This window comes from Sphingopyxis sp., from assembly GCF_040216815.1.
GTDB lineage: Bacteria > Pseudomonadota > Alphaproteobacteria > Sphingomonadales > Sphingomonadaceae > Sphingopyxis.
The window spans coordinates 1-223,741 of sequence record NZ_JAVJOJ010000004.1; the positions used below are offsets into that span (position 1 = coordinate 1).

Annotated in this window: 229 protein-coding genes and 2 tRNA genes (1 of these 231 cut by a window edge); 131 read left to right on the forward strand and 100 right to left on the reverse strand. The window is 64.3% G+C overall.

All coding sequences use genetic code 11. From position 1 onward, the window contains the following. Positions 1 to 286 precede the first annotated feature (286 nt). Positions 287 to 469 carry a DUF3008 family protein gene (locus RIA72_RS03760; RefSeq protein WP_350031034.1) on the forward strand — a complete coding sequence of 61 codons (183 nt, stop codon included), beginning with the start codon at positions 287 to 289 and terminating at the stop codon, positions 467 to 469. Between the two features lie 3 nt (positions 470 to 472). Here the strand turns inward: RIA72_RS03760 and RIA72_RS03765 are convergent, their stop codons facing one another. After that, complete coding sequence (locus RIA72_RS03765; RefSeq protein WP_350031035.1) at positions 473 to 1,987, reverse strand: flavin-containing monooxygenase; 1,515 nt, start codon at positions 1,985 to 1,987, stop codon at positions 473 to 475. Positions 1,988 to 2,180: 193 nt separating this feature from the next. On the opposite strand from RIA72_RS03765, the gene RIA72_RS03770 reads away from it, so the two are divergent. Both RIA72_RS03770 and RIA72_RS03775 read left to right on the forward strand, forming a co-directional pair. Beyond that, positions 2,181 to 3,305 (forward strand): DUF47 family protein, encoded by a 1,125-nt coding sequence (locus tag RIA72_RS03770; protein WP_350031036.1) that lies wholly within the window; start codon positions 2,181 to 2,183, stop codon positions 3,303 to 3,305. A 15-nt stretch (positions 3,306 to 3,320) separates the two neighbouring features. After that, positions 3,321 to 4,334, forward strand: a complete 1,014-nt coding sequence (locus RIA72_RS03775; protein WP_350031037.1) for an inorganic phosphate transporter — start codon at positions 3,321 to 3,323, stop codon at positions 4,332 to 4,334. 4 nt (positions 4,335 to 4,338) lie between these two features. On the opposite strand, the gene rimO is transcribed toward RIA72_RS03775, so the two are convergent. Beyond that, positions 4,339 to 5,709, reverse strand: coding sequence for a 30S ribosomal protein S12 methylthiotransferase RimO (rimO, locus tag RIA72_RS03780; RefSeq protein ID WP_350031038.1), 1,371 nt, complete (start codon positions 5,707 to 5,709; stop codon positions 4,339 to 4,341). 155 nt (positions 5,710 to 5,864) lie between these two features. Between rimO and RIA72_RS03785 the strand changes: the two genes are divergently transcribed. Next, positions 5,865 to 6,266 carry a DUF1761 domain-containing protein gene (locus RIA72_RS03785; RefSeq protein WP_350031039.1) on the forward strand — a complete coding sequence of 134 codons (402 nt, stop codon included), beginning with the start codon at positions 5,865 to 5,867 and terminating at the stop codon, positions 6,264 to 6,266. A 16-nt stretch (positions 6,267 to 6,282) separates the two neighbouring features. Here RIA72_RS03785 and RIA72_RS03790 read toward each other — a convergent pair whose 3' ends face one another. From RIA72_RS03790 to serS, 3 genes are all read right to left on the reverse strand, one after another. After that, entirely contained in the window at positions 6,283 to 7,350 is a 1,068-nt protein-coding gene (locus RIA72_RS03790; RefSeq protein ID WP_350031040.1) for a potassium channel family protein, read from the reverse strand. A 33-nt stretch (positions 7,351 to 7,383) separates the two neighbouring features. Further along, positions 7,384 to 8,148, reverse strand: a complete 765-nt coding sequence (gene surE / locus RIA72_RS03795; RefSeq protein ID WP_350031041.1) for a 5'/3'-nucleotidase SurE — start codon at positions 8,146 to 8,148, stop codon at positions 7,384 to 7,386. Positions 8,149 to 8,273: 125 nt separating this feature from the next. Next, the gene (gene serS, locus RIA72_RS03800; RefSeq protein WP_350031042.1) at positions 8,274 to 9,554 is read right to left on the reverse strand and encodes a serine--tRNA ligase; all 1,281 of its coding nucleotides are present in this window, start codon (positions 9,552 to 9,554) and stop codon (positions 8,274 to 8,276) included. A gap of 128 nt (positions 9,555 to 9,682) precedes the next feature. Here serS and RIA72_RS03805 point away from each other — a divergent pair, with 128 nt between their 5' ends. From RIA72_RS03805 to RIA72_RS03820, 4 genes are all read left to right on the forward strand, one after another. Further along, a complete protein-coding gene (locus RIA72_RS03805) occupies positions 9,683 to 10,669 on the forward strand; it encodes a hypothetical protein (RefSeq protein ID WP_350031043.1) in 987 nt (328 codons plus the stop codon). A 54-nt stretch (positions 10,670 to 10,723) separates the two neighbouring features. Further along, the gene (locus RIA72_RS03810; RefSeq protein WP_350031044.1) at positions 10,724 to 11,131 is read left to right on the forward strand and encodes a hypothetical protein; all 408 of its coding nucleotides are present in this window, start codon (positions 10,724 to 10,726) and stop codon (positions 11,129 to 11,131) included. Between the two features lie 240 nt (positions 11,132 to 11,371). Beyond that, positions 11,372 to 11,833, forward strand: a complete 462-nt coding sequence (gene dksA, locus RIA72_RS03815; protein WP_350031045.1) for an RNA polymerase-binding protein DksA — start codon at positions 11,372 to 11,374, stop codon at positions 11,831 to 11,833. 85 nt (positions 11,834 to 11,918) lie between these two features. After that, positions 11,919 to 12,308, forward strand: coding sequence for a PilZ domain-containing protein (locus tag RIA72_RS03820; protein ID WP_350031046.1), 390 nt, complete (start codon positions 11,919 to 11,921; stop codon positions 12,306 to 12,308). Between the two features lie 45 nt (positions 12,309 to 12,353). Here RIA72_RS03820 and RIA72_RS03825 read toward each other — a convergent pair whose 3' ends face one another. After that, on the reverse strand, positions 12,354 to 12,512 hold the full coding sequence (locus RIA72_RS03825) for a DUF465 domain-containing protein (protein WP_350031047.1): 159 nt from the start codon (positions 12,510 to 12,512) through the stop codon (positions 12,354 to 12,356). Positions 12,513 to 12,636: 124 nt separating this feature from the next. Between RIA72_RS03825 and RIA72_RS03830 the strand changes: the two genes are divergently transcribed. From RIA72_RS03830 to RIA72_RS03850, 5 genes are all read left to right on the forward strand, one after another. Then, entirely contained in the window at positions 12,637 to 12,834 is a 198-nt protein-coding gene (locus tag RIA72_RS03830; protein ID WP_350031048.1) for a YdcH family protein, read from the forward strand. A gap of 110 nt (positions 12,835 to 12,944) precedes the next feature. Further along, complete coding sequence (locus RIA72_RS03835) at positions 12,945 to 13,406, forward strand: DUF1465 family protein (protein ID WP_350031049.1); 462 nt, start codon at positions 12,945 to 12,947, stop codon at positions 13,404 to 13,406. Between the two features lie 95 nt (positions 13,407 to 13,501). Next, the gene (locus RIA72_RS03840) at positions 13,502 to 13,642 is read left to right on the forward strand and encodes a hypothetical protein (protein WP_350031050.1); all 141 of its coding nucleotides are present in this window, start codon (positions 13,502 to 13,504) and stop codon (positions 13,640 to 13,642) included. 38 nt (positions 13,643 to 13,680) lie between these two features. Further along, a complete protein-coding gene (locus RIA72_RS03845; protein ID WP_502957932.1) occupies positions 13,681 to 14,373 on the forward strand; it encodes a DsbA family oxidoreductase in 693 nt (230 codons plus the stop codon). A 122-nt stretch (positions 14,374 to 14,495) separates the two neighbouring features. Next, positions 14,496 to 14,735, forward strand: coding sequence for a DUF2171 domain-containing protein (locus tag RIA72_RS03850; protein WP_350031052.1), 240 nt, complete (start codon positions 14,496 to 14,498; stop codon positions 14,733 to 14,735). Positions 14,736 to 14,760: 25 nt separating this feature from the next. Here the strand turns inward: RIA72_RS03850 and RIA72_RS03855 are convergent, their stop codons facing one another. Next, entirely contained in the window at positions 14,761 to 14,916 is a 156-nt protein-coding gene (locus RIA72_RS03855) for a hypothetical protein (protein WP_350031053.1), read from the reverse strand. 173 nt (positions 14,917 to 15,089) lie between these two features. Between RIA72_RS03855 and RIA72_RS03860 the strand changes: the two genes are divergently transcribed. After that, positions 15,090 to 15,587 (forward strand): hypothetical protein, encoded by a 498-nt coding sequence (locus RIA72_RS03860; protein ID WP_350031054.1) that lies wholly within the window; start codon positions 15,090 to 15,092, stop codon positions 15,585 to 15,587. 63 nt (positions 15,588 to 15,650) lie between these two features. On the opposite strand, the gene RIA72_RS03865 is transcribed toward RIA72_RS03860, so the two are convergent. The 9 genes from RIA72_RS03865 to RIA72_RS03905 all read right to left on the reverse strand — a co-directional run bounded on the left by RIA72_RS03865 (position 15,651) and on the right by RIA72_RS03905 (position 27,862). Continuing rightward, positions 15,651 to 16,382 (reverse strand): hypothetical protein, encoded by a 732-nt coding sequence (locus RIA72_RS03865; protein ID WP_350031055.1) that lies wholly within the window; start codon positions 16,380 to 16,382, stop codon positions 15,651 to 15,653. Positions 16,383 to 16,487: 105 nt separating this feature from the next. Then, on the reverse strand, positions 16,488 to 17,030 hold the full coding sequence (locus RIA72_RS03870) for a DUF4440 domain-containing protein (RefSeq protein ID WP_350031056.1): 543 nt from the start codon (positions 17,028 to 17,030) through the stop codon (positions 16,488 to 16,490). A gap of 341 nt (positions 17,031 to 17,371) precedes the next feature. After that, on the reverse strand, positions 17,372 to 18,949 hold the full coding sequence (gene drt4 / locus RIA72_RS03875) for an antiviral reverse transcriptase Drt4 (protein WP_350031057.1): 1,578 nt from the start codon (positions 18,947 to 18,949) through the stop codon (positions 17,372 to 17,374). Between the two features lie 103 nt (positions 18,950 to 19,052). Further along, the gene (locus RIA72_RS03880; RefSeq protein ID WP_136173431.1) at positions 19,053 to 19,283 is read right to left on the reverse strand and encodes a hypothetical protein; all 231 of its coding nucleotides are present in this window, start codon (positions 19,281 to 19,283) and stop codon (positions 19,053 to 19,055) included. A gap of 122 nt (positions 19,284 to 19,405) precedes the next feature. Then, on the reverse strand, positions 19,406 to 20,470 hold the full coding sequence (locus tag RIA72_RS03885; protein ID WP_350031058.1) for a ribonucleotide-diphosphate reductase subunit beta: 1,065 nt from the start codon (positions 20,468 to 20,470) through the stop codon (positions 19,406 to 19,408). Between the two features lie 70 nt (positions 20,471 to 20,540). Continuing rightward, positions 20,541 to 20,918, reverse strand: a complete 378-nt coding sequence (locus RIA72_RS03890) for an endonuclease domain-containing protein (RefSeq protein WP_350031059.1) — start codon at positions 20,916 to 20,918, stop codon at positions 20,541 to 20,543. 64 nt (positions 20,919 to 20,982) lie between these two features. Continuing rightward, positions 20,983 to 22,926: a ribonucleoside-diphosphate reductase subunit alpha gene (locus RIA72_RS03895; RefSeq protein WP_350031060.1), complete on the reverse strand. Its 1,944-nt coding sequence runs from the start codon at positions 22,924 to 22,926 to the stop codon at positions 20,983 to 20,985. Between the two features lie 787 nt (positions 22,927 to 23,713). Next, positions 23,714 to 26,005, reverse strand: coding sequence for an EAL domain-containing protein (locus RIA72_RS03900; RefSeq protein WP_350031061.1), 2,292 nt, complete (start codon positions 26,003 to 26,005; stop codon positions 23,714 to 23,716). Positions 26,006 to 26,119: 114 nt separating this feature from the next. Further along, on the reverse strand, positions 26,120 to 27,862 hold the full coding sequence (locus RIA72_RS03905) for an acyl-CoA dehydrogenase family protein (RefSeq protein WP_350031062.1): 1,743 nt from the start codon (positions 27,860 to 27,862) through the stop codon (positions 26,120 to 26,122). Positions 27,863 to 27,915: 53 nt separating this feature from the next. Here RIA72_RS03905 and RIA72_RS03910 point away from each other — a divergent pair, with 53 nt between their 5' ends. Continuing rightward, positions 27,916 to 28,863, forward strand: a complete 948-nt coding sequence (locus RIA72_RS03910) for an L-threonylcarbamoyladenylate synthase (RefSeq protein ID WP_350031063.1) — start codon at positions 27,916 to 27,918, stop codon at positions 28,861 to 28,863. Positions 28,864 to 28,885: 22 nt separating this feature from the next. Here RIA72_RS03910 and RIA72_RS03915 read toward each other — a convergent pair whose 3' ends face one another. The 3 genes from RIA72_RS03915 to RIA72_RS03925 form a co-directional block, all read right to left on the reverse strand. Then, positions 28,886 to 29,785, reverse strand: coding sequence for a DMT family transporter (locus RIA72_RS03915; protein ID WP_350031064.1), 900 nt, complete (start codon positions 29,783 to 29,785; stop codon positions 28,886 to 28,888). Between the two features lie 225 nt (positions 29,786 to 30,010). Continuing rightward, complete coding sequence (locus RIA72_RS03920) at positions 30,011 to 30,790, reverse strand: SDR family NAD(P)-dependent oxidoreductase (RefSeq protein ID WP_350031065.1); 780 nt, start codon at positions 30,788 to 30,790, stop codon at positions 30,011 to 30,013. 10 nt (positions 30,791 to 30,800) lie between these two features. Further along, a complete protein-coding gene (locus RIA72_RS03925) occupies positions 30,801 to 31,271 on the reverse strand; it encodes a thioredoxin family protein (RefSeq protein WP_350031066.1) in 471 nt (156 codons plus the stop codon). An 87-nt stretch (positions 31,272 to 31,358) separates the two neighbouring features. Between RIA72_RS03925 and RIA72_RS03930 the strand changes: the two genes are divergently transcribed. From RIA72_RS03930 to RIA72_RS03945, 4 genes are all read left to right on the forward strand, one after another. Further along, a complete protein-coding gene (locus tag RIA72_RS03930) occupies positions 31,359 to 32,876 on the forward strand; it encodes an acyl-CoA carboxylase subunit beta (RefSeq protein ID WP_350031067.1) in 1,518 nt (505 codons plus the stop codon). 196 nt (positions 32,877 to 33,072) lie between these two features. Next, on the forward strand, positions 33,073 to 34,218 hold the full coding sequence (locus tag RIA72_RS03935; protein WP_350031068.1) for an acyltransferase family protein: 1,146 nt from the start codon (positions 33,073 to 33,075) through the stop codon (positions 34,216 to 34,218). After that, positions 34,218 to 34,415, forward strand: coding sequence for a hypothetical protein (locus RIA72_RS03940; protein ID WP_350031069.1), 198 nt, complete (start codon positions 34,218 to 34,220; stop codon positions 34,413 to 34,415). The genes RIA72_RS03935 and RIA72_RS03940 overlap by 1 nt, the downstream gene beginning before the upstream one ends. A gap of 84 nt (positions 34,416 to 34,499) precedes the next feature. Beyond that, a complete protein-coding gene (locus RIA72_RS03945) occupies positions 34,500 to 35,600 on the forward strand; it encodes a S41 family peptidase (protein WP_350031070.1) in 1,101 nt (366 codons plus the stop codon). Between the two features lie 43 nt (positions 35,601 to 35,643). On the opposite strand, the gene RIA72_RS03950 is transcribed toward RIA72_RS03945, so the two are convergent. The 3 genes from RIA72_RS03950 to ispG are packed head-to-tail and all read right to left on the reverse strand — an operon-like array spanning position 35,644 to position 37,716. Then, positions 35,644 to 36,123 carry a GNAT family N-acetyltransferase gene (locus tag RIA72_RS03950; RefSeq protein WP_350031071.1) on the reverse strand — a complete coding sequence of 160 codons (480 nt, stop codon included), beginning with the start codon at positions 36,121 to 36,123 and terminating at the stop codon, positions 35,644 to 35,646. A gap of 10 nt (positions 36,124 to 36,133) precedes the next feature. Next, positions 36,134 to 36,568, reverse strand: a complete 435-nt coding sequence (locus tag RIA72_RS03955; protein ID WP_350031072.1) for a nuclear transport factor 2 family protein — start codon at positions 36,566 to 36,568, stop codon at positions 36,134 to 36,136. Further along, entirely contained in the window at positions 36,565 to 37,716 is a 1,152-nt protein-coding gene (gene ispG / locus RIA72_RS03960; RefSeq protein ID WP_350031073.1) for a flavodoxin-dependent (E)-4-hydroxy-3-methylbut-2-enyl-diphosphate synthase, read from the reverse strand. The genes RIA72_RS03955 and ispG overlap by 4 nt, the downstream gene beginning before the upstream one ends. Before the next feature lie 258 nt (positions 37,717 to 37,974). On the opposite strand from ispG, the gene RIA72_RS03965 reads away from it, so the two are divergent. Continuing rightward, on the forward strand, positions 37,975 to 38,721 hold the full coding sequence (locus RIA72_RS03965; protein ID WP_350031074.1) for a TorF family putative porin: 747 nt from the start codon (positions 37,975 to 37,977) through the stop codon (positions 38,719 to 38,721). 109 nt (positions 38,722 to 38,830) lie between these two features. On the opposite strand, the gene RIA72_RS03970 is transcribed toward RIA72_RS03965, so the two are convergent. The 4 genes from RIA72_RS03970 to RIA72_RS03985 form a co-directional block, all read right to left on the reverse strand. After that, positions 38,831 to 39,979: an alpha-hydroxy acid oxidase gene (locus RIA72_RS03970; RefSeq protein WP_350031075.1), complete on the reverse strand. Its 1,149-nt coding sequence runs from the start codon at positions 39,977 to 39,979 to the stop codon at positions 38,831 to 38,833. A 95-nt stretch (positions 39,980 to 40,074) separates the two neighbouring features. After that, positions 40,075 to 41,343, reverse strand: a complete 1,269-nt coding sequence (locus RIA72_RS03975; RefSeq protein WP_350031076.1) for an FAD-dependent oxidoreductase — start codon at positions 41,341 to 41,343, stop codon at positions 40,075 to 40,077. Then, entirely contained in the window at positions 41,333 to 43,162 is a 1,830-nt protein-coding gene (locus tag RIA72_RS03980) for an amidohydrolase (protein WP_350031077.1), read from the reverse strand. Before RIA72_RS03980 ends, RIA72_RS03975 begins: the two co-directional genes overlap by 11 nt. A gap of 11 nt (positions 43,163 to 43,173) precedes the next feature. Beyond that, on the reverse strand, positions 43,174 to 44,052 hold the full coding sequence (locus RIA72_RS03985; RefSeq protein WP_350031078.1) for an NAD(P)-dependent oxidoreductase: 879 nt from the start codon (positions 44,050 to 44,052) through the stop codon (positions 43,174 to 43,176). 57 nt (positions 44,053 to 44,109) lie between these two features. Here RIA72_RS03985 and RIA72_RS03990 point away from each other — a divergent pair, with 57 nt between their 5' ends. The 5 genes from RIA72_RS03990 to RIA72_RS04010 all read left to right on the forward strand — a co-directional run bounded on the left by RIA72_RS03990 (position 44,110) and on the right by RIA72_RS04010 (position 47,418). After that, complete coding sequence (locus RIA72_RS03990) at positions 44,110 to 45,360, forward strand: threonine ammonia-lyase (RefSeq protein ID WP_350031079.1); 1,251 nt, start codon at positions 44,110 to 44,112, stop codon at positions 45,358 to 45,360. Between the two features lie 133 nt (positions 45,361 to 45,493). Then, entirely contained in the window at positions 45,494 to 45,886 is a 393-nt protein-coding gene (locus RIA72_RS03995) for an acyl-CoA thioesterase (protein ID WP_350031080.1), read from the forward strand. Positions 45,887 to 45,987: 101 nt separating this feature from the next. Next, positions 45,988 to 46,848 carry a homocysteine S-methyltransferase family protein gene (locus RIA72_RS04000; RefSeq protein ID WP_350031081.1) on the forward strand — a complete coding sequence of 287 codons (861 nt, stop codon included), beginning with the start codon at positions 45,988 to 45,990 and terminating at the stop codon, positions 46,846 to 46,848. Next, positions 46,817 to 46,891, forward strand: coding sequence for a homocysteine S-methyltransferase family protein (locus tag RIA72_RS04005; RefSeq protein WP_350031678.1), 75 nt, complete (start codon positions 46,817 to 46,819; stop codon positions 46,889 to 46,891). The genes RIA72_RS04000 and RIA72_RS04005 overlap by 32 nt, the downstream gene beginning before the upstream one ends. 41 nt (positions 46,892 to 46,932) lie before the next feature. Next, a complete protein-coding gene (locus RIA72_RS04010) occupies positions 46,933 to 47,418 on the forward strand; it encodes a GNAT family N-acetyltransferase (RefSeq protein WP_350031082.1) in 486 nt (161 codons plus the stop codon). A gap of 1 nt (position 47,419) precedes the next feature. Here the strand turns inward: RIA72_RS04010 and RIA72_RS04015 are convergent, their stop codons facing one another. The 4 genes from RIA72_RS04015 to RIA72_RS04030 form a co-directional block, all read right to left on the reverse strand. After that, positions 47,420 to 47,893, reverse strand: coding sequence for a MarR family winged helix-turn-helix transcriptional regulator (locus tag RIA72_RS04015; RefSeq protein ID WP_350031083.1), 474 nt, complete (start codon positions 47,891 to 47,893; stop codon positions 47,420 to 47,422). Next, on the reverse strand, positions 47,877 to 49,196 hold the full coding sequence (locus RIA72_RS04020; RefSeq protein WP_350031084.1) for a S41 family peptidase: 1,320 nt from the start codon (positions 49,194 to 49,196) through the stop codon (positions 47,877 to 47,879). Before RIA72_RS04020 ends, RIA72_RS04015 begins: the two co-directional genes overlap by 17 nt. A 213-nt stretch (positions 49,197 to 49,409) precedes the next feature. After that, positions 49,410 to 50,105 carry a class I SAM-dependent methyltransferase gene (locus RIA72_RS04025; RefSeq protein WP_350031085.1) on the reverse strand — a complete coding sequence of 232 codons (696 nt, stop codon included), beginning with the start codon at positions 50,103 to 50,105 and terminating at the stop codon, positions 49,410 to 49,412. Next, on the reverse strand, positions 50,098 to 50,562 hold the full coding sequence (locus RIA72_RS04030; RefSeq protein ID WP_350031086.1) for an RrF2 family transcriptional regulator: 465 nt from the start codon (positions 50,560 to 50,562) through the stop codon (positions 50,098 to 50,100). The genes RIA72_RS04025 and RIA72_RS04030 overlap by 8 nt, the downstream gene beginning before the upstream one ends. Positions 50,563 to 50,813: 251 nt before the next feature. Here RIA72_RS04030 and RIA72_RS04035 point away from each other — a divergent pair, with 251 nt between their 5' ends. After that, positions 50,814 to 51,332, forward strand: coding sequence for a GNAT family N-acetyltransferase (locus tag RIA72_RS04035; protein WP_350031087.1), 519 nt, complete (start codon positions 50,814 to 50,816; stop codon positions 51,330 to 51,332). Between the two features lie 36 nt (positions 51,333 to 51,368). Here the strand turns inward: RIA72_RS04035 and RIA72_RS04040 are convergent, their stop codons facing one another. The 4 genes from RIA72_RS04040 to RIA72_RS04055 are packed head-to-tail and all read right to left on the reverse strand — an operon-like array spanning position 51,369 to position 54,257. Beyond that, positions 51,369 to 52,118, reverse strand: coding sequence for an esterase/lipase family protein (locus tag RIA72_RS04040; protein ID WP_350031088.1), 750 nt, complete (start codon positions 52,116 to 52,118; stop codon positions 51,369 to 51,371). 10 nt (positions 52,119 to 52,128) lie between these two features. Then, complete coding sequence (locus RIA72_RS04045) at positions 52,129 to 53,304, reverse strand: PQQ-dependent sugar dehydrogenase (protein WP_350031089.1); 1,176 nt, start codon at positions 53,302 to 53,304, stop codon at positions 52,129 to 52,131. A 60-nt stretch (positions 53,305 to 53,364) separates the two neighbouring features. Beyond that, on the reverse strand, positions 53,365 to 54,000 hold the full coding sequence (locus RIA72_RS04050; RefSeq protein ID WP_350031090.1) for a sigma-70 family RNA polymerase sigma factor: 636 nt from the start codon (positions 53,998 to 54,000) through the stop codon (positions 53,365 to 53,367). Further along, positions 54,000 to 54,257: a NepR family anti-sigma factor gene (locus RIA72_RS04055; protein WP_350031091.1), complete on the reverse strand. Its 258-nt coding sequence runs from the start codon at positions 54,255 to 54,257 to the stop codon at positions 54,000 to 54,002. The genes RIA72_RS04050 and RIA72_RS04055 overlap by 1 nt, the downstream gene beginning before the upstream one ends. Before the next feature lie 151 nt (positions 54,258 to 54,408). Between RIA72_RS04055 and RIA72_RS04060 the strand changes: the two genes are divergently transcribed. Then, positions 54,409 to 54,834, forward strand: a complete 426-nt coding sequence (locus tag RIA72_RS04060) for a BLUF domain-containing protein (protein WP_350031092.1) — start codon at positions 54,409 to 54,411, stop codon at positions 54,832 to 54,834. A gap of 124 nt (positions 54,835 to 54,958) precedes the next feature. After that, positions 54,959 to 55,513 (forward strand): sigma-70 family RNA polymerase sigma factor, encoded by a 555-nt coding sequence (locus RIA72_RS04065; protein ID WP_502957933.1) that lies wholly within the window; start codon positions 54,959 to 54,961, stop codon positions 55,511 to 55,513. A gap of 49 nt (positions 55,514 to 55,562) precedes the next feature. Here the strand turns inward: RIA72_RS04065 and RIA72_RS04070 are convergent, their stop codons facing one another. Next, a complete protein-coding gene (locus tag RIA72_RS04070; protein ID WP_350031093.1) occupies positions 55,563 to 56,357 on the reverse strand; it encodes a response regulator in 795 nt (264 codons plus the stop codon). Positions 56,358 to 56,639: 282 nt separating this feature from the next. Between RIA72_RS04070 and RIA72_RS04075 the strand changes: the two genes are divergently transcribed. From RIA72_RS04075 to fghA, 13 genes are all read left to right on the forward strand, one after another. Further along, entirely contained in the window at positions 56,640 to 58,085 is a 1,446-nt protein-coding gene (locus RIA72_RS04075) for a sensor histidine kinase (RefSeq protein ID WP_350031094.1), read from the forward strand. 50 nt (positions 58,086 to 58,135) lie between these two features. Next, positions 58,136 to 59,386 (forward strand): putative DNA modification/repair radical SAM protein, encoded by a 1,251-nt coding sequence (locus RIA72_RS04080; protein WP_350031095.1) that lies wholly within the window; start codon positions 58,136 to 58,138, stop codon positions 59,384 to 59,386. 8 nt (positions 59,387 to 59,394) lie between these two features. Further along, complete coding sequence (locus tag RIA72_RS04085) at positions 59,395 to 60,810, forward strand: UdgX family uracil-DNA binding protein (RefSeq protein WP_350031096.1); 1,416 nt, start codon at positions 59,395 to 59,397, stop codon at positions 60,808 to 60,810. Then, entirely contained in the window at positions 60,810 to 61,823 is a 1,014-nt protein-coding gene (locus tag RIA72_RS04090) for a ligase-associated DNA damage response exonuclease (protein WP_350031097.1), read from the forward strand. The genes RIA72_RS04085 and RIA72_RS04090 overlap by 1 nt, the downstream gene beginning before the upstream one ends. Next, entirely contained in the window at positions 61,820 to 63,526 is a 1,707-nt protein-coding gene (locus RIA72_RS04095) for a cisplatin damage response ATP-dependent DNA ligase (protein WP_350031098.1), read from the forward strand. The genes RIA72_RS04090 and RIA72_RS04095 overlap by 4 nt, the downstream gene beginning before the upstream one ends. A gap of 238 nt (positions 63,527 to 63,764) precedes the next feature. Further along, entirely contained in the window at positions 63,765 to 64,379 is a 615-nt protein-coding gene (locus tag RIA72_RS04100) for a superoxide dismutase (protein WP_350031099.1), read from the forward strand. A 217-nt stretch (positions 64,380 to 64,596) separates the two neighbouring features. Beyond that, on the forward strand, positions 64,597 to 65,976 hold the full coding sequence (locus tag RIA72_RS04105) for an L-serine ammonia-lyase (RefSeq protein ID WP_350031100.1): 1,380 nt from the start codon (positions 64,597 to 64,599) through the stop codon (positions 65,974 to 65,976). A 166-nt stretch (positions 65,977 to 66,142) separates the two neighbouring features. Further along, on the forward strand, positions 66,143 to 67,255 hold the full coding sequence (locus RIA72_RS04110) for an S-(hydroxymethyl)glutathione dehydrogenase/class III alcohol dehydrogenase (RefSeq protein ID WP_350031101.1): 1,113 nt from the start codon (positions 66,143 to 66,145) through the stop codon (positions 67,253 to 67,255). 17 nt (positions 67,256 to 67,272) lie between these two features. Continuing rightward, positions 67,273 to 67,659, forward strand: coding sequence for a VOC family protein (locus tag RIA72_RS04115; RefSeq protein WP_350031102.1), 387 nt, complete (start codon positions 67,273 to 67,275; stop codon positions 67,657 to 67,659). 1 nt (position 67,660) lies between these two features. Then, entirely contained in the window at positions 67,661 to 68,533 is an 873-nt protein-coding gene (purU, locus tag RIA72_RS04120) for a formyltetrahydrofolate deformylase (RefSeq protein ID WP_350031103.1), read from the forward strand. A gap of 102 nt (positions 68,534 to 68,635) precedes the next feature. Next, complete coding sequence (locus RIA72_RS04125; protein ID WP_350031104.1) at positions 68,636 to 69,013, forward strand: VOC family protein; 378 nt, start codon at positions 68,636 to 68,638, stop codon at positions 69,011 to 69,013. Positions 69,014 to 69,021: 8 nt separating this feature from the next. Then, positions 69,022 to 69,525, forward strand: coding sequence for a prolyl-tRNA synthetase associated domain-containing protein (locus tag RIA72_RS04130; RefSeq protein ID WP_350031105.1), 504 nt, complete (start codon positions 69,022 to 69,024; stop codon positions 69,523 to 69,525). Then, positions 69,522 to 70,370: an S-formylglutathione hydrolase gene (fghA, locus tag RIA72_RS04135; RefSeq protein WP_350031106.1), complete on the forward strand. Its 849-nt coding sequence runs from the start codon at positions 69,522 to 69,524 to the stop codon at positions 70,368 to 70,370. Before RIA72_RS04130 ends, fghA begins: the two co-directional genes overlap by 4 nt. Before the next feature lie 30 nt (positions 70,371 to 70,400). Here fghA and RIA72_RS04140 read toward each other — a convergent pair whose 3' ends face one another. The 4 genes from RIA72_RS04140 to RIA72_RS04155 form a co-directional block, all read right to left on the reverse strand. Beyond that, positions 70,401 to 71,387, reverse strand: a complete 987-nt coding sequence (locus RIA72_RS04140) for a quinone oxidoreductase family protein (RefSeq protein WP_350031107.1) — start codon at positions 71,385 to 71,387, stop codon at positions 70,401 to 70,403. Positions 71,388 to 71,492: 105 nt separating this feature from the next. Then, positions 71,493 to 73,301 (reverse strand): DEAD/DEAH box helicase, encoded by a 1,809-nt coding sequence (locus RIA72_RS04145; protein WP_350031108.1) that lies wholly within the window; start codon positions 73,299 to 73,301, stop codon positions 71,493 to 71,495. A 143-nt stretch (positions 73,302 to 73,444) separates the two neighbouring features. Further along, positions 73,445 to 74,617: a BaiN/RdsA family NAD(P)/FAD-dependent oxidoreductase gene (locus RIA72_RS04150; protein WP_350031109.1), complete on the reverse strand. Its 1,173-nt coding sequence runs from the start codon at positions 74,615 to 74,617 to the stop codon at positions 73,445 to 73,447. Between the two features lie 112 nt (positions 74,618 to 74,729). After that, a complete protein-coding gene (locus RIA72_RS04155; RefSeq protein WP_350031110.1) occupies positions 74,730 to 74,909 on the reverse strand; it encodes a hypothetical protein in 180 nt (59 codons plus the stop codon). A 100-nt stretch (positions 74,910 to 75,009) separates the two neighbouring features. Between RIA72_RS04155 and RIA72_RS04160 the strand changes: the two genes are divergently transcribed. Further along, complete coding sequence (locus tag RIA72_RS04160) at positions 75,010 to 75,759, forward strand: head GIN domain-containing protein (RefSeq protein WP_350031111.1); 750 nt, start codon at positions 75,010 to 75,012, stop codon at positions 75,757 to 75,759. A 43-nt stretch (positions 75,760 to 75,802) separates the two neighbouring features. After that, a complete protein-coding gene (locus RIA72_RS04165) occupies positions 75,803 to 76,513 on the forward strand; it encodes a head GIN domain-containing protein (RefSeq protein WP_350031112.1) in 711 nt (236 codons plus the stop codon). 172 nt (positions 76,514 to 76,685) lie between these two features. Here the strand turns inward: RIA72_RS04165 and RIA72_RS04170 are convergent, their stop codons facing one another. Next, a complete protein-coding gene (locus tag RIA72_RS04170; RefSeq protein WP_350031113.1) occupies positions 76,686 to 77,429 on the reverse strand; it encodes a murein L,D-transpeptidase catalytic domain family protein in 744 nt (247 codons plus the stop codon). 170 nt (positions 77,430 to 77,599) lie between these two features. Between RIA72_RS04170 and RIA72_RS04175 the strand changes: the two genes are divergently transcribed. Beyond that, a complete protein-coding gene (locus tag RIA72_RS04175; RefSeq protein ID WP_350031114.1) occupies positions 77,600 to 77,944 on the forward strand; it encodes an ArsC/Spx/MgsR family protein in 345 nt (114 codons plus the stop codon). A 7-nt stretch (positions 77,945 to 77,951) separates the two neighbouring features. Here RIA72_RS04175 and RIA72_RS04180 read toward each other — a convergent pair whose 3' ends face one another. Further along, positions 77,952 to 78,239, reverse strand: a complete 288-nt coding sequence (locus tag RIA72_RS04180; RefSeq protein ID WP_350031115.1) for a 4a-hydroxytetrahydrobiopterin dehydratase — start codon at positions 78,237 to 78,239, stop codon at positions 77,952 to 77,954. 51 nt (positions 78,240 to 78,290) lie between these two features. Between RIA72_RS04180 and RIA72_RS04185 the strand changes: the two genes are divergently transcribed. Genes RIA72_RS04185 through RIA72_RS04195 form a run of 3 tightly spaced genes read left to right on the forward strand, consistent with a single transcriptional unit; the run spans position 78,291 to position 80,003 of the window. Beyond that, positions 78,291 to 78,710, forward strand: coding sequence for a metallopeptidase family protein (locus tag RIA72_RS04185; RefSeq protein WP_350031116.1), 420 nt, complete (start codon positions 78,291 to 78,293; stop codon positions 78,708 to 78,710). Between the two features lie 23 nt (positions 78,711 to 78,733). Further along, a complete protein-coding gene (gene ccmA, locus RIA72_RS04190) occupies positions 78,734 to 79,318 on the forward strand; it encodes a heme ABC exporter ATP-binding protein CcmA (protein ID WP_350031680.1) in 585 nt (194 codons plus the stop codon). 37 nt (positions 79,319 to 79,355) lie between these two features. Then, positions 79,356 to 80,003 carry a heme exporter protein CcmB gene (locus RIA72_RS04195; RefSeq protein ID WP_350031117.1) on the forward strand — a complete coding sequence of 216 codons (648 nt, stop codon included), beginning with the start codon at positions 79,356 to 79,358 and terminating at the stop codon, positions 80,001 to 80,003. 151 nt (positions 80,004 to 80,154) lie between these two features. Here the strand turns inward: RIA72_RS04195 and RIA72_RS04200 are convergent, their stop codons facing one another. Beyond that, positions 80,155 to 80,958: an SDR family oxidoreductase gene (locus tag RIA72_RS04200; RefSeq protein ID WP_350031118.1), complete on the reverse strand. Its 804-nt coding sequence runs from the start codon at positions 80,956 to 80,958 to the stop codon at positions 80,155 to 80,157. Positions 80,959 to 81,066: 108 nt separating this feature from the next. On the opposite strand from RIA72_RS04200, the gene RIA72_RS04205 reads away from it, so the two are divergent. The 4 genes from RIA72_RS04205 to secA all read left to right on the forward strand — a co-directional run bounded on the left by RIA72_RS04205 (position 81,067) and on the right by secA (position 85,800). After that, positions 81,067 to 81,570 (forward strand): hypothetical protein, encoded by a 504-nt coding sequence (locus RIA72_RS04205; RefSeq protein WP_350031119.1) that lies wholly within the window; start codon positions 81,067 to 81,069, stop codon positions 81,568 to 81,570. Between the two features lie 82 nt (positions 81,571 to 81,652). Further along, the gene (locus RIA72_RS04210; RefSeq protein ID WP_350031120.1) at positions 81,653 to 82,606 is read left to right on the forward strand and encodes a TonB family protein; all 954 of its coding nucleotides are present in this window, start codon (positions 81,653 to 81,655) and stop codon (positions 82,604 to 82,606) included. 95 nt (positions 82,607 to 82,701) lie between these two features. Then, entirely contained in the window at positions 82,702 to 82,968 is a 267-nt protein-coding gene (locus tag RIA72_RS04215) for a hypothetical protein (RefSeq protein WP_350031121.1), read from the forward strand. A 96-nt stretch (positions 82,969 to 83,064) separates the two neighbouring features. Further along, positions 83,065 to 85,800: a preprotein translocase subunit SecA gene (gene secA, locus RIA72_RS04220; protein ID WP_350031122.1), complete on the forward strand. Its 2,736-nt coding sequence runs from the start codon at positions 83,065 to 83,067 to the stop codon at positions 85,798 to 85,800. Positions 85,801 to 85,952: 152 nt separating this feature from the next. On the opposite strand, the gene RIA72_RS04225 is transcribed toward secA, so the two are convergent. Continuing rightward, the gene (locus RIA72_RS04225) at positions 85,953 to 86,504 is read right to left on the reverse strand and encodes a nucleotide exchange factor GrpE (RefSeq protein WP_350031123.1); all 552 of its coding nucleotides are present in this window, start codon (positions 86,502 to 86,504) and stop codon (positions 85,953 to 85,955) included. Between the two features lie 4 nt (positions 86,505 to 86,508). Next, entirely contained in the window at positions 86,509 to 87,552 is a 1,044-nt protein-coding gene (gene hrcA, locus RIA72_RS04230) for a heat-inducible transcriptional repressor HrcA (RefSeq protein ID WP_350031124.1), read from the reverse strand. A gap of 107 nt (positions 87,553 to 87,659) precedes the next feature. Between hrcA and rph the strand changes: the two genes are divergently transcribed. The 4 genes from rph to RIA72_RS04250 all read left to right on the forward strand — a co-directional run bounded on the left by rph (position 87,660) and on the right by RIA72_RS04250 (position 91,285). After that, positions 87,660 to 88,376 carry a ribonuclease PH gene (rph, locus tag RIA72_RS04235; RefSeq protein ID WP_350031125.1) on the forward strand — a complete coding sequence of 239 codons (717 nt, stop codon included), beginning with the start codon at positions 87,660 to 87,662 and terminating at the stop codon, positions 88,374 to 88,376. Between the two features lies 1 nt (position 88,377). Then, positions 88,378 to 89,001, forward strand: a complete 624-nt coding sequence (gene rdgB, locus RIA72_RS04240) for an RdgB/HAM1 family non-canonical purine NTP pyrophosphatase (protein ID WP_350031126.1) — start codon at positions 88,378 to 88,380, stop codon at positions 88,999 to 89,001. Between the two features lie 131 nt (positions 89,002 to 89,132). Further along, positions 89,133 to 90,278: a radical SAM family heme chaperone HemW gene (hemW, locus tag RIA72_RS04245; protein ID WP_350031127.1), complete on the forward strand. Its 1,146-nt coding sequence runs from the start codon at positions 89,133 to 89,135 to the stop codon at positions 90,276 to 90,278. Between the two features lie 116 nt (positions 90,279 to 90,394). Then, positions 90,395 to 91,285 carry a tyrosine-type recombinase/integrase gene (locus RIA72_RS04250; protein ID WP_350031128.1) on the forward strand — a complete coding sequence of 297 codons (891 nt, stop codon included), beginning with the start codon at positions 90,395 to 90,397 and terminating at the stop codon, positions 91,283 to 91,285. Between the two features lie 168 nt (positions 91,286 to 91,453). Here RIA72_RS04250 and RIA72_RS04255 read toward each other — a convergent pair whose 3' ends face one another. The 4 genes from RIA72_RS04255 to rsmI all read right to left on the reverse strand — a co-directional run bounded on the left by RIA72_RS04255 (position 91,454) and on the right by rsmI (position 94,451). Next, complete coding sequence (locus tag RIA72_RS04255) at positions 91,454 to 92,062, reverse strand: DedA family protein (RefSeq protein WP_350031129.1); 609 nt, start codon at positions 92,060 to 92,062, stop codon at positions 91,454 to 91,456. 124 nt (positions 92,063 to 92,186) lie between these two features. Then, a complete protein-coding gene (gshB, locus tag RIA72_RS04260; protein ID WP_350031130.1) occupies positions 92,187 to 93,140 on the reverse strand; it encodes a glutathione synthase in 954 nt (317 codons plus the stop codon). A gap of 103 nt (positions 93,141 to 93,243) precedes the next feature. Then, positions 93,244 to 93,594: a YraN family protein gene (locus RIA72_RS04265; RefSeq protein ID WP_350031131.1), complete on the reverse strand. Its 351-nt coding sequence runs from the start codon at positions 93,592 to 93,594 to the stop codon at positions 93,244 to 93,246. Beyond that, positions 93,591 to 94,451: a 16S rRNA (cytidine(1402)-2'-O)-methyltransferase gene (gene rsmI / locus RIA72_RS04270; protein ID WP_350031132.1), complete on the reverse strand. Its 861-nt coding sequence runs from the start codon at positions 94,449 to 94,451 to the stop codon at positions 93,591 to 93,593. The genes RIA72_RS04265 and rsmI overlap by 4 nt, the downstream gene beginning before the upstream one ends. 61 nt (positions 94,452 to 94,512) lie before the next feature. Here rsmI and RIA72_RS04275 point away from each other — a divergent pair, with 61 nt between their 5' ends. Together RIA72_RS04275 and infC are read left to right on the forward strand one after the other, a co-directional pair. Beyond that, positions 94,513 to 95,649 (forward strand): penicillin-binding protein activator, encoded by a 1,137-nt coding sequence (locus RIA72_RS04275; protein WP_502957943.1) that lies wholly within the window; start codon positions 94,513 to 94,515, stop codon positions 95,647 to 95,649. Between the two features lie 171 nt (positions 95,650 to 95,820). Continuing rightward, positions 95,821 to 96,357 carry a translation initiation factor IF-3 gene (gene infC, locus RIA72_RS04280; RefSeq protein WP_350031134.1) on the forward strand — a complete coding sequence of 179 codons (537 nt, stop codon included), beginning with the start codon at positions 95,821 to 95,823 and terminating at the stop codon, positions 96,355 to 96,357. A gap of 40 nt (positions 96,358 to 96,397) precedes the next feature. Here the strand turns inward: infC and RIA72_RS04285 are convergent, their stop codons facing one another. After that, positions 96,398 to 97,108: an NRDE family protein gene (locus RIA72_RS04285; protein WP_350031135.1), complete on the reverse strand. Its 711-nt coding sequence runs from the start codon at positions 97,106 to 97,108 to the stop codon at positions 96,398 to 96,400. A 151-nt stretch (positions 97,109 to 97,259) separates the two neighbouring features. Here RIA72_RS04285 and RIA72_RS04290 point away from each other — a divergent pair, with 151 nt between their 5' ends. Next, the gene (locus RIA72_RS04290) at positions 97,260 to 97,697 is read left to right on the forward strand and encodes a hypothetical protein (protein ID WP_350031136.1); all 438 of its coding nucleotides are present in this window, start codon (positions 97,260 to 97,262) and stop codon (positions 97,695 to 97,697) included. Positions 97,698 to 97,855: 158 nt separating this feature from the next. Here RIA72_RS04290 and RIA72_RS04295 read toward each other — a convergent pair whose 3' ends face one another. The 6 genes from RIA72_RS04295 to uvrB form a co-directional block, all read right to left on the reverse strand. After that, a complete protein-coding gene (locus RIA72_RS04295) occupies positions 97,856 to 99,358 on the reverse strand; it encodes a S10 family peptidase (RefSeq protein ID WP_350031137.1) in 1,503 nt (500 codons plus the stop codon). A 247-nt stretch (positions 99,359 to 99,605) separates the two neighbouring features. Next, positions 99,606 to 99,842 carry a hypothetical protein gene (locus RIA72_RS04300; RefSeq protein WP_350031138.1) on the reverse strand — a complete coding sequence of 79 codons (237 nt, stop codon included), beginning with the start codon at positions 99,840 to 99,842 and terminating at the stop codon, positions 99,606 to 99,608. An 11-nt stretch (positions 99,843 to 99,853) separates the two neighbouring features. Then, a complete protein-coding gene (locus tag RIA72_RS04305; protein WP_350031139.1) occupies positions 99,854 to 100,078 on the reverse strand; it encodes a type II toxin-antitoxin system HicB family antitoxin in 225 nt (74 codons plus the stop codon). Next, the gene (locus RIA72_RS04310; RefSeq protein ID WP_350031140.1) at positions 100,075 to 100,329 is read right to left on the reverse strand and encodes a type II toxin-antitoxin system HicA family toxin; all 255 of its coding nucleotides are present in this window, start codon (positions 100,327 to 100,329) and stop codon (positions 100,075 to 100,077) included. Before RIA72_RS04310 ends, RIA72_RS04305 begins: the two co-directional genes overlap by 4 nt. Then, complete coding sequence (locus RIA72_RS04315; RefSeq protein WP_350031141.1) at positions 100,329 to 100,730, reverse strand: hypothetical protein; 402 nt, start codon at positions 100,728 to 100,730, stop codon at positions 100,329 to 100,331. Before RIA72_RS04315 ends, RIA72_RS04310 begins: the two co-directional genes overlap by 1 nt. A gap of 98 nt (positions 100,731 to 100,828) precedes the next feature. Further along, the gene (uvrB, locus tag RIA72_RS04320; protein ID WP_350031142.1) at positions 100,829 to 103,015 is read right to left on the reverse strand and encodes an excinuclease ABC subunit UvrB; all 2,187 of its coding nucleotides are present in this window, start codon (positions 103,013 to 103,015) and stop codon (positions 100,829 to 100,831) included. Positions 103,016 to 103,102: 87 nt separating this feature from the next. Here uvrB and RIA72_RS04325 point away from each other — a divergent pair, with 87 nt between their 5' ends. The 19 genes from RIA72_RS04325 (at position 103,103) to RIA72_RS04415 (ending at position 127,041) form a co-directional block, all read left to right on the forward strand. Next, on the forward strand, positions 103,103 to 103,615 hold the full coding sequence (locus RIA72_RS04325; RefSeq protein WP_350031143.1) for a DUF3617 domain-containing protein: 513 nt from the start codon (positions 103,103 to 103,105) through the stop codon (positions 103,613 to 103,615). Positions 103,616 to 104,150: 535 nt separating this feature from the next. Continuing rightward, positions 104,151 to 105,875, forward strand: a complete 1,725-nt coding sequence (locus tag RIA72_RS04330; protein WP_350031144.1) for a tetratricopeptide repeat protein — start codon at positions 104,151 to 104,153, stop codon at positions 105,873 to 105,875. Positions 105,876 to 106,111: 236 nt separating this feature from the next. Next, entirely contained in the window at positions 106,112 to 106,348 is a 237-nt protein-coding gene (locus RIA72_RS04335) for an acyl carrier protein (protein WP_003039428.1), read from the forward strand. Positions 106,349 to 106,620: 272 nt separating this feature from the next. Then, the gene (fabF, locus tag RIA72_RS04340; RefSeq protein ID WP_350031145.1) at positions 106,621 to 107,883 is read left to right on the forward strand and encodes a beta-ketoacyl-ACP synthase II; all 1,263 of its coding nucleotides are present in this window, start codon (positions 106,621 to 106,623) and stop codon (positions 107,881 to 107,883) included. Between the two features lie 233 nt (positions 107,884 to 108,116). Further along, on the forward strand, positions 108,117 to 109,109 hold the full coding sequence (mltG, locus tag RIA72_RS04345) for an endolytic transglycosylase MltG (RefSeq protein ID WP_350031146.1): 993 nt from the start codon (positions 108,117 to 108,119) through the stop codon (positions 109,107 to 109,109). A gap of 58 nt (positions 109,110 to 109,167) precedes the next feature. After that, positions 109,168 to 109,923 (forward strand): alpha/beta fold hydrolase, encoded by a 756-nt coding sequence (locus RIA72_RS04350; protein ID WP_350031147.1) that lies wholly within the window; start codon positions 109,168 to 109,170, stop codon positions 109,921 to 109,923. Between the two features lie 211 nt (positions 109,924 to 110,134). Next, positions 110,135 to 110,620: a 2'-5' RNA ligase family protein gene (locus RIA72_RS04355; protein ID WP_350031681.1), complete on the forward strand. Its 486-nt coding sequence runs from the start codon at positions 110,135 to 110,137 to the stop codon at positions 110,618 to 110,620. A 60-nt stretch (positions 110,621 to 110,680) separates the two neighbouring features. After that, a tRNA-Met gene (locus RIA72_RS04360) sits at positions 110,681 to 110,757 on the forward strand. Between the two features lie 190 nt (positions 110,758 to 110,947). Continuing rightward, positions 110,948 to 112,273, forward strand: a complete 1,326-nt coding sequence (locus RIA72_RS04365) for a tyrosine-type recombinase/integrase (protein WP_081095415.1) — start codon at positions 110,948 to 110,950, stop codon at positions 112,271 to 112,273. A 438-nt stretch (positions 112,274 to 112,711) separates the two neighbouring features. Beyond that, entirely contained in the window at positions 112,712 to 115,321 is a 2,610-nt protein-coding gene (locus tag RIA72_RS04370; protein ID WP_223181513.1) for a TonB-dependent receptor, read from the forward strand. 86 nt (positions 115,322 to 115,407) lie between these two features. Continuing rightward, positions 115,408 to 115,551 (forward strand): hypothetical protein, encoded by a 144-nt coding sequence (locus RIA72_RS04375; RefSeq protein WP_168196078.1) that lies wholly within the window; start codon positions 115,408 to 115,410, stop codon positions 115,549 to 115,551. A 1-nt stretch (position 115,552) separates the two neighbouring features. After that, positions 115,553 to 116,977 carry an aldehyde dehydrogenase family protein gene (locus tag RIA72_RS04380; protein WP_157228455.1) on the forward strand — a complete coding sequence of 475 codons (1,425 nt, stop codon included), beginning with the start codon at positions 115,553 to 115,555 and terminating at the stop codon, positions 116,975 to 116,977. Between the two features lie 76 nt (positions 116,978 to 117,053). Continuing rightward, on the forward strand, positions 117,054 to 118,688 hold the full coding sequence (locus RIA72_RS04385) for a GMC family oxidoreductase (protein ID WP_350031148.1): 1,635 nt from the start codon (positions 117,054 to 117,056) through the stop codon (positions 118,686 to 118,688). A 129-nt stretch (positions 118,689 to 118,817) separates the two neighbouring features. Continuing rightward, positions 118,818 to 120,362, forward strand: a complete 1,545-nt coding sequence (locus RIA72_RS04390; protein ID WP_026108915.1) for a class I adenylate-forming enzyme family protein — start codon at positions 118,818 to 118,820, stop codon at positions 120,360 to 120,362. A gap of 66 nt (positions 120,363 to 120,428) precedes the next feature. After that, entirely contained in the window at positions 120,429 to 121,223 is a 795-nt protein-coding gene (locus RIA72_RS04395; RefSeq protein WP_011415062.1) for an enoyl-CoA hydratase/isomerase family protein, read from the forward strand. A gap of 61 nt (positions 121,224 to 121,284) precedes the next feature. Beyond that, positions 121,285 to 122,505 (forward strand): thiolase family protein, encoded by a 1,221-nt coding sequence (locus RIA72_RS04400; RefSeq protein WP_431521399.1) that lies wholly within the window; start codon positions 121,285 to 121,287, stop codon positions 122,503 to 122,505. Between the two features lie 37 nt (positions 122,506 to 122,542). Beyond that, positions 122,543 to 123,688: an acyl-CoA dehydrogenase family protein gene (locus RIA72_RS04405; RefSeq protein ID WP_017499968.1), complete on the forward strand. Its 1,146-nt coding sequence runs from the start codon at positions 122,543 to 122,545 to the stop codon at positions 123,686 to 123,688. A 105-nt stretch (positions 123,689 to 123,793) separates the two neighbouring features. Beyond that, positions 123,794 to 124,696 (forward strand): SDR family oxidoreductase, encoded by a 903-nt coding sequence (locus RIA72_RS04410; protein WP_011415065.1) that lies wholly within the window; start codon positions 123,794 to 123,796, stop codon positions 124,694 to 124,696. A 197-nt stretch (positions 124,697 to 124,893) separates the two neighbouring features. Continuing rightward, entirely contained in the window at positions 124,894 to 127,041 is a 2,148-nt protein-coding gene (locus RIA72_RS04415; protein WP_208598043.1) for a TonB-dependent receptor, read from the forward strand. A 164-nt stretch (positions 127,042 to 127,205) separates the two neighbouring features. Here the strand turns inward: RIA72_RS04415 and RIA72_RS04420 are convergent, their stop codons facing one another. Continuing rightward, positions 127,206 to 128,207, reverse strand: coding sequence for a LysR family transcriptional regulator (locus RIA72_RS04420; RefSeq protein ID WP_017499965.1), 1,002 nt, complete (start codon positions 128,205 to 128,207; stop codon positions 127,206 to 127,208). Between the two features lie 80 nt (positions 128,208 to 128,287). Here RIA72_RS04420 and RIA72_RS04425 point away from each other — a divergent pair, with 80 nt between their 5' ends. The 14 genes from RIA72_RS04425 to RIA72_RS04490 all read left to right on the forward strand — a co-directional run bounded on the left by RIA72_RS04425 (position 128,288) and on the right by RIA72_RS04490 (position 139,558). Next, positions 128,288 to 129,433: a CaiB/BaiF CoA transferase family protein gene (locus RIA72_RS04425; RefSeq protein ID WP_026108913.1), complete on the forward strand. Its 1,146-nt coding sequence runs from the start codon at positions 128,288 to 128,290 to the stop codon at positions 129,431 to 129,433. 487 nt (positions 129,434 to 129,920) lie between these two features. Then, positions 129,921 to 130,247, forward strand: coding sequence for a helix-turn-helix domain-containing protein (locus RIA72_RS04430; RefSeq protein ID WP_017499963.1), 327 nt, complete (start codon positions 129,921 to 129,923; stop codon positions 130,245 to 130,247). Positions 130,248 to 130,333: 86 nt separating this feature from the next. After that, positions 130,334 to 131,080 (forward strand): LuxR family transcriptional regulator, encoded by a 747-nt coding sequence (locus RIA72_RS04435; protein WP_017499962.1) that lies wholly within the window; start codon positions 130,334 to 130,336, stop codon positions 131,078 to 131,080. Positions 131,081 to 131,172: 92 nt separating this feature from the next. Continuing rightward, positions 131,173 to 131,787, forward strand: a complete 615-nt coding sequence (locus RIA72_RS04440; protein ID WP_017499961.1) for an acyl-homoserine-lactone synthase — start codon at positions 131,173 to 131,175, stop codon at positions 131,785 to 131,787. A 5-nt stretch (positions 131,788 to 131,792) separates the two neighbouring features. Beyond that, positions 131,793 to 132,674 (forward strand): phytanoyl-CoA dioxygenase family protein, encoded by an 882-nt coding sequence (locus RIA72_RS04445; RefSeq protein WP_017499960.1) that lies wholly within the window; start codon positions 131,793 to 131,795, stop codon positions 132,672 to 132,674. Positions 132,675 to 132,704: 30 nt separating this feature from the next. Further along, complete coding sequence (locus RIA72_RS04450; protein WP_081095412.1) at positions 132,705 to 133,016, forward strand: helix-turn-helix domain-containing protein; 312 nt, start codon at positions 132,705 to 132,707, stop codon at positions 133,014 to 133,016. Continuing rightward, positions 133,009 to 133,530, forward strand: a complete 522-nt coding sequence (locus RIA72_RS04455) for a S26 family signal peptidase (RefSeq protein WP_017499958.1) — start codon at positions 133,009 to 133,011, stop codon at positions 133,528 to 133,530. Before RIA72_RS04450 ends, RIA72_RS04455 begins: the two co-directional genes overlap by 8 nt. Continuing rightward, complete coding sequence (locus tag RIA72_RS04460) at positions 133,518 to 134,159, forward strand: lytic transglycosylase domain-containing protein (RefSeq protein ID WP_017499957.1); 642 nt, start codon at positions 133,518 to 133,520, stop codon at positions 134,157 to 134,159. Before RIA72_RS04455 ends, RIA72_RS04460 begins: the two co-directional genes overlap by 13 nt. Before the next feature lie 66 nt (positions 134,160 to 134,225). After that, the gene (locus RIA72_RS04465) at positions 134,226 to 134,669 is read left to right on the forward strand and encodes a hypothetical protein (protein WP_136175471.1); all 444 of its coding nucleotides are present in this window, start codon (positions 134,226 to 134,228) and stop codon (positions 134,667 to 134,669) included. Positions 134,670 to 135,184: 515 nt separating this feature from the next. Then, entirely contained in the window at positions 135,185 to 136,156 is a 972-nt protein-coding gene (locus tag RIA72_RS04470) for an ArdC family protein (RefSeq protein WP_017499955.1), read from the forward strand. Continuing rightward, positions 136,153 to 136,587: a DUF2958 domain-containing protein gene (locus RIA72_RS04475; RefSeq protein ID WP_017499954.1), complete on the forward strand. Its 435-nt coding sequence runs from the start codon at positions 136,153 to 136,155 to the stop codon at positions 136,585 to 136,587. The genes RIA72_RS04470 and RIA72_RS04475 overlap by 4 nt, the downstream gene beginning before the upstream one ends. A gap of 85 nt (positions 136,588 to 136,672) precedes the next feature. Then, positions 136,673 to 138,484, forward strand: a complete 1,812-nt coding sequence (locus tag RIA72_RS04480) for a ParB/RepB/Spo0J family partition protein (RefSeq protein WP_017499953.1) — start codon at positions 136,673 to 136,675, stop codon at positions 138,482 to 138,484. 110 nt (positions 138,485 to 138,594) lie between these two features. After that, positions 138,595 to 139,062 carry a hypothetical protein gene (locus RIA72_RS04485; RefSeq protein ID WP_017499952.1) on the forward strand — a complete coding sequence of 156 codons (468 nt, stop codon included), beginning with the start codon at positions 138,595 to 138,597 and terminating at the stop codon, positions 139,060 to 139,062. Next, positions 139,055 to 139,558 carry a hypothetical protein gene (locus RIA72_RS04490; protein ID WP_017499951.1) on the forward strand — a complete coding sequence of 168 codons (504 nt, stop codon included), beginning with the start codon at positions 139,055 to 139,057 and terminating at the stop codon, positions 139,556 to 139,558. The genes RIA72_RS04485 and RIA72_RS04490 overlap by 8 nt, the downstream gene beginning before the upstream one ends. 53 nt (positions 139,559 to 139,611) lie before the next feature. Here the strand turns inward: RIA72_RS04490 and RIA72_RS04495 are convergent, their stop codons facing one another. After that, positions 139,612 to 139,839 carry a hypothetical protein gene (locus RIA72_RS04495; RefSeq protein ID WP_017499950.1) on the reverse strand — a complete coding sequence of 76 codons (228 nt, stop codon included), beginning with the start codon at positions 139,837 to 139,839 and terminating at the stop codon, positions 139,612 to 139,614. A 360-nt stretch (positions 139,840 to 140,199) separates the two neighbouring features. Between RIA72_RS04495 and RIA72_RS04500 the strand changes: the two genes are divergently transcribed. The 5 genes from RIA72_RS04500 to RIA72_RS04520 all read left to right on the forward strand — a co-directional run bounded on the left by RIA72_RS04500 (position 140,200) and on the right by RIA72_RS04520 (position 145,453). Then, positions 140,200 to 140,520, forward strand: a complete 321-nt coding sequence (locus RIA72_RS04500) for a DUF736 domain-containing protein (RefSeq protein WP_017499949.1) — start codon at positions 140,200 to 140,202, stop codon at positions 140,518 to 140,520. A gap of 840 nt (positions 140,521 to 141,360) precedes the next feature. Further along, positions 141,361 to 143,325, forward strand: coding sequence for a relaxase/mobilization nuclease RlxS (rlxS, locus tag RIA72_RS04505; RefSeq protein ID WP_017499947.1), 1,965 nt, complete (start codon positions 141,361 to 141,363; stop codon positions 143,323 to 143,325). A 51-nt stretch (positions 143,326 to 143,376) separates the two neighbouring features. Next, positions 143,377 to 143,577: a hypothetical protein gene (locus RIA72_RS04510; RefSeq protein ID WP_017499946.1), complete on the forward strand. Its 201-nt coding sequence runs from the start codon at positions 143,377 to 143,379 to the stop codon at positions 143,575 to 143,577. Further along, positions 143,574 to 144,752: a nucleoside triphosphate pyrophosphohydrolase family protein gene (locus RIA72_RS04515; RefSeq protein ID WP_017499945.1), complete on the forward strand. Its 1,179-nt coding sequence runs from the start codon at positions 143,574 to 143,576 to the stop codon at positions 144,750 to 144,752. Before RIA72_RS04510 ends, RIA72_RS04515 begins: the two co-directional genes overlap by 4 nt. Further along, positions 144,749 to 145,453 carry a uracil-DNA glycosylase gene (locus tag RIA72_RS04520; RefSeq protein WP_017499944.1) on the forward strand — a complete coding sequence of 235 codons (705 nt, stop codon included), beginning with the start codon at positions 144,749 to 144,751 and terminating at the stop codon, positions 145,451 to 145,453. Before RIA72_RS04515 ends, RIA72_RS04520 begins: the two co-directional genes overlap by 4 nt. Here RIA72_RS04520 and RIA72_RS04525 read toward each other — a convergent pair. Genes RIA72_RS04525 through RIA72_RS04545 form a run of 5 tightly spaced genes read right to left on the reverse strand, consistent with a single transcriptional unit; the run spans position 145,420 to position 148,581 of the window. Then, the gene (locus RIA72_RS04525) at positions 145,420 to 146,199 is read right to left on the reverse strand and encodes a thymidylate synthase family protein (RefSeq protein ID WP_017499943.1); all 780 of its coding nucleotides are present in this window, start codon (positions 146,197 to 146,199) and stop codon (positions 145,420 to 145,422) included. The two genes, RIA72_RS04520 and RIA72_RS04525, sit on opposite strands and share 34 nt — an antisense overlap. Next, complete coding sequence (locus RIA72_RS04530; RefSeq protein ID WP_017499942.1) at positions 146,171 to 146,851, reverse strand: C1 family peptidase; 681 nt, start codon at positions 146,849 to 146,851, stop codon at positions 146,171 to 146,173. Before RIA72_RS04530 ends, RIA72_RS04525 begins: the two co-directional genes overlap by 29 nt. A 6-nt stretch (positions 146,852 to 146,857) precedes the next feature. Continuing rightward, on the reverse strand, positions 146,858 to 147,868 hold the full coding sequence (locus tag RIA72_RS04535; RefSeq protein WP_017499941.1) for an ImmA/IrrE family metallo-endopeptidase: 1,011 nt from the start codon (positions 147,866 to 147,868) through the stop codon (positions 146,858 to 146,860). 3 nt (positions 147,869 to 147,871) lie between these two features. Next, positions 147,872 to 148,246: a helix-turn-helix domain-containing protein gene (locus RIA72_RS04540; RefSeq protein ID WP_017499940.1), complete on the reverse strand. Its 375-nt coding sequence runs from the start codon at positions 148,244 to 148,246 to the stop codon at positions 147,872 to 147,874. Further along, positions 148,243 to 148,581, reverse strand: coding sequence for a hypothetical protein (locus RIA72_RS04545; RefSeq protein WP_017499939.1), 339 nt, complete (start codon positions 148,579 to 148,581; stop codon positions 148,243 to 148,245). The genes RIA72_RS04540 and RIA72_RS04545 overlap by 4 nt, the downstream gene beginning before the upstream one ends. Positions 148,582 to 148,923: 342 nt before the next feature. Here RIA72_RS04545 and RIA72_RS04550 point away from each other — a divergent pair, with 342 nt between their 5' ends. From RIA72_RS04550 to RIA72_RS04610, 13 genes are all read left to right on the forward strand, one after another. After that, a complete protein-coding gene (locus RIA72_RS04550; protein WP_038292469.1) occupies positions 148,924 to 150,951 on the forward strand; it encodes a conjugal transfer protein TraG in 2,028 nt (675 codons plus the stop codon). Positions 150,952 to 150,953: 2 nt separating this feature from the next. Then, positions 150,954 to 151,379 carry a YlcI/YnfO family protein gene (locus tag RIA72_RS04555; RefSeq protein ID WP_017499937.1) on the forward strand — a complete coding sequence of 142 codons (426 nt, stop codon included), beginning with the start codon at positions 150,954 to 150,956 and terminating at the stop codon, positions 151,377 to 151,379. Further along, positions 151,376 to 152,398 carry a P-type conjugative transfer ATPase TrbB gene (gene trbB / locus RIA72_RS04560; RefSeq protein WP_017499936.1) on the forward strand — a complete coding sequence of 341 codons (1,023 nt, stop codon included), beginning with the start codon at positions 151,376 to 151,378 and terminating at the stop codon, positions 152,396 to 152,398. The genes RIA72_RS04555 and trbB overlap by 4 nt, the downstream gene beginning before the upstream one ends. Then, complete coding sequence (locus RIA72_RS04565; protein WP_017499935.1) at positions 152,395 to 152,748, forward strand: TrbC/VirB2 family type IV secretion system protein; 354 nt, start codon at positions 152,395 to 152,397, stop codon at positions 152,746 to 152,748. Before trbB ends, RIA72_RS04565 begins: the two co-directional genes overlap by 4 nt. A 50-nt stretch (positions 152,749 to 152,798) precedes the next feature. Continuing rightward, positions 152,799 to 153,029, forward strand: coding sequence for a VirB3 family type IV secretion system protein (locus RIA72_RS04570; RefSeq protein WP_051035683.1), 231 nt, complete (start codon positions 152,799 to 152,801; stop codon positions 153,027 to 153,029). Next, positions 153,023 to 155,491 carry a conjugal transfer protein TrbE gene (trbE, locus tag RIA72_RS04575; RefSeq protein ID WP_017499933.1) on the forward strand — a complete coding sequence of 823 codons (2,469 nt, stop codon included), beginning with the start codon at positions 153,023 to 153,025 and terminating at the stop codon, positions 155,489 to 155,491. Before RIA72_RS04570 ends, trbE begins: the two co-directional genes overlap by 7 nt. 6 nt (positions 155,492 to 155,497) lie before the next feature. Continuing rightward, entirely contained in the window at positions 155,498 to 156,250 is a 753-nt protein-coding gene (gene trbJ, locus RIA72_RS04580) for a P-type conjugative transfer protein TrbJ (RefSeq protein ID WP_017499932.1), read from the forward strand. Between the two features lie 136 nt (positions 156,251 to 156,386). Continuing rightward, positions 156,387 to 157,694 carry a P-type conjugative transfer protein TrbL gene (trbL, locus tag RIA72_RS04585; RefSeq protein WP_017499931.1) on the forward strand — a complete coding sequence of 436 codons (1,308 nt, stop codon included), beginning with the start codon at positions 156,387 to 156,389 and terminating at the stop codon, positions 157,692 to 157,694. 3 nt (positions 157,695 to 157,697) lie between these two features. Further along, positions 157,698 to 158,540 (forward strand): conjugal transfer protein TrbF, encoded by an 843-nt coding sequence (gene trbF, locus RIA72_RS04590; RefSeq protein ID WP_026108910.1) that lies wholly within the window; start codon positions 157,698 to 157,700, stop codon positions 158,538 to 158,540. Continuing rightward, positions 158,537 to 159,388 (forward strand): P-type conjugative transfer protein TrbG, encoded by an 852-nt coding sequence (trbG, locus tag RIA72_RS04595; protein ID WP_006635655.1) that lies wholly within the window; start codon positions 158,537 to 158,539, stop codon positions 159,386 to 159,388. The genes trbF and trbG overlap by 4 nt, the downstream gene beginning before the upstream one ends. Further along, positions 159,385 to 160,623, forward strand: coding sequence for a TraB/TrbI/VirB10 family type IV secretion system protein (locus tag RIA72_RS04600; RefSeq protein WP_017499929.1), 1,239 nt, complete (start codon positions 159,385 to 159,387; stop codon positions 160,621 to 160,623). The genes trbG and RIA72_RS04600 overlap by 4 nt, the downstream gene beginning before the upstream one ends. After that, positions 160,616 to 160,828: a DUF2274 domain-containing protein gene (locus RIA72_RS04605; protein ID WP_017499928.1), complete on the forward strand. Its 213-nt coding sequence runs from the start codon at positions 160,616 to 160,618 to the stop codon at positions 160,826 to 160,828. Before RIA72_RS04600 ends, RIA72_RS04605 begins: the two co-directional genes overlap by 8 nt. 4 nt (positions 160,829 to 160,832) lie before the next feature. Beyond that, positions 160,833 to 161,066, forward strand: coding sequence for a helix-turn-helix domain-containing protein (locus RIA72_RS04610; RefSeq protein ID WP_051035681.1), 234 nt, complete (start codon positions 160,833 to 160,835; stop codon positions 161,064 to 161,066). 294 nt (positions 161,067 to 161,360) lie between these two features. Here the strand turns inward: RIA72_RS04610 and RIA72_RS04615 are convergent, their stop codons facing one another. From RIA72_RS04615 to RIA72_RS04640, 6 genes are all read right to left on the reverse strand, one after another. After that, positions 161,361 to 162,821, reverse strand: a complete 1,461-nt coding sequence (locus RIA72_RS04615) for a UbiA family prenyltransferase (RefSeq protein WP_350031149.1) — start codon at positions 162,819 to 162,821, stop codon at positions 161,361 to 161,363. Then, positions 162,821 to 164,098 carry an ArnT family glycosyltransferase gene (locus tag RIA72_RS04620; protein ID WP_350031150.1) on the reverse strand — a complete coding sequence of 426 codons (1,278 nt, stop codon included), beginning with the start codon at positions 164,096 to 164,098 and terminating at the stop codon, positions 162,821 to 162,823. The genes RIA72_RS04615 and RIA72_RS04620 overlap by 1 nt, the downstream gene beginning before the upstream one ends. A gap of 4 nt (positions 164,099 to 164,102) precedes the next feature. Continuing rightward, positions 164,103 to 164,471: a DMT family transporter gene (locus RIA72_RS04625; protein ID WP_350031151.1), complete on the reverse strand. Its 369-nt coding sequence runs from the start codon at positions 164,469 to 164,471 to the stop codon at positions 164,103 to 164,105. A gap of 74 nt (positions 164,472 to 164,545) precedes the next feature. Continuing rightward, positions 164,546 to 165,928: an efflux transporter outer membrane subunit gene (locus tag RIA72_RS04630; RefSeq protein WP_350031152.1), complete on the reverse strand. Its 1,383-nt coding sequence runs from the start codon at positions 165,926 to 165,928 to the stop codon at positions 164,546 to 164,548. Then, positions 165,921 to 168,998 carry an efflux RND transporter permease subunit gene (locus RIA72_RS04635; RefSeq protein WP_350031153.1) on the reverse strand — a complete coding sequence of 1,026 codons (3,078 nt, stop codon included), beginning with the start codon at positions 168,996 to 168,998 and terminating at the stop codon, positions 165,921 to 165,923. The genes RIA72_RS04630 and RIA72_RS04635 overlap by 8 nt, the downstream gene beginning before the upstream one ends. Position 168,999: 1 nt before the next feature. After that, positions 169,000 to 170,058: an efflux RND transporter periplasmic adaptor subunit gene (locus RIA72_RS04640; RefSeq protein WP_350031154.1), complete on the reverse strand. Its 1,059-nt coding sequence runs from the start codon at positions 170,056 to 170,058 to the stop codon at positions 169,000 to 169,002. 199 nt (positions 170,059 to 170,257) lie between these two features. On the opposite strand from RIA72_RS04640, the gene RIA72_RS04645 reads away from it, so the two are divergent. Continuing rightward, positions 170,258 to 170,914: a TetR/AcrR family transcriptional regulator gene (locus RIA72_RS04645; protein ID WP_350031155.1), complete on the forward strand. Its 657-nt coding sequence runs from the start codon at positions 170,258 to 170,260 to the stop codon at positions 170,912 to 170,914. Positions 170,915 to 171,197: 283 nt separating this feature from the next. Here RIA72_RS04645 and RIA72_RS04650 read toward each other — a convergent pair whose 3' ends face one another. From RIA72_RS04650 to RIA72_RS04670, 5 genes are all read right to left on the reverse strand, one after another. Then, a complete protein-coding gene (locus RIA72_RS04650; protein WP_350031156.1) occupies positions 171,198 to 172,202 on the reverse strand; it encodes an OmpA family protein in 1,005 nt (334 codons plus the stop codon). A 59-nt stretch (positions 172,203 to 172,261) separates the two neighbouring features. Next, a complete protein-coding gene (locus RIA72_RS04655) occupies positions 172,262 to 173,167 on the reverse strand; it encodes a hypothetical protein (RefSeq protein ID WP_350031157.1) in 906 nt (301 codons plus the stop codon). Between the two features lie 111 nt (positions 173,168 to 173,278). Then, entirely contained in the window at positions 173,279 to 174,223 is a 945-nt protein-coding gene (locus RIA72_RS04660; RefSeq protein ID WP_350031158.1) for a DUF4189 domain-containing protein, read from the reverse strand. After that, the gene (locus RIA72_RS04665) at positions 174,220 to 174,903 is read right to left on the reverse strand and encodes a hypothetical protein (RefSeq protein WP_350031159.1); all 684 of its coding nucleotides are present in this window, start codon (positions 174,901 to 174,903) and stop codon (positions 174,220 to 174,222) included. The genes RIA72_RS04660 and RIA72_RS04665 overlap by 4 nt, the downstream gene beginning before the upstream one ends. Before the next feature lie 124 nt (positions 174,904 to 175,027). After that, the gene (locus RIA72_RS04670) at positions 175,028 to 175,759 is read right to left on the reverse strand and encodes a hypothetical protein (protein ID WP_350031160.1); all 732 of its coding nucleotides are present in this window, start codon (positions 175,757 to 175,759) and stop codon (positions 175,028 to 175,030) included. A 334-nt stretch (positions 175,760 to 176,093) separates the two neighbouring features. Between RIA72_RS04670 and RIA72_RS04675 the strand changes: the two genes are divergently transcribed. The 8 genes from RIA72_RS04675 to RIA72_RS04710 are packed head-to-tail and all read left to right on the forward strand — an operon-like array spanning position 176,094 to position 182,675. Next, the gene (locus RIA72_RS04675) at positions 176,094 to 176,858 is read left to right on the forward strand and encodes an SDR family NAD(P)-dependent oxidoreductase (RefSeq protein ID WP_350031161.1); all 765 of its coding nucleotides are present in this window, start codon (positions 176,094 to 176,096) and stop codon (positions 176,856 to 176,858) included. 11 nt (positions 176,859 to 176,869) lie between these two features. After that, on the forward strand, positions 176,870 to 177,517 hold the full coding sequence (locus tag RIA72_RS04680) for a glutathione S-transferase family protein (RefSeq protein ID WP_350031162.1): 648 nt from the start codon (positions 176,870 to 176,872) through the stop codon (positions 177,515 to 177,517). Then, entirely contained in the window at positions 177,514 to 178,494 is a 981-nt protein-coding gene (locus RIA72_RS04685) for a thiamine pyrophosphate-dependent dehydrogenase E1 component subunit alpha (RefSeq protein ID WP_350031163.1), read from the forward strand. Before RIA72_RS04680 ends, RIA72_RS04685 begins: the two co-directional genes overlap by 4 nt. Continuing rightward, complete coding sequence (locus RIA72_RS04690) at positions 178,491 to 179,480, forward strand: alpha-ketoacid dehydrogenase subunit beta (protein WP_350031164.1); 990 nt, start codon at positions 178,491 to 178,493, stop codon at positions 179,478 to 179,480. Before RIA72_RS04685 ends, RIA72_RS04690 begins: the two co-directional genes overlap by 4 nt. A 4-nt stretch (positions 179,481 to 179,484) precedes the next feature. Beyond that, on the forward strand, positions 179,485 to 179,715 hold the full coding sequence (locus RIA72_RS04695; protein WP_350031165.1) for a biotin/lipoyl-containing protein: 231 nt from the start codon (positions 179,485 to 179,487) through the stop codon (positions 179,713 to 179,715). Then, positions 179,712 to 180,104 (forward strand): nuclear transport factor 2 family protein, encoded by a 393-nt coding sequence (locus RIA72_RS04700; protein ID WP_350031166.1) that lies wholly within the window; start codon positions 179,712 to 179,714, stop codon positions 180,102 to 180,104. The genes RIA72_RS04695 and RIA72_RS04700 overlap by 4 nt, the downstream gene beginning before the upstream one ends. 4 nt (positions 180,105 to 180,108) lie before the next feature. Then, positions 180,109 to 181,758 (forward strand): FAD-dependent oxidoreductase, encoded by a 1,650-nt coding sequence (locus RIA72_RS04705; RefSeq protein ID WP_350031167.1) that lies wholly within the window; start codon positions 180,109 to 180,111, stop codon positions 181,756 to 181,758. Then, positions 181,755 to 182,675 (forward strand): SDR family oxidoreductase, encoded by a 921-nt coding sequence (locus RIA72_RS04710; protein WP_350031168.1) that lies wholly within the window; start codon positions 181,755 to 181,757, stop codon positions 182,673 to 182,675. The genes RIA72_RS04705 and RIA72_RS04710 overlap by 4 nt, the downstream gene beginning before the upstream one ends. A 125-nt stretch (positions 182,676 to 182,800) precedes the next feature. Here the strand turns inward: RIA72_RS04710 and RIA72_RS04715 are convergent, their stop codons facing one another. Next, positions 182,801 to 184,225, reverse strand: a complete 1,425-nt coding sequence (locus RIA72_RS04715; protein WP_350031169.1) for an aromatic ring-hydroxylating oxygenase subunit alpha — start codon at positions 184,223 to 184,225, stop codon at positions 182,801 to 182,803. 16 nt (positions 184,226 to 184,241) lie between these two features. Next, the gene (locus tag RIA72_RS04720) at positions 184,242 to 185,471 is read right to left on the reverse strand and encodes an aromatic ring-hydroxylating oxygenase subunit alpha (RefSeq protein ID WP_350031170.1); all 1,230 of its coding nucleotides are present in this window, start codon (positions 185,469 to 185,471) and stop codon (positions 184,242 to 184,244) included. Between the two features lie 98 nt (positions 185,472 to 185,569). Here RIA72_RS04720 and RIA72_RS04725 point away from each other — a divergent pair, with 98 nt between their 5' ends. Continuing rightward, positions 185,570 to 186,106, forward strand: a complete 537-nt coding sequence (locus RIA72_RS04725) for a VOC family protein (RefSeq protein ID WP_350031171.1) — start codon at positions 185,570 to 185,572, stop codon at positions 186,104 to 186,106. A gap of 121 nt (positions 186,107 to 186,227) precedes the next feature. Here RIA72_RS04725 and RIA72_RS04730 read toward each other — a convergent pair whose 3' ends face one another. The 9 genes from RIA72_RS04730 to RIA72_RS04770 form a co-directional block, all read right to left on the reverse strand. Further along, positions 186,228 to 186,998 (reverse strand): helix-turn-helix transcriptional regulator, encoded by a 771-nt coding sequence (locus RIA72_RS04730; protein WP_350031172.1) that lies wholly within the window; start codon positions 186,996 to 186,998, stop codon positions 186,228 to 186,230. Positions 186,999 to 187,090: 92 nt separating this feature from the next. Next, positions 187,091 to 188,299, reverse strand: coding sequence for an acyl-CoA dehydrogenase family protein (locus RIA72_RS04735; protein ID WP_350031173.1), 1,209 nt, complete (start codon positions 188,297 to 188,299; stop codon positions 187,091 to 187,093). Between the two features lie 7 nt (positions 188,300 to 188,306). Further along, complete coding sequence (locus RIA72_RS04740; RefSeq protein ID WP_350031174.1) at positions 188,307 to 189,455, reverse strand: thiolase family protein; 1,149 nt, start codon at positions 189,453 to 189,455, stop codon at positions 188,307 to 188,309. Next, the gene (locus tag RIA72_RS04745; RefSeq protein WP_350031175.1) at positions 189,452 to 189,844 is read right to left on the reverse strand and encodes a Zn-ribbon domain-containing OB-fold protein; all 393 of its coding nucleotides are present in this window, start codon (positions 189,842 to 189,844) and stop codon (positions 189,452 to 189,454) included. The genes RIA72_RS04740 and RIA72_RS04745 overlap by 4 nt, the downstream gene beginning before the upstream one ends. Further along, complete coding sequence (locus tag RIA72_RS04750) at positions 189,841 to 190,902, reverse strand: acyl-CoA dehydrogenase family protein (protein ID WP_350031176.1); 1,062 nt, start codon at positions 190,900 to 190,902, stop codon at positions 189,841 to 189,843. The genes RIA72_RS04745 and RIA72_RS04750 overlap by 4 nt, the downstream gene beginning before the upstream one ends. Beyond that, positions 190,899 to 192,143, reverse strand: coding sequence for a cytochrome P450 (locus RIA72_RS04755; protein ID WP_350031177.1), 1,245 nt, complete (start codon positions 192,141 to 192,143; stop codon positions 190,899 to 190,901). Before RIA72_RS04755 ends, RIA72_RS04750 begins: the two co-directional genes overlap by 4 nt. 75 nt (positions 192,144 to 192,218) lie before the next feature. Beyond that, the gene (locus tag RIA72_RS04760; protein ID WP_350031178.1) at positions 192,219 to 192,995 is read right to left on the reverse strand and encodes a ThuA domain-containing protein; all 777 of its coding nucleotides are present in this window, start codon (positions 192,993 to 192,995) and stop codon (positions 192,219 to 192,221) included. Continuing rightward, a complete protein-coding gene (locus tag RIA72_RS04765; protein ID WP_350031179.1) occupies positions 192,992 to 194,008 on the reverse strand; it encodes an NADP-dependent oxidoreductase in 1,017 nt (338 codons plus the stop codon). The genes RIA72_RS04760 and RIA72_RS04765 overlap by 4 nt, the downstream gene beginning before the upstream one ends. 9 nt (positions 194,009 to 194,017) lie before the next feature. Beyond that, complete coding sequence (locus RIA72_RS04770; RefSeq protein ID WP_350031180.1) at positions 194,018 to 196,141, reverse strand: molybdopterin-containing oxidoreductase family protein; 2,124 nt, start codon at positions 196,139 to 196,141, stop codon at positions 194,018 to 194,020. A 118-nt stretch (positions 196,142 to 196,259) separates the two neighbouring features. Here RIA72_RS04770 and RIA72_RS04775 point away from each other — a divergent pair, with 118 nt between their 5' ends. Then, positions 196,260 to 197,258, forward strand: a complete 999-nt coding sequence (locus RIA72_RS04775; RefSeq protein WP_350031181.1) for an NADP-dependent oxidoreductase — start codon at positions 196,260 to 196,262, stop codon at positions 197,256 to 197,258. Between the two features lie 14 nt (positions 197,259 to 197,272). On the opposite strand, the gene RIA72_RS04780 is transcribed toward RIA72_RS04775, so the two are convergent. Beyond that, entirely contained in the window at positions 197,273 to 197,611 is a 339-nt protein-coding gene (locus tag RIA72_RS04780) for a putative quinol monooxygenase (protein WP_350031182.1), read from the reverse strand. 130 nt (positions 197,612 to 197,741) lie between these two features. Between RIA72_RS04780 and RIA72_RS04785 the strand changes: the two genes are divergently transcribed. Continuing rightward, a complete protein-coding gene (locus RIA72_RS04785) occupies positions 197,742 to 198,554 on the forward strand; it encodes an SDR family NAD(P)-dependent oxidoreductase (protein ID WP_350031183.1) in 813 nt (270 codons plus the stop codon). 51 nt (positions 198,555 to 198,605) lie between these two features. On the opposite strand, the gene RIA72_RS04790 is transcribed toward RIA72_RS04785, so the two are convergent. The 6 genes from RIA72_RS04790 to RIA72_RS04815 all read right to left on the reverse strand — a co-directional run bounded on the left by RIA72_RS04790 (position 198,606) and on the right by RIA72_RS04815 (position 206,179). Continuing rightward, complete coding sequence (locus RIA72_RS04790; RefSeq protein ID WP_350031184.1) at positions 198,606 to 200,186, reverse strand: fatty acid--CoA ligase; 1,581 nt, start codon at positions 200,184 to 200,186, stop codon at positions 198,606 to 198,608. A gap of 14 nt (positions 200,187 to 200,200) precedes the next feature. Beyond that, positions 200,201 to 201,658, reverse strand: a complete 1,458-nt coding sequence (locus tag RIA72_RS04795; RefSeq protein WP_350031185.1) for a carotenoid oxygenase family protein — start codon at positions 201,656 to 201,658, stop codon at positions 200,201 to 200,203. Between the two features lie 114 nt (positions 201,659 to 201,772). Beyond that, positions 201,773 to 204,166 carry a TonB-dependent receptor gene (locus RIA72_RS04800; RefSeq protein ID WP_350031186.1) on the reverse strand — a complete coding sequence of 798 codons (2,394 nt, stop codon included), beginning with the start codon at positions 204,164 to 204,166 and terminating at the stop codon, positions 201,773 to 201,775. Between the two features lie 130 nt (positions 204,167 to 204,296). Next, positions 204,297 to 205,010, reverse strand: coding sequence for an SDR family NAD(P)-dependent oxidoreductase (locus tag RIA72_RS04805; protein WP_350031187.1), 714 nt, complete (start codon positions 205,008 to 205,010; stop codon positions 204,297 to 204,299). Next, positions 205,007 to 205,420 carry a nuclear transport factor 2 family protein gene (locus RIA72_RS04810; protein ID WP_350031188.1) on the reverse strand — a complete coding sequence of 138 codons (414 nt, stop codon included), beginning with the start codon at positions 205,418 to 205,420 and terminating at the stop codon, positions 205,007 to 205,009. The genes RIA72_RS04805 and RIA72_RS04810 overlap by 4 nt, the downstream gene beginning before the upstream one ends. Before the next feature lie 9 nt (positions 205,421 to 205,429). Next, positions 205,430 to 206,179, reverse strand: a complete 750-nt coding sequence (locus tag RIA72_RS04815) for a glucose 1-dehydrogenase (protein WP_350031189.1) — start codon at positions 206,177 to 206,179, stop codon at positions 205,430 to 205,432. Positions 206,180 to 206,300: 121 nt separating this feature from the next. On the opposite strand from RIA72_RS04815, the gene RIA72_RS04820 reads away from it, so the two are divergent. Next, the gene (locus RIA72_RS04820; RefSeq protein ID WP_350031190.1) at positions 206,301 to 207,938 is read left to right on the forward strand and encodes a GMC family oxidoreductase; all 1,638 of its coding nucleotides are present in this window, start codon (positions 206,301 to 206,303) and stop codon (positions 207,936 to 207,938) included. Here the strand turns inward: RIA72_RS04820 and RIA72_RS04825 are convergent. Beyond that, positions 207,935 to 208,696: a ThuA domain-containing protein gene (locus RIA72_RS04825; protein ID WP_350031191.1), complete on the reverse strand. Its 762-nt coding sequence runs from the start codon at positions 208,694 to 208,696 to the stop codon at positions 207,935 to 207,937. The two genes, RIA72_RS04820 and RIA72_RS04825, sit on opposite strands and share 4 nt — an antisense overlap. A gap of 123 nt (positions 208,697 to 208,819) precedes the next feature. On the opposite strand from RIA72_RS04825, the gene RIA72_RS04830 reads away from it, so the two are divergent. After that, positions 208,820 to 209,602, forward strand: a complete 783-nt coding sequence (locus RIA72_RS04830) for an SDR family NAD(P)-dependent oxidoreductase (RefSeq protein ID WP_350031192.1) — start codon at positions 208,820 to 208,822, stop codon at positions 209,600 to 209,602. A gap of 33 nt (positions 209,603 to 209,635) precedes the next feature. On the opposite strand, the gene RIA72_RS04835 is transcribed toward RIA72_RS04830, so the two are convergent. The 5 genes from RIA72_RS04835 to RIA72_RS04855 form a co-directional block, all read right to left on the reverse strand. Continuing rightward, positions 209,636 to 210,553, reverse strand: coding sequence for a hypothetical protein (locus RIA72_RS04835; protein ID WP_350031193.1), 918 nt, complete (start codon positions 210,551 to 210,553; stop codon positions 209,636 to 209,638). A gap of 238 nt (positions 210,554 to 210,791) precedes the next feature. Continuing rightward, complete coding sequence (locus RIA72_RS04840; RefSeq protein WP_350031194.1) at positions 210,792 to 212,165, reverse strand: tetratricopeptide repeat protein; 1,374 nt, start codon at positions 212,163 to 212,165, stop codon at positions 210,792 to 210,794. Between the two features lie 2 nt (positions 212,166 to 212,167). Continuing rightward, positions 212,168 to 213,103, reverse strand: coding sequence for a tetratricopeptide repeat protein (locus RIA72_RS04845; protein ID WP_350031195.1), 936 nt, complete (start codon positions 213,101 to 213,103; stop codon positions 212,168 to 212,170). Continuing rightward, positions 213,100 to 214,293, reverse strand: coding sequence for a hypothetical protein (locus RIA72_RS04850; RefSeq protein ID WP_350031196.1), 1,194 nt, complete (start codon positions 214,291 to 214,293; stop codon positions 213,100 to 213,102). The genes RIA72_RS04845 and RIA72_RS04850 overlap by 4 nt, the downstream gene beginning before the upstream one ends. Further along, positions 214,290 to 215,381: a tetratricopeptide repeat protein gene (locus RIA72_RS04855; RefSeq protein ID WP_350031197.1), complete on the reverse strand. Its 1,092-nt coding sequence runs from the start codon at positions 215,379 to 215,381 to the stop codon at positions 214,290 to 214,292. The genes RIA72_RS04850 and RIA72_RS04855 overlap by 4 nt, the downstream gene beginning before the upstream one ends. A gap of 390 nt (positions 215,382 to 215,771) precedes the next feature. Between RIA72_RS04855 and RIA72_RS04860 the strand changes: the two genes are divergently transcribed. From RIA72_RS04860 to RIA72_RS04880, 5 genes are all read left to right on the forward strand, one after another. Next, positions 215,772 to 216,038, forward strand: coding sequence for a hypothetical protein (locus RIA72_RS04860; protein WP_350031198.1), 267 nt, complete (start codon positions 215,772 to 215,774; stop codon positions 216,036 to 216,038). Between the two features lie 2 nt (positions 216,039 to 216,040). After that, complete coding sequence (locus tag RIA72_RS04865) at positions 216,041 to 216,478, forward strand: Spy/CpxP family protein refolding chaperone (RefSeq protein ID WP_350031199.1); 438 nt, start codon at positions 216,041 to 216,043, stop codon at positions 216,476 to 216,478. Next, entirely contained in the window at positions 216,475 to 217,047 is a 573-nt protein-coding gene (locus tag RIA72_RS04870; RefSeq protein WP_350031200.1) for an RNA polymerase sigma factor, read from the forward strand. Before RIA72_RS04865 ends, RIA72_RS04870 begins: the two co-directional genes overlap by 4 nt. Positions 217,048 to 217,114: 67 nt before the next feature. Beyond that, a complete protein-coding gene (locus RIA72_RS04875; RefSeq protein ID WP_350031201.1) occupies positions 217,115 to 218,893 on the forward strand; it encodes a copper resistance system multicopper oxidase in 1,779 nt (592 codons plus the stop codon). After that, entirely contained in the window at positions 218,890 to 220,041 is a 1,152-nt protein-coding gene (locus RIA72_RS04880) for a copper resistance protein B (protein WP_350031202.1), read from the forward strand. The genes RIA72_RS04875 and RIA72_RS04880 overlap by 4 nt, the downstream gene beginning before the upstream one ends. Before the next feature lie 267 nt (positions 220,042 to 220,308). Here RIA72_RS04880 and RIA72_RS04885 read toward each other — a convergent pair whose 3' ends face one another. The 3 genes from RIA72_RS04885 to RIA72_RS04895 form a co-directional block, all read right to left on the reverse strand. Next, entirely contained in the window at positions 220,309 to 221,391 is a 1,083-nt protein-coding gene (locus RIA72_RS04885; protein WP_350031203.1) for a helix-turn-helix transcriptional regulator, read from the reverse strand. A gap of 125 nt (positions 221,392 to 221,516) precedes the next feature. Then, positions 221,517 to 221,592 (reverse strand) — tRNA-Thr (locus tag RIA72_RS04890). Positions 221,593 to 221,609: 17 nt separating this feature from the next. After that, a complete protein-coding gene (locus RIA72_RS04895; protein WP_502957934.1) occupies positions 221,610 to 222,491 on the reverse strand; it encodes a hypothetical protein in 882 nt (293 codons plus the stop codon). 53 nt (positions 222,492 to 222,544) lie between these two features. Between RIA72_RS04895 and RIA72_RS04900 the strand changes: the two genes are divergently transcribed. The 3 genes in view from RIA72_RS04900 to tsaB are tightly spaced (at most 25 nt apart) and all read left to right on the forward strand, a layout consistent with a single transcriptional unit that may run on beyond the window. Further along, positions 222,545 to 223,117, forward strand: coding sequence for a NifU family protein (locus RIA72_RS04900; protein ID WP_350031683.1), 573 nt, complete (start codon positions 222,545 to 222,547; stop codon positions 223,115 to 223,117). A gap of 25 nt (positions 223,118 to 223,142) precedes the next feature. Further along, positions 223,143 to 223,736, forward strand: a complete 594-nt coding sequence (locus RIA72_RS04905; protein WP_350031204.1) for a malonic semialdehyde reductase — start codon at positions 223,143 to 223,145, stop codon at positions 223,734 to 223,736. Beyond that, positions 223,729 to 223,741, forward strand: partial view of a tRNA (adenosine(37)-N6)-threonylcarbamoyltransferase complex dimerization subunit type 1 TsaB gene (gene tsaB, locus RIA72_RS04910; protein ID WP_350031205.1) — the 5' portion only. Its footprint extends 614 nt past the window's final position; 13 of the gene's 627 nt are visible here — the first part of the coding sequence; its start codon is at positions 223,729 to 223,731; the stop codon falls past the right edge of the window. Before RIA72_RS04905 ends, tsaB begins: the two co-directional genes overlap by 8 nt.

The following is a 223,741-nucleotide window of genomic DNA, read 5'->3' on the forward strand; positions in this document are numbered from 1 at the left end:
CCACGCTCGAGGTTTGAAGCGATTTTGTTCAGTGCGAGGCGGAAAGGCGAAGGGATATGTCGATATTTCAAGACTTTCCAACGAAGCAATGGACAAAATCGATCAAATCCCCCCTCTCGCTTACCTGGGGGGACGCCGAAATGGCTTCGATATCGAACCTTCGCGGCCTTGCGGGTAGCAATGCTACCCGCGGCACCCGCAAAGGCCCGATATCTTCGCCATTTCGACGCCTCGAGCGTGGAATTAATGGGTCCTGACCCTAGCGGGGCGGCAAAGGAGAAAGACCATGCCAGCCAAATCGAAAGCGCAGCAGAAAGCCGCTGGCGCTGCGCTCAGCGCCAAGCGCGGCGACACGCCGAAGTCGAAACTCAAAGGCGCATCGAAAGAGATGGCCGAAAGCATGACCGAAGAGCAGCTTGAGGATTTCGCCAAAGGCTCGACGAAGGGAAAGCCCGATCGCGTCGGATAATCCTTATTCGGCGGCCTCGAGTTCCGCCGGGGTCGCCGCCGCCGCCTTTGCCCTCGCATGGCTAAAGGTCAAAACGCCGTCGTCGATCGCGCCCGTGCGCATGTCGATCCGGTCCTGGACATAATTCTGACTGAGGCGCCACGGCAGCGACGCCGTACTCTTTGGCATGATATGCAGCGATCGCTGGATATAGCCGGACGAGAAGTCGAAGACATTTTCTTCTTCCAGGCTCGACGGATCGGCAAGCACCGGGGTCGCGACGTCGGTATCCGTCGCTTTCATGTGGTTGAGGACGCGGCAGACATATTCCGAAACGATGTCGGCGCGCAGCGTCCAGCTGGCGTTCAAATACCCGAACACCGCCGAGAAATTGGGGACGTTCGAGAACATGCACGCCTTGTAATAGAAATGGTCGTGCCAATTGACGGGGGCGCCGTCGACGCGAACCGGGATCTTGCCCGCCACCGCGAGCTTGAGCCCCGTTGCGGTGATGATGATGTCGGCATCGAGGTGCTTGCCCGATTTGAGCTGGATGCCCCGTGCATCGAACCGCTCGATATGATCGGTTACGACCGACGCCTTGCCGGCCTTCATCGCTTCAAAGAAGTCGGCGTCGGGGACAAGGCAGAGCCGCTGTTCCCACGGATTATAGGGCGGCGTGAAGGCTTCGGCATCATATCGGTCGCCGAGGCTTGCTTTCAGCTTCTTGGTCAGGAACTCCTTGACCTTCTCCGGCTTTTCGCGCGCGCGGCGGAAGGCGAGGTCCTGCAGGCGCACATTTTTGAAGCGCGTGATCTTGTACGCCAGCTTTTCGGGCAGGATCTTGCGCAAAAAATTGGCGAACGCGTCCTTTGCCGGGCGGATGAAATACCAGGTGGGGGTGCGCTGGAGCATCGTGACATGGGTGGCTTCGCGCATGGACGGAACGATTGTCACCGCGGTGGCGCCCGATCCGATCACCACGACCTTCTTGTCCTTGTAATCAAGATCCTTTGGCCAGAATTGCGGGTGGATAATCTGTCCCTCAAAATCCTCGCGCCCGGCGAACCCGGCGTCGAAGGGCTCGTCATAGTCGTAATAGCCCGAACCGAGGTAGAGCCAGCGCGCGGTGGTCGTCGAGACCTTTCCGTGACTGTCCTCCATCGTCACGGTCCAGCGCGCGGCTGCGCTATCCCAATCGGCACCGACCACCTTGCGGTCGAAGCGGATATGCTCGCGGATATGGCGCTCGTCGACGATGCGGTTCAGATATTCAAGGATCGCGGGGCCGTCGGCGATCGATTTTTCGTGCTTCCACGGCTCGAAGATGAAACCCAGCGTGTGCATGTCGCTGTCGGAACGGATGCCGGGATAGCGGAAAAGATCCCAGGTGCCGCCAAGTTGCGCCCGCCGTTCGACAAGCGCGAAGCTTCGATCGGGACAGTTCATCTGGAGATGGACCGCCATGCCGATCCCCGAAATGCCCGCGCCGACGATCAGTACATCCTGATCCACGGAACCCGCCGTGTTCGTCATCATGTCATCTCCCAGTCGTCTTTTGCAGGCAGCTTACGCACCGCGTTGCATTTTGCAATCGAATTGACGTTTACGGAAACCGGCGCGCCCATGCGCAGCCCGGCTTGTGGCTGTCACAAAAATGTCATAGGCGCGAAACCCGTTTGTCACCGTTCGGCCCGCCCGCCGCGCTAACCCATGGAAAGGATGGAGCCTAATGCGTCAGATCGCCGTCCTTCCCTATCGATTCGGCGGCCCCGCGCAGGATGGGCCGACCGAAATCCTGCTGATCACCTCGCGCGAGACGAAGCGCTGGGTGATCCCCAAGGGCAATCCACTGACCGGGATGGAGCGCCACGCGGCCGCCGCGATCGAGGCGGAAGAGGAGGCGGGCGTGATCGGCGCCGTCTGCCCGACGCCGATCGGTAGTTATGAATATCGCAAGCGCCGCGCGAACGGCGCGTCGATCATGTATCATGTCGAGGTCTTTCCGCTCGCCGTCACCAACGAGCTTCACGAGTGGAAGGAAATGGACGAGCGCGAGCGCCAATGGTTTTCGTTCCGCGACGCCGCCGCCGCGGTCGACGAGGCCGATTTGCAGGCGCTGATCCGATCCTTTGGCGACGGCGGTTTCCGTGCGGTCGCGCAGCCGCGCGACGTGGTCCAGAATATGAGCGACAAGACAGGGGTAAGCCGGATGTTCGCATGGTTCCAGCGCTTGTTGCCGCGCCAGGGAAATTTCTTCGAGCTGTTTGAAAGCCACGCCGCGACGCTCGTGGCCGGCGCGAACGCCTTGTCGCGGATGCTGCAGGGCGGCGAGGGCATGAAGGATCACGTCCAGGAAATCATCGAGCGTGAACATGATGCCGACGCGATTACGCGCGAAGTGCTCCAGACCGTCCGCCGCACCTTTTTGACGCCGTTCGACCGCAGCGCGATCACCGACCTGATCGCCTCGATGGATGACGCGATCGACGAGATGCAGAAGACCGCCGGCGCGGTCGACCTTTATGACGTCACCGAGTTCGAACCCGAAATGCGCGACATTGCCGGCATCATCGTCGATGCGGCACGCTTGACGGCGGAAGCGCTGCCGTTGCTGCGCAATATCGGCGCCAACGGCCCGCGGCTCCACGAACTGACCGAGCGGCTGGTGCGGATGGAGGGCCATGCCGACGAGATTCACGCGGCAGGACTGAAACGCCTGTTCCGCGAACATGGGGAGGCGAATCCCACACGCTTCCTGATCGCGCGCGAGCTGTTCCGTCACCTTGAGCGCGTGACCGACAGTTTCGAGGATGTCGCAAACGAAATCGACGGTCTCGTCATCGACCACGCATAAGCGGGGGCGTCTTCCATGTACGAACTCGCTCTACCGCTTCTCGTCGGCCTCGTCATTCTGGCGCTGGCATTCGATTTCCTCAACGGGCTGCACGACGCGGCGAACAGTATCGCAACGGTGGTCGCGACGCGGCTGCTCAAGCCCGTACAGGCCGTACTCTTCGCGGCGTTTTTCAACTTCGCCGCCTATTTCCTGAGCCTTGCCTTTCCGGCGCTCCACAAGGTCGCCGAAACGATCGGTGCCGGACTGATCGACAAGGATCTGGTGACGCCTGCGGTGGTGTTCGGCGCGCTGATCGGCGCGATGTTCTGGAACATCGTTACCTGGCTGAAAGGTATCCCCTCTTCGTCGAGCCACGCGCTCGTCGGCGGGATCGTCGGCGCGGGGGTCGCGCACGCGGGGTTCGAAGGCATCCAGTGGACCGGGCTTAACAAGACGGTCGTTGCGATCTTCCTGTCGCCGATGCTCGGCATGTTCCTTGCGATGCTGGTGATGCTGGTGAGCAGCTGGGCGTTGCACCGCGCGACGGCGAAAGCCGCCGAATCGACCTTTCGATATCTCCACCTCTTTTCATCGGCAGCCTATTCGCTGAGCCATGGCCTCAATGATGCGCAAAAGACGATGGGGATCATCGCCGTGCTGCTCTATTCGACCGGCTATCTGTCGGGCGATTTCCATGTGCCGCACTGGGTCGCCTTTGCCTGCTATGTCGCGATCGCGCTCGGCACGCTGTCGGGCGGGTGGAAAATCATCGAAACGATGGGCGGTCGGATTACCAAGCTGTCGCACCATCAGGGCTTTGCCGCCTCGACCGGCGGGTCGATCATGGTATTCACCGCCAGCCTGCTCGGCATCCCCGTATCGACGACGCATACGATCACGGGCAGCATCATCGGCGCCGGCGTCGCGCGGCGGGCGAGCGCCGTGCGCTGGGGCGTCGCGGGCAACGTCATCGCCGCCTGGTTCATCACCATCCCGGCGAGCGCCGTAGTGGCGGCGCTTTTCTATAGTCTGACGCGGCTGTTCTGAGACGTCAGGGCGCGACGGCGCCGAACAGGTCGTGCTCGTCGGCGTCCTCGACAAGCACGTCGACGATATCGCCGGCCTTCAGCGTGGCGGCGACATCGCGCAGATAGACGTGGCCGTCGATTTCGGGCGCGTCGGCCTGGCTGCGGCCAGTGGCGCCGATGCTGCCTTCTTCGTCCGCTTCGCCGACCTCGTCGATGATGACCGGGATGCTGCGGCCGACCTTTGCGGCCAGCTTGGCGGCGCTGATCGCGGCGGTTTTCGCCATGATGCGCTGGAAACGCTCTTCCTTCACCTCTTCGGGCACCGGATCGGGCAGGGCATTCGCCTGCGCACCCGCAACGGGTTCGAAGCGGAAGGCGCCGACGCGGTCGAGTTGCGCCTCGTCGAGCCAGTCGAGGAGATATTGGAAATCCTCTTCGGTCTCGCCCGGAAAGCCGACGACGAAGCTGGAGCGGATCGCGATGTCGGGTGCCATCGCGCGCCAATTCTTGAGCCGGTCGAGCACCTTGGCTTCGTTCGCGGGGCGCTTCATGCGCTTAAGCACCCTGGGGCTTGCGTGCTGAAAGGGGATGTCGAGATAGGGGGTGAGCAGCCCGTCGGCCATCAGCGGGATCACCGCATCGACATGCGGATAGGGATAGACATAGTGGAGGCGGACCCACGGCGCGCGGCCTTCGCCCGTCCTCAATTGCCCCAGTTCGCGCGCAAGGTCGGTCATGTGCGCGCGCACTTCGCGGCCCTTCCATTCGCGGACATCGTGCCGGATATCAACGCCATAAGCCGAAGTATCCTGGCTGATGACGAGCAATTCCTTCGTCCCGGCCGCAACCAGCTTTTCGGCCTCGCGCAGCACCGCATCGACGCGGCGCGACACCAGTTTTCCGCGCAGATCGGGGATGATGCAGAAGGCGCAGCTATGGTTGCAGCCTTCGGAGATCTTGAGATAGCTATAGTGCCGGGGGGTCAGTTTCAGCCCGCCTTCGGGCACCAGATCGACGAAAGGCCCTTGCGTCGGCGGCGCGGCGTCGTGGACCGCTTCCACCACCTGTTCATATTGATGCGCGCCGGTGACGGCGAGCACATCGGGAAAGCGCGCGCGGATCGCCTCCGCCTCGTTGCCCATGCATCCGGTGACGATGACGCGGCCGTTCTCGGCCATCGCCTCGCCGATCGCCTCAAGGCTTTCCTCCTTCGCCGAATCGAGGAAGCCGCAGGTGTTGACGAGCACGACGTCGGCCCCCGCATAGTCGGGCGAGAGGCCATAGCCGTCGGCGCGGAGCTTGGTCAGGATCCGTTCGCTGTCGACCAGTGCCTTCGGGCAGCCGAGCGAAACCATGCCGACCTTCGGCTGGGTGGGGAGCGTTTTGACTGTCATGATCGGCGGCGCCATAGGCGATTTTGCGGCACTTGTCACGCGGGCAGCGCGGCGGCCGACGAAGCGGCAGCCAATCGAGAAGGGACACGATCCCGATTGCCGCCCCGGCAGAGGAAGGCCTATGGAAGACGGGCAGAAAATATGGGGAGGTTCCAATGGCAAATTTGAGCTGGATCGCAATCATCGTCGCGGCGATGGCAGGCTTTGCGGTGGGCGGCATCTGGTACGGGCCGTTGTTCGGCAAGGCGTGGATGAAGGAACGTGGCTTCACCGAAGAGGAGCTGAAGCAAGGCAATTTTGCATTGATCTATGGCGCCGCCCTTGCCTTCAGCATCGTGTCGGCGATTTTCCTGGGGCATCTCCTTGCCCATTTCGGCGAGATGAGCGCGCGATCGACGATGATGATTTCGATCGGCATCGCGCTCGGCTTTATCGTCCCGGCGATCGGCACCAACTATCTGTTCAGCCGCGGCAGCGTCCGGCTGTTCGCGATCGACGCCGGTTACTGGCTGCTCTTTTACGCGGCGATGGGCGCGATCTTCGTGCTTCTGGGCTGATCGCAGGGGCACGCCGTCAGGCGGCGGGCGCCTCCGTTTCGCTATCCTCGCTGCGAACGACCTCGACGATGAAGTCGCCGCGTTCGAGCCGCTGCGCCTGCGGCTCCCAAAAGCCGTAGGGCGTGCCGGCGCGATAGATGCGCAGTCCGCGCCCGCCGCTCGCCAGTTCGTCGATGCTGCGCCCGATTTCCTGGGCCGCGACCTGCCGTTCGCGAAGCTGGACGCGGCCGCCGATGCTGGCGAGGTCGGCCATATAATCGGCGACGTGCGCGCCCTGCGCCGATCCCGCCAGCAACAGGCCGGTGAAATTGACCGGGTTGATGACATTGTTCGCACCCGCCTGCCGCGCGAGCAGCTCATTGTCCTGCGCGCGGATGACGACGCTGATCGGCACGCGCGGCGCCAGGTGGCGGACCGTGAGCACGATCAGGATCGAGGTGTCGTCGCGCCCTGCCGACACGAGCACCGACTGCGCCTCTGCCACGCGCACGTCGACCAGCGTTTCGTCGTTCGAGGCATCGCCGACAAGCACATTGCATCCCGCCGCCTCGGCGGCGTTGATGCGCGCCGACGACTGGTCGATGACGACGATGCACGAGGGGTCGGTGCCGCGCTCGATCAGCTCGCGCACCGCCTCGGCGCCGCTGACGCCATAGCCGAGGACGACAATGTGATTGGTGAGCTTGGACTGAATGCGGGCCATGCGCCATTTTTCCCATGTGCGTTTGATAACGAAATTATAGGCGGTGCCGACAAAGATGAAGAGTACCGCAATGCGGATCGGCGTCACGATCACCGCCTCGATCAGTCGCGAGCGGTCCGATGTGGGGGCGATGTCGCCGAATCCCGTCGTCGTGACCGAAATCATCGTGAAATAGACGACGTCGAGGAAGCTGATGTGGCCGTCATAATGGTCGATCAGCCCGTCCCGGTCGATCCAGTGGACCAGCACGACGATGCCGATGAGCGCGAAGGCGATGCCCAGCCGCGTGACAACATCGGCCCAGATCGGCCATTTGCTTGCCCGTTTGAGCAGGTGAAAACCGCTCTGCACATGCAGCCGGGAGGAGGGCCTTTTGCTCATCGCAGCCCTTGTGCCAAAGCCGCGCGGCGAAGGCTAGCCGGCATAGGCGGCGCGCAGCACGGCGAGCGATGGATCGTGCGTCAGGTCGAGCTGGAGCGGCGTGACCGAGATGAAGCGGTCGTCGATCGCTTCAAGGTCGCTGTCGTGGCCCAGGCTGTGTTCGATCCCGTGCAGGCCGAACCAGTAATAGGGATAGCCGCGGGGATCGGTGCCCTCGACGATCGAGCCGCGGCCATAGTCGTGAAACCCCTGCCGCGTGACGCGGATGCCCTGGACTTCGGCTGCCGGGATCGCGGGAAAATTGATGTTGATCAGCGTGCGCGGCGCCATGTCCATGGCAAGCAACGGCGCGAGCACCTTGGCGCCCCATTGCTCGGCGGCTTCGAAGGGCACGCTGTCGCCCATGCCCTCGCGCGCATAGACTTGGCTGAGCGCGATGGCGCGGATGCCCGCAAGCGCCCCCTCGATCGCCGCCGAGACAGTCCCCGAATAGGTGATGTCGTCACCCAGGTTCGCGCCGCGATTGACGCCCGACAGGATGAGGTCGGGCCTTTCGGGCATCAGCTTGCCGATCGCCATCATCACCGAATCGGTCGGTGTGCCGCTGCACGACCAGCGGCGCTCGCCGTGCTGACGGATACGCACGGGGCGCGACAGGGTAAGCGAATGGCCGGCGCCCGACTGTTCCTCGGCGGGAGCACAGACCCAGATGTCGTCGGAAAGCTGGCGTGCGATGGCTTCGAGTACCGCCATGCCGGGGGCGTGATAGCCGTCGTCGTTGGTGAGGAGGATGCGCATTATTTTCTCTTTCTCGGTTCCGTTCGCATCGAGCGAAGTCGAGATGCCCATCGGAATGGCGCAAGGCCGCGGGGTGTCTCGACTTCGCTCGACACGAACGGGAAAATGAGGTCAGCTTAACCTTGTCAGTCCAAAGGTGTAAGTTTCGTGATCCCGCCCATATAGGGGTGGAGCGCCGCGGGAATATCGACGCTGCCGTCGGCCTGCTGGTAGTTTTCGAGGATCGCGACGAGCGTGCGCCCGACCGCGAGGCCCGAGCCGTTCAGCGTGTGGACGAACTCGTTGCCCTTGGCGCCCTCGCGCCGGAAGCGCGTGTTCATGCGGCGCGCCTGGAAGTCGCCGCAGTTCGAACAGCTCGAAATCTCGCGATAGGCGTTCTGGCCGGGCAACCAGACTTCAAGGTCATAGGTCTTGCGCGCAGCAAAACCCATGTCGCCTGCGCACAGCAGCATCTTGCGATAGGGCAGATCGAGCGCTTCGAGGATGCTTTCCGCGGCGCGCGTCTTGCGTTCGAGTTCGGCGTCGCTGTCCTCCGGCCGGGTGATCGAGACGAGTTCGACCTTCCAGAATTGATGCTGGCGGATATAGCCGCGCGTGTCGCGCCCCGCCGACCCGGCCTCCGACCGAAAACAGGGGGTGAGCGCGGTCATGCGGACCGGCAGGTCGGCCTCGGCAAGTATCTCCTCGCGCACCGCGTTGGTCAGGCTCATTTCGGAAGTCGAGATCAGCCACATGCCGTCGGTCGTCTGGAACAGATCTTCGCGGAACTTCGGGAGCTGCGTCGTCCCGAAAGCGGCGTCGTCGCGGACCAGCAACGGCGTCGCGCATTCGCGGTAGCCCGCCTCGACCGTCTGCTTGTCGAGCATGAACTGACCGAGCGCGCGTTCGAGGCGCGCCATCGGGCCTTTGAGGAAGGCAAAGCGCGCGCCCGACATTTTCGCCGCGGTTTCGAAATCGAGCCCGAGCGCCGGGGCGAAGTCGGCATGTTCCTGCGGTTCAAAGTCGAATGTTCGCGGCGTACCCCAGCGCGATATTTCGACATTGCCCTCCTCGTCCGCGCCGTCGGGCACATCGTCGGCGGGCAGGTTGGGGAGCGCGGCCAGCCTGTCCTGAAGCGCCCCGAGCTGTGCGCGTTCTTCCTCTTCTCTGGCGGGGAGAGTGGCTTTCAGCTCGGCGACCTCGGCCTTCAAGGCTTCGGCCGTGTTCCTGTCGCCCTGCGCCATCGCCTGTCCGATCAGCTTCGAGGCTTCGTTGCGGCGGGCGAGGGCGGCCTGGATCTCGGTCTGCAGCGCGCGGAGCGCGGCGTCGGCGGCGAGGATGTCGTCGGACAGGGGCGCGAGACCGCGGCGTGCGAGGCCGGCGTCGAAGGCTTGGGGATTGTCGCGGATCAGGCGGATGTCATGCATGGCCACGCGCTATGACGTCCCCGCCCGGCGCGCGCAACCCCGTTGCACGGGCGCGGCGCGCGCAAAAAAGGGCCGCTCCGAAGAGCGGCCCTCAGTTCGGTGGCGCGGGTTGGCACACCCGGCCCCCAGTGGATACGGATCAGGCTGCGTCGGCGTCCTTGCCGTTGCGGTTCGCCGCGCGGCGGCGCGCGACCAGCGCGGCGGCGGCGGCGCCGAACAGGAGCAGCATCGGCGGAGCGGGAACGGGGGTCGGGTCGCCTGACGAACTGCTGGTGCTGCCGCCCGAGCTCGACGAGGAGGAACTCGAAGACGAAGAGCTGGATGAACTCGACGACGAGCTGCTGCTCGACGAGGACGACGAGCCGGTGCTGCCGGTCGAACCCCAGCTGCTGCTGCCGCCCGTTGCGCCCGACGAGGTTGCGCCGCTCGACGTGCTGCTCGACGAAGAGGAGGACGAAGAAGAACTGCTGCTTGACGATGAACTGCCCGATCCGCCCGAAGAGCTGCTGCTCGAGCCGCCCGAGCTGCCGCTCGAACCGGTGGACCCGCCCCAGCTCGAACTGCCGTGCGACGATCCGCCTTTCGACGAACTGCCGCCCGAGGAGGACGAGCTGGAAGAGGATGAGGACGAAGAGGAGCTCGACGACGAGCTGCTGCTCGAAGAGGAGGTGCTGACGCCGCCGGTCGAGGTCGAAACCCCACCCGTCGAAGTGCTGACCCCGCCGGTCGATGTGCTCACACCGCCCGTGGATGTCGAAACGCCGCCGGTCGACGTCGAAACACCGCCCGTCGAGGTCGTCGAGCTGATGCCGCCGGTGGAGGTTGAGGTTGATACACCGCCGGTTGAGGTCGAAACGCCACCCGTCGACGTTGAGGTGCTGACGCCGCCGGTCGAGGTCGATACGCCGCCCGAGGTGGAGCTGCTGGTCGTGCTGAGTCCGCCGGTGGTCGTCGAGGTCACGACGATGCTGCCGCTGCTGCCGCCCGAACTGCCGCCGAAAAAGCCGCCGAAAAACCCGCCGCCGAAACCGCCGCCAAAGCCGCCGCCGATCACGGTCACGCCGCCCCCGCTACCGCCGCCGCCTTCCCAGCCGGCCTGTGGGAAGGGTGCATAGGGGATCGGCGGCAGGGGGATCGTCTGCGTCACCACCTGCTGCTGCGGGGTCGCGGTGCGGATCACCTTCTTGGTGGTCACGACGCGGCGCACGCGCTTCACGGGCTTGCGCGCGGCATGGCGCTTGCGCACCACCTTCTTGCCGGTGCAGGGCGAGCATTTGGCCGTCTGCGCACGGGCCGCCGGAACGTCGGCGACCTGCATCGCGCCGCTGCCGATAATCGCGCCGCCGCAGGTGCACGCGCAAAGTTTGGCGAGGGCCATCCGGACAGACATAGATTTTCTCTCTTTCCCGTTGCAGGTGCGAAGCGCCAACGACCCGGCACCCTCCTTCACCTTTCGCTATGCAGCAGAAAGGCCAAAGCTTTGTGAACGCCGCAATCGCGTTAACCGCGTTTGCTTGTCCGACAGTGGGAAACCGGGCGCGAAATCAATCAAAATCGCCATATATGTCCCAAAATGAAACGTAAAATGCAATGATTCTATGCAATTGGTTAAAGTTCGGCCCCGAATGGCCGCAGATGCACCGTGGCGGTGGATGTGCAAAGGGTCCGGGAATCGCCGCCGGTTCATCGTCGCTTCACGCCATTTCACTATCTGGGGCTTCGGTGCTTGTATCGGCGTAAGCGGCTGGTTATAGGCGCGCCACTCCCTCGGTCGCTTTGCGGCAAACGGGTGACAGGAAAGGACACGAGAGCTCCTCATGCCGACCAAGATTGCCGATGTTGGCGCTGACGCGCTTCGCGAAGCCAGATCCAATCTCGATTCGGACTATGTCCCCAGCGACGACGAAGAGTTTATGAATGAGCGGCAGCAGGAATATTTCCGCGGCCTGCTCATCGCGTGGAAAAAGTCGATCCTGTCCGAAGCCGAATCGACGCTCGCGCACCTTCAGGACGGTCCGCTGCGCGAACCCGACCTTGCCGACCGCGCGTCGAGCGAGACCGACTGGGCGATCGAACTGAGAACGCGTGACCGTCAGCGCAAGCTGATCGCCAAGATCGATTCGGCGATTCGCCGGATCGACGAGGGCGAATATGGCTATTGCGCCGTGACGGGCGAGCCGATTTCGCTCGCGCGGCTCCAGGCGCGGCCGATCGCCACAATGACGCTGGAAGCGCAGGAGCGCCACGAGCGTAACGAGCGGATTTCGCGCGAGGATTGATCGCGCTTTCGCGCGCTTCATTTACGATTCGGCAACTACGGCCCCCTAGATTCCGTGCCGCAAAGACACGGAAATGGGGCGCAATATGGATTCGCAACGGCCGGCAACGGTGGACGAGGAGGTCGCGGCGCTGTCGCGCAGCGCTGACCGCGACAGCCTGTTCATGCAGGCCGCATTGACGCTCGGCGGGCGGCCCGAACCTGTAACGGTGCGTGTGCGCAACCTGTCGCCCGGCGGGATGCTCGCCGAGGCCAAGCTGGCGGTCGAGCAGGGAGCGGCGGTGGCGGTCGAGCTACGCAACGTCGGCGTCGTCGCGGGGCGCGTGATATGGGTTGGCGAGGACAAGTTCGGTATCGCATTCGAGCGGTCGATCGATCCGCAGGCGGTCCGCCGTCAGGTGGCCGCGCCGTCCGATCTGCCGGCGCATCTGCGGCGCACGGGCGCGATAGGGGGCCCCGTCTATCGCCGGCGCTGATGCGTCCTGCTGAGAGGGGGCATCGGCCGGCGACAGGGCTGGCGATCATCCGATCGCGAGCATTTCTTCCTTGAGTTTCAGCTTCTGCTTCTTGAGCTGCGCCAGCATACCCGTATCGGGGGCGGGGCGGCGTTCTTCGTTCGCAATTTTCGCATCGAGTTCCGCATGGCGGGACTTCAGGGTGGAAAGGTGCGACGTGCTCATTGGCATTCTCCTTTTCGACTCGATGGGCAAGACCAAGTAAATCACGAATCGGGCGCGATGTCGTGACGATTCGGTCAGTCGGTCCCCGTTGCGGACCAATGGTGAACGTGGCAGGGATGCGGGGGTGAGCCCCGAAGAGATCAGCCAGCGCCTCGAACTGCTCCGCATCGAGCATCGCGACCTCGATACGGCGATCATCGCGCTCGCGAGCGCGACGGTTGCCGATCAGTTGCAGCTCGCACGGCTCAAGAAACGCAAGCTCAAATTGCGCGACGAAATCGCGTGGTGCGAGGACCAGTTGCTGCCCGATATCATCGCCTGACCATCCGACTCAAAGCGGGACAGCCGCCGCGCCAGATTTCATGGTTAGCGCCATTGCCCGATGGGCGCGCTGCGTGGCATCTCCCGGACATGGCGGGTGAACGAGCAGATATGGCGGCGCTGGGCAGGCCCGTGCAGCGCGCGCAGGTCGAAAATCTCTATGTCGAGGCGATGCTGCTCGCCGATGAAGCGCACGCGGCCTTTGCGGCGCAGCGCGACCTTGGCCGTGCCGCGGGAAGCGCGCTGCACGGCGACGCGCTGGCGCAGGTGTCGCTGGCGTGCGAATCGCTGAAAACGACGACGCGGCTGATGCATAGCATCGCCTGGCTGCTCCACCGCCGCGCGATGCTGGCGGGCGATCCGGGCGCGGGACCAAACGACAGCGCGGCGCGGATCGGCGATCCGGTGGCTGCCGACTGGAGCATTTGCGCCGCGTTCGACGACTCGCTCTGCCGCGTCATCGCTGCGAGCGAACGGCTGTTCGAACGTATCGCGCTGCTGGAAGCCGGATGGGACGCGCCCGCGGTGACGCCGGTGCAGCATATGCTGGCGCGGCTCGAAGCGCGGCTTTGACGCGCGCCTTTGCGGCGCAAACTTGTCATTTTTCCCATTTTATGAACTATGGGTGCCGGGTCGCTTCTGTTTTCGAAAAAATGGGGGCGAAGCGCATGGCAGATGATGACAACGAGCGGGCGAAGTCGGACCGGCGAAAAGGCGATCGCCGCGTCGCCGACGATCCCGATTTCAAGGGGCCGGAGCGCCGCAAGGGCGACCGGCGAACGGGCAAGGGTCGCCGATCGGGCGATTGAACGCGCTGGCCGCCGTCGGCGCCGGCAGGAGCAATATGGTGAGCGAACCCGGCGTGCCGCGCCTGAGCGTCGATATCGTGTCCGACGTGATGTGCCCGTGGTGCATCATCGGCTGGCTGAAGTTCCGGCAGGTGATCGATCATTTTAAGGGGCGACTCGAGTTTCGCGTCCAGTGGCATCCATTCGAGCTCAACCCCGACATGCCGCCCGAGGGCGAGGATGCCGCCGCGCATGTCATGCGCAAATATGGCATCAGTGCCGAGCAGAGCCGCGCGAATAGCGAGCGGCTCGCCAACGTCGCGGGCGAGTTGGGCTTTGCCTTCAACCGCGGGCCCGATTTCAGGATGCGCAACAGCTTCGACGCGCACCGGCTGCTGACCTGGGCCGGAGCGAGCGAGGCGCCCGACCAAGCGGCGGCGACGGGGATTCAGACCGCGCTCAAGCTGGCGTTGTTCGCGGCGCATTTCACCGACAATCGCGATGTGAGCGACGCAGAGGTGCTCGTCGATGTCGCGGGCTCGGTCGGGCTCGACCGCGATCGTGCCGCGGCGATCCTGGCGTCGGACGAGTTCGGCGAGATGGTCCGTGCCGAAGAGGCCTGGTGGGTCGACCGCAACATCACCGGGGTGCCGGCGTTCGTCCTTGGCGGACAGATGCTGGTTCCGGGGGCGCAGGACGCCGACGTCTTCATCCGCGTGATCGAAAAGAAACTGCTCGCCGCCGCGGCTTGATCCGCCGGACGGCGCGCCGGCAGCGGCCATGATTTTCGGGCGCTTCGCCGCCTGTCATGGAGCCGACTCGCGCGCCGGGCTATTGTCGATAGGCTCGCTTCCGGGCAACAAGGAGACGAAAGATGGCCGAACACGACCATAGCGCAGTCAAGGAGCATATGGCCGTCATCGGCGCCGATGGCGTCCATGTCGGAACGGTCGATCATCTCGACGGCGAACGCATCAAATTGACCAGGGCCGACAGCGTCGACGGCAAGCATCATTACCTGCCCGCAGGGCTGGTCGCCGCGGTCGAGGGCGATACGGTGCGCCTGTCGGCCACTGCCGCGAACGCGATCGAGCTGTTCGAGGAAGCCGAATAGGCCACCCCTTCGGCGGCGCTGCGCGTCAGTGCGGGCGCGGCGCCGACGCGCCGGTGATCAGCTTGTTGAGCGTGGCGATGCGGCGCCGCGCCGCGGTCCAGTCGCGTTCGGGATGCGCCTGAATCTGGCTCAAGAGTATGCGAACCTCCTTGCGGCGGTCGCCTTCGGTTACGGCCTGCATGGGCTTTCTCCTTTCAGCAGACAGCATAGCATGGCCGCGCGAGTCGGTGCCAACCGCCCGTCGCGGCCACGCCCCGCTTCGGACGGTTGCGCCCAAGTCAAAGCGCGGGACCGGCGCGACGCGGGGGTGTTGCGGGGTGGCGCGGGCGCGCGCGCGGCCCTATCTAGGCGGCGATGACGAACGGGGAGCGGACGATGGTGGTGGTCGGCCGGCTGCGCGCGGCGCCGCTGGTGGGGTGGCAATTTGCGTGTGCGGTGCTGCTTGGCGTGCTCGCGGCGCGGCTCGACTGGGGCGGCGACCCCGCGACCGCGATGTGGAACATGATGTTCGCGCAGCCGCTGGAGCTGATGGGCATCGCCGCGGTGCTGGGCGTGTGGGCCTATATGATCGGCCTGTGGCGGCGGCGGCACGATTACCTCCGCCACGACGGCGCGACGCTGTATCGCGGCGCGAGCGCGCGCTGGCCGCTGACGCTGGTGCGCGGCGTCGTGGTGGCGCGCGGCAATCTGGGGCTGCATTCGGTGCGGCTGGTCGTCGACGACGACAGCGAGGTCACGCGCGAACTCGCGAAGCTCTATATGCTGGACGATACGCCCGAGGCGGTGCGCGACGGGGTGATGTTCGCGGCCGCGCGCGTAGGCGGCCGGCTGGAGGCGGTGACGGTGCATTGAGGGGGGGCGCGGTCCAAAGGTCAGTAAAAGTCAGCCCAATGAACGGCGCGTTTCGGCCAAGAATCAGCGAAAGCCAGCCTCGTCGTCCGCCACGTCCTTTATCTTGTCGAGCCACGCGGGGACGGGGGGCGGGGCGACGGGGATCGCATGGGGATCGTCGCGGTCTTCGCGGTGCCAGGGCGGCAGTTCGCCATCGCACTGATCGGCGATGTCGAGCGCTATCGCGAGATCGCCCGGCGCCATCAGCGCCGCGGGCGCGGCGGGCGGCGCGGGGTGAAGCCGGAGCAGCGCCTCGGCGACGGGGGTGGGGGCGGGCGCGGGCGCCGCGCCGCACTCGCCGAACCGGTCGGGCGCATAGGCGCGCAGCAGGAACATCAGCAGCCGGTCGCTCTGGCGCAGGCGGCGACCCACGCGGCGCCCCTCGCGGTCGAACACCGGCTCGTCGCTGCCGACGAGCGCGCGCTCGAACGCGGCGTCGAGCAATTTTTTGGACGCCGCATCGATCGCGGCGGACCAGGCGCGGTCGAACGCCTCGGCGCCCGGCGAGCGGCGGAGGCGATAGGCGGAGGCTTCGGACATGCCGACGCGCTGCGCCGCGGTGATGACCGACCCGCAGTCGGCGAGCACCTCGATAAAGGCGCGCTGCTTGTCGGGCGACCAGCCGTCCTTGCGGCGTTTCTTGAGCACCGGCACCCAGTCGTAGGCGGCGGGATCATGCCCGTGCGCGTCGAGTGCGGTTTCGGGGGAAGGGGCGATGGCCGCGTCGGGCGCGGCGATGGGGGCGAAGTGGCTCATCCGCCAGCTTGGAACATAAAGCGAACGTGTAGGAAAGCCTTTTTTGGGGGGAGGCGCGCGAACCAGGATTTTGGGGTGCGGCGCGGGCGCGGGTCCGCTTCGCGGTCAGCGCGCGGAAGCGGGCGGATAGGGTGCGGCGCCGGCATGGTCGTAGCTGTAGCTTTGCGACAGGCGAAAGCGCGCTTCGGCGGGCATCCATTGCCACAGGTGCATATAATGCGCGCCGCCGACCATGTCCCAGCGCGCGTCGCGGGCATTCCATTCGAAAAAGACGTGCGCGCCCTCCTCCAGCGCGCCCCAGTCGCCCATCGCGCGGACGCGGTGCGATCCGGGGACGAGCAGGCGGCGGTTCCTGTACCCCGAATGGACGCCGCCGGGCTGGCGATTGGCGCAGTTCTTTGTGACACCGGCGACCATCGCGTCGCGGCTGGGCAGGGTAAGGCCGTCCTTGTCGTGGATCATGCGGAAATCGGGCGCGAGCAGGTCGGGGAGCGCCTTTGCGTCGCAGCCCTCGAACGCGGCCCAGAACAGGCGGGCGTCACTGGCCTCGATCCGCGCGGTGAGGGCTTCGCCGGTGGGCATGGGGGTGCCGGTGGCGGGCGGCGCGGCGCCGAGCGCGGCGGCGAGGAGGAGGGCGGTGAAGGGCATGGCGGGATTTCCTTACTGTATTGTTTGTATCATACAGTTAAGTATTCCTGAGGCAAGGCGTTTCCCTGATTGAGACGCCACCTGTTCGTCACCCCCGACTTGATTTGGGGTCCATGCAACGGCCGCAGAATGGATGCCGGCTCCCCCGGATCAAGTTCGGGATGACGAGTAACGGCCTTCGTCCAGGGATGACGGAGTTTAATCCAGACCGGATGCTTTCCCGGGCCTCGCCATGCCGGCCTTGATCCGGAGTCTTGGAAACTGCTGCCCCTGACAATACAATTTGGCGCATTGATGAAGGCTATGTGAGGGGAAAAAGGGTCGGCGGGAAATCTCTAAGTCTAATTTAAGACGCTGCAGAATTTCACCCCTTCAGCCTTCATTATGTCAAACCAAGGCTTATCTGCGCCACAGCTTTTTATAATTCCTGTTCTATACAATTCATACACGAGCAGCCACTGCGTGTGGCGCACGTAATCATCAGGTGATTTTAGCGCCTGAAGCGCCATTTTTCTGACCTTACCGATTTGTTGTTTCGTCCCATAGGCAGAAATCATTAGGCATGCCACGCATTCCCGGGTAGCGATAAGCTTGTCGACTGCATCGTCAGGTAATTGGCCACCGGATTCATGTATGAGATAAATTAACCAAACTATAGCGTCGCTCCTATTATATCTAATTGATTCATGAAGGAGCTTAACGAGATGGGATCCCAAATCATGCTTTGCGAATGAAGATTTTTTAGGAAGGAACCTGTAAAGGGTGGTGATAAGATTTGGAGCGAATTGGCTTAATCCAACAAGAGCTAAAAATGCAGTGATTTTTGAATTCTCATTCAATGTTCGACTAGAAAGAACTGAGGATGCATATTTGTAAGCGTTGAGATTTTCGTATCGCTTAGATATGTTTACAACTTGATCGATAAAAAATGAAACTTGGCTTGAAGATAATTCTTGCGAAAGAGAATTTGAAATTGATCGAAGATCGATCACCCAAGGTTCGTCATTTGCGAAGGGCAGAGAGGCTATTCCTGACTTTCTTGTGTTTAAGTACAATTTATAGGTTCCCAAGAACCTGGATATTGAAGCAATAAAACTTTCTGCTTCCTCAAGGGTATCGCAATAACATTTATAGTCATCTACATGGCGATAGAACTTAAAGTTACGAGATCTAAGCTTTTCATCTACTTTCCATAGTATAATTTCTGTAATTATATTTGAAGTTGCTGGACCAATAAGTACACCATTGGTTTCATTTCGTTTGGTCAATCGAAGATTTCTATCAAGGTCGTCGTACCACGCCGTTCCTTTGGAATTTTTTGCGTTCTTTACGCTATCAACGGCCCATCCTATGGAATGTGTATATATGCTTGGAAAGAAATTAGATATATCTGCTGTCGCTATATATCGAGCACTTCCCCGCCATTGAAGTGACTTCAACGTCTTCGTGAGCCAGGAGTCGTATTTCATTACTATTAATCGACCGTCTTTGTGGAATCGTGGCCGAATATAGCTATTTTTATTGTTAAAAATGTCAGGTATGTTTGCCCAGTTTTTTTCTAAAGATAGAACAAGACAGGCATATGCTAGAGGGTGTGGTATATGTGATGCGCGTAGTTGACCGTCTGATCGTGTCAAAAAATACTCAACTGCATCGAATCCGCTATTCTTTTTGGGAAGCAGCGGGGCAATTTTCCTGGCTACATCTAAAGTGAAAGTCGTTGATGCAAAAACTGGAGGTATTTCATCAGCATTTGGGCGCTGGCTTGGAAAATAGCTCTTTTGCAGAAGGCGTTCAGCTACAGTGTACGGGTTCGGCGTGTTCCCTACAGGCTGTTTAGCGGGCGTGCCAAAAAATGCATTTAGAGCCCAAGCCCAAGCCGCTTTTATCTTTATTGATGTTTGGCCTAAGATGCCCAAATTAGATCAACCACCTAGTCGCGATAATGCTTTCGCGACTCTATCTACTCAATAGCGCGGTTTGTGAAGCTTTAAGAGTCGGAACTAGGCAAATGTCCTCACCTCAAACCGAAAACCCGCCCGCATTGCGCCGGTTCGAGCTCGCCGCCAGCACCTTCTTGCCCGTCGGGGTCAGCGCCCATTTGGCGCCCTGTTTCACCACCAGCCCCAGCGTGACGAGTTCGTCGCGGATCGGGTCGGTGGGGAGTTGGGGGCGGCGGTTCGAGAGGCCTTCGAGGGTTGCGCGCTGCGGCTGGCTGAGGATCAGCAGTTTTTCTTTTTTCTTTTCGGTCATTTGGGCCTCGGGCTTCTCGTTTCGATCGTTGTTTCGGGCCGTGAGGCCCCACCCCGCTTCGCTAAGCCAGCGAGCTGGCAAGTTTCGCTGCCCCTCCCCTGAAGGGGAGGGGTTTAGATGCTTTATTCTGCGGCGATGCCGGCCTTGGCGAACATGTCTTCGCTGTCGTCGCCCGCTTCGCCGACCGCGGCGCCGTCGTCGTTGGCTTTCGCCTTCTTGCGGTTGTCGAAGCTCGTCCACACGCTGTTCCAGTCGCCGCGCGTTGCGCCCTTGCTATACTCGGTCGCGCGCGTTTCGAAGAAGTTGGCGTGCTCGACGCCGTTCAGCAGCGGGGCGAGCCAAGGGAGCGGGTGTTCGTCGATCATGTAGATCGGCTGGAACCCCAATTGCCCGAGGCGCCAGTCGGCGATGTAGCGGATGTAGCGCTTGATTTCCTTCGGCGTCATGCCGGGGACGGGGCCCTGTTCGAACGCGAGGTCGATGAATGCATCCTCGAGCCGCACCGTTTTCTGGCAGGTGTCGATAATATCTTCCTTCACCGCCTTGGTGAGGCAGCCGCGTTCCTTCACAAAGGTGTGGAACAGCTTGATGATGCCCTCGCAGTGCAGGCTTTCGTCGCGGATCGACCAGCTGACGATCTGGCCCATGCCCTTCATCTTGTTGAAGCGCGGGAAGTTCATCAGCATCGCGAAGCTGGCGAAGAGCTGCAAGCCTTCGGTAAAGCCGCCGAACATCGCGAGCGTGCGCGCAATATCCTCGTCGCTCTCGACCCCGAAGGTCCCCATATAGTCGTGCTTGGCGCGCATCTCGTCATATTCGAGAAACATGCCATATTCGCTTTCGGGCATGCCGATCGTGTCGAGCAAATGGCTGTACGCCGCGATATGCACGGTTTCCATGTTGCTGAACGCGGTCAGCATCATCTTGATCTCGGTCGGCTTGAACACGCGGCCATATTTTTCGTGGTAGCAATCCTGCACCTCGATATCGGCCTGGGTGAAGAAGCGGAAAATCTGCGTGAGCAGATTGCGTTCGTGGTCGCTGATCTTCTGCGCCCAGTCGCGGCAATCCTCGCCCAGCGGCACTTCCTCGGGCACCCAGTGGATCTGCTGCTGGCGCTTCCAGAAATCGAACGCCCAGGGATATTCAAAGGGCTTGTAGGTCTTGCGGGCTTCGAGAAGGGGCATCTGTCACTCCAGTCGCAGATTTCGATCCAAATTCCCTCTCCCCTTGTGGGAGAGGGAGGGGCCCAAGGCGTCAGCCTTGGGAGGGTGAGGGGGCGAGAGCGGCTTCGACCTGCGCCAGCACTCCCTCGATATTCGTCATCACATCGTCATTCCAAAACCGGATGACCCGGTAGCCTTCGCCATTGAGGAAGCGAGTGCGCGCTTCGTCATAGGCGACGGCCTCGCCATGTTGTCCGCCGTCGATCTCGATCACCAGCCGCGCGGCGTGCGATGCGAAATCGGCGAAATAGGGCCCGAGTGCCTGCTGGCGGCGAAACTTTGCGTGAGGGAAAGCCTCTCGCAAGGCGCGCCACATGCGCTTCTCGGCATCGGTGGCGTCGCGGCGGAGCTGGCGCGCTCGGTCGGTCGTCCACCAAGGAAGGTCGGCCTTGCGGCCTCTTCCCCTCACCCTCCCATCGCCGCTCACGCGGCGACGGGCCCCTCCCTCTCCCACAAGGGGAGAGGGGTCATATTTACTGACAAGCCAGGCACTCGTCATAGTCGGTGCTGCCCGCGAGTTCGAATTTTGCGGCTTCGGGGGTGTTGTCGGCCTCGACCCCGCCTGCGAAGCCGGCGCGCTGCACCGATTTCGAGCGGAGATAATAGAGCGACTTGATGCCGAGTTCCCACGCGCGGTAGTGGAGCATGAGCAGGTCCCATTTCTCGACGTCGGCGGGGATGAAGAGGTTCAGCGAGGCGGCCTGGTCGATATAGGGCGTGCGATCGGCGGCGAGTTCGAGCAGCCAGCGCTGGTCGATCTCGAAGCTCGTCTTGAACACATCCTTTTCGTCCTGCGTCAGAAAATCGAGATGCTGGACGCTGCCGCCGCGTTCGAGGATCGAGTTCCAGATCGCGTCCGAGTTCTTCGCCTTGTCGACGAGCAGCGCTTCCAGATGCGGGTTGCGGATCGAGAAGCTGCCCGACAGCGTCTTGTGCGTGTAGATGTTCGCCGGGATCGGCTCGATGCAGGCGCTCGTGCCGCCGCAGATGATGCTGATCGACGCGGTCGGCGCGATCGCCATCTTGCACGAAAAGCGCTCCATCACGCCCTGGTCGGCGGCGTCCGGGCAGGGGCCGCGCTCCTTGGCGAGCAGCATCGAGGCGGCGTCGACCTGTGCGCGGATATGCTTGAAGACGCGCAGGTTCGACGATTTCGCCATCGCGCCCTCGAACGGCAGGCCGCGCGCCTGCAGGAAGCTGTGGAAGCCCATCACGCCGAGGCCGACCGAGCGTTCGCGGCTGGCCGAATATTTGGCGCGCGCCATTTCGGGCGGGGCGCGGTCGATATAGTCCTGAAGGACGTTATCGAGCATGCGCATGACATCCTCGATGAAGCGCTTGTCGCCGTTCCACTCGTCCCAGGTTTCGAGGTTCAGCGACGAGAGGCAGCAGACCGCGGTGCGATCGTTGCCCAGATGGTCGCGGCCGGTCGGCAGCGTGATCTCGCTGCACAGGTTCGACGTCGTGACCTTGAGCCCCAGGTCGCGGTGATGCTTGGGCATCATGCGGTTCACCTGGTCGATGAAGATGATATAGGGCTCGCCGGTCGCGAGGCGCGTTTCGACGAGCTTCTGGAACAGCGTGCGCGCATCGACGGTGCCGCGGACGCTGCCGTCCTTCGGCGATTTGAGGTTGAATTCCTGCCCGTCGCGGACGGCCTCCATAAACTCGTCGGTGATGAGCACACCGTGGTGGAGATTGAGCGCCTTGCGGTTGAAATCGCCCGAGGGTTTGCGAACCTCCAGGAACTCCTCGATCTCGGGGTGCGAAATGTCGAGATAGCAGGCGGCCGAGCCGCGGCGGAGCGAGCCCTGGCTAATCGCGAGGGTGAGCGAGTCCATCACGCGGACGAAGGGGATGATGCCGCTGGTCTTGCCATTGAGGCCGACGGGCTCACCGATGCCGCGCACCGCGCCCCAATAGGTGCCGATGCCGCCGCCGCGGCTCGCGAGCCAGACATTCTCGTTCCACGTGCCGACGATGCCCTCGAGGCTGTCATCGACCGAGTTCAGATAGCAGCTGATCGGCAGGCCGCGGCCGGTGCCGCCGTTCGAGAGAACGGGGGTCGCGGGCATGAACCACAGGCGCGAAATATAGTCGTAGAGGCGCTGCGCGTGATCCTGATCGTCGGCATAGGCGTCGGCGACGCGCGCGAAGAGGTCCTGATAGGATTCGCCGGGGAGGAGATAGCGGTCCTGCAGCGTTTCCTTGCCGAAATCCGTGAGCAGCGCGTCGCGGCTCGCGTCGGTCACGATGGCAAAGCGGCGCGCGTGAACCTTGGGCTCGCTGCCGTCGTCGCGCTTCGCCGCGGACACCGCATCGTCTTTCGATTCGGTGACGGCCGGAGCGTCATTCTTCGCCAGTTCCATCGTCGCCACGTCGCTCGTCTCCACCCGTTCGCTTTCCCGAAAATCCATTGCATTCACCCCCGATCCGACCGCGCACAGGGTGCGCTTTGTTCCTGTCTTGTTCGACTCAGGGCGAAGCCCCGATCCTAGCATCTTTACCCGTCCGCGGGGGCATTTTTTTGGACGCAGTCAGGGTTTTTCCGGGCCCATGCGCGATGGGCGACGGAAATCCGCCACTTCCAGCCAAATACTATTTATTGGGGTGCCCCCGTGGTTGACCCACCACCTATAGTGCCACGTCGGCGCGACGATGCAAGACGGTAAATGACAGAATGGGGACTCGACTCGTCGATATTTTGATTCGTCTCGTCGACGGTCATGCCGGAGCAGCGGGCGGGACGCCAGCGTTTCTGCGGGGGACGGCCCGAAAGGGCGAATGGGTGCGAAGCGATGAAAATGAAGCGCGGCAGCGCGGTCGCCGGGCGTGGATGGTTTTTTGGCGGCCAGTGGCCGAAATCTGACGTTCGTTTCGTCGTCATCCCCGATCAAGTCCGGGATCATGAACATGGGGAATGGCAACTCACCGCCCCAAGCCGCGCTTCCCCAGCGAATCGTCCACGGCCTCGGCGTTCAAAAGAAAAGGGCCCCGGCAATGCCGAGGCCCTTATCCTAAATTCGTTCCTAATTAGGCCTGGCCGCCAGCACTGTCAGTGCCACCGCCGCCCAGGAAGCGCCAAAACCAACCCATGACAAATCTCCTGATAAGACTGCCCACGCAGAACAGTTAACAGGACGTATACCTTAATTAATAAGGTAAATCGAGTCTTAACTATAATGATTGCTGCCATTTTGGCGATTATGCGGTGCGGCTGTGCGGAGGGGGCGCCAGGGCTGCCATAAGATCGGAAAACAATTGCGGCTTTCCAAGGTGATAGCCCTGGCCGACGTCGCAGCCGAGGCTGGCGAGCAGCGCCATTGTTTCCGCATCTTCAATACCTTCGGCGACGGCAACGGCGCCCAGACGGTGGGCGAGATCGATCGTCGATTTGACGACTTCGCGGTTGCGCTGCGAATCGCGCATCGTCGAAACGAATCGCTTGTCGATCTTGATTTCGTCGGCTTCGATCTCGGTCAGATATTCGAGGTTCGACTGGCCCGTGCCATAATCGTCGATCGACAGACGGATGCCCGTGCGGCGCAACTGCGCCAGCGTCTGGCGCGCCTGGCGGCTGTTTTCGATCTGCGCGGTTTCGGTGATTTCGATCGTCAGCGTTTCGGGCGGCAGATGGTGCGCGGTCAGCATGACGCGGATCGTGCCGACAAGGTCGCCGTGGTCGAGCAGCGTCGCCGACAGGTTGACCGACATGTTGATATGTACGCCGCGTTCGCGAAGCTGCGCCGCCGAACGGATCGCCTGATCCATCACGAACAGCGTGAGGCGATAAATATCCTGGCTCTTTTCGGCCTGGATGATGAACTCGTCGGGCGGGATGGGGCCGCGCGTCGGGTGCGTCCAGCGCGCGAGTGCTTCGACGCCCACCAGTTGCCGCGTTGCAATTTGATATTGCGGCTGAAACGCGACCCAGATGTCCCCGCTGGTGAGCGCGTCTTCGAGCTGCGAGTGGAAAGAGAGCTGCCAGCCGGCGTCGTCCTTTTGCCGCGGTGTATATTTGGTCCACAGCGCGCGCGTGCGGATCGCGCGCTCGGCGGCGACGAGCGCGGCCGCGAGGCGCTGGGCATTTGATCCTTCGAACTCGTCGTTGACCCCGAAAGCGATCGCGACGTCGACGCGCAGATCGCCGATCGTCAGCGGCGCGTTGAACAGCGCGCCGAGCCCGGCCAATTGCCCCTCGATCTGACTATGCTGATAATAGGGGACCAGCCAGGCGAAGGTGCCGTCGAGGTCGTGGTGGAGGATGGTGCCTTGCGCTGCAAGCTGGAGGCGGCGCGTGACCTGTTCGACGAGCCTGCCGATGCCGTCGCCCGGAATGAAGGCTGCCAGATCCTCGAAATTCACGACTTTGGCGGCGATCACGGTGGCGCTGCCGAAAGGGGGCAACGAACGGAGCGCTTCGAAATTGGGAAGGCCTGAAACCGGATTTTCGCGCTGCGCCGAACTGCGTCGGCGCGTGCGCGAAACACTGGTAGCGATTATAGCAATAAAAAACAGCGCTGCCCCGATCCACGACGTTACCAGCATCGTACCAAGAACGACCTTTCCGCCGATCAGGAGAATGGTCGTGCCGACGACCATCGGCAGAAAGGCGCGTTGGAAACGAGGGAGAAGCGTCAATCCTGTCAAGGCGATCGTCACGAGCAGCGGTGGCAACCAGCCGATATCGACGGGATCGCCGCGCTTCAGTGTTTCCGCGGCGATAACATGAATGAAACCGCCGGGAATACGATCATGTCCCGGCAAATAGAAATAATCTTGAAAGCTCGGAGCCGTCGGTGCGAAGATGACATCCTTGCCCGCGAGATCGCTTGCGGCGACCTTGCCCGAGAGCACATCCGCAGCACTATACTCGGTGATGGTGCGCGTGTCGTAGCTCAGGTCTAGACGAAAACTCTTTGGTGTGGCGCTGCTTTTCCCTGCGATGATCGCGGCGAAAGTCGTCAACAATTGCCCTTCGGCGCGATAGGCGATCGGCGCGCGCCACACTTGCCAAAATTCACTCTCTACCGCGATGCTCGCAACGCGAACGTCCGGTCCGAACTTCGTGCTGGGGAAGGTGGTGACCTTGTCCTCGCGGCCGGGAACCTGCCGGGTCGAAACCGCCAGAACTATGCGGTCGCCCATATTCTTCACTGCATTGACGAAACGAGGGAAATCGTGATCATTTTCGCGCCGGTCGAAATAGAAGTCGATGAAAAGGCGCTTTGCGCCAGCCTTGTCCACGGCTTCGACGACATTCGCATATTGGGTCATCGTAAAGTTGCGGTTGGGCGATTGCGCCATTGTGCGCTCGTCAAGCGCTACGATTACCACTTCTCCGCTGACCGGACGGGATGCAAGACGCCCTACCACAGCGTCCAGAACCCGATCCGCCACTTCGCCGGCGGCGGTGATGCCGACAGCGAAAGCGATCAACAGCGACAGGCCTATGCTGCGCCAGCTGATGATCAGACTCTTCACCGGGATGGGCACGCACGTCTCCAGCAATTGCCGGTCGCGTTTAGTCTCAGTTGGTTATCATCGCGTTAATTATGAACAAAATCCTGCGCTGCCCGCTGATGCGGAAAGCGCAGGATTTCGCGCAATTCAGGCGATTGCCGGCAGGGGTTCGAGCGCGGCGTCGCCTGCCAGCGCCGCGGGAGCGAGGCCGGTCGCGGCGGGGACAATCTGTTCAAGATAAAAGCGCGTCGAGGTAATCTTCGCGTCGAAAAAGGCACGATCGCCCTGACCGGCTTCGATCGCGGCGCGCGCGGCGCGGTGCTCGATGGCCATCAGCCAGCCGCAGGTCGCGGTCGCCAGCATGGTGAGATAAGGATAGCTGCCCGCGAGCCGGTCGGCCGTATTGGCGCCGACCATCCAGTCGGTGACGGCGCGGCAGGCATCGACGAGCTGCTGCAATTCGGGAAATTCGCCGGCGCCGCGGGCGATGTCGTCGATCAGCGCGCGGACGAGGTCGCCGCCCGCCATGCCGAGCTTGCGACCCACCAGATCGGCGGCCTGGATGCCGTTCGTCCCTTCGTAGATCGGCGCGATGCGCGCATCGCGATAATGCTGTGCGGCGCCGGTTTCTTCGATAAAGCCCATGCCGCCGTGCACCTGGACGCCAAGGCTCGCGACTTCGCAGCCGATGTCGGTCGCGTGCGCCTTGACGAGCGGGATCAGAACTTCGGCGCGCATCGCGGCGGCTTCGTCGCCCAATTTGCCGAAGTCGATCTGCGCTGCGGCATAATAGGTCAGCGCGCGGGCGGCTTCGGTCTGCGCGCGCATCCGCCAGAGCATCCTTTTGACGTCGGGGTGGCGGTCGATCGTTACCGGCGTGCGGTCCGCGCTGCCCGCGAGCGAGGACTGGACGCGCTCGGCGGCGTAGCGCTGCGCCTGCTGCGTCGCGCGCTCGGCGATCTGGACGCCCTGGCACCCGACCATCAGCCGCGCATTGTTCATCATCACGAACATTGCGCGCATTCCGCCCATTTCCTCGCCGACGATCTCGCCCAGGCAATGCTCGTCCTCGCCATAGACCATCACCGCGGTCGGCGAGCCGTGGATGCCGAGCTTGTGCTCGATCGAGGCGCAGTGGACGCCGTTGCTGATCGTCGGATTGCCATCGGAATCAAGGCGGTATTTGGGGACGAGGAAGAGCGAGATGCCGCGCGTTCCTTCGCTTGCGCCGGGCGTGCGCGCGAGGACGAGGTGAACGATATTGTCGGTAAGATCATGCTCGCCGAAGGTGATGAAGATCTTTTGCCCCTTGATCCTGTAAAGTCCCGCGTTCGGGCCTTCGGTCACTTTTTCCGCGGTGGTGCGCAGCGCCCCAACGTCGCTTCCCGCGGCGGGCTCGGTCAGGTTCATCGTCCCGTTCCATTCGCCCGTCACAAGCTTCGGCAGCCAGGTCTGGCGCTGTTCCTCGGTGCCATAGGCCATCAGCGCGTGGATCGCGCCGGGGGTGAGGATGTTGCAGAGGGTGAAGCCCATGTCAGCGCTGCCCAGCGCCTCGATCACCACGGTCGCGAGTGTGAAGGGCAGATCCTGTCCGCCATAGGCGCCGGGGCCGTCGATACTACCCCAGCCCGCCGCGACAAATTGCTGATAGGCTTCCCGAAAGCCGGGTGGCATGGTGACCTTGCCATTGTCCCATTTGGGGTTCTGGACATCGCCGACGCGGTTGAGCGGCGCATAGACCTCGGCGGCAAAGTCACCGATTCCGGTAACGATGGCCTCGACCATGTCGGGCGTGGCGGCGGCGAAACGGTCGTGCTCTGCCATCGCGTCGACGCGCGCGATATGGTCGAGGACGAAAAGCTGTTCGGTCGTTGGCGGCGTGTAAGACATAGGTGATGCCGACTTTCCTGGTGAATCTCGTTGCGCGGGCGCTATAGCGCGGCATGGCCGAAGGCTCAAAGTCCACTATTGTTCGCCCCTTCGATAGCGTTTCTATCGCCGAGGCCGCGGCGCTGATCGCGGGGGGGCAGCCCGTCGCGGTGCCGACCGAGACGGTTTACGGCCTGGCCGCCGATGCGCGAAGCGCGCAGGCGGTCGCGCGAATCTATGCCGCGAAGGGGCGGCCCGATTTCAATCCGCTGATCGTGCATGTGCCGACGCTCGCCATCGCCGAGACGCTGGGGGCGTTCGGCACCGTCGAGCGCGCGCTCGCGACGCGCTTCTGGCCGGGACCGCTGACGCTGGTGGTGCCGCGGACGCCGGCCTGCCCGGTCGCCAGCGTCGCGACCGCGGGCCTCGACACGATTGCGCTCCGCGTACCGGGACACCGTGCGATGCAGGCCTTGCTGGTGGAAAGCGGCGCCCCGCTGGCGGCGCCCAGCGCCAATGCCAGCGGAGGGGTGAGCCCGACGAAGGCGCAGCATGTGCTCGCGAGTCTCGACGGGCGGATCGCGCTGGTGATCGACGACGGGCCGACGCGCGCGGGGGTCGAATCGACGATCGCGCGGGTGAAGGACGGCGCGGTCGAGATATTGCGGCCGGGGCCCGTGACCGCGGCGATGCTGGGCGAGGCGAGTGGCCTGCCGGTGACAGGCGTAGAGGGTGCGGAGATTGTCGCGCCGGGGATGCTCGCGAGCCATTATGCGCCGGGCAAGCCGGTGCGGCTGGGGGCGACGGATTTTGCCGACGACGAGTTTGGTATCGGGTTCGGCGGGGTTGGGGGCGACTATGATTTGAGCGCGGCGGGCGACCTGACCGAAGCGGCAGCGCGCCTGTTCGATGCGTTGCACGCGGGCGCGGCGAGCGTGAAGGCCAGGATTGCGGTGGCGGCCATCCCTGCCGAGGGGTTGGGCGCTGCAATCAACGATCGACTTTCGCGCGCGGCGGTGTGATCTTTTTCGTGCGAACCGCTTGCTAAGCCGCTGCCGGCTCCACCGGATCGCCGTGCGGCGCCTTGCGCGCGACGATCAGGCAGGCGGCGACGATGAGGAAAGCGCCCGCCAGCGTCGGGAGCGTGACCGCTTCGTCGAAGAAATACCATCCGAACAGCATCGCCCAGAGGAAGCCGGTATATTCGGTGGTCGCGAGGATCTGCGTCTCGGCGCGGGCATAGGCCCAACTGAGCAGCAGCAGCGAGGTTGTCGCGAGCACCGCGGCGCCGACGATGTTCGGCGCCTGTGCGGCGTCGGGCACGGCGAGAAACCAGGGCGCGCCGAGCGCGAGGAGCGCGGCGACAAAGAAATTCTGGAAAAAGGCGATCTCCATCGGCTCGGCCATTTTTGCCTGCCGCCGCGCGAGGATGAGGTTGTAGGCATAGAAGACCGCCGAGAGGAACACCGCGCCGACCGCCAGCAATGCCTCGTCGCTGTAATTGCCGCGTAATTTGCCCGCGACGATGACGATCACGCCAAGCAGGCCCAGAAGCGAGGCGGCGATCGAGCGTGGACCGATCTTCTCGCCCAGGAAAACCGCGGCCATGTAAAGCGCCATCAGCGGCGCGACGAAGGCGAGCGCGATCGCCTCGGCCATCGGCAGCCGCGCGAGCGCCCAGAAGAAACAGAGCGCCATCCCTGCGACAAAGACCGATCGCCATGCGTGAATGGTCATTGTTGCCCGGCCAGGCCATTTCGGACGGCTCGCGAAATAGAGGAGCCCGCTGAGCAGCGTACCGGCGCCGGTGCGCCAGAGCACGGCGTTATAGGCGCCGATGTCGATCGACAGCCCCTTCATCAGCACATCCATCGCCGAAAAGGTCGCAATGCCCGCGCAGGCGATCAGAAAGGGGAGGACGGGGGAAGGCGAATCGGGGCGCATGGATGGGGCTGTAGCGAAGATTGGCGTTTTGATCGCGCTTTGCGTCGGGATGACGTCGTGTTGAGCGGGACGGCGGTTTTGGGGTGGTTTCCCGACCTTCCTTTATCCGTCATCCCGGCCTTCGCCGGGATGACGATAGAGTTTAGGGCAACTTCCGGTCGAAGCCGGTCATTCGGCGCAATCGGCAGAAATGGCAGCGTCTGCGCGACACACGCCCGCTTCGGTTTACCGAAACGTCGCCTGCCCCGCACCGTCGATGTTGAGTTTCTGGCCCGAGCAATAAGAGTTCGCGTCGCTGACGAACCACACCACGGCCGCCGCCACATCGGCTGGGACGGCAACGCGGCCGAAGGGCATTTTGGTGTCGAGATGGTGGATGTCGGCTTGGCCCGTGATCGCGCGCGAGAGTTTTTCGCCCATGTCGCTGACGGTGAGCGCGGGGGCGACGATGTTGACGCGGACGCCGTTCGCCAGTTCTTCCTTCGCGAGCGTCAGCGCCAAGGCCTCCCCGGCCGCCTTCGCCATCGTATAGGGCGCGCCGTTTGGCGAGTTCACATAGGTCGCGATGCTGGAGATCACGATGATGTCGCTGCGCTGGTGACGGCGAAGCTGCGGCAGCGCGAGGCGGCTGAGGCGGTGCGGGCCGGCGGCGTGGACGGCGAAGAGCTTGTCGACCTCTTCGGGGCTGGTGTCGGCGACCGACAGCCCGCGGCTCGCGATGCCGGCGTTGTTGACGAGGATCGACATGGGGCCGAAATCCGCCTCGACCGCGGCGACCATCGCGGTGCAGGCCGCCTCGTCGGTGACGGACGCCTGATAGGCCTTCGCCTTGCGGCCGAGCGCCTGGATGGCGGCGACGGTTTCGGCGGCGGCATCTTCGCCGCGCGTATAATTGACCGCGACGTCGGCGCCGGCTTCGGCGAGCCCGATCGCGATGCCGCGGCCGATCCCGCGCGAGGCGCCGGTGACGAGCGCGACGCGCCCCGCGAGGTTCATGTCGGCCATGTCTCTCTCCCTATTGCATCAGTTCGTTATAGATTTCGTCGTCGCTGCGGCTCGCGGCGTTGCGCCATTTGGGGGCGGACTTGCGGTTGCGAACGGTGCCGCGCGCATCGAGGATCGCGACCGTCGGCGTGCCCTTGATCCTGAAGCGAAAGCGTTTGGGAACGTCGGGGTTACGCCCCTGGCCCTTCACATGCGGCATGCCGATGTCGGCAAAGACGATCTCGTAGCGCGCGCGGACGGGGGCGAAGCGGTCGGTCGTGAGCAGGTTCGCGAGCCACGCGCTGTCGCGGCAGGCGCCGGTGCCCATGATGAGCAGCACGGGCTTGCCCGACGCCCCGGCCTGCGCCAGCGCGGCGTCGATCGCCGGCATCGGGTCGGCGATGAAGGCGTCGGTCTTGTAGGGATCCTCAACGCCGGGGAGGGGGCGTGTTTCGGCGGCGGTGACGGGCGCGGACGTCAGCAGCGCGGTGGCGAGGGCCAAAGGGAGAGTTGGGGCGATCGAACGGATCATACGCCGACGATAGGTTTTGCATGACGTTTCCGTCAACGTAAGATAGCCTCGCTTCCCATGAGCTGGAAAAAAGAGATTGAAGAACTCGGACAGCGCCGCGCGATGGCCGAGAAGATGGGCGGCGAAGAGAAGGTCGCGCGCCAGCACGGCCGCGGCAAAATGGATGCGCGGGCCAGGCTCGCGGCGATCGTCGACGAAGGCAGCTTTCGCGAGATCGGCAAGATCGCCGGGCGCGGGCGCTATGGGGCCGATGGCGAGCTGGAAGATCTCGCCGCGAGCAATTTCATTTTCGGGCGCGCGAATGTGGGCGGGCGCCCGGTCGTCGCCTCGGCCGATGATTTCACCGTGCGCGGCGGCGCGGCCGATGCAGCGCTGCACCGCAAATTCATCCAGTGCGAGGCGATGGCGCATGAATATCGCCTGCCGCTCATTCGCATGATCGACGGCACCGGCGGCGGCGGGTCGGTGAAGACGCTGGAGGATATGGGCTATACCTATATCCCGCATGTCCCCGGCTGGGACCAGATTATCGCCAACCTCGACACGGTGCCGGTCGTCGCGCTGGCCTTGGGGCCGACCGCGGGGCTGGGCGCGGCGCGGGTCGTTGCGAGCCATTACAGCGTGATGGTGCGCGGGCTGTCGCAGCTGTTCGCGGCGGGGCCGGCGGTCGCGGCGGCGATCGGCGATACATTGGACCGCGAGGAGCTGGGCGGCAGCGACGTGCATACGCGCAACGGCGTCGTCGATGATGAGGTGGGATCAGAGGCGGAGGCTTTTGCGGCGGCGCGGCGCTTCCTCTCCTATTTGCCGTCGTCGATCCATGACCGGGCTGAGCGTATGCCGTGCAGCGATCCGGTCGATCGCCGTGACGAGGCGCTGCTGTCGATAGTCCCGCGCGAGGCGAAGCAGGTTTATTCGATGCGGCGCATCGCGAATGCGGTGTTCGATTCCGGCAGCTTTTTCGAGATGGGCGCGCGCTGGGGCCGCGCGGTAATTACCGCCTTTGCGCGACTGGACGGCTATCCGGTCGCTGTGCTCGCCAGCGATCCGTCGTACCTTGGCGGATCGTGGGACGCGAAGACGAGCGAGAAGGCCGAACGCTTCGTGAAGCTCGCCGATCAATTCCGCCTCCCGATCGTCCATCTGGTCGACAATCCGGGCTTTATGATCGGCGGCGAAGCCGAGCGGACAGGGACGATCCGCTATGGCGTGCAGGCGATGAACGCGATCTATCGCGCGACCGTGCCGCTCGCGTCGGTCGTCGTGCGGCGTGCCTACGGGATTGCGGGCAGCGCGATGTCGAACGCCGAGCGTTTTCAGTATCGCTTCGCCTGGCCGTCGGGCGACTGGGGCAGCCTGCCGATCGAGGGCGGGGTCGAGGTCGCCTATAAAAGCGAGCTGGAGGCGGCGGAGGACCCGGCGGCGCATCTGGAGGCGATCAGGGCGCGATTGAACCGGGTGCGTTCGCCGTTCCGGACGGCGGAGAAATTCGGGGTCGAGGATATTATCGACCCGCGCGATACGCGGCCCTTGCTGTGCGAGTTCGCCGAGCTGGCGTGGCGGGTTCTGAATTAACCGTCCGTCATCCCGGCGCGGGCCGGGATCTCGCCGTGGCGGTCCGTTGAGAGGTCGAGATTCCGGCCTGCGCCGGGATGACGGATGCCTGGAGGGAATGATTTCGTCACTGCGAGCGAAGCGAAGCAATCCCGGGTTGCGTAAACCGCTCTGGATTGCTTCGTTTCGCTCCCAACGACGGAAGGGGTAGGGGTTGATGACCGGCGCGCGCCATTACGGCATGGACTGGCTGCGCATCGGCGCGTTCGCGCTGCTCATCCTCTATCATATCGGCATGTATTTCGTGCCGTGGGGCTGGCATGTGAAGATTGACCCGGTGATCGACTGGGTTGCAATCCCGATGTACGCGACCAACGGCTGGCGGCTGCCACTGCTTTTCCTGGTGTCAGGCTATGCCAGCGCGGCGCTGGTTGCGAAGCTTGGCGGGCCGGGGGCGTTCGCCCGCTCGCGGAGCGCGCGACTGCTGATCCCGCTCGCCTTCGGGATCGTCTTCGTCATCCCGCCGCAGCCGTGGATCGAACTGGTCGAGCAACATGGCTATGGCGGCGATTTCCTCGCGTTCTGGGCGACCGACTATTTTCGGTTCGGCACGCTCGACGGGATCGTGCTGCCGACGTGGCAGCATCTGTGGTTCGTCGTTTACCTCTGGGCCTATACGATGCTCGCCGCGCTGTTGATGCTGCTGGTGCCCGATGGCGCGCGGTCGCGCATCGCCGACGGCGCGGCGCGATGGCTGCGCGGTTGGGGGCTGCTCCTTCTGCCGATTGCCGCCTGGCTTGCGATCCATGCTGCCTTTCCCGGCCACCGCGATACGCATGCGCTGTTCGACGATGGACCGGCGCATCTTCGCTATCTGGTCGCCTTTGGGGTCGGGTGGCTGCTGCGCGTCCGGTCCATCCTGTTTGCAGCGGTCGCGCGGTGCTGGAAGGCGGCGGCGGTGCTCGCGCTCGTCGCTTTCGTGCCGGTGGCCTGGGTCGAATGGACGTGGCCGGGCGACATGCGCGCGCCCGACAGTGCGGTGCTGCTGTTCCATCTGGCGCGGCAGGTACAGGGCTGGGCGGCGATCGTCGCGCTGATCGGCGTGGCCGATCGTTATTGGAACCGCGACCATCGCTGGCGCGCGACGCTCGCCGAGGCGGTCTTTCCCTTTTACATCATCCACCAGACGATCATCGTCGTTGCGGGCTGGTATCTGCTGCGCGCCGGGGTCGCGGCCTTGCCAAGCTTTGCGGTGCTGGTCGCGGCGACCGCGCTGGGATGCTGGCTTTTCTATGCGATCGGGCGCAGCATCGGCTGGCTGCGGCCGCTGATCGGATTGCAGCGACAGCAGGGGAAAGGATGATGGCCGCTGTGAAAGGGATGATGGCGATTATCGGCGTCGCGTGCCTGATGATAGGGGGCCTGTGGATATTGCAGGGGTTGGATATTGTGCGCTGGCCGGCGAGCAGTTTCATGCTTGGGGACCTGGTTTGGACGCGCAACGGCGCGATCCTGGCGGCGGTGGGCGCGGCGCTGATCTGGTTTGCGCGCAAGCGCTGAGCGATGTCTGACTACAAATGTAGTTGATCTGTATTGTTCATGTGATACAGTTGATCCGGCCGGGGTTGGTTGGAGAAGATGTCGATGATTCGCCCTTATCATTTGATGCCGCTGTTGCTGGCTGTCGCCGCGGCCGGGCCGATGCCGACCGGGGCTACGCAGGCGCAGCCCGTCCCTGAAACGGCCGCGGCCACGCCCGACGCGATTGCCGAAGCCTATGCCGCGCTGTTGGAGCGCGATTATGTCTATCCCGACATCGGGCGCCGTTATGCGGAGGCGCTGCGCGCGGGCATCAAGGCGGGGCGTTACCAGGCGCTGGCCGGGGAGGATTTGGCGGAGGCACTGACCGCGGATGTCAATGCCGTATCGCCCGATGGTCATTTGCGGGTTCGCCCGCCCGAAGCCGCACCGCGCGCCGATGCCCCGGCATCGAACCGCCCGCCGCGCAAGGAACCGGTCGAACAGGCGGGCTGGATCGCGCCGGGGATCGCCTTTGTCCGCTTCAACGTCTTTCCGATGGACGCCGATGTCACCGCAGCTGCGGCCAAGTTCATGACCGATCATGCCGATGCCAAGGCGATCATCTTTGACATTCGCACGCACAATGGCGGCGGGCTCGACCAGATGGACGTCATCTTTCCGTGGCTGTTCGCCAAACCCACGCGGCTGGTGACGATGGCGACGCGCGCGTCGGTCGATGCGCAGGGCGGATCGCCGATCGACGGCCTCGCCTCGATGCGCAAGGTCGCGGGCGACCCCGGCATGGTAACGCGCGAACATTGGGCGACGCCCAACGCCGACACGCGGCTCCGCGACGCCAAAATCTATGTGCTGACGTCGGGCGCAACGGCTTCGGCGGCCGAGCATTTTTCGCTCGCGATGAAGCACACCGGGCGCGGGGTGCTGGTGGGCGACCCGACCGCGGGCGCCAATCATTTCGGCGGAGGGCAGGATCTGGGGGGCGGCTTTGGCGCCTTCATTCCGGTCGGCCGCACCTATGATCCGGTGACGGGCAAGGATTGGGAAGGCGACGGGGTGCAGCCCGACATTGCGGTGCCGCCGGCCGGGGCGCTCGAACGCGCGCTGGTCGAGCTGGGGGTCGAGGCGGGGGAAGCGAAGCGGCTGGGCGATGCGCATATGCCAAGCTGGCCGATGGAGCGCCGGAAGCCGCGGGGTGTGGGTTAGCCCCCTATGGGCATCCCGGCCTTCGCGGGGATGACACGGATGGCTAGGACGCAGCGAGGCTGGTGAGCGCGTCGCCGTCGACGCGCATGACGGTCCATTCGTCCATCATCCGCGCGCCGAGGCTCTTGTAAAAGCCGATGCTCGGTTCGTTCCAGTCGAGCACCCACCATTCGAGGCGCGCGCAATCGCGTTCGACGCACAGCTTCGCAAGATGCGCGAGCAGCGCCTTGCCGAGCCCCGAGCCGCGCGCTTCGGGCCGCACGAACAGATCTTCAAGATAGATTCCGGGGCGCCCCTCGAAGGTCGAGAAATTGTGGAAAAAGAGCGCGAAGCCTTGTGGGCTCCCGTCAATCTCGCCGATCACGACTTCGGCATAGGGACGCGGACCGAACAGCTTTTCGCCGAGCTTCGCCTCGTCGAAACGGACCTCGTGCGACAGCTTTTCATAGGCGGCGAGGTCGCGGATGAACGCGGCGATAAGCGGGAGATCGGTGGGCGCGGCGGGGCGGATGGAGAGAGTCATGGGTCTCGATTCAGAAGCGAGAGAGTGGATTGGGCGCATCGACAGGGGGCGGGGATATGACATCCCAATGCTCGCGGATCAGGCATCCCTCAACCCGGAAAAAGTCGGCGATCGCATAAGCGGGCGCGCCGTCCGCGGCGGTAAAGCGCGCGTGAACCGCGACCAGTTCGCCATCGCCGGCAACCCGAAGAATTTCCCAACGCGCATCGGGCAGGTCCGCGACCAGCGTTTCAAGGAAGGCGATGGCGCCTTCGCGATTAGCGGTCGCGATGTCGGGCTTATGCTCAACGAAATCGGCGGACACGAAGCGCTCGAACGCCGGGCGGACCTGCTTTTCGACAAGCCCCAGCGTATAGAAGCTTTGGACGAGCCTGTCGGGCTCGCAAGCCGGTACCGCTGGCGTCGCGGCCATTAGTCCCAGCAGGGCCACTATCGATGTCGTCACGCCGCCTTGCCGTGGAGCTTGTCCATGCTCACCGCGCTGCCTGCCTCGATCTCCGCCGCCTTGGCTTCGACGAGCTTTACGATGTGCTGGATCATGTCGGCATCCTCGACATGGTGGTCGGTGACGCCCGAAAGATAGACCATATGCTTGCCGTTGCCGCCGCCGGTGATGCCGATGTCGGTTTCGCGCGCTTCGCCGGGGCCGTTGACGACGCAGCCCAATACCGAGAGCGACATGGGCGTCTTGATGTGCTGAAGCGCGTCCTCGAGCTTTTGCACCGTGCGGATCACGTCGAAACCCTGGCGCGCGCAGCTGGGGCAGCTGACGACGCGGACGCCGCGCGTGCGCAGGCCCAGCGATTTCAGGATTTCGTATCCGACGCGCACTTCCTCTTCGGGCTCGGCCGACAGGCTGACGCGAATCGTATCGCCGATCCCCGCCCAGAGGAGGTTGCCGATTCCGAGCGCCGACTTGACCGTGCCGCCGATCAGCCCGCCCGCTTCGGTGATGCCGAGGTGCAGCGGACAGTCGACCGCTTCGGCGAGTTGCGCATAGGCGGCGACGGCAAGGAAGACGTCGCTCGCCTTCACCGCGACCTTATAGTCGTGAAAATCATGGTCCTGTAAAAGCTTGATATGGTCGAGCGCGCTTTCGACGAGCGCTTCGGGGCAGGGTTCGCCATATTTTTCGAGCAGGTCTTTTTCGAGACTGCCCGCGTTGACGCCGATGCGGATCGCGCAGCCGTTCGCCTTGGCGGCGCGGACAACCTCGCCGACGCGCTCGCTGCTGCCGATATTGCCGGGGTTGATACGCAGGCAGGCGGCGCCGGCGTCGGCGGCTTCCAGCGCGCGCTTATAATGGAAATGAATGTCGGCGATGATCGGGATACGCGCGGCGCGGACAATTTTGCCAAGCGCTGCGGTGCTGTCGGTATCGGGGCACGACACGCGAATGAGGTCGGCGCCCGCTTCCTCGCAGCGGCGGATCTGGTCGATCGTCGCGACGGCATCGCTGGTCGGCGTGTTGGTCATCGTCTGCACCGTGATCGGCGCGCCGCCGCCGACGGGGACATCGCCGACCATGATCTGCCGGCTTGTCCGCCGTGCGATGTCGCGCCAGGGGCGCAGGCCGGGATTGTGATCGCTCATGGTTACAGGCTCGATTGCAGGAGAGGCTGGCCGTTCTTTAGCCGCCCGGCGGCGGCTTGGCAAAGGCAAGCGGGGGGCGGGCACGCTGTTGCGCGAAAGTCACACTCTGCCACGGATTTGGCGAACGGCGCAATTTTTGTTTGTGCATCGCAGCAATATCGGCAATTTCGAACCGTTCGTCGTCACGGGCCCGGATAAAGAGGTGTGGACACGCACGGCAGGTTGGGACGATCCGTTGAATCATAAGGGGGATCACCCATGAAGTTTCTTACCAAAGCGTGTTTCGGCATGCTGCTCGCCGCGTCGGCCCTGTCGACGCCCGCCTTCGCTCAGGAAGACGCCAGCGGCCCGGTCTCGCTTTCGGGCGGTATCTCGGTCGTGTCGGACTATCGTTTCCGCGGCATTTCGCTGTCGAACGAAAAGGTCGCGCTGCAATCGACGCTGACGGCCAGCCACGAAAGCGGCCTTTATGCCGGCGTCTGGGGCTCGACGCTGCCCGACAGCCCGGTCTACGGCAAATATGAGCTCGACCTTTACGCCGGTTTTGCGACCGAAATCGCGCCGGGCACGTCGGTCGATCTCGGCGCGACCTATTATGTCTACCCGGGCAACCGCGACTGGGCGGGGCCCAGCGATTATGTCGAAATCATCGGCAAGCTGTCGCACGACATCGGCCCGGTGTCGGCAACCGGTATGGTGGCCTATGCGCCCGATCAGAAATCGCTTGGCAGCGACGACAATATCTATCTGAACCTCGGCCTCGGCTATGGCATTCCCAACACGCCGGTCACGCTGGCCGCGGGGCTCGGCTATACCGACGGCTCGCTTGGCGCGGCTTCGGCCGACGGCAATTATCTCGACTGGTCGCTGGGTGCTTCCTTTGCCGCCGGGCCGGCGACGCTGTCGGTACAATATATCGACACCGACATTAAAAAGACGGGCATCGGTGCCGTCGATACACTGTACGATCCAACCGTGGTCTTTACGCTGGGCGTTTCTTTCTGATCGCCTGACGGGTCAGCGACCACGCGCGAAGGGGGCGGCTTCGGGGGAGGCCGTCCCCTTTTTCGTGCGCGTTCGTATTGGAAGCCTTGGGTTCGCCCGATCTTCGGCCTCAACGCCAGCGCAGATTTCCGCGCGACAGTTCGCCGAGGGTTTTTGCCCCCATCAGTTTCATCCCGCGCTCCATCTCGGCGCGGAGCAGGGCGATCGCACGCGCGACGCCATCCTCACCCGCCGCGGCGAGCGCGTAGAGGTAGAGGCGCCCGCCCGAACAGGCTTTTGCGCCCACCGACAGCGCCTTCAGGACATGTGTGCCGCGCGTGATGCCGCCGTCGCAGATCACCTCGATCCGGTCGCCGACCGCGTCGACAATCTCGGCGAGCGCATCGAAGGGGGCGATGCTGCCATCCAATTGCCGCCCGCCGTGGTTCGACACCATGATCGCGGTCGCGCCGATGTCGACAGCGCGCTTCGCATCCTCGACCGCGGCGATTCCCTTCAGGCAAAAGGGACCGTCCCATTGCTTGCGGATCGCCTCGGCGCGTTTCCAGTCAAGGTTCTGGTCAAGCATCGTCGTGAAATAGTCGGCGACCGATTTGGGAACGCTCGATCCTTCGGACACATGCGTCGCGAGGTTCGGTAGGCTGAATTTTTCGCGAAGGACGTAATTCAGTCCCCAGCCGGGCTTGATCGCGTAGCTCAGCATGTTCGACGCGGTGAAGCGCGGCGGCGAGGTGAAGCCCGAGCGGAGGCAGCGTTCGCGGTTGCCGCCGACGATGGTATCCACCGTGAGCGCCACGGCGTCGAACTTCGCCTCGCGCGCGGCGTCGAGCATCGCCTTGTTCAGCCCTTCGTCATGGTGGACATAGAGCTGGAAAAGTTTGGGGCCATCGGTCAGCGCGCCCGCTTCGGCAAGGCTGACGGTGGCGAGGCTCGATATACCCGCCACCGTGCCCGCATTGGCGGCGGCGCGCAGCACCGCGCGCTCGCCCTGCCAGTGGAAAAGCCGCTGAAGCGCGGTCGGCGAGAGGAAGAGCGGCATCGCGATCTCGCGCCCGAACAGCGTCGTTTTCATATCGACGCTTGCAACTCCCGCGAGCACGCGGGGGACGAGGTCGCAGCTGTCGAACGCCTCACGGTTGCGGCGGCGCGTCACCTCGTCGTCGGCGGCGCCGTCGATATAGTCGAATACCGGCCAGGGCAGGCGCCGTTTCGCGAGCGCACGGAAATCGTCGATATTGTGGCAATCGGTGAGTTTCATTCTGGCCCCATATTTCCTGTCATTGCGAGCGCAGCGAAGCAATCCAGAGCGGATTACGCAACACTGGATTGCTTCGCTGCGCTCGCAATGACGAACTAAAAGACGGTCCGCCCTGCCACCGTGCCCTTGCTCGCAAAGCTGAAGCGCGGTTCGACCGCCAGATTCTTGTCGAGAATATGCGCCGCGACGCGCTTGCCGACCGCAGGGCCGTTCTTGAAGCCGTGCCCCGATCCGGCGCCGACGAGCCATACGCGCTCCTGCCCCGGAAAACGGTCGATCAGATAGTCGCCGTTCGCGCTATTTTCATATTGGCAGACGCGCGCGCCGATCAGCGGGGCGCCGGCGAGCCCCGGAAAGCGCCGCGCGACATAGGCGCGCGCGGCGGCGATTCCCGCGGGTGTCGGTTCGCGCTCCATCGTGTCGGGATCGATCGCGGGGCCGTGCGTGTCGAACGCGATCTTGAACCCCGCGCCTTCGAGGTCGGGAATGCCGTAAACGATGCGACCGTTGTTGAAGTCGGCCCAGACGGGAAGCTCGGGCGGGGCAAAGCGCGTATCGCCCTGCGGAGCGCCAAAATGATAGACCTCCTGCCGCGTCGCGACGATCCGGCCCATCAACTGCTGCGGGAAAAGTTCGGCGAGCCATGGCCCCGCGGCATAGACGAGATGGTCGGCAGTGCCGCCGTCGGGCAGCGTGTGGCGCCTGGTCCGTTTCGAGAAGAGCGGGGCGGGCATGACGACGCGCTCGACTTCGATTCGCGCGTCGGCGATCACCTCCTGCACCCCCCGCGCCGCGATCAGCGCGCCCGCTTCGGTTTCGAGGATGCCGGCTTCGCCCTGATAAAATTGAATCTGACGATATTGATCCTGGAGCCAGCGGACATCGCCATGTTCGTGCCCGACGCGGTTCGCCTGGAGCCAGGCAAGCGACTGCGCGGTATAGGGATCGCCCTCGGGCGCGAACCACAGCACGCCTGTGTTGTAAAAAATCGGCGTGCTGGCCGTCTCCGAAAGATCCTTCCAATATGCGAGCGAGTCGCGCGCCATTTCCGAATAGATGGTGTCGGCGCCATAACCCATGCGAATGACGCGGCTGGCCCCGCCGGAGGAGGACCGGGCATTGCCCGCGCCATAGGCGTCGAAGAGCCGGACCGACTTGCCCGCGCGGGTGAGGTGCCACGCGGTCCACGCACCGAACACGCCGGCGCCGATGATCGCGACGTCGACATGCTGGACCTGGGGCCGCGCGGGTTTGCGCTTTTTGGATCGGCGTTCCTGACGCTCGGCCGCCGCCGCGGCGGTCGCGACCGGCAGCGCGGCGATTCCGGCGAGAAGCGCGCGGCGAGAGGGCGTGTCACCGGCCAAGGGGGGCGCCCTCCTTCCGCTTGTAATAGCGATAGCCGCCGATCCAGGTTTCGAGCGGAGTCATGCGGCGAATATCGTCGGGACTGGCAAGCAGCGGGTCGGTATCGACAATCAGAAAATCGGCGCGCATTCCCGGCACCAGCGTGCCGATACGATCCTCGGCAAAAGCGGCGTAGGCGGCGGTGCGCGTGAAGCCGTCGATCGCGGTTTCGCGGCTCACCGCTTCCTCGGGGCGCCAGCCGCCAAAGGGCTCGCCCTTTGCATCGGTGCGCGCGATGGCGGCGGCAAGACCGACGAAGGGATTGGCGCTCTCGACCGGCACGTCGGAGCCGAAGGCGAGGCGGACGCCCGCATTCTGAAGGCTGCGCCACGCATAGGCGCCCTTCAGGCGGTCGGGGCCGAGGCGCGCTTCGGCCATCGTCCGGTCGCTCGTCTGGTGGACCGGCTGCATCGACGCGACGACGTTCAGGCTGGCAAAGCGCGCCATGTCGGCGGGGTCGATCACCTGCGCATGTTCGATGCGCCAGCGGCGCTCGCCGGGGAGGTCGGTCGTGAGGTCGGCGATGGCCGAAAGCGCTTCGGCATTGGCGGCGTCGCCAATCGCGTGGATCGCGACCTGGAACTTGTCCATCGACGCGCGCACCATCTTGTTTCGCAGCTGCGCGGGGGTAAGCAGCGGTAGGCCCTTTTGACCCGGCGCGTCGGCGTAGGGCGCTTTCAGCCACGCACCGCGCGATCCCAGCGCGCCGTCGAGATAGAGCTTCACCCCCACCATGCGGAGCCGGTCGTCATAGAGCCACGGCGTCGGTTCGGGCCCCCCGATCATGGCCATATTGTCGATATCGCCGCCATAGGAGAGGATACGCACCGCGAGCTGTTTCTTGTCGCCGGCGCGGCGATAGGCCTGCCACTCCTCGATCGTCGTGCCCATGTCGGCGATCGCCGTGATCCCCTGTTCGAGCAGCTTTTGCTGCGCGAGGAGAAAGGCGCGGTCGAGGTCGCGCGCGAGCGGTTTGGGCTTGGCGCCGTCGATGAGGCGCATCGCCGCATCGACGAAGACGCCGCTCGGTTTGCCGCCCGCCATCTCGATCCGCCCGCCTTCGGGCGACCGGCTCGCGGCCGTGACCTTGGCCGCCGCCATCGCCGCGCTGTTCGCCCAGCCCGCATGGCCGTCGACGCGCTCCAGCCAGACGGGTCGGTTCGGCACCGCGGCGTCGAGGTCGGCAGCGTTCGGGAAACGGCCGAGCCCCCATTTTTCCTGGTTCCAGCCGCGCCCGATGATCCACGGCATTTCGGGATTTTCGGCGGCATATTGGCGGATCGCCGCCTGCGCCTCGGCCAGGCTGTTCGTGTCCGACAGGTCGAGCAGCATCAACGAAAAGCCGAGGCCCATGACATGGCCGTGCGCGTCGATCAGGCCGGGGATCAGCGTTTTGCCCTTGCCATCCTCTTTGAAATCGGGGCGTTCGGGGCGCTTGTCCTTGCGGTCGAGCAGTTCCTTGACCTTGCCGTCCTTGTTGATGACCAGCCCGGTAAAGCGGACGAGCTTGCCCTCCTTGTCGAGCGTGATGCCGTTGACATTGTCGATCAGCGTGTCGGCGTGCGCGGGGGCGGCGAGGAGGAGGGCGATGAGAGCGGCCGATAATCCCCTCCCGCAAGCGGGTGGTGCAGCGCGACTTGTTTTGCTGAAGCGGAAAAAGCTGTGTGCTCCCGCGAAGGCGGGAGCCGATCTCGTGACGGCGCCATTTTGAACCGACCGGAGATGGGTCCCCGCCTTCGCGGGGATGCACCTGTTCTTTTCCGTTTGTGAAAGCAGCATTGCGATGCCCCTCACTTCGGCAGTCTCGTCACGAGTGAGCTGGTATCCCTGCGCCCACCGCCCGCCTTTTGCACATCGGCGTAGAATTGGTCGACAAGGCTGGCGACGGGCAGCGTCGCGCCGTTGACGCGCGCTTCGTCGATCGCCAGGCCCAGGTCCTTGCGCATCCAGTCGACGGCAAAGCCGAAATCGAACTCGTCCTTCGCCATCGTGCCCCAGCGATTGAGCATCTGCCAGCTCGCCGCGGCGCCGCCCGACACGGCCTCGAACACCTTGTCGGTGTCGAGCTTCGATGCCTGCGCGAAGCGTAGCGCTTCGGACAGGCCCTGAATTACCCCGGCAATTGCAATCTGGTTGACCATTTTGGTCGTCTGTCCGGCGCCGGGACCACCGATATGCACCATGCGCGCGGCATAGGCCTGCATCACCGGCGCGGCGGCGTCGAACGCGGCCGTGCTGCCGCCGCACATGATCGAGAGCGTGCCGTTCTGCGCGCCCGCCTCGCCGCCAGAAACCGGCGCGTCGAGGCAGAGGAGGCCGCGCGCCTCGGCTTCGACCGAAAGCTGGCGCGCGATGCGTGCGGAGACGGTGGTGTGGTCGACGAAAAGCGCGCCGCTGCGCATCGCGCCGAACGCGCCGTCGCGGCCCAATGCCACCTGCGCCAGATCGTCGTCGTTGCCGACGCAGCTGAGCACGACATCGGCGTCGCGAGCGGCCTCGGCGGGGGTCGCTGCCGCGGTGCCGCCATATTGTGCCACCCAGGCGTCGGCCTTGGCGCGGGTGCGGTTGTAGACGGTGAGGTCGTGTCCCGCTTTCGCGAGATGCCCCGCCATCGGCCCGCCCATGACGCCGGTGCCGATGAAGCCGATGCGCAATTTCTGTTCGTTCATACCGGGTCCATAGCATTGTTTGCTTCGCGCGCCAGATGGGCTAGGGCGCTTGCCGTTATGACCGATCAACTCACCCTGACATCCGCCGCCGATCTTCCGGCGATCACATTGGACGATGTGCGCGCGGCGGCGGGGCGAATTAACGGCGCGGTGGTGCGAACCCCCACGCTGAAGTCGCAGACCCTGTCCGAGCTGGTCGGCGCCGAGGTGTGGCTGAAGTTCGAGAATCTGCAATTTACGGCGGCCTATAAGGAACGCGGCGCATTGAATGCGCTGCTGCTGCTCGACGATGAGGCCAAAGCGCGCGGCGCCATCGCGGCGTCGGCGGGCAATCACGCGCAGGGCCTTGCCTACCACGGCAAACGGCTTGGCGTCCCGGTGACGATCGTGATGCCCAAGACGACGCCGCAGGTGAAGGTGTCGCAGACCGCGAGCCATGGCGCGACGATCGTGCTGCACGGCGAGACGTTCGACGACGCCTATGCCCACGCGAGGCTGCTGGAGGTCGAACGCGGGCTGACCTTCGTGCATCCCTTCGACCATCCGCATGTTGCGGCGGGGCAGGGCACGGTCGCGCTCGAAATGCTCGAGGATGTGCCGGAGCTTGACACGCTGATCGTGCCGATCGGCGGCGGCGGGCTCCTCGCCGGCATGGGGACCGCGGCGCGCGGGATCAAGAACGACATGCGCCTCGTCGGCGTGCAGGCCGAGCTTTATCCGTCGATGTACGCCGAACTCAACGGCGTCGACATGGCGTGCGAAGGCGATACGCTCGCCGAAGGGATCGCGGTGAAGGCGCCCGGCGCATATACGCGCAAGATCGTGGCGGAACTCAACGACGACATCGTGCTCGTCGCCGAACGGCATCTGGAACGCGCTGTCAGCCTGCTCCTCCAGATCGAGAAAACGGTCGTGGAGGGGGCGGGCGCCGCCGGGCTCGCCGCGATGCTCGCGCATCCCGAAGAGTTCGCGGGGCGCAAGGTGGGCCTGGTGCTTACCGGCGGCAATATCGACACGCGCCTGCTCGCCAATGTGCTGCTGCGCGACCTTGCGCGCTCGGGCCGCATCGCGCGGCTGCGCGTCCGGTTGCAGGATCGGCCGGGCGCGCTGTTCAAGGTGATGAAGCTGTTCGACGAGAAACAGGTCAACATCATCGAAATCTATCACCAGCGCATCTTCACGACCTTGCCGGCCAAGGGCCTGATCACCGACATCGAATGCGAGGCGCGCGACCGCGAGCATCTCGACAGCCTCGTCGCCTCGCTGCGCGACGCGGGCTATATGGTGACGACGGTGGAGCTGGCCTAGACTTTACGGGTCGTCATTGCGAGGAGCGTAGCGACGCGGCAATCCAGCGTGGCGTAAACCCGCGCTGAACTGCTTCGCTCAGCTCGCAATGACGAGGCTTTTTGTCGTGCCGTGCCGAGGCTAAACAACGTCGATGAAATCCTTCACCCTCCAACTCACCGCCACGCCCGACAGCATCGACGAGCTTGGCCATGTGAACAATGCCGTCTGGGTCCAGTGGATTCAGCAGGTTGCGACCGGGCACTGGGACGCGGCGGCGCCGCAGAGCCACAAGGACGCCTATATCTGGGTCGTCGTGCGGCACGAAATCGACTATCTGCGCGCGCTTGGTCCCGGCGAGACGGTAACGGCGCGCACCTGGGTCGCCGACAAGCCGCAGGGGGCCAAGTTCGACCGCTTCATGGAATTTACGGGTGACGACGGCAAGGTCCACGTTCGCGCGCGGACAGTGTGGGCGCTGCTCGACAAGGCCAGCGGGCGCCCACTGCGCGTGACGGCGGATGTGGTCGCGCCGTTTCTGGGATAGCGGCGGGCTGACAGCTCCGATGGACAGCCTGCCGCTTCACCGGTAATATCGCCGCAAATAGGTGACGGGGGCGACGTATCGCGAACTCTTCCTTGCCGCAGATGGACCGGTTTTTTCTGACCGATGCCGGGCTCGAAACCGATATATTGTTCAACAAGGGCATAGATTTGCCTTTGTTTTCGTCGGTGACGCTCTTCACGTCGGACGAACGCCTCGATGTGCTCAAGGCCTATTATCGCGACTTTCTGGAGCTTGCGCGGCGCACCGGCGCCGGTTTGGTGCTCGAAAGCGCGACCTGGCGCGCGAGTCCCGACTGGGCCGGGCCGCTGGAGTTGTCGGTGGCCGAACTCGACGCGCTCAATCGCGCGGCGATCGACCTGTTGAGGGGACTGCGCGCGGAATATGCCGATGTGCCGACGGTGATCAGCGGCTGTATAGGCCCGCGGGGGGATGGTTACGATCCGGGCAGGATCATGTCGGTCGACGAGGCGCAGGCCTATCACGCCCATCAGGCGGGCGTGCTGGCGGCGGCGGGGGTCGAGATGCTGGCCGCGATCACAATGACCAATATTCCCGAAGCGGTGGGGATCGCGAACGCGGCGAAGGCGCTGGCGCTGCCGGTCGCGATCAGCTTCACGGTCGAGACCGATGGTCGACTGCCCACGGGCGATGCCCTTGGCGAGGCAATCGGGGCCGTTGACGCGGCGACGGGGGTTTATCCCGCCTATTATATGATCAACTGCGCACACCCCACGCATTTCGACGGCGTGCTCGATGCGGATGCGCCGTGGACCGCACGGATCGGCGGGGTGCGCGCGAACGCCTCGTGCCTTAGTCATGCCGAACTCGATGCGATGACCGAGCTTGATGTCGGTGATCCTGCCGACCTTGCGGCTCGACATCGCGCATTGATCGAGCGTTTCCCCCCAGATCCGCGTCGTCGGCGGCTGCTGCGGGACTGACCTGCGCCATGTCGCGGCGATCGCCGAGGCGTGCTTGGCCTAGTGCGGGTTGCCGGAGCCGGAGCAACGGCATAGGCAAGTTCGATGCTGATCCGACCTGCCGTATCCGCCGATGCCGCCGCAATCTGGGCGATCCTTGAACCCGTGATCCGCGCGGGCGAAACCTATGCGCTCGACCGCGCGATGCCGAAGGCGGCGGCGCTCGCCTATTGGTTCGGGGCGGACAAAGAGGTGTTCGTCGCGACCGATGAGAGCGGCGCGATCCTTGGCACCTATTATCTGCGCGCCAATCAGGCGGGCGGCGGCGCACATGTGTGCAATGCGGGCTATATGACGGGCGCGGCGGCGACCGGACGCGGCGTTGCCCGCGCGATGTGTCAGCATTCGATAGACCATGCCAAGGCGCGGGGTTTTCGGGCCATGCAATTCAACTTCGTCGTCAGCACCAATGTCCGCGCGATCGGCCTGTGGCAATCACTGGGGTTCGAGGTCGTCGGCCGGCTGCCGGGCGCCTTCGCGCATCCGGCCGAGGGTTTCGCCGATGCGCTGGTGATGTTTCGCACGCTTTGATTCAAAGGCGGTCGCGGAGCGGTCTTGTGGCGAGTGCGTCGAGCGTCCGCAGGATAGCGCCATGGACGTCGCCCGCCTCGGCAGCGAGTTGGCGATAGGCGGCGCCGATCTTTGAGCGATAGGCGGTGATGCGGGCGAGTTGATCGCGCCCCTCGGCCGTCAGCCGGAACATTTTGCGCCGGGCGTCGGCGGGGTCGGCGTGCTGGGTGACGAGGCCGAGGCGAAGCAGCGCCGGGCATTTCTGAACGACGAGCTGATGCGACTGACCGAGCGCACGGGCAAGCTCGGCGGCAGAGGCTTCGCCCGCCTCGCCGAGCTCGGTGAGCAGCGAGCAGGAACGCACCGGCACGGTGATGCCGGCGTCGTCGAACAGGTCGCGCGTCTGTTCCTCGATCCGGTTGCTCAACGCCTCGCTCAGCCTGCCGAGGAAGGAGATGTCGTCGAGTTCGGAAGCAAGCTTAGGGGAGGTGGGCATAGCTTTGGGTCGTTCCATCGCGGTTGATGCGTTCGAGTGCGACAACCTTGCCGCCTTTGCGCAGGATGCGGAAGCGGAAGTCGCGCACCCCTTCGATCGCAAGCAGGTCGGCGCCGAGCGGTTGGAGCGCCAGACGGAGGCGTTCGCGCCATGTATAGAAGAGCCTGCCCTCGACAAGGTCGATGCGGCGTCCTTCGTAGCGACCGGTCATCGCCCGGAGCGCGGCGGCGGACAGCCGCGGACGCGGTGCGAGCAGCGGAGCGAACCAGTCGGCGGCGGCGCGTTTCGCAGGGTCTGCCTTTGCAAGATCGGCGAGCGCGAGGCTGTGTGCGAAGGCGAGCGCGTCGGCCGAGGCGACCGGGTGGTCGGGGACGACGCCTTGCCCTTCGAAATCGCCGTGGTCGACGGGGTCGCGGATCTGGCCCATCGGAACCTGCACAAAGAAGTCGCTACCGATGGGCTTACGGTCAACCGGATGCGCGCCGCCCGCGGTGCGTTCGCCGATGAGCGTCGCGCGGCCGAGCTTCTTCAGCGTATAGGCGAACCATTCGGCGGCGGAGAAGCTGGTCGAGCCGGTGAGGACATAGACCGGTTTTCCGGTCAGCCGTTTCGCGGGGAGAGCGGGAAGCACCCATTGGCCGCGCTCGACGCGGCGGCCATCGAGATTATAATAATAATCGAACAATTCCTGATCCTTGTCGGCCGGGAAGAGCTGGCTCAGCAGCAGCTGCGCCATTTCCAGATGGCCGCCATTATTGTAGCGCAGATCATAGATCACGGCGTCGCCATTCTCGATGAAGCGCATTGCCGCCGCTGCGGCGTCGTAGCCGAGTTCGGGGTCGGCGAAATGCGTGAGATCGACATAGGCGATATTGCCGTCCAGATAGCGCAGGCCCGCAAAGCCGAAATTCTGCCGGGCCTCGTCGCGGCGCTCTTCTTCGCGGCGCGCGGCGGCGCGGGCGGGGTCCTGCCGCGCCGCATAGTCGGCAACCCATTCGGGATCGACCCCGACCGCGAAATGCAGATCGTTGCTCGCGGCGATCAGATCGTCGGTCAATTCACGCGCGAGCGCGCGCCGGTCGGACACCGTGTCATAATCTCCCTTATCGAGGTGCTGGCGTAGCGCCGCTGTGATGGTCTTCGCCTTGGCGGGAAAGACATAATTTGCCTCAAGCGTCGCCCCCAACTGTTCGACCACGGCTTGCTTTTCGGCGGCGGTGAGCGGAGCGTCCTGCGCCGTCGCGGCGGTCGCGAACGAAATCACTGCGGCCGCCAGAATGGCTGCCCATGGCCTGATGTTCATCTGTCTTTTGCCTCGATCATTTATACAATATATTACGCAATATATTGTATAAATGATCGAGGCAAGTCTTCCGTTGCGCGACGAGGCGAGGAAGCGAGAGCTAACATTTCCATGATCGTCGCGAGGGCGGGCCGGTTGCGGCCTAATTCAGCGGCGCTGCATAAACCGACAGCGGCCCCCGCCTTCGCGGGGGCGACGGCTAGTTATCTGCCGTCACGCATAGCCAACCCAGCCGCGCCAGGTGAAGGCGGCATAAAATTGTTCGACTCCGGTGAAGCCCGCGGCGCGCAGTACTGCTTCGTCGGCTTCGGGGCTGAGCATCGCGACATGAGTGGCGACCGCTTCGCGGCCTTTGGCGACCTGATCGGGATCGCCGCCCGAGGCGATGGCATAGGATGCGTAGCGGTTCAGCCAGCGGTCGCGTTCGCCAGGCCCTTGCGGGAAACTGCCGTGCGCGGCGACGAAGGGCGCGCCGGGTTTGAGGCGTTTCCGCAGTTCGGCGGCGGTGCGGATGCGCTCTTCGGTGTCGAGGAAATGGAGCGTGAGCAGGCAGGTCGCGCCGTCGAACGGCCCCTCCGGCGCATCGTCGATCATGCCTTCGATCAGCCGGGCGCGGTGTGCGTTCGGACCCATCACCCTGGCCGCGAGGTCGAGCATCGGGCCGGCAGGATCGATGCCGGTGAAGCACCAGCCTGAATGAGCCTCGGCCATCGCCTTCATCTCGCTGCCGCCGCCGGCACCCAGGACGAGGATATGTGCGTCGGCGGGCACGCGTTCGGCAAGCAGCAGCCCGGTCATGCGGTGGAGACCGTCGAGGCCGGGAACGAAGCGGCGCGGCCCTTCGGTATAGTGCGCGACCGCCGCGGGGTCCTGGAAGCTGTCGAGGAAATGCTGCGCGCCTTCAGCCATGGATATGCTCCTGCGTCGTGGGGGAGAGGGAACGCGCGGCCATGCGCGCGTGGAAATCGGCGGCGAGTGCGGCGAGCGTCACTTCGCCGAAGCGCGCGAGCAGCAGCGCCTCGGCGTCCTGAAAGCTGGTGTCGAGCGCAGCGTTGACCGCCTGTTCGACGAGGCAGCCGGGTGCCTCGGTGCGGTTGCCCATCGCCATCAGGCTGGGCCGCCCGATCGCGTCATAGACATCGCGCATCGTGATGTCGGCGAGGGGCTTCGCGATCGTCCAGCCGCCGCCATGACCCTTTTCGCTGTGGACGAAACCCTTGTCGCGCAGCCCGGCGAGAATGCGGCGGATCACGACCGCGTGCGTCTGCATCGCCTTCGCCAGCTGCTCGGAGGTCAGCGGCCTGCCCGCTTCGGCCATGTGGAGCAGGACGTGGAGCACGCCCGAGAGTCGGCTGTCGCGTTTCATGTAACTTTAAATAGTGCGTAATATGCGATCGTCAAGACCCGGGATTGACCGCGGATAGGCGAGCGGCTAGCCACACCCACGATGACCAACGACCGATCCACCCGATTCACGGCGTATTGGCGCTCCTTTACATAGGAGCGGCATGGCATCACCTGTGACCATCGCCGCCGTGTCCGGAAGGCGAATGGTTGTCATCACATCACCAAACCCAAAATCCGGTCGCGGCGCGCGTTTTGAGAAGAAGACGCGACATGACCGATACTTTGCTTGCCCTGTCGACCGACCATTGCCGCATCACACCGCTGCTTGCGGACGATGCGCGCGCGCTCGCCGCGATCACCGACGAAACGGTGACGTCCCGCGTTCATTTCCTGCCCGCGCCCTTCACCGAAGCCGACGCCCGCGCGTTGATCGCGGGGTCGGGCGGCGGCGATGTCTTTCACGCCGTCCGCGACGCCAGCGGCGTCGACCTATATGGCGTGATCGGGGTGCATCGCCGGGCGGGCGGCGAATATGAAATCGGCTATTGGTTCGCGGCGCGCGTACGCGGCCAGGGCATCGCGACCGAGTCGGTGCGCGCGGTGGTCGCGGCGCTCGCGGCATCGCGGCCCGGCACACGGATCGTTGCCGAATGCCATCCCGATAATGAGCCCTCGCGCGCGCTGCTGCGGCGGGCCGGCTTTGTCTCGACCGGGCGGCCGGGCAAGCGACCGGGGCGGATTCTGATGGAATGGCGCGCTGCGCCCGCCTGGCGCATCGACGTGTGCTGAATATCATGCCTCCCTGTCGCGATGCGATGGGGTGGATCATTCGGCTTGCGATACCTCTTCGGTCAGCGCTTTGACGATCGCGGCGACCGAGGTAGCGGCATAGGCAAAGCCCATATGGCCGCAATCTACCTCGACCTGTCGGTCGCTTTCGTGGGGCAGACCGCGTGCGCTGTTCACCGCGACCACGCCGTCATGCTTCGACCATAGCGCAAAGGTCGGCATTTCCGGGCGCGGCGCGGGGTGAAAGTCGATCGGCGGATTGTCGACCGGGTGACGCGCGATCAGGTGATAGAGCCGCCACGCGCGGTTGGCGCGGCGGCTGCCCGAAAAGGGCGAGCCCAAAGTGACGACCCGCGCGACCTTGCCCGGATGATGCTTAGCATATTCGCGCGCATAGATGCCGCCGAGCGACCATCCCACCAGCGCGGGGGCATAGCCGGTACGGTCGATGATCCACTGCACACGCGTGTCGATCCGTTCGATGATGTCGGGGGTCGCGCCGCGGTTGAAACCCAGCCCCCAGGCGTAACAGCGAAAGCCCGCGCGGCGCAGGTCGGCGCGCAGCCCCTTCGTCGCCCAGTCGCCCGACAGGAAACCGGGGAGCACCATCACCGGCGGATGCGCGCTGTCGGGATTGGGTTCGGGGGGCAGGGGGCGGATGCGCCCGCCGATTGCGCGCGCCAGCGACCCGATCTCGCGCCACAGCAGGTTCAGCGGCGGCGGCGCGTCGGGATCGGGAATGCGCGCCGGCCATTCGGCGCGGCGGGTAAGGAAACCGCGAAACATGCGGCGGCCTTTAGCGTTTGGGGACGAGCTTAACCAGCCTGCCGTCCTCGCCATCGGTGAGCAGCCAGACGGTGCCGTCATCGCGCACCTCGACCTCGCGGATACGCTTTCCGAAATCCCAGCGATCTGCCTTGTGGAGCGTCTGTCCGTCGATGATCATGCGGATGAGTCCCTCGCCCGACAGCGCCCCCATCAGCAGGCTGTTTTTCCAGCCGGGGTAAAGGTCGCCGCTATAGAATGCGAGACCGGCGGGGGAGACGGCGGGGTTCCACCACAGCTTCGGCGCCGCAAATTCGGGGCGCGTGGGGTGGTCGGGGATGTCGCGGCCATCATAATGATCGCCGTTCGACACGATCGGGTAGCCATAGTTCGCCTTGGCTTCGACCAGATTGACCTCGTCGCCGTGGCGCGGTCCCATCTCCTGATTCCAGAGCTGCCCCGCGCCGTCGAAGGCGAGGCCGAGGATATTGCGGTGGCCCAGCGACCAGATTTGCGCGGTGGCGCCGCCCTGATCGGCGAAAGGATTGTCCGCGGGAACGCTGCCGTCGGGATAGAGACGGAGGATCTTGCCGAGATTGCCTGTCATGTCCTGGGCCGGGTCGAACTTCTGCCGCTCGCCCGATCCGATGAAAAGATACCGGCCGTCGGGGGAGAAGGCGAGGCGGTGCGAATAATGGCCGCGTCCCGTAACCTTGGGATGCTGTTTCCAGATCACCTCCAGCCCCTCGATCCGCGGCGCGGCGCCCGGAACCAGCTTTGCGCGCCCCGCGACCGCGCCATAGGTGCCGCCGCTGCCGACCTCGACCCAGCTCAGGTAGATCATGCCCGACGCGGCGAAATCGGGCGCGACGATCACATCGCCGAAGCCGCCCTGGCCGCCATAGGCAACCGCGGGAACGCCCGCGACATCCAGCGTCGGGCCATCGTCCTGCCAAAGCTTGAGCCTGCCTGCCTTTTCGGTGATCAGCGCGGCGCGCATGCCGGGGAGAAAGGTCATCGCCCAGGGTTCGTTAAACGCGGCAACCTCTTCCACCGTGAAGGGCGCGTCCGCGAGGGCGGCGGCGGGATGTTCGCCCGAAGCATCGAAGGCGGCGGTGTCGGCCGAGGCCGCCTCGGTCGTCGTCGGCGCCGAGCAGGCGGCGACCGCAAGCGCGGCAACAAGGGCGAAGGGTGGAAAGTTTTTCATCGGAAATGCTCGCTTGGCTGGGGAAGACCGGCTGTTTCTGAAGCGCCTCCGGCGGAAAGTCTAGCGGTTCGCCGCCTCGCGCCGCGCGGTGATTTCCTCGACGCTATCCATGATGGCATCGACCGCTTCGCTTGCGGGGGGCGCATCGGCGCGCTTTTGTGAAAACTGGCCGCGGCGCATGATCTCCTCGAGCGCAGCGCGCGCGCGGGACACGCGGCTTTTCATCGTACCGAGCGCGCAATCGCAGATGCTTGCCGCTTCCTCGTACGACATGCCGCCCGCGCCGACGAGGATCAATGCTTCGCGCTGGTCCTGCGGCAATTCCATGAGCCCGCGTTGCAGGTCGGCCATCTCGCCGCTGTTTTCCTGGCTCGCGGGTGTAGAAATGGTGCGTTCGACCGCGGTTTCGTCATATTCGCCGACAAATTTGTTGCGCCGCATCTGCGACAGAAAGGTGTTGCGGAGAATCACGAAGGTCCACGCCTTGATCGACGTTCCGCGCTCGAACCGGTCGCGCGATGCCCACGCCTTGACCATCGTATCCTGCGTCAGATCGTCGGCGAGGTCGGGGTTGCCCGACAGGCTGCGGCCATAGGCCCGCAGATGCGGGATGACACCGGCTAGCAAGGCCTTGAATTCGCTGTCCGAAAGCGTTGCGGCCTTGGGCTGCGAAGCAGCGGCGGAGGGGGCGGGCATCAGGATTTCGGGCTTTTTTGATCGAGCTTTGACAACAAATCGAGCATTCGGTCGGGCAATTGTTCGGCGACGATATTGCCATAGATCATTCGCAGTTTCGCGCTGACCGGCTCGGGCGCCTGCCGACCGGTCAGCGTGCGATGCCATTCGTCGCCCTGCGTTCCGGGAAAGCCCCCTTGCGCACGGCGCGGAGCATCGGCGCCGGGGGGCGGCGGAGGGCCGCTGCCGTTCGTTCCTTTGTTCCCTTGCGTAGCCATGCGTCAGCAACGAGGAAAAGCGCCGCGGGTTCCCCGCTTCGTTGCATTTTGCGATGAATGCGTTGCCAAGAAGTCACACCGGCCCTAATCAGGCGCATGTGAGGGGTCACATTATGGCGGCCATTGCGCCGAACGACTGGAGCGTGACCACTTGCTTTCCGTAATCTATGTCAGCGTCGCCGACCCGCTGCTTTCGTCGGCGGACATCGACGCCATATTGGTGACGGCGCGCCGCAACAATGCGCGCGACGCACTGACCGGAGCGCTCATCTATAACGGGCATAATTTCATGCAGCTGCTCGAAGGGCCGGCCGATCGTGTCGACGCTTGCCTGGCGGCGATCCGCGCGGATGAGCGGCACAGCGGGATGATCGAAATCCGGCGCCGCGCGATCGAGCAACGCGATTTCGCCGATTGGACGATGCTGTATGAGCCCGGCCTTCGGGGGCATGAGGCGGAGTTTGCGCGATTGGCGGCCGACGGCCGGCTCGATCCCGAGTTCGAGCATATGCTGGGCAATTTCGTCGCTCTCGGTCGTCGGTCGCCGCCTCCGGGCGGGCAGGCAGGCTTGCAATGACGGGGGAGTGCGTTAAGCCGGTCATGCGCCGGCGACGATCTGCGCGCCAGACAAAGGCCTTGTTATCAGCACAATAACCCCCCAACCACTCGACGACGCCAGCTTCAAGCGCGAACTCGCGGCGATGCTGCCGCACCTGCGCGCCTTCGGGCGCAGTTTGACGGGCAATGCGGATCTGGCGGACGATCTGGTGCAGGAAACGATGCTGAAGGCGTGGAAGGCGCGCGCGCAATATATACCCGGCCCCGCGAGCATGAAGAGCTGGGCCTTTGTCATTCTGCGCAACTGTTTCCTGTCGCAGATGCGGCGCAAGAAATTCACGGCCGAATATGACGAGCTGGCCGCCGAGCGCCTGCTCGTTGCGCCCGACGATCAGGACGACAGCCTGCATCTTGCGGACGTCCAGCGCGCGCTGTTGATGCTGCCCGTCGACCAGCGCGAGGCGCTGATCCTGATCGGTGCGGGGCAGCTAAGCTATGAGGAAGGCGCGGCGATCTGTGGCTGCGCGGTCGGCACGATGAAAAGCCGCGTGTCGCGCGGCCGTGCGGCGTTGCAGACGATCCTGGAAAGCGGCGATATGCCGCTGCGGAGCAGCGATGCGCTGCCCTCGAATGAGGCCTTTCGCACGATCATGGACAATGTCGACCAGCTGACGGGCGGCACGAACGCCCCCGATTGAGCGCCGGTTCTGATCGGCGCTGGCCGCCGGAGCCGAATGTTGATCGGGTCTAAGCCGCGAGCTGGGGCGTAAAAAGCAGGCTCTGGCTGATCGCGGCGCGCACCGTATTTTCGCGAAACGGTTTGGAGATCAGGAAGGTCGGCTCGACCCGGCCCCCCGTCAGCAGCCGTTCGGGATAGGCGGTGATGAAGATCGCGGGCACCGGTGCGCGCGCCAATATATCCTGAACCGCGTCGATCCCCGATGATCCGTCGGCGAGCTGGATGTCGGCCAGCACCAGCCCGGCGTCGGTATGCTCGAACGCCGCGACGGCATCCTCGTGCGTCGTCGCAATCCCGGCGACATCGTGGCCGAGGTCGCGGACGATCTGTTCGAGTTCCATCGCGATCAGCGGCTCATCCTCGATGATCAAGACCGATGTGCGCGATTCGCGGTCGAGGTCGGTGACGGCGTCGGCCAGCAGCGTTTCGACCGTCGCGGCGTCGGTACCGGTGATCTGCGACGCTTCCTCGACCGAAAAGCCTTCGAGCGCGGTGAGCAACAGGATCTGACGGCCGAGCGGCGTGATCCGGATCAGGCGCCGGTGCGCGGCGCGGACGAGTGGATCTTCACCATCGTCGTCACCTTCGCCGTCGTCCAGATAGGCGCTTTCCCAGATGCGGTGGAAACCCCGGTAGAGGTCGATGCGCGTGCCGTCGCCGCTGCGGAATTCGTCGGGCGCGGCGACAATCGCTTCCAGCAGGACGTGGACGAAATTGTCGCCATGCTGCTGGCTCCCCGTCAGCGCGCGCGCGTAGCGGCGCAAATAGGGAAGATGTCCGCGAATCTCGTCACCCAATGTCATCAAAAGCCTCCCTCTCGAACAAGCGATACGCCTGTGCGCGGCGTGGGTTCCGTGCGGGTCGCTGCAACCTGTCGCATGTTGGTGCGTAGAGTCAGCCGGGATGCGTTGCGGCCACAGGGTAAGACGGCGGAATCGTGTCGTTTTGCGCTCTGATCGAAAGTTTGTTTTTTTAGGACCCGGTTCATGGCAGAGCGGCCCCCAGGGAAATCAGGCGATGCAGCGCGGGCAGTATCGGAAAAGGGTGGGGGACGGGCGTTGCCGCAAGCGGAAGATGATCGGATCGTGCGCGAACGCCGGCGGCTCGAAACGCTGCGCGAATATCGCCTGCTCGACACGAGCCCGGAGCCCGCGTTCGACCGGGTTACGAAGCTGGTGGCGGACCTGTTCGACGCGCCGATCGCCCTTATCTCGCTTGTCGACGAATGCCGCCAGTGGTTCAAGTCGGCGCACGGGCTCGACGTTGCCGAAACGCATCGCGACATCAGTTTCTGCAAATATGTCGTTGATGACGAAACGCCGCTTCTGATCACCGATGCGTCGATCGATCCTCGTTTTCGCGACAACCCGCTCGTCACGGGCGAGCCCTATATCCGCTTTTATGCGGGCGTGCCGCTGCGCGCCTATAATGGAGAAATTCTGGGGACCCTCTGCCTGATCGACCGCAAGACGCGACCGGTACTCAGCTTTCGCGAGGTCGAGCGGCTTCAGGATTTTGCCGCGCTGGTGATGGCGGAGGCCGATCTGCGCCGCACCGTGACCGAACGCGACGAAGTGAAACGCACGCTGGAACGTGCGCTCGACTTTTCGGGAATCGCCACCTGGCGTTACGACGCCCGCACAGGCGCGATCCAATGGCATGGCGCCGTCACCGAATTGTGGGGCGCCGATTACGAAACCGCGCTCGCCCATATCGACGGCTTCTTCGAGCGCCTTCACCCCGACGATCGCGATGCGGTGCGCGGCGTGCTGGGCGAATCGGTGGCCCAGGGCGCGCATTATGCGACCGAATATCGCATCCAGCATCCCGAACGGGGGGTACGGTGGATTGCGGTGCACGCCGATTGGGACGTCCAGGCCGACGATGCGATTCTGACCGGCGTGAGTATCGACATCACCGAACAGAAAAGCCGACAGGAAAATGCCAATCTGCTGATGCGCGAACTGCACCACCGGATGCGGAACCTGTTCGCGACGGTCGGCGCGATCATCTCGCTCACCCGTCATGCAGCGCGCGATGTCGACGATTATGTCGAACGGATCAGCAGCCGGCTCGATGCACTCAACCGCGCGCAGAACGTCCTGCTCGGTGCCAATTTCATGACGGGGTCGATGCACGCGTTGCTACGCGAGGTCGAGGCGAGCTTTCCGCGAATCCGCTGGTCGGGGCCCGACCTGTTGCTCCCCGAAAATGCGCTTGTTGCGATGGCGCTGCTGTTCAACGAACTCGCGACCAATGCCGCCAAGCATGGCGCGCTGTCGGGTCAGCGCGGCGAGGTCGAGGTGCGCTGGACGCAGGATGACGAAGGCGCCGCCGACCGCCGCTTTCGCCTCACCTGGGCCGAGAGCGGCGCCGATCGCGAGATCGCGCCGCCCGAGCAAACGAGCTTTGGCACCTTGCTGATGGAGCGGAGCGTCAAAAATAATCTCGGCGGCACGATCGCGCGGCGCTGGGAGCCCGACGGCCTGATCGTCGACATCACGCTTCCGGCACGGTGGCGCGAGGCCTGACGGCGCTGAACGGCTTTGTTCTTTTTATGTTCCCATGCTAGATGGGTGGCATGAGCGCAAAACCGATCCTCCAGAAGCTGGCCATATTGGCCGATGCGGCCAAATATGACGCCTCGTGCGCATCATCGGGGACGGTGATGCGCGACGCGACGGGCACGAAAGGTATCGGATCGACCGAGGGCATGGGCATCTGTCACAGCTATGCGCCCGACGGGCGCTGCATCTCGCTGCTCAAGATATTGCTCACCAACTTCTGCATTTACGATTGCCGCTTTTGCATCAATCGCGCGTCGAGCAATGTCGAGCGCGCGCGCTTCGACCCGCAGGAGGTCGCGGCGCTGACGCTCGATTTCTACAAGCGCAATTATATCGAGGGGCTGTTCCTGTCGTCGGGCATCATCCGTTCCGAGGACTATACGATGGAGCAGCTGGTCGAGGTCGCGCGGATATTGCGCGAGGAGCATCGCTTTCAGGGCTATATCCATCTCAAGATCATTGCCGGAGCCGATCCGGGGCTTGTTGCGCTGGCAGGACTTTATGCCGACCGCCTTTCGACGAATGTGGAGCTGCCGACAGAAGAAGGGCTTTCCAGTTTCGCGCCGGAGAAGAAGCCCGCGACGATCCGCAAGACGATGGCGTCGGTGCGCACGCGCGAGGCCGATGTGTCCGACGCGGCCAAGAGCCGGCTGATCGGCAAGGCAAAGCCCCCGCGTTTTGCCCCGGCGGGGCAGTCGACGCAGATGATCGTCGGGGCCGATGGCGCGCGCGACGATGACATCCTCAAAACCGCGACGAACCTTTATTCGGGCTATCACCTCCGGCGCGTCTATTATTCGGCGTACAGCCCGATCCCCGACGCGAGCCGCGACCTGCCGCCGGTGCGCCCGCCGCTGATGCGCGAGCATCGTTTGTATCAGGCCGACTGGCTGCTGCGCTTCTATGGCTTCGAGCGCGCCGAAATTATGGAGGGGGCGAGCGGTGGGATGCTCGACCTCGCGATCGATCCGAAACTAGCCTGGGCGTTGCAGCGGCGCGACATTTTTCCCCTCGACATCAACCGCGCCCCGCGCGAATTGCTGCTTCGGGTGCCGGGGCTGGGGACGCGCGCGGTTGATCGCATCGTCGCGGCGCGGCGGTGGGGGAAGCTCAGGCTCGGCGATCTCGCCAAGCTGACGGCTTCGGTGAAAAAACTTTTGCCCTTCATCGTCACGCCCGACTGGCGGCCGGGGAAGCTCACCGACAGCGCCGATCTTCGCGCGCGTTTTGCGCCGCCTGCCGAGCAACTGGCGCTCGCGCTGTGAGGGAGGTCGTGCTGAGCGTGCCCGGCGATTTTGCCGAGTGGCGGAATGCGGCGCGCGGGTTGCTCGCCGGCGGTATCTCGCCCGAGGAAGTGAGCTGGTGCGACGGCGAGGAGGGCGCGTCGCTGTTCGGCGATGCACTCGCGGCTCCCCCTGCCGAGCGGTTGAGCCTCCCGCGCCAGCTGATCGAGATTGCCGAGCGGGTGATTTGCCATCGCGATGCCGGGGTGCCGGCGCGGCTATACCGGATCATGTGGCGCGCGCTCGATGACCGGCATCTGCTGGCGCGGACAACTGACGCGGATGTCGATTGGCTGCACAAGGCCGACAAGGCGATTCGGCGCGACGTCCACAAGATGCATGCCTTCGTGCGCTTCCGGCGGCTGGGCGAAGCGAATGGCCGCGAAAGCTTCGCGGCGTGGTTCGAACCCTCGCACCGCATTTTGCGGCTCACCGCGCCCTTTTTCCAGCGGCGCTTTTTCGGCATGGACTGGGCGATCCTGACCCCCGACGCGCGCGCGATCTGGCGCGCGGAGACGCTTACCTACGGCCCCGGCGGGACGCGGGACGAGGTACCCCAAAGCGACCTCGTCGAGGATCAATGGCGCACCTATTATGGCGCGATCTTCAACCCCGCGCGGGTCAAGGTCGCCGCGATGCGCGCCGAAATGCCGAAGAAATATTGGAAGAACCTGCCCGAGGCGCGGGATATTGCGCCGCTGCTTGCCGAAGCCGGGGCGCGGGTGGAACGGATGCGCGAAACGGCCGTTTCGCTTGCAAACCCCCTGACCGACAAATGGCGGACGCGCGTGCCCGAAGAGCTGGCCCTCGATGACGATGTGAAAACGCTGGGCGATTTGGCGAAAGCGGTCGATCGCTGCACGCGCTGTCCGCTCTATTGCCATGCGACGCAGGGCGTGGCGGGCGAAGGGCCGGCGGCGGCGCGGATCATGCTGGTCGGCGAGCAGCCGGGCGACCGGGAGGATATTGAGGGGCGACCCTTCGTCGGTCCCGCGGGGCAGGTGCTGAACGAAGCGCTGGCGGAGGCAGGGCTTGACCGCGCGCGGCTGTTCCTCACCAATGCGGTCAAGCATTTCAAATTCGAACCGCGCGGGAAGCGCCGGTTGCACCAGAATCCGACAACCGGCGAGATCGACATTTGCCGCTGGTGGCTCGACAAGGAGCGCGCGCTCGTCCGGCCCGACCTGATCGTCACGCTTGGTGCGAGTGCGCTGCGCGGGGTAACGGGCAAAAGCGCGAGCATCAAGTCGATGCGCGGCGCGATGCACGAGCTTGAAGGGGGAACGAAGCTGATCGCGACGATCCACCCGTCCTACCTGCTGCGTATGCCCGATCCCGTGCGAGCCGCAGAGGAACGCGAAGCTTTTGTTGCCGACCTGGCGCGGGCGCGGAAACACGCCGCCTGATGGCGAAGGCGAAAACCTGGATCGAGCCGCATTCGAGCGGCATTTATGTGAAGCCCGCCGACCTGTGGATCGATCCGTCGCGACCGGTGGAGCGCGCGGTCGTGACGCACGGCCACGCCGACCATGCGCGCAGCGACCATGGCGCGGTGTTCGCGACGGCGGAAACGCTGGCGATCATGGCGCTGCGCTATGGCGTCGACGCCGAAGCGAGCCACAATCGGGCGTTTGCGTACGGCGATGGCTTTGAACGCGGCGGGGTGCGTTTCAGCTTCCATCCCGCGGGGCATGTGCTCGGCAGCGCGCAGATATTGATGGACCATGCGGGCGAGCGCATCGTTGTGACGGGCGATTACAAACGCCGCGCCGACCCGACCTGCGCGCCGTTCGAGGTCGTGCCATGCGATATTTTCGTCACCGAGGCGACCTTTGGTCTGCCGGTTTTCCGCCACCCGCCGACGCGGGACGAAATCGCCAAGCTGATCGCCGCGGTGCGCGCCGAGCCTGACCGGTCGGTGCTCGTCGGCGCCTATGCGCTCGGCAAGGCGCAGCGCGTGATTGCCGAATTGCGCGCCGCCGGGTGGAACGCGCCGATCTTCATTCACGGCGCGCTCGAACGCATGTGTTCGCTTTATGCTGAACGTGGCGTCGGCCTGGGCGAACTGCGGCTGGTCGGCGAAAGCGACAAGGCCGAAATGGCGGGGCAGATCGTCCTCGCGCCGCCCTCGGCGCTGAACGATCGCTGGTCGCGGCGGCTGCCCGATCCGGTGACGGCCATGGCGTCAGGCTGGATGCGCGTGCGGCAGCGGGCCCGGCAGCGGATGGTCGAACTGCCGCTCGTCATTTCGGATCATGCCGATTGGGATGAACTCACCGCGACAATCGCCGAGGTGAACCCGCAAGAGACGTGGATCACGCACGGCAGCGAGGATGGCCTCCTTCGCTGGTGCGAACTCACCCAGCGCAAGGCGCGCGCGCTGCACCTTGTCGGCCGCGATCTGGAGGCCGAGGCGTGAAGCGCTTTGCGGCCCTGATCGACCGGCTGATCTACACGCGTTCGCGCAATACGAAGCTCGCGCTGATCGTCGATTATCTGAAGCGCACCCCCGATCCCGACCGCGGCTGGGCGATCGCGGCGCTGACCGAGAGTCTCGATTTTCCGGCGGTGAAGGCGGGAATGGTGCGCGCGTTGTTGGCCACGCGGGTCGACGAGGAATTGTTCCGCCTTTCACGGCATTTCGTGGGCGATACGGCGGAAACGGCGGCGCTGCTGTGGCCTGAAAAGCCTCTCTCCTTCAGGAGTGCCGGGTCGTCCGGTCCCCCGGACCGGACTGAAACTGCCGGGGGCAGTTCCACCCGGCACTGGGTTGGGGTGGGGTCCCGCGAGGTAGCCCCAGCTTTCGAAACCCCACCCCCGACCCCTCCCCTGAAGGGGAGGGGCTTAAGCGTGTCGGGAGCCGTTGACGCCCTTTCATCCGCAACCCGAGCCACCGCCCCCGATCTCCTTGCCGATCTGCTCGACCGGCTCGACGTCGACGGGCGGTACGCGCTGCTCAAGCTCGCCTTGGGGGGCATGCGCGTCGGCGTGTCGGCGCGGCTTGCGAAACAGGCGTTCGCACAGGCATTCGGTGTGCCCGTCGACGATGTCGAGGAGCTGTGGCACGCCATCCCGCCGCCCTATGCGCCCCTCTTTGCGTGGGGCGAGGGGCGCGCCGGACGCCCCGACCTGGCCGATGTCGCTTTTTTCCGTCCCTTCATGCTCGCGCATCCGTTAGAGCAGGAAAGCCTCGACCTTTCCGACTATGCCGCCGAGTGGAAATGGGACGGGATCCGCGTCCAGATCGTCCGCGGAGGCTGCGAGACGCGCATCTATAGCCGCGGCGGCGAGGAGATCGGCGCGGCGTTTCCCGAACTCGTCGCGGCGTTCGACCAGGATGCGGTTATCGACGGCGAGCTGCTGGTGCGCGGCGAGGCACAGGGTGGGGAGGCCGCCAGTTTCAACGCGCTGCAACAGCGGCTGGGGCGCAAGACCGTCTCGAAAAAGATGCTCGCCGACTATCCGGCGTTCGTGCGCGTTTATGACCTGCTTGCGGTCGACGGCGACGACCTGCGCGGCCTGCCATGGAGCGAACGGCGGCGACAGTTGGAAGCGTTCGTCCCGCGGCTCGCCGACAGCCATTTCGACCTGTCGCAGCTGATCGACGCGCGCGACTGGAGCGACCTTGCCGCCCGCCGCGCCGGCGCGCGCGATGCCGCGATCGAGGGGGTGATGCTGAAGCGCCGCGATGCGCTTTATGTGGCAGGCCGCCGCGCAGGGCTCTGGTATAAATGGAAGCGCGATCCGCTCACCGCCGATTGCGTGATGATGTATGCACAGCGCGGCAATGGCCGCCGCGCGAGCTTTTATTCGGACTATAGCTTCGGCTGCTGGAGCGAGGCGGGGGAATTGCTCCCCGTCGGCAAGGCCTATTCGGGCTTCACCGACGAAGAGCTGAAATGGCTCGACAAGTTCGTGCGCGACAACACGGTGGGTCGCTTCGGCCCGGTGCGCGAAGTCGAAAAGACGCTCGTGCTCGAAGTCGCGTTCGATTCGATCCACGCCTCGAAGCGCCACAAGTCGGGCCTCGCGATGCGTTTTCCGCGCATTTCGCGCATCCGCCGCGACAAGCCGGCTGAAGAGGCCGACCGGATCGAAACCTTGCGAGGGATGGTCACCTAACCTCAAACCCGCCTTCGCGGGGTACACCTACCTCATAGCGTAATCGGGTTAGACTGAACCCCGCCTTCCCTGTCTCGTCATCCCGGCCTTCGCCGGGATGACGATTCAGTCGAAAACGATCACCCTATAAGCTGCGATCCGGAAAAGCCGCGATCGGGGAAATTTTTCCCCGTCACGGGGTTGCAACCGGCAGGCGGGATACCGAGTTAGTCCCCCGAACACCAAAAAGGAGACTGCCATGACGATCGCCCATCCTCCCCTGCCGTACGCCCAGGACGCGCTGGCACCGCATATCTCGGCCGACACACTGGCGACGCACCATGGCAAGCATCACAAGGCCTATGTCGACAAGGTCAACGCCGCGATCGAGGGCACGGACCTTGCGGACAAGAGCCTGGAAGAAATCGTCCACCATGCCGAAGGCGCGGGCAACAAGGGCTTGTTCAACAATGCGGCGCAGTCGTGGAACCACGCCTTTTACTGGGAAAGCCTGAGCCCGACGAAGACCGCGCCTGCGGGCGACCTGGCCGCCGCGATCGATCGCGATTTCGGATCGCTCGATGATCTGAAGAAAAAGCTCAAGGAAACCGCCGTCAACCATTTCGCGTCGGGCTGGGCGTGGCTGGTTGCAAAGGACGGCAAGCTGTCGGTCACCGACACGCACGACGCGGGCACCGAACTGACCGCGGGGATCAAGCCCTTGCTCGTCATCGATGTGTGGGAACATGCCTATTATATCGACCGCAAGAATCTGCGCCCGGCCTATGTCGACGCCGTGGTCGACGAACTGCTGAACTGGGATTTCGCGGCGGAAAATCTGGCGCGCGACGGCGCCTGGACCTATCCGGCGTAATATCGCCATTGCAGATGATCGTGTGTCCCCGCGGAGGCGGGGACCCATCTCCGGCCGGTTCGAAATGGCGCCGATCGGTTGATGGACCCCCGCCTTCGCGGGGGTACACGCCTCTCATTTACTGGGTGGCTGTCGGCACACCCGTATTGGTATTTCCTTCAACGATTTCCACCCGCGCCACCTGTTCCGATGATCGCAATCCGCCTATAGGCGCGCCATGACGATCAGCCTTTTCGAACTTTTCAAAATCGGGGTCGGCCCTTCGAGCTCGCATACCGTCGGGCCGATGGTGGCGGGGCGCCGTTTCGGCCTGTGGCTGGAGGAGCACGACCTGCTCTCCCGCACCGCGCATGTCGAGGCCGATCTTTACGGCTCGCTCGCGCTGACCGGAAAGGGGCACGCCTCCGATACCGCGCTCGTCGCGGGGCTGGCGGGCGAGATCCCCGCCGAAACCAGCCTTGCCGCGATCGAGGCGCATTGGGCGCGGGCGAAGGGCGAAGGCTTTCTCTATCTGCTCGGCCGCCAGCGCGTGCGCTTCGAGCCCAAGCGCGACCTGCATTTCCAGATGCGCCAGCGCCAGCCCTTTCACACCAATGCGCTGTCCTTCACCGCGCGCGACGGCGACGGCGAAATCCTGGCAAAGCGCATATATTTCTCGATCGGCGGCGGCTTCGTCGTCGACGAGGATGAGGCGGGGCGCAACAGCCGCGGGGCAGAGGATGAGGTGGAACTCCCTTATCCCTTTACCTCGGGCGCCGACCTTATGGAAATGGGCGCCGCGTCGGGCAAAAGCTTTGCCGAAATGATGCTCGAAAACGAGCTTGCGCACCGCGACCTCGCCGCGGTCGAGGCGGGGATCGACGCGATCGCGGCGGCGATGGACGCCTCGATCGACGCGGGCTGTTGCAGCACTGGCATCCTGCCCGGCGGGCTCAAGGTCAAGCGCCGCGCGCCGCAGATCGCCGCCGACATCCGCGAACGGCACGAGGCGAACCTGTCCGAACCGCTCGCGATGATGGACTGGATCAACCTGTGGGCGATGGCGGTGAATGAGGAGAATGCCGCGGGTGGCCGCGTCGTCACCGCGCCGACCAACGGCGCGGCGGGGATCATCCCCGCGGTGATCCGCTATTACAAGCGCGGCTGCCGCGGCGACGTGAAGGGCGTTCGCACCTTCCTGCTCACCGCGGGCGCGGTCGGCGCGCTTTACAAGCGCAACGCCAGCATCTCGGGCGCCGAGGTCGGCTGTCAGGGCGAGGTCGGCGTCGCCTGCTCGATGGCGGCGGCGGGGCTCACCGCGGCGCTCGGCGGCACCAATGCGCAGATCGAAAATGCTGCCGAGATCGGCATGGAACATAACCTCGGCCTCACCTGCGACCCGATTGGCGGGCTGGTGCAAATCCCGTGCATCGAACGCAACGCGATGGGCGCGATCAAGGCGATCGACGCCAGCCGCATCGCGATGATCGGCGACGGCACGCATGTCGTCAGCCTCGACACGGTGATCGCGACGATGCTGCAAACGGGCCGCGACATGCGCGACAAATATAAGGAAACGTCGAAGGGCGGGCTGGCGGTTAGTGTGGTGGAGTGTTGAGCGCGACGTTTCTTTAATCGTCATCCCGGACTTGATCCGGGATCCATTCACGCGACGTTTGGAAGAATGGATCCCGGATCAAGTCCGGGATGACGAGGATTAGACGCTCGCATCTTGCATTGCCGCCCTGTTTGCCTGATTGGGAGCGCCGAGAAGGAGACCGCCCATGAAGACCCGCGCCGCCGTTGCGTTCGAAGCGAAGAAGCCGCTGGAGATTGTCGAACTCGACCTCGAAGGCCCGAAGGCGGGCGAGGTGCTGGTCGAGATCATGGCGACGGGTATCTGCCATACCGACGCCTATACACTCGACGGTTTCGACAGCGAGGGCATCTTCCCGAGCGTGCTGGGGCATGAGGGCGCGGGGGTGGTGCGCGAGGTTGGCGCGGGGGTCACCAGCGTGACGCCAGGCGACCATGTGATCCCGCTCTACACCCCCGAATGCCGCCAGTGCAAAAGCTGCCTTTCGGGGAAGACCAACCTGTGCACCGCGATCCGCGCCACCCAAGGAAAGGGGCTGATGCCCGACGGCACGACGCGATTTTCGTACAAGGGCCAGCCGATCTTTCATTATATGGGCTGCTCGACCTTCTCGAACTTCACGGTGCTGCCCGAGATTGCGGTCGCCAAGATCCGCGAGGACGCACCCTTTCAGTCGAGCTGCTATATCGGTTGCGGCGTCACCACCGGCGTCGGCGCGGTCATCAACACCGCGAAGGTGCAGGTCGGCGACAATGTCGTCGTCTTCGGGCTCGGCGGCATCGGTTTGAACGTGATCCAGGGCGCGCGGCTTGCCGGCGCGAACCAGATCATCGGCGTCGACATCAACCCTGACCGCGAGGAATGGGGCCGCAAGTTCGGCATGACCGACTTTTTGAACTCGAAGGGCATGAGCCGCGAGGATGTCGTCGCGGCGATCGTCGCGATGACCGATGGCGGCGCCGATTATACCTTCGACGCGACGGGCAATACCGAAGTGATGCGGATCGCACTCGAAGCCTGCCATCGCGGCTGGGGCACCTCGATCATCATCGGCGTCGCCGAAGCGGGCAAGGAAATCGCGACGCGGCCGTTCCAGCTCGTCACCGGGCGCAACTGGCGTGGCACCGCGTTCGGCGGGGCGAAGGGCCGCACCGACGTTCCGAAGATCGTCGACATGTATATGCAGGGCAAGATCGAGATCGACCCGATGATCACGCACGTCATGGGGCTGGAAGAGATCAACAAGGGCTTCGACCTGATGCACGCGGGGGAAAGCATCCGCAGCGTCGTGGTTTATTGAAGCGGGAAGGACTCGCCATGTTCAGCCATGTGACTCTTGGGTCGAATGATATCGACGCGAGCAAGCGTTTTTATGACGCTGTGCTTGGCGTACTCGGCGCGCCTGAAGGCGTGATCGACGAGCGCGGGCGGCTTATCTACATGCACGGGGGCGGGCGGTTGGTCATCACGCGCCCCGTCGACGGTAATGCGGCCGCAAGCGGTAACGGACATACGCTCGGGTTTCTTGCGCCTTCGACCAGCGCGGTTGACGCCTGGCACGCGGCGGGGATCGAAAGCGGCGGGGTAACGGCAGAGAACCCGCCGGGTATTCGGAACGCGACCGAAGGTCGGGTCGTTTATCTCGCTTATTTGCGCGATCCGAGCGGCAACAAGCTTTGCGGCTTCCACAAGATTTCGGGCTGACATGAGAGGCGAGAACGCACCCGCCTATGTCCTGACCTTCAGCTGCGTCGACGCGGTCGGCATCGTCGCCGCCGTGACCGGGCTGCTCGCGGAGCGTGACGGCTTCATCCTCGACAGCCAGCAATATGCCGACCTTGATTCGGGGCGCTTTTTCATGCGTGTCGAGTTTCGCGGCGCGGGGGCGCGCTTTCCCGAGGGGTTGGCGGGGGTGCAGGACGCCTTCGCGCCGATCATCGCCCGCTTCGCGATGGATGCGCGGATCAGCGACACCGCCGCAAAGCCGCGCTTCGTCATCGCGGTGTCGCAGGGCAGCCATTGCCTCAACGACCTGTTGCACCGCTGGTCGACGGGCAATCTCGCGATCGACATCGTCGGGGTCGTGTCGAATCACGAGGCGCAGCGGCGGCTTTCCGAATGGCATGGCGTGCCGTTTCACTATCTGCCGGTGAACAACGACAATCGCGCAAGCCAGGAGGCCGCGATCCTCGACGTGATGGCGCGCGGTGGCGCCGAATATCTGGTGCTGGCGCGCTACATGCAGGTCTTGTCGGAGGAATTGTCGGCAAAGCTGGCGGGCCGCTGCATCAATATCCACCACAGTTTCCTGCCGGGCTTCAAGGGCGCCAAACCCTATCACCGCGCGCACGAGCGCGGGGTCAAGCTGATCGGCGCGACCGCGCATTTCGTGACGAGCGACCTCGACGAAGGGCCGATTATCGAACAGGCCGTCGAGCGTGTCGACCACCGCGACAGCGTCGAGGAACTGATCCGCATTGGCCGCGATACCGAGGCGCAGGTGCTGGCGCGCGCGGTCCGCTGGGTTGCCGAACAGCGCGTGCTGATCGACGGCCGCAAGACGGTGGTGTTCCGTTAGCTCGTCATTTTCGGTGAACGAGGGCCGTTATCGTGGCTGGTCCTGACGGGGCGGGCAGGGTAGGTATCGAATCGCAACCAGAATCAAAAGGAGCGGAAAGCCATGTACAGTCACAATATGGTCGGATCGAACGACCTGGAGGCATCGAAGAAATTCTATGACGCGACCTTTCAGGCGATCGGCGGCAAGCCGGGAATCGTCGATGACAAGGGACGGTTGATCTATATGCACAATGGCGGTCTGTTCCTCGTCACCGAGCCGATCGACGGTGAGCCGGCGACCGCGGGCAACGGCTGCACCGTCGGTTTCGCAATGGATGGGCCCGAACAGGCCGACGCCTGGCACAAGGCCGGGGTCGAAAATGGCGGCACGTCGATCGAAGACCCGCCGGGCGTTCGCGAAGGCGGTTTCGGCAAGCTCTATCTCGCCTATCTGCGCGATCCGTCGGGCAACAAGCTCTGCGCGCTGCACCGGATGTAATCGCGTCGATGCGCGGCGAAACGGGATTGTTGGCGGACCTTGGCGCGCTTGCCATCCCCTTCGCCGCGTACGAGCATGAAGCTGTGTTTACCGTCGCCGAAAGCGATACGGTGAATGCCGCCATTCCCGGCGCGCGCACGAAAAACCTGTTTCTGAAGGACCATGGCGGCGCCTTCTGGCTCGTCACCGTGCCGTCCGAAGCGCGCGTCGACCTCAAGGCTCTGCCCGCGGCGATCGGCAGCAAGCGTGTCAGCTTCGGCAAGGCCATGGATATGGAGCGGCTGCTCGGCATCGCTCCGGGGTCGGTGACGCCGCTCGCGGCGATCAACGCCGAGCCCGGCAGCGTCGCCGTGGTGATCGACGCGGGGCTGGCCGCCGCCGACCGCGTCAATGTCCACCCGCTGCGCAATACCGCGACCCTGGGACTGGCGGGCGCTGCGATACTGGACCTGCTCCGTCATTGGGGGCATCGACCGCTCGTCGCACCTATCCCCGTTCAGGATCCCATATGAGCTTTGAAACCCTCTCGACCACGCGCAGCCACGGCGGAACGCAGGGCGTGTACAAACATGCCAGCACGACGACCGGCACCGACATGACCTTCGCGGTTTTCGTTCCCGACCATGCCGAGGGGACCAAGCTGCCGGTGCTCTGGTATCTGTCGGGGCTGACCTGCACCCACGCCAATGTGATGGAAAAGGGCGAATATCGCGCGGCTTGTGCGCAGCACGGGGTGATCTTCGTCGCGCCCGACACGAGTCCGCGCGGTGACGGCGTTCCCGACGATCCCGACGTCGCGTGGGATTTCGGGCTGGGGGCCGGCTTCTATGTTGATGCGACCGAGGAGCCGTGGGCGAAACATTACCGGATGCGCTCGTACATCGAGGATGAGTTGCCGTCGCTGGTGCTGCGCCACTTTGCGAGCGCCGACCTGACGCGGCAGGCGATCATGGGGCATTCGATGGGCGGGCATGGCGCGCTGACCATCGGACTGCGGGGTCAGGATCGTTTCCGCTCGGTTTCGGCCTTCTCGCCGATCGTCGCGCCGACGCAATGTCCATGGGGCGAAAAGGCGCTTGGGGGCTATCTGGGCGAAGACCGCGAGGCGTGGCAGGCCCATGATGCCTGCGCGCTGCTCGACCAGGGGCTGCGCGTCCCCGACCTGCTCGTCGATCAGGGCGACGCCGACACGTTCCTGGCAGACCAATTGAAGACCGAACTGCTGGTCGCCGCGTGCGAGCGCGCCGGACAAAAGGCCGAGATCCGGATGCAGCCGGGGTACGATCACAGCTATTATTTCATTTCGACCTTCATGGCCGACCATGTCGCGTGGCACGCGGAGCGGTTGAAGGCGTGATAACAGCCCCTCCCCTTCAGGGGAGGGGGATTAGCGATGCTCCGGAATCAACAATGTCGATCCCGTCGTCCGCCCGGCAGCCAGATCGGCGTGCGCGCGGGCGGCGTCTTCGAGCGAATAGCGCTGCCCGATCGTCGCCGTTACGGCGCCGCCTTCGACCATTTCGAATACCCGTTCGGCGCCCGCGGCGCGTTCGCCGGGGAGGCGATAATAGTCGAACAATGTCGGCCGCGTCACGAACTGCGATCCATGCTGCGCCAATATGCCCAGGTTCACGCCGGTTACGGGGCCGCCGGCATTGCCATAGCTGACGATCAGGCCGCGCCGCGCGGTGGCGTTGAGCGACACGTCCCAGGTCGCCATGCCGATGCCGTCAAAGGTGACGGGAACACCGTGGCCGTCGGTGATCTCGCGGACATGCGCCGCGACATCGTCGCTCTTGTAGCGGATCACATAATCGGCGCCAGCTTCGCGCGCTGCCGCTTCCTTGGCTTCGGTGCTGACGGTGCCGATCACGGTCGCGCCGATCGCCTTCAGCCATTGGACCAGGATCAGCCCGACCCCGCCCGCGGCGGCGTGGACCAGCACGGTCCAACCCGCCTCGACGCGCGCGCAGCGTTCGACCAGCGCCTCGACGGTACAGGCCTTGAGGAGTACCGCGGCGGCCGTTTCGTCGTCGATGTCTGCGGGAAGGCGGAACAGCGACGACGCCTGAACGATCCGCGCGCTCGCATAGGCGCTGCGTTCGGGGCCGAAAGTGGCGACGCGGTCGCCGGGCCGGAAGCCGTGGACGCCGCTGCCGACGGCGACCACCTCACCCGCCGCCTCGACACCCAGCCCGCCGGGCAGGTCGATCGGATAGGTGCCGTCGCGATGATAGATGTCGATATAATTGAGCCCGACCGCCGTTTGGCGGATCAGCACCTCGCCCGCGCCGGGCGCGCCCAGCGTTACCGCGCGCCAGTCGATGACCTCCGGGCTGCCCTGCTTCTCGATAAAGGCTTCGATGGCTTTCATGGCGCGCGCTCCTGCTGCTCGCCGCATTTGGGGTGGGCAGGCGGCGTGCGCAAGGGTGGTGGATGAGAGCCCCTCCCCTTCTGGGGAGGGACTTGGCGTGCCTTGTTATTTCGGGCGGCGCGGGCTGCGCTGGCCGTAGGGCTTTGGTTTGTAGCGTTCGGTCTTGTCGCGCGGGTGGCGGTCGCCCGCTGGACCCGCGCGCATCGGGCCACGCGGACGCGGACCGCCCTTGGGGCCGCCCTTTTCGCGGCGCGGCGGGTAGGTCGCCCCGCCCGGCGCGGGCGTGATCGCGACGCCGCTGTCGTCCTCGCCGTCCTGATTGGCGGTGCGCTGCACGGCTTCGGCGAAGCGGTCGGCGATGGCGAGCGGGATGTTGAACAGCGTTTCCGACGGCCCGATGCGGATTGCGCCAATCTCGTGCTTCGTCACATGGCCGCGGCGGCAGAGGAGGGGCAGGATCCAGCGCGGATCGGCATTCTGACGGCGGCCGATGTTGAGCCGGAACCAGACGCTGTCGTCGAACTGTTCGCGGCGCTCGCCGCGGCCGTCGCGATCGCCGCGCTCGAAGCGTTCGCCCCGCTCCCCTTTTTCGCGGCGCGCGGGCGGGCCGTTGTCGATCAGATCCTCGGGCGGCGGCATCAGCGCGCGGTGCGCGCGAACGAGCGAAGCGGCGATGTCCTCGGCCGAGCGTTCGGCCATCAGGCGCTGCGCGAGTTCGAGGTCCTCGGCCTCATGTTCGACCGGCGCGAGCAGCTTTTCGATCAGGCGTTCCTGATCCTTTCGGCGGACATCGGCGGCGGTCGGCGCGTTCATCCATTCGGCCTCGATCTTCGCCCCGCGTAGCATCCCGTCGACGCGGCGGCGGCGCGGATAGGGGACGATCAGGACCGCCGTGCCCTTCTTGCCCGCGCGGCCGGTGCGGCCCGAACGGTGCTGGAGCGTTTCGGCGTCGCGCGGGATTTCGACATGGACGACAAGGCTGAGGCTGGGCAGGTCGATGCCGCGCGCGGCGACGTCGGTGGCGACGCACACGCGTGCCCGGCGATCGCGCAGCGCCTGCAGCGCGTGGTTGCGCTCGTTCTGGCTATGCTCGCCCGACAGCGCGACGGCGGCAAAGCCGCGTTCGACAAGACTGGCGTGGAGGCGGCGGACATTGTCGCGCGTCGCACAAAAGAGCATCGCGGTTTCGGCTTCGTGCAGGCGGAGGAGGTTGATCACCGCGCCCTCGATGTCGGCGGGGGCGACGGTCACAACCTGATAGGCGATGTCGCCATGGCCGCGCTCCTCGCCGACGGTCGAGATACGTAGCGCGTCGCGCTGGTAGCGTTTGGCGAGCTGTGCGATCGGCTTGGGGATCGTAGCGGAAAACAGGAGCGTACGGCGCGTTTCGGGGGTCGCGTCGAGGATTTCCTCAAGATCTTCGCGAAAGCCCATGTCGAGCATTTCGTCGGCCTCGTCGAGCACCGCGACGCGCAGCGCTTCGAGGTCGAGCGCGCCGCGCTCGAGATGATCGCGCAGGCGCCCCGGCGTGCCGACGACGATATGCACCCCCTGGTTCAGATTGCGGCGTTCGCGGCTCGCATCCATGCCGCCGACGCAGGTTGCGATGCGCGCGCCGGCTTTGGCATAAAGCCAGCCGAGCTCGCGGCTGACCTGCAACGCCAGTTCGCGCGTCGGCGCGACGATCAGCGCGAGCGGCGAGGTGGCAAAGGGCAGGCGGCCGCCTTCGAGCAGCTGGTCGGCCATCGCGAGGCCGAAGGCGACGGTCTTGCCCGATCCGGTCTGCGCCGAGACGAGAAGGTCGCGGCCGGTGGCGTCGGTTTCTGTAACATGCGTCTGGACGGGGGTGAGCGCTTCATAGCCGCGCGCGGTGAGGGCGTCCGCAAGGACGGGCGAGAGATTTTCGAAAGCCATTGTTCTTCTTATCCTGTGCGGCCATCCGGGCCGATTCTATATGTCGTCTTGCCGGACCTGATCCGGCCTCCATTCGTCACCTTCCATCAAGGGCCGAATGGACCCCGGATCACGTCCGGGGTGACGAAGGGGGTACGGTTTTTCTAAAGGGCCTGGCCCGCCGCATATCCGCTGGCCCATGCCCATTGAAAATTATAGCCGCCCAGCCACCCGGTGACATCCACGGCTTCGCCGACCGCATACAGTCCCGGCACGCTTTTGGCCATCATTGTTTGCGAGGATAGGTTTGCGGTCGAAATGCCGCCGACCGTCACTTCGGCTTTGGCGAAGCCTTCGGTGCCGTTGGGGTGGAAAACCCAGCGCTTGAGGCGCGTTTCGGCGTCGGCGAGCTTGCGGTCGGTCAAGGCTCCGAGTTCACCGGGGAGCGCGAGGCGGTCGGCCAGCGTTTGTGCGAGCCGGTCGGGGAGGGCGATCGCCGCGGCCAGCGTAGCGCGGGGCCGCGCGCGTTTCGCGTCGAGCAGCCATCCCGGCGCCGCGTCGGGCAGAAAGTCGATCGTCACGGGCTCGCCGTGGCGCCAATAGCTGCTGATCTGAAGGATCGCGGGACCGGAGAGGCCCTTGTGGGTGAACAGCGCGGCTTCGCGGAACGCCGCTTTGCCCGCGCGCGCGTCGACCGGCGTGGAAACGCCCGACAGCTCGCGGAACAGCACATCGCCGCCGCCCAATGTCAGCGGCACGAGCGCGGGGCGCGGTTCGACGACCTTCAGGCCGAATTGGCGCGCAAGGTCATAGGCAAAGCCGGTCGCGCCCATTTTGGGGATCGACGGGCCGCCGGTCGCGACGACAAGATTGGGCGCGGCGAACACATGATCGCCGAAACGCACCGCGAAACCCCCGTCGGCGTGTGAGACCTCCCGCACCGGCTGGCCGCAGCGGACGTCGACGCCGCCTTTCCGGCATTCTTCGAGCAGCATCGCGACGATCTGTTTCGCCGAGCCGTCGCAAAATAGCTGGCCGAGCGTCTTTTCGTGATGCGCAATGCCATGGGCATCGACCAGCGCGACGAAGTCGGCGGGGGTATAGCGCGCGAGCGCCGATTTCGCGAAATGCGGGTTCGCCGAGATATAACGGTCGGGCGCGGTATGGATGTTGGTGAAGTTGCAGCGTCCGCCGCCAGAAATGAGAATCTTTTTCCCCACCTGATCAGCATGATCGAGCAGCAGGACGCGCCGACCCCTTTGCCCCGCGAACGCCGCGCACATCAGCCCGGCCGCGCCGGCACCCAGCACGATGGCATCATAAGCGGGAGCGGTCATGTTAGTTGAATCGTCATCCCGGCGCAGGCCGGGATCTCGCCGATAGTTTGGGGCGAGACGGCAAGATCCCGGCCTGCGCCGAGATGACTAATGAAGGCTTGGGGTGCCAACCTCAGTGCAGCTTCGCAATCGACAGGCCATCGGCCTTGGCGCGGATTTTGACCGATTCCTCGCTGCGCGTCAGCGCCTTGGCGATCGCTTTCAACGCCATGCCCTTTTTGGCGAGCGTATGGAGCTTGTCGATCTCCGCCGCGGTCCAGGGCTGTTTGTGACGTTCGAACCGGTCCTTCATGCCGCGCGCTCTGGCGGAGGAAGGTGGCGACAAGATGGCAGGTCTCTGGACACTCGATGCCAGCGTGTGTTATGCGTGTAATACACAAAGGAGATTTGCGATGCGAAACTGGACGATGGTGGCCCTTCCCCTGGCGCTTGCGATGACGGTGACGGCGTGCAGCGCCGAATCGGGACGCAGCGACGCGAATGAAAAACGCGTCGTCGATGCAGGACCGGCATCGTCGCAGGGGTTCGACCTTTCGGGCTTTACGGGCGTGAAGGTCGCGGGCCCCGACGATGTGACAATCCGCCGCGGCGATGATTTCTCGATCGTCGCGCGCGGGCCGCAGGCGGTGATCGACGAACTGCAGATCGAGCTCGACGGCGACATGCTGTCGATCGGCCGGAAAAAATCGAATCTCCGTTTCACCGGCGGCGAGGATGCGGTGACGGTGACGGTCATCATGCCGGCGCTCAGCGCGCTGCGCCTGACCGGGTCGGGCGAGGTCGAAGCCGACGCGGTCAATGGCGATACGGTCGAGGCGATCCTGACCGGATCGGGCGACCTCAATATCGCTGCGTTGAACGGCAAGGCTGCGAAGCTGCGAATCACGGGGTCGGGCGATCTGAAGGTCGGCGGCGGCACGATCGCGGCGGGCGATTATGATGTAACGGGATCGGGCAGCATCGAAGCGGGGGGGCTTGCCGCGGCAACGCTCGACGTGTCGATTGCCGGATCGGGCGATGTCGATGCAAAGGCGAGCGACAGCGCGGACATCATGATCCTGGGATCGGGCAATGCGACGATCGGCGGCGGCGGCAAATGTTCGACGCGGACGCTGGGATCGGGCAACGCGATCTGCAAGTGACGCGGCTATGGCGCGGTTCCGCCCGACGCGGTAGGATGGTGTCATGACCAGCCTGCCGCACTGGGCCGCATTGGCGGCAAGCACCCTGTTTCTCGCCGTGCCCGCATCGGGGGCCGAGAAGCGCTACGGCCTTACCAGCTTCGATGCGATCGAGGTTAAGGCCGACGTGACGGTCGAGGTCGTGAACCGCGCGCCGGTAAGCGCGGTGGCGACGGGGCCGCAGGATGCGCTCGACCGGCTGAGCGTCGAAGCGCGCGATGGGCGGCTGGTGATCAGCGAACGGCAGTTTGCGGGCGACGAGAAGCGCGTCCGTCCGCGCGGGCCGGTGATCGTCCGCGTCAACGCCGCCAACCTGAGCACCGCGACGCTGGCCGGGGCAGGATCGCTTGCGATCGACCGGCTGGCGGGACAGCGCGCGATGGTCGGGTTGCGCGGGCCGGGGCGGTTGTCGGTCGATACAGTCGCGGCCGACCGCTTGCAGGTCGCGATGATCGGCAACGGTACGATGGCCCTCGGCGGCCAAGTCAAGAGCGCGCAGATGACGCTGTCGGGCGCGAACAGCCTCGACGCGGCGGAGCTGGCGGTCGACGCGCTCGTCAGCGATAGCGAAGGCGCGGGCGACCACCGGCTCCGCGCGGTCAAGAGCGCGGCAATCACCGCGCGTGGCATTGGACGGACGGTGGTGTTGGGTCGGCCGACCTGCACGGTGCGGAACGTCGGCAGCGGGTCGGTATCGTGCGGGGCGGGGGATTAGGCGACGGAATGCGAGCGGCTCTTTCATCGTCATCCCGGACTTGATCCGGGATCCATTACCGCGACGTCGGAAGAGTGGATCCCGGATCAAGTCCGGGATGACGAATATTGGAAACGGCAGTGCTGTATCCCATAGGCCACCCGCCGCGATCCGCGCCGGGCCCGACCTTCGTTTAATCCGCCGTCGTCGGCATGGGGCCGTTCACCGTGCTCGCACGCCGCAGATTTTCCATCCCCGGCAGCGGATCGGTCGGCAGCTCGAACGGTGCCGGCATCGGCGGTTGCACGCTCAACTTGTCGGCAAAGAGCAGCCGTCCCGGTCCCAGCTTGTAAAGGATCATCGGCAACAGCTCTTCGCCGAATACGAAGCATCCCTCGCTGCGTCCCAGCTTGCCTTGCGTCGCGATCAGCGAGGGTTCGGCATACCAAGCGCCATGGACGACGATCGCGCGGATGTCGGCATTGTTGTTGTCGGGCTCCAGCCCGGCGAGCCGCATCGACGACCCGTTGGCGCCCCAATAATAATCGCTGGTGCGATAGGCGCCGCGCGAGGTCGCAAGGCTGCCGACGCGGTTCGAGAAACTTTTGAGCCAGCCGTCGTGCTGCGGGTCCGATCCGCGGCCGTGCGTGACGGGGAACAGGTCGACCTTGCCCGCCACCATGTCGACCAGCGCAAAGCGCGGGCGTGACGAAGGCAGGCCGAAATCGACGACGCCAACGCGGTCGGCCTGAGATATGTTGCGTGCCTGAATCGCCAGCTGTTTTCGTGCAACGGCGACATAGTCGACCGGCGGCGGGAGGGGCGTCGCAGGCTGTTGCAGCCAGCCCGCCATCTGCGCGCGCGCCGGGACGGCCGCCATCGCGCCGACACCCGCGAGCCCGGCCAGCAACGCCCTGCGATCGATCGATTCATTCACTTTGACAGCAACCCCGCATCGGCCGCCCCTTGACGGTCCCTCGACCCCGCATAAGTCGCGCTTCCGTCACGAAAGGCAAGCTGGTGGTTCCCCTTCATGCGGGCAAATGTGCCATATATGCCATGAATAGCGGGTTTACGCTGTGGTAAGGCGGCGTTAGGACGCGGCGCATGAAGGCAACCATCTGGCACAACCCCGCGTGCGGTACCTCGCGCAAGACGCTGGCGATCCTTGAAGAGACGCCGGGCATCGAACTGACGGTGATCGAATATCTGAAGACACCCTATGACGCGGCGAAGTTGCGCCAGCTTTTCGCCGACGCCGGCCTCGCCCCGCGCGACGCGCTGCGCCTGCGCGGCACCGATGCCGCCGAGCGCGGCCTGCCCGACGCGGAGGCCGACGCAATCGTCGCGGCGATGGCCGCGAACCCCGCTTATGTCGAACGGCCCTTTGTCGAAACCGACAAGGGCGTTCGCCTGTGCCGGCCGCAGGACAAGGTGCACGAAATCCTCTGAAGCGCGGTCAGAGCAGCGCTTCGATCGCTTCGGCCAGCTTTGCGTCGCGTTCCGACAATCCGTTCGCGTCGTGCGTCGTCAGCAGGACGTCGACGCGGTTGTAGACGTTCGACCATTCGGGATGATGGTCCATCTTTTCGGCGATGATCGCGACGCTCGCCATAAAGCCGAACGCCTGTGCGAAATCGTCGAAGGTGAAGCGGCGGGTGAGCGCGTCGCGCGACGGTTCGTGCGTCCATTCGGGAAAGCGGGCGAGTAGCGCGGCGCGCTGCGCATCGTCGAGTTTCTGGACCATGTCTTTTCTCCCGCTGGTCAATATGATGCGCTCGCCATAAGGAAGGGCGCGATGAGCGACAAGAGCAGCCTTGTTCCGGCCTGGGCCGGCACCGCCCCCGACGCCGACGCGCTGTTCGTGATGGCCGAGACGGCGCTGGCGACGATGCCCGATGTGTTCAAGCCGCATCTGACGGGCGTGGTGATTGCGATCGAGGAGTTCGCCGACGACGAGGTGCTGGGCTCGCTGGGCATTGAGCATCCCTACGATCTCACCGGGCTTTACGAAGGGCGCCCGCTCACCGAACGCAGCATCGGCGAGAGTGGCGGGATGCCCGACCGGGTGACGCTCTATCGCATCCCCATTCTCGTCGAATGGATCGAAGGCGGCGAGCGGCTCGACTGGCTGGTGCGCCATGTGCTGATTCACGAGATCGGCCATCATTTCGGCTTTTCGGACGAGGATATGCACGCGCTGGAGGATATGGCGTGATTGCGCCCGTGCGTAGCGAGGACGTGACGGCGCTGTTGCGGCTCGACAATGTGGCGTGCATCCGCGGCCACCGGCTGTTGTTCGAGCGGCTGTCGCTGGTGTTGAACCGCGGCGATGCGCTCTGGCTGCGCGGGCCCAATGGTGCGGGCAAGTCGAGCCTGATCCGGCTGGCGGCCGGCCTGCTCCGCCCCGCCGCGGGGACGGTCGAGCGGCGCGAGCGCATTGCCCTGATCGACGAGGCCAGCGCACTCGACGCCGAACTGCCGTTGCGGCGCGCGATCGATTTCTGGGCGCGAGTCGATACGGTCGACGGGCATAGGGTCGACCGCGCGATGGAGGAGATGGCGCTCGCCCCGCTCGCCGAGGTGCCGGTCGCGATGCTGTCGACCGGGCAGCGCAAGCGCGCCGCGATGGCGCGCGTCATCGCGAGCGGCGCGCCGATCTGGCTGCTCGACGAACCCGCGAACGGAATGGACGATACCGCGCAGGCGCGGCTGGCCGCGGCCGTCGCGAAGCATCGCGCGAATGGCGGGGCGGTGATGCTGGCGTCGCATTTCGCGCTGGGAGTGCCGGATGTGGCCGAGCTCGATATGGGGGCATGGGCATGACCTCTGCTGAATCCCGTCATTGCGAGGAAAAGAAGCAATGACGGCGCTGATCGCCCTCTTCTGGCGCGACCTTCGCCGCGCCTGGGGCAGCGGCGCCTTGTGGCTGCCGATACTCTTTTTCCTGCTCGTCGCGACCGCCTTTCCCTTTGCGGTCGGCCCCGATGCACCGCTGCTGCGCCGTGCTGGCGGCGGGATGGCGTGGGTGGCGGCGCTGCTCGCGGCGTTGCTGCCAATCGACCGGCTCGTGCGCCCCGACCGCGACGCGGGCGTGCTCGACCAGCTGGCCGTGCGCGGTTTCGCGGACGAGCTGATCGCGGCGGTCAAGATCGCCGCACACAGCCTCGGTTTCGGATTGCCTTTGCTGATCGCCCTTTTCCCCGCCTCGGCGCTGCTCGCGCAGGACGGTGCGCGCATCGAACTGCTTGCGACGGGCATCGCGATCGCCGTTCCGGCGCTCGCCGCGCTCGCGGTGTTGAGCGCCGCATTGACCGCCAATCACAAGGGCGGCAGCGCGATCGGCGGATTGCTCGTGCTGCCGCTGGCGGTTCCGCTGCTGATCTTTGGCGCCGGGATGCTCGACCCGTCGGGGCGCGGCGCGATCAAGCTCTTGGCGGCGACCAGCCTGTTGCTCACCGTGATCGGTCCGTTTGCGGCGGGGGCCGCATTACGCGGGCTGCGCGAATAAGGGCTTTCGGCCCGAAGCGAACTTTGCCTTTATCGTCATCCCGGACTTGATCCGGGATCCATTCTTCCAAGGTCGCGGGAATGGATCCCGGATCAAGTCCGGGATGACGAGTGTAGGGAAATGGTAGCTTCCCACCCCCAACCGCCGCGCGTCAATGCGCCGCGGTGCCCAGTCCGTCGACCTTTTTCGACTGGCGCGCGATCAGGCCGGGGAACCAGCGGGCGAGGCGGGCGAGGCGGCGCGCCATCTTGCCCACGGGAACATGGACCCGGTCGCCGTGCACCGCGTCCCACGCCGCGCGGGCGACATCCTCGACCGGTGAAATCTCGAACCCGCTGGCCGAAAGCCGCGCGCGCGCGGGCTCGTTGCTGTCGGCGCTCACTTGGTCGAGCAAGGGCGTGTCGATGAAACCGGGCATCAGCGAACGCACCTTGATCCCGTGCTTGGCAAATTCGATCTCCAGCCCTTCGGTCAGGCCGCGCACCGCGAATTTCGTCGCCGAATAGACGGCAAGCCCGCCGACGCCGTAGAATCCCGACGCCGACCCCGTGTTGAGGATCGCCGAGCCGGGTGTCGCCTTGAGGAGCGGCAGTGCCATATAGATCCCGTTGACGACGCCGCCGAAATTGATCGCGATCAGCCGGTCGGCCTCTTCGGGCGCCATGTCGATGAACTGGCCGCCCGACCCGATCCCGGCATTGTTGAAGAGGACGTCGAGGCGGCCGCCGCTGGCGCGGCCGAAGTCGGAGAGCGCGGCCTTCCACTGGTCGCGGTCGCGCACGTCCATGATGTGCCGTGAGGTCGCGCCTTCGGGCAGCAGCGCGGCGGTTTCGTCGATCCCCTGCGCATTGACGTCGGCGATACCGACGAACCAGCCCTGGCCCGCGAAATGGCGCGCAACCGCGCGCCCGATGCCCGATCCTCCGCCGGTGATGAAAATCGCCTTTCGCGCCATCCGCTCCCTCCTTACATTTATGTCAATGAGGCATGGAGCGAAACCGAAGGGTCCGTCAAGCGGCAATCCGGCTTGGCGGAGCGTGCCGTCGCCGGTATCAGGCTGAGGATGCTGCGCTTTCCCCTGATGCTCGCCTCGCTGTTGCTGCTGTGCTTCGCTACGGCGCAGGCCGCGGTGACGGTCAGCTTTTACAGCCACGATTTCGGCGATCGCTTTCCGCACGCGTTCATCGTGATGAAGGGAAGGCTCGACGCGACGGGCGAGGCGGTCGATGTCAATTACGGCTTCACAGCAGTGTCGGTGAGCCCCGCAATTCTGCTCGGATCGGTGAAGGGCAAGGTCGAATCGTCGAAGCCCGACTATATCGCAAAGAGTGACCGCCAGTTCGACGTGCTGGTCGACGACGCAACCTATGCGCGGATTCTGGCGAAGGTCGCCGAATGGCGCGACCGGGAGCAGCCGAGCTACAGCCTGAACAAGCGCAACTGCGTCCATTTCGTGATGGAACTGGCCGAAGTCGTCGGGCTGAAGGTCAACCGGAAGAGCAAGCTTTTCAAAAAGCCGAAGAGCTTTTTACAAGAGGTGAGGGAGTTGAATCCCGATCTGGGATAAAAGAGGGGGCGGCATGTATCTTGCGATTTTTCTCGCCTTGATGGCGCCGGCCGCGGCGGCGCAGTCGGTCGGGGACGAGCCGATGGAACCGGCGACCAACCCGGCAAGCTGGGTAACGAACCAGGATTACCCCGTCGCCGCCATGCGCGACGAGCGCGAGGGTGTGTCGGGTTTCCGGCTGACGATTGGGCCCGACGGCTTACCGCAGCGATGCGAGATCATTGGTTCGAGCGGTCATCCCGACCTCGACGCCGCAACTTGTCGGCTCGTCATGGAGCGCGCTCGCTTTAAGCCGGGGCGCAACGCGCGCGGGGAAGCCGTCGGCGGAACTTACAGCAACCGGATACGCTGGCAGATTCCCGACGGAAGCGATCATACGGAGGAGATGGCGGGCTTCGAGGTCGACACGACGCTCGAAAGCTGGCCGCGCGGTCCGATTCCCGACGATGGACTCTTGCGGATCGATCCGGCCGTTCATTATCCGCCGACCGCGCTTGCCGCGCGCGAGGAAGGCACTGTCCATATGGAGTTGGCGGTCGACAGCGCCGGACGGGTTTCGGTGTGCAAGGTCAAAGAAAGCAGCCTGTCGGCGGCGCTCGACGACGCGGCTTGCGCGCTGATGCGCAACGAGGGTAAATTTTCTCCAGCGCTTGATAGCGAAGGCAAGCCGACCACAGGCGTCCTTGCAGCAACATTTCGCTGGTCGCTGCCGCACGATGTGCGGGATGCCGAAGGAACTGCGGCCAGCGGACAACGCCCACGCCCGCCGCGCCAATTTCCGTTGAGCGAACCCGGCAAATCCATCCTGTCGATGCGGGTGAACGCGGACGGGACCGTCACCGATTGCACCTATTTGCAGGATGGTGAAACCTGGCTGATGGCGCCTGGGATCAATCCCTGCGATACGATCGGCGGGGCCCAGCGAGATATTCCGTTCACCGACGCCGAGGGAAAGCCGGTCGCCAAAGACGTCACGCTTCGCATCGAACTGAAGCTGGACGCGGCAGGGGATGCGAATTCCGCCATGCACAAATAGCGCCAGCACAAGCTCTAGACGTCATCCCGCTTTCACCCTATGTTCAGTGAACGGGGTGCAATGATCGTGCTCCGTTGCGAAACGAGGGGCTATTCTTGCGGCTGTTGCTGACCCTTTTGGCATTGCTGACCGGTCTGGCGAGCGCCGACCGGGCGGTTGCTGCGCCTGCCATGCCGGCGGCGATGGGGTCGCTCGTGATGCTCGCGGAAAGCGCTGCGAAGTCCGAAGCGGGCGACGCGGTGCGCCGCCCCACGGCCAATGCTCCGACACGGCGCAACGCAGCCAATTGCCCCAAGCCGCGCAAAGCGCCGCCGCCGCATCTTCCCGGCCTCCTCACCGGCAGCGACCGCGCGCTCGAATAGCGCCCTGTTTGCCGCGCCCTGAGCCGGGGCGCCTTCTCCCGATATTATCGCGGCGTCGGACGCCGCCAACTTTACTGATATTTCAAGGATAGTTCCATGTTCTCCGGCCTTGCCAAGAGCCTGTTCGGCTCGTCCAACGACCGTTATGTCAATTCGATCCGCAAGATCGTCGACAAGATCAATGCGTTCGAGCCCGCGATGCAGGCGCTCGACGACGCCGGATTGCAGGCGCAGACCGCGAAATTCCGGGAGCGGCTCGCCGCCGGCGAAACGCTCGACGACATCCTGCCCGAAGCCTTTGCGACGGTGCGCGAGGCGGCGGTGCGTACGCTGGGGATGCGCCATTTCGACGTCCAGATGATCGGCGGCATCGTGCTCCATCGCGGCGAGATCGCCGAAATGGCGACGGGTGAGGGCAAGACGTTGATGGCGACGCTGCCCTGCTATCTGAACGCGCTTGAGGGCAAGGGCGTGCATGTCGTGACGGTGAACGATTATCTCGCCCGCCGCGCCGCCGCATGGATGGGCACTGTCTATGGTTTCCTCGGCCTGACCACCGGGATCATCGTCCCCAACCTCAATGAGATGCAGCGCCGCGACGCTTATAACAGCGACATCACCTATGCGACGAACAACGAGCTGGGGTTCGATTACCTCCGCGACAATATGAAATTCGATCGCGCGCAGATGGTCCATCGCCCGTTCAATTTCGGCATCGTCGACGAGGTTGACTCGATCCTGATCGACGAAGCGCGTACGCCGCTGATCATTTCCGGCCCGACCGACGACAAGTCCGAACTCTATATCCGCGTCAACGAGGTCGTGCTCCAGCTGACCGAAGAGGATTATGAGAAGGATGAAAAGTCGAAGGCGATCAGCCTGACCGAAGAAGGCACGGAGCATGTCGAAAGGCTGCTCGAAGCCGCCGGGCTGCTCCAGGGCAGCAACCTTTATGACATCGAGAACACACAGGTCGTCCATCACGTCAATCAGGCGTTGAAGGCGATCCAGATGTTCAAGCTCGACACCGACTATATCGTCAAGGACGGGAAGGTCGTGATCATCGACGAATTCACCGGGCGCATGATGGACGGGCGCCGCTGGTCCGACGGGTTGCACCAGGCGGTCGAGGCCAAGGAAGGCGTACAGATCGAGCCCGAGAACCAGACGCTCGCGTCGATCACCTTCCAGAATTATTTCCGCATGTATCCGAAGCTGTCGGGCATGACCGGCACCGCGGCGACCGAAGCGGCCGAGTTCTTCGACATTTACAAGATGAACGTCGTCACCATCCCGACCAACCGCCCGATCGCGCGGATCGACGAGGAAGACGAGTTCTACAAGAATATCACCGACAAGTTCGGTGCGATCGCGCGCACGATCCGCGAGGCGCAGGAGCGCGGTCAGCCGGTGCTGGTCGGCACCGTGTCGATCGAAAAGTCCGAGCTTTTGTCCTCCTTCCTCGAAAAGGAGGGCGTCGCGCACAGCGTCCTCAACGCGCGTTTCCACGAGAGCGAGGCGCATATCGTCGCGCAGGCGGGGCGCAGCGGTGCGGTGACGATCGCGACTAACATGGCGGGCCGCGGGACCGACATCAAACTCGGCGGCAACGAAGAATTCCGGATCGAGGACGAGCTCAAGGACATGCCCGCCGGGCCCGAGCGCGACGCCGCCGAGGCGCGCATCCGCGAGGAGGTCGCCGCCGAGCGCGAGGCGGTGAAGGCCGCGGGCGGGCTGTTCGTGCTCGCGACCGAGCGCCACGAAAGCCGACGCATCGACAACCAGCTCCGCGGCCGTTCGGGGCGCCAGGGCGACCCCGGCCTGTCGAAATTCTACCTTTGCCTCGACGACGACCTTTTGCGCATCTTTGGCCCCGACACGCTGTTCGCCAAGATGATGAACAAGAATCTGGAGGATGGCGAAGCGATCGGGTCGAAATGGCTGTCGAAGGCGATCGAGACGGCGCAGAAGAAGGTCGAGGCGCGTAACTACGACATCCGCAAGCAGGTTGTCGAATATGACAATGTCATGAACGACCAGCGCAAGGTCATTTATGAACAGCGCGGCGATATCATCGATAGCGAAACGGTCGACGATGTGATGGCTGCGATGCGTGCCGAAAGCGTGAACGCGATCGTCGCCGATGCGTGCCCGCCGGGCAGCTACCCCGAACAATGGGATGTCGAAGGGATGAAGGAGCGCGTACGCAACGTGCTCGACCTCGATCCGCCGATCGACGCATGGATGCAGGAAGATGCTGTCGATCCCGAGGTGTTCGAGGAGCGGCTGCAACAGATGGCCGACGCGACCGCCGCCGAAAAGGCGGCGCTGGTCGATGCCGATACGTGGAAGGGGATTGAAAAGTCGATCCTACTCCAGACGCTCGACCATCATTGGAAAGAGCATCTCTCGACGCTCGACGCGCTCCGCCAGGTCGTGTTCCTGCGCGCCTATGCGCAGAAACAGCCGATCAACGAATATAAGCAGGAAGCCTTTGCGCTGTTCGAGCGGATGCTGTCGAACATCCGCGAGGATGTGACGCGCACCGTCGCGCGGATCGACCTGCGCTTCGAGGAGCCCGAGCCGCTGCCGCTGCCCGAGCTTCCCGATTTCCTGACGACGCACATCGACCCCTTCACGGGCGAGGACAATAGCGCCGACGTCGATGCGGGCTCGCTAGGCGTGATCGCCAACACGCTGCCGCCGATGCAGGTGCCCAAGCACGACATCGCCAAGGGCGAAAATCCCTATGCGGCGCTGGAGATCAGCCGCAACGCGCCATGCCCTTGCGGGTCGGGGCGCAAATACAAGCACTGCCACGGGGCGATCTGATCCCCCGGCTCTGCCCCCGCTTTCCGGGGGCAGAGAGTGCCCGCAATATCCCTCGAAACCCAGGTGCGGCGGATGTCGGCGTGCGCCAGGACGTCAGCCCGCGGCCGCCGAACCCCGCACCCGGCTTCGCCTGGGAAGGGGAAAGGGCGTGATCAATCCGCCTTCTTGGCGACCCCCACCATCGCGGGGCGCAGCAGGCGGTCTTTCATCATGTAACCCGCCTGCATTTCCTGCACGATCGTGCCGGGCTCCTTGTCGCTGGGGATTTCGAGCATCGCCTGGTGCTGGTTGGGGTCAAGCGGCAGGCCGATCGCGGCGATGCGTGTGATGCCGTGGCGTTCGAAGACCGCCATCAACTCGCGCTCGGTCGCCTCCAGCCCCGTCACCAGCGGCTTGATCGCCTCGTTGGCGCGCTGCTCGTCGCTGAGCGCGGCCAGAGCACGACCCAGATTGTCGGCGACCGACAAAATGTCGCGCGCGAACTTGGTCGCGGCATAGGCGTGCGCGTCGGCGATTTCCTTGTCCTTGCGGCGCGTGACATTCTGCGTCTCGGCGCGCGCATAGAGCAGGTCCTGCTGCAGCGCGGCGATCTGCTCGGCGGCGGCCGTCGCTTCGTCCTGCGGTTCGGCCGCAACGGCTTCTGCGGTTTCGGTGTCTTCGGTCGCGCCGTCGTCGACGGGCGTTTCATTTTCTTGTGTCGTCATAAACCTATCGTATCAGTTTGGAGAGCGATTGTGCGGTGAAATCCACCATGGGAACGATGCGCGCATAGTTCAAGCGCGTCGGGCCGATAACCCCGACAACGCCGACCACGCGCCCGTCGCTGCCGCGATAGGGCGCGGCGATAACCGACGAGCCCGACAGCGAAAAGAGCTTGTTTTCGGACCCGATGAAGATGCGGGTCGCGCTGCCTTCGCGCGCGCTGTCGAGCAATTGCGCAATGTCCTGCTTGGTTTCGAGCTCGTCGAGCAATTGCCGCACGCGGTCGAGGTCGCCGACCGCGCTGTCGTCGAGCAGATTGGCCTGTCCGCGCACGATCAGCACCGGGCGGTCGGCACCGTCCGACGACCAGACCGCGAGGCCGCGCGACACGAGGTCCTGCGCCGCGCGGTCGATCGCGATACGCTCGGCCTCGATCTCGCGGCGTACGCGCGCCATCGCCTCGTCGAGCGTGAGGCCGGAAAGCGTCGCGCTGATATAATTGCCCGCTTCGACCAGCGCCGAGGGATTGAGTCCCGGCGGCATGTCGATCACGCGATTCTCGACCGCGCCGTCGCCCGCGACGAGCACCACCAGCGCCTGACGTTCGGACAGCGGGACAAAGGCGACCTGTTTCAGCACCCGCTCATGCTTCGGAACGAGGACCAGGCCGGCGCAGGCCGACAGGCCGGATAACGCCGCGGTCGCCTGCGCCAGCGCGCTTTCGATCGGGCCGCCTTCGGACAGGCTCGCCTCGATCTGCGCGCGGTCCTCCGCGCTGGGTTCGGCGACCTGCATCATCCCATCGACGAACAGGCGCAGCCCCTGTTCGGTCGGCAACCGCCCCGCGCTGGTGTGCGGACTCGCGAGCAGGCCATATTCCTCCAGATCCTGCATCACGTTTCGGATCGACGCGGGCGACAGGTTGAGCGCCGCGAGCTTCGACAGCGTGCGCGACCCGACCGGCTGGCCCGTCTCCAGATAGGCGTCGACGACCAGCCGGAACACGTCGCGCGCGCGCGTGGTGAGTTCGGTGATCGGCGGGGTCGTCATAGGCATGGATTTAGGGAGCGGGCGCAGCGAGGGCAAGCTATGCTCTGGCCAAGTTCGACATGGGCCGCTAAGCGCCCCGGCACAGCTTCACACGAGGAGAATGACACATGCGCCCCTCCGGCCGCGCGGCAGACCAGATGCGCCCCATCGCCATCGAGACCGACTTCACCATCCACGCCGAGGGCAGCGTGCTCGTGAGCTTCGGCAACACCAAGGTGCTCGTGACCGCAAGTGTCGATGAAAAGGTGCCCTCGTGGATGCGTGGCAAAGGGGCGGGTTGGGTCACGGCCGAATATGGGATGCTGCCCCGAGCGACGCACACGCGCGGCAGCCGCGAGGCGGCGAAGGGTAAGCAATCGGGCCGCACGCAGGAAATCCAGCGGCTGATCGGCCGGTCCTTGCGCGCTGTCGTCGATATGAAGAAGCTCGGCGAGCGTCAGATCATCGTCGATTGCGATGTGATCCAGGCCGACGGTGGCACGCGTACGGCGTCGATTTCGGGGGCATGGGTCGCAATGCGGCTTGCGGTCGACAAGCTGCTCGCCGCAAAAACGATCGCCGAGGACCCGATCGAGGACAAGGTCGGCGCGATCTCCTGCGGTATCTATCAGGGCACGCCCGTGCTCGACCTCGATTATGACGAGGATTCGGTGGCCGAGGCCGACGGCAATTTCGTGCTGACGGGCAACGGCCGGATCGTCGAGGTACAGGCAAGCGCCGAGGGCGCGACCTATGACGAGGAAGGCCTGCTGCGCCTGCTGCGCCTCGCGCGCATTGGCTGCGGAGATATTTTTGCCGCGCAGGACAAGGCGGTGGGGCGCTGAAATGACGCGCAAACTTGCTCCCGGCAAGCTCGTCATCGCTAGCCACAACGCAGGCAAGGTGCGCGAGATCCGCGCGCTGCTCGAACCTTATGGGATCGAACCGATCTCGGCGGGCGATCTCGGCCTGCCCGAGCCGGAGGAAACCGGGGCGACCTTCCGCGAGAACGCGCTCTTGAAGGCGCATGCGAGCGCATTGGCTTCGGGCTTGCCGGCGCTGGCCGACGACAGCGGGCTGGAGGTCGCGGCGCTGGCCGGCCGGCCGGGGGTGTACACCGCCGATTGGGCCGAGCGGCAGTGGTTCGAGGGCAAGCCGGGGCGCGATTGGTACCTCGCGATGGGCAAGGTCGAGGGATTGCTCGCCGAGCAGGGACCCGGGGTCGACCGTAGCGCGCGCTTCGTCTGCACGCTGGCGCTCGCCTGGCCCGATGGCCACGCCGACGTCTTCGAGGGCCGCGCCGAGGGCAGTCTGACCTGGCCGCCGCGCGGCAAGCTGGGTTTCGGTTATGACCCGGTGTTCGTGCCGACGGGCAGCGCGCTGACCTTTGCCGAAATCGATCCCGCCGAAAAGCACGCGATCAGCCACCGCGCCGATGCGTTCGCGAAGCTGGTGGCGCGGGTGTTTTAAAAATGTCCGTCGCCCCCGCGAAGGCGGGGGCCGTTGTCGGTTTACGCAGCAGCGACGAGAAGTCCGCCGGCGGGCCCCGCCTTCGCGGGGGCGACGTGTCATCTTATCGAATTGAGCCTATATCACCCCGCATGGCCGAACCGCTCGCCCTTTACGTCCACTGGCCTTTTTGCGTCAGCAAATGCCCCTATTGCGATTTCAACAGCCATGTGCGCGAGCATGTCGATCAGGGGGTCTGGCGCGCGGCGTTGCTGGCGGATTTGCGGCATGAGGCCATGCTGCTGCCCGGACGAACCGTGTCGTCGATCTTTTTCGGCGGCGGAACGCCGAGCCTGATGCCGCCCGCGACCGTCGCGGCGGTGATCGCCGAGGCGGCGGCGCTGTGGGGGCTCGCGGACGATTGCGAAATCACGCTCGAGGCGAACCCCAATTCGTTCGAAGTGGCCGCTTTTGCCGATCTCGCCGCTGCCGGGGTCAATCGCGTGTCGGTCGGCGTTCAGAGCTTCGACCCGCAAATACTTGAATTTCTGGGCCGCGCGCATAGCGGCGACGAAGCGCGGCGCGCGATCGCGGCGGCGCAATCCCATTTTGACCGCACGAGTTTCGACCTGATCTACGCGCGGCCGGGACAGGTGCTGGCCGATTGGGAAAAGGAACTGGCGGACGCGCTGGCGTTCGGGACGGGGCATCTGTCGCTCTATCAACTGACGATCGAACCGGGGACGCGCTTCGCCACGCTTGCGGCGAAGGGCGAGCTTGTCATTCCCGACGGTGACGCCGCCGCCGATCTGTTCGACGCGACACAGGCGATGACGCGCGGCGCGGGCCTGCCGCGCTATGAGGTATCGAACCATGCGCGGCCGGGCGAAGAGAGCCGCCATAACCTCACCTATTGGCGCTATGGCGACTATGCAGGGATCGGGCCGGGCGCGCACGGGCGGCGGCTCGCCCAGGCGACCGAGCGGCACAAGAAGCCCGAGAATTTTATCGCGGCGGTTGGGCGCAACGGCCACGGGATCAAGGGGGAGAGCGACCTGCCCGCGCATGAACGCGCGACCGAGGCGATGCTGATGGGGCTGCGGCTGACCGAAGGGATCGACCTTTGCCGTGTCGAGGCGCGGAGCGGGCTGGGACGCGACGCTTTTGTCGATGCGGGCGCGGTGGCGCGGCTTGAACGCCAGGGGCTGATGCGCGCGGAGGGTGACCGGCTGGCAGTGACCGATGATGGCATATTGCTGCTCGACTCGATCCTTTCCGAAGTGGTGAAAACCCACTAACCCATATCAAACCCGTTCGCATCGAGCGAAGTCGAGATATCCATCGGTATCGCGTTTGCCGACGGGGTGTCTCGACTTCGCTCGACACAGACGGAAGCAGAGGGACGGGGTTTGGAATGAGTGAGGACCTTATCCGCGACTGGGATGCCCATCTGGCGCATGAGCGGCGCCGGTCGGAGCATACGCGCCGCGCCTATATCGCGATCGCCCATCGTTTCACCAAATTTCTGTCGCGCCATCGCGGCAGCGGTGTCGATGGGGCGATGCTGAAGGCGCTGACCCCCAACGATCTGCGCGCCTATCTCGCCGAGCGCCGTGCCGAGGGGCTCGGCAATGCGTCGGCGGCCCGCGAGCTGTCGGCGCTCCGCACCTTCCTTCGCTTCATCGGCGGGTCGAGCGCGAGCGTACCGCAGATGCGCGGGCCGCGGGTCAAAAAGGGGCTGCCGCGGCCAGTGGCGCCCGCCGAGGCGCTGGAGCTGGCAGAGGAGGTCGCGGACAATGCGCGCGAGGGCTGGGTCGGCGCGCGCGATTTCGCGCTGCTGCTGCTGCTCTATGGCGCGGGCCTGCGCATTGGCGAGGCGCTGTCGCTGACCGGTGCGGCGCTGCCGCTCGGCGATACGCTGCGTGTTACCGGAAAAAGGGCGAAGACGCGGATCGTGCCGGTCCTGCCCGCGGTTGCGGCGGCGGTGGCGCGCTATGTCGCGGCTTGCCCCTATCCGATCACCAAGAACGCGCCTCTGTTTCTTGGCGCGCGTGGGGGCGCGCTCCAGCCCGGCGTGGTGCGCGCGAGCGTGCGCGCGGCTCGTCGTGCGCTCGGGCTGCCCGAACGCACGACGCCACACGCGCTGCGCCACAGTTTCGCGACGCACCTGCTGGCGGGGGGTGCCGACCTGCGGAGCCTGCAGGAATTGCTCGGCCATGCAAGCCTTGCCTCGACGCAGGTTTATACTGCGGTCGATGCCGCGCATTTGCTGGACATTTATCGAAGCGCGCATCCGCGGGCGTGACGTCGGTTTCGGGGTGGGAAGCGGACATTGCTTCAGAGCGTCGCCCCCGCGAAGGCGGGGGCCGCAATCGGCCTTTTCCTGCGTCGCTGCGTAAACCGACAGCGGCCCCCGCCTTCGCGGGGGCGACGGCTAATTCCGGTCGCTTTCAAACCTTTCGGGCCGCCGCCGTCAGTCGCTGCGCGGCTTCGGCTTCCACGTCACGACGCGGTAGATGTAAAGCGCGATCAGCGAGCCGATTGCGAGCAAGGCGAGCGGGCCGATGAAGCGGTCGACTTCGGCGAACTGCTTGCCGAACCATGAACCGGCGCCCGCGAGCGCGGCGATCCATATCGTCGAGCCGGCGGCGGTCCAGATCAGGAATTTCAGCTGGTTCATGCGCACCATTCCCGCGGGCAGCGACACCATCGTGCGCGCGATCGGCAGGAAGCGGCAGACGAAGACGATGCCCGATCCGTAACGGATGAACCAGTCGTGGAGCTTTTCGACCTCGTCCCAGTCGAGTGTCAGCCAGCGGCCGTAGCGGTCGATCAATGGCTTTAGCCGTTCGTAACCGACCCAGCGCCCGATCGCATACCAGACATAATTGCCGAGCGTCGTGCCCGCGACTGCGACCGCAACGAGCGTCCAATAATCGAAGCGCCCCTGTCCGACCATCACGCCGCCGAGGCCCATGATCACCTCCGACGGGATCGGCGGGAAGACATTTTCGAGGAACATCAGGACGGCGATGCCGAAATAGCCCCATGATTGGACGAGATCGAGAATGAAGTCGGTCATGGGTTTTCCCGCGATTGGCTTTCCAGAGGGACGTGTTGCGAGCAGAGCGAAGCAATCGAGCGCGGGCTTGTGCCGCGCCGGATTGCCGCGGGCCTACGGCCCTCGCAATGACGAAGCAAGTTGTTCACGCATCGATTCGGCGCGCGATCGCGTCCCAGATCATCCCCGCAGTGTCGCTGTTGTTGAACCGATCGATCGCGACAATGCCGGTGGGAGACGTGACGTTGATTTCGGTCAGCCATTCGCCGCCGATCACATCGATGCCGACAAAGATCAGCCCGCGTTCTTTAAGCGCGGGGCCAAGCGCGGCGCAGATTTCCTGTTCGCGGGCCGTGAGCTCGGCGGCCTCGGCGTAGCCGCCGACCGCGAGGTTCGATCGGAACTCGCCTTCGCCGGGCTTGCGATTGATCGCGCCCGCAACCTCGCCATCGACGAGCACGATGCGCTTGTCGCCCTTCGAGACGCTCGGCAGGAACTGCTGGACCATGAAGGGTTCGGGCCACACCTGGCCGAACAACTCGACCAGCGCGCCGAGGTTGCCGCCGTCGGCGTCGATCCTGAACACCGCCTTGCCGCCATTGCCGTGGAGCGGCTTGATGACGACGGCGCCGTACCGCGCCTGAAAATCCTTCACAGCGTCCAGGTCGCGCGTCACCATCGTCGGCGGCATGAACTCGGCGAAATCGAGGACGAAGACCTTTTCGGGCGCGTTGCGGACCGACACGGGGTCGTTGACCACCAGCGTCTGCCCCGCGAGGCGTTCGAGCAGCCAGGTGCCGGTCAGATAACCGAGGTCGAAGGGTGGGTCCTGCCGCATCAGCACGACGTCGACGTCGCGGCCGAGGTCGAGCGTCACATCGTCGCCGAACCTGTAATGCGCGCCCGCCTCGCGCTGTGCCTCGACGATGCGGTGCGCTTTCGTGGTCAGCCGCCCGGCTTCCCACGTCAGGCCGCGGACATCGTAATGATAAAGCTCATAGCCGCGTTCGAGCGCCTTCAGGATCAGATGGAAGCTGCTGTCGCCGGCGATGTTGATCGTATCCATCGGGTCCATTTGTATCGCGGCGCGCAGGGTCATTTTTTTCTCCTCTCAGCGCGCGTCATCAAGCCGCGCGCCTAACCTGATTCATCATCCCGGCCTTCGCCGGGATGATGGAATGGGGCGTTGTTGCGGCAACCCGTCACGGCTGCCAGACGTGGACCAGATGGCGCGGCAGGCGGCGCGGCGCAAGGAGCATCACGTCGATCCGTATGGCGTCGCGCGGCCGGGCGAAGCGCGAACTGAGCATTTCGGCGGCCGCGGCGACGCGGCGCAGCCGATATTCGTCGATCGCAAGGTCGAGGTCGGCTGGACGTTCGCGCCATTTGACCTCGATGAAGGCGACGGTGCGCCCCCGCCGCGCCACAAGATCGACCTCGCCGACGGGGACGCGCAGCCGCTGGCCCAAAATGCGCCAGCCGTGGAGGCGGAGCCACCAGGCGGCGCGGCGTTCGGCGTCGCGTCCGCGCGCTTCGGCGGCGGCGCGGTTCAAAGCTGCTCTTTCAGCGCGAGCGCGCGGGCATAGACGTCATGGCGGTCGCGGCCGAAGCGTTTGGCGACCGCCTTGGCTGCCTGTGCAACCGGCCGGTCGGCCATTGCGGCGCGCAGCGCGGCGTCGAGCGTGGCGTCGTCGGCCGGTTCGGCCGCAGCTTCGCCGGGCGGGCCGACGACGATGACGATTTCCCCCTTCGGCGGTGCGTCGGCGTAGCGCGCGGCAAGCCCGGTCAGCGTGCCGGTGACGCATTCCTCGTAAAGCTTGCTGATCTCGCGCGCGACGGCGGCTTCACGGTCGCCCAATCCACTGGCGAGCGCATCGAGCGTCGCGGCGAGGCGCGGGCCGCTTTCGTAGAATATGAGCGTCGCACGCAGCGCGGAAAATTCGGCGATCGCGTCGGCGCGGGCTTTCGCCCTGTTGGGCAGGAAACCCGCAAAGAGAAAGCGATCGCTCGGCAATCCCGAGAGGGTGATTGCGGCAATTGCGGCGCACGGGCCGGGCAGGGTGGTAACATGGCGTCCCGCCGCTCGCGCATCGCGCACCAGCTTGTATCCGGGGTCCGAAATCAGCGGCGTCCCCGCATCCGACACCAAAACGACAACCTCATCCTCCATACGCGCAACCAGCGCGGCGCGCGTGCGTTCGTCGCTGTGGTCATGATAGGGGGTCATCGGTACACGCAGACCAAGGCGCGACAGCAATTTTGCGGTCACGCGCGTATCCTCCGCCGCGATCAGGTCGGCGGCGGCGAGCGTTTCTGCCGCACGCGCGCCGATGTCGCCAAGGTTGCCGATGGGTGTCGCGACGATATAGAGACCGGGCAAGGGAGAATTTGAGATGGTCGAATCTGGCATGACGCCGAAAATGGCAGAAACTGCTGCCGAGCGCCAAGCGAATGCGTCGCCGCGCCGCCAGATGCTGCGCGGGCTGGGCGTCATCGCGATGGCGGGGTTTCTCGCGGCGTGCCAGGTGGTGCCGAAAACCGGCGGTCCGGCGACCCCGCCGCCGCCCGAGACGCCGACCGACAATGTCGGCCCTGGCCTTCCCACCGACACCGACCGCCACCGCGTCGCGCTGCTCGTCCCGCAAACGGGTCCGAACGCCGACGTCGGCACCGCGATCGCCAATGCGACGACGCTCGCGCTGCTCGATTCGCGCACCGAGCGTGTGCGCATTACCACCTATGATACTGCGCTCGGAGCGGCGGCGGCGGCGCGGCAGGCGGTCGCCGACGGCAACAAGCTGATCCTGGGGCCACTGCTCAGTGAAGATGTGTCGGCCGTGGCGCCAATCGCGCGCGGCGCCAAAATTCCCGTGCTGAGTTTTTCGAACGACACGAGCGTGGCCGGCAACGGTGTGTTCATCATGGGGTTCGTTCCCGGCCAGTCGGTCGAACGCGTCGTCGCCTTCTCGCGCGCCAAAGGGCATCAGCGGTTCGGCGCGCTGGTGCCGAAAAATGTTTATGGCGACCGGTCGGCGGCGGCGTTCCGCGCCGCGGTGGCCGAGGCAGGCGGCACGCTCGTTGCTGTCGAAAGCTATGACCGCAGCGCGACTGCGCTGTCGGGCGCGGCGCGGCGGCTCGCCAATGCGGGCGCAATGGATGCGGTGCTGATCGCCGACAGCGGCGGCAATGCGATCCGCGCGGTGCCGGTGATCAAGGGCGCGGGCGAGCGCCAGATCCTGGGTACCGAACTTTGGAATACCGATGCCGCGCTTGCGGGCAACGCGGCGATGCGGGGCGCGTGGTTCGCCAGCGTGTCGGACGGGCTGTATGGCCAACTCGCGACCAAATATCGGACGCGTTTCGGCCGCGCGCCGTACCGGCTGGCGAGCCTCGGTTATGATTCGGTGCTGCTCACCGTACGGATCGCGCGCGACTGGAAACCCGGCAGCAATTTTCCGGTGAACCGGCTGCTCGCCGCCGACGGCTTTGGCGGCATCGACGGCATTTTCCGGTTCAGCAACCGCGGCATCGCCGAGCGCGCGCTGGAGGTCAGCGAAATCGGCGCCGGTGGCTTTCGCGTGATCGATCCCGCGCCGACCAAATGGTGAGTGCGCGCTGGTAGTGTCCGCGCGGCCACAGTCGGGCGAAAAGCAGCGCCCGATCGCCGCCGCCACCTTTACGGCGGCGCAGTGATCACTATATGAACAGCGAGCGCGCCGCGCGTCGATGCCGCGCGCCCATATCGAAACGACCAAGGAGATACAGCTATACGCCCGCCCATGACCCGTCGCCCGATGGCGCCGCTGCCGCCCAAGAACGGCCCGCGATACAATGAATTCATTGCCTCCCCCAAAGTCCGCGTGATCGACGAGGAAGGCGAAAATCTGGGCGTAATGCTGACGGCCGAAGCGATCGAACAGGCGGCCGAGGTCGGGCTCGACCTTGTCGAAGTATCCCCCAATGCCGATCCGCCGGTTTGCAAGTTCCTCGACGTCGGCAAGTTCAAGTACGAGGCGCAGAAGAAGGCCAATCTGGCGCGCAAGAGCCAGAAGACGCAGGAGATCAAAGAGATCAAGATGCGTCCGAACATCGACGACCATGATTTCGACGTGAAGATGAAAAAGGTCTTCGACTTCCTGGAGGAAGGCGACAAGGTCAAGATGACAATGCGCTTCCGCGGCCGCGAGATGAGCCACACACAGCTCGGCCTCAACGTGCTTCAGCGCGTCGCCGAACTCACCGCCGAGGTCGCGAAAGTCGAGGCGCACCCGCGCACCGAGGGGCGCCAGATGCTGATGGTGCTGGCACCCAAATAAGACATTCGATCCTCCCTGTGGCTACGCGACAGGGAGGAATTTAAGGTTCGATGTGAAAATCGAGGGAGGTCGTTCCAGCGGAACGGCCGCCCGCTTCGTATCGGCGCTCGGTCATCCGGACGCGGCCGTCGGCGGCGATGGCAACGAGCGTGGCGGCGCGCGTGCCATAGAGGGCGCCGCGCAGGAATAGCGCGGGATCGTCCTCCGCCATCAGCGTGTCGAGCAGGTTCGAGGGGTCGGTGCCCGCCGCGACCGCTGTTTCGAGGGCGAGGCGCAGCCGCTCGGCCCGCAGGCACGGGGCGTCGATCGCTTCGTTGGCGAGCGCATGGACACCGGGTTCGAGCGGAATGATCGATGCGACCGGGCGGTTGGTGAGCAGCCGCGCGGCGCCGCGATCGACCGCGAACAGGTTGAAGGCGTTGAAACGATCGAGTTCGTCCGCGGCCGGATCGGCGAAGCGTCCGCTCCCGCGCAGCAGGTCGGTGACGAGCGCCCCGCGCGAAGCCTTCGCAGGATCGGGAAGCGCGCCGCGGACGTTGGTGACGACCACGCTGCGGCCGCTGGGGGCGTGGACGCCGAGCCATGTCCCGCCCGCTCGCAGATCGCGTCCCGCGACGATGCCGCTATCGTCATCCCATTCGGCAAGCGGTGCCGCGGCGCGGGCGTGAAATTCGTCGCGATTGCCGACGAGGATGAGCGGCCAGTCGGGATGGACGCGGTGAGCTAAAGCAACGACGCACATGGCGCGCATATCGCGGCTGGCGCCGGACTTGCCAAGCCATCAACAGGCCGCGAGCCATTTTTGGGCCGCAGCATTGCTGTATTGCGAGACTATATCACCATATTGCTGGCGTCGGAGAAATCTGCTAATTTCGCCCGATCTTTCTGGAGGGGGAGATGATATGACCGAAGCTGTAAAAACGCCCTGGCACCTGTGGTTGGTAGGGAGCCTCGCGGTGCTGGTGAATGCCTTTCCGGCAGTTGATTTCACGCTCACCCACATGGAAAATGAATTCTGGTTGTCGCCGCTGACCGACGACCAGCGCGCATTCATCCTGGGCGCACCTTTGTGGGCGGATCTATGCTGGGCGATTGGTGGATTCGGCGCTTTTGTCGGCTCGGTGTTGCTGCTCTTCCGCTCGCGCCACGCGGTGACCGCTTATATCGTGTCGGTCGTCGGCCTCGCGGGGTCGACGCTCTATCAGCACGTCCTGAACGGTGAGACGACGCGTGCGTTGTTCCAGAATGTCGCAATTTCCGTGACTGCGGCGATATGGGTCATCATGCTCGCCCTCCTCTTCTACGCGCGGGCGATGAAGGCGAAGGGCGTGCTGCGGTAGAAGTGTCTGCGTTGGGGTAGATTCCCGACCGTCCCTTATTCGTCATCCCGGCGAAGGCCGGGATCTCGCCCGTGCGCAAAACCGATGGGGTGAGATCCCGGCCTTCGCCGGGATGAGGGTGGAAATAAGGTCCGCTAACGGCCGCCGACCGATGTTCCTTACCGCGCCCGGATGAACGCGCGCACATCCTCCGACAACTTACGCCGGTCCTCGTCGCGGATGTACATCATGTGGCCCGCGCCATAATAGGTCCAGGTGATGCGATCCTGCGGGATGCCGGTACGCGACAGCGCATATTCGGCGGCGAAAAAGGGCGTTGCAAAATCATAATAGCCCTGCGCGACGAGCACGCGCAGTCCGCTGTTCTCGCGCATCGCCTGCCCGATCCAGGGCGCGACGTTCAGATAGGCGTTAGTGTCACGGCCGCCGATGCGCCAGTCCCACTGGCCGCCGATCCCGCCGATCGACTGATACTCGCGGTCCGTCTTGAACCCCAGCCCGTCGCGGCTCCAGCTGTTGATCGCGGCGGTATAGCTGGCGTCGATGCCATAAAAGCTCGGGTCGTTGTCGGGGCTTTCGCCGGCGCTGTCATAGTCACGGCCGGTATAGCGGCTGTCGAGCCGCCCGACGGTGAGGCCGCGGTCGCGCAGCAGTTCCTTGTAGAAACGCGCCGGCGTGACGCGCAGGTCGGCCTGTTCGAGATAGGTTTCGGAAAGACCGGTAAAGCGCGCGAGCTCGCGGCGGATCTGCGCGCGCTCCTCGCCTTGCAGCTTCTGGCCCTTCAGGAGCGCGGTCGCATAGGGGCCGATCGCCCATTGCCGCGCTTCCTCGGCAAAGGCTTCGACCGACGCTGCGCTCGCCTTGCCATGATAAAGCGCCGTCACCGCCATCGAGGGCAGGTTGGTGATCGGCGACAGTTCGTTGCCCGCCGTGTCGGCACCCGCGGCGAAATCGAGCACGGTCGAGATCAGGATCAGCCCGTTGAACGCGACGTCATTATAGGTCGCATTCATCAGCTGGTGCGCGACCGCGGCGGTGCGCGTCGTGCCATAGCTTTCGCCGCCGAGATATTTGGGGCTGTTCCAGCGGCCATTGTCGGCGAGCCAGCGACGGATGACTTCGGCGACCAGCTTGGCGTCCTGCGTGACGCCGTAGTAGTCCTTTGGGTCGGCCTTGCCGATCAGGTGCGAAAAGCCCGTGCCCGGCGGATCGATGAACACGACATCGGTGACGTCCATCAGCGCATCGGGATTGTCGACGATGGGCCAGGGCGGCGCGCCGTCGTCGACGCCGGTGCCGGGAATCGCAACGCGCTTCGGCCCAAAGGCCCCCATCATCAGCCAGACGGTCCCTGATCCGGGGCCGCCGTTGAACAGGAAGGTCACGGGGCGGCCGGGGTCGCGCGGCTCCTTGACGTAAGAGGTGGTGACGACCGCGACCTCAGGCACGCCGTCCTTGTTCCTGATGATCGTTTCGCCGATCGTCGCGGCGTAATTGATGCGCTGGCCGCCGAAAGTGCCGCTGAGCTTGGTGGTGCGGATTTGCGGTTCGTAGTCGGCGGGCTTTTCGGCCTTTGCCTTGTCGTTCTTGTCCTCGGCATGGACGACGGCAGGAACCGCGACGGCAAGCGCCAGCGCGATCAGCGACAGACCCGATTTCATAAACTTGTCTCCCCGTTTTGAAGCGCGGACGCTAATGGGCGCGCGGGGAGGGGGCAAGGGTGCTGGTCGGTTGCGATGGGGTTTTGGTCGAAGGGGGTGCGTCTAAAGCGAGATCGGGTTAAACCGACGCGCCGCCCTCCTTATCGCGTCATCCCGGCGAAGGCCGGGATCTCGCCGGTGCAGCAGATCCGATAGGGTGAGATCCCGGCCTTCGCCGGGATGACGATTCGAGCGAAATAATTGCGCTCTATTTCCGAAGCAGGCGCGGGTCGCGTTTGCCGAACCAGTATTTTCCGTCCTTCGGTGCCGACCATGGATTGATCGCATCCCAGCGCTTGCCCGAAAAATTCAAGTCCTCCGGGTTCGTCTCAAGCGCCTGCTTGACCCTGTGCCGCAACACGCGCGCAGCCTTCGCTTTCCACTCGGCGTCGGATTGTGCGGTGGTATGCCCGGTTATGGGTGTTTTTCGGCGCGAGCGAGACATGGCGGCATCGCTTATCGCGCCGCGTAAATCGCGGGGCGGTAACGGGGTTCGGGGATGGGGAAACCCTTTTCCCGTGCGACCTCAAGCCAGCCCTCGATCGCGTCCTGGATATTGGAGACGGCCTGCTCGCGCGTGTCGCCGTGCGCCGAACAAGGGCGCAGATCGGGAACGTCGGCGATCCAGCATTTATCCTCGCCGGACCAGAACAGGTTGATGTGGTAATGAGGCTCGTTCACTCGTCGATATATAGGCCATAGGTCTCGATGAGTTCAAGCAGTTCGCGGACCTGGTAGCGCTTGGCGTCTTTGGCTTCGGGCTGGACCGGGAAGGCGCGCGGGACTTTCGGGTGGACATATTGCCTATGGCTGCCTGTCGTGCGCGCCCACTCGAAGCCAAAGGCGCGCAGGAGTCGCTCGAAATCGCGGAAACTGACGGTGCGGTTCGTCGATTGGAGCAGCAGGGCGTAAAGTTTTTCGGGTTTGACCATTAACCGTGCGCCGCCAAAATCCAAGCATGGCCGTTCTTTCTCAGAATGCCTTTTTGCCGCATTCTCGACAGGATCGGACTGAAACTGCCTTGGGCAATATCCCGTCCAAAATCGCGCTTGATTCGATCGAGAAGCTCTTGAATTGTAGCGCCATTCGGGAAAGCTCCCTGAAAGGCTGCAATCGCGAGATCTTCATACTTCATCCGCTTAAAGCGATCCTGAATGTCATCAACGGCGACATCCGGCACGCTATGCTGGCTCGAATTAATCGCGTTACGGGCAGCAACAATTTCAGCCAGTTCCCGCTCAAGCGGCTCGATCTGCTTCTTACGAACGTCGTCTAACGATCGCCGAACTTCACGTTCGCGCGCATCGAGTATTTCTCTGATTCCTTGCGCCATGCCTTGTCGTAAGAGGTGAAGCCGTAGAACGCAAGAGTTTTGTCTAGGGTGTCCTTAGACAGAAAGGTCGTTGTAGACGGAACGGCGTTCTCGTGTCGTCACCGCCCCCACTTCGTCTTGCTCTGCTTCCCGAACCGCCCCTTGCGCGTGCCCGGCTTGCCCTCGTTGCTGCGCCCCACGCGCGGCGCGACCTGTTGGTCGGGCGGCAGGCCCAGTTCGTCGGCTTCGAGCTTGCGGATTTCGTCGCGGAGGCGGCCGGCTTCCTCGAACTCGAGGTCGGCCGCGGCGTCGCGCATCTTCTTTTCGAGCTCGGCGATATAGGCGCGCAGGTTGTGGCCGACCATATGCGCGGGCTTGTCATCGCCGATGTCGATCGTCACGCCGTCCTTCGATGCGACATGCGCGATGATGTCGCCGATGTTGCGTTTGATCGTCTGCGGCGTGATGCCATGTTCGGCGTTATAGGCCTGCTGTTTTTCGCGGCGGCGGTCGGTTTCGCGCAGCGCGCGCTCCATGCTGCCGGTGATGCGGTCGGCGTAGAGGATGACGCGGCCGTCGACGTTGCGCGCGGCGCGGCCGATGGTCTGGACGAGGCTCGTTTCGCTGCGCAAAAAGCCTTCCTTGTCGGCGTCGAGGATCGCGACGAGCCCGCATTCGGGAATGTCGAGCCCTTCGCGGAGCAGGTTGATCCCGACGAGGACGTCGAACACGCCGAGCCGCAGGTCGCGGATAATCTCGATGCGTTCGAGCGTTTCGACGTCCGAGTGCATGTAACGGACCTTCAGCCCTGCTTCGTGGAGGAACTCGGTGAGATCCTCGGCCATGCGCTTGGTGAGCGTCGTGACGAGCGTGCGGTAGCCCGCGGCGGCGGTCTTCTTGGCCTCGGCGATCAGGTCGTCGACCTGTTCCTCGACGGGCTTGATCTCGACCGGCGGGTCGATGAGGCCGGTCGGGCGGATCACCTGTTCGGCGAAGACGCCCTGTGTGCGCTCCATCTCCCATGTGCCGGGGGTCGCCGACACGCTGACCGTTTGCGGGCGCATCAAATCCCATTCGGCGAAGCGCAAGGGCCGGTTGTCGATGCACGAGGGCAGGCGGAAGCCATATTCGGCGAGGGTGATCTTGCGGCGATGGTCGCCCTTCGACATCGCGCCGATCTGCGGGATTGTCTGATGGCTTTCGTCGACGAAGAGCAAGGCATTGTCGGGCAGATATTCGAACAGGGTCGGCGGCGGCTCGCCGGGGAGGCGGCCGGTCAGGAAGCGGCTGTAATTCTCGATGCCCGCGCAGCTTCCCGTCGCGGCGATCATCTCAAGATCGAAATTGGTGCGCTGTTCGAGCCGCTGCGCTTCGAGCAGCCGGCCTTCGGCTTCGAGTTCCTTGAGCCGCTCGGCGAGTTCGTGGCGGATCGCCTCGGTCGCTTGCTTCAGCGTCGGGCCGGGGGTGACATAGTGGCTGTTGGCATAGATGCGGACGGAGTTGAGGCTCGCGATCTTCTTGCCCGTCAGCGGGTCGAACTCGGTGATCTCCTCAATCTCGTCGCCGAAGAAGCTGACGCGCCACGCCATATCCTCATAGTGAGAGGGGAAGATCTCGAGGCTGTCGCCGCGGACACGGAAATTGCCGCGCGCGAAGGCGGCGTCGTTGCGCTTGTACTGGAGCGCGACGAGCTTTCGGATGATCTCGCGGCTGTCGGCGACCTGACCTTTCTTGAGGTCGAAGATCATCGCCGAATAGGTCTCGACCGACCCGATGCCATAGAGGCATGACACCGACGCGACGATGATCACGTCGTCGCGTTCGAGCAGCGCGCGCGTCGCCGAATGGCGCATCCGGTCGATCGCTTCGTTTACCGAGCTTTCCTTCTCGATGTACGTGTCCGATCGCGGCACATAGGCCTCGGGCTGGTAATAGTCATAATAGCTGACGAAATATTCGACCGCATTGTCCGGGAAAAAGCTCTTGAACTCGCCATAGAGCTGCGCCGCGAGAATCTTGTTGGGAGCGAGAATCAGCGCGGGACGCTGCAACGTCTCGATCACCTTGGCCATGGTGAAGGTCTTGCCCGATCCGGTGACACCGAGCAGCACCTGATCGCGTTCGCCCGCCAACGCGGTTTCGACCAGTTCCTTGATCGCCGTCGGCTGATCGCCGGCGGGCGCATAATCGCTGACCAGTTCGAATCTTTTTCCGCCCTCGACCTTGTCGGGGCGGGCGGGGCGGTGCGGGACATAGCCCTCGGCGGTGTCGATTTCGTCGAGCGAGGTGCGAATCTGGATTGCCATTGTCACCAATATGGTATCGATGAAGCGGGTCCACAATCGCAATGAGTCAGCCAGAGAGCGGGCAGCGGCAAGTCACAGGAGACACGTATGAAGAAATTGATCACGATTGCGGCCCTCGGCACGCTTCTCGCGGTGACGGGTTGCGGCAAGACTGAAAATGCCAGCGGTCCCGTGAAGCGCGAGGCGGGCAATTGGAAGACCGAGGTGAAGCTGGTGAAGTTCGAAGTTCCGGGCATGCCGCCCGAAATGAAGGATGGCATGGCCAAGATGGTCGAAGGCGCAAGCGGCATGGACCAGTGTTTCACGCAGGAACAGGTCGACAAGGAAGATATTGCGGCCGAGCTCGCGAAGGGACCGGGTAACGGCGGCGAATGCACCTGGTCGAAAAAGGAGGTCACGGGCGGCAAGATCGACGTTGCAGGCACCTGCACCGCCAACGGTCAGACCGTCGACATGGCGATGAACGGCACGATGGAAGCGAAAAAGTCCGACGTGACGATCACGACCAAGGGCAAGGTGCCGACCGGCGGCGACATGGAAATGGTGATGCAGATGGTGAGCACGCACACCGGCCCGTGCAAGGCGCCCGCGGCGACCTGACGCGGCATAGCCTTCTTCGCTCAATGAAGGGGGCGTCGCTGGCAAGCGGCGCCCCTTTGTCGTTGAGGCCCTGATCGCGCGGTTCCGATGCCATCGCGACGGGTCTTGCGCCGGATTCCGGATTGTTGGAGCGTAGGGGGGAGTCGACTTGCCGGGCGGAGAACAGGTGGGGCTGTCGAGCCGCCCGGCGAAGTCTTGAAATGAAGCCTGAGGGAGTTCGAAGGGTGCCAGGGACCAGCTCGCACCATTCGCCTCGGGCTTCACACCGCATCGACAGAAGAGCGAAGCGGCCATGGGAAGAATGACAGAATTCCCGTTTCGGGGCAGTTACAAGGGGTCACACGCCGTCGTGTCGCCATTTGATAACTCTTTCTTAACCCGTTTTGACCTTTTTCGGTCGCAGATTGGCGTGGGCTTTGACTTCTGATAGGATGAAAGGCCGCCTTGTTACCGTTACGAAGGCGTAACAATGGGTGGTCGTGCCGAACGATTGGCGTATCTACCGCTGCGCCCGAGGCGGGCATTCGAGGGTAGCATGGACCAAGCGAAAGCGAACGAAACCGACCCCGGCGAGGTCGAAAGAATTATCGCCGAGGAAATGCAGCGGCTGCTCGATTCGCCGATGTTCACGCGCTCGCCGGTGCTCTCGCGATTGCTGCAATTCCTCGTTGAACACCGCCTGCGCGGCGGTCGCAGCGCCCCCAAGGCCTATGCGATTGCCACCGAGGCGCTGGGACGCAGCGAAGATTTTGACCCCGCGGTCGACAGCTATCCGCGCGTCATGGTCGGACGGCTGCGCAGCCTGCTCGATCGTTATTATGCTGAGACTGCCTGGGTCCATCGGCTGCGCGTTCCGCAAGGCAGCTATGAAGTTGTCGTCCAGTATCGCTCAGCGCCGCCGACTGCGCGCGCGCCAGAGGATGTCGATGACGTCAAGGCCGCACCCGCGCCAGTTGACGCAGACGCGGCGCCGCCCCCGGATCGTCGCCGGTTTGGCCGTTGGGTGGTGGCGCTGGTTCTCGTCGCGCTTTCGCTGCTTGCGCTCTGGACCCTTGGCGGCGAAACGCGCGGACTGTTCGCACGTGACCCGGTCCCCATACCGCTGTTGGAGATCAGCGAGCCGGACTCGGGGGATATGGCCCAGTCGCGTGCGCTTGCCCGCGCGCTCGACGGCAAGCTGCGCGACGGATTGCGGCGATTCGAGCTGGTCGACCTGTTGAGTGCGCGCGCCGAAGGCGGCGCTGCGCCGCGTATCGGCGACTATCGCCTCGATACCTCGCTCGTTCGCACCGCGGACGGGTCTGTCGACGTGACGCTGGTGCTCAACCGCGTCGCCGATCAGCGTGCCATCTGGTCGCAGCAGATACGGTTCGATCATCTCGACACGCCCGGATTCACCAAGGTCGAACCATTGGTCGCGCAGATTGCGGGCGATTATGGCGTGATCGTGCGCGATCAGATTCGGCGCCAGCCTGACAATTATGCCGCCGGCTATCCGTGTCTTGCCCAGTTCAACCGGATGCGCCAGATGCGCGATCCGGCAACGGTAAAGCTGGTCGACGATTGCCTCCGCGCAACGATCAAGCTCGATCCGCGGGATTCCACTGCGCTCGCCGCCCTGTCGCTTGTGCGCTTCGCCGACTGGCAGCCTGCGCGCGCAACGCCCGCGGGCCGCGAAGCCTTTGCGGAGGGGCGGTCGCTTGCCCTGCGCGCCTATCGGGAAAGCCCCAATTCGTCGGCGGGCCAATTTGCGATGGCGCGCGCCCATTTTTATGCCGGCGATTGCGCGGCAGGTATCGCGATGGGTGATACGGCAGCGGCGAACAATCCGTTCGACGCCGACATGGCGGGCTTTCTTGGCCTGTTCAAGCTGTCGTGCGGCCGCGCGGAGGAAGGGGAGGCGCAGGTGCGTCGTTCGCTGGCGCTCGATTCCTCCTACCCCGGCGTTCCCGCGGTGACGCTGGCGTTCATTGTGTCGCAGCGCGGCGAGCAGGCGGAGGCGCAGGCGATCCTCGACAAGATGCCTTCGCCCAGCAACCTGGAGCCGCAATATATGATGGTGCGGGCGATCGTGCTGGCACGGCAGGGCGAGACCGATGCGGCGCGCGCGCTGTGGCGGCGTCTGCTCGACCATACCCGCCAGCCCGTGGGCACGCCGCCCGAACGTGTGCTTGGCCGGTTCATGATCACGCCCGCGGTGATCATGCGGGCGTCGGCGGCGCTGCGCGAATCCGGCGTGGTCGGGCCCGCTGCGGGCTGAGTTTCGCGCGAACCGATGATTCGCCGCGCCCGGCCTTGAACGCCGAAAGAGCGGTGCCTATTTGCGGCGGCGGGCGCCAGAGGGACGGAAAGGGTGCGCGCCAGCGTTTCAGAGAGTGCGAACAGGGACGACAGGCGCTTCTCCGCGCCGCCCGTGCCAGCCCTCTTGCCAGCCCCGCCGACGGGCACTAGGGCAATTCCCAACATTCACGACCAGGTCAGAAAAAGGAACTGTGCATGAGCGATTCGGCCGAAAAGGTTAAAAAGATCGTCGTCGAACATCTGGGTGTCGAAGCCGACAAGGTCACCGAGGAAGCGAGCTTCATCGACGATCTGGGCGCCGACAGCCTCGACATCGTCGAACTGGTGATGGCGTTCGAAGAAGAATTCGGCGTCGAAATCCCCGACGACGCGGCGGAAAAGATCGCCACCGTCAAGGACGCGATCGACTATATCGAAGCGAACAAGGGCTAACGCTCTGCAATCCGGCGCGGCCGGATGCGGCGGCGACGCCGCCCAAGCGTTTCCGGCTTCCCGGTCCTCAGCGCTCGCGCGCAACGACCGGGAAGCTTTTTTTATGGATATGGTCTGGCACAGCGCTACATCCGTCATCCCGGCGAAGGCCGGGATCTCGCCGGGTCGGTGGCCACCGGTCGCGAGGGCGAGACCCCGGCCTTCGCCGGGGTGACGATGCAAATTGTATGAAGCGGCACCCTGTGGGAGCAGGGCCGATGAAAGGAATGATTATGCGCCGGGTTGTGGTGACGGGATTGGGTTTGGTGACGCCGCTGGGCGGCGATGTCGAAACCAGCTGGAAAAATCTGATCGCGGGCAAGTCGGGCGCCGGCACGATCACCCGGTTCGACGCATCGGACCAGAAATGCACGATTGCGTGCGAGGTCAAGGGGCCCGATCACGAATATGGCTTCGACCCCATGAAGCGGGTCGATCACAAGGTGCAGCGCCAGGTCGATCCTTTCATCATCTATGGGATCGACGCCGCGGGGCAGGCGCTTGAGGACGCCGGGCTCACCGACCTGACCGAAGAGCAAAAGGTGCGCGCGGGCTGCTCGATCGGCTCGGGCATTGGCGGCCTGCCGGGGATCGAGAGCGAAAGCCTGCTGCTCGCAGAAAAGGGGCCGGGCCGCGTCAGCCCGCACTTCGTCCACGGCCGCCTCATCAACCTCATTTCGGGTCAGGTCAGCATCAAATATGGCCTGAAAGGCCCTAACCACGCGGTCGTTACCGCTTGCTCGACCGGCGCGCATTCGATCGGCGACGCGGCGCGGATGATCCGCGACGACGATGCCGACATCATGCTCGCGGGCGGCGCCGAGGCGACGATCTGTCCGATCGGCATTGCGGGTTTCGCGCAGGCGCGCGCGCTCAACATGAGCTATAACGACCGCCCTCAGCAGGCGAGCCGCCCGTATGACAAGGACCGCGACGGCTTTGTGATGGGCGAAGGCGCGGGCGTCGTCGTGCTCGAGGAATATGAACATGCCAAGGCGCGCGGCGCGAAAATCTATGCCGAGGTCGTCGGTTACGGCCTGTCGGGCGACGCCTATCATGTCACCGCGCCCGATCCCGAAATGGACGGTGCGTTCCGCTCGATGAGCGCGGCGCTCAAAAAGGCGGGCATGACTCCCGCCGACATCGACTATATCAACGCGCACGGCACCTCGACGATGGCCGACACGATCGAACTTGGTGCGGTGAAGCGGCTGTTCGGTGATGCGATGGGCAATGTTTCGATGAGCTCGACCAAGTCGGCGATCGGCCATCTGCTCGGCGGCGCGGGTGCGGTCGAGACGATCTTCTGCATCCTCGCGATCCGCGATCAGGTCGTGCCCCCGACGCTCAACCTCGACAATCCCGACGAGGGAACCGAGGGCGCCGACCTGGTCCCGAAGGTTGCGAAGAAGCGCAAGGTGCGCGCGGCGCTCAACAACAGCTTCGGTTTTGGCGGCACCAACGCGAGTTTGATTGTGAAAGCGGTCGAAGACTGATTTTCAAATCCTCCCTGCGGCGAAGCCGTGGGGAGGGGGGCCACCGCGAAGCGGTGGTGGAGGGGCCGCGACGGTGGCGCCATTGCCCCTCCGTCAACGGCTGCGCCGCTGCCACCTCCTCATGGCCTTCGGCCACAAGGCGGATGAAAAGCCTCTTTCCTCCATTGGCTTGCCATGCTCTATCACCCTGTCGCCCGGCCCCGGTTTAAGGCGGCGAAGGAGATAGTTCGGACATGCGCATCCGCATTTTTGTCTCCTGGAAACCGCGCATTGGAGAGTTTAGGGTGCATCCGTTCCGCTGGCTGACGATCACGATCCTGGCATTGGTTCTCGCCGCCTGCTCGCCCGGCGCGCCGAAGGATGCCGAGGTCGTCATTCCGCAGGGTGCGAGTATCGCACGCGCGGGCGAAATTCTTGAGGAAGCGGGGCTCGTCTCAGCGTCGAGCTTTCGCAATCAGGCGCGTTTCTTCGGCTCGTACGATCCGATCAAGCCCGGCGAGTATAAGATCGAAAAGGGGATGGACGCCGGCGACATTCTGGCGCTGTTCCAGTCGGGCAAGACGATCCAGCGGCTCGTGATGATTCCCGAAGGCATGCCGTCGATCATGGTGTGGGAACGGCTGATGGCCGAAAAGCGGCTCAAGGGTGAAATTCCCGTGCCGGCCGAGGGCAGCATCCTGCCCGATTCCTATGCATTCACCACGGGCGAAACGCGAGCGGCGGTGGTAAAACGGATGCAGGCGGCGATGGACAAGGTGTTCGCTGAATTGTGGGCGAAGCGGAAGCCGCGCACCGCGGTCAAGAACCGCAACGAAGCGCTGACGCTGGCCTCGATTGTCGAAAAGGAAACGGCCGTTCCCGCCGAACGCCGCACCGTTGCGGGCGTTTATACCAACCGGCTCGCGGTGGGAATGCGGCTGCAGGCCGACCCGACGATCATCTACCCCGTCACCAAGGGCAAACCGATCGGCCGCCGGATCTTGCGCTCCGAAATTCAGGCGGTGAATGATTACAACACCTATGCGATGGCGGGACTGCCAAAGGGCCCGATCGCCAATCCGGGCAAGGCATCGATCGCCGCCGTACTCGACCCCGAGCCGAACGACTATCTCTTCTTCGTCGCCAAGGGCGACGGCAGCCATATCTTCGCGCGCACGCTGGCCGAGCATAATGCCAACGTCCAGAAATGGTATGCGCTCCGCCGCGAGCGGGGGGAGATGGAGTAAAACACCAAACCGTCGTCATCCCGGCCTTTGCCAGGATGACGAAATGGAGCGATACAGGATGACCGCCAAGCTGTTCCTCCATGGCGTGCCCGACAGCCCGGCTATCTGGCGCCCTCTGATCGCCGCGCTCGATCTGGGCGACGTGCCGGTTGCCGTTCCCGCATTGCCTGGCTTTACCGCGCCGCTTCCCGCCGGTTTCGCCGCAACGAAGGAGGCCTATGCCGACTGGGCGGTGGGGCAGGCCGAAACGCTGTTCGCGGCGCACGGCCCGGTCGACATTATCGGCCACGACTGGGGCGCGCTGATCGCGCAGCGCGTCGCGATGCTGCGGCCCGACCTCATTCGCAGCTGGGCGATTTCGAACGCGGTGATCGAGCCCGAATATCGCGGCCACCGGATCGCGCGCATATGGAACACCCCCGTGCTCGGCGAGATTTTCATGGCGCTGAGCAGCGCTGACAAGCTGGCCGAAGGGCTGGCGGCGCAGGGGATGCCAGCGAACATCGCGGCGGAAGAGGCCGAACAGTGGAAGAACAAGGACAAGCGCCGCGCGATCCTGAAACTCTATCGTTCGGCAAAGGGGCTCAGCTTCGCACATGACTGGGCGCGCGATATTCCCAAGCTTCCGGCCGCGGGCATACTCGTCTGGGGTGCCGACGATCCCTATGTCGAGCTGGCGGTCGCACGGCGCTATGCCGCCGCGAACGCGACGCCGATGACGGTGATCGACGGGGCAGGGCATTGGGCGATCGCCGAGCGGCCAGATGAGGCCTCCGCGGCGCTGCGCCGCTTCTGGGGCGCAATCGAAAGCTGATCGAGTCCGGCGATCAATCTGACATATTTAATCGATTGGATCGCCCGGCGGGGATCGGGCATTGGCGGATGATCGGGAAAGGACGTTCCCCATGGGCGACGGTACCAGCGGCACGACGCGGCCTCTCCCTGCCGATCCCGACCATGGCGTCCCGGACACCCCCCCTCCCGTCCGGCGCGCTGGCCCCGCGCCCATCGTCGTCACCGCCACGATGGGCGCGGCAGACCAGCGGCATTTCGATGCGTTGCGCCGCGCGTATTTTCCGCCCCACCGCAATCGACTCTCTGCGCATATCACGCTGTTCCATCAACTGCCGCCATCTGCGCTGGACGAGCTTCGCCGGCTGATCGGCCGGATCGTTGCCGACACGCCGCCGCCCGCGGCCACGCTGCGCGAGGTGTATTCCTTGGGGCGGGGCGTTGCCTTTCGCGTCGACAGCCGCGAGCTCATCGCTATCCGCACACGCATCGCCGACCATTTTGCCGGAATGTTCACCGCGCAGGACCGCGGCGTGCCGCGGCTCCACATCACCATACAGAATAAGGTCGCGCCGGCCGCGGCACGCGCGCTACTCGCCGAACTCGCGCCCGGCTTTCTTCCCCGTCCGCTCGCGATTGCGGGACTTGCGGCGCATCACTATCGCGGCGGGCCGTGGGAACCGGCGTTCGCCCACAGTTTTCGAGGCGGACGCAGATGATATTGACCGACGCTGCGAGCCTGCCTATAGGCGCTGCTCGCCCAAGCGGCGACCCCTTGGGGCGGAGTAGCTCAGCAGGTTAGAGCAGCGGAATCATAATCCGCGTGTCGGGGGTTCGAGTCCCTCCTCCGCTACCAACCCGGATTGTCCACCAGTGACCCACTGAGGCCACTGGCAGACATTTTTCGAGGAAAATCAAATATTTTTCGCGTCCCGTTGCGTACGCCGGCGTCCCGGTGCGACCGGCTGCGGCCACCCACGGCGATTTGGATTGGGGGTATTTTGGGGGTATTTTTCGGCTGTCCCCAAAACAGGCGATACCCCCAGATGGCTTTGAAAGAACTTGAGGTCAAATACGCCACCAAGCGGCAGCGCCCCTACAAGCTGTCCGATGGAGAAGGCCTGCACCTGCTCGTCCAGCCGAACGGATCGAAGCTCTGGCGCCTGAAATACCGCTTCGACGGCAAGGAAAAACTGCTGAGCTTCGGCAAATATCCGACCGTCACGCTGGCGATCGCCCGCGAGAAGCGGACCGAAGCCAAGCGGCTGCTCGATCAGGGTGAGGACCCCGCCGAGGCCAGGAAGCGGGCGAAGAAGCAGAGGGCCGCGCTCAAGCTGTTCGAAGAGATTGCGCGGGCCTGGCACGCCAATCGTATTGAAGGGCTGGACTCGGCCCATGCCCTGCGCGTCATCAACCGGATGGAGCGCGACGTCTTTCCGGTCATCGGGAAGCGTCCGATCACGGAAATCGACCCGCCCGAGATTCTCGAGATGATCCGCGCGGTCGAAGCGCGCGGCGCCCTCGATATCGCCCGTCGCCTCAAGCAGAACGTCAGCCAGATCTATCGCTTCGCGATCGCGAGCGGCTGGGCGACCATCGATCCGACGCTCGGCCTCAACGATGCGCTCAAGCCCAAGCCGCCCGTCAGGCACATGGCGCGCGTGCCGCTCGCGGAGTTTCCGAAGCTGGTGCGAGCGATCTTCGCCTATGACGGCGAGGACACGCCGCGCCGCCGCGAGATCACCCGTGACGCGCTGCTGTTCACCTTGCTCACATGGGTCCGAACCAGCGAAACCCGCTTCGCGGCCAGGGACGAGTTCGAGGATCTCTATGGACCGAACCCGCTATGGCGTCTGTCGCCGGAGCGCATGAAGATGGAACGTGAGCATCTTGTTCCGCTGTCCCGCCAGGCCGCAATGATCGTTCAGCGCCGCTTGCAGGCGACGAACGATGCGTTCCTCTTTCCCGGAGCCAAGCCTGGAAAGTCTATTTCCGAGAACACCATGATCTATGCCTGTTATCGGATGGGGTATCTCCATCGGCAGACGGTACATGGGTTTAGGGGGCTCGGCTCGACCTGGGCGAACGAAGCCGAACGCTACAAGCCGGATTGGATCGAGATGGCGCTCGCTCACGAGGACGAGGATGAGGTGCGCGGCGCTTACAACAGTGCGCTCTATCTCACACCGCGAAGGCGGATGCTCCAAGACTGGGCCGACGTGATCGACGCGGCAACCGCAGTGTCGAATGTCGAGAAGAATCCTATCGAGTTCTCACAATTCATGCGCTGTTCCGCTCCCATCCAGCACCTGCCACCAAGCGACCAGAGACAGCCGTATTGGCAACGCCCCCTTCGGGCGGCTTCGCGATGAGCCTCAAAAGTCAGAACCGCCGATTTAGAGGCGCGGTTTTCTGCCATAGTTGTTAGAAATATCAGCTACTTAGATGCATCCGCGAATAGTAGAATGAACTCCAAGAAACCGTATCTCACTACATCTCATCATAGCTGATTCCCCTTGCAACTCGACAAGGGAAACCGCCGGGACCGCCAATTACGCCGATACATCGTCTGGAAGGGCTCGATTGGGGCGAGCAGAACGCGCGCATCCGTCCCGATGGACGCGCTCAGCGTGACTAATTCAATGAAATATATGGGGTTATTTGCGTCGCCACGAAGCGTCAGCGGTGCAGGCTCATCAGTCCTTAATCAATGAGTGGGAGGAATAGTTCGCCAACAAATTGAATTGGACGATGAGCCCCAAGGCGCGGCAAATGGCGCCAAATCAAAAAATGCCGTGGGGAGGACAGTCATGGTCACAGCCTTTAGGACAAATTTGCTTTGTGCCACCGCGCTATCGATCGCGTGTGCGCTTGCAGTGCCGGCACATGCCCAGGACGCTGCATCGCAGGGCGAAAAGCCCGAGGCGCAGGAAGGTGGCCTTGAGACAATCGTCGTCACGGCGCAGAAGCGCGAACAGAATTTGCAGGATGTTCCAGCCGCCGTTTCCGCCATAGGCGGCGAGACGCTGCGCACGCGCGGCATCACGGAGACCTCAGACTTGATGGGCGCGATCCCCAGCCTGCAAGTCACCACTCCCTATGGTCGCACCCAACCGAATTTCTCGCTGCGCGGGATTTCAGTGGCGAACGAATTTTCCGCCTCCACTGCGTCGCCGGTTGGCGTCTATGTCGATGAAGTCTATCAGAGCTTCCGGGCGAGCCATGGCCTGCAACTCTATGACATCGACCGGGTCGAGGTACTGCGCGGACCGCAAGGAACACTCTACGGTCGCAACACCACGGGTGGCGCGATCAGCTTCTTCACGCGCAAGCCGGATCTGGGAGAGGCCAATGGCTATCTGACCGCCGGCTATGCCAATTACGACACTTTCACGGTGCAGGGCGCCGCTGAAGCGACGCTGGTTCCCGACATCTTGGGCGTCCGCGTCGCCGGTACTTTTGCAAAAGGGGATGGTTGGCAGCGCAATGTACTGCCTGGGAATGAGCGCGACCTAGGGACCACCGATACGATCGGCGGTCGCATCTCGATCCGCTTCCGGCCCGATCCCGATCTCGACATCAATTTGAAGCTCTATGCCGCGAAGGACGATCCATGGGGCACCGCGCCCTATGCAGGTGGTCAACTCGCGGGCGGGCAGGATGCGCTCGGCTATTCGCGTTACGATCCGCAACCTTTCCTAGGCGGGCGGTTGCTGCGTGACAATGAGGTCGCAGTTGATCGGGTAGGTAAGAACATCAGCAAGTCGAAAGGGATAGCCCTCAACATCAAATGGGATGTCAGCGACCAATTCTCCGTCACCTCGATTACCGGCTACGACACCGGCGACTATATCAACAATCCTGATGATTGCGATGGCGGCCCAGCCGATCTCTGCTCGATCGGCCTCACGTCGACGAGCAAGAATTTCAACCAGGACCTGCGTTTCAGCTATTCGAACGACCGCCTCGATATCATTGCCGGCCTTTATTATGGCAGGGACAAGGTCAAGACGGTCAACTACCCGGACTTTTTCGGGGCGCTGAGGCCGCTGCTGCTTGGCGCCGGTCTTCCGGGCAGCTACAATAACGCCGCAATCGGAACGCCCGACGCGATCCGCTATATCCCAGCCTTTGCCGCCAATCCGGCGTTGGGGCCTGGCGATGCCGGATTCTGCGACGCGATCGAGATCAATCCCAACGGCTTCCTTGATGCACGCTCGCTGATTGCACTCCAGACCGACATCGCGATCAATAATACGGGCAATGGCGGCATGGGGGGTAGCTTTTCGGCGGGCTGCGCCGGGGCAGGCGCGCCTCCGTTCACCCCGATCCTCGGCGAACAGCGTTTTGACGTGTCGCGCCCCTCGAAGGCGATCTACGGCGACGTAACCTGGAAAGCGACCGAGCGGCTGACCGTGGCGGTGGGTGCACGCTACACCCAGGATAAGGTCAATTACCTTAACGGCAGCACTTTCCTCTATGCGCTCGACGGTACGACGCCGGTTGTCAACCTGATCCCCTACAGCAATCCATACAACCCCAATCTCGCGCCGCTTGAGCAGCGCGAAAAGGCAAACAGGCTAACCGGCCGTATCAATGTCAGCTATGAGTTCGCCGATGATATCATGGGCTATCTCCAGTACAGTCGCGGTTACCGCAGCGGCAGCTTCAACGGGCTTGCCTATCAGGGCGTCAATCAAGTCTATTATATCCAGCCTGAAAAGGTGAATGCATATGAGGCGGGGCTCAAAACCCGGCTGTTCGATCGCCGCGTCCAACTTAACCTCGCGGGCTTCTACTACGAGTATTCGAATCACCAAGTAACGCAGGTGGTCGGCGCTACAACCTTCACGCGCAGCGCCAATGGTCGCCTGTTCGGTGGCGAGGCCGAACTCGCCTGGCAGGTGGCCGATACGTTGCGTTTCGATGCTTCGCTGGGCTATCTCAACAGCAAGTACAAAGGCAATGTGATCGATCCGGCAAACCCGGCCAGCCCGACATTGAACGTCAACGGCAATCCCTTCCCGAACGCGCCGGAGGTTACGTTCCAGGCCGGATTCGACTGGGATATGATCGATGACGGCACCAACAAGCTGACCTTGCGCGGTGATGCGTCCTACATGGGCAAGTACTATTTTGATCCGTTCAAGAATTATGGGCAGACACCGTGCGATACACCCCCAGCGGGATCGAACATAACGCTCGCGGGTAAGGCGATTACATGCGCAAATCCGGGCTACTGGCTCGCCAATGCGCGATTAACCTATGCGCACGACAATATGTCGGTTAGCTTGTGGGCGAAGAATCTGTTCGACAAATATTACTACACCTACGGCCTCAACATCAACGTGTTCGGCTACGATTATCTGAACCGCGGCATGCCGCGCACTTATGGCGTCGAAGCGACAGTCAAGTTCTGATCGCTGCTGCGACGGGGGCGGCGGGCATCCTCTCCCGCCCGCTGCCCCCGATTTTTTCGACCTGACTTTCAGACCGAGGAGCATCCATGATGCGTTCCACCGGCAACGGTCCCTCATTCATCGGCACGGCGTACAGAATCGAGCGCGCTGTGATCACTGAGATCGGCGCAGCTGAAAGCACCGCCCAGGCGAGCAGCGCCGAGCGGCCAGCGCGCCTCCGGACGATTTAACGTGGATGCGTCTCGGAACAGAACTGAGCTGGAACGAATTTTCGCGACCCAACGCGAAGGGACGCGTGAGCAGGTTTCGCGCAGCTACGAAGAACGCATGGACCTGCTCGGGCGCCTTGGCCGGATATTTGAGCAGCACAGAGACGAATTGGTCGATGCCGTTGCCGCCGATTTCGGCATTCGATCCCGCTACGAGACTATCCTGCTCGACCTGATGCTTGGCATATCGGAAATTAAATTTGCGCGCCGCAATCTGAAGACGTGGCTGAGGCCGCGGCGGGTGAAGACTGACATCTTCGGCCTTCCCGGTTCATCGCGCCTGGTCCCCCAGCCCCTAGGTGTGGTGGGCGTTCTCGGCACGTGGAACTATCCGCTCGGCACCATATTCGTTGGCGCGGCCGGTGCATTGGCGGCCGGCAACCGCGTGATCGCAAAGCCGAGCGAAGTTTCCGCCAACGCCGCCGAAGCCAGCGAGCGGCTTGTGCGCCGGTATTTCGCCGAAGAGGAATTCGCGATTGTCCAGGGCGGGCCCGACATGGCACAGGCGATGACGGCCCTACCTTTCGACCATATTCTCTTCACCGGTTCACCCGCGGTTGGCCGCAAAGTCTATGAAGCGGCGGCTGCCAACCTTACACCTGTTACTCTGGAACTTGGCGGCAAATGCCCTGCCATCGTGGGCAAGGGTGCATCGCTTGCACAAGTCTGTGAAAGCTTAGTGTTCGGCAAGCTGCTCAACGCCGGCCAGACCTGCATCGCCGCTGACTATGCCTTCGTCCATGTCGATCAGATGGAAAGCTTCGTCGCCGCACTCCGCGCTCAGGTTGCCAAATGCTACCCCAACGCGGCAAGCAACCCCGATTTCACCAGTATCATCAATGACCGACAGTTCGCGCGGCTCCAAGGTTTGCTCGATGATGCCGAAGCCAAGGGCGCGACGGTGCTCAACCTCTCGGACAACGGCGATGGAACGCTTCCTGAACGGCATCGGATCGTGCCGTTGGCGGTTCTCGACGTTACCGATGACATGGCGATGATGCAGGAGGAGATTTTCGGACCGATCCTGCCGATCATGCCATATCGCTCCGAAGACGAGCTCATTCGCTACGTAAACCGGCATGAGCGCCCGCTGGCGCTCTATTATTTTGGCGACGAAAGTGAGGAACGGCGCAAGATCATTTCCGAAACGCACGCTGGCGGCGTGACTCTCAACGGCACGGTCATGCACGTCTTCCAGCGCCGGCTGCCTTTCGGTGGCATCGGACAGAGCGGCATCGGTGCCTATACCGGCGTCGCCAGTTTCGAGCGCTTCACTCATTACAAGCCGGTGTTCTCTCAGCCGAAACTCAGCCTGCTTGGTCAACTTCTGCCACCCTATTCGAGCAAGACCGAAGGACTACTCAACATCTTCGAAAAGATCCTCTGACGTGGCTGCGGCGGTTGATGCTGGCATGTTGCATGACGCCGGGTCGCCAGCATGGGTCGAATGACAAGGGAAGCAAATGGCTGACTATGTAATTATTGGAGGTGGGTCGTCGGGCGGCGTTATCGCCAGCCGGTTGTCCGAGGACCCCGATGTCACCGTTTGCCTGCTCGAGGCAGGCGGCCCAGGCACCTCGCCGCTTGTGTCCACGCCCGGCGCTTTTGGGGCGCTGATCCAAGACTATCGGATCAATACGCTCAACTGGCGGTTCAACACCGACCCTTCAAAGGCGCTCAACGACCGCCGCCTCTACAATCCGCGCGGGAAGATGCTGGGTGGATCGAGCGGTATGAACGGGATGGTCTATATCCGCGGCGACCGGTCGGATTTCGACCACTGGGCCGAACTCGGCAACGACGGCTGGGGTTACAACGATGTCCTGTCCTATTTCCGCAAGGCTGAGAATAATGAGCGCGGTGAGGATGAGTTTCACGGCTCGTCGGGACCGCTTCACGTATCCAACGGCAAGCGCGAATTCGATGTCTATGATGCTTTCATCGAGGCGGCGACTGGACTGGGCCATCAAGCCAATCCGGACTTCAATGGTGCCAGCCAGGAAGGTGTCGGCATCTATCAGTTTACCGTGAAGGACGGGAAGCGCGCCAGCGTGAAGGCGTGTTACCTTGATCCGGTGATGGGCAGGCGCGGCAACCTCCGCGTCGAAGTACATGCCCGCGTCCATCGTATCAGGTTTGAGGGCAACCGCGCGGTGGCAGTCGAGTATTCCCAGGACGGGCAGTTGAAGACGATCCCGTGCGAAAAGGAAGTCATTGTCAGCGGCGGCGCCTATAATTCGCCCCAACTGTTGATGCTTTCCGGTATCGGACCGCGTGATGAGTTGGAGAAGCATGGAATCGAAGTGATTCATGATATTCCCGGTGTCGGCCAGAATCTTCACGACCATCCTGACCTGATGCTGATCTACCAGTCGAAGAAGCGGCTCGGGATCGCACTCAATGTCGTTGGCGCGCTCAAGACCGTGCGAGACCTATTCCAGTATCTCACGCAAAGGAAAAGCTGGCTGGCATCGCCGCCCACGGCTGCAGGCGGTTTCTTGCGATCCGCGCCGGGGCAGAACCGGGCGGACTGCCAGGTCCATGTCGTGCCGCTCGCCTATCGCGACCATGCGCGCGACTACAAGCTGATGACGAAATGGGGCTATACGATCATTCTCAATATTGGGCGCCCAAAGAGCCGCGGCTGGGTTGCCTTACATGACTCAAACCCCGAATCCGATCCCAAGATGGACCTCAATCTCTTGAGTCATCCCGACGACCTCAAGACGTTGCGCAATGCCTTCCGTGTCGTGCAGGAGATCCTGCATTCGGATCGCATGAAGGCGATGATGAAACGGCCTCTCTATCCTGACCGCTACCTTGAAACTGATGAAGAGATCGACGCCTATATCCGGGCAGAAGCCAATCATGCTTATCATCCGGTGGGAACATGCAAGATGGGCACCGACGAGATGGCGGTGGTCGACAACCGCCTGCGCGTTCACGGCCTCGCAAATATCCGCGTGGCCGATGCCTCGATCATGCCATCAGTCGTCAACGGCAACACCAATGCAACCTGCATCATGATCGGCGAGAAAGCCGCCGACATGATCCGGCACGATAATATGAGCAGCAAGAATAGCATCGCAGAATATTGAATTGGACGATTGGATCAATGCTGCAGACACAGATGCTTACGAAAAGAAGTCCGGAGAGGCCTATCGCATGTCAGTTTATTATGTGTCGACTGCGCCATTGTGGGCGAGCGCCTTAGAGGAGCGCGGCTGATGGACGTCCGTACGCAAATACGTCGCGCCGCACGTTATTTCGCCCAGCAAGAGGCTCTCGTTCACGGCCACAGGCGGTTGACTTTCTCGGAAGCCTGGTTGCGCGGCGTGAAGCTCGCAAATGCTCTTGCGGAGTGCGGCCTTCAACCGGGTGACCGGATTGCTACGCTGGAGAAGAACTCCATCGAGGCCGCCGACATCATACTGGCGGCTGCCATTGGAAACTATACGCGTGTTCCTCTCTATGCGCGCAACCGATGTGAAGCGCACGCCCATATGATCGCGAGTACCGGATCTCGGTTGGCGCTGGTCGATGAGGCATTGGCTTCGGAGTTGGCGGGGCTGGATGCCCAAGCTCCGACGCTTGAGCGGATCATTATCCGCGATCACAACTATGAGAATTGGTTGGCGACAGCCTCGGACCGGGATCCTGATCCCGTCGTCGCGCCGGAGGACTATTGTGTCATCCGCCACACCGGCGGCACGACGGGCAAACCCAAGGGCGTTGCCTATCGGCACCGTTCATGGATGACGATCTCCGCCGCATTTTTCAGCATCGGCCCCCAAGTGGCCCCAGGGGATGCCATTCTGCATGTCGGCCCGTTGTCCCATGCATCGGGCTTCCTGTTCGTGCCGGCCTGGTATTGCGGCGCCCGCAACGTGATGATGGACGGCTTCGATCCAGCGTCCTTTCTTGACACTCTCGAGCAGGAACGGATCAGCCATGCCTTTGTAGCCCCCACCATGCTCAATGCCATAGTGCATCACGACGGGGCATATGGCCGCCACTTTCCGAATTTGAAGTTTCTGCTGAGTGCTTCAGCGCCGATCTCCGAGCCGACGCTTCGCAAGTCGTGCCAGATATTCGGGAATCATGTTCTTCATTCGGGCTATGGACAGACCGAAATCCTGCCCATCGCGTCTATGGGGCCCAACGAGTGGTTCGGCGAATTTGAAGGTTCTGCCCCAATTCGGGCGGTCGGACGTCCCATGAGTGGCGCCGATATCGAAATCCGTAACGAGGACGGAAAGGTGCTGGGACCAAACGAGCCCGGCGAGATCGTCGCACGGTTCGAAAATGGCCAGATGGAGGAATTCTGGAACGATCCGGAGGAAACCGCCCGGCGCATGGAAGATGGCTGGGTCAAAACCGGCGATGTCGGCATGATCGACACAAACGGATTTTTGTATCTGCTCGATCGCAACAACGACATGATCGTGTCAGGCGGCTTCAATATCTATCCCACCGAAATCGAAAACGTAATTGCCGACCATCCCGGTGTACTCGAGGTCGCGGTCTTTGGCGTGCCCCATGAAAAATGGGGTGAAACGCCGCTTGCAATGGTGCGTGTCAAGCCCGGAGCACAAATCACGGAGACCGAGATAATAGATTTGGTGCGCCAGCGTCTGGGCTCCGCAAAAAAGCCAAGCAAGGTCGTTTTTACCGCCGAGCCACTGCCGTTGAGCAATGTCGGAAAGGTGCTTCGTTCAAAGCTTCGAGAGCCCTATTGGGCGGGCCAGGACCGGCGCATTTCGGGGGCATGACCGACGCAGCCATCCTAGCCACATCCTCTATTCCGGTGACCGCCTGCCGGCGCGCGGGAGACTGCAATGGACTATGAATACATCCTGGTTGAGCAACGCGGCCCAGCGCTTTGGGTGACCCTCAACCGGCCGGCAGCGTTGAACAGTCTGTCGTTGGCTTTGGCCGAGGAACTCGCCGCAGCGATCGAGGCAGCGGAAGCAGATGCGACGGTGCGCGCTTGCATTCTTACCGGCGCCGGACGGGCGTTTTGCGCTGGCGCGGATCTGCTCGCAATTGGCGATGGAACAGGCGGACAAACTCTCGCCGAACGCTTAAATCTGTTTCTGCCGCCGCTCGGTCAGGCTTTTAACAGGATCGAGACGTCGCGCCTTCCGATAATTGCGGCGGTCAACGGCCTTACGCTCGCCGGCGGCTTGGAACTGGTGTTGTGCTGTGATCTCGTCATTGCCGCGCACCCGGCCAGATTTGGCGACGCCCATGCAAATTACGGCCTGTTGCCCGGCGGTGGAGGGTCGGTTCGACTCCCTAGGAAGATCGGCGAAGCGCGTGCGAAACATCTGATGATGACCGGCGGGACCATCTCGGCTGCCGAGATGAAGGAAGCCGGACTCGTGACCCAACTGGTTGCTCCCGAGGATCTCATTGCGGCAGCGCAAGCGCTGGTAGAATCTCTTGCAGAAAAGAGCCGGCCAGGGCTCGCCTACATGAAGCAGCTAGTCCGCGCTGCGCAGGATAGCTCGCTCGAAGTCGGGCTGCGTCAGGAACTCGAAACCATGGCTGCTTACGCCTTGTCCAACGACATTGTCGAAGGACTGGCGGCATTCCGGGAGAAGCGGAAGCCCGATTTTTCCGACCGGTGAGACCTGATCGGATGCGGAACACATTGGAAGAATGGATCAACGAATGACCGACATATTCGTCATGGGGGTTGGGATGACCCCGTTCGGAAAACAGTTCGACAAGAGCCTGAAAATGCTCTGCGCCGAAGCTTCGTCGCAGGCCTTTTCCGACGCAGGATGCACCGCCGGCGATGTCGAAGCCATCTTCTTCGGCAATTGCGTCCAGGGGCATATGGAGGGCCAGGACATGATCCGCGGCGAAATCGTGGCGCGAGCGATGGGCATCTCAAGCGTTCCCGTGGTGAATGTCGAAAACGCATGTGCGACGGCTTCCACGGCCTTGCACATGGCCGCCGCCTATGTTCGATCGGGGGCAGCGGATGTCGTACTCGCGCTCGGCGCGGAGAAGATGTACTCGCCCGACAAGGCGCTCATGTTCAGTGCATTCGATGGCGCTTGGGACGTGCATGAAACCGAGTCGGGCCGCGCGCAGCTGCTGGCCATGGGCAATGGCGTCGATGTTCCGGAAGGAACGACATCGAGTCAGCCTTACAGCGTTTTCATGGATGTATACGCCGCGATGGCACGCGCGCACATGAAGACCTACGGCTCGACGCAAGCGCAAATCGCGGCCGTCTCGGCGAAAAATCACATGCATTCGACGCGCAATCTGCTTGCCCAGTATCGCCTCCCATATACCGTCGAAAGTGTACTCGCTGCGCCTCCGATCGTTTACCCGTTCACACTGCCGATGTGCTCCCCGATCAGCGACGGCGCCGCCGCTGCGATCATCTGCAGCGAAGCCGGTCGGCGCAAACTGTCGGCAGCCCCGGACAGGGCGCTAAGAATCCTGGCGTCTGTGCTGCAAACCGGCGCCGCGCGCGATCCCTTTGATTATGACCACCATGTCAGCCGCCTTGCGGCGAACCGGGCCTATGCGATGGCCGGCGTGGGGCCAGAAGATATTGGCGTCGCGGAGGTGCATGACGCCACGGCGGTTGGCGAGATCATTGAAATCGAGGCGCTCGGCCTGACGCCGCCTGGCGAGGGCGGACTCGCGGCAGAGCGCGGTGAGACGGCGCTGGGTGGGCGTATTCCGGTAAACACGTCGGGCGGGCTTGAATGCAAGGGACATCCGATCGGCGCCACCGGGCTCGGCCAAATCTACGAGCTTGCGCTGCAATTGCGCGGCGAGGCGGAAGATCGACAGGTTCCGAATGCCCGGTTCGCGATCGCGCAGAACGGCGGAGGTGTCATCGGGGTGGAAGAGGCGGTGGTCGCCGTCACGATCCTGGGCCGGTAGTTGTCAGAGCGCGCCTAGGGAAACACGGGGTCACGATATGAACTTTGAGCTGTCCGATGAACAACGCATGGCGGTGGAAACCGTCCGCCGCTTTCTCGACAACAAGCTTGAGCCGGAAATCCGCCGGCATGGGGAGCGATTCATCCCCAAACCGCTCATGAAGGAATGGACTCAAGCACTGACCGGCTATGGCCATATTACCGCACCGCATCAGGAGCAATGGGGCGGGCTTGATATGGGATGGCTCACTCATCTGCTCATTTTCGAGGAGATCGCCTATTCCTCGCTCGATGTGGCCATACCCGGCTTCATCAACGCGGTTGGCGCAGAACTCATCCGCCGCTTCGCCCCGGAGACGATCAAGCAACGCTATCTTGCCGACCTCGTCGCGGCCGAGAAGTTCGTTTCGCTCGGCATCTCGGAGCCCGATGTCGGCTCGGACGTCGCCGCCATCAAGACACGCGCCGTACGAGACGGCGATTTCTGGGTCATCAATGGCGAAAAGACCTGGATCACCAACGGAGCCTACTCGGACATCTTCATCTGTACGTGCAAGACTGGCGAAAATGAAGTCACTCACATCCTGGTCGATCGTGACGAGAGTGAGTATGAGGTGCGCGATATCCAGAAGATGGCGCTCAACGGCCAATCGACTGCACAGATATTCCTGTCCGATTGCCGCGTACCGGTGGCAAACACGATCGGCCGGGTCGGCGATGGATTGCGCAATACGTTGCAAGTGTTCGAGATTGCCCGCTGCCATATGGCGATGTGGAGTATCGGCATCGCACGGCGAGCAATGGATGAGGCGATCGCGTACGCTCGCGATCGCGCGCAGCATGGCAAGAAGATCGCCGGCCATCAGCTGATCGCCGACAAGATCGCCATCATGGCGACCAAGATCGACGCAGCCCGTCTGTTGACGCACCGGGCAATATCCCTCGTCCAGGCGGGCACGCGCGCAGAGACGGAATGCTCGATGGCCAAGTGGTACGCCACCGAAATGGCGATCGAAGCGACGCGCGATGCGCTTCAGATCCATGGCGGCAACGGCGTCACCCGCGAATTCATCGTTGAGCGGCTGGTGCGTGAGGCGATCATTTGCCCCATCCCCGATGGCACGACGGAGATTCAAAAGCTTGTTGTTTCGCGCGCCCTGACCGGCATTCAAGCCTTTCGGTAAGGCTCAGACGAAAACGACAGCGTCGACGGAAATGGAGCCGCGTGCCTGACTCGCACAGGATCAAATGCGCAGATGCGTCGCTCAGGTAAAAGAGGCAGACAAGCGATGGACGAAGAGCTTCGTTTCGATGGCAGGGTAGTGGTTGTGACCGGAGCCGGAGGCGGACTTGGGCGCCAGTACGCGCTGATGTTTGGCGGGCGCGGAGCCAAGGTGGTGGTGAATGATCTGGGTGGCGACGAGAAAGGGAGCGGCAGCTGCTCCACAGCCGCTGACAATGTGGTCGACGAAATTCGAGCCACGGGCGGTCAGGCGGTGGCAAATTATGCGTCGGTCGAGGAGGGCGCGCTGATCATCCAAGCCGCGGTTGACAACTTCGGAACCGTTGACGTCGTCATCAACAATGCCGGCATCCTGCGCGATGTGAGCTTCCACAAAATGACCGACGAAGACTGGACACTGCTTCAGCGGGTCCATCTGAATGGGACGCGGGCAGTGACGCAGGCAGCATGGCCGATACTGCGCGACAAGGGCTATGGCCGCATCGTCATGACCACGTCTGCAGCCGCAATCTACGGCAACTTCGGTCAGGCCAACTATGCCGCAGCCAAGCTCGGAATATTGGGGCTTGCGAACGCGCTGGCGGAGGAGGGGCGGTCCAGAAACATCCAGGTTAATACGATCGCCCCAATCGCCGCATCGCGTATGACCGCGACTGCCTTTCCACAAGAGTTTCTCGCCAATCTCAGAGCGGAAGCGATCAGTCCATTGGTCGGTTGGCTTGCGCACGAGAATTGCAGCGAAACCAAAGGGCTTTTTGAAGTTGGAGCCGGCTATATCGCCAAGCTTAGGTGGGAGCGCGCGCTTGGGCACGCCTTCGGAGCGGACAGGGCGTTCACGCTCGATGATGTCGCCCGGCACTGGGGTAGAATTGTCGACTTCACGGATGCCGAGCACCCGCTCGGGCTGAATGACAGCCTTGAGGCGGTAGAACGGGCGCTGAGAGCGTAATCAACCCGATGAATTACCATGATATTTTTGAGCGGCCGTCGGGCTGCCGATGGCGTCGTGCTGCCGCCAGATATCGATGAGCAGCAGGAATAGTTCTGCAGCGAATTGAATTGGACGACGGCCCTCAAATGCCGCCAAACGGCATGAACTACACAATATCTCCTGGGAAGAGAGGATCAGCCATGAGAGGATGTCTATTGGCTTCTGCCGCGTTGTTGTGCTCGGGAACAGCATTTGCCCAGGAAGCAACGCCCCAGGCGAACGACCAAACCGGGAGCGCCACGGAAGCGCTGGCTGAGGACATTGTCGTTACCGCCACCAAAAAGGGCTATGGCGAAAGCGTGCAGAAAGTACCGATGGCGGTCACGGCTTTTGGTGAAGCGCAGCTGGATGCCAAGTTCGTCCAGAATCTTCAAAGTCTGAGCTACGACGTTCCCAACGTCCAGCTCGAGGATGTGGGTACGGCACCGGGCTATGCCAATTTCACTATCCGGGGCCTCGGCATCAACAGCACGATCCCATCGATCGACCCCACCGTAGGCGTTTTCACTGACGGTATTTACCTCGGCATCAACGCTGGTGTCGTGCTGGACAACTTCGACCTTGAGGGGATCGAAGTTCTGCGTGGACCGCAAGGCTTGCTTTTCGGTCGCAACGTTACCGGCGGTGCCGTGGTTGTGCGGACCACGCGGCCCAGCTTCGATTTTGGAGCCAAAGCCAAGCTATCCATTGAAACGGGACTGAAAAAGACCGTAAGCGGCACGGTTACCGGACCTATCGTCGATGACGTTTTGGCTGCCAAATTGGCCGTCTACTACAGCGACGACAATGGCTGGTTTCGCAACCGCTTCGACAATCGCAGCTTCGGTAAATCACATGACCTTATCATTCGCCCGGCACTTTCGCTCAAGGGTGGCGACCGCTTCCGAATGGATCTCCGCTATGAGCATGGCGATGTCGAAAGCGATGGAGCCCCTGTCCAGAGTCACGCGCTGTTTCCCCGCGACAGCTTCAGGTTTTCGATCAATTTCCCAGGTTTCTATGATGCCAAATGGGACCAGGCGATCGTGGAAACCAACATCGATGTCGGTCTGGGCGAAGGCGTCTTCACCAACATCGCTGGCTATCGGAAATTCCGATCCTCCGCGGGCGCTGATATCGATGGAACACCACAGTCCTTCTTTCATGCCTTTTTCGAAATCGACCAGGATCAACTCAGCGACGAACTTCGTTATGCCGGAAGGTTCGGTGACGTCGAATTGACAACCGGTCTATACTATTTTTCCCAGGATCTTCGTTACGCCGAGCTGCGGAATCTTTTGGGCGGTGCTCGGATCGTTTCCGGTGGGGGTACGCAAGACCAGACAACATGGGGCATTTTTGCTTCGACCGACTGGCATTTCACCGATACGCTGACCTTGAATCTCGGCGCGCGGTATAGTTGGGAACGCAAAGCCGTTCGGGTCTCGGCCTTACGCGCAAATGGTTGCAATCTAGACACGCTGATCTGTGCAACCAATTTCGCCGACGCGGCAAAATGGCGAGGGTTTACGCCGAAAATCGGCCTTCAGTGGAAGCCGGATGACGACACGCAGATTTATGGCCTTTACACGCGCGGGTTCCGCAGCGGCGGATATAATTTGCGCAACACCGATCCCGCTGTGCCGCCGGGGCCATTCAATCAAGAGACCCAGGACAGTTTCGAACTCGGCGCCAAGAAGCAATTCGGGCGCCACCGGATCAACCTGGCGGCCTTCTACAATCGCATGAAGGACCTGCAGCGCGAGATCAACCTGCCCGGACCGCTTGGCGTCAGCCAGGTCATACGGAACACCGCCGACGCCACAATCAAAGGCGTCGAGGCCGAGGGGCAGTTTTTTCTTTTGTCCAACCTCGTGATTTCGGGTCAGCTCGGCTACGTGAATGGCCAGTATCGCAACGTCCAGTTCGACCTCAGCGGTGATGGCGTCATCAACGATGTGGATCGTGCGCTCAAATTGCCAAGGCTGTCGCCATGGACCTATGGCGTGGGGCTGACTTATGATCAGCAGCTTGGCGAATTGGGGACAGCAACGGCGCGTGTCAGCTTCACGCATCGCGACAAGGCGGCATTCACCGACAACAACGTCGGCTTCCTTCAGGGCGCCGATATGCTCGATGCGAGCCTCACATTGGCGACCGACAACAAGCACTGGCGCTTCTCCATCTATGGCCGAAACCTCCTGAATGAGGTGACGATTGGCGGCGATACACCTTTGCCGGCGGCCTTCGGGGGCACGGGTGCAAGCCTTTCACCGCTAAACAGGGGGCGCGTCATCGGCGGAGAAGTGGCGATTAGCTTCTAGGCCATTTTCGAGGCGAGTGGAATCACCCGCCAACTCGGAAAATGCCCAAGATCAATTTGCTAGAGCATTTCCTGCCGGAAAGCCGGTTCCCACTTCTGCGCGAAATGCTCTAGCTGATCGCGACGGATGCAGCGGATTTCCGATCGCACCCCGCCCCCTTGCCGTTAATCCGATGATGCGGTGCGCCATGCCTGACGAACAAGGCTGACGAGCGCACGGCCAGCCGGTTTTACCTGCCAGCGGCTACGCACAGCATAACAAAGCGTCAATGGATCGAATAAACCGATTCCCTCCAAGGCCACGAAATTGGCGCGAAACCATGAGTTCTCGGTGAACTGTTTTGCAACCATCCCGATAGCATCGGATGTGGCAACGATCCGTCGAACCAATTGAAAATAGTCTGTCATGTGGATCCAGTCAGCGGGACGCTTACCGCTTTTTTCGTACATCTGCTGAATGATCGATGTGTAGGGTTCGGAAGATGAGGGCACTACGAATTCGAACTGGACCAGCGGCTCCTTGCTGGTCGGGTTTATCCCCAGAATGGGATGATTGTTCCGCACAAAAGGCAGTATTTCGATCGAGGCGACCCGCTCGCACTTGAATTCCGGCCAGCGTGCAAAGGCCGCTTCAAGTCCAAAGGCGACATCGATATCGCCGCGCGACAGGAGTCGCACGCCCCTTTCGCTGTTGCCCGAAACGACTTCGACGCGCACTGCCGGATGGCGCCGCAGCAAAGAAACCAGAGGTTGGGTGAGCAACCAGTCGATTGACCCTGGGAACAGTCCGATTCGAAGCGGGCCCGCATAGGCGTCGGCGCGGCGGGCTGTATCTCCGAGTAGTTCAGCTGCGTCGGCAAGCAAGCGCGCTGCGCGATCAATAAATTCGCGTCCCTCCTCTGTCGGCATCGCGCCCCGTGAGGTCCGATGGAAAAGGGAATAGCCAAGATGCCGTTCGAGTTCAGCGACACTCTTGGTCACCGCCGACTGCGTGACACCAACCGCATCCGCTGCCCTGGAGAAGGAACGAAGCTGACCAACCGCGACGGCATGCTTGAGGCGAGAATCGAGCATGGACATGCCCCACAGGAATAATTGCTCCAGAGAATGAATTAGGCGAATCAAGGTCATTTTGCCAATCTTACTTTCGACACTGCCGCCCAGCACGACTGCAACCCGTCTCGAAATCTGGAGCGGCGAAACGGCCTGGATCAAAGCGCCAAGGTCTCAGACGCAGGTATGCCTGAATGACGAAAACTGGTCCGCTTGCAGGCCTCAAAATACTCGAAATTGCGGGCATCGGCCCGGCGCCGTTTTGCGGAATGCTGTTGGCCGACCTTGGCGCCGATGTCGTCGTCATTGAACGCGTAAGCCCTAACTCCGAAAATATCGATCTTGGCAGCGGCGCCATTGTGAACCGCGGGAAACGTGTAATTGCCTTGGATCTGAAGTCCCCCGAAGGCGTCGCGCATGTCCTGGATCTCGTCCAAAGGGGCGATGTACTGATCGAAGGCATGCGGCCTGGGGTGATGGAGAGGCTCGGCCTTGGTCCCGAGGTTTGCCTAGCGCGTAACCCCCGCCTTGTATTCGGTCGCATGACGGGTTGGGGGCAGCAGGGACCTCTCGCCCAAGCGGCCGGCCATGACATCAACTATATCGCGCTGTCAGGAGCCCTTTGGTATGCTGGGCATCCCGGTGAACCGCCAATGGCGCCGCCAAGCCTGGTAGGCGATATTGGGGGTGGAGCGCTCTATTTGGCCATCGGCGTCCTCGCAGCGGCAATGCACGCGCGGGATACCGGGAATGGGCAAGTGGTTGACGCCGCGATCGTCGATGGGAGCGCTCACATGATGAACTTGCTCCTGAGCCTGAAGGCCGCCGGCCAGGTTGCCAGCATACGCGGCTGCAGCATCCTTGACGGCCCTCACTGGTACTCGACCTATCGGTGCGCCGACGGGAATTTCATCTCAGTCGGATCACTCGAGCCCAAGTTCTATGCGCTGCTTTGCAAAAAGCTGGGGTTGGCCGGCGATAGCAGTTTTGACGACGGCTATGATCGTGATGCCTGGCCCGAGCTCAAGCAGCGTTTTAGCGAGATATTCGCCATGCGGACACGGGAAGAATGGCGCACACTGCTGGAAGGCAGCGATGCCTGCTTTGCCCCCGTGCTTGATCCGGACGAAGCGGCGCGCCATCCTCATATGGCAGCGCGAGGCGTCTATCGGGAGATCGACAATATCCTCCAGGCAATGCCGGCGCCACGTTTTTCGGGCTCGTCACTACCGATCCCCGGACCGATCCCGCTGCATCATGAAGATCCGAGTACAATTCGGCGGGGCTGGAGCAAACCGGACCGCTGCGGGATTACCGCCAGAACCGACTGTTGCGAGTAGTCGGTTGGCATGGTGGGCGGCCAGCGGCCCGACACGAACGGTGATTTCATAACTATGAACCAATGCGACGCTCCGCTTCGCTGCGCTGCATTCAAATCAAAGGAGACAACGACACACAGGCACGTCAAACTATCCGATGATTCCTGTACGCCACGCCGGAACGGCGATTGCGGACGTGTCCACGGGACGTTGTTCGCATCGTGATTCGCTCGGCGCTTGAAATCAATGCTCGCCCCGGATGTGACGACGCCGATGGGATTTCCACTGCGGCGTCCACGGCCAATGTCCTGGCGTGAGGGCTTCGGTCATCGACCGATTCGACCGTCCGAATGCGGTCTTTTGGCGCGCCTGAGAATCCGCATCAGAGTTGAGTGCGCGTTGTTCGGGAATCTCATTTAAATATTTGTAAAAACGTAATAATATAGATAATAACTCCAACCTGTATCCAGTGTGGAGTAATGGTCGCAGGGCGTGAACTTACGCCCTTATGGATGCGTCGAAGTCCTTCAGTTTGAATCTCAGGAAATTGCGGCTTGCGATGCGCATCACGCAAGAAGCGCTCGCCCATGATGCGGGCACGAGCAGCTCTTATCTGAGTGCGATCGAAAATGGCCGGTCGAGCCCGACGCTGAAAGCAATGGAGCGGCTCGCGAAGGCACTCGGCGTTAATGCCGTCTATCTCTTGTCCGGCCGGATATCGATCTCGATCGTTTCGGACGACGAACTGGAAATCGGCGCGATACTGGCGCGCCCGGCGGTGACGCTCCGGCGCCATCCGCACAAGCCGACGGGGCGGCCGAGCAAGACCAAGTAAATCATCGGGGGCTGCACGCGCGTGGGCTGGAACCACGCGCCCGATAGACGCGCCCGCAACGCGCGCGTCGAAAGGAGTGCCCCTCGGTGCCGTTTCGCGACCTCGATGCCTATATTAAGCAGGCCAGGCGCGCGAACAGTGATCGCGAGCTGTTCAGTTGCAGCGAGGCCGCCGCACGCCAGCTCGGCCTCCCATGGCTCGCGATCGTCCAGAGCATGGCCTTCTTTCAGCCCGGTGGGCGATATTTCCGCATGGACAATTTCCAGAGCTGGGGCGACGTTTTCGTCGCCGAAGGCTATTACCGCGACGATCCCGCCTTGCTCGCGGCGCGCTCGACAAGCCGGGCGTTCTGCTGGCACGAAATGGAGCGACTGCTGGGCGGCTTCACGCGGCGACAGGCGCGCATCGTGCGCGAAGCCGCGCGTCATGGCCTGCGCAACGGCCTCACCGTTCCGATTGGCGTCGCCGGCGAGCCGCCCGGATGCTGTACGTTCGCAACGCGCGACGGGCAATTGCCGCCATCGCATATCTGCCGGATCGCGACGCTGATGGCGAGCGAGGCGTTTACCGAGGCGCGGCGCTTGCACGGCTTTCCGGCGCGCCCGCTGAAATTACCCCATCTCAGCCCAAAGCGGCTCGAATGCTTTCGCTTGGCGGCGATGGGCAAGAGCGACGTCGAGATCGGGATCATGATGAACATCGCCCCGACGACAGTGCGCACCTACATGCGTGACCTGCGCGAACATTTCGGAATCTATTCCCGCGCGCAGCTCCCGGCGATCGCGCTCGCCTGCGGAATCGTCTGCATCGAGGAGATCGTCCCGCGGTTCTGAGCGGGATCGCCGCATCCTCAATATTGACGACTGTTTGAGCCCTTCATCTCTGCTCCCTTCGCGACTGTTCAATTTGAACGGGAGCTACTGCCATGATCCATATTGTCAAAGGGTGCTCGCTTACCGATGCGCGCGCCGCCTCGATGTTCGAGGACCGCAAGACCCTGTTCGTCGATCTGCTGGGCTGGGATGTTCCGGTCGTCGGCGGCCGCTATGAAATCGACAGCTATGACGGCGACAAGGCGGTCTATCTGATCGCCACCGACGATGGCTGCATTCACCAGGGGTCGATGCGGCTGCTATCGACAGAGGGCGCACATCTTCTCGCCGATCGTTTCGCGTCGCTCTGCGAGTGCGATGCGCCCCGGGGGGAGCAGGTTCGCGAGATTACGCGACTTTGCCTGCCGCAACGATTGGGCGCCCCCGGACGCCTGCGTGTCCGCAACCGGCTCATCTCGGCGATGGTCGATCATGCGCTCGGCAGCGGAATCACCATGCTAACCGGCGTCGTGACCGCTGCTTTTCGCGAGGAGGTTTTGGCGATGGGCTGGCGCGCAGCGCCGCTCGGCCCCGCGCGCCGCATCGATGGCGCGTTCCTTGGAGCGTTCCGCATCGAGATCTGCGCCGGTACGCCTGCGCTGCTGGCGTCGAACGGCATCTATGTACCGGGTGCGATCACTCCCGATGCGGCGGCAAGAGCCGCGTGAAGGGAATGGCGATGCACGACCCCGCCCGCCTCGCCGCGATGCTGCTCGCCGACGGTTATGTCATTGTCGATAACGCCGTGCCGACCGAGCTAATCACCGCGCTCGAAGCCGAACTCGCACCGCGCTTCGTCGCCACGCCCTTTTGCGAAGGCGGATTCTACGGAGCCCGCACCAAGCGCTTTGGCGCGTTGTTGCGGCGTTCACGGCATATCGCCGGCCTTGTGCTGCACCCGATCATCCGCGGTATCGCCGAAACGGTGCTCGGGGAATGGTGCGATCGTATCGTTCTCAACCTCACCCAGGCGATCGAAATCCATCCCGGCGCGCTCGCGCAGGTGCCGCACCGCGACCAGGATCTCTGGGGCGGCGTCAAGACCGGGATGCACTATCAGATCAACGTCATCTGGCCGATCGATCCGTTCACGCTGGAGAGTGGCGCGACGCTGGTCTGGCCGGGCAGCCATCACGATGCGGCATCGCAACCGGGCGATGCACGTCCGGTCGCCGCCGAAATGCCACCCGGCTCCGCGCTGCTGTTCCTCGGATCGATCCTGCATGGTGCCGGCGCTAACCAGTCCGATCATGTGCGCCGCGCGGTCATCACCTCCTATTGCCTCGGATGGCTGCGGACGTTCGAGAATCAGTATCTCGTCTATCCGCCCGCCATCGCTCGAGCGTTCGATCCCGATCTGGCCGCGCTCATCGGCTATGCCCAGCATCGCCCCAATCTCGGCAATGTCGAAGGCCAGTGCCCGTCCGTGCTGCTTCACCGGGACGATATCGACGGCCTCCCTGCGATCGACGCGCTGCTCCCCGGCCAGGCCGACATGCTGGATGCCTATGTCGCCGAACAGGAAGCCGCGCGTGCGGGCCTGATCGGCGGGTAACGCGGGTTCGTCGGACCGGGCGCTGCACTCATGACACACGATCCAAACCCCGAAGCAGGCGGCGGCGCGCGAACACGGATCGAGGCGGATTCATCCGCTGTGGACGGTGGAGCCACGGCGTCGTCGGCCGCGGAGCGCGCTCGGCGGGCACGCGAGCATTGCCCGTTTCTGACAACCAAGCAGGCCGCGTTCCATCTCGGTCTCGCGGGGGACACGCTCAAGAAGATGCGCCGGGAGCGGCGCGGCCCGCCGTGCCGAAAGCATGGCACCGTCTGGCGCTACCATATCGACGATATCGAGGCCTGGTCGCGCGCGAACATGCGGGAGGGAGGCAATGGCTAGGCTGCTACCCTCCCGTCTGCCGGCTAAACCCACCGCGCTGATCGGTCTCGGCGCGGCCGCGCTGGCGACCACGATCGCGCTGCCGCCAACGCCGTGGCTGGTCTGGAACGCATCGGCCAGCGCGCCGATCGGTCTCTATGCCGTCAGCGGACGGCAGGACATCGCATCGGGCGACATGGTGCTGGTCCGGGTGCCCGACCGCTGGCGCCGGCTCGCCGCCGAGCGGCGCTACATTCCGATCAATATCCCGCTGGTCAAGCGCGTCGCGGCCGCGCCCGGCGATCGCGTCTGTGCGCGCGGGCGGGAGATCTATGTCAACGGCCACCCGGTGGCCGAACGCCGCGAAGCCGATGGCCGCGACCGTCCGATGCCGTGGTGGAATGGCTGCGTGATGTTGCGTTCGGGCGCATTGTTCCTGCTGATGGACAGCCCGGATTCGTTCGATGGGCGTTATTTCGGACCGACATCGCGCGGCGACGTCATCGGCGAGGTGCGACTGCTGTGGCTGGGCTGAGGGTCGCCATCACCGCCCTGGCGCTGCTGGCGGCGGCACCGGCTGACGCGCAGTCGGTCGTTCACTGGCGGCCCTATATCGAGGCAGCCTCGGCGCGTTTCGGCGTGCCGGTAGAATGGATCGAGCGCGTCATGCGCGCCGAGAGCGGCGGGCGCACGGTGCTGGACGGGCGCCCGATTACCAGCCACGCCGGCGCGATGGGACTGATGCAGCTCATGCCCGGCACCTGGTCCGAAATGCGCGCGCGGCTCGGGCTCGGACGTGATCCCCATAGCCCGCGCGACAACATATTGGCGGGGACGCTCTATCTTCGTCTGATGTATGACCGCTTCGGTTATCCCGGACTGTTCGCAGCCTATAACGCGGGACCGGCACGCTATGCCGAGCACGTGCGGACCGGCCGCGCGCTGCCCGGTGAGACCCGCGCCTATCTCGCGAGCGTCGCCGGAGTGCCCGTCAATTCCCGGTCGGCTGTCACGGCCGCCAGTGCAACGCCGCGTACCGTCAATGCCATCTTCTTCGCGATCGGCGACCGGCCCCCTGCCGGCCGGAGCGAAGCCGGTGCGGCCACGCTGTTCGTCGCGCTGCGATCGACGTCGCCCGAGAAGAACGCGCCAGACCGCCCATAGTGCGAGCCGATCGGGGCTTCATGCCGAATCGTGTTTCTGCTATGTTCCGAGCCTATGGAGTTGGTCGTGATGTTGCTCGGTCTGATCCTGTCCGCCACCGGCATCGTCCTCTTCGCCTGGGCGATGTTCCGGCTCGCCGTCTTCGCACTCCCGGTCGGGCTCGGTGCGGCCGCATTTCTGTGGGCGGGGGGTGGCGAACTGGGGCCGTTGCTCGGTCTGCTTCTCGGCCTCGTCGTCGGCGTCGCGGTCTTGCTGATCGGACGCATGCTCATCGCGTCGCGGTTGCCCGTTCCGCTTCGCGGAGCGATCGCGCTTCTCTTCGCCGTGCCCGCCGGGATCGCCGGCGGCAGTGTCGTCTCCAGCCTGATGCAGCTCGGCGGTGCGGGGCCGACCGCGACCGGCATCGCCGCGGCGGTCGGCGCGATCATCATCGCCGGTGCCGCCATGATGAGCCTGTTGCCCGCGATGACCGCTTGCACCGGTTCGAACGGATCCCCGCTGCACGGTTGATCTGTTGGGGCCAGTGGGCCGAGTGCTCGCTCCTCGTGTCACCGCGCGCATGGCGACCACGACGAGAGTGCTTCAAGACGGCAGGGTCTGACCTGACGCATCCGGGTTTTCAGGCGCCTCGCGCCTGCGGCGCGACCGCCGCTCTATTCCGCTAGGCTCACATCCGTTCGCCAAGCTCCACCGGGCCACGCTTCGCGCGTCCCGGCCAAAGGTGACGATCGGACTGGCGGGATGCCGGAGCCTTGCTCCGGCCTGTCGTCGCCGCGCCTGACCGGCGCGGCGGCATTTTTCGTTGGGCCTTCCCCTCGTCGCGCGGGTGGGCGGCGCTCCCTTCTGGGCCCGGCCCGGCGTCCCGCAAGCCGGCCTTCGACTGCGCTCGGGTCCGGCTCCTCCATTGCATTTCGGCCCTGCGGGTGCGGACCGCCTCCTGGCCGCGCCCGGCAGGTCGCAATTCGCCGCCCACCCCCGCTCCGGGGGAGGCCCTGGGGTTTTTGGGGCGGCATTGGAGGATAGCCATGCACCAGACCGGCAGCCAACGCGCGCGCGCAGAGGGCAGCAAACGCCAGCCCCCGGCGGAGCGCGCCAATCTTTACGACGAGGTGACGGGCCGCATTGTTTCCGAACTTGAGGCGGGCCGCTTCCCTTGGGTCCAGCCTTGGGGCCGCCCCAATGGTCAAGGCTTCTCCGCCGCCCCCGGCCTCCCGCGCAACGGGCTCACCAGCCGCAATTACAGCGGCGTCAATGTCCTGATCCTGTGGGGAGCAGTGATCGAGAACGGCTATCCGTCGCAATCGTGGCTGACCTTCCGCCAAGCCTTGGAGGCGGGCGGCAATGTCAGGAAAGGCGAGCGCGGGACAAGGGTTGTCTATGCCGACCGCTTCACCCCCGAAGCCGAGAAGGAACGCGCGCGCCAGACCGGCGGCGAAGCCCGCGCGGTGCCGTTCCTCAAACGCTTCACCGTGTTCAACGTCGCACAGTGCGAAGGCTTGCGCCCCGGCCTTGCCACCGACCCCGCACCGCTTCCCGAACGCCAAGTCGTGCCGATCGCCGAAGCGGTCATTGCGGCATCGGGCGTCGATTTCCGCATCGGTGGGGACAAGGCCTACTATGTCCCGAGCGCCGACTATGTGCAGGTGCCCCCGCAACCGGCCTTCCACGAACAGATCAATTTCTACCGGACGGCGCTGCACGAACTCTGTCATGCCAGCGGCCACCCGTCGCGCCTCAATCGCAATCTGCGCAATGCGTTCGGCAGCAAGGACTATGCGCGCGAAGAATTGATCGCCGAGATGGGATCGGCCTTCCTTTGCGCCGCGCTCGGCATCGTGCCGACCGTTCGTCACGCCGATTATCTGGCATCATGGCTCGACGTGCTGCGCGAGGACAATCGCGCGATCTTTCGCGCGGCCAGTCAGGCGAGCAAGGCCGCCGATTGGCTGCTTGCCCGCTACGCCGAGACGCAGGACGAAGGGAGGGAAGCGGCATGATTACGCTCCCCCATGCGATCCTTTCGGCGCTGCGCGCGAATGCGCGCGCCAGCCGCCTCCACGAGCAGCGCGACGAACGGTTCGACCCGTTCCCGGTGGTCAAATTCTTCAATCCGGTCGGCGCGGCGACGTGGATCGCCACCGAGCTTTACGACGATGGAGACACGCTGTTCGGCCTCGCCGACTTGGGGTTCGGATGCCCGGAAATGGGCGTGTTCTCGCTTACCGAGATTGCGGGCGTCCGCTTGCCCTTCGGCCTGTTCATCGAGCGCGACGAGCATTTCGAGCCGCTGGCCCCGCTTTCGCTATGGTCCGATACCGCGCGGCGCATGGGTGCAATCGTTCTGGCCGAAGCCGAACTTCGCCGCATCACCGATAGCCGGAACGGCAACGAGCTTCCGCCGCCTCTTGATGATCGAGGGGCCGGATGACGCGCGGCGCGTTTCGCCGCATTGAGTGCCGGTCCCGCCCATCCAGCAAGACAAACGGGACCGGCGCTCCAGAAGGAGCAGACCAATGAAACTCGACTTTATCGACCATAGCAAGCTGGTTCCGTCCAAGGTGAACATGCGGCACGGACCCAAGCCCCCGGACGTGGGCGACATTCTGCCCTCGATCCGCAAGCGCGGTGTCATCGTGCCGCTGATCGTGCGCCCGCAGGCGGGCAACGATAATGGCGTCCACGAAATCGTCGCCGGGCGGCGGCGCTGGACGGCGAACGCCATCGCGCTTGTCGAGGGCATCGACCACGGCCCGCTTCCCGTCGCCATCCTCGACGCCGGGGACGACGCCGACGCCATCGAGGCATCGCTTCTCGAGAACACCCGGCTCGATCCCGACGAGGTGACGCGATGGGAAACCTTCGCACGGCTGGTCAAGGAGGGCCGCGACATTGCGGATATCTCCGCGACGTTCGGCATTCCCGAGCTTGGCGTGAAGCGTATCCTAGCGCTCGGCAACCTGCTTCCGCGCATCCGCGATCTTTACCGCAAGGAGAAGATCAACGCGGCGACCGTCCGGCATCTGACGCTGGCGAGCAAGCAGCAGCAGAAGGCATGGCTGGCGCTCTACGACGATGACGACGCCTATTGCCCGACCGGCCAGCAATTGAAGGCATGGCTGTTCGGCGGGCAGTCGATCAAGGTCGAACATGCCCTGTTCGACGTCGATGCGAGCGGCCTTGCGATCGTCGCCGATCTGTTCGGCGAAGACCGCTATTTTGCAGATGCCGACGCGTTCTGGACCGCGCAGAACGCCGTAATCGACGCGCGCAAGGAGGACTATCTGGATGCCGGATGGTTCGACGTGGTGATCGTCCCGCCCGGCGAATATTTCTACCGCTATGAGTTCGCCAAGGCACCCAAGCGCAAGGGCGGGCGCGTGTATATAGATGTGCGCGAAAGCGGCGAGGTCGAGGTCCACGAAGGCTATGTGACGAGCAAGGAGGCCAAGCGGCTCGAACGCGGCGAGGCAATCGAAACCGGCCCCAAAGTGCCGCGCCCCGAAGTGACGAGCACGATGCAGACCTATATCAACCTGCACCGTCATGCCGCTGTCCGCGCCTCGCTGACCCGTCATCCCAAGGTCGCGCTGCGCTTGATGGTCGCCCATGTCATCGTCGGGTCGCCACTGTGGACGGTCAAGCCCGAGCCGCAGACCGCGCGCAACGACGATGTGCGCGAAAGCGTCGAAACTTGCCGCGCGGAAACCGACTTCGACGCGAAGCGCCGCGCCGTATTGGACCTTCTCGGCTTCTCGCCCGAGGAACCGACCGTCACAGGCGGCAACGGCGACGACTTCGGACTGGTCGGCGTGTTCCTGCGCTTGCTCGACGTGCCCGACCGCGCCGTAATGGACGTGATCGTCATCGTCATGGGCGAAACGCTCGCCAGCGGCAGCGCCGCCATCGAGGCGGTCGGCGGCGAGATCGGCGTCGATATGGCCCGCTACTGGCAGGCCGACGACGCCTTTTTCGAGTGTGTCCGCGACAAGGAGGTGCTGACCCGCATCGTCGCCGAGGTGGCGGGCGAACCTGTCGCCGCCGCCAATGCGAAGGAACCGGGCAAGGTCTTGAAGCGCATCGTCCGCGACCATCTGGAGGGTGCGAACGGGCGGCCCAAGGTCGAGGGTTGGGTGCCGAAATGGATGGCGTTCCCGCCCGCTACCTATACGGCGCGCGGCGGCGTCGGCACCGTCGCGGCTCATGCCAAGGTGCTCGCGGCGCGCCCCGACCGCGAGCCGGAACCGACCGGCCCCGGCGCGGTGATTGCGCTTCCGGCCCCTGCCAAGGCCGAGCCGCAGGAACAGCCCGAGCGCGAAGCCGCATGAAACTGGACGGGCGGCGGCGCACCCGCCGCCCGTTCCGTCCCCCATAAAATCGCCGCGCCGCTCGGCCGCAAGCGGCCCTCGCGGCGCGGATTTCAGACAGGAGACTTGTCATGGCCGACCGTGTTTCGGCATCCATCACCATCGGCGGGACGCTCCCCGCCAGCCAGCTTCCCGCCTTCGCCGAGGCCATCGCGAACGAAGGGCTGTCCACCGAATGGGACGGCGAACCCTTCGCGCTCGGCGATCTGCCCGAGGGCGAGCCCTTGGCGCTCATGGCGCACGAGGTCGCCTGGGGGCGGTTCGAGGGACTCGAAGCCTTCTGCATCGCGCATGGGCTTTTCTTCGCGCGCTGGTCGGGCGCCTATGCCTGCCAGTGGGGTGCGGAACGCACCGTGTTCACCGGCAGCGGCGAACCGCAAAGCTACGCTGCCGACGAGGACGACTATATCCTCATGGGGCGCTGCACCGCCGAGCGATTGGGCAGCTATGCGGCGATCATCGCGCATTTCGATGCGGCCGACTTCGCGGTGCCCCCGCTTGTCATCACGCCCGAACGGGAGGAGGCGAGCAATGGCTGACATCTGGATTCAGGGCAGCTTCGCCTTTCGCTGCACCGCCGCCGAGTGCGCGCTGATCGAGGAAGTCGCAAACGCTGGCTACGCGCTAGCGAATGACGACGCGCCCGATCCGCCGAGCGCGGCGCTGCTCGCAGCCTTTCCGCCGGACGATGCGAACGCGCGGTGGAGCGGGTTTCGCGAGGCGTTCAACGATCCCGAATTTCCCACCATCGGAGCCGATTTCATCGCTGAAACCTGCCCCGACGATCCATCCGCGCGGATCGTGTGTTTCGCCAGCATGGACGATTTCGATGCCGCTGCCATCGCGGTGGTGATCCAGCGATGTTGCCCCGAAACGCTCGCCAAGGGGCCGATCGGCTTTGAATGGGCCATGACCTGTTCCAAGCCCCGCATCGGGGAGTTCGGTGGCGGCTGGTGCGCGATTTTCGCAGACCGCATCGAGATCGACGCGACCAACGAGGCGCTGTCGCGCGCGCTCGCGGGCGACGGCAACTAGCCCAAATCGCGCCGCACTGCGCGCTCGCGTGCCGAAAACCCCTGCCGCCTGACCTACCGGGCGGTGCGGCGGATCACCGTCCGGGCGCTTCCGCATAACGTGCATTCGTCCTTCTGCCGCTCGAATCCGCGCGTGCCGCCGAGCGCGCAGGTGACGACATTGGCCTGTGCGGTAACCGACAGGTTGAGCCGGTCAGTCACGCAGGCATCGCACACCGCCGCGCCGTCCAGCCGCACGATCAGCCGTTCGATCTGCCCCGCAATCGTCGTTCCTTCGTTCATCGCCGTGAGGCTATAGCCGCGGCCTCGTGGCCGCGAAAGCAATCATGGCTTCCCGGAAAGACGCCGGACTGGGCTTCCTGTCCGCGCGCGCATCTCGTCCTTTCGTGTCTCACCAACCCGTCGCCGGCTCCTTGGGCGCATGACCTGGGACGGCCGCGCGCCTCGCGAAACCATCGCGCGGAACTGATTTCCCCGCGCCGCTTTGGCGGCGCTCCTCGCGGCCGCTTCGCTCCAAATCAGCCCCGCGCTTCCGGTCCTCCGCTTCGCTTCGGCCTGCGGTTCGCAGCGCGCTCAAGGGCCGTCCCTTCGGTCCGCCCATCGCCCGGCATCGGGTCGGGCGAATGTGCAAGGAGACGAGAAATGCCCTCAATCGGTCATGTCCAGCGCCAGAACGACGGTTCGTTCCGGGGCGCCTTGAAGACGCTTTCGGTCAATGCCGAGATCGCCATCATCCCCAACCGCAGTAAGACCGGGGACCAGCCCGACTACCGCGTGCTGTCGAACGGCGTCGAACTGGGCGGCGGCTGGATCCGCACCGGCGAGGTGAGCCAGCGCGAATATGTCCGCCTCGCCATGTCGGCCCCCGAACTTGGCGGCCGCACCCTCTACGCCAATCTCGGCCGCGCCGCCGGGCAGGACGACGACGACGCGTTCGCCGTTATCTGGAACCCCGGCGACTGAGCCGGATCGGCCCCGCGCCGGTCACCCGGCGCGGGGCTTTCCTCATGCCTTGAGGGCTTGGCGTGGGCCTTTTCCTGCACCGGAACGCGCTTGCGGGCCTGCAGAGAGGAAGAAATCCGCTCAGCAAGCACCGAGTATCCGGCGGCGAACGGACCGCCTCAACCATCGACGGTTCCCCCAATTTTCACGCCACCTGCGTTCCGCTTCGCTCCACTCCGGCGACGAGAAAATCGGCTCCCCCGTCGCCCGCTTCGCGGCCGCTGCGCGGTGGTTGACCCCGCCCGCTCCCCGCCGGGCGATGGCTCATCTTTCGCTTGTATCAGGAGGATGAGATGTCGGTTGAACAACAGATCGAGGAGCTTCGCGCGGAGCTTTCATGGTGCGATGACGCGGGAGAACGGCGGCAGATCGAAGCCGAATTAAGGGCCGCTGAGAAGAGGCTGAAGCGGTGCAATCGGGCGCTGCGTCAGGCCGAACAGGCAGGCTGGCAATAAGGCGATGCGCTGTTGAAGGGGCAGGTTCGCGGGAGTGGTGCCGCATGGCGCCGCTCCCCTTTTTTGATCGGGAAGGCGGGAAGGCAAAGCGGGCGTCTGGGGCGGCAGGTGGCAGTCGGGCTCGATGGCAAGATAGAGGCAAAATCTCGCGATTTTGTAAGTGTTTGTCTGCACATCGTTTTTTGAAGGCTTTTGCGAGACTCGCCCTTTGAGTGCGAGACAGGGTTACCAGGAGTGGCGGTTTTCTGGGCTTTTCCGATCCCAATCGCGAGACTCCTTGCGCTCTGGCGAGGACGCGCCATTCTTATCGGCGGGGAGCGTCATTCCGGCATGGAAGGACGCCGCTATGCGCGATGATGAGTTCGAACCGCAGCTGGGCCGGATGCGCGGCCGGGGCAAGGAGCAGCGCTACCTGAGCCGCGTCGTGAAAGCGGCAAAGCGGGCCGGCATGAAAACGGGCAGGCGCGGCCGTTTCGACGGCAGCCGGATCGGGCGCGGCGCGAGTGTTGCGCGGGTGCTCAGATCGCGCGACCGATTGGGCGCGTTCCGGTCGCGCCGCGTGATCGTCAAGATACGGCCTGTCGGCCTTGGCGGGAAAGGCATGGGCGGTGCGAAGGCGCACCTTCGCTATATTCAGCGCGACGGCGTGACCCGTGAGGGCGAGGCTGGTGCGCTCTACTCGCCCGACAGCGACGTCGCCGATGGCAAGGCGTTCCTCGAACGGTGTGACGGCGACCGCCGCCAGTTCCGGTTCATCGTGTCGGCCGAGGACGCCGACCAGTATCCCGACTTGAAGCCGTTCGTGCGCCGGCTGATGACGCAGATGGAGCAGGATCTTGGGACAAAGCTCGATTGGGTGGCGGTCGACCATTTCAATACCGGCCATCCGCACACGCATATCGTGGTGCGCGGCGTAAACGATCGGGGTGAGAATCTGCTGATCGCGCGCGAGTATATCTCGCACGGGAGCCGGCAGCGGGCGATCGAGATCGTCAACCTCGACCTGGGGCCGCGCACCGACCTTGAAATCGAAGAGCGGCTTCGCAGCGATACGGGTGCCGAGCGGCTGACCGCGATCGACAGACGGCTGATCCGCGACATGGATACCGCGCGGCTGGTCAGCGCGAGCGATGGCGATCCCTTCCAGCAATCGCTTCGCGTCGGTCGCCTGCAGAAACTCGGGCGCATGGGACTCGCCTCGCATGTCGGCAACGGCACCTGGCGGCTTGAGCCCGACCTTGCGAACACACTGCGCCAGATCGGCGAGCGCGGCGACATCATCCGCACCATGCAGCGCGAGCTGACCGCGCGGAAGCTCGATCGTGCTGCGGTCGATCGCGTCATCTACGACCCGGTCGCGAAGGAGGCGACGCCGATCATCGGCCGCGTCGTGATGCGCGGGCTCGCCGACGAACATGAAGACCGTCATTATCTGCTGGTCGACGGCATCGACGGGCGCACCCATTATGCCGAGATCGGCAAGGGCGAGCTGGTCGACACGATCCCCGAAAATGCCATCGTCCGGATCGCGCCACGCGAGGGCGGCATTCGCGCCGTCGATCGGACGATCGACGAGATCGCGGCGGCGAACGGCGGGCGCTATTCGATCGACGCCCATCTGAAGCACGATCCGACCGCCAGCGAACGCTTCGCCGAAACGCATGTCCGGCGGCTTGAAGCGATGCGAAAAATCTCGGGCGTCGTCGAGCGCGAGCCCGACGGAAGCTGGATCATCGCGCCGGACCATCTCGCCAGGGTCGAGAGGTTCGAAGCCATGCAGTTCCGCGACCACCCCGTTGCCATTGAAACCCTGTCGGCGATCCCGCTCGACAAATTACCGGGAACCGATGCCGCGACCTGGCTCGATCGCGAGCTGGTCGCCGAAGCGCCGGTGCCAGTGCGCGATGCTGGGTTCGGGCACGAGGTTCGTTCAGCGCAGGCGATGCGACGGCAATGGCTGATCACCGAACAGCTTGCAGACGAACAGGATGGGCAGACGGTCTATCGGCGAGGGATGCTCGCCGCGCTCCAGCGGCGAGAATTGCTGCGTGTCGCCCGCCAGCTCTCCGACAAGTTAGGCGTTCCGTTCGCCGAGGCCAGAGAGGGGGAGGCTGTTCAAGGCAGGCTCGTGCGCGCAGTCGAGATGACGAGTGGTCGCCATGCGCTCATCGAACGGTCGCGCGATTTCACGCTGGTGCCGTGGCGCTCTGTTCTCGATCGCCATGTCGGTAAATCGGTCTCGGGCATCATGCGCGACGGCGGGATCAACTGGACACTCGGGCGGCAGCGCAGCGGGCCGAGCGTCTCCTGATCCGGAGGATTCGGGCTTTCTATTTTCATGAAATTATGTTTTCATGGATTCATGAAAAATATCGCAGCGCAAACCGATGTCGGCGACGAGCATCTTCAGGTGCAGATTCCTGCCGTTACGAAACGCGATCTCGGTCAACGGTCGCTCGATTCCCGCGAGCCGATCCGGATGATCGTACTGCGGGCACTTGAAGCCTATGGCGTGAGCGTCCCCGCAGACGCGATATCGGATCGCCGGAAGGGCAGGCGATGAGCGAGGATTTCGAAGCTCTCACTGTTGCGGATTATGCGAAGCAGGCCGCGCGGACTGATCAACGCAGCGGTGGCCGCGCACTGGGCTTCTCGATGCTTGGCCTTTTCGGCGAAGTCGGCAGCTTGCTCAGTGAGGCCAAGAAAAAGCAGCGCGACGATGCCTCCTACCTGGGTTACGCTCACGCCGTCGCGGAAGAGCTTGGTGACGTCCTTTGGTATCTGGCGGCGATCGCACGGCGCAGCCGCATGGCGCTCAGCGACATCGCTGCCGCCGCGGCGACAAACGGCGGACAATGGCAGACGGGCGGCAACGAAACGCTCAGTTTCCATGCGCTGCAGCCGCAGCACATTCCGCTTGCCAAGGCACCGATGCCGCAGTTCGAGCATAGCCTGCTCGCGCTGGCAGGCGACGTTGGGCTGCTCATCAACGATTTCCAGGCGGGCGGTCTTGCGAAGGACCGCGAAGCACTCGCGGGCCGGCTGGTCGCGGTCATGCGCCGGTTGATCCAGGCGGCAAACGAATCCGGTGTTACCATCGAGGCTGCCGCCGTGAAGAATCTTCACAAGATCTTCGATCGCTGGCCGCGCGAGCGCATCTATCCGGCGCCGACCGATGCGGCGCTCGACCCAGAAGAGCAATTGCCGCGGCGGATGGCGATCGACGTCTATGAACGCACCGTTCGCGGGCAGACATTCGTGTATCAACGCTCAAGCGGTGTGTATGTCGGCGACCGGCTCACCGACAACGCGCTCGAACCCGACGACTATCGTTTCCACGATGTCTTTCACTACGCTTATGTCGCGGTGCTTGGCTGGTCGCCAGTGCTGCGTGCGCTGCTCCGTCTCAAGCGCAAGAGCGATCCGAAACTCGACGACGCCGAAGACGGTGCTCGGGCGATTCTCATCGAAGAGGGCATAACTTCCTGGATTTTCGGACAAGCGCAGCAACTCCGGTACTTTGAAAACGTGAAGCGCGGTGGCCTTCCGCTGGACATGCTGAAGCATGTCCGCCAGTTCGTCGCCGGCTACGAATCAGAACGCTGTCCGCTGTGGCTTTGGGAGGAAGCGATCCTCCAGGGCTATACGGCTTTCCGCTTCCTTCAGGAGCATCGGCGCGGCCGCGTCCTGATCGACTTCGCCAATCGCCGCCTGCGTATCAAGGAATTGCCGTCATGACCCCGAAATCCTTTGTGTCCACCCTGGCGGCGACCGAACTTCCCTCAGTGTTCAATCCCTGGCGCGATCGCTGCACGGTCCATGACCGCAGCGACGCCGCCGCCCGGCGCCGCGACAATCTCGAAATGCTGCTCACCGCGGCGCTTGATCATCGCGTCGAAACGATCTGGATCGCGCGTGATCTCGGCTATCGCGGGGGGCGGCGTACGGGCGTACCGCTGACCGACGAAATTCACCTCGGACATGCCGGCACGCTGATGGGCGGCATCGCATTTGAACGTGCGACGCAGGGACCCGCCGTGGCGGAGCGCACCGCGGCGATCGTCTGGCGTGTGCTAGAGCGGATCGGTCAGCCTGTCATGCTCTGGAACGTTTTCCCGTTCCATCCCCATGAAGCGGATGATCCGATGTCGAACCGATGCCACACGCGAAGCGAGCGCGAGGCGACCTGGCCGATATTGCAAGCCCTCGTGTCAATGATCCGGCCCCGCCAGATCGTCGCGATCGGGCGCGACGCTCACCTGGCGCTGGACGGTCTCGACATTCCGACCACCGCGGTCCGCCATCCGAGCTACGGCGGGCAGCGCGAGTTCATCGAGGGCATGTTCAGCCTGTACGGTGTCGCGGATGACAACGATGAGCCGCTAGAACTGCCGTTGGGCGCGCCTCACGCCGCAGCACGGAGATGTGCGCTCGCCTGATCGCAGCGTTCAAAGAGTTGCTTAAGATCGCCGCGGTTCCAGTTGGCGGTGTCGACCGTGGCGTTGGTCGAGACGATCGTGAGCGGACCCAGCGCGACCCCGCCTTCCTTGGCGATGAATTCGAGCAGACGGCCGAGGCCGATCAGATTGCCGAGCAGTTTTTCGATATAGTAGTGATTGCGGTAGAGCGCGGTCATGCCGAGGCGACGATCGTCGCCCTTGCCGATCAGCTTGAGACTGGCAAAGCTCAGGCACTGACCGCCGTAGGGCGAGTCATTCACGTCGCGGGCGGGGTCGAAGATCAGCAGTTCGAATTTGTTGAGCGCTCGGACGTTCGGGTTGCGCAGGCGCTCGACGATGCCCCAGATTTGATTGATTGGCTGGCCGTCGGCGCGGGGCAATTCCATCATCCGTTCGAAATAATAGCCCGACCAAGCGCCCGACCTCCGGACCTTCGGCAGCACGTTGTCGCGAAACCGGTCGAAGAATTGCGGCGCGCCGTAGCGCCTGTACAGCGCTGCCGGAAAAATCGTGTTGGCGACCGTCTCGATGGGCTTCTTGCCATGGCCCGAAAGGAAGGCATCGACTTCCGCCACGACGGGATCGGCGAGTGTTGCGCGCGCAGTCGGCTCGGCCACGGAGATGACGACATTCTGCGCCTGGTGTCCGGTGGCGAGGTCGACGAGCCGGACCGCCTCGCGCCAGCCAGCAACGCAGTCAGGCTGCGGCGGTATGGGAAGATACATCGACTTCCTCCGTCAAATTTGCCGTGGCGAAAAGGCGCGGCGCTAGAAAGCGCTCAGTAAGCCAGGCGTGGCCTTCCAAGCCCCAACCTGGTCCCCAGCTGTTGCGGATGAGAATGGCCGGGGTGCCGTCCACGGTTCCATGCCCGACCGCGACGACCGCGTGCCGTTGCGCTGGCTCGGGGAGTTCGTCGTTCGCCGGATCGACGACGCCATCACCGCGCGGCTGGAAGAAAGACCGTGACAGCATCGTCAGCATGAGCACCGGCGTGTCACGATCCAGCGCGGCAAGGATGGATGACAGGTCGGTTCCATCCCTCTGTCCGTTGCGGCCATAGAGCGGGCCAACGGTCGCCGGCGGCGTCCACAGTCGATGATCGGCTGGAACCGCTGCCAGATACGGCCAGCCTTTCTCGTCGGGTTGGCCATCGAGCCGTAGCGCGTCCAGCATTGTGGATAGCAGTGCGCCGCTCGTCGGCGGTCTGCCCGCCCGTTTCTGCGCGGCATAAAAGGCGAATTCACACGACAGCGGTGCCCAGCCGTCGCGAAGCCCGGCGTGGGTGTCGCTCGCGGCGAATGCGAGGCATGTCGGCCGCGCGCCTTGATCGCGCGCAGGCCCGAACAGCGGCCGAAGGTCACGGACGATATCGATCATGGGGCGTCAGGCGGCCTCGAGCAGGTGCCGCCGTTCGGCGCGCGACAGGCCCGTCTGTTCCGGGCCGGTGAGGTCGAAATCGAGCGTCAGGCTGGTGAGGGCCGGCGCAGGCTGCCACGGCCGCCGCTCGTCGAGCGACATGCGGCCGCGCCGCGGCGCATCGGGCGCCGCGGTGACACGGCGGACAACGGGACCACCGATGCCATCGCCGTCGATTGCCTCACGCTCGTCTCGAACGACGGCGAAGCCGCTGGCGATCAGTTGGTCGAGATCCCAGAGATACCCACCGCCGCTATGTTCTTCGAGCTGCAGCACGAAAAGATCATTGCGACTGCCATCGATCCGCGAGCCGGCATCGCGCTCGGTCAGCAGCCAGACGTCGCCGCGATAGTTGTCGGGCCGATAGTCCTTGAGGAGATCGACCTTCAGGCTGCGCGGCTGCGTCCGGAGCAGGTCGGTCATCACCGATGGCGAAATCAGATTGTAGCGAACCAGGGTGCGGCACGTCGCCTCATAGCTGGCGCCGATCCGCAGCGAGAGCTGATAGACGACATTGGGGCGCCGGAAATGATCGATCTGCCATCCTTGTCGCGCGCTGTGCGCGAGCACCAGCCATTTCGGCATCATGAAGGCGATCGCAAAGGCGTCGGCTTCGGTTTCCTCGAAGTTGTTTCCCGGTTCGGGCGACATCGGCATCCGGCGCAGGATGCTCTCATCGTCGAGGCTCGGCTCGTGTCGCATCGAAAAATGCCCGAGTTCGTGCGCGGCCGTGAAGCGCTGGATGCTCATCGGTCGTTCCGTCGTGACGAGAACGCCAGGAGCAGGTGCGCTGAGATAGGCGCCGAGCAGGCCTTTCAGAGGACGAAGCAGCAAGGGTAGACCCACGGCATGGATCGCGCCGAAGACATCGACGCTGCCGCCTTGGGTCTCGATCAGTGCGCGCGTATCGAGTTCGCGATGCAGGCGGCCCGCTGCCATCGTACCAGCGCGAACCGCGCTCGCATAATCCGACGCCATCGATCAGCTCCGTTCGCCGCCAGACCGCGAGCGGAGATATTCGGCAAACCGGCTCAGCTCGGCCCGGTCCTCAGTCGACAAGGCCGCAACGCGTCGCGCCAGATGGGCGACATCGGCGGGAAGGCTCGCGGAGGCCTCGTCTTCGCCGGTAAAATAGGCCACCGACTGGCGGTAAAGACGGGCAAGCCGCGTCAGTTCGATCGCTTCAACGCGGCGCTGGCCATTCTCGATATCGGTAAGCGCGGTCCGGGGAATCTTGAGATAGGCAGCAACTTCTTCCTGCTTGAGGCCGAGATATTTCCGTGCTTCGCGCAGACGGTCGCCCAAGCGCCGCCGCTCCTGCTCGTCGCCTTCCTGGCGGAGTGCGAGATTGGTCATGGCTTCGACCCTTTCTTCTTAACCCAGACGCGTTCGATCTTAGGGAGGAGGTCGTCAATCGCCTTCTCGATCGAATTGTAGCCGCCGGTGCGGACGATGCTGTCGCGAAGCTCGATGTCGAGGACCTGCTCCACCGCGCAAAGCGTGTCGACCACGGACAAGGAGTCGAGTGGCACGGGCGCCTGGATGATCTTCGGGTTTTCCGGAGGCAGGGCAATTCCGCGCACCTGTGCCTCAGCCCTGGCCACTTGCAGCAGTTCGTCGACCAACGCCCTAATGGCGTCGGCTTTGGGAAACGCGGTTGCCGCGGGCTGCGGAGGAGCGATTGTCGCCATGCATGCCTCGCACGATTTCACTACATTAAATGCGATATAATGTCTGATAATCCGACACGCAAGCCCGAATTTGCAGCTCGGATTTTTGCAGGGTGTAGCGGGTCATCGGCGGTGCGGTGTGGTGGTCAGTGCCACCTCGAGGGACAACGACAGGGCAGAATCATCAACTCGGGTCATAGCTCGATCAAAAGAACAGAGCTGGAATATTGAGTCAGTCGCCGACGAGTGATCTCCTTCGGTCACCCACCAGCCCCCAGCGGCTCCGTTCATTTCGGGCGGCCCATAGCCGAGTCTTGAAGCCGCGCCCCGACCGCATCCGGCGGTATGGGCGGGAGCTTCAACGTGACCCCGACCAAATTGCTCATCGGCCAGATCCTTGTCGTGTTCGCAATCGTGATCGCGGGCCTCTGGGCGGCGACCCAATGGGCGGCGGCGATGCTCGCCTACCAGCCCGAACTTGGTCCGGCCTGGTTCATGGCTGGAAGCACGCCGGTCTATCGTCCCTGGGCGCTCTTCCCCTGGTGGTATCACTACGATGCCTATGCGCCGCATGTTTTCGACAAGGCCGGCGCGCTCGCCGGCGCGAGCGGTTTCATCGGCTGCGGCGCGGCGATCGCAGGCTCGCTCTGGCGCGCGCGGCAGTCGCGTCACGTCACCACCTATGGTTCGGCGCGCTGGGCCAGGCCGAACGAGATCGAGCGGGCCGGCCTTTACGGTGATGCCGGCGTATTCCTGGGCCGCTCGCGCGGCCGCTATCTCCGGCATGACGGCCCCGAACATATCATGGCGTTCGCGCCAACCCGTTCGGGCAAGGGCGTCGGGCTGGTCATACCGACACTGCTTGGCTGGACCGGCAGCGCCGTGGTTCACGACATCAAGGGCGAGAACTGGCAGCTCACCGCCGGCTGGCGCGCGCGCTTCTCCCACGTCCTGCTGTTCAATCCGACCGATCCCGCTTCCGCCAAATACAACCCGCTGCTGGAGGTCCGGCGCGGCGAGCATGAGGTCCGCGACGTCCAGAACATCGCCGACATCCTGGTCGATCCCGAAGGCGCGCTCGAACGGCGCAACCACTGGGAGAAAACCTCCCATTCGCTCCTGGTCGGCGCGATCCTCCACGTCCTTTATGCGGAGGAAGAAAAGACGCTCGCACGGGTAGCCACATTCCTGTCGGACCCGCAGCGGCCGTTCACCGCCACGCTCCGGCGGATGATGACCACCAATCACCTCGGCACGAAGGATGCGCCGCAGATCCATCCCGTCGTCGCCTCGGCGGCGCGCGAGGTGCTCAACAAGAGCGAGAACGAGCGCAGCGGCGTCCTCTCCACCGCAATGTCGTTTCTCGGGCTCTATCGCGACCCGACCGTCGCCGCGGTGACATCGCGCTGCGACTGGCGGATCGCCGATCTCGTCGAGGCCGGCCATCCGGTCTCGCTCTACCTTGTCATCCCGCCATCGGACATCAGCCGCACCAAGCCGCTGGTGCGGTTGGTGCTCAACCAGATCGGCCGCCGCCTCACCGAAAAGCTCGATGCCGATCCCGCCAGGGCGGGCAAGCACAAGCTCCTGATGATGCTCGACGAGTTCCCGGCATTGGGGCGGCTCGACTTCTTCGAGACCAGTCTTGCCTTTCTCGCGGGCTATGGAGTGCGCGCCTTCCTGATCGCGCAGTCCTTGAACCAGATCGAGAAGGCTTATGGCGAGCACAACTCGATCCTCGACAACTGCCATGTCCGCGTCGCGTTTGCGACCAACGACGAGCGCACGGCGCGGCGGATTTCGGACGCGCTCGGCATCGCCACCGAACAGCGCGCGATGCGCAACTATGCCGGCCACCGGCTCGCGCCCTGGCTGGCGCACGTCATGGTCAGCCGGCAGGAGACCGCCCGGCCACTCCTGACCACCGGCGAGGTGATGCAGCTCCCGCCCAAGGATGAGCTTGTCCTTGTCTCCGGCATGGCCCCGATCCGCGCGAGGAAGCTGCGCTATTACGAGGACCGCAATTTCCGCGAGCGGATCGCACCGCCGCCGCAGCCCGCGCCCGGAGACTATCCCGACCGGCCGCAGGCACGCCCCAACGACTGGAGCGGACTGGTCCGCGCGCCCGATACCCGGCTCGGCAAGCCCGATGACGATGCGAAGGCGGATGAGGACGGCGGCTTGCAACAGCAGCGCCACCCCGGCCTCGGCGAAGAACCCGCCAAAAAACCCGAGCCGCCAAAGCAGCTCGACCTGCTCGGCCTGGACAGCGACGACACCGACACGATCGCCGACAAGCACGCGATGGACCGCGCCGGCGCCACCGGCACGCTGATCCGCGCTCACGCGATCAATCAGGGTCGCAGCGCCGACATGCTGCCGGACTTCTGACAATGGCCGCGATCAAACCCAACCGCGTCCGCTACCAGCTCTTCCTGCCCGAAGATCTGAGCCACCGCTTCGAGGCGCTGGCGAGCCAGCCCGGCGCGTCCAAATCGGCGATCCTCACCGACGCGCTCACCGCCTGGCTCAACCGGCAGGCGGCGAGCGAGCTGGAGAACAAGTTCAGCCAGCGGCTCGATCGCATGTCGCTCGCGCTGGGGCGTGTCGAGCGTGACGGGCATGTGCTGCTCGAGAGCCTGGCGCTGTTCATCCGCTATGAACTGATGGTGCAGGCCCCTTTGGCCGAAGCCGACGAAGCGGCGCGTGCGATCGGCCGAGACCGCTTCGAGGCGTTCATTGCCCGCGTCGGCGAAGCGCTCGCCAGCGGCCAGCGCACGCTTGCTGCCTCCGCGAAAGACAATGGAGGTGGGCGATGAGCGACACGCTTTTCGGCTCCGATAATTCCGCAGGGCGTCGGCGCGCGATGCTGCGCACCGCGATGGGGCCGACCATCGCCGCAGCGCTGGCCGATCCGGTGGTCATCGAGATCATGGTGAACCCGGACGGCGTGTTGCGCCTTGATCGACTCGGCGAAGGCCGGATCGATACCGGCACCAAATATGAGCCCGCGCAGGTCGAGCGGATCATCCGCCTGGTTGCCAGCCACGCACGGACAGAGGTTCATGGCAATGCGCCGATCGTGTCAGCCGAGCTGCCACCGCACGGCGAAGGCGCGGGCGAGCGGTTCGAGGGTATCCTGCCGCCGGTCAGCCTCGCGCCGTGCTTCTCGATCCGCAAGCCCGCGGCGCGCATCTACACTTTGCTCGACTATGTGCGGGACGGCATCATGCCCGCCGACACGGCGCGACTGCTGTCGATGGCCGTGGTCGAGCGCAAGAACATCCTGGTCGCGGGTGGCACCAGTTCGGGCAAGACGACGCTTGCCAACGCGCTGCTCGCCGAGATGGCGCACCTCGACGAACGCGTCATCATCATTGAAGACACGCGTGAGTTGCAATGCGCCGCGCCCGACGTGGTGGGGCTGCGCACGCGTACGATTGGCACTGCCGGAGCCGGCGGCGTCACGATGGCTGATCTTGTCCGCTCGACATTGCGGCTCCGCCCCGATCGCATCGTCGTTGGCGAGGTGCGCGGGCGCGAAGCGCTCGACATGCTCAAAGCCTGGAACACCGGGCATCCGGGCGGCATCGCAACCGTCCACGCCAATTCGGCAGTGTCGGCGCTCTACCGGCTCGAGCAGCTCGTGCAGGAAAGCGTCGTCACCGTTCCGCGCCGGCTGATCGCCGACGCCATCGACATGATCGTGTTCATCGCCGGGCGCGGCCTCGCGCGCCGCGTCGACACGATCGCGCGCGTCGCCGGCCTCGATCCCGACGGCGGCTACGCCGTCCTCGACCTTACTCCCGACCACGCCCTCGAACCCCAAGGAGAATGACCATGCGCTTGTCCCGTATTCCTGCCCGTATTCCCGATCGTCGGAGCATCTTCCTCACCGGCGCCGCCATCGGCCTCGGGCTTGCGCTCGCCGCCACCGCGCAGGCCGCCGGCTCGGGCATGCCGTGGGAGGAACCGCTTCAGCAGGTCCTCGAATCGGTCCAGGGTCCTGTCGCCAAGATCGTCGCGGTGATCATCATCATCGTCACCGGTTTGACGCTCGCGTTCGGCGAGACGGCAGGCGGGTTCCGGCGCCTCATCCAGATCATCTTCGGCCTGTCGATCGCGTTTGCGGCGTCGAGCTTCTTCCTCAGCTTCTTCAGCTTCGGCGGCGGGGCGCTCATCTCGTGAACGCGCCAAATTCCTATGGCGCCAGCCATATCGAGGGGTTCGAGGCGCCGATGCACCGCGCGCTTGCCGAGCCGATCCTGCTTGGCGGGGCGCCGCGAGCGATCGCGATCGTCAATGGTACGATCGCGGCCGCGCTCGGACTCGGTCTCCAGCAGTGGATCGCCGGGCTGGCCATGTGGGCGTTCGGGCACACTCTCGCGGTGTTCGCCGCCAAGCGCGATCCCGACTTCGCCCCGGTCCTTGTCCGCCACCTTCGCCAGAAGGGGCATCTGTCATGCTGAATCTGCGCGAATACCGTCAGAAGGCCGACCGGCTCGCCGATCATCTTCCATGGGCGGCGCTTGTCGCGCCCGGCGTGGTGCTCAACAAGGACGGCAGCTTTTTGCGCGTCCTCAGGTTCCGCGGCCCCGATCTAGAATCCGCCACCGAAGCCGAGCTTGTCGCCGCCTGCGCGCGGGCGAACAATGTCCTGAAGCGCTTCGGCTCGGGCTGGGCACTCCATTTCGAGGCCGAGCGGCGCGAAGCGCTGGGTTATCCCGACAGCAGCTTTCCCGATGCGGCGTCGTGGCTGGTCGATGAGGAACGGCGCGCGGCGTTCGAAAGCGCGGGCGCGCATTTCGAGAGCCGCTATTATCTGACGCTCACCCTCCTGCCTCCGCCCGATCAGGCGGACACGGCGGGCCGAGCGCTGATCGAGCGCAGCGACGACGCGAAGGGCCGCGACTGGCGACAAGCGCTTGCCGGCTTCATCGCCGAGACGGATCGTGCGCTTGACCTGTTCAGAGGCTTCATGCCCGAGGTGCGCGCGCTCGGCGACAGCGAAATGCTGACCTTTCTCCACGGTGCGATCTCCGCGCGCCGCCATGTCGTCGCCGTGCCCGAAACGCCCATCTATCTGGACGGGCTGCTCGCCGACACGCCGCTGACCGGCGGGCTCGAACCGATGCTCGGCGACGAGCATCTGCGGACGCTCACCATCCTCGGATTTCCGAACGCGAGCCGTCCCGGCATCCTCGACGGACTCAACCATGAGGATTTTGGCTATCGCTGGGTGACGCGCTTCATTGCGCTCGACAAGACCGACGCAACCAAAGCGCTCACTCGCCTGCGGCGGCAGTGGTTCAACAAGCGCAAGTCGATCACCGCGCTGCTGCGCGAAGTCATCTACAACCAGCCGGTCCAGCTTCTCGACAGCGATGCCGACAACAAGGTGGTCGATGCCGACCTCGCCTTGCAGGCGCTCGGCGGCGATCATGTCGCGTTCGGCTATCTGACGACGACGATCACCGTTGCCGATATCGACCGCGCCCGCGTCGAGGAAAAGGTCCGCGCGGTCGAGCGCATCGTCAACGGGCTCGGCTTCACCTGCATCCGCGAGGGCATGAATGTGGTCGAGGCGTGGCTGTCGAGCCTGCCGGGCCATGTCTATGCGAACGTCCGGCAACCGATCGTCCACACCCTGAATCTCGCGCATCTCATGCCGCTGTCCTCGGTATGGGCAGGACCGGCGCGTAATCCGCACCTCGACGGTCCGCCGCTGCTTTATGCGGAAACCAGCGGCTCGACGCCGTTCCGTCTCAGCACGCATGTCGGCGACGTCGGTCATATGCTGATCGTCGGACCCACCGGGGCCGGAAAGTCGGTGCTGCTCGCAATGCTCGCGCTTCAGTTCCGGCGATATCCAGACTCCCAGGTCTATGTCTTCGACAAGGGATTTTCGGCGCGCGCGGCCGTGCTGGCGATGGGCGGCGCGCATCACGCGCTCGGGCTTGGCGGTGAGAGCGGTCATGCCGATGACGTGGGCGGGCGAACGATCGCCTTCCAGCCGCTGCGCCACATCGATCGCTCCAACGCACGCGCCTGGGCGACCGAATGGATCGGCGCGCTGCTCGCCCATGAGAAAGTACTGGTCACACCCGAGATCAAGGAGGCCGTCTGGTCGGCGCTCACCAATCTCGCGACCGCCCCGATCGAGGAACGCACGCTCACCGGCCTGTCGCTGCTGCTGCAATCGGCACCGCTGCGATCGGCGCTCGCGCCCTATACGCTCGAAGGATCGTTCGGCCGCCTGCTCGACGCCGCCGAAGACGATCTAGCGATCGCCGACGTGCAGTGCTTCGAGACTGAAGCGCTGATGGGGCAGGCGGGCGTCGTTGCGCCCGTGCTGACCTACCTGTTCCATCGTCTCGAGGAGCGCTTCACCGGGCGGCCGACGCTTCTCGTACTGGATGAAGCCTGGGTGTTCCTCGACCACCCGCTGTTCGCCGCGCGCATCCGTGAGTGGCTGAAGGTGCTGCGCAAGAAGAACGTCAGCGTCGTGTTCGCGACACAGAGCCTAGCCGATATCGCCGACAGCACGATCGCGCCGGCCATCATCGAAAGCTGTCCGCAGCGCATCTTGCTGCCCAATGATCGGGCGATCGAGCCGCAGGGCCAGACGGTCTACGTCCGCTTCGGTCTCAACGCGCGCCAGATCGAACTGGTCAGCCGCGCGACGCCCAAGCGGCAATATTATCTGCAATCAGCGCGCGGCAACCGGCTGTTCGAGCTTGGGCTAGGCCCGATCGCGCTGGCGTTGTGCGGCGCGTCCGATCCCGACAGCCAGAAGCGCATAGACGCGGTGCTGGCCGAAAAGGGCCAGGCCGACTTCGCCGCGACCTTTCTCTCCCAAGCCGGCCTCGATTGGGCGGCCGACCTGCTTGGGCGTCACCCTGCCGCCCGCCCCCCAGAAGACAAGGAGTAATTTCCCGTGCCCCGTATCCCTATCCGCAAATATGCGTGCCTCTCCGCTCTCGCGCTCGGCGCCGTCGGCTCGCTCGGTATCGGCATCGCGTTGACCTCGACGCCCGTCGCGGCCCAGCTCAGTGTGTTCGATCCATCGAACTATTCGCAAAACCTGCTCACCGCCGCGCGCACGCTTGCCCAGATCAACAACCAGATCCAGAGTCTCCAGAACGAAGCGCAGATGCTGATCAACCAGGGCAAGAACCTGTCCCGGATCGATTTCCCGCAACTTCAGGAGCTTCGCCAGCGCCTCCAGCAGATCGACCAGCTCATGGGCCAGGCGCAGGGCGTCGACTTCCGCATCGATCAGCTCGACGAGCGCTTCCGCCAGCTCTACCCGCAGGAGTTCGATCAGGTGTTCCGCCGCGATCAGCGTGTGGCTCGCGCACGCGATCAACTCGATACCGCGATGTCCGCGTTTCGCCAGACGATGGGGGTCCAGAACCGCATCGTCGACAACGTACGGAGCGACACGCAGGCGCTCGCCGACATCGTCGCGCGCAGCCAGGGCGCGGAAGGCTCGCTTCAGGCGCAGCAGGCCACGAACCAGCTTCTCGCGCTCACCGCCAAGCAGCAGCTCCAGCTTCAGCAAATGATGGCGGCGCAGTTCCGGGCGGAATCGGTCGAGCAGGCGCAGCGGGGCCAGATCGCGCGCGAGGCACGCGAGTCGACGCGCCGCTTCCTCGGCGACGGCAAGGCTTACACGCCACGCCAATGAGCTGAGGCAGGCGAGGACCGCGCCCCCAGCTCCCCCCGGGTCCGAACCTGTCTCGTCGCGGGGGCCGTAGGGCTTGCCCCTCTCATGGCCGCCGGTCCCCGCGACACCTTTCAACTTCAAGCAGGAACCCGCCCATATGGATGACCTGAATGTCATCGATCAGTTCATGGAGGCCTTCGCCTCCTACATCGACAGCGGGTTCGGCCTGTTGGGCGGTGACGTCGGTTTCCTGACCACGATCCTGATCGGCATCGACATCACGCTCGCCGGGCTGTTCTGGGCGCTCGGCGGCGAAGACGACGTCATCGCCAAGTTCCTCAAAAAGATCCTCTATGTCGGCGTCTTCGCCCTGATCCTCAACAGCTTCTCGACACTGTCCGATATCATCTTTCGCAGCTTCGCCGGCCTCGGCCTCACCGCAGGGGGCAGCGCGATTACGGCTGACGATTTATTGCGACCCGGCAAGCTGGCCGGGACCGGCTTCGAGGCAGCATGGCCGCTCCTCGAGCAGGCGAAGGAGTTGGTTGGCCCGATCGCCTTCTTCGACAATTTCATCGAGATCGCCGTGCTGGTGATCGCCTGGGTCGTCGTCATCGCCGCCTTTTTCATCCTCGCGATCCAGCTTTTCATCACAATCCTCGAATTCAAGCTTACTTCGCTCGCCGGCTTCGTGCTCGTGCCCTTTGCGCTGTGGAACCGCACGTCGTTCCTCGCCGAACGGGTGCTCGGGAACGTCGTCAGTTCGGGCATCAAGGTCATGGTGCTCGCGGTCATCGTCGGCATCGGCTCTAACTATTTCGCCGACTTCACCAGTGCGATCACCGGCGACGAGGTGTCGATCGAACAGGCCGTGTCGCTGATGCTCGCGAGCCTCGCGATCTTTGGCCTCTCCATCTTCGGCCCGGGAATCGCATCCGGCCTCGTCGCCGGCGCGCCGCAGCTCGGCGCCGGATCGGTGATCGCCACTACCGTGCTTGCCGGCGGAGGTCTTGCGATGGCAGGCGCTGGCGCCGTCGGCGCGGCACGCGGTCTCGCGGGGGCCGGTCTCGGCGCGATCCGCGCCGGTACATCGATGGGGTCTGCCGCATCCACTGCCTACAAGCTCGGGCAGGAAACCTCGGGCTCGACCAGCGTCGGCGCGGGCCTCGGCGGCGTTGCGACCGCCATGCGCGGCGCGGCTGCCAACCGGATGAGCGGCGGTCTCGGCGTTAGCGCTGCCGCCGATCGTGGGCAGCGCGCCGCATGGGAAGCAGGAAGCACCCGTGCCGGCGGCGCCGCCCCCGCAGCCGCGCCGATAGGCGCAGCTGAAGGAACACCCGCCTGGGCGCAGAAGCTTCATGCCAGCCAGAATGCTCGCCACCGCCGCCAGATGGCGATCCACGCAATCCAGGGCGGCGACCGCGGCGGCGCTGGCGCCACTCCAGACATCAAGGAAAGGGACTGAGCGATGAAATTTCGACGCGCATTGCAGCGCTATGGGCGAACGCCCGAACCCGAGACACCCTACCAACGAGCGGGCCAGCTTTGGGATGAGCGTATCGGCTCGGCTCGCGCACAGGCGAAGAACTGGCGGCTGATGGCCTTCGGCGGCCTGTTCCTGACCACTGGTCTGTCGGGCGCGCTGGTCTGGCAATCGATGCAAAGCCGCGTCGTGCCCTATGTGGTCGAGGTCGATGCACTCGGGCAAGCACAGGCCGTCGCGCCTGCCGCCAAGGACTATCGGCCGACCGATCCGCAGATCGCATGGTTCCTCGGCCGGTTCATCACCGGCGTTCGAGCGCGCTCGCTCGATCCGGTATTGATGCGTGAAAACTGGCTATCAGCCTATGATTTCGCGACCGAACGTGCGTCACTGTTCCTCGGCGAATATGCCCGCACCTCCAATCCGTTCGCCGATGTCGGGCGCAAGACGGTTTCGGTGCAGGTGACGAGCGTCGTCCGCGCGTCGGATACGAGCTTCCAGGTCAAATGGACCGAGCAGCAATATGAGCGGGGAAGCCTCGCCAGCACGTCACGCTGGACGGCGATGCTCACGGTGAAGATCAAGCCGCCGCGCTTGGCCGATGTGCTCCGAAAAAACCCGCTCGGTCTCTATGTTGACGCGATCGACTGGAGCCGCGAACTGGAAACGCCTCAGGACCGGCCGCCTTCGCCGCAACCATCGGCCGTGCCCGATCCCGCACAATCACTCCCGGTCGCGCCGCCCACCGACATTCCGCTGGGCTCGCCGCTCGATCCGACCCTTGCTCAACCCGCAGCCGCACCATCCCCCGAAAGGACCGACCAATGATCCGTGCCCTCATCCTGGCGGCGAGCGCGATGGCGCTTGCCATGGGCGTCGCTGCGCAGAGCCGCGAACCCGCGTCACCCACCGCGCGCGTCACTGCCGCCAACCGGGCGGCACTGCGCGAGCCGTCGAGCGCGGGATATATATATGCCGTCCAGGTCTATCCCTGGGCGGAAGGCGTGCTCTACCGGCTCTATGCCGCGCCCGAGCGCATCACCGACATTGCCTTGCAGCCGGGCGAAACGATTGTGTCCGTCGCCGCCGGCGACACCGTGCGCTGGACTGTCGGCGATACCACCAGCGGCATCGGCGAAAGCAAGCGCGTGCACATCCTCGTCAAGCCGTTTTCGGCGGGCCTACGCACAAACCTTGTCATTGCTACCGATCGCCGGACCTACCATCTCCAGCTCGAAAGCACGCCCGCGACCGCGATGGCGGCGATCTCCTGGACCTATCCACATGACGAGCTGATCGCGCTCCGGCGTCAGCGCGATGCAGCCGTGGCGGCGACGCCGATCGCGTCGGGCCTCTCGGTCGAAAGCCTCAACTTCAACTATGCGATCTCGGGCGACAAGCCGGCCTGGCGGCCGCTGCGCGCGTTCGACGATGGGCGGCAGACCTACATCGAGTTCTCGCCTGCGATCGCCGTGGGTGAGGCGCCCCCGCTGTTCGTGATTGGCGAGGATGGCGAGGCCCAGCTCGTCAACTATCGCGTCGCCGGCCGCTATTATGTGGTCGACCGCCTGTTCGGTGTCGCCGAGCTGCGCCTTGGCGGCAAGAAACAGCAGATTGTCCGTATCACCGCCGCCCAGCCGAAGAGCCGGCAGCGCAAGGCCGGGAGGGGCGCGTGACCGATCCAACCGCTTCTTCCGCGCCGATCGCGGCGCCCAAAGCCGACCCCGAAACGCTCGTTCTGCGCGCGGCGCCGGGCCGCGTCACCCGTTTTCGCCGCGGTGCGATCGTCGCCATCGCTGCCGCCGGCTCGACCGCGATCATCGGCGTCGCCTGGCTGGCGCTCAAGCCCGCGACCCTGAGCCTGATCGCACGAAGCGATGAAAAGCTGGTTGGCGCGAAGGCGCCGCCTGATGCGCTCGCGGGCGCGCCGACGAGCTATGGCGACGTGCCGAAGCTCGGGCTACCGCTTCCCGGTGATCTCGGGCGGCCGATCCTCGAGCGCCAGCGGCAGCTTGGCGGGATGGTTCCCCCTGACCCCGCTGCCGATGCGGTGAGCCGGGCCGCGCAGGAAGCCGAAGCCGAGCGCCAGCGCATCGCCGCTGAGCAGAAGGCCGCACGCGAGTCTGGCGTCATGCTGCAATTGGCGGGCGGCGGTCGCGCCGCCGCCCCTGCACCGGTGACTACCGATGCAAGTGTTCCGCCAGCATCGGCCGAGACTGCCAAGCCGCTCCTCGACCCTGACCGAGATCCTAACGCCCAGGGGCGCAAGAACGAATTGGTCGGCCACGCCAATCGCGACGACGACATCAATCCGCACGCGCTGGCGCAGTCCGTATCGCCTTGGACCTTGCAGGCCGGCAGCATCATTGCCGCGAGCCTCATAACCGGGCTCAACTCGGATCTTCCCGGGCTCGTCACCGCGCAGATCACGGAGAACGTCTATGACAGTGTGACCGGGCGCGGTCTGCTCATTCCGCAAGGATCGCGGCTGATCGGCAGCTACGACAGCGTTGTAGCGTTTGGGCAGAGCCGTGCGCTGGTCGTCTGGCAGCGGATTATCCTGCCCGACGGCTCGTCGATTCGTATCGACAATGTGCCGGCGACCGATACGCAGGGCTATGCGGGTCTGTCCGACCGGATCGACCGGCATACTTGGCAACTTCTGAAGGGCGTCGCCCTGTCGACACTGCTGGGCGTCGGCACTGAATTGAGCTTCGGCAGCACCGAAAGCGACCTTGTCCGGGCGATCCGCGAGTCAGCGCAGCAGAGCGGCGCGCGCGCCGGCGATCAGCTCGTCACGCGCAATCTCAATATCCAGCCGACCTTGCGCGTGCGTCCCGGCTGGCCGCTACGGGTGGTCGTGCACAAAGACATCATATTGCCCGGACCCTGGGGAGGCCGTCATGGCTGATTTGAAGCTGCCAAGGCTGCCCGATCGGACGCCGGCTAAGATCACGATCAACGTCATGCCGGATCTCATCGAAGCGCTGAACGACTACGCCGAGGCCTATGAGGCGGCCTACGGCCGACGCGAGTCCGTACCGGACCTCATTCCATTCATGCTTAGCGGCTTCCTGGCGAGCGACCGCTCGTTCAGCCGGGCACGTAAGAAATAGTCCGATGTCGGCCCGGCAGCCTGCAACGAATGGCGACGACGCGCCCCCGATTGGGCCGATAAGCGTTCGCATTCCCGACGCAGTACGGATGACGGGGCTCAGCAAATCCAAGATCTACCAGCTCATCGCTTCCGGCGACATCGAGGCAGCCAAGGTCGGCCGTGCAACCGTGGTGTTTGTCGATAGTCTGCGGTCCTTTCTGCGATCACACTGTAAACAGCCGCGTTCTCGGGCGTAGCAGGGATCGCGCATGTCGGCCTGTCGATATTTCGGCACGGCCTGTCGCGAAGGGGTAAAATTGGGGGTGGATTGAGCGGAATTATCGGCACGACGATCAAGAACGTTGTTATAAATCAGTATCTTATGTTTTTCGTGTGAATCCCTCCTCCGCTACCAAAGATCGGATTTCATCCATTTTATGTGCCGGAACTCGACGCGGAGCCGTTGGAGCGCCCGCTGGTTCGGCGGCTCGCCGCATCGTCTGGCCAATGGATGCCCGGATGTCCTTGAATTTCCGTGTGATTCTCTGTCCTCAATCGGCGATCATCTGGAAGATCGCGGGTCCGTAGAGAGCGGCGACGAAAATGCACGCCATCACGGCGCCGAGGAGGAGGCTTCGCCTGTCCCTGATCGCAAAGGCCACCGGGTCGCCTTCCACCTCGCCGCGTCGCGCCATCATCCAGATGCGGTTGAGCCAATAGATCAGCGGCAGGCAGAGCAGCCACAGCATTTCGGGCAGCGCATAATGGTCGGCCGTTGCCGGGTCGTGCGCGAACAGGGCGAGGACCAGCACCGCGACCATGCCGGCGGAGATGCCCGACATCATCACCACGTCAAGGTCGCCGCCAACATAGCCGCGCCCGCTGAGCAGGCGTTGCGGCTCGATCGCGTCGCGCATCTCCACATAGCGTTTCAGATAGGCAAGGCTCAGGAACAGGAAAACCGAGAAGAGCAGGAGCCAGAAGCTGAGCGGCACGCCGATCGCGATCGCACCGACCCAGATGCGGATCGTATAGAGCGAGGCGAGGATGAGTGCGTCACCGACCATCACCGCTTTCAGCCGGAAGGAATAAGCGGTGGTGATCGCCATATAGGCGAGGAGCCAGAGGGTCAGCTGTGGGCCGCCCAGCATCCATCCCCCCGCGAGACCCAGAACCGAAAGGAGCAGCGACAGGCCCAGGGCAGCGGGTATCGGGAGGTCGCCATGCGCAAGCGGCCGGTTCCATTTGCTACGGTGCGCGCGGTCGGAGTCGATATCGAGCAGGTCGTTCAGCAAATAGATCGACGAGGCGATCAGCGACATGAGCAGCGCGGCCGTCATCGCCGTCAACAACACGCCCGCCTTCATAAACTCGCCCGACGTGAATGCCGGGACGATCACCAGCACATTCTTGGCCCATTGGTGGGGCCGCATCGCCCGGATAATGGATCGGGCCGCGCCGGGCTGCGGTCCGCCGAGGCGCTGGACAGCCGAGCGTGGCGGGACATGCCCGACGGACCATGCGCGCCGCGCTTCGCGCCACAGGCATGTGTCGGCGCGGCTGTCGCCGACATAATCGAACGGCGCGCCCTGGCCGATATGCGCGCGGATGGCAGCGAGCTTGGCAGGCCCTTTGAGATTGGCGCGGCCACGCGTCGCAAGGACCGGATCCGAAAGCGCCAGATGATCGGCGATGCGGCGGATGTGCCGCCAATGGCTTGCGCTCGCGAGAATGACGGGGCGTCCTTCGGTCCTGGCCTGCTCGATAAGATCAAGCACCTCTGGCCGGTAGGGCAGCCGCGCGGCATCGACACAGTCGCGCCGCGCCGCCATGGTCTTGGCAATGGCGCGGCCCGCGAGCAGCCATGTCAGCATCGCGATCATCGCCGCCAGGCCGGATCGCGCGATCCGAACAAAACTTTCGAGCGAAATGTCCGCGCGCGTTAGCGTCCCGTCGACGTCGACGAACAACGGCACCGGTTTGTCCGCGCCGGCGGGTTGATCATGCGGCATTACGAAGGTGCCTTTCGCGCCGAAAGGCGCTCGATCCAGGCGGCGACCGGGATGGCAGCCATGATGATCAGCAGCGGGATCGCCGGATCGCGGTATCGGGCGATGATATAGGCGGCGGCGTGGACGATCCAGAAGCCCGCGATCATCGTGGCGAAAATCCATTTCCCGTCGCGCGCGATCCGCCGCGAACGAAAGGCGAGCAGCCCGATCAGCAGGATCAGCCCATATTGTACGACTTCCAGAACGCGGATCGACGCGACAAGCTTCGAGGCCGCGAAGTCGTCGGCGTCGGGCAGATTGGGCTGCCAGAAATAGACGAGTTTGAGCGCGGCCAGCTCGGCGGTCCTGCCGGGATTGGCTTTGATCCAGTCGATCGCTTCGGCTTGCAGGCGGTCGGCATTGGCAATCTCGCCGACGCGCAGCCGCGTCGCCTCCCAATCCTTTGCCAGCGGCGTGTCGGCGATGCTCACGAACTTGCCGGTCGCAGCGGGGTTGTGGCCGAGATACAGGTTGAACGCGGCGTTGGTGGTGAGGACTGGACGGCCGACCATCTGGCTGGTCGCATAGAGCCACGGTGCCAGCGTCAGCGCGGCGCCCGCGACGAAACACAGACCCGCGGAAAAGGCCGGCGTAAAGTGCCCGCCCGCCCGCCATAGCATCAACAGCGCGGCAGCGACGCCGAAGCAAAGCAGCAGCGCCGAGCCCCCCGTGACCAGCGCCGCACCCCACAAAAGCCCTGCGACCAGCGCGGCGCCTGCCGGGCGTTCGCCGCGCGCGATCGCGATCGCGCTTAGGGCAATACCCAGAAGCAGGGGGGTGGAGAGATTTTCCTTTGCCAGCATCGTTGCGTTCCAGAGGCCGGGAAGCCACAGCGCATAGACGGCGGCCGCAAGCAGGCCCGCGCCGCGATGTCCGGAGAGCGCAAAGGTAAGCCTGTAGATCAGCCAGATGCTGATCGCACACAACAGCAGATTGACCGCTATCGCCGCGCCGGCCGAACTGCCCCATGCCTTGAAAAAAGGAGCGAGCAGCAAGGGGTAGCCGGCGCTGTAGAAAGCCTTTTGGCCGTACATGTCGGCGAGTTCGCCGCGATCGGCAAGGCCTTGGGCCATCGTGAAATAGGCGAGCGGATCGCTGTCCAGCGGATGTTGCAGAACCCAGGTGCCCGCCACTCTCAGGCCCGCGGCGAGAAGAATGATCGCGGCGAGCAGGGCCGAACAGGCGCGCGGGGAGAAATCCCGTGTCGCGGAGCGTGAAGCGGGGCTCGGGCAGGTCATGGGGTTACGCCGAGCGTGCGACCAGCACGCAGCCGATAGCGATCAGCAGCGTTCCCGCAACGCGGGCGACGCTCAGGCTTTCGTTGAGCCAGAAGGCCCCGGCCAGCATCGTCAGGATGAAGCCGATCCCGACGAAGGGATAGGCCAGCGACAAGGGCGCACGGCCGAGCACGAAAAGCCAAAGGAGCGCGCCGACGCCATAAAGACCGAGACCCAGGATGATCATCGGCGATTGTACGAGGCCGCCAATCTCTCCGCCGATGCCCGTCGACCGGCCATCGGCCGCCGCCGCGGTCCCGATCTTGAGCGTCAGCTGCGCAAGAGCGGAGAGGCTGACGCTCGCGAGGATCAGAAGAAGCAGGCGCAGTGTCATGGACAATCTTTCGGTCTATCAGCGGTTTGCCAATAGTCGCGGCGGCTCAAGATAAGGTTAATGTCTCGCGCCTCTCAACCCCAGCCCCCGCCCAGCGCCTTGAACAAATCGACCCGGGCTGAACCCAGCTGTTGATCCGATGCCGCCAGCGTGGCGCGGGCGTCGATCAGCGACCGCTGCGCGACGACCGTATCGAGCAGCGACACCGATCCGGCACGATAGCGCGCTTGCGCCAGGTCGTAGGTGGCCTGTGCCCGGTCGCGCGCTTCGGAAAGCGCGGCGTGACGGCGTCGCCCGGCATCGTATCGCGCAAGCGCCTGCTCGACCTCCTTGAGCGCTCCGATTACCTTGCCGTCGAACGCGGCGAGCGATGCGCTCCCCTGTGCTTCGGCTTGCCGGACGCGCGATCGGGCGACGGCCATGTTGGGAAAGTGCCACGACAGCAGCGGGCCCAATGAAAAGCTGAAGCTGTCGCTGCCCCGCACATCGTCGTTTCGCAGGAAATTGCCGTTCGCGCCCAACTCGATACGGGGATAGAGGTCGGCCATCGCGACGCCGATACGCGCGGCATCGGCGGCAAGGCGGCGTTCGGCTTCGCGCAGGTCGGGGCGGCGCCGGAGCAGAGCGTTGCCATCGCCGACGGGAAGCGCCGCCACCGGCGCCGGAATCCGCGTGCAGCTCGCTACCTCGGCAGGCACATCGCCGGGTTGACGGCCCAGCAGGGCCGCGAGTTCCAGCAAGGCGACGCGGCGCAGGCCTTCGACCTCGGGAATCGCGGCACGGGCCGTTGCGACGATGCCCGCGGCGCGTTCGACCTCCAGCCGGCCGACCGATCCCGCGCGTTGCTGTGCGGTGACGATATGCAGGCTGTCCTGCGCGGTTTCGAGCGAGGTGCGGGCGATCGCCGCCGCGGCGCCAAAGGCGCAGGCGTCGCTATAGGCGCGCGCCGTCTCTGCCGCAACGGTGACGCGGACGGCATCGCGGGCGGCCTCGACCGCCTGGGCGTCGGCGCGCGCGGCGCCGATCGCGCGGCCGACGCGGCCGAACAGATCGACCTCCCACGCGATGCCGAGCCCGCCGCTGTGCGACCATTGCCGGTCGCCGGCGGGCTGGGCCGCGCCGCCAGCCGCGCTGCCATAGCCCGTGCCCGCGGTCAGATCGGTCTGCGGCAGGCGTCCGGCGCGTGCTTCGCCCAGAACCGCGTGCGCCTTTGCCAGATTGGCGTTGGCGACGCGCAAGTTGGTGTTTGCGGCGAGCGCGTCCTCGACCAGCCGGTCGAGGAGCGGGTCGTCATAGAGCCGCCACCAATGTGCGGGCAGTTCGGCGGCGGTGTCGACCCCGGCCGCGGCGGTGATGAAGCCCGCCGCCGCCTGCGCCACCGGCTGGGGCGGCGCATAATGCGGGCCGGCTGCGCAACCGGCGGTCGAAAGGACGAGTAGGGAAAGCAGCTTACGCATAGGCGACCTCCGCCTGCGCCAGTTCGGTTTCGCGCGCGCTGTGCGATTGCGCGCGGTGATCCCGGGCGATCAGGCTGTAGATGGTGGGAAGGACGAAGAGGGTGAACAGGGTGCCGACGAGCATGCCCATCACCACGACAATGCCGATCGCGAAACGGCTCGACGCGCCCGCGCCGTCGGCGAACAGCAGCGGGACCAGCCCCGCGACCATCGCCGCAGTCGTCATCAGCACGGGCCGCATACGGACCGCCGCCGATTTGCGGATCGCGGCGAGCCGGTCGAGCCCCTCCTGTTTCTGGATCTGGTTGGCAAAGGACACCATCAAGATGCCGTGCTTCGAGATCAATCCGATCAGCGTCACCAGCCCGATCTGGGTATAGATGTTGAGCGTCGTGTAGCCGAGCCACAGCGGCACCAGCGCGCCGCATATGGCAAGCGGCACGGTGACGAGGATGACCAGCGGATCGCGGAAGCTTTCGAACTGCGCCGCGAGCACGAGGAAGATGACGATCAGCGCGAAACCGAACGAGATCGTCAGCCGGTCGCCTTCGGTGACATATTGGCGACTGTCCGACAGCCAGTCGACGCTGGTGCCCGCCGGGAGCGGCTGGCTTTTCAGGAAATCGACGGCCTGTCCCATGGTGGCGCCGGGGGCCAGAATAGCCGACAGCGTTACCGAGTTCATCTGGTTGAACTGCGACAGGCGATTGGCTTCGGGACGCATTTCGATCTTCATCACGGTCGACAGCGGCACCAGCGCGCCCGACGCGGTCTTGACGTGATATTGGCCCAGATTGTCTGGGGTCAGCCGCTGCGCCGCGGGAACCTGGGCGATGACGTCGTAGGACCGGTCGTACCAGTTGAAGCGGTTGACGTAGTTTTCGCCCACCATCGTCGCCAGCGTGTCGGCGACCGCTTCCATCGTGATTCCCATTTCGCCCGCCTTGGCGCGGTCGATGCTGATCCGCGCTTCGGGGCTGTCGAAGGCCAGGTCGCTGTCGACGAAGGCGAACAGCCCGCTTTGCCACGCCGCGCCCTTCACCTTGTCGAGCGCGGCATAAAGCGTCGCGAAATCGTCCGACGAACGGATGACCATCTGCACCGGCAGCCCTCCACTCGAAGCGGGAAGCGCGGGCGCCTGGAAGGCGGCGGCGTAGACGCCGGTGATGCCCGCCCCCTTGGCGTTAAGCTCGGTCTGGACGTCGTCGGCGCTGCGTTCGCGATCGTCCCATTCGGTCAGGATGACGCCGCCGAAGCCGTTATTCAGCCCGTCGGTGCCATTGTCGAACCAGCTGCTGACATATTCAGGGAGGCCGCGGAAGAGTTGCTCGACTTCATGCGCATAGCGGGCGGTATAGTCGACATTGGCATATTGCGGCGCCTTCGTCTGGACAAAGACATAGCCTTGGTCTTCCTGCGGCGCGAGTTCGCGCTGGGCGCCGGTGAAGAGGATCACGATCGCCCCCATCACCACCGCGCCGACGAGCAGCACCGCGGGCCGCGCGGCCAGCGTCGCGCCGAGCAGGCGGCTGTAGCGATCGGTTGCGCGCTGCATATTATGTTCGATCGCGCGCGACAGCCGACCTTCGTTCATCTGGCTGTGAAGGAGCAGGCTGCTCATCATCGGCGACAGCGTCAGCGCGACGACGCCCGACACCACGACCGCTCCCGCAAGGGTGAAGGCAAATTCACGGAACAGCGCGCCGGTCAGCCCGCCCATCAAGCCGATGGGCGCATAGACCGCCGCGAGCGTCAGCGTCATGCCGATCACCGGCCCGACGATTTCGCGCGCACCGATCAGCGCGGCGCGGACGGGCGACAGACCTTCCTCGATATGCCGGTGGATATTTTCCACGACGACAATCGCATCGTCGACGACCAGCCCGATCGCCAGCACCATCGCGAGCAGCGTCAGAAGGTTCAGCGAAAAGCCGAAGGCGAGCATCAGCGCGGCGGTGCCGACGAGCGACAGCGGGATCGTCACCACGGGGATCAGCACCGCGCGCAGCGAACCCAGGAACAGGAAGATGACGATGATCACGATGACGATCGCCTCGACCAGCGTGCGGCTGACCTCGTCGATCGACGCGTTGACGAAATGCGCGACGTCGAACTGGCTGATCACCTTCATTCCCGGCGGCGCGACGCGCTGGATGTCGGGGAGCAACGCCTTGACGGCCCTCACGATTTCAAGCGGATTGCCGTCGGGCGTAGGGGTGATGGCGATCGTGACCGAACGCTGTCCCGAGGTCAGCGCGCTCGAATCATAATTTTGCCCGCCAATCTCGACCGTGGCGACGTCGCGCAGGCGGACGATGCCGCCATCGACCCGTTTGACGACCATCTGGCGAAAGGACTCTATATCGCGCGCATCGGTTCCGGCGGTGATGTTGATCGCGGTATCGCTGCCTTTGAGCCGGCCAGGTGCCGCCTGGACATTGTTCGCGCGCAGCGCGGCGGCGATGTCGCCCGCCGACAGGCCGCGCGCGGCCAGGCGGACGGGGTCGACCCACACGCGCATCGCGAGCGTCTGCCCCCCGCTGATCTCGGCCGAAGCGACGCCGGGAACCGCGGTGATCAGCGGCTGCGCGATGCGCGAGGCGAAATCGGTGATCTGCGGCACGGGCAGGCGGTCGCTGACAAAGGCGATATATTGCACCGCCGATGCGCCATCGGTCATCTTGGTAATCACCGGATCGTTGGCGCCCGCGGGCAGGCGATATTTCACCTGCTGCACCTTCGCCAATATTTCGGTCATCGCGCGGTCGGCGTCGGCGTTCAGCACCAGCTTGGCCTTCACCTGGCTTTTGCCGAGCGTCGAGGTGGAGGTGAGATAATCGATGCCGTTCGCGGTCGCGATCGCCTGCGCGATCGGTGTCGTGACGAAACCCTGCATCACATCCTGCGTCGCGCCTGGATAGCCGGTGTCGACGACGATCGTGGCGCTTTCCATGTTCGGATATTCGCGCACGGGCAGCGAAAACATCGCCGCGCCGCCGACGAGCAGGATCAGCAGGCTGACCACCACCGCCAGGATGGGGCGGCGGATAAAAATGTCGGTAAAGGTCATGTCAGCGGCCTGCCTTTGCTTGTGCAGCCTTTGGGGGCGCGAGTGTGACCGCCGCGCCAGGCGGAACGCGAAGCTGGCCGTTGACGACGACGACGTCGCGCGCGCGCAGTCCGCTGGTCACGACGACCTTGTCGCCAAAGCGGCGGCCCGTGGTGACGGGCACGATGTCTGCTGTGCCGCCGCGCCCGCTCTTGTCGAGCTTGACGCGCATCACGCTGTCGCCCGAGGCAGAGGTCTGGATCGCGGTGGCGGGGACGACGATCGCGCCGGAAACGGGGGGAAGCACGAGCCGTGCGGTGACATACATGCCGGGCCGCAGTGCGCCGCCCGGATTGGGCAAAGTCGCCTGCACCATGACGTTGCGCGTGTCCTTTCCGACCTGCGGTTCGATCGCGGTGACACGCGCGGTGAAGCGGCGGTCGGGCCAGGCGTCCGACAGGACTTCGACCGCCGTGCCCGGTTCCAGCCGCGAGAAATCCTGCTGCGGCACGGCGAAATCGACATAGAGGCTGTCGAGCGCGGTGAGCGTTGCCACCGGATCGCCCGGATTGAGATATTGGCCGAGATTGACCTGCCGCACGCCAAGCGTCCCGGCGAACGGGGCGCGAAGCTGTTTCTGCGCAATGCGGGCGTCGATCTGGCGCATTTCGGCGTGCGCCTGCACATGTTCGGCGCGCCGCTGTTCGAGCAATTCGCGCGGTTCGGCGCCCGACGGCGCAAGTTCGCGCGAGCGGGCGAGTTGCAGCCCCGCGAAATCGGCCTTTGCCTTGGCGGCGGCATGGTCGGCGCGTTCGGGGGCGTCGAACAATTGGACGAGCAACTGGCCCGCGCCGACCCGCTGGCCCGCGGCAAAGCGGATGGCGGTGACGCGCCCGGCGACTTCGGGTGCCAGCACCACTTCGCGGACGGCGCGGAGCGATCCCACTGCCTCCAGCGCCGCGGGCACGTCGGTCGGCGCGACGGTGATCGCCGCGACGGGGATGGGAGGCATCGGGCCCGCGGCGGGCTCGCCCGTGCGCGCCGCGCGCCAGGCATAAAGGGCGGCGACCAGCAGCAGCATGATGGCGGCGGTCGCGACAAGCGGACGTCGGCCGATGGCGCGCGAAGGACCAGGCTGGGAGGGGGAGGGGGTAGGGGACACGGAGGGGGGCCTTTTCAAAAATTCGACTTCGAGTCGATATTATTGAGAATGATTATTGATAAAGAAAATTCGGGTCAAGGGGTCGCATCTTCGGGACCGATGCTGTTAAACCCCAAGGGTGTCAGGCAGAGCTCTCATTGGCGGAAAACGTCCGTCGGCGCGGCCGGTCCGCAGACGCCCGCAGTTCGGCGTAGACGAACCGCCGCTGCGCAAGTCCGACGTGCGCCGGGCGCAGATTATCGATGCGGCGATCGCGCTGATGGTCGACCGGCGATTGCCCGAAAGCTCGATCGACGACATCGCCGCGCAGGCGGGTGTCGCCAAGGGGACTTTCTATCATTATTTCGCGGGCAAGGCCGATCTGATCGCCGCGCTGCGCCGACATTTCAGCGACGAATTTGAGGCGCGCGTCGTGGCGGCGGTCGAGGCGCGGCCGCCCGGCGATTGGGACGGGCGGTTCGAAGCGTGGATCGTCACCGCTACCGACGCCTATTTCGACATGCACATCCTGCACGACCTCGTCTTTCACGGCCCGGCAATGCCGCATCGTCACGCGATGGATGAGACCGACATCGTCCGCCATCTGGCCGCGCTGGTCGCGGCCGGACAGTCGGCGGGCGCATGGAATTTGGGGGGCGACACCCCCATTCGCGTTGCGGCGTTTATTTTTCACGCGCTGCACGGCATGGTCGACGATGCGTTGACGGCGGGCCGACCAGCGGACGGCCTTGGCCAGCAGATCGCACGTTTGTCGCGGCGCCTGCTGGGCGAATAAGCCCGTCATTTCGGATTGATCTGCCACCAAGGGCTCCTGTCGTCGAATCGAGGAGCACCTCTATAAAATCTCAAGTCAGGTTGAGGTAAAGCGATAAGTTCCGAATAATTGCTTGCTGTTTTGCGTTTCGTGTCGGGGCTTTGCGCCCGGCAAGCATTCAGGTTGTCCAGTGTCCTTGGTGGGCGGGAAGTAGCGGTTGGCCGGACTGCCCGTCAGCCAACCGCGTCCGGCAGAGATTTAAAGCCGCGGCCTGGCACCGAAGCGCAGGTGGCTGCGCTGGGCCTTAAAGACGCACGAGCTCGACGCGCCGGTTCCTGGCCTTGCCTGCCTCGGTTGCGTTGTCGGCAACCGGCCTGTCGGCACCAAACCCCTTCGCTTCGAGCCTTGCAGGGGCGATGCCCGCAGCGACAAGCGCGGCCACCACCGACTTTGCGCGGGCGCTCGAAAGGGTGCGATTGTGATCGGCGGAGCCGCTGTCGTCCGTATGACCGTTGACACCCAGCCGGAGCGAGGAATCCTGTTTCAGCAGCGCTGCGACTTCGCCGATTTGCGGCTGCGAGGCCGGCAGGATGTCGGCGCGGTCGGTGGCGAAGTGAACCTGGATTGTCGCCTTTCCGTCCTTGGCCAGCGCGTCGCGCAGCTTCGCGGCAGGCAGCAGGGTCGCGGTCTGCTCAAAGGGCTTCGTTTCCACGATCGTCCAATTGGCGCCGGCGGTCGTAGTGGTGAAATGGACCCAGATCTGCCGGTCGTTGCGTCGGATCAGCCAAGTGTTTACCGGGTTATTGTAGATGTCCCCCAGCGCTTCGGGCATGCCGACCCGGATTTCGCGCGGAATCTGATCGCGAAGCTCGACCGGAATCTTGCTGTCGGTCAGCAGAACGCCGCCTGCCTCGCGTACGACGGCGTCGATATTCTTCTTGAGCTCATAAGCGGAATAATTCTTGCCGTCGGCCGCCGTGATTTCGGAAAAATAGACCGTTCCTTCGACATCCTGCAGGCCCTTTCCGGTCCAGAACAGGAAATGTCCGAAATCCTGCGTTTGCGGCTTGCCGACCGGCTCATAACCCGTCGGAAGCGAAAAATAGGGAAAGACACCGAGCGCCGCGTCGGAAAGGGGGATGGCGGCCACATCGAAATCGGCCGGGGCGGCGTCGCTGGTCGCTGCCGCGTCTGCGGCTATCGTCTCGGCCGCAGCCTCCTTGCCGGGGGTGCGTTCGTCGTCACCTGCTTTCTGTCCGCAGGCCGCGAGCGCAAGGGCCATGGCAAAGGGCAATAGAATGCGATGCAATTTTCAATCTCCTTTTTTGGGCGATATTCGGGTCTGATGGACGGTCAGCTGCTTTGGCGTCAGTTCGCGGCGATCGTCGATGTTGCGACCACATATGCGCGTTCGTCGGCGTCGTAGCTGTAGGACATATGATCGTCTGGACCGAGTTTGCGGATATGACCCGGCCCTTCAAGCCGACTTCCGCTAAAGCTTATTTTCACGTCGGGGACGCCCGCGGGGCGGGGAACGAAGGACAGCGATCCCGTCATCGCCCAACAGGCGCGGCGCGACTCCTCGTCGCAATCGGCAGCGTTATTTGCGCCAGCATCGACCCAGCCGAGCGCCGCCCATAATCCGTTGCGAACGGGGTCTACCCTATTGGGATCGAACAGGAACATCTCATAGCCCAGTCGTTCGATACCATATGCGAATGTCCGCGCCGGCACCGCCAGCAGCAGGCGACCGTCGGCGGTTTCGTGTCGCACGACTTTGCGTCCGTCCGTTTGGATGCGTCCGTCCGTGTCGACATCGGCCGCACGTTCGCTGATGCGGCCCAGCGCAAAGCTGCCGATATGGCCGTCGGTGTCGATCAATCGCCATCCGGCGCTGCCCATCCGGTAAGTCGCCTGTGCAACGCTCGCCAGATGATCGTCGCCGTCCGGATCGTCGCCGCGCGACAGATAGACGAAGGCGGTGATATAATCCCTGTCATTGAAATCGAAGCCATGCCCATACCACCAGACAGCCTCGCGGCCGTCGCCCAGATCAAAGGCAACGGGTCCGCCAGAGGGTGTCCCGGCGCCTTTTTCGAAATAGATGTCGCGGATGATCTGGCTCCGCGTGGGCATCCCCGGCAGCTTGAGATGGGGCGGGCCGTTCTCGATCACGCGGTACTGGGCTTGGCCGACAGCCGGAGAAAAGGCGGCAAACAGGGCAAGCAGGACGGCCGCTTGCATGGCCTTATGGCTGCGTCGAATGGTCCTCATCGTCGTCATCCTTCGGTGGTTTGTGGCATGGAAATCGTCGCCGAACAGGGGCAGCTACCAAACATTGGCAAGATCAGTACCGCACGGAAAGTTCGGGGGATCGGCGTACTGTCAGCGCTGAACGCGATAGGGAAAACGGTGCATTCCCCGCACGCTGACATCATATGTCCGTTCCACTCGGCAACCTTCGGCGGGCTTTCGTTCGCAATAAAGCTTCATGCCCTCGGCCGCATCCGCAAGCGAGAAGTCGGTTCTTAAATAGGTTTGTCCGGTCACATCGGAATAAAGGATCATGACCCGGCTACCACTTGAATTGACAAATTCGCACTCGTCATCCCCAGGTTCGGCGTTACGGCATGCCTGCAAGGCGGCTGCTTTTGCCTCGTCCAAACTGGCATAGCCCGTGGCAATAAAGCCGTCGGCCGTGGAGTTTTCCCGCATGTCCAGGTACGCAGCAGCATAGCTGCGTCGAATATTGGCAATATCCTCGGGGCGGCGCAGGTTGGTGACCGCCTGCGGGTTGTAGCCCCTGTATCTGTCGCTGCTCTTGAACATGCCAATCTCGGTGCAGCGCAGGTTTTTCTCCTCACACCATTTCGCCATCTCACGGCGGGCCGCGCTCTTCTTGTCGTGCTTCAGCCACATGACATCGCCATAATTGGTGCGCGATACGACGATATAACCGTTGACCTGCCAAGTTGACTCGCAGCCCTCGCCCATCACTGCCGTGCAGGCGCTTTTTGCATCGAGAACCGCGCCACCCGGACTGTTGTGCAACGCTGATGCCCATACATCGTTGGCATCGGGGTGCCAGGCGATCGCGGAGTAATCGTCACCTGATACCGGAGCCTGATCGGATTGGGTCACCCATCGACACAAGGGAGGCCCGGCGACGCCCGGACCGCCGCGCCCCACGCCCACCATCACTTCGTCAGACCGTCCCGAACAGACGTGTTGCGCCGTGGCGGGCGCTGGCCAGAAACACCAGCCCAAGGCCAGCAGCAGAAGGGCCGGACAGCTTTTCCAAAGCCGGGTGAACAGGGCGTGCACGGTCATCGCGCCTGCCCCTTCGCCCCAGCGCAACGCGCGAGTGCGCTACCCGCCTCGCGCCCGCTATGATATTTCACCGCATAAATGCGCTTTCCAGCGATATCGACCGCAATCTCCGCCTTGTCGGCCAGGCCCTGCGCGGCCGCCTCCAGACTCGGAACCGCAAAGGCGACCGTGCCTGCAGCCGTGCCGGGCGTGATGAAATTATAAACGGGCACGGTCTGCGGGCGCTCGTCCGTCTGATGCAGCGTTGCGCTGACTTTCACCGTCTGATCCGGCGTGGGGACATCTGCTCCGCTCAGCAGCAGGAGCGCCGGATCGCGATACCCGCCGAGGGCGGTTATTCCCAGCATGCCGTCCCCGTTCATAAAGGTCGCCGCGCATTGACGGCCGGGTTCGGGCGCCGCGCCTTCCTGGTACTGGGTCCAATAGCCCTGCATCAGCTTTCGGTAGCGCGGGTCATTCGTCAACGCCTTCAGGCCTTGTACCGCGGCGGTCAGGCTTTGATGCCGCAATTCGATGAGCGCCCGCATATTATTTACGGCACCTTCCATCGGATCGGGCTGCGGCGATTGCCGGGGTCCCGACTGCTGCCCCTGCATCTGGCGCTGCTGGTTGAGCCAGCCCTGCACGTTCATGTCGCGCGCATGCCGCTGCTGCATTTGTTGATTCTGCGCATGGGTCATCTGCGCCCGGCTGTGACCCGCAACGAACATCGCCGGAATCGCCAGTGCTGAGCCCAGCCATAATAGAGTGCAAGACTTCACCCCAGATCCTCCTTCAACCCGATGCCTTCTTCGTACCCGGCAGTCAGCAACCGGGCACCTTTGTTCCGCCGCGTACTGTATATCGGCCGTCCCGCCCGCGGACGTAGCGCTCGCTGAAGCTGCGCGACCCCCGATAGCTCACGGTGAAGCTGCGGCCTTTCTTCGCCGCCGTGATCCTGCCCTTGAGGACGGTGCCATCGGTATCGAGTGCCCCTTCGCTGGAATAATGGATCGGGATGTCGGCGATCGCGACCGGCCCCTCCGGCGTGAACGCCGTCAATGACGCATGGGAACAGGCATATCCCTGCCCCACGCCGCCGCCCTCGGTATACAGCACGGGGTCGCGGGCGATCGCGTCGGTCCATCCCCAACGCCGCGCCGGATTGCCAAAGGTGCCGCTCGCGCCGACGCCCATCCATTCGCCGTCGACCTGGTAGCTGCCCCGCTCGCTCCGCAGATAATGCACCGCATTGATACCCGAACAGGCTGCGCCGGTGCATTCGTTGGCGCCGGTGCTGACCAGCGCGGTCCTTTCGTCCGCGAGCGGGATCAGCGTCAGCGGCACAAACAGAAATGCCGATCCGTCGACTTCGCGCCGCGCCTCATTGTGTGGTGCGCGGCCGAATATCGCCTCGAACGCCGCTGGTGTCCCGGCCGGAACGGTATCGCGGTCAACATCGATAATTTCGAACAGGGACGGCGCGCGCTGCTCGTGAGCTTGGGCGGGCGACGCGGCGGCCGCCATCAGGGCCGCCACGGCCCACATATTTCCCATGGACGATCCTTTTTCCATTTGTTCCAACATCATAGCTTCGCCATTTTCGATAAATAATCAAGGGGACAAGGTTTCGGCCGGATGGCCGCGAACGCGCCCGGGGGGACCATTCGCACATAGGAATGACAGCTTTTCGCGCTGCGGCTGTGATCGATGTCACGATCTCGATCCGGTGAGGGGGACTTCGGATAAAGGTCCGCAACCGGCCTGGCTCGGGCCGGAACGATAGCGTCCCGACCGAGAAGCGGCGGCGGAAAGCCGCTCCCATTTTTGCTGATGTCGCCCGGTCTCGCAGCGGGATAGTATCGCCTCAAAACCGGATGAGGAGGATGCGATGGACCTGGGACTGGCGGGCAAAAAGGTGATCATCAACGGCGGCGCGCACGGGCTGGGGCTCGCCTCGCTCAAGATTTTTGCCGCCGAGGGCGCCGATGTCGCCTTTTTCTCGCGCGATGCGGAAAAGGTCGCGGCGGCGGCGGCGGCGATCGACGCAGCGGGGCCTGGCAAGGTCCTTGGCGAGCAGTTCGACATGACCGGCAACCCCGACGGTTATCGCGCCTGGCTGGAAAAGGCGCGCGACACTCTGGGGGGCTGCGACATCTTCATCCATACGGCGAGTTCGTCGGGGCAGGGCGCGACCGGCGACTGGCAGCGCGGGCTCGACATGGACATTATGGGCGCGGTGCATGGGGTCGAGACGCTGACCGAGGCGCTTGCGGCGTCGGGATCGGGATCGATCATCTTCATGTCGTCGACCGCGGCAGTCGAGACCTTCATCGTGCCGCAAGCGTTCAACGCGCTGAAGGCCGCGCTTATCACTTATGGCTCGCAATTGAGCCAGGCGCTCGCTGCGCAGAATATCCGCGTCAACATCGTCTCCCCGGGTGCCATCTATTATCCGGGCGGCAATTGGGAGACCATCAAGTCGGCGGTGCCGTCGCTTTACGAAGGCACGCTGGCTCAGATGCCGATGGGGCGCTTTGGCGAGCCTGAGGAGGTTGCGAAAGCGATCGTATTCATGGCCTCGCCCGCCTGCCCCTATATGACCGGCGCGCATCTCGTCATCGACGGCGGCTTTACCAAGCGCGTCCAGTTCTGAGGCGCGCCGCGATGAAGCTCTATCAATCGCTCGGCCCCAATCCGCGCGTGGTGCTGATGTATCTCGCCGAGACGGGGGTGCAGGTCGATCGGCAGTTCGTCGATATCATGGCGGCCGAAAACCGCCAGCCGGACTTCTCCGCGAAGAGCCCGCTGGCGCATACGCCCTTGCTCGAACTGGACGATGGCTCCTGCATCGCCGAAAGCATCGCGATTTGCGAATATATGGACGAAACGCTGGGCGGCCATGCGTTGCTCGGTGCAACCGCGGCGGAACGCGCACGGACGCGGATGCTGATGCGGATCGTCGACCAGCTCGTCGTCGTGCCGATGACCGCCGGATTTCGCGGCGCCGAAGGGATGCCGATGTTCGAGAGCCGACTGCTCTGCCTGCCCGATGCCGCCGCCGACCTGAAGCGGCTCGCCGCCGACGGGCTGGCACAGGTCGACCGGCTGCTGGGCGAAGGGCCGTGGCTTGCCGGCGAACGATTCAGCCTCGCCGACATCCTTCTCTATAGCTTCGTCGAATTTGGCGCGATGGTGGGTCAGCCGCCCGATCCGGCGCTGACCAACCTTGCCGCCTGGCGCGATCGCGTCGCCGCCAGACCCGCCGCCATCGACAGCGCCAACCCCCAACTCGGTATCGGAGAGCCTGCATGACCGACACTGCGATCGATCGAGACACGCTGCTCGACATTTATACCCGCACGATGCGCGTCGCGCGCGCCGACGAGAAATTCCGTTCGTTGCTGATGACCGGCAAGCTTGCGGTGATCTATTACACCGTGCGCGGACAGGAACTTGTGTCGGCGGCGGCGATGGCGGCGCTCGACCCGAGCGATTACCTCGTCACCACCTATCGTGGTCAGCATGACCAGATCGCGAAAGGCGTACCGCTGAACCCGCTGTTTGCCGAGATCGCGGGCAAGGTCGGCGGCACGTGTCGCGGCAAGGGCGGGTCGATGCACATCACCCATCCCGAAACCGGGGTGATGGTGACGACGGGGGTAGTCGGATCGGGGCTGCCGATCGCCAACGGCCTGGCGCTTTCGTCGCAGAACCGAGGCGACGGCAGGGTCACGATGGTCTGCTTTGGCGACGGCGCGACCAATATCGGCGCGTTTCACGAGGCGATGAATATGGCGCAGCTCTGGAAGCTGCCGGTGATCTTCCTCTGCCAGAACAACCGCTATGGCGAACACACCGCCTTTTCCGACCATACCAAGGTCGATTCGATCGTCACCCGCGCTGCGGCTTATGGGATGGCGGGCGCGAAGGTCGACGGCAACGATGCGGTCGCAATGTACAACACCACAAAGGCCGCTGTTGACCGGGCGCGGGCGGGCGAGGGCCCGACGCTGATCGAGGCGATGTGCTACCGCATGATGGGCCATTTCTTCGGCTCGGACTTTTCCTACATGCCCAAGGAGCATCTCGCCGAAATGACGGCGGAAGACCCGCTGCCGCGCCTGCGCCAGTTGATGCTCGATCATCAGTTTACGGAGGCCGAACTCGACGCGATCGTCGCCGATCTCGACGCGCAGATGGACGCCGCCGCCGAATATGCCGCGAACAGCCCGCTGCCGGGGCCGGAGGAAATCCGCAAGGATGTCTTCGAAGAGGAGATTGCGGCATGACCCAGATTACGATGACGCAGGCGATCAACCGCGCAATCGACGAAGCGATGGCCGAGGATGAGGGCGTGATCCTGCTCGGCGAGGATGTCGCCGCGAAACAGGGCGGGGGCGTGTTCAAAATCTCGTCGGGGTTGACCGAGAAATATGGCGAGCACCGCATCCGCGCGACGCCGATTTCGGAAACCGCGATCGTCGGCGCGTGCGTCGGCGCGGCGCTGACGGGTTTCCGTCCGATCGCCGAGATCATGTTGATGAATTTTGTGACAGTCGCGATGGACCAGATCGTCAATCACGCCGCGAAACTGCGCTTCATGTCGGGCGGGCAAACCAATGTGCCGTTGGTGATCCGCACCACAACGGGGGTCGGCGTGGGCTTCGGCGGGCAGCATTCGGATATGCTGGAGGCCTGGTTCGCGCATGTGCCAGGGCTGAAGATCGTCACGCCCTCGAACGCTGCCGATGCGCAGGGGCTGATGCGCGCGGCAATTGCGTGCAACGATCCGGTGATCTTCATCGAGAACATCCTCTGCTACGGCCTCAAATCCGACGATCCGGGACCGGGGCATGTCGTGCCGCTCGGCCAGGCGGCGATCGCGCGCGAAGGGAGCGATTGCACGATCGTCACCTATGGCCGCACCGTCCTCGACGCGCTCGAAGTCGCGGGCAAGCTCGCCGAGGAGGGGATTTCGGTCGAGGTCGTCGATCTGCGCACCATCGCCCCATATGACGAGGCAAGGATTACGGCGTCGGTCGAAAAGACCGGCCGCGCGGTGGTGCTGCACGAAGCGGTAAAGCAATATGGCACCGGTGCCGAGATCGCCTCGCGGCTCAATGAAAAATTGTTCGGCAAGCTCAAGGCCCCCGTGACGCGGATCGGCGGCGCCTTTTCGGCGGTGCCGATGGCCAACGCGCTCGAACAGGCGTGGATCCCGAACAAGGACGCGATCGCCGATGCGGTGCGAGCTGCCGTGAACTGGAAAGGCTGAGACGATGGCGGAAGAATTGCGCATTCCAAAGATCGGCATGTCGGCAACCGAAATGACGCTGAACGAATGGATGGTCGGCGACGGCGAGCGCGTTGAGGTCGGCGACGTCATCTATACGGTCGAAACCGACAAAACGACGGTCGAGGTCGAGGCCCAGGTCGCGGGCACGATCCGCCCGACGGGGGTTGAAGGCCAAGTCTATCCGGTCGGCGCGCTGATCGGAACGATCGAATGACGCCGCTGGAGGCGAGCAGGGCGATGTACGCCGAGGTTGCCAAGGGCAACTGGAGAGCCGTCGCCGGCTATATGGCCGACGACTTTGTCATCCATGAACCCAGCTCGCTTCCTTATGGCGGCGAATGGCGCGGGCGCGATGCGCTGCAGAAACTCTATGCGCACGTCATGGGCTATTGGGAGGAACCCGTGGTCCGGTGGGTGGAACTGGTGGGCGGGGAGAAGCACGCCGTTGCGCTGCTGCATTTTACGGTGACTGCCAAATCCAGCGGAAAGCGCTTTGAGACGCATGTTGCCGAGGTCACGTCGTTCGACGACGCGGGCAAGATGGCGTCGATGCGCATCCATTATTTCGACACCGCCGACATGCTTGGCCAACTGAACGCCTGAGACGATGAGCGTCCGTCCGCATGTCGTTGTTCTGGGTACGGGCGGCGCGGGGTTTACCGCGGCCATATCGGCGTACGAAGCGGGTGCGCGCGTGTCGCTGTTCGAAAAGGGTGAGCAGGTCGGGGGAACAACCGCCTGGTCGGGCGGGATGATATGGATCCCGAACAATCATCACGAGGCGACGCTCGGCGTCGAGGACAGCCGCGAAAAAGCGTTGTGCTACCTCCTGTCGATGTCGCACGGGCTGATGCAGCAGCCTCTGGTCGAGGCGTTTCTCGATCATGGGCCGGAGATGGTCGCGTTCCTCGAAGCGAAGACCCCCGTGCAGTTCCGGCCGATTCCCCAATTCCCCGACTATCACGCCGAATTTCCGGGGGGAATGCCGAATGGCGGGCGTTCCCTCGACTGCCCGCTCTATTCCTTTCACGAGCTTGGCGAATGGGCGGCCAAGGTTACGCAGTCGCCCTATTATCCCTCGCCGCATTTCTCGATCTACGACACGCCCTTGGGACAGGCGAAGCCGGAGCCGCTGGCACCCGAAGAGTTGCAGCGGCGGATCGACGGTGATTTGCGCGGGAGCGGACAGGCGCTGGTCGGGCGGCTGCTGCGTGCGTGTCTCGACCGCGGGATCGAGCCAAAGACCGGGCACCGCGCCGTTCGCCTGTTGATGGATGGTGATCATGTGGCAGGCGTTGTGTTCGATACGGCGGGAGGCGAAGTCGAGGTTGCGGCCGATGCGGTCGTGCTCGCGACGGGCGGGTTCGAATGGGACGCCGACCTGCTGCGCGCCTTCATCCGCGGTCCGATGACGCATCCGCTGAGCCCCAACACCAACACCGGCGACGGACTCAAAATGGCGATGCGCGTCGGCGCGATGCTGGGCAATATGCGCGAGGCCTGGTGGATGCCCGTCGCCGAGGTGCCGGAGAGCGATTGCGCAACCGGAAAAACGCTTGTCGCCGGGCAGCGCAGCCTTCCGCATTCGATCATGGTCAACCGCGCGGGCAAGCGCTTCACCAACGAGGCGGCAAACTATAATGCAATCGGCGCGGCGTTTCACGATCAGGACGTCAGCGCCTTCGATTACGCCAACCTGCCGTGCTGGTTGATTTTCGACCAGCAATATATCGACCGCTTCGGCTTCGGGATGATCAGCGGCGAGCGCGGCGTGGCACCGCCGCAATGGGCGATGCGCGCCGAAACCCTGTCCGAACTCGCCGTGCGGCTCGGGATCGATGCCGATGCGTTGGAGGCGACGGTCGAACGGTTCAACGGTCATTGCGCAGGTGGGCGCGACCCTGATTTCGGACGCGGCGACGGGGCGCACGATCAATGGTGGGGTGATCCCCACGGACGCGGATCGACCGCGGCAACGCTCGGGCCGATCGGTCGGGCGCCCTTCTTTGCGATCGAGATCAAGAGCGGGGCGCTCGGCACCAAGGGCGGCCCGCAGACCGACGCCAATGGGCAGGTGCTGAGCGTCGACGGCAGACCAATCGCGGGACTGTATGCGGCGGGGAATGTCATGGCCTCAGCGATGGGCATGACCTACGGCGGGCCGGGCGGCACAATTGCGCCGGGGATGGTGTTCGGTTTTCTTGCGGGGCGCCATGCCGCACGCGTTTCGGCCAAACAACTGGAGGGTGCGGCATGAAGAAGATTATCGTCCTCGGCGCCCCCGCCGATCAGGGAATCCCGCTGCTCACGGCCTTGAAGGCACGCGGGCTGGAACCGACCGCCGGCGTACGGCGGCCGGGCGCGATGGCGGCAACGGTCCATCCCGAAGTGCCGGAGGTTGCCGCGGACCTCTTTGACGTGCCGAGCCTGGCCGCGGCGTTCAGCGGGCACGACGCGCTGGCAATGCATCTTCCCTTCGAGTTCGACCGCGAGCGCGCGGCGGCGATGGGACGCAATATCGCCGAAGCGGCGAGCGCCGCGGGGCTGCGCAAGATCGTTTTCAACACAAGCTGCTTTGTTGCCGATCGCGACCTTGGTTTGTCGGCCCACGACGGCCGGCGTGACATCGAGCGTGCGATCCACGAGAGCGGCGTGCCCTATGTGATCATCGAGCCGATGGTGTTCATGGACAACATCGCGCGCATCTGGTCCCGCCCCGCGATCGTCAACAGCGGGGTGTTTGCTTATCCCGCCGCCGAGACGCTCAAGATCAGTTGGGTTAGTCTGGAGGATGTCGCGGCCTATATGGTGTCGGCGCTGTTGCACGAAGATCTGATCGCGGACCGCATTGCCGTGGGCGGACCCGAAGCGCTGGTGGGGGCAGAGGTTGCCGAACGCCTGTCGGTCGCGGTGGGACGCCCCGTGCGCTTCCAGAGTCTGTCGCCCGATGAATTTGCGGCGCGGATGAGCGAGCTTGTCACCGGTTCGCGCGCCGTTCAGCCGGCGAGCATTTACGATGGGATGGCCAAATTCTATCGTTGGTACAACGATCAGCCGGTGTCGCCAGTGGCGCTGGATGCGGTGCCGGCGGCGCGGCTGCTCGGCGTGACGCCGACGCCTTTTGCGGAATGGGCGAAGCGGCAGGACTGGTCGCCGGTTACGGTTCCGGCCTGACAGCGAGCGCGTAGCGCGGTCATTGTCCGCCTCCGTCATGTCGGCGAAGGCCGGGATTTCATCCTCGCATCCATCCGAACCCGCAGATCCCGGCCTTCGTCGGGATGACGGGAGGGAGAACGTGTCTAGGGCAGCTGCCCATCCACATATTTCCCCAGCGTCCGATGAAAATGCCGGATGCGGCTTTCCTGATAATGACCGAGTTCGATCACGCCATTGGGTGAGGACTTCATCCCCTCCTGAACATAGGGCAGATTTTCCATGTCCTGATCGAACACGCCCGCGAGCGCGGCGCCGATCAGATGGCTGGCGCTGGCGAAGGGCTGGTCGTCGGGGATCAGGTGCATCGGTGCCGACTTGGGCGGCGTTTCGCCCTTCGGCGTGCGCATCAGGATGCGCACTTCCATCAGGCAATGATCGACGTCGCCCCACGGCCGCCAGCGATAGACGATGTTCGGCGTCAGCCCGCCCCAGGGCGCCCAGTTGGGAAAGACGTTGTAGGTGAAGTTGTCGAGCATCTCGCTGTCGGTGGCATCCGAATAATCATGCCCGTTCATTGCCGAGAAGGCGTCCCGGTTCGCCTGTGCGAGCACCTTGCGCGCCAGCATCGGGTCGTCGGCATCGAAACCTTTCAGATCGTCGGCCGACGCCGTGCTGCGCCGCGCGCGGCTGTCGCCGCCGCCGATGAATTCCTCGAGCGATTTCAGGACATAGAATTGGTCCTTGCCCTTGATATGCGGCGACATCGCGCCCGCAGGGGTGATCGCGCGGTTGAGGAAATCGCCGTAGAGGTCGTAACGCGTGTTCGCATCGGCGGTGAAGCCCAGGATCTGCGGATGGGTGACGATGCTGTGCCAGGCCTCCATGAACGCCTCGGCGACGGCTTTCCAGTTCGCCGGGATGACGCGACCGACCCACGCGCCGGTATGGCATTCGTCGAGCCGCCAATTGTCATAATGTTCGATGCCGGGGCCAACCCAGTCGCGAAAAGAGGGGAGGTCGCGATTCTCGGTGACGAGGATGAAGCCCTGCCAGCTTTCGACCTTGAGTTCGGGCAGGCTCATGTCCTTGTTCTCGAGATGTTTGAAGTCCCACGCGCAGGGCGCTTCCTTGAAACGGCCGTCGTGGTGCCAGGAAAAGCCGTGGAAGGGACAACGCAGGTGCACCGCGGGGCCACTCTCGGTGCGCAGCTTGCGGCCGCGGTGAAGACAGACATTGTAGAAGGCTTTGACCGATCCGTCCTTCTGGCGGACGAGCAATATGCTCTTTTCGTTGATGTCATAGACCACGGTGTCGCCGGGGCTGGGCATATCCTCTTCGCGCGCGGCGAACTGCCAGATGTTCGGCCACATCCGTTCGCGTTCCAGCTTGGCCCAATCCTCGCTGACATAACGCTCGATCGCGATCGGTTCGTCGCCTAGCTCCTGGTTCGATTCGACAAACAGATAGTCGGGGACGCGCCGCGTATCGGCGTTGAGCATGTCGGTGTAGCTGGTCCCCGGGCAGCGATCGTCGCGGTTCGGGTCCTGGGGCGGCGAGAGGTCGTTCATCACATGCTCCGAATAATCAGGCGATCTGGTCGAGCGGCATTTTGCACGCCGCGGCAATCGAACGGTGGACGCCGTGCAGCGCCGGCTCGTTCGCGCCCAGCACGACGCGAAAATCGTCGGGGGCGGTCATCAGATTGGCATAGCCGCTGCTCGCGACGCGATAATCCTCGGTCTGCACGACGGTCGCGGTCGCGTCATAGGCCATTTCGCACATCGCGCGATGCTCGTCGCTCTCGACCCCGAAGGGCGCATAGACCGCGAACTGGCAGAACATCTTGCCTGCCCCGTCGGGAAACAGGCGAAAGACCTGCGTGAAATAGACGCCCGGCGTTACCGCACCAAAGAAGATGACGGTGTTGGGAAAGAGGAAATGCACCCCGCCATAATCGGTCTCGGGCCATTCGCTCTCGTCCTTTCCGACGAGATTGCCGATCGACAGGTCGGGGAAACTCACCCGGTGGTGGCGGCCGATCGGTTCATAGACGTTACGGTCGCTGTAATGCGTTCCGCCGATCGTCGAGGCGTGGAGCATCTTGAAATGATAGCCTTCGCCATAGGTGTCGAGCGCGAACTTCCAGTTGGCGTCGGCGGTCAGGATGCCCTTCTTCACCGGCTCGGCGCGATGCAGTTCGAGCTGGGCGAGCACGGGCCCGAAATCGCCGAGATGCGCTGCGGCATCGATCGGCGCGCCGTCGGGATTGGCGCGCACGAAGATCAGGCCGAGATGCTCCGCGCAAGGCAGCTCGATCAGGTTCCTCGCACCGATCTCGCAGTTCGCAAAGCCTTCCTTGCCCGGCTGGCCGACGAGTTGGCCCGCGGGGTCGAAGGTCCAGGCGTGAAAGGGGCAGACGAGGCGTGGCCGCGGACCGCTCCACGGTTCCTTCTCCTCGACCAGCTTGGCGCCGCGGTGCGTGCACATGTTGAGGAACGCCCGCGCGACGCCGTCCTTGCCGCGCGTGACGAGGATCGACGGTCCGACCGAGTCGAAGACGAGCGTATCACCGGCCTTTGGAATGTCGCCCGACAGCCCGGCGACGATCGGCTCGTTCCGGAAAATATGCTCCATCTCTGCGGCGTTGCGCGCGTCGCTTGTATAGATCGACTTGTGCAGCGGCAGCGGCGCGTCGGCGCGGTCGGTGCGGTTTTCGGCGATGATCGCGACCAGTTTGCGCAAACCCGCGCGCGCGTTGCGTTTGCGGACGGCGAACCAGTCCTGCGATGCGATCTTGGGATCGGACTCGGCCATGGCACTTCCTCACATTTTGCCCAGTATGACTCCGGGTCTCGAAAGGCTTATCGCACAAAGGCTGGCGCTTGTGCGCTATCGCTTTTGAGGGGAGAGACATGGCCGCACCCGCAACGCTGGCGTCGCTCGGCGACATCATGCAGCTCGCTTTTGTGCCGCGCGACTTCGATGCCGCGGTGAAGCATTGGACCGCGGTGATGGGCGCGGGCCCCTTCTTCCTGCTGCCCAATGTGTCGCTCCCCGGCGGGCGCTATCGAGGCGAAGCGAGCGAGCCGGTCTTCACCATGGCGCTCGGATATTGGGGCGACATGCAGATCGAGCTGATCCGGCCCGAAAATGATGCCAGGTCGCTTTATCGCGGCGAATATGCGGTGGGCGAAGGGCTGCACCATGTGTGCGTGCTGGTCGATTCGATCGCCGAGGCGCGGGCGCGCTGCGCGGAGGTCAAGGCGGAGATCATCTTCGAGGCGCCGGTCGGCGACACCGGCGGAGTGATCTATGCCGACCCCGGCACGGGGCCGGGAACGCTGGTCGAACTGCTCGAACCGCAGGCGGGCACGCGCGAGCTGTTCGCGATGATGCGCGATGCGGCGAAGGACTGGGACGGGAGCGCGCCGCTCAGATCGCTCGGTTAGGGCGGCTTATCGGCGAAGGCTTAATCATTGCGAGCGAAGCGACGCAATCCAGAGCGGTTTGCGCATGCTCTGGATTGCCGTGTCGCCTTCTGCTCCTCGCAATGACGACGGCATAACGGGCTTAGCTATTCGCGCCCAGATACCCCAGCTGCCCCGCCTTGAAGATCGTTTGTGCGCGGTTGACCGAGTTCAGCTTCTCGCCCGCGCGGTGGACGTGATAGCGCACCGTCGCGTGGCTCAGCGAGATGATCATCCCGATCTCGCGGTCGGTTTTGCCGATCGCCGCCCAGCGCAGGCATTCGACCTCGCGCTTCGACAGTTCGCAGTCGGACGGGATGCGCCGCTTGGTGCGCATCGCCGATGCATAGCCCGCGATAAAGCGGCGCGTCGCGGCGCCCAGAATATGTCCGATCGCGGCGAACTGGTCGGAGAGATCGGTGATTTCATGATCCATCGGATGAAAGCTGTTCGCCGAAATCTGGCCGAACGGAAGATGGACCGGCACGACGATGGCCGCCTGATAGCGCTGGTTGGCAGCGAAATAGCGCGAAAGATCAATGTCATCGAGATAGGGGTTGGGGACCGCAGTACGAAAACCCTCCCCATTGCACCAGAAGGCTTCGCTCTCGTAACGGCACGAACGCGGCAGCGGCGAATGAAGCGCCAGCCGGTGGTCCTCCCACCAGCGTTCGCCATCGCCGAGCCAGCCGAACAGGTCGGCGGCAAGTACCGCGCCGTCGGCGTCGACCATCGTTTCTTTGGACGCAATGTCGTCGCACAGCGCGGCGCGCAGGCCATGCGAGGCGGCGTAGTCGCGCAAGGCGACCGCCGCGTCGTGGATATCCTCCACACAGCGGACGGTAACCGCTTCGACGAGCGCTCTCGTCGTCATCGGCGACGCGAGCCCGTCGTCCGGCAGCCTGGCTGCTCTCTCTCCCACGACCGGGACTATTTCACACTGGCCGGCAAGTCGCAATGCATGTGTCATAGGCGTAGCACCGTTTTTGCTATGATGTTTTTCTGAACTTCGCTCGACCCGCCGAACACGGTCCAGGCGCGGCTGTTGAGATAACGGGCGGCGGCGACCTGGGCGTCCTCGTCCCCGATCGCAGGCGGGGCTTCGTTGCCGTAGAGCGGGCGGATCGTGGGGAGTTGCAGGCCATCATAGCCGTGCAGATCCATCGCCATCGCGTCGATGCGCTGATGGAGTTCGGATGAGACGAGCTTGACGAGCGAGGTTTGCGGTCCCGCCGCGCGCCCTTTGGCGATGTCCACCAAAATGCGCAGTTCGGTCGTTTCGAGCGCTTCGGCCTCCAGCCGCAGCCTGGCGATCCGCGTTGCGATCTGCACGTCGCCTGCCAGCGATCCGTTGTGCCCGCTGGGCGCAATCCCCGCCAGCTGTTCCAGATGGTCGATGGCACGGATCAGTCGCGGGGCATGAAAGGACCCGCCGCGTTCATTTTCGAGCAGAAATTTCGCGATGGTCCAGCCCTGCCCCTCTTCGCCAATACGGTTGTCGATCGTGGTCCGTGCGCCGTCGAGGAAGACCTGGTTGACTTCATGGTCGCCCGCCATGGTGACGATGGGCGATACGGTGACGCCGGGCTGGTCCATGGGGATGAGGAGAAAGCTGATCCCCGCCTGTTTTTTCACTTCGCTGTCGGTGCGGACGAGGCAGAAGATCCAGTTGGCGTGATGCGCGTGCGTCGTCCAGATTTTCGACCCGTCGACGACATATTCGTCGCCGTCGCGCCGCGCGCGGGTGCGTAGCGAGGCAAGATCGGAGCCGCTCTGCGGTTCGGAATAGCCCTGGCACCAATAATCGGTGCCGGCGCGGATTGCGGGCAGGAAACGGTCCTTCTGCTCCTGCGTTCCGAAGGCGCAGATGACGGGGCCCACGAGGCGGAGGCCGAGCACCGACAGCGCCGGCGCGCCGGCGATCGCGCATTCCTTTTCAAAGATATAGCGCTGCATCGGCGTCCAGCCGGTGCCCCCGCATTCCTCGGGCCAATGATAGGCGACCCAACCCTTGTCGTTGAGGATGCGGTGCCAGACGAGGCCGATGTCGGGTTCGACGAAGACGCCGGGGGTGCGCCGCGCGCCATCGCGGACATGGTGGGGCAGCGACGTGCGGAGGAAGTCGCGGACCTCCTCGCGGAAATCCAGTTCGTCCTTGGTGAGGTCTAAATCCATAAATCCACTAACGCTCGAGAATCGCGACCGCCGACAGGCCGGGCGCGCCATAGACATGGGAATAGCCCACCTTGGGACCGTTCGGCACCTGCCGCTCGCCGCCGCGACCACGCAGTTGCACCGTATTTTCATAGACTTGCCTGAGGCCCGAGGCGCCGATGGGCTCGCCGCAGGCGAGGCAGCCGCCGTCGGTGTTGATCGGCATCCTGCCGCCGATCTCGCTCCAGCCCTCGGCCAGCCATTGTTCCTGCTCGCCGTCGGCGCAGAAGCCGTTTTCGGCCATATGCATGATTTCGGCGCCGCTTTCGGTGTCCTGCAATTGCGCGACCGAAACATCCTGGGGGCCGATGCCCGCCATTTCAAAGGCTGCCTTGCTCGCGATCTCGGTCGGCTTGCCGCCGCCCTCGACGCTGATCGAGGGGGCGAAGACCTCGAACGATCCTTCGGGGCGGGTGCGAAAGGCGACGCTGGCAATGCGTACCGCGTCGGAGCCGAGTTCTCGCACCTTCCTGCCGCTGGCAAGGATCAGCGCAACTGCGCCCTCGGCGGGCGAGCAGAACATATATTTGGTCAGCGGGTCGTTGATCATCGGCGCGTTCAGGATCGTATCGAGGTCGACGGGCGAGCGGCGCCAAGCGTGGTCGCAGAGTGTGCCGTTGCGAAACGCCTTTTCGGCGACCAGCCCCAGCGCGCGGCGGCTGATCCCGTGGAGCGCCATATAGCGCTGGATCTTGAGTGCGAAAAATTGCGTCGTCAGCATCATGCCCGTCTCGCCATACCATTCGGGCAGGCCATATTCGGCGGGCTTGGCGTTGAAGGCGCCGCGCGGATGCTTGTCGAACCCCACCGCGAGTGCGATGTCGCAGGCCCCGGCAGCGACGGCATTGCGAGCCGAGGTCAGCGCGCTGCCCCCGGTCGCGCATCCATTCGACACGTTGATGAAGGGCACGCTTGTCAGGCCCAATTCGTTGACCATGATGTCGGCCGATCCCGCGGCCGCCGAACCGCCATAAGCGAATTCGACGTCGCCCCACTCAATGCCGGCGTCGCCGAGCGCCTGGCGCACCGCGAAGACGCCCTGATCGCGACCCGATCGTCCGTCGGTGCGGCCAAAAGGATGGATACCCGCGCCGATGATATAGACGTCGTCGTTCATGGCTGGTGCTCCGGGCGGAAGGCATAGGTCGACCGCCTGTCGTCGAAAGGAACGACGGCAAAGATCATCGGCATTCCGATGATCAGGTCGGCGGGGCTGGCATCGACGATCCGTGTCTCGACGATCACCTCGCCGGCAAGCTCGACATAACCGATGAGGAAGGGGCGAAACGGCTGCGGCCCGTCATAAGGCTCCTTCGGCTCGAACCCCTGCGTGGTCCACGACCATAGGGTGCCGCGGCGTGACAGTGCGACGGGTTCGACCGTCGCCGCGGCATCGCCCGACGGAAAGGGAAAGACGATCTGTCCGTTCGCGCCGCGTCCGCCGATCAGCCGGGGTTCGGGCTCGTCGGTCCACAGGCCCGGCGCGATCGGGGCGAGCGCGCTCACGCCGCCCTCGCATAGCTGCGCAGGCAATGGTCCTGATCGCCGAAGAGCCGATCGAGCAGCATCACGCGCTTCAAGCCATGGCCGATGGCGAGTTCATCGGTCTGGCCCATGCCGCCGTGCATCTGGACGGCCTCCAGTCCGATCCGCATGCCCACCTCGCCGACATAGGCCTTGGCGCCCGCCGCAACCCGCGACCAGTTTGCATCGTCGCTCGTGGGATCGAGCATGGCGGTCCGGAGCACCATCGAGCGAGCGAGTTCGAGCGCGGCATAGCATTCGACGAGCCGGTGCTGGAGCGCCTGGAAACTGCCGATCGCCACCCCGAATTGCTCGCGTTCGCGGACATAGGCGAGTGTGTCGTCGAACATCGTCTGCGCCAGTCCGACCATCTCGGCGGCCGCAAGCAGGCGTACGTCGCCGAGAATGCGCGCGAATTTCGTCGCGGGCAGGTCGAAAATTTCGGCCGGCGCGCGATGAAAGTCGATCGCACCCGCATGGGATCCATCGATGACCGGATAGACCTGATGAACGAGGCTGCCGCCATTCCGCGCGACTTTGCCAAGACGGTTTCCGGCAAGGGTGACGAGCAGGGTGTCGGCGATGGCCGCGCCGGGTACGAAGGTCTTGGCGCCGGTAATCGCGTCGCCGTCGGCCGTCGTTCCCACGGCTTCGTCCGCGTAGCGTCGCTCGGGCTCAGCAAAGGCGACCGCGGCCAGCCGCGACCCCGCGATCAATTGTTCGACGAGCGCGGCATCACCCGCTGCCGCGGCGAGACGGATCGGCAGAACGCCGTTCTCCAGCCAGGGATCGATGGCAAGCCCCTTGCCGAGCGCCTCGGCGGCAAGCGCGAGATCGACCATGGTTCCCCCCAGTCCACCCATCGCTTCGGGCGCCGCGAGGGCAAGCAGGCCAAGGTCGGCGACCTCCTGCCAGCGCGGGCGGGGGTAGCCGCCATCGGTCTTGCGCATCGCGTGGCGCGCGGCGATGTCGACCGGGCCGAGGAAACGGCCGATAGTGTCGCGCGTCAGCAGCTGGTCTTCGTCGAGGTCGAAATTCATGCGCGCCGCCGGAAGGTGACGGGAAGGGTGGTGAGGCCGCGCAGCAGCATGTTCGGAGGCCAGCTGGGCTGATGGCCGTCGGCGAGGCGGAAATCGGTAAGCCGTGTCAGCAGTTCGGAATAGGCGACCGCCATTTCCTTGCGGCTGAGCATATTGCCGACGCACATATGAATGCCCTTGCCGAAGGCGAGGTGACTGCGCGCATTGGCGCGTTCGATGTCGAAGCGGTCGGGATCGGAAAATTTGGCGGGATCGCGGTTCGCCGCGGCGTAGCGCAGTTGCACCATCGCGCCCTTGGGGATCGCCACGCCCCCGAGTTCGGTATCTTTCAGAACCAGGCGCCACATGCCCGCGGTCGGGCTTTCGATGCGCAGCACTTCCTCGACAAGGTTGATGATCGCGCGTTCATTCCCTTCGTCGACGGCAGCGACCGCCTTTGCCATCTGGTCGGGATTCTCGATCAACTGGAGCAGCCCGCCCGCGAGCGCTGAGGTGGTCGTTTCGTTCCCCGCCACCATCAGCTGCTGCATGATCGAGAGGATTTCGGCATCTTCGAGCGGGCGTTCGCCGTCGACCGCGGCATAGACGAGGTCGGAGAGCAGATCGTCGGTGCGGTTGGCGCGGCGTTCGTCGATCTTTGCCTTCACATGATGCTGGAATTCGACGACTTCGCGCGCGCACTCAAGCTCGCGTTCCTTGGGGATCATCCGGCCGAGCCGGTCGACAAAAGCGTCGGACCACCGCTTCACCTTGTCGAGTTCGCCGTCCATGCCGATCTGGCTCGCGATCATCGCGACGGGCAGCGGAATGCCGAAATCGCGGACGAAGTCGGCTTCGCCCTTTCCGGCCATGCGGTCGATCAGTCTGGCGACGACCCCGCGCATATCTTCTTCGATCGCGGCGACGCGCTTCATCGAGAAGGCGAGGTTGACGAGCTTGCGAAAGCGCGTGTGTACCGGCGGGTCGGCGGTCAGCAGCGTGTCGACCTGCGGCCAGCCTTCAGACAGGATCGCGGCGACATCGCCATCCTCGGCCATCGCGCCCGACAGCGTCCCCTGAAAATTGTTCGAAAAGGTTTCGACGTCGCCCGTCGCCTGTGCGCAAAGGTCATAGGAGAGGACGAGGAACATGCCGTCGGACAATTGAACCACGGGGCTCTTCGGCATCCACGCGCGATAATAATCGAACGGGTCCGCGATGACCTGCGGATCAAAAAAACTGCTTGCGGCGATGTCGTTCACGCGCCTCTTCCCTCGATCTTTTCGTTGTGCCCCCGACTATATTCAGCCGTCCGGCCGGGGCGATGCACATTTTCGTTAGGCAGCAGCGACATGCGCAAGCGCATTGGCGAGCAATCGGCGGAAGTTCGCATCTGCATAGGCTGCCGGCCCGTCGCCGGGTTGCAGGTAGACGAGTTTCCCTGCACCAATCGGCTTTTCCCACGCGATCACATCGCTTTCGGGGCGATGATCCCAACCGACGTTGCTGAACATCCGCCCGTCCACGGCCTGCGCCGCCGAATAGAAATTCTCGCGGACAAAGCCATGGTCGGCGCGCAGCAGGGGTTGGGTCGCGCCCCACACCGGCGCCAGATACAGCTCGTCGCAGAGCGGGAAACGCGCGGGGAGGCCCATGGTGACCGGATGGTGGGGATCGAGCACCACCGCGTCGTAGCGAACGGCGTGACGATAGCCCGAATCGAGGTGGAACTCGCCATTGGCTTCGCCCGGCGCATAGAGGAAGCGCCCGCCGATCATGGCCGCCCATTCGGGCCATTCGGCCCAGCCGGCGATCGCATGGTGCATCGCCACCGCCCCGCCGCCGCGAGCGAAAAAGCCGGTAATCGCGCGGCGGTAGGGGAAGGAGGGCGGCCGCGTTGATGCCGCTCCGCCTTCGAAGCTGTAGCCGGGCATATCGTAAAAGAGGATCGCGTCGGCGTCGTTCGCCGCCCCTTCCGCGACGGCGGCCTCGGCTTCGGGGTGGATCAGGTGCGTGACCGTCCAGCCGTCGAGGCTTGCGAGCAGTTCGGCGAAGGGTTCGGCTTCATAGGGATGACCGCCCGACAGGACGAGAAGTTTGGAAGGTCCGGTCATGCGATTTTGAGGATCATCTTGCCCTGGTTGCTACCGGCAAACAGACGCATGAAGGCGTCGAAGCTGTTTTCGATGCCTTCGTCGACATGCTCGTCGGCGACGAGCCTGCCCTGTTGCAGCCAGCCCGCCATTTCGGCGCCGCCTTCGGCAAAACGGTCGATATAGTCGGCGACGAGCAGCCCGCGGATCGAGGCGCGGTGGACGATCAGCTGCCAGATATTGCGCGCGCCGACCTTTTCGACCGAATTATACTCGCTGATCAGCCCGCAAAGTCCGATGCGTGCACCGTGGCGCAAATTCATCAGCCCTGCGTCGAGAATGTCGCCGCCGACATTTTCAAAGATGACGTCGACGCCGTCGGGCGCCTCGGCTGCGATTGCGGCGGTCAGCGCCGCAAGATCCTTGCCGCGATAGTCGATGGCAGCGTCGAAGCCATAGCGGCCCATCAGCTTGGCGCATTTCTCCGGCCCACCCGCGATGCCGATCACCTTGCTCGCGCCCTTGATCTTCGCGATCTGCCCGACGAGCGAGCCGACCGCGCCCGCGGCGCCCGTCACCAGCACGACGTCGCCACCCTTGGGCTCGCACACATCGATATAGCCGAAATAGGCGGTCATCCCGACCGCGCCGAGTATCGATAGATAGTTGGTGACCGACGGGACGAGCGCGGTGTCGATCGGCTGGGTGAAACCACCGACGGTTCCGACCGAATAATCCTCGATCCCGTTGAGGCCCAGTACCCACTGGCCGGGCTCGAAGCCATCGGCCTTGCTCGCTTCGACGATCCCGACCGTGGTGGCGCGCACCGGGGTGCCGAGCGGGATCGGCGGCATATAGCTTGGCGCATCGTCCATCCAGCCGCGGATCGCCGGGTCGAGCGAGGCGTAATGGTTGCGGATCAGGAACTGGCCGTCGGCAAGCTCCGGCGCGGGTTCGGTGACGAGTGAGAAGTCCGCCTGCACGGGTTCGCCATTGGGGCGTCGGACGAGCAGGAAGCGGCGATTGTCAGGCATGAAAACTCCTCAGGCGGGAACGATGGAAACCGGGATCGCGCTTTGCAGCGACTGGCCGGTGATGGGGTCAAAGAGGGCGCTCTCGCTGACGAGGCGGTTGGTCGAGGCGCCATGTTCGTGGACGCCCTCCGCGCCGATGTCGGGGCCGCCGAAGGCATGCGCCATCGACACGACGCCGGGGCGCATATTTTCGGCGGCGCGCGCGACCGCGACGACCTCGCCCGCGGCCGAGCGGATGCGCACCGTGTCGCCGTCGGCGCAGGGGATGAGCGCCAGATCATCGGGATGCAGGAAAGCGGGGTTGGTCGTGCGCTTGGCACGCAGCGCAGGCAGGTTCTGCCCCGTCGAGTTGAAGCGGTGGCGGCTGCGGCGCGACACCAGGCGCCAAGGAAAGCCGGGTGTCGGCCGATCGGCGGCGGCATAGGCGATCAGCTGATCGGGCATCGCGCCCGCGGTCAGGTCGAACCGGCCCGGCGCATCGGGGTCGCCTGCCTCGACGACGGGATGAAGATCGGCATAGATCACCGCCCGGCCATCCTCGCTATCGCGGCGGACCTGGCTGGGCGCGACGGCACAGCCCGCGACCATCAGGTCAAGGAAGGCTTCCTTCGTCGGCCTCTCGTCCATCGGGCAGGCCCCGCCCGCGAGCGGCAGGCCGGTGCCCATACGGCGCGCGAGTTCCCAGAGCATCTCCCATTCCTCGAGCAGCCCTTCGGGCGCCTCGATCATCGCCTCGGTATAGCGGGCGTAGGGGATTTCGTACCACCATTCGGAAAGGTTGCTGATGTCTTCGCGTTCGAGGCACATTTTGGGCGCGAGGATATATTCGGCACGCCTGGCGGTCGCGGATTCGGCGTTGACGTCGATCGAGACGAGCAGGTCGAGCCCGTTCAGCGCCCGCACCATCTTGTCCTGGTCGGGGAAGGCGACCAGCGGATTGCCGCCGATCACGATCAGCGCGCGAACCTGGCCTTCACCCGGGGTCAGCATTTCGTCGGCAAGCACGTTGCACGGCATTTCCGTGCCGAGATGGGTGAGTCCGCGGATGCGCGAGGCGGGGAAACCCTCGCCAAAGAGCGCCATTGGCGGCGCAACCTGCGCGCGGCGTGGGGTGACGGGGGTGAAGACGCGCGGGGTCGAGCTTTTGTCACCCTCGCGGCAAAAGCGCCCGCAGATGATGTTGAGCGACGAGACCAGATATTGGGTGAGCGTGCCGTTGCCCGCCATTTCGGGTCCCGTGCCGGTCGAAACGACGCCCTTGGTGCCGTTCGCGAACATGCGCGCGGCGGCGACGAGCTGGCTTTCCTCGACACCCGCGCGTGTCGCCGCGACGTCGGGCGTGAAGGGCGCGACTGCGCGCTGCAGCTCGTCGAGACCGTCGACGTAGCGCTGGACGAACGGCTTGTCGTAGAGGCCTTCGGCGAGGATGACGTGGATTATCCCGGCGAGCAATGCGGGGTCTTCGCCCGGCCGCACGGGCAGATGGATATGCGCGAGCGCTGCGACGTCGCTCTGCCGCGGGTCGGCGACGATCAGCTTCAATCCGCCATCGAGCGCGTCGCGCAGGCGCCGCGAGGGCGAGAAGGGCGGCAGGCCGCCCGGCGGTCCGTAGTGCGAAACGATCGGGTTATTGCCGATGAAGAAGGCGACATCGGCCTCGCTGAACGTGTGCATCCCGCCCATCCAGCTGCCGTAGCGCATCGTCGTATAGACTTTCGCGGGCTGGTCGAGCGTCACCGACGTATAGATGTTGCGCGTGCCGAGCCCTTGCGCGAAAGCCATCGCGCTGCCGACGCCGGCGCTGTTCTGAAAGGCGTAGGTGCCGGCATAGACGGCGACCGCGTGCGGGCCGTGTTCGGCGATGAGAGCCGACAGTTTCGCGCCGATCTCGTCGAGCGCCGCGTCCATCGCAATGTCCTCGAACCCGTTCTCGGTGCGCTTTTGTGACACGGTCAGCCGCTGCGGTCCGTGATGCGCTTCGGCAAGCTGGCGGCCCTTGATACAGGTATAGCCGCCGAATACCGGGTCGTCGGGATCGCCCTGAACCTTGAGGACGCGGCCGTCGTCGATCGTGACCAGCATCGCGCAATTGGCATGACAAAAGCGGCAGAAACTGCGGCGGACCTCGGCCATTCTTTCTCTCCCTGATCGCACCCTACGCCTCGGCGCATTTCGCGCGACTGGCACTTTTGGCGGTGGCTGGCGGCGCCAGGCGGGAGCAGTTTCGGGGCAGAAACAGGGGAGAACATCGATGCCGACATCGCGCCAGTGGCTGCTCAACGGACATCCGCGCGGGCGAGGGATCAAGGATGGCGATTTCAAGCTGGCCGAAACCGACGTCGCCGCCCCCGGCGCGGGCGAAGTGCTCCTGAAGACGCTCTATCTGGGCTTCGATCCGGCGCAGAAAGGCTGGATGGAAAATATCGCCGACTATGTCGCGCCGATGGCGATCGGCGACGTGATGCGCGGCAGCGCGATCAGCGAGGTGGTGGAGAGCAATCATCCAGGCTTTGCGGTCGGCGACCTCGTCATGGGGTCGACCGGCTGGACCGAATGGCATGTGTCGAACGGCGAGGGATTGGTGAGGATCGAGACCGGGCTGCCGCCCACGGCGATGCTCTCGGTGCTCGGGACCACGGGTGTGACCGCCTATTGCGGGCTGTTCAAGGTCGGGCGCCCGGTCGCGGGCGACACGGTGCTGGTGTCCGGCGCGGCGGGGGCGACGGGATCGGTCGTCGGGCAGCTTGCCAAGATCGCCGGGTGCCGCGCGGTCGGCATCGCGGGCGGCGCGGACAAGTGCCGCTGGCTTGTCGAGGAAGCGGGTTACGACGCGGCGATCGACTACAAGGCAGGCAATATCCGGGGGCAGATCAAGGAGCATTGCCCCGGCGGCGTGAACGTCATCTTCGACAATGTGGGCGGCGCGATCCTCAACGACATGCTCGGCGAGATCGCGACCGGCGCGCGCGTCGTCGTGTGCGGCGGGATCAGCCGCTACGAGATGGGGACGCTGCCGGCGGGGCCACAGAATTATTTCAACCTGATCTTTCGCCGCAGTTCGATGGCGGGTTTTATCGTGCTCGACTGGGCGAGCGAGTTTCCCGAAATCCGCAAAAGGCTGGAGGGTTTTGTGCTCGACGGCCGCCTCAACTATCGTGAGGATGTGCAGCACGGCTTCGAAAACGCCCCCGCAACGCTCAAGCGCCTGTTCAGCGGTCAGAACCGCGGCAAGCAGCTGCTGAAGCTCTAAGGCAAACGGGAGCTTCAGTCGAACGCGGCCGTCGCGACGCCCGCGGCGTTATAGACAGGCGCTTCGCGCGCGACGGCAAATTTGCGGCTGACGGCATTCGTCAAACCAAAACCCGAAACATGCGCTAACATGCCGCGATATTGGGGGCCGGCCAGATGGGCGGCGAGCGCCGCTTCGCTTTCCCATTCTTCAAAGACATGGACGCGCGCGGGATGGTGCGGGTCGGCGGTCCAGAAATAGCCGAGGCATCCCGGCTGCGCCTGCGCACCCTCGATCCACCGGCGCGCGCCTTCCAGCGCTTCGGCGCGGCGCTCCGGATCAATATCGACTTTCGCTTCGATCACTATCTTCATGGTCCCGCTCCCTGTTGGCTTGCGGCCTGTCTGACCCCGATTGAGGTGCGCGGCCATGCACATTTTTGCCAAGCGCGCTGCGTTAGCCGTTGTGGCACCCCATGCTGCGATAAACGAAGGGAGAGGTTCCATGGGCAGACTGGCTGGCAAGCGCGCCGTCATCATCGGCGCGGCAACGAAGGACAATATGGCGCAGGTCACGGCCCGCCTGTTCGCGCGCGAAGGGGCCAGCGTGCTGGTGGCCGGGCGCAAGCAGGCCGCGCTCGAAGCGCTCGCGCAAGAGATCGGCGGACATTCGGCGGTGTGCGACCTCACATCCCGGTCGTCGGTCTTTGCGCTCGCCGACGCCGCGCGCGACGCGATGGGCGGCGTCGATGTCGCCATCAATGCGAGCGGCTGGGGCTTGCTCAAACCGCTTCTCGACGTGACCGAAGACGAACTCGATGCGATCGTCGCGCTTCAGTTCACGGGCGTGCATCATTTCCTGCAGGCCTTTGTCGGCGCGATGCTGGAAAACGATCCGAGTGGAGGGTCGATCATCCAGCTTTCGTCGGCGACGACGCGGGCCGTGATCAGCAACCATGCCGCCTATATTGGGACCAAGGCCGGGTCCGAGGCGCTGATCCGCTGCGTGGCCAATGATTTCGGCGCGGCCGGCATCCGCGCGAATATCGTTTCGCCGGCCTTCACCGAATCGCCGATGACCAAGGACGCCTTTGCGACGCCCGGTCTGGTCGATGCCTTTTTGCCGCGCTATCCGCTGGGACGGCTCAACACTGCCCAGGACGTCGCCAATGCCTGCCTCTGGCTTGCAAGCGACGAGGCCTTCGTCACCGGCGAAAATCTGCAACCGAACGGGGGGTTGAGGCTCCGCGGCAACCCGCAGGAGGCGGACATTGCCGCCGCCGTGGGCGCGGCAATGGCGAAATTGCAGGCACAATAAACGCCATCGTCATTGCTTCGCTCGCAATGACGAAACTTTTGGGAGCAAGCCTCAGCCGATTGCCCGCTCGCGTCCTTCCCAATAGGGCGCGCGCAGGTCGCGGCGCAAAATCTTGCCCGAAGGGTTGCGTGGCAATGCGGCGATGAAGTCGACCGACTTGGGGCATTTATATCCCGCGATGCGTGCCCGCGCCCAACCGATAATTTCGGCGGCGTCGGCGCTCGCGCCTTCGTGCAGCACGACACAGGCCTTCACCGCCTCACCCCATTTGTCGTCGGGGACGCCGACCACGGCGACGTCGGCAACCGCGGGGTGGCCGTAAATCGCATTCTCGACCTCGGCCGGATAGACATTCTCGCCGCCCGAGATGATCATGTCCTTCACCCGGTCGTGGAGGTAGAAATAGCCGTCCTCGTCGGTGTAACCCGCATCACCGGTGCGCAGCCAGCCGTCGGCGTCGATCGTCTCCGCCGTGGCTTCGGGACGCCCCCAATATTCGCGCATATTGGCCTGGGTGCGGATCGCGATCTCGCCGATCGCGCGCGGGGGCAGGGGATTGCCGTCGCCATCGATCACGCGCATCTCCACCCCGCGCAGCGGCTTGCCGACCGACCGCATCCGTTCGTTGCCCGCGGGGTCATGATCTTCGGGCGGGAGCGCGGCGATCGTGCCCGAGGTCTCGGTCATCCCATACATCTGAACGAAGCCGCACTGAAAGACGTCGATGCACTGGCGCAGAAGGTCGAGCGGGATCGGCGAAGCGCCATAGGCGATATGGCGCAGGCGCGAAAAATCGACTTCGCGCGCACGCGGCTGACCCACGATGATCTGCATCGCCGCGGGAACCAGGAAGATTTTGGAGATGCCATAGGCCTCGATCAAATCGAGCACGCCGCCGGGGTCGAACTCGCGGGTGATGACGCCAGTTGCGCCGTTGATCATCACGGTGATGCCATATCCGGTGCCGCCGATGTGAAAGCACGGCATCGCGACCAGCCCGACGTCGCCTTCGTCCCACCGTTCCCAATCGGCCTGGAGCGCCGCGTCGCGGTCGAGCTTCGACCGCAGCACCGACCCGTTGGTGAGCACCGCGCCCTTGGGCTTGCCCGTGGTGCCCGACGTGTACATCTGGATGACCGCATCGCCTTCGCCGCGCGGGACATCAGGATCGGCGGCGGAGAAGCCGTCGCGCCAAGTTCGGTAATCGGGAAAGCCGCTTGCGGCGCCTTCGGTCGCCAGGACATGCTCCACCCCCCGAAAGGCATCGCGGTTCGCCGCCACAAGATCGGCAAATTCGGGTCCGACGAACAGAATGCGCGCGCGGCAATCGTCGATGATCCACATGATTTCGGGAACCGCCAGCCGCCAGTTGATCGGCGTCATCACACCGCCTGCCTTGGCGGTGGCCATCAGCAGCTCGAAATAGAGATCGCTGTTCTTGCCGAGATAGGCGACGCGGTCGTCGGGTTTCAGGTCCAGCGCGATCAGCGCGTTCGCGGCGCGGTTGCTGTTCGTGTCGAAGGCGGCATAGCTGGTCGCGCGGCCCTCGAAATGAAAAAGGATGCGATCGGGCCGCTCGCGGGCGTTGATCCGCGCTACGTCGGCGACGCGCTGGAAAGCTGCGACTTTCACGGACCGCTTCTCCCCTATGCCGCGCCCAGCGCCTGCCGATAGAGCATGGAATCCGCCGCGTAGAAATTGCAGTGAAAACCCGACGGCACGCGGAACGGCACCTGCACCGTCGCGACCGGCCCCGCGGCAATATCGAGCGCGTCGAAGATCGCAAGCTCGCTGGTCGCGGCGCCCGCGCGGTGAACCAGCGTCATCGCATAGCCGTCGCCTTCGCCCGCCGCGCCCATTCTTGGTGCAAAAATCAGTTCGCCGCACGACGCGCCGTTGCCGAAGTGGAAATAATCCTCTTTGCCGCTCACGGTGTCGAAGCGCAGCACCGCGTCCATCCCCTCGGCGCGCCCGTCGCGGCTATTGATGTTGATGTTCGCAAAGCTGTGACGCGAGGCGCGCGTCATGAAGCGGTCGTCGGGGCGCGGAAACTGAATGTCACGGTCGTTGAGCACCTCTTCCTTGATCCACGTCCCGTTGCCGTTCGTTCCGGGATCGATCGTCCAGCGCCGGAGGCTCTGCTGGGTGTCGCCATGCGTTTTCTTCATCCCCGTTTCGTCCGGGAAAAGCGCAGTACCGTCGGCGGCGGCGACGTCGGCGACGATCTTGCCGTCCGCTTCCCAGACGTTGAGTTCGTGGAACATGTGCCGCGGTTCATAGTCGAACCAGCGTATATCGCCCGCCGACCCTTCGCGCGGCATCACCGCGAATTTCGTCGGACGGTCGTTGACCCACGCGGTCATCGGCCCGCCCTTCATGTAACGGCCGAGATCGACGTCGATCGGGATCACCGGAAAGACGACCCAATTCTCGGTGAGGAAAAAGGTGTGCATCAGCGCATTGTGCGGCATGTCGATGACCTCGGCCTTGCGCACGCTGCCATCGGCGGCGATGACGTCGTAGCGGATTTGCGCCGCGCCCATCGGGCCGTTGATCATCGCGCCGATATTCACCAACTCGCCCGTGTGGTGGTCGATCTTGGGATGCGCGGAAAAGGTCGTGGTGATCGTCTCGCCATAATGTTCCTCGCCCAGTGTTTCGAGCGTGCGCGGGTCGAGCGCGACTGCGGGCGCCCCCTCCATCAGCGCGAGCAGCTTGCCACCATGGACGATAATGTTGGTGTTGGCCGTGTTATAACGCTTGTCCTGCACCGACGGATCGGCGGTTATCGGGTTGCCGAACAGGCCGAAGAGGCGTTTGCCCGCCGCCTTTTCCAGTTCGAACTTTTCGGTCCGCACCCAGCGGTTGAGCATCGATGCGCGGCCGCCCTCGATATGAAAGGCGTAAACCATGCCGTCGCCGTCGAACCAGTGATATTCGCCCTCGCGCGTCGGATAGAGCGGTTCGGGGCCGTTGCGGTAAAAAACACCGACCAGATCGTCCGGAATCTGTCCCTCGACGATCAGGTCGGGCGCGGTTGCTTCGAATCGTACCGGCTGGTGATGGCCCGACAGAAAGGGATGGTCGAAAAAGGCCTGCGTCATCGCGTCATCGCTCCCGAAACCATGGTAGGCCGCCGAAGAAGGGGGCGGTGCCGTGCGCCGCCCCCAGCCCCCCTTTTCTTCGCGTCGTGCCCGTGACGCGAAGCCTTGCTTCCTTTAGAAACGGAAGCCCAGCTCGACACCATAGGTGCGCGGCGCCTGCGCCGCGCCGAAGGTGAACAGCCCGGCGACCGGCAGCGTCGACGACAGGCCCTTGTGGTTGGTGAGGTTGCGGCCGAACAGCGCCAGGCTGACTTCGCGGTCGTCTCCGAGCAGAAAGGTGTAGCCGATTTGCGCCGACAGATTTTCGCGATCCTCGGTAAAGCAGCGGTTGTCGTTGACGACATTGCCGGGGACGATCGGCCGGTTCGGCGCGATACAGGTCACATATTTGCTCTGATAGCGCAGCAGCGTCGAGGCGTCGAACCGCCCTGAGCCCATCTCTTTCGAATAGTTGAGTCCGGCCGACCATTGATATTTCGGCGCGCGGCGGAGCGTCAGCGTCGAAACGTCGTCGGGCACGCCGTCGGGCGCGCTGCCCGGCGTCAGGCCGACCACATCGTTGAAAAAGCTGTCATATTGCGCGTCGGTGTAGCTGAAGGAGGCGTTGAAGCTCAGCGCATCGGACAATTGCGCGATGATTTCGGCCTCGAAGCCCTTGATGTCGGCCGACGAAGCGTTGCGGACGACCGTTTCCTGCGGGTTAGAGGATCCCGGCGGTGCAGGCTGCACCACCTCCTCCTGCTTGTCGTTATATTTGGTGTAATAGAAGGCGAGGTTCGTACGCAGTGTGCGGTCGAGCCAGTCGGCCTTGAGCCCGACTTCATAGGCATCGACCGTTTCGGGCTGATAGGGGCCGAGCGAGGTCGGCGACGCCGCGCGACCGTTGAAACCGCCGGATCGGAACCCGCGCGAGAAGGACGCGTATACGAGCTTGCCCGGCTCGATCGTATATTCGGCATTGGCGCGCCAGGTGAATTTGTCGAAGCTGTCGCTGCCGGAACAATTATTCGCCGGGCTGTAGACCGGAATGACGACGCCCGGCGCCGGGCTGGTCGTTCCGGTAACGGCGACGCACGATGTGCCGTCGAAACTGGGCTGGGTAATCCTGACCAGCGCACCGATGCGCCCATAATTGTTGAAGATCGATTTTTTGTCCTTGGTGTAGCGGGCGCCAAGCCCGATCTTGAACGCATCGGTCAGGCTGATCTGCGCGTCGGCGAACCCCGCATAGGATTTCGCATTGTGGTCGACATATTGACGCAGCACCGCCGTCGAACCTTGACCGAGTACCACGCCGAAATTGGTCGACTGGTCGAGCGTGTACGAACTGTCGAAATAATAGCCGCCGATCAGCAGATTAACCGAATCGAACTCGGCAAGCAGGCGCAGTTCCTGGCTGAACTGGTCATATTCCTGCTGGCGCCGGGTGTCGAAGAAGTTGGCCGAACTGCCGTCGAAGTCCTGCGTTACCGATTCCTTGTTCGCGATATATCCGGTGACCGACGAGAGTGTCAGACGGTCGCTGAGTTCGATGTCGATATTGCCCGTCACGCTGTCGACATTGTTGCGAACCGGAGTCTCGATATTCTGATAGGTCGTATAAAGGCCGCGCGCGGGCAGCACTGAACGGTTGCATTCCTCGGCCGGCGAAAAGCCCGGCGCGCCCGGCGCGGCGCAGATGACATCGCGGCCGGTTTCGGACAGCGCCGAAGCCACGGTTTCGCCACGTTCGCGCGTGTGCTGATAGGTGATTTGCGCGGTGATCGCGTCGCTCGGCGTGATGAGCGCGGTGACGCCGCCGGTCAGCGTTTCATATTTGCCTTCGCGGCGATCCTTGGTGACATTGTGGTAAAAGCCGTCGGTTTCGTCGTAATAGCCAAAGGCCTTGATCGCGATGAAATCGCCAAGCTTGCCGGTGTTGACCACCAGCCGCGCGCGCCGCGTGTCGAAACGGCTATAGGCGAACTGACCGCGTACCCCGAACTCCTCGGTCGGCCGCGTGCGAATGACGTTGATGACGCCGCCGATCGTGTTGCGGCCGAACAGCGTCCCTTGCGGGCCGCGCAGCACTTCCAGTCGTTCAAGGTCAAAGCTGTCGAGCAGCTGGCCGGTGTTGGTGCCGATAAACACGCCATCGACAACGACGCCGACCGCCGGGTCAAAGCTTTTTTCAATGTCTTCGAAGCTGATGCCGCGGATCGAAATCGCGGCCGCGCTCGGCCCGGCGCCGACCTGGTCGACGACCAGGCTGGGGACGCGGCCGGCGATGTCGCGAATATCGTCGATCGTCGCGGACTCGAGCGCCTTTTCGTCGAGCGCGGTGACGGCGATCGGGATCGACTGGATGCTCTCTTCGCGTTTTTGGGCGGTGACGACGATTTCGCGGATCGCGCCGCCGCTATTGTCGTCGGCCGGCGCCACCTGCGCGATTACGGGTTGGGCGATTGCCAGCGCGGCCAGCGATACGGTTGCGCGGACGGCAGGCAGCATTCGGGCATGCGTGAACATCGTCGATCCTCCCTCTCGTGCCAGCGCATCAGTTCGCGGGTCACGTTGAAAAGGAAGGTCCGCCGAATGGGTGATTTGAACAATCATCAAAAATATCAGGCGGGTCGATGCGACAGATAATTAATTGAATTTATTGATGTTGGGTCGCGGCGCCATCGACGAAAAGCCCGTGCCCGGACATGAAACGCGCGTCGTCCGATGCCAGAAAGGCAATCACGTCGGCTATGTCGTCGGGCGTACCGAGACGGCCCAGCGCTGCCTTGTCGATCCAGCGCTGCCGAAACTCGGGGCGAGCGACAAAGGCCGGCGCGGTCATCGGCGTGTCGATCGCGCCGGGCTGGATGCAGTTGACCGTGATACCAAAGGCGCCTGCCTCGGCCGCGACCGATTTGGTCATGCCCAGCACGGCATGTTTGGATGCGCCATAGGCCGTCATTCCGGCTTCGCCGAAACTCGACATCACCGACCCGATCAGGATGATCCGCCCATGGGGTGAGGCTTTTAGCAGCGGAAAGGCGTCGCGGATCAGGCGGAAGATCGCGGTGACGTTGACGGCCATCATGCGCTCGAAAAACGCGTCGCTATGGCCCTCGATCGGCTCCATGCCCGTTATGCCGGCGCAGGCGACGACGATGTCGATCCCGCCGAAACGGTGCGCGGCCTCGGCGACGATCGCCGCATTGGCGCCCAAAGCCGTCACGTCGATTTTCAGATCGACGTCGCCCGCCAGATCGGCGGTCAGGACGTGCGCGCCTTCGCTGCGAAGCTTGGACGTAGCTGCGCGCCCGATGCCCGACCCCGCGCCGGTAACGATCGCGCGCCGGCCGGAGAGGCGGCCGCTCATGCTGGCCCCTGCCAGCGCTGGAGGGGCGTGAAGACGCGACGGACAAAAAGCCAGCGCCCCTCGTGCCGGATACATCTGTCGTCATATGTGCCGAGATCGCGATGCGCGCGGCCGTCGCGGTCATAGCTTTCGGCGGTATAGGAGCGCATGGTGGCGTGATCGCCGTCGATCTCTATCGATCCCGGCCATGCCTGAAAGACGATGCCGGGGAAATTCGCCATCGCCGATCGCCAGGTCGCGACGATGGCGTCGCGCCCGACAAAATGGCCGAAGCCCGGCAATATCCACTCGCCATCGGGATGCCAGGTCGCGCCCCAGCCATCGGCGTCATGCCGGCATACTGCGTCGGCATAGCTGTCGAGCAGGTCGCGGAGCGCCAGCCGGTCTTCGCAGGAACCGTTGAAAACCATATCCCCCGCCTAAAGCGAACTGCCGCCATCGACGCGAAACTCGGCTCCGGTGGCAAAGGCCGATTCGTCGGACGCGAGGTAGAGGACGATCGCCGAAATCTCTTCGGGCCTGCCGAGCCGCCCGATGGGGTGCGTCGCCACCCAGCGGTCGTAAAGGGCTTGGGGATCGGGAACCTGCGCCATCACCTTGTCGAGGATCGGCGTATGGATCGCGCCCGGATGCACCGAATTGCATCGGATGCCATAGCCTTCGCGCGCATAGTGAAGCGCCACCGACTTGGTCAGATGCGTCACCGCGGCCTTGGCGGCATTATAGGCGGCGAGGTCGCCCTGCGCGCGCACGCCGCACATCGATGACATGTTGATCACCGAACCGCCCTCATCCTTCATCTTCGGGATGATATGTTTGCAGCCCAGAAAGACGCCGTCGACATCGACGGAAAATTCGTGGCGAAAGGCCTCCAGCGTCAGATCCTCGATCGAACCATGCGTCGTGATCCCGGCATTGTTGACGAGAATATCGATGCGGTCACAGGTGTCGAGCGCGGCAAGCCACTCCGCCTCCTTCGATACGTCGAGCCTGACGAAGCGCTGTCCGAGCTCGGCGGCCAGCGCTTCCCCCGCCGCGCTGTCGATGTCGGCGATAACGACGCGCGCCCCCTCGGCGACAAAACGGCGCACGATGTCGAGGCCCAGCCCCGATGCCCCGCCGGTCACAAAAGCTGTCTTGCCCGCGATCCGTCCGCTTGCTGCCGTCATCGCATCCTCCCGTCGTTTCCCGCCACTATCGGGCGGCCGAGGGGGCGAGGGGACTATTTAATGCGCTAGGTGCGGCAAGCGCGCCGCCGGTTCCAGATTGCATCGGAGCAGGAGAGGCGGCGTGAGCGCGAATTGGGACTATATTATCGTCGGCGCAGGGTCGGCAGGTTGCGTGCTGGCCGAACAATTGAGCGCGGACCCCGGATTCCGCGTGCTGCTGCTCGAAGCCGGCGGGGCGAACGACAGCCGTTGGGTCGCCATCCCGAAGGGCGTCGCGAAGCTCGTTACCAATCCCGACCATATCTGGGCCTATGGCGTGTCGCAGCCGCGCGGCGCGGGCGCGGCGGCCGGCGAAACGTGGATCCGCGGCAAAGGGCTGGGCGGATCGTCGGCGGTCAACGGCATGATCTGGAGCCGCGGCGAGCCCGCCGATTACGACGAATGGGAAAGGCTGGGATGCACCGGCTGGAACGGCAAGTCGATGACCGATGCCTTTCGCCAACTCGAGGATCATGGGCTCGGCGCGAGCCCCTCGCGCGGCACGGGCGGCCCGGTCGGCATCGCGCCCAAGATTCACAGCTATCCACTCGCCGAAACGATGGTTCAGGCGGGGGTGGAGATGGGGCTGAAACCCGTCGACGACCTCAACGCCGCGACGTCGGACCGCGTCGGTTTCTATGCGCATAATATCCGTGGCGGCCGGCGGCAGAGCGCGGCGACGACCTTCCTCGCGCGCGCCGCGAAACGTCCGAACCTGCGCGTTGTTACCCACGCGCTCGCCGAACGGCTGATCGTCGACGGAGGCCGCGTCACCGGGGTCGAGGCCACGGTCGCGGGCCGGCGGCAACGCTTCGACTGTTCGGGCGAGGTGATCGTGTCGGGCGGTACGCTGGAAAGTCCGCTATTGCTCCAGCGATCGGGTATCGGGGCCGCCGAGGTGCTGCGCGGGGTGGGGGTCGAGCCAATCGTCGATGCACCCGACGTCGGCCGGCGGATGCGCGAACATCTGGGGTTCAGCATGCCGCACCGCCTGAGCCGCGATGTCGGCACCAACCGCAGCTTTTTTGGTATCGGACTGATGCGCGCGATGGCGCAATATATGCTGACGCGCGGCGGCATCATGGCGACGGGGCCGTTCGAGGTCGGGGCGTTCCTGAACCTGACGAGCGGCGATTTGCGACCCGACCTCCAGCTGTATCTGGGCGGCTACACCTTTGCGCTCGGCGACGACAAACACCCGGTACCGCTCAGCAGCATCGACCGCCAGCCGGGGATGACCATCTATGGCCAGCTACTCCGCCTGACAAGCGAGGGCAGCATCCATATCACCGGCCCTGCCAGCGACGCCGCGCCCGACATCAGACCCAACTGGCTGTCAACCGAGGCTGACGAAGGCACCGCGATTGCCGCGGTCCGCGCCATGCGCCGCTATGTGGCGCAGCCCGCGCTTGCGGGATTGATCGAGCGCGAACTGCTCCCCGGCGCAGCGGTGCAGAGCGACGCCGAAATTCTCGCAGCCTTTCGCCGCCTTGCGACCTCAGGCCTGCACGGGGTCGGGACGTGCCGGATGGGCAGCGACACTCGCGCAGTCACCGATGCACGGCTGCGCGTCAACGGCGTCGGCGGGCTGCGCGTGGTCGATTGTTCGGTCATCCCGTCCCCCGTCACGGGCAACACCAACGCTCCCGCGATGGCGGTTGCGCTGCGCGCGGCGGGGCTGATCCGCGAGGACCGGCGGCGGCTGCGCGGAGTCGCTTAAGCGCTTTCGCGTTCTTTCAGCCAGCCGATTCCACGGCGCAGCAAGTCGTAAAAGACCGGCAAATCCCACGCGCACCGGTCGACGGTCGGCCACCAGTCCATCATCGGCTGCAAATCGTAATGGCCGCGGCAATGGCCGAGCGTCAGATAGAGCACCGCGCCCGCCCCATGCTGCTTGATGTAAAAGACCGGATGGGTCCCGGGCGCGCCGTCGGCCTCGACAAAGCCGGTGCCGGGGCCGGTGCATTCGGTGTCGAGCAGCACATGCAGGTCGCCATGCGTTTCGAGATGATAGAGCTCGTCAGTCGTCTCGAAAGCTTCAATCCCGCGCGTCAGTTCATGGTCGGGATCGACGACGCGCACCGTATAGGGTTCGATCGCCGGATGGCTGATGAACTGCGATCCCAGAAGGTCCATCATCAGCGGCGCCCAGCGCGGCGCATCCCACACCCCGTTTTCGAGCAGGCGCAGGATCGAGTTGGTGCCGTGCAGGGCATACCAGCGTCCGCCCTTTGTAAGCCAATCCTTTAGCGCTTCTTGCGCAGGCAGCGACGGCGTGACGTCGCAGGTGTAGGTGATCAATATGTCGGCAGCGGCGATCGCTTCGATATTGTCGTAGTTTTCGAACACCCGCGTCCGGACGCGCGGATCCTCGGCGAGCAGTTTCAATAGCTCCAGCCGTGCGAAATCCATGTCGTGCCAGACGCCGCCGCAGATCAGCACGCAGTTGATGCGGGGTGGATGTTCGCTGTCGCTCATCGTGTCGCTCTCCTCCCTTGGTATCCCATCATGCGATCAAGATCAGCGTGCGTCACCTTGCTCAATTGATAGGTTCGCGCAATGCGCGAAGCTGGCAAGAGGGGGCGTGAAGGGAGAAGCGCGATGCAGCACCGACTGCGCGGGAAGGTCGCTTTGGTTACCGGGGGGACGAGCGGGATCGGCGCGGCGACGGTTGCGCGGCTCGCGCAGGAGGGCGCGAAGGTGGTCTTTACCGGCTCGAACGCCGAAGCGGCCGCAAAGGTCGAGGCCGATACCGGCGCCGTGTTTCGGACCCACCGCGTCGAGGACGGCGCCGCCTGGGAGGCGCTGATGGCGGAGATCGAGGCCGAATATGGTCGGATCGACATCGCTTTCGCCAATGCGGGGACCGAGGCGGGCGATGCGAGCGTCGAAGACATCGCGATCGATGCGTGGAACCATATCGTCGCCGTGAACCAGACCGGTGTGATGCTGACCGTGCAACATGCGATCCGGGCGATGGCCAAGAACCCCGACGGGCCGACCGGCTCGATCATCGTCAATTCGTCGATGAACGCGCACCGTGCGATGGGCAATTACGCCGCCTATTCGGTGACGAAGGCGGCGGTCGTCGCGCTCGTCAAATCGGCGGCGATCCACTCTGCGGGCAAGGGTTATCGCATCCGCGTCAACGCGATCCTGCCGGGCGTCGTTGAAACCGACATGATCCGCGGCGTTATCGACCGCGCTCCCGACCCCGCTGCGGCCCGCGCGGCGTTCGAGGGGATGGCGCCGATGAAACGGATGGCGCAGCTCGACGAAGTCAGCGCCCTCGTCGCATTCCTCGCGTCCGACGAGGCGGCGTTCATCTCGGGCGCCGACTATGTCATCGATGGGGCGACGACCGCCGGCATGATGGGTGTCTGAACCCTTCGCGCTTGCCGACCGATCGAACGGATTTCAAATGCAAGGTCCGTAATTCACCTTGTTATCAAAGCCATAATACCAGTATCGTTTTCCGCGATTGCCGTTGCTGGCGGTGCAGCTGCTGTAGCCCGATCGCGCGCTCGTCTGGCCCGGATTGGAGTAGGTGGTGCTGTCGGTCTGCGGGCGCGCCGGGGCGGCGTTTCGGGCAAGCGCCGCCCGTCGGCTCATTTCGTTGCGCGCGGCCTGCGCGGCCGAGGAGTTGCCCAGCATCCGCACGATCACCGGAAGGTCCTGCTGGCGCACATAGGCCATCTGGCCCGCGGCGGCCACCCGGCTGACGGCATAGTCGAGCACGACAGGGGTTCGCGCTTCTTCAATGGCGTGGATGACCGATCCGCCCCAATTTTTCTGGTCGATCCCATTGTCGACATACAACATGTGAACCGCATTCGCCGCGCCATGACGTGCGGCGCGCTCGTTCATCTTTCGCGCGCGGGGAACCTCGCTGCACGCCTTGGTGGTTCCGAGGCGGCAAGCCCGGTCGAAAGCCAGCAGATATTCGGCAGCATATTCCCCAAGCGCCGGGTCGGGCAGTTCCTGCACGGCGATCATCAGGTTGAAGCATCCGGCCAGCATATCGCCCTCGCAGGCCTTGCGGCCGAAGGGGATCGACGCTGCGAGGTCGCGGGCGGGCGAGGCCTTGCTCGTCAGCAATTGCGACATGGCATGACACGACCGTGCGTCGCCCAAGGCGCAGCCGCGTTTGCCGGGCACCGCCACCGCGGCCCAGTCGGTGTAAGGCGGCAGGCCCTCCGCCAGTCCGCTTGCGACGAGCGCGGCGTCGCCGCACATGGGGGCGCCAGTCGGCATCTGACATGCAGCGGTCGAAATTTCGACAAATCGCGCCATGTTGAATGTCGGTTTGCCTTTCTCCACCAGCAATTTCGTCACCAGCAAACAGCTGTCCTTATCGCCGCCGCGGCATAAAGGCTCGGCGATCCGCAGCGATCCCACATAATCGCCGCGATCATGTAGCGCCTGAGCCTGACCGATGTTCTGAGCCTGGCCTGGTTGAGGCGCGAAAATCAGAAAAGCCAGAAAGGAAAATAGGCCGGTCATTCGCATTGCATCATCCATCGTTTAGTAGCGCCATCATCAGCGGGCAGAGCCCTGCGGGGCTGGCATCGGATCATTCAAACTTGTCCTGATGCCCGCGGCGGACCAGTTCGGCCATCGCGGGGGTCAGCTTTCGCATCGCTTCGGCTTTCTTTTCATAGGCATAGGCGTTGGGAACTTCGACCCGTCCGCTGGTCGTCCCGCGGCCGGCGCGGTACATCGCGGCGGCCTGCACCGCTCCGTCGAGCTCGCCATGATCGGCGGCGCGCTTGAACATTTCGAGCGCCTGCGCATCGTTCTGTGTCACCCCGCGCCCGTCGCGCAGCGCATAGCCCGCCGACAGTTCGGCGGGGCCGTAACCCTTGAGTGCGGCCTTGGCGATATATTCGAAGCCGAGCGGGTGATTGGCGGGCAGCTTGCGCCCGGACAGCAGCTCAAAGCCAAGGTCATTGGCCGCCAGCACGCTGCCATTGTCCACCGCGCGCTTCATATAGAAGATATATTTGTCATAATCGCGCAGCACCGCGCCGCCGCCGTCATTCCGGCCGGTGAAATAGAGCGAAGCCAGCTTGCGGCTGGCCAGATTGTCGCCTCGCATCGACAATTCGGTCAGGATTTCGATGGCCTTTGCCGTATCGCGCTGGAGCAGATAATCGCCGGCCAGCGACTGCCAGCGGGGCGATTGCGACTTGCTGATCCCGACCCCGGCCCTCCAGGGATATTGCACGCCGGTCAGATATTTCGCGGCGAGCAGGTGCGCCGCCGCGTCTCCCGGGCGCAGACGGACGGGGGTGGCATATTTGATGGCCTTGGTCAGCGCTTCGGTCTTTTCGGTGCGATAGGCGATCGAATGTTCGCCTGGCCCCTTGTCGAATAGGGTGGTGGCCTTGAGCTTCTCGAAATCATATTTCAGCTCGCCCTGATCTTCACAGAAGCTGCAATAATTGGGATCGAGCGCGATCCTCAGATAGCCGGCGACCGCGTCGCGGTTGCCGAGCGCCGCGCCCTTTTCATAATAGGACAGGGCCTCGCCGCGATCGCGCGCGCGGAACATCTTCCAGCTATCGTCAGGGGATTCCGCGATCTCCCCCACGCGCGCGAAGGCAAGGCCCTCATTCTGTTCCATCGCGAGAGAATAATATTTCAGCATCTGCTGCTGAATCTTTTCGCGCGACCAGGATTCGCCGAGCAGATCGGTGCGCATCTTGTCGCCGAACGCAACCTGGGCCGAGGCACTGCCACCGTCGGCGCGCGATTTGAGTGCCTGAACCTCCGGATTGGCGAACCAGGCTTTGACCCGCGCCTCGGAGGCGGCGAGTGCTTCCTTGGATTCTGCGGCAAGGCCGCCCGCCAGATCGTCGAGGCCGCTTTGGGCATGGGCCGGTACGGCGAGCGCCGTCAACGCCAAAAGCAGGCCGAGGGGCCGGGAGGTGGAAGGAAAGGACATGCTCATGCTCCGGATTGCGCTGGGGTGTTGGTGAGGGTGCAGGCCTGTTTGTGACCGAGCTGGCAGGCCTTGCGATGCGCGGTCGCGGCCGCTTCGGGATCGCGGATATGGTTCGGCCCCTTGGTCAGTAGCTCGCCAAGATTGAAACAGCCGCTGTGACTGTCGAGCGCGCAGGCTTTGCGGAGCAGCGTCCTCGCCTGCGCGAAATCCGCCGGGCCGTTCATTCCGTTCATCAGCATGACGCCCCTATTGTCGCAGGCGTTTGCGTTGCCGGCGATGCAGGCTGCGTCGAGCAATGTGGCGGCGCGCGCGATGTCCCTTGGCCCCGCTTCGCCCATCATCAACATATAGCCATGGTTGGTGCAGCCGTCGTTGCTGCCCGCCGTGCAAGCGGCATCGAACAGGCTGCGGGCGCCGGGCAGGTCGCGCGGACCGCCTTCGCCGAACTTCAGCATCACCGCATGATTGTTGCAGGAATCGGCAATCTGTGCGTCGCACCCCTCGGCGAATAGCGCGCGCGCCTCGACGACCTCTTCGTCGTTCGCTGGCTCGTAATAGAAGAGCTGGCCGAGGTTGTAACAGGCGTTCGCATAGCCCGCGCGGCACGCCCGCCGATAATTGCGCACCGCGGACGGGCGGTCGGCGGTGCCGCCGATCCCCTTTTCGAGCATCGCCGCGAGGAAATTGCACCCCTCGGCCGCCCCCTCGGCGCATGCCTTGGCGGCGAAGCGGCGCGCGGTCACGTCGTCCTTGGGCAGTTTCTTGCCTTCATACAGGCGGATTGCCTGTTTGAGGCAGGATTGCGCGTCGCGATCGACCTCGCACGCTACGACCAGATCGGGCGTCTGGCTGCTCGGTGATTGTGCAGCCGACGCAGGGAGCAGCGCGATCAGGCCAGTAAGCGCTACGGCGAACGGAAGGCGGAGCAGGGCGATCATTCGGGGCGCGGCACAACGGCCCAGGCGATGGCTTCGCGGAGCTGGGCGAGGGTGAATTTCTGGGGCTGGGGATCTTTACCGAGGCCGTAGAAGGACGTCCATTTGCCGTCGCCGTCCTGCCACTTGATATGGATTACAGTCGCATCGGCTTTGCCCGCCAGCGCGGCGATCGAGGATTTTGGCAATTCAAAGCGCGCGGAGCCCAGACCCTCCGACCCGCTTCCCGACAATTTCGTTAGAGGCATGGTCGTCCCGTCGCTGAGGCTCAGCGCGACGGCGGCGGCATTCCCGCCGAGCCGGGCCGTCCACCCACCCTTGGGGCGGAAGAACAACTCGCCGCGGGGCCCGCCGAACAAACCGATGCTTGTCAGATAGAGGAAGGCGGTGTCGGTGTCGCCGCGATCGACGAGGCGAAAGGCATTGATCCCGTCGCGCGGCCATGAGCCGTTAAAGGCGCCGCGCCGCAGCCGCCATGGCCCCAATTCCTTTGCCACCACGACGGATTGATATTTGCCCGCCAGCGACGAACCCGGGCCGTTGTCGGCGGCGTCGGCGCGCGCATTGTCCTCAGCCAGCCAGAGGGCGTCGAACCCCGCCTGCAACAAGGACGAGCCCTGCGTGCGGGCGCAGTCGGTGTCGATCAGCCCGGCGAACATCTTTTGCAGCCCGTCGAACGTGGCGCGATCGCCATTCGCGTGGTGCCGCGCCGCCAAGGCCGCGACGAGCGCCCAATCGGATCGCGGCAGCTTCTCGGCCATATTGCCCGTCCAGCATTTTTCGGGATCGCGGGTCATCACCGCTGGCGCCGCCTGCAGCGCGTGCGCGATCAGCCGGGCATTATCGATGCGGCGCCATTCGGTATCGTGCGCGCGGCGGGCAAGGCATCCCCTTTTCCAATCCTTCACGCCGGTCGGCGCATGGTCCAGCGACGCAAACACTTCGGCCGTGGTGGCGCGCGACAGGTCGCGGGCGAGCGCATCGCGCAGCACGACCAACCCCCGATATTCGCCCTGATCGAGCAGGTCGCACTGATCGTTGGCGCCGAGCGCATAGGTGGCGACGCCGTAAAACTGCGCCATCAAGCGCAGCTTTTCGGCATTGGATTGCGTCTGCGCGCCGGTGGCCGTCGCGAGAGCGGCCGAGGCGACGAGCGTGGCGGAAATGCGCGAGAGAATTTTGCGAATTTTCATGGAACGAACTGGCGCGCCTTTGACGTTGGTGGAATGGGGGCTGGAACGCCCGCGCTGCAGGCCTCGTCGCTGCCCAGTCGGCAGGCTCGCCGACGCAGCACATCGGGATTGTGATCGGCGCGGAATGGCGCCTCCCCATTTTCGACGATCGTTGCCAGCGTTTCGCACGCCTTGGCCCAGCCAAGGTCGCAGGCATGGTCGACGAGCGCGAGGGCGCGCGGTTGATTGACGGGGCCGCCGACGCCCTTTTTGTGCATCACGGCGAAGGCGAAACACGCCTGCGCGACGGAACCGTCGCAGCCCGCGCGCATGTAGCGCCGCGCCGCGCCTTCGTCGCGTGCACCAGCAGGGCCGTTCGAGTAAAAGAGCCCCAGATTGGCGCAGGCGATGCCGATTTGCGCGTCGCAGGCGTGCTGAAGCGCTGTCAGCGCGCCGGATGCCGAGGAGCCTTCAGCGTCCTTAAGCAGAATCTCCAGCAAGTTGATGCAGCCATCCGCCCGGGCGGACAGGCAATGCGCCGACGCCCGTTCGAGGGTCATCTCTTCGTCGGCGGCTGGCGCAGCAACGGGCAGGCAACCCGGATAGGCTTCACGGGCGCAGGCCGCGGCCGCATAGCGCTGAACCGCGCGCATATCCGCCCCGCCACGCTCCTCGGCACGCAACAGGGCGGCGGCGTCGTAACAGGCTGTGCCGTTCGCTGCCGCGCGACATTCCTCGCCCATTTGCAGCAGGGCGATCGCGACAAAACCCTCGGTTCCTTTGGATCGTGCCGATACGGCGCCCAAAGCGCGGCCCATTTTCATGCAGGCGAAATCGCTTCCCGCGAGGCAACCCGCGGCGAGGTCTTGCGCCGCGTCCATCAACGATCCGGTGCCGGTCGCGCGGTCGAGCTTTGCCAGGCCCGCCATCGTGCACGAGGGCGCAAGGCCCTTTGCACACGCGGTGGCAAAGTCATCGATAGCGCGCGCGGTTTCGCCGAGCTGCTCGTGCGCCAAAGCGGTCCGGTGCAGCTCGAACCGATCGGGTTCGGTATCGACCGCCGCCGCGGGCGCCGTTGGACCGGATGCGAGCAGTGCGGCCGCCGCCATCCAGCCGCGTTTGAAATGGTAGCGCCCAAAGATTATTCTTGGCCAATATGTCGCTGTGCCAGTCACGTTTGGTTCAAATGGCCCGTCAAAGTTCGGGCTTCCTCCTGATTTTCTTTGGTGTTGCAAGGCGTTCGATAGTCTGGTTCCCGATCCGACGCTTGGCGAAACCCGACACGCAATCCGTAACGGGCGTCAGCCAGCGACCGGGACGACAGCCGATACGCTCGTTCGGTTCATCATCCAAATGAAGGATGGGGTGCAGTTTTCCCCGGCCCTTGTGCGGTCGTATCGATACGCACGCCGCGCGGTCGATCAATTTTGCGCGGATTGCGAGGGGTGATATGGGCTGCTGCGTAAGAAGAGGGTAGAAAGGTTGGGCGAGACCAGGCGATGGATGATGAACTCCGCATCCTGAACAGGATCGATACAGCGGCGGCGCTCGACGCGCTCGACGATCATATCCTTGCGGCGCTTGCGGTTCGCCGCGCAGAAGCGAGAGCGAACCGGCGCCTGATGGCGCTGGTGGCGCTATTCTCGCTCGGAACCGGGGTGATCGCCGGCAGTGCCTTTCCCCAGCCGGCGGTCGCGGCAAGCCCGCTCAATCCCTTTGGCCCGGCGAGCGCGCTGGCGCCCTCGACGTTGCTGGAGACGCGTTGACCATGGATTTTCGCCGGCTGCTGCTGATTGCCGTCGTTGCGTTCGGCGCCTGCTTTGCCGGCGTGTTTCTCGGCCAGCGGATCGCCGAGGCACCCAATCCCAACGAAACCGAGCTTCACGCCGTCCTCCATGAGCGGATCGAACTCACCGGCGCGCAGAAAGCGCGGATCGGCAAGATCGAGGCCGTTTTCGCTGCGCGGCGCCATGGGCTCGAACGGGAAATGCGCGCGGCGAACATCCGGCTGGCAAAGGCGATCGAGGCCGAACAAGGCTATGGCCCGCGCGTCACCGAAGCGATCGACCATATGCACGAGGTGATGGGGACGATGCAGAAGGAGACGCTTGCGCATCTGTTCGAAATGCGAGCGATCCTCGACCCGCAGCAGACGCAGCTATTCGACGAAAGCGTGGTCAAGGCGCTGACCGCCGATGCGCGGTGAGCCCTGAATCACCGCAAAAGAGCGACCGGGATCTGGCGGCGATAGCGCGGGCGGGGCGCGAGGATGCCTTCCGGGAATTGCTCGGCCGTTACAAGGCTCCCGTCTATCGGTTGATCGCCAAACAAGTCGGCGATCCCCAAGAGGCGCTCGACTTGACGCAGGAGACGTTCGTGGCCGCCTTTGCGGCGATCGACCGCTATGACGGCGATCGTCCGTTTCGCGTGTGGATCGCGCGCATCGCGATCAACAAGTGCCGCGACTGGGCGCGGCGGCGGAGGGTGCGGGCTTTTTTCGCCTGGGCGCTCCCGCTCGACGATGCGCATCATGTCGCGAGCGACATGCCCGCGCCCGATCTGCAGGCCGACGTCCGGATGGAGCTGGAACGCGTTCGCAGCGTCATCGCCGAACTGCCGCAGCCTCTGCGCGAGGTTCTGGTTTTGCGCGGCCTCGAAGAAGCCACGCAGGCGGAGGCCGCGGCCATTTTGCAAGTGAGCGAAAAAACCGTGGAAACCCGGCTATATCGTGCCAGAGCAAAGCTCAGGCATCTGCTCGATCGCGAGCGGGACTGATACCCGCATGAGGGGTGGTCTTCGCCCGTGCGTATGGATGGAGCACGTCAATCATGTCGGGGAAAAAATGCATATCGATCGACGCCGCTTCGTAAGCGCGGTCCTGGGCGGCGGCGCGGCCGCAACCATCGTCCCGTGGTTTCCTGCGTGGGCGCAGCCCGTTTCGCAAGGCATTCCCGCGCTCCCCAGCGTATCGGGGACCGACATCCGGCTGCGCATTGCGCACCAGACGCTGCGCGTCGATGGAAAGGTCAGCAAGGCGATCGGCATCAACGGCACGGTGCCGGGGCCGCTGATCCGGTTGAAGGAGGGGGAGCAGGCGCGGCTCACGGTGATCAACGACTTGGACGAAGACAGTTCGATCCACTGGCACGGGCTGATCCTGCCCTTTCACATGGATGGCGTTCCCGGCGTCAGCTTTCCGGGGATCAAGCCGCGTTCGACGTTCGTTTACGAATTTCCCGTCGTCCAGTCGGGCACCTATTGGTATCACAGCCATTCGGGGTTGCAGGAACAGCTTGGCCATTATGGGCCGATCGTGATCGATCCGGAGGGCAAAGACCCCGTCGGTTACGACCGCGAACATGTGATCGTCCTCTCCGACCACAGCCAGCTCGCGCCCGAAGAAATTTTTCGCAAGATGAAGGTCAATCCGGGGCATTTCAACATGCAGCGCCAGACGCTGTCGGGGCTGCTCGCGGGCAAGGACCAGTCGCTTAAGGAACGCATCCTATGGGGCGCGATGCGAATGGACCCCACCGACGTCGCCGACGTCAATGGTTCGACCTACACCTTCCTCGTCAACGGCTATGGCCCGCGCGACAATTGGACCGCGCTGTTCCAGCCGGGCGAGCGTGTACGCCTGCGCATCGTCAACGCCTCGGCGATGACGATCTTCAACGTCCGCATCCCGGGGCTGCGCATGACGGTGGTGCAGGCCGACGGGCTCAACATCCGGCCGGTCGCGATCGACGAATTTCAGATCGGCGTTGCCGAAACCTATGATGTCGTCGTCACGCCCGACGAAGACCGCGCCTTCACCTTCGTTGCCGAAGCCAATGACCGGTCGGGCATGGCGCGCGCGACGCTCACCCCGCGTCTGGGGATGGTTGCGCCGGTGCCCGCGCTGCGCGCGCGGCCGCTGGCGACGATGAAGGATATGGGAATGGACATGTCGGGCGGCGGCGATGGCGCCTGCACCGCTGAACATGCCGCCATGGGCCATTGCACCCCGGCCGCCGACGGCGCTGCGGATCACGCCGCGATGGGCCATGGTGCGGGCGGAATGGATCACAGCATGCGCGATTTCGACGTCGCGCCGCAGGTGAAGCGCGACCCCAGCGTCCAGTCCATCTCGCCGATGCCGGTCGATCGCATGGGCGAACCGGGTCAGGGGCTCGAAGATGTGGGGCATGAAGTGCTGACCTATCACCACCTCGTCGCGCTTGACCGCAACCCTGACGTGCGCGCGCCCAGCCGCTCGCTCGACATCCACCTCACCGGCAATATGGAACGCTTCATGTGGTCGTTCGACGGGGTGAAGATGTCCGACCACCACGAACCCATCCCCTTTATCGAGGGCGAACGCGTTCGCGTGAACCTGATCAACGATTCGATGATGAGCCACCCCATCCACCTGCACGGCCATTTCTTCGAACTGGTGACGGGCAAGGGCGATCACGCGCCGCGCAAGCATACGGTGATCGTCCAGCCGGGCGGGATCGCGACCTTCGACTTCACCGCCGACGCGCTCGGCGACTGGGCGTTCCACTGCCATCTTCTCTATCATATGCACGCGGGGATGATGCGCATCGTTAGCGTTCGTCCGAAGGGAGAGGCAGCATGAGCCGCGCGTCGATGCTGCTCGCCGGCCTCTCGGCCCTCGCGCTCGCCGTTCCCGCGCTGGCGCAGTCGGGTTCCCATGCGGGGCATGGCGCGCATCAGCCCCCCGCAAAGGAGGCACCGGCGCCACAGCCAAAGGCACAGGGCATGAGCGGTGGCTGCACCGCTGAACATGCGGCGATGGGCCATTGCACCATGGCCAAGGACGACGATCACGGCGGGCATGACGCGCACGGCGATCATGCCACGCCTGCCGAACCGGACCCCCATGCCGGACACAAATTGTCTCCGCCCGCCACCCCCGCGCGGGGCGATCCCGCCTGTCCGCCCGAGCATGCCGCCATGGGGCATTGCACGCCCAAGGCCGCGCTGCCCCCGCATTCCGCTGGCGGCGCAGTGGGCACCGACCTGCCGGCGGGCGATGCTCCCGCGCCCCCGCCGCCGGGCGACTGGTACGCCGACCGCATCTTTTCAAATGCCGAAATGGATCATTCGCGGCACGAAATGATGAAGGAAAATGGCGGCCAGACCTTTGGCTTCGTCAGCGTCGACCTCGAATATCAGGCGCGCAAGGGGCATGATGGGCTGAGCTGGGACGGAGAGGCCTGGTACGGCGGCGACATCAACCGGCTGACGATCAAGAGCGAAGGCGAAAGCGCGATCGGCGAAGGGCTGGAGGAAGGCGAGGTGCAACTGCTCTACAGCCGCGCGATCGGCCCCTATTTCAACGCACAGGCGGGGGTTCGCCAGGATTTCGGCCCCGCTCCCGACCGCAGCTATGCAACCATCGCGATCGAGGGGCTCGCCCCCTATTGGTTCGAGGTCGAAGGCGCGCTCTTTCTGTCCGACAAGGGGGATGTGCTCGCCCGAATCGAAGGCGAATATGATCAGCGCATAACCCAGCGCCTTGTGCTCCAGCCGGCGGTCGAGGCCAATTTCGCGTTGCAGGATGTGCCCCAAAACGCGATCGGGTCGGGACTCTCGGACGTCGAGCTTGGATTGCGCCTGCGTTACGAGCTCGTCAGGGAATTTGCGCCCTATGTCGGCGTCGAATGGAGCCGGAAGTTCGGTGATACGGCGCGCTTCGCCCGTTTCGGCGGCGAAAGCGCCGAAAGCACCAGCTTCGTTGTCGGAGTACGCGCCTGGTTCTAACGCCGCGCGCTCCATGGCATTCCGATCTGGTGGCGATCTCGCTCCCTTTTCGCGCGATGCGGTGGACAGGGTGTCGTTAAAGGCCGCCGACGTGGCACGTTGAACGCGCTCACCGTCTTTAGCAAAGGTGGCGGCGCCCCGGCCGTATAGGCAAGGACGCCGCCGGCTGCCAGCTGTGGGTCGCAGAAATGCCGTCAGCCCCGCGACCTTCAGCCGAACCGGGCGGTGCTTTCATCCTCCAGATGAAGGATGGCGGTGATTTTTCGATCAGCCCGGCGCCGTCGCGCCGATGCGGGCCAGCAATCCTGCAAGATCGGCCTGCCGCGAAGCGCCGGTCTTTTCCAGGACGCTTCGGATCTGGCTTCGTACCGTGCTGATCGCCACCCCGCCGGTCGCCGCGATCGTTTCGGGGGTGTCGCCGCGCGCAATGCCGCTGGCCACCCGTGCCTCGGATGGCGTCAAGTCGAAGAGCGAACGCATCAGCGTCGCCGAAGGAACACGGTGGGACGCCACGGGAACGAGGATCAGCAACGCATAGCTGTCGCCAAACACATCGTGCGCCCCGCGGCGGATCGGGATCAGATGCGCAACCTGTTGCGGGGCCCCCAGCGCGTCGCGCACCGGAAAGGACCGGACGCCACCGTCCGACCCCGCCGCGAGCGCCGCCAGCGCCTCGCCCAACAGGGCGTCGGCCTGCCGGTCGGCCAGGCGCAGCCGTCCGCGCGCACCGTTCACAATATGCGGCGCGACCGTCTCGGCGAGCGGGCTGGCGTCCATTGTTTCACCGTCGGCGCGCAGCAGGAACGCCGGCAGTTGCAGCGCGGCGAGCGCCTCGGCAGCGCCCTGGGCCCGCTTGTGCTGGAGCCGCGCGCTCACGAGCGCGCTGCGCGCCAGATGCGGCCGCAGCGTGTTGAGCCGCGCGACGCTGTCCGCCTCGACGGGGCCGTCGGCATAGGCGCGCTCGACGCTGAACACGATATTGTCGCCGGTCGGCACCTGCACGCCCGTCCCGGCCGACCAACCCAGTCCGCGTGGTCGAAAAAAATCGCGGTAGACGGGATCGGCGTCGATTTCGGCGTCGCTCCAGAAATCATGTTCGACGAAAAAGGACGGTGATTCCTGATCCATCAGGCACAGGCGGCGGCTGCATTTGCCGAACCACCCATCCTCGACATAGGCAGCGAAGATATCGGAAATGCGTTCCGATGCGGTCCAGTTGAGCGCTTTGCGTGCCGAAAACAGCAGGCCGCCGGTTGAGCCCGCCAGCTGCGCGACATCGTCGAGAACCGCCGGCCACGCCTCCGGCACGACGGAACATTCATAAATTCGGTCGACCAGATTCTCGTGCATCGGCAACTCCCCACTCGGGACAGGCCATTTGCGCAATGGCCCGCAATTGCAAGGATGTTGCGACGGATTTTCGCGGCGACACCCAGCAGGTCCGGCGTTGCCGATCATATTCCCAAGCGATGATCTGGTGCCGGCTGTCAGACTCGAACTGACGACCTACCGCTTACAAGGCGGTTGCTCTACCAACTGAGCTAAGCCGGCGTGTCGCGCCCTTTGCGTCAAATAATGCCAAAGGTCCAGCCTTCGGTGCGGGCAAGACGATCCGAAAGCGGGGCAGGGGCCCAGCTTGCGGTGTCGCCCGCGATCGTGCTCAGCCAGGCGGCGGCGAGCAGCGCGTCGGCGGCATGGTCGCTGACCGGCCCGGCGATCCCCGCGCCCGGCGAACCGAGCACCGACAGCGCCGCGTCGAGCGCGGCACCGTCGCGAATCTTGCTGCGACCGGGGCGCAGCCCCGCGGCGCGCGCGGAAAGGCTGGTATAGATTTCGGCCAGCACCGGCCCCTGGCGCGGCACCGGGTCGAGCGGCCAGAGCGGAATCCGGCCGCGAAGCCGGTGCAGCAGCCGCATTCCCGAAAGGCTCGCCTTGCCGACCTGCGCCGCGCCGACCAGGTTGAAATTGCTGACGCTCGCGGCTTGCTTCGTCGCGCGCTGATGCTGTTCGACGATCCGCAGCCGCCCGGCACCCGGCGCAAAGAGGTCGCCGACATCGCCGCGGCCGTGACGGAAATGCCGCCGCGCCTCGGGATGCGCCAGGAAGCCGCCGGCCTCATAATGCGGATCAGCAGTCGCGAGCCGCTCGACCAGGGCCCAGAGCGCGGGCATGTCGGCGGGGCTTTCGTCCCATTGGGGAAAATAGGCTTTGCAATCGGCAAAGGCGAAGGACGCCGAAAAATCGAAGCCGATCAGCATATTCGTGCCCGCTGCCGCGACACTTTCGATCCATTCCAGTATCTCGGCGCGCGACCAGATATGCCCCGGACGGACCAGCGCGGGCGCATCGCTTTCTCCGGCGACGGCGAGGGCGATGCCGCGCTGGCGCGCCCCGCGGGCGCCCGACCAGTCGAGGGCGGCGAAGTGGGTAAAGCGGCGCATTGCCGCCATCTAACGCGCCAATGACGCTTGCACAAAGGGCGATGGCATCCCACATGCGCCCCATGCTGATTGAAACCGAATCGACGCCCAATCCCGCGACGCTCAAATTCCTGCCCGGCCGGGCGGTGATGGAGACCGGAACGCGCGACTTCGCGAGTCCCGAAGAGGCCGAAGCCTCGCCGCTCGCCAGCGCGCTCTTTTCGCTGGGCGATGTCACGGGCGTGTTCTTTGGCCGCGATTTCGTTTCGGTGACGATCGCGCCCGGCGCTGAATGGGCCGATGTGAAGCCCGACATCCTCGGCATCGTCATGGACCATTTCCTTGCCGATGTGCCGCTGTTCAACGCTGCGAGCGCGGGCTTTTCGGTGCCCGCCGAGGATGAAGGTTTTGCCGACGATCCCGCCGATGCCGACATCATCGAACAGATCAAGGAGCTGATCGAGACGCGCGTGCGCCCTGCGGTCGCCAATGACGGCGGCGACATCGTTTATCGCGGCTTCGACAAGGGCAATGTGTATCTCAAAATGCAGGGTGCCTGTGCAGGTTGCCCGTCCTCGACCGCGACGCTGAAAAATGGCATCGAGTCGCTCTTGAAACATTATGTGCCCGAGGTAACGGCAGTTCACGCCGTCTGACCCGTCCGTTTCAGGAGACCGAATTATGAGCGAGCCGCTTTCCGACAGCGCTCTCGACCAGCTGTTTCGTACCGCGCGCACCTATAACGGCTATCTCGACAAGCCGGTGTCCGAAGCGCAGTTGCGCGCCATCTGGGACCTGATGAAATTCGGCCCGACCAGCGCCAACTGCCTGCCGGCGCGCATCATCTGGTGCGTGTCCGACGAAGCGAAGGCAAAGCTTGCCGCGCTGGCTATTCCGGGAAACAAGGAAAAGATCGTTGCGGCGCCGGTGACGGCGATCATCGGCATGGACCTTGAATTTTTCGAATATCTTCCAGAACTGTTCCCGCACACCGATGCACGAAGCTGGTTTGCAGGCAATGACGCGCTTGCCGAGACGACCGCCTTTCGTAATTCGAGCCTGCAAGGTGCCTATTTCATCATGGCCGCGCGCGCGCTCGGCCTCGATACCGGGCCGATGTCGGGGTTCGACAATGCGGCGGTCGACGAGGCCTTTTTTGCCGACCAGCCCAAGGTGAAGAGCAATTTCATCTCGACGCTCGGCTATGGCGACCCCGCCACAATCTTCGACCGCAGCCCGCGTCCGGGCTTCGATCGCTTCAACCGCCTTGCCTGACGGGC

Coding starts and splice junctions, on each gene's coding strand:
- RIA72_RS03760 (WP_350031034.1), top strand. CDS start 287: ATGCCAGCCAAATCGAAAGCGCAGCAGAAAGCCGCTGGCGCTGCGCTC.
- RIA72_RS03765 (WP_350031035.1), bottom strand. CDS start 1,987: ATGATGACGAACACGGCGGGTTCCGTGGATCAGGATGTACTGATCGTC.
- RIA72_RS03770 (WP_350031036.1), top strand. CDS start 2,181: ATGCGTCAGATCGCCGTCCTTCCCTATCGATTCGGCGGCCCCGCGCAG.
- RIA72_RS03775 (WP_350031037.1), top strand. CDS start 3,321: ATGTACGAACTCGCTCTACCGCTTCTCGTCGGCCTCGTCATTCTGGCG.
- rimO (WP_350031038.1), bottom strand. CDS start 5,709: ATGACAGTCAAAACGCTCCCCACCCAGCCGAAGGTCGGCATGGTTTCG.
- RIA72_RS03785 (WP_350031039.1), top strand. CDS start 5,865: ATGGCAAATTTGAGCTGGATCGCAATCATCGTCGCGGCGATGGCAGGC.
- RIA72_RS03790 (WP_350031040.1), bottom strand. CDS start 7,350: ATGAGCAAAAGGCCCTCCTCCCGGCTGCATGTGCAGAGCGGTTTTCAC.
- surE (WP_350031041.1), bottom strand. CDS start 8,148: ATGCGCATCCTCCTCACCAACGACGACGGCTATCACGCCCCCGGCATG.
- serS (WP_350031042.1), bottom strand. CDS start 9,554: ATGCATGACATCCGCCTGATCCGCGACAATCCCCAAGCCTTCGACGCC.
- dksA (WP_350031045.1), top strand. CDS start 11,372: ATGCCGACCAAGATTGCCGATGTTGGCGCTGACGCGCTTCGCGAAGCC.
- RIA72_RS03820 (WP_350031046.1), top strand. CDS start 11,919: ATGGATTCGCAACGGCCGGCAACGGTGGACGAGGAGGTCGCGGCGCTG.
- RIA72_RS03825 (WP_350031047.1), bottom strand. CDS start 12,512: ATGAGCACGTCGCACCTTTCCACCCTGAAGTCCCGCCATGCGGAACTC.
- RIA72_RS03835 (WP_350031049.1), top strand. CDS start 12,945: ATGGCGGCGCTGGGCAGGCCCGTGCAGCGCGCGCAGGTCGAAAATCTC.
- RIA72_RS03840 (WP_350031050.1), top strand. CDS start 13,502: ATGGCAGATGATGACAACGAGCGGGCGAAGTCGGACCGGCGAAAAGGC.
- RIA72_RS03850 (WP_350031052.1), top strand. CDS start 14,496: ATGGCCGAACACGACCATAGCGCAGTCAAGGAGCATATGGCCGTCATC.
- RIA72_RS03855 (WP_350031053.1), bottom strand. CDS start 14,916: ATGCAGGCCGTAACCGAAGGCGACCGCCGCAAGGAGGTTCGCATACTC.
- RIA72_RS03860 (WP_350031054.1), top strand. CDS start 15,090: ATGACGAACGGGGAGCGGACGATGGTGGTGGTCGGCCGGCTGCGCGCG.
- RIA72_RS03865 (WP_350031055.1), bottom strand. CDS start 16,382: ATGAGCCACTTCGCCCCCATCGCCGCGCCCGACGCGGCCATCGCCCCT.
- RIA72_RS03870 (WP_350031056.1), bottom strand. CDS start 17,030: ATGCCCTTCACCGCCCTCCTCCTCGCCGCCGCGCTCGGCGCCGCGCCG.
- RIA72_RS03880 (WP_136173431.1), bottom strand. CDS start 19,283: ATGACCGAAAAGAAAAAAGAAAAACTGCTGATCCTCAGCCAGCCGCAG.
- RIA72_RS03885 (WP_350031058.1), bottom strand. CDS start 20,470: ATGCCCCTTCTCGAAGCCCGCAAGACCTACAAGCCCTTTGAATATCCC.
- RIA72_RS03895 (WP_350031060.1), bottom strand. CDS start 22,926: ATGGATTTTCGGGAAAGCGAACGGGTGGAGACGAGCGACGTGGCGACG.
- RIA72_RS03905 (WP_350031062.1), bottom strand. CDS start 27,862: ATGTCTTACACGCCGCCAACGACCGAACAGCTTTTCGTCCTCGACCAT.
- RIA72_RS03910 (WP_350031063.1), top strand. CDS start 27,916: ATGGCCGAAGGCTCAAAGTCCACTATTGTTCGCCCCTTCGATAGCGTT.
- RIA72_RS03915 (WP_350031064.1), bottom strand. CDS start 29,785: ATGCGCCCCGATTCGCCTTCCCCCGTCCTCCCCTTTCTGATCGCCTGC.
- RIA72_RS03920 (WP_350031065.1), bottom strand. CDS start 30,790: ATGGCCGACATGAACCTCGCGGGGCGCGTCGCGCTCGTCACCGGCGCC.
- RIA72_RS03930 (WP_350031067.1), top strand. CDS start 31,359: ATGAGCTGGAAAAAAGAGATTGAAGAACTCGGACAGCGCCGCGCGATG.
- RIA72_RS03935 (WP_350031068.1), top strand. CDS start 33,073: ATGACCGGCGCGCGCCATTACGGCATGGACTGGCTGCGCATCGGCGCG.
- RIA72_RS03940 (WP_350031069.1), top strand. CDS start 34,218: ATGGCCGCTGTGAAAGGGATGATGGCGATTATCGGCGTCGCGTGCCTG.
- RIA72_RS03945 (WP_350031070.1), top strand. CDS start 34,500: ATGATTCGCCCTTATCATTTGATGCCGCTGTTGCTGGCTGTCGCCGCG.
- RIA72_RS03950 (WP_350031071.1), bottom strand. CDS start 36,123: ATGACTCTCTCCATCCGCCCCGCCGCGCCCACCGATCTCCCGCTTATC.
- ispG (WP_350031073.1), bottom strand. CDS start 37,716: ATGAGCGATCACAATCCCGGCCTGCGCCCCTGGCGCGACATCGCACGG.
- RIA72_RS03965 (WP_350031074.1), top strand. CDS start 37,975: ATGAAGTTTCTTACCAAAGCGTGTTTCGGCATGCTGCTCGCCGCGTCG.
- RIA72_RS03970 (WP_350031075.1), bottom strand. CDS start 39,979: ATGAAACTCACCGATTGCCACAATATCGACGATTTCCGTGCGCTCGCG.
- RIA72_RS03980 (WP_350031077.1), bottom strand. CDS start 43,162: ATGCTGCTTTCACAAACGGAAAAGAACAGGTGCATCCCCGCGAAGGCG.
- RIA72_RS03985 (WP_350031078.1), bottom strand. CDS start 44,052: ATGAACGAACAGAAATTGCGCATCGGCTTCATCGGCACCGGCGTCATG.
- RIA72_RS03990 (WP_350031079.1), top strand. CDS start 44,110: ATGACCGATCAACTCACCCTGACATCCGCCGCCGATCTTCCGGCGATC.
- RIA72_RS03995 (WP_350031080.1), top strand. CDS start 45,494: ATGAAATCCTTCACCCTCCAACTCACCGCCACGCCCGACAGCATCGAC.
- RIA72_RS04000 (WP_350031081.1), top strand. CDS start 45,988: ATGGACCGGTTTTTTCTGACCGATGCCGGGCTCGAAACCGATATATTG.
- RIA72_RS04010 (WP_350031082.1), top strand. CDS start 46,933: ATGCTGATCCGACCTGCCGTATCCGCCGATGCCGCCGCAATCTGGGCG.
- RIA72_RS04015 (WP_350031083.1), bottom strand. CDS start 47,893: ATGCCCACCTCCCCTAAGCTTGCTTCCGAACTCGACGACATCTCCTTC.
- RIA72_RS04020 (WP_350031084.1), bottom strand. CDS start 49,196: ATGAACATCAGGCCATGGGCAGCCATTCTGGCGGCCGCAGTGATTTCG.
- RIA72_RS04025 (WP_350031085.1), bottom strand. CDS start 50,105: ATGGCTGAAGGCGCGCAGCATTTCCTCGACAGCTTCCAGGACCCCGCG.
- RIA72_RS04030 (WP_350031086.1), bottom strand. CDS start 50,562: ATGAAACGCGACAGCCGACTCTCGGGCGTGCTCCACGTCCTGCTCCAC.
- RIA72_RS04035 (WP_350031087.1), top strand. CDS start 50,814: ATGACCGATACTTTGCTTGCCCTGTCGACCGACCATTGCCGCATCACA.
- RIA72_RS04040 (WP_350031088.1), bottom strand. CDS start 52,118: ATGTTTCGCGGTTTCCTTACCCGCCGCGCCGAATGGCCGGCGCGCATT.
- RIA72_RS04045 (WP_350031089.1), bottom strand. CDS start 53,304: ATGAAAAACTTTCCACCCTTCGCCCTTGTTGCCGCGCTTGCGGTCGCC.
- RIA72_RS04050 (WP_350031090.1), bottom strand. CDS start 54,000: ATGCCCGCCCCCTCCGCCGCTGCTTCGCAGCCCAAGGCCGCAACGCTT.
- RIA72_RS04055 (WP_350031091.1), bottom strand. CDS start 54,257: ATGGCTACGCAAGGGAACAAAGGAACGAACGGCAGCGGCCCTCCGCCG.
- RIA72_RS04065 (WP_502957933.1), top strand. CDS start 54,959: ATGCTGCCGCACCTGCGCGCCTTCGGGCGCAGTTTGACGGGCAATGCG.
- RIA72_RS04070 (WP_350031093.1), bottom strand. CDS start 56,357: ATGACATTGGGTGACGAGATTCGCGGACATCTTCCCTATTTGCGCCGC.
- RIA72_RS04080 (WP_350031095.1), top strand. CDS start 58,136: ATGAGCGCAAAACCGATCCTCCAGAAGCTGGCCATATTGGCCGATGCG.
- RIA72_RS04090 (WP_350031097.1), top strand. CDS start 60,810: ATGGCGAAGGCGAAAACCTGGATCGAGCCGCATTCGAGCGGCATTTAT.
- RIA72_RS04100 (WP_350031099.1), top strand. CDS start 63,765: ATGACGATCGCCCATCCTCCCCTGCCGTACGCCCAGGACGCGCTGGCA.
- RIA72_RS04105 (WP_350031100.1), top strand. CDS start 64,597: ATGACGATCAGCCTTTTCGAACTTTTCAAAATCGGGGTCGGCCCTTCG.
- RIA72_RS04110 (WP_350031101.1), top strand. CDS start 66,143: ATGAAGACCCGCGCCGCCGTTGCGTTCGAAGCGAAGAAGCCGCTGGAG.
- RIA72_RS04115 (WP_350031102.1), top strand. CDS start 67,273: ATGTTCAGCCATGTGACTCTTGGGTCGAATGATATCGACGCGAGCAAG.
- purU (WP_350031103.1), top strand. CDS start 67,661: ATGAGAGGCGAGAACGCACCCGCCTATGTCCTGACCTTCAGCTGCGTC.
- RIA72_RS04125 (WP_350031104.1), top strand. CDS start 68,636: ATGTACAGTCACAATATGGTCGGATCGAACGACCTGGAGGCATCGAAG.
- RIA72_RS04130 (WP_350031105.1), top strand. CDS start 69,022: ATGCGCGGCGAAACGGGATTGTTGGCGGACCTTGGCGCGCTTGCCATC.
- fghA (WP_350031106.1), top strand. CDS start 69,522: ATGAGCTTTGAAACCCTCTCGACCACGCGCAGCCACGGCGGAACGCAG.
- RIA72_RS04140 (WP_350031107.1), bottom strand. CDS start 71,387: ATGAAAGCCATCGAAGCCTTTATCGAGAAGCAGGGCAGCCCGGAGGTC.
- RIA72_RS04145 (WP_350031108.1), bottom strand. CDS start 73,301: ATGGCTTTCGAAAATCTCTCGCCCGTCCTTGCGGACGCCCTCACCGCG.
- RIA72_RS04150 (WP_350031109.1), bottom strand. CDS start 74,617: ATGACCGCTCCCGCTTATGATGCCATCGTGCTGGGTGCCGGCGCGGCC.
- RIA72_RS04155 (WP_350031110.1), bottom strand. CDS start 74,909: ATGAAGGACCGGTTCGAACGTCACAAACAGCCCTGGACCGCGGCGGAG.
- RIA72_RS04160 (WP_350031111.1), top strand. CDS start 75,010: ATGCGAAACTGGACGATGGTGGCCCTTCCCCTGGCGCTTGCGATGACG.
- RIA72_RS04165 (WP_350031112.1), top strand. CDS start 75,803: ATGACCAGCCTGCCGCACTGGGCCGCATTGGCGGCAAGCACCCTGTTT.
- RIA72_RS04175 (WP_350031114.1), top strand. CDS start 77,600: ATGAAGGCAACCATCTGGCACAACCCCGCGTGCGGTACCTCGCGCAAG.
- RIA72_RS04180 (WP_350031115.1), bottom strand. CDS start 78,239: ATGGTCCAGAAACTCGACGATGCGCAGCGCGCCGCGCTACTCGCCCGC.
- RIA72_RS04185 (WP_350031116.1), top strand. CDS start 78,291: ATGAGCGACAAGAGCAGCCTTGTTCCGGCCTGGGCCGGCACCGCCCCC.
- RIA72_RS04195 (WP_350031117.1), top strand. CDS start 79,356: ATGACGGCGCTGATCGCCCTCTTCTGGCGCGACCTTCGCCGCGCCTGG.
- RIA72_RS04200 (WP_350031118.1), bottom strand. CDS start 80,958: ATGGCGCGAAAGGCGATTTTCATCACCGGCGGAGGATCGGGCATCGGG.
- RIA72_RS04205 (WP_350031119.1), top strand. CDS start 81,067: ATGCTGCGCTTTCCCCTGATGCTCGCCTCGCTGTTGCTGCTGTGCTTC.
- RIA72_RS04210 (WP_350031120.1), top strand. CDS start 81,653: ATGGAACCGGCGACCAACCCGGCAAGCTGGGTAACGAACCAGGATTAC.
- secA (WP_350031122.1), top strand. CDS start 83,065: ATGTTCTCCGGCCTTGCCAAGAGCCTGTTCGGCTCGTCCAACGACCGT.
- RIA72_RS04225 (WP_350031123.1), bottom strand. CDS start 86,504: ATGACGACACAAGAAAATGAAACGCCCGTCGACGACGGCGCGACCGAA.
- hrcA (WP_350031124.1), bottom strand. CDS start 87,552: ATGACGACCCCGCCGATCACCGAACTCACCACGCGCGCGCGCGACGTG.
- rph (WP_350031125.1), top strand. CDS start 87,660: ATGCGCCCCTCCGGCCGCGCGGCAGACCAGATGCGCCCCATCGCCATC.
- rdgB (WP_350031126.1), top strand. CDS start 88,378: ATGACGCGCAAACTTGCTCCCGGCAAGCTCGTCATCGCTAGCCACAAC.
- hemW (WP_350031127.1), top strand. CDS start 89,133: ATGGCCGAACCGCTCGCCCTTTACGTCCACTGGCCTTTTTGCGTCAGC.
- RIA72_RS04250 (WP_350031128.1), top strand. CDS start 90,395: ATGAGTGAGGACCTTATCCGCGACTGGGATGCCCATCTGGCGCATGAG.
- RIA72_RS04255 (WP_350031129.1), bottom strand. CDS start 92,062: ATGACCGACTTCATTCTCGATCTCGTCCAATCATGGGGCTATTTCGGC.
- gshB (WP_350031130.1), bottom strand. CDS start 93,140: ATGACCCTGCGCGCCGCGATACAAATGGACCCGATGGATACGATCAAC.
- rsmI (WP_350031132.1), bottom strand. CDS start 94,451: ATGCCAGATTCGACCATCTCAAATTCTCCCTTGCCCGGTCTCTATATC.
- RIA72_RS04275 (WP_502957943.1), top strand. CDS start 94,513: ATGCTGCGCGGGCTGGGCGTCATCGCGATGGCGGGGTTTCTCGCGGCG.
- infC (WP_350031134.1), top strand. CDS start 95,821: ATGACCCGTCGCCCGATGGCGCCGCTGCCGCCCAAGAACGGCCCGCGA.
- RIA72_RS04285 (WP_350031135.1), bottom strand. CDS start 97,108: ATGCGCGCCATGTGCGTCGTTGCTTTAGCTCACCGCGTCCATCCCGAC.
- RIA72_RS04290 (WP_350031136.1), top strand. CDS start 97,260: ATGACCGAAGCTGTAAAAACGCCCTGGCACCTGTGGTTGGTAGGGAGC.
- RIA72_RS04295 (WP_350031137.1), bottom strand. CDS start 99,358: ATGAAATCGGGTCTGTCGCTGATCGCGCTGGCGCTTGCCGTCGCGGTT.
- RIA72_RS04300 (WP_350031138.1), bottom strand. CDS start 99,842: ATGTCTCGCTCGCGCCGAAAAACACCCATAACCGGGCATACCACCGCA.
- RIA72_RS04310 (WP_350031140.1), bottom strand. CDS start 100,329: ATGGTCAAACCCGAAAAACTTTACGCCCTGCTGCTCCAATCGACGAAC.
- RIA72_RS04315 (WP_350031141.1), bottom strand. CDS start 100,730: ATGGCGCAAGGAATCAGAGAAATACTCGATGCGCGCGAACGTGAAGTT.
- uvrB (WP_350031142.1), bottom strand. CDS start 103,015: ATGGCAATCCAGATTCGCACCTCGCTCGACGAAATCGACACCGCCGAG.
- RIA72_RS04325 (WP_350031143.1), top strand. CDS start 103,103: ATGAAGAAATTGATCACGATTGCGGCCCTCGGCACGCTTCTCGCGGTG.
- RIA72_RS04330 (WP_350031144.1), top strand. CDS start 104,151: ATGGACCAAGCGAAAGCGAACGAAACCGACCCCGGCGAGGTCGAAAGA.
- RIA72_RS04335 (WP_003039428.1), top strand. CDS start 106,112: ATGAGCGATTCGGCCGAAAAGGTTAAAAAGATCGTCGTCGAACATCTG.
- fabF (WP_350031145.1), top strand. CDS start 106,621: ATGCGCCGGGTTGTGGTGACGGGATTGGGTTTGGTGACGCCGCTGGGC.
- mltG (WP_350031146.1), top strand. CDS start 108,117: ATGCGCATCCGCATTTTTGTCTCCTGGAAACCGCGCATTGGAGAGTTT.
- RIA72_RS04350 (WP_350031147.1), top strand. CDS start 109,168: ATGACCGCCAAGCTGTTCCTCCATGGCGTGCCCGACAGCCCGGCTATC.
- RIA72_RS04355 (WP_350031681.1), top strand. CDS start 110,135: ATGGGCGCGGCAGACCAGCGGCATTTCGATGCGTTGCGCCGCGCGTAT.
- RIA72_RS04365 (WP_081095415.1), top strand. CDS start 110,948: ATGGCTTTGAAAGAACTTGAGGTCAAATACGCCACCAAGCGGCAGCGC.
- RIA72_RS04370 (WP_223181513.1), top strand. CDS start 112,712: ATGGTCACAGCCTTTAGGACAAATTTGCTTTGTGCCACCGCGCTATCG.
- RIA72_RS04375 (WP_168196078.1), top strand. CDS start 115,408: ATGATGCGTTCCACCGGCAACGGTCCCTCATTCATCGGCACGGCGTAC.
- RIA72_RS04385 (WP_350031148.1), top strand. CDS start 117,054: ATGGCTGACTATGTAATTATTGGAGGTGGGTCGTCGGGCGGCGTTATC.
- RIA72_RS04390 (WP_026108915.1), top strand. CDS start 118,818: ATGGACGTCCGTACGCAAATACGTCGCGCCGCACGTTATTTCGCCCAG.
- RIA72_RS04395 (WP_011415062.1), top strand. CDS start 120,429: ATGGACTATGAATACATCCTGGTTGAGCAACGCGGCCCAGCGCTTTGG.
- RIA72_RS04400 (WP_431521399.1), top strand. CDS start 121,285: ATGGGGGTTGGGATGACCCCGTTCGGAAAACAGTTCGACAAGAGCCTG.
- RIA72_RS04405 (WP_017499968.1), top strand. CDS start 122,543: ATGAACTTTGAGCTGTCCGATGAACAACGCATGGCGGTGGAAACCGTC.
- RIA72_RS04410 (WP_011415065.1), top strand. CDS start 123,794: ATGGACGAAGAGCTTCGTTTCGATGGCAGGGTAGTGGTTGTGACCGGA.
- RIA72_RS04425 (WP_026108913.1), top strand. CDS start 128,288: ATGACGAAAACTGGTCCGCTTGCAGGCCTCAAAATACTCGAAATTGCG.
- RIA72_RS04430 (WP_017499963.1), top strand. CDS start 129,921: ATGGATGCGTCGAAGTCCTTCAGTTTGAATCTCAGGAAATTGCGGCTT.
- RIA72_RS04440 (WP_017499961.1), top strand. CDS start 131,173: ATGATCCATATTGTCAAAGGGTGCTCGCTTACCGATGCGCGCGCCGCC.
- RIA72_RS04445 (WP_017499960.1), top strand. CDS start 131,793: ATGGCGATGCACGACCCCGCCCGCCTCGCCGCGATGCTGCTCGCCGAC.
- RIA72_RS04450 (WP_081095412.1), top strand. CDS start 132,705: ATGACACACGATCCAAACCCCGAAGCAGGCGGCGGCGCGCGAACACGG.
- RIA72_RS04455 (WP_017499958.1), top strand. CDS start 133,009: ATGGCTAGGCTGCTACCCTCCCGTCTGCCGGCTAAACCCACCGCGCTG.
- RIA72_RS04470 (WP_017499955.1), top strand. CDS start 135,185: ATGCACCAGACCGGCAGCCAACGCGCGCGCGCAGAGGGCAGCAAACGC.
- RIA72_RS04475 (WP_017499954.1), top strand. CDS start 136,153: ATGATTACGCTCCCCCATGCGATCCTTTCGGCGCTGCGCGCGAATGCG.
- RIA72_RS04480 (WP_017499953.1), top strand. CDS start 136,673: ATGAAACTCGACTTTATCGACCATAGCAAGCTGGTTCCGTCCAAGGTG.
- RIA72_RS04485 (WP_017499952.1), top strand. CDS start 138,595: ATGGCCGACCGTGTTTCGGCATCCATCACCATCGGCGGGACGCTCCCC.
- RIA72_RS04490 (WP_017499951.1), top strand. CDS start 139,055: ATGGCTGACATCTGGATTCAGGGCAGCTTCGCCTTTCGCTGCACCGCC.
- RIA72_RS04495 (WP_017499950.1), bottom strand. CDS start 139,839: ATGAACGAAGGAACGACGATTGCGGGGCAGATCGAACGGCTGATCGTG.
- RIA72_RS04500 (WP_017499949.1), top strand. CDS start 140,200: ATGCCCTCAATCGGTCATGTCCAGCGCCAGAACGACGGTTCGTTCCGG.
- rlxS (WP_017499947.1), top strand. CDS start 141,361: ATGCGCGATGATGAGTTCGAACCGCAGCTGGGCCGGATGCGCGGCCGG.
- RIA72_RS04510 (WP_017499946.1), top strand. CDS start 143,377: ATGAAAAATATCGCAGCGCAAACCGATGTCGGCGACGAGCATCTTCAG.
- RIA72_RS04515 (WP_017499945.1), top strand. CDS start 143,574: ATGAGCGAGGATTTCGAAGCTCTCACTGTTGCGGATTATGCGAAGCAG.
- RIA72_RS04520 (WP_017499944.1), top strand. CDS start 144,749: ATGACCCCGAAATCCTTTGTGTCCACCCTGGCGGCGACCGAACTTCCC.
- RIA72_RS04525 (WP_017499943.1), bottom strand. CDS start 146,199: ATGTATCTTCCCATACCGCCGCAGCCTGACTGCGTTGCTGGCTGGCGC.
- RIA72_RS04530 (WP_017499942.1), bottom strand. CDS start 146,851: ATGATCGATATCGTCCGTGACCTTCGGCCGCTGTTCGGGCCTGCGCGC.
- RIA72_RS04535 (WP_017499941.1), bottom strand. CDS start 147,868: ATGGCGTCGGATTATGCGAGCGCGGTTCGCGCTGGTACGATGGCAGCG.
- RIA72_RS04540 (WP_017499940.1), bottom strand. CDS start 148,246: ATGACCAATCTCGCACTCCGCCAGGAAGGCGACGAGCAGGAGCGGCGG.
- RIA72_RS04545 (WP_017499939.1), bottom strand. CDS start 148,581: ATGGCGACAATCGCTCCTCCGCAGCCCGCGGCAACCGCGTTTCCCAAA.
- RIA72_RS04555 (WP_017499937.1), top strand. CDS start 150,954: ATGGCCGCGATCAAACCCAACCGCGTCCGCTACCAGCTCTTCCTGCCC.
- trbB (WP_017499936.1), top strand. CDS start 151,376: ATGAGCGACACGCTTTTCGGCTCCGATAATTCCGCAGGGCGTCGGCGC.
- RIA72_RS04565 (WP_017499935.1), top strand. CDS start 152,395: ATGACCATGCGCTTGTCCCGTATTCCTGCCCGTATTCCCGATCGTCGG.
- RIA72_RS04570 (WP_051035683.1), top strand. CDS start 152,799: ATGCACCGCGCGCTTGCCGAGCCGATCCTGCTTGGCGGGGCGCCGCGA.
- trbE (WP_017499933.1), top strand. CDS start 153,023: ATGCTGAATCTGCGCGAATACCGTCAGAAGGCCGACCGGCTCGCCGAT.
- trbL (WP_017499931.1), top strand. CDS start 156,387: ATGGATGACCTGAATGTCATCGATCAGTTCATGGAGGCCTTCGCCTCC.
- trbF (WP_026108910.1), top strand. CDS start 157,698: ATGAAATTTCGACGCGCATTGCAGCGCTATGGGCGAACGCCCGAACCC.
- trbG (WP_006635655.1), top strand. CDS start 158,537: ATGATCCGTGCCCTCATCCTGGCGGCGAGCGCGATGGCGCTTGCCATG.
- RIA72_RS04605 (WP_017499928.1), top strand. CDS start 160,616: ATGGCTGATTTGAAGCTGCCAAGGCTGCCCGATCGGACGCCGGCTAAG.
- RIA72_RS04610 (WP_051035681.1), top strand. CDS start 160,833: ATGTCGGCCCGGCAGCCTGCAACGAATGGCGACGACGCGCCCCCGATT.
- RIA72_RS04615 (WP_350031149.1), bottom strand. CDS start 162,821: ATGCCGCATGATCAACCCGCCGGCGCGGACAAACCGGTGCCGTTGTTC.
- RIA72_RS04620 (WP_350031150.1), bottom strand. CDS start 164,098: ATGACCTGCCCGAGCCCCGCTTCACGCTCCGCGACACGGGATTTCTCC.
- RIA72_RS04625 (WP_350031151.1), bottom strand. CDS start 164,471: ATGACACTGCGCCTGCTTCTTCTGATCCTCGCGAGCGTCAGCCTCTCC.
- RIA72_RS04630 (WP_350031152.1), bottom strand. CDS start 165,928: ATGCGTAAGCTGCTTTCCCTACTCGTCCTTTCGACCGCCGGTTGCGCA.
- RIA72_RS04635 (WP_350031153.1), bottom strand. CDS start 168,998: ATGACCTTTACCGACATTTTTATCCGCCGCCCCATCCTGGCGGTGGTG.
- RIA72_RS04640 (WP_350031154.1), bottom strand. CDS start 170,058: ATGCTGCTGCTGGTCGCCGCCCTTTATGCCTGGCGCGCGGCGCGCACG.
- RIA72_RS04655 (WP_350031157.1), bottom strand. CDS start 173,167: ATGAGGACCATTCGACGCAGCCATAAGGCCATGCAAGCGGCCGTCCTG.
- RIA72_RS04660 (WP_350031158.1), bottom strand. CDS start 174,223: ATGACCGTGCACGCCCTGTTCACCCGGCTTTGGAAAAGCTGTCCGGCC.
- RIA72_RS04665 (WP_350031159.1), bottom strand. CDS start 174,903: ATGACCCATGCGCAGAATCAACAAATGCAGCAGCGGCATGCGCGCGAC.
- RIA72_RS04670 (WP_350031160.1), bottom strand. CDS start 175,759: ATGGGAAATATGTGGGCCGTGGCGGCCCTGATGGCGGCCGCCGCGTCG.
- RIA72_RS04675 (WP_350031161.1), top strand. CDS start 176,094: ATGGACCTGGGACTGGCGGGCAAAAAGGTGATCATCAACGGCGGCGCG.
- RIA72_RS04680 (WP_350031162.1), top strand. CDS start 176,870: ATGAAGCTCTATCAATCGCTCGGCCCCAATCCGCGCGTGGTGCTGATG.
- RIA72_RS04685 (WP_350031163.1), top strand. CDS start 177,514: ATGACCGACACTGCGATCGATCGAGACACGCTGCTCGACATTTATACC.
- RIA72_RS04690 (WP_350031164.1), top strand. CDS start 178,491: ATGACCCAGATTACGATGACGCAGGCGATCAACCGCGCAATCGACGAA.
- RIA72_RS04695 (WP_350031165.1), top strand. CDS start 179,485: ATGGCGGAAGAATTGCGCATTCCAAAGATCGGCATGTCGGCAACCGAA.
- RIA72_RS04700 (WP_350031166.1), top strand. CDS start 179,712: ATGACGCCGCTGGAGGCGAGCAGGGCGATGTACGCCGAGGTTGCCAAG.
- RIA72_RS04705 (WP_350031167.1), top strand. CDS start 180,109: ATGAGCGTCCGTCCGCATGTCGTTGTTCTGGGTACGGGCGGCGCGGGG.
- RIA72_RS04710 (WP_350031168.1), top strand. CDS start 181,755: ATGAAGAAGATTATCGTCCTCGGCGCCCCCGCCGATCAGGGAATCCCG.
- RIA72_RS04715 (WP_350031169.1), bottom strand. CDS start 184,225: ATGAACGACCTCTCGCCGCCCCAGGACCCGAACCGCGACGATCGCTGC.
- RIA72_RS04720 (WP_350031170.1), bottom strand. CDS start 185,471: ATGGCCGAGTCCGATCCCAAGATCGCATCGCAGGACTGGTTCGCCGTC.
- RIA72_RS04725 (WP_350031171.1), top strand. CDS start 185,570: ATGGCCGCACCCGCAACGCTGGCGTCGCTCGGCGACATCATGCAGCTC.
- RIA72_RS04730 (WP_350031172.1), bottom strand. CDS start 186,998: ATGACGACGAGAGCGCTCGTCGAAGCGGTTACCGTCCGCTGTGTGGAG.
- RIA72_RS04735 (WP_350031173.1), bottom strand. CDS start 188,299: ATGGATTTAGACCTCACCAAGGACGAACTGGATTTCCGCGAGGAGGTC.
- RIA72_RS04740 (WP_350031174.1), bottom strand. CDS start 189,455: ATGAACGACGACGTCTATATCATCGGCGCGGGTATCCATCCTTTTGGC.
- RIA72_RS04750 (WP_350031176.1), bottom strand. CDS start 190,902: ATGAATTTCGACCTCGACGAAGACCAGCTGCTGACGCGCGACACTATC.
- RIA72_RS04760 (WP_350031178.1), bottom strand. CDS start 192,995: ATGACCGGACCTTCCAAACTTCTCGTCCTGTCGGGCGGTCATCCCTAT.
- RIA72_RS04765 (WP_350031179.1), bottom strand. CDS start 194,008: ATGCCTGACAATCGCCGCTTCCTGCTCGTCCGACGCCCCAATGGCGAA.
- RIA72_RS04770 (WP_350031180.1), bottom strand. CDS start 196,141: ATGGCCGAGGTCCGCCGCAGTTTCTGCCGCTTTTGTCATGCCAATTGC.
- RIA72_RS04775 (WP_350031181.1), top strand. CDS start 196,260: ATGCCGACATCGCGCCAGTGGCTGCTCAACGGACATCCGCGCGGGCGA.
- RIA72_RS04780 (WP_350031182.1), bottom strand. CDS start 197,611: ATGAAGATAGTGATCGAAGCGAAAGTCGATATTGATCCGGAGCGCCGC.
- RIA72_RS04785 (WP_350031183.1), top strand. CDS start 197,742: ATGGGCAGACTGGCTGGCAAGCGCGCCGTCATCATCGGCGCGGCAACG.
- RIA72_RS04795 (WP_350031185.1), bottom strand. CDS start 201,658: ATGACGCAGGCCTTTTTCGACCATCCCTTTCTGTCGGGCCATCACCAG.
- RIA72_RS04800 (WP_350031186.1), bottom strand. CDS start 204,166: ATGTTCACGCATGCCCGAATGCTGCCTGCCGTCCGCGCAACCGTATCG.
- RIA72_RS04805 (WP_350031187.1), bottom strand. CDS start 205,010: ATGAGCGGCCGCCTCTCCGGCCGGCGCGCGATCGTTACCGGCGCGGGG.
- RIA72_RS04810 (WP_350031188.1), bottom strand. CDS start 205,420: ATGGTTTTCAACGGTTCCTGCGAAGACCGGCTGGCGCTCCGCGACCTG.
- RIA72_RS04815 (WP_350031189.1), bottom strand. CDS start 206,179: ATGACGGCAGCAAGCGGACGGATCGCGGGCAAGACAGCTTTTGTGACC.
- RIA72_RS04825 (WP_350031191.1), bottom strand. CDS start 208,696: ATGAGCGACAGCGAACATCCACCCCGCATCAACTGCGTGCTGATCTGC.
- RIA72_RS04830 (WP_350031192.1), top strand. CDS start 208,820: ATGCAGCACCGACTGCGCGGGAAGGTCGCTTTGGTTACCGGGGGGACG.
- RIA72_RS04840 (WP_350031194.1), bottom strand. CDS start 212,165: ATGTCCTTTCCTTCCACCTCCCGGCCCCTCGGCCTGCTTTTGGCGTTG.
- RIA72_RS04845 (WP_350031195.1), bottom strand. CDS start 213,103: ATGATCGCCCTGCTCCGCCTTCCGTTCGCCGTAGCGCTTACTGGCCTG.
- RIA72_RS04850 (WP_350031196.1), bottom strand. CDS start 214,293: ATGAAAATTCGCAAAATTCTCTCGCGCATTTCCGCCACGCTCGTCGCC.
- RIA72_RS04855 (WP_350031197.1), bottom strand. CDS start 215,381: ATGGCGGCGGCCGCACTGCTCGCATCCGGTCCAACGGCGCCCGCGGCG.
- RIA72_RS04860 (WP_350031198.1), top strand. CDS start 215,772: ATGGATGATGAACTCCGCATCCTGAACAGGATCGATACAGCGGCGGCG.
- RIA72_RS04865 (WP_350031199.1), top strand. CDS start 216,041: ATGGATTTTCGCCGGCTGCTGCTGATTGCCGTCGTTGCGTTCGGCGCC.
- RIA72_RS04875 (WP_350031201.1), top strand. CDS start 217,115: ATGCATATCGATCGACGCCGCTTCGTAAGCGCGGTCCTGGGCGGCGGC.
- RIA72_RS04880 (WP_350031202.1), top strand. CDS start 218,890: ATGAGCCGCGCGTCGATGCTGCTCGCCGGCCTCTCGGCCCTCGCGCTC.
- RIA72_RS04885 (WP_350031203.1), bottom strand. CDS start 221,391: ATGCACGAGAATCTGGTCGACCGAATTTATGAATGTTCCGTCGTGCCG.
- RIA72_RS04895 (WP_502957934.1), bottom strand. CDS start 222,491: ATGGCGGCAATGCGCCGCTTTACCCACTTCGCCGCCCTCGACTGGTCG.
- RIA72_RS04900 (WP_350031683.1), top strand. CDS start 222,545: ATGCTGATTGAAACCGAATCGACGCCCAATCCCGCGACGCTCAAATTC.
- RIA72_RS04905 (WP_350031204.1), top strand. CDS start 223,143: ATGAGCGAGCCGCTTTCCGACAGCGCTCTCGACCAGCTGTTTCGTACC.